A 168,738-nucleotide genomic window follows, 5' to 3' on the forward strand; every position below is an offset into this window, starting at 1 on the left:
GGAGATAGGTTTTGATGAGTTCGACGTTAGCTTCCATCGGGAGCAGGGAAGAGTCGATGGTAAGGTCATAGCTTTTGGCATCGCCCCATGTTTTGTCGGTGAAGAAATTGTAGTAGTCAGCGCGCCATTTGTTGGTTTTCCGGGCCATCGCCTCAGCTTTGACGGCATCTATGGCATCGTTGCGTCCGGTGATGCGTTTCACACATTCTTCCATCGGTGCATGGACGAAGATGTTGACACATCTCGGATGATGGCGCAGGATGTAGTCGGAGCTTCGGCCGACGACCACAAAGGATTTCTCCCGGGCGGTGTGCTGGAGGAATTCGCTGATGCTCTTGTAAAGACCGTCGTCGCTGATGGAGGATGCACCGGTGTAGTAACACATCGGTGTCACACCCATCGAGAAGCTGAACAGACCTTGGAGGAAGGTCGGGAAGCGTTCATCCTTTTTCTCAAAGAAATCAGGATTCACGCCTGCGTGTTTTGCCGACTCAACGAGGAGTTCCTTGTCATAGTATGCGATTCCGAGCGTTTCGGCGAGAGCCTTGGCGAGCACACGTCCGCCACTGCCGAACTGACGGCCTACTGTGATGACGAAAGGGGGACGCTCCCCGGGTGCGGGGAGGGTAGGGGTGTCTTCTGTTTTCATCGTCGGAGGCTTACTTTCTTACCTTGTGAAGAAATACGATTGTCGGGAAGTGGTCGGAATAGCCGTTGAGCCATGCGCCACCGGAATATGTGCGCTTCGGGTAGCCTTGACGCTGTCCTTCGGTGTCGAAGAGGAAGTCAAAGTTGTTGACCTTGCAGGAGCTGTATTGCAGCGGACCGTGGTTGTGTTTCAGAAGGGTTCCCGATACGATAATCTGGTCGAAGAGGTTCCACTGGCTCTTGTAGGCGAGTGTACCGATACCCTTGTCGAGCACACGCCACCAGGGGTTGAAGAAGCCGTGAGGCTCGACCTTGTCCTGATCTCGCTTCGCACCGAGGGCGACGGCACAGGATTTGTCCTGCGGGTCGTCGTTGAGGTCACCCATGACAATCACGCCCTGGTTGGGACGGATGGCCCAGAGGGAGTCGGCGATATGTTTCGAGAGTTCGCCAGCGGCTTCGCGGAGGTAGCTCGAACGCTCCTGTCCGCCCAGACGCGATGGCCAGTGGTTGACAATCACGCTGAGGGTGTCGCCTCCGAGGATACCGGTGACACACATCTGGTCGCGGGTGCGGAAATCAGGGTTTCCGGGAATCACGAGGGTGTGGTTGGTGACATCGAGCACCTTGAAGAGTCGGGGATTGTAGAGGAGACCGACATCCACGCCTCGGCGGTCGGGGGAATCATGGTGTACCACCTGCAGACGCCACTGGCGGATGTCCTTGGCGCGCACGAGGTCGTCGAGCACACCCTTGTTCTCGATTTCGGAGACACCGATGATGGCAGGACCCATCGGGGTGTTTTTGGTGACCATTTTTGAGATACAGTAAGCGAGATTGTTGATTTTACTCCAGTATTTCTCACTGTTCCATTGGCGGGCACCACCCGGGGAGAACTCCAGGTCATACTTGCCGTTGTTGTTGATGGTGTCAAAGAGGTTTTCAAGGTTGTAGAAAGCCACTCCGAACACAAGAGGCTGGCGGGGATCGGACTGGGCCGACACACCAAGCGCTGTCAGCAGCGCCAATAGCGGTAAAAGGAGTATCCTCTTCATGCGAAAAATTTGATGTTGAAAAATGAGAAGTTATTATAGACAAAACAGGTGTGTCGGACCGTCAGTGACGGAATGGCACACTTTCACGCTGTAAATGTAGTGAAAATTTTGATTATGTCACTATTTTTAACCGTTAAACTTTCAGCCTTTTACATGTTAAAAGTGAGGAACCTCAACCAAAAGGGGATATGAAAGTAAAATTTTGACAGTTTTGAGCCATATATGGTGGATTTTTGTTAACTTTGCACCTATATTATTATAAAATTGTCATCCGCGCATGATTTGCCCTCAATCCGCAGGCAAACATTGGAAAAAAAGGTACACACTCTAAAATATGGCAAAAGTTACAAAAGAAATGGCGCTGGACTATCACCGCTATCCGCGCCCCGGAAAAATTGAAGTAATTCCCACCAAACCCTATGCCACTCAGGCCGACCTCGCTCTCGCATATTCTCCCGGCGTGGCATATCCCTGTCTTGAAATCAAGGACAATCCCGATGATGTCTACAAATACACCGACAAGGGCAACCTCGTGGCTGTAATCTCCAACGGTACAGCTGTCCTCGGCCTCGGCAACATCGGCGCTCTCGCCGGCAAGCCCGTGATGGAAGGCAAGGGCCTGCTTTTCAAGATTTTCGCAGGTCTTGATTGCTTCGATATCGAAGTCGATGAGACCGACCCCGATAAGTTCATCGAAATTGTCAAGGCTCTCGGCCCGACATTCGGTGGCATCAACCTTGAGGACATCAAGGCTCCCGAATGTTTCAAAATCGAGGAGCGTCTGAAGGCTGAAATGAATATTCCTGTGATGCACGATGACCAGCACGGAACCGCCATCATCTCTGCTGCCGCGATGCTCAATGCGGTTGAGATTCAGGGCAAGAAAATCGAGGATGTGCGCCTCGTTGTCAACGGTGCCGGTGCTGCAGCCGTTTCATGTACGAAGCTCTATTGCGCCCTCGGTGTGAAGAAGGAAAACGTCGTGATGTGTGACAGCAAGGGAGTTATCTCGACAAGCCGTACAGACCTCAATCCCCAGAAGGCTCAGTTTGCAACATCGCGCCCCATCACCACTCTCGCTGAGGCGATGAAGGATGCCGACGTGTTCCTCGGCCTTTCGGTCAAGGATGTGGTGACTCCCGAGATGGTCAAGAGCATGGCTCCGAAACCCATCGTCTTCGCCCTCGCCAACCCTGACCCCGAAATCGCTTACGAGAAGGCGATTGCCGCCCGTCCCGACATCATCATGGGTACAGGCCGTTCGGACTATCCCAACCAGATTAACAATGTGCTCGGTTTCCCCTACATCTTCCGTGGCGCGCTCGACTGCGGTGCATCGGAAATCAACGAGACAATGAAGATATATGCTGTCCGCGCCATCGCTGAGCTTGCCAAGAAGCCGGTTCCTCCGGTGGTAAGCGCCGCCTACAACCGCTCGGACATCAAATTTGGACGTGACTACATCATCCCCACTCCCTTCGACCCCCGTCTGCTCACCTCGGTGTCGCCTGCAGTGGCCAAGGGTGCGATGGACAGCGGCGTGGCCCGTCGTCCCATCACCGACTGGGATGCATACGACGAGAAGCTCCGTCAGCTCAAGGGCAATGACCGCAAGTTTACCCGCCGCATCAACGAAGCAGCCCGTACCAACCCGAAGCGCGTCGTGTTCGGCGAAGCCAACACCGACAATATGCTCCGTGCGGCAGCAATCGCAGCGGCCGACGGTCTCTGCGTTCCTATCCTGCTCGGCAACGAGGAGATGATCGAGAAGCGCGCCCAGCGCCTCGGCCTCAACATCGAGGGTATCGAGATTGTCAACCTCCGTCACGACCGCGAGGCACCCCGCCGCGAACGCTATGCGGCCATGCTCTCCACCAAGCGTCAGCGTCAGGGCGAGAACTTCGAGAGCGCGCTCGACAAGATGTTTGACCGCAACTACTTCGGTATGATGATGGTAGAGACCGGTGATGCCGATGCTTTCATCGCCGGAACCCGTGCTGCCAACAATGCTGCCGCCGATATTGCCCGCGAGGTCATCGGTATGCGCAAGGGCTTCAATCATTTCGCAGCCATGCATGTCCTTGAGACCACGAAGGGAACCTACTTCCTCGCCGACACAATGGTCAACGGCGACATGGATGAGGATGCTCTTCTTGACATCGCCCGTCTTGCCAACGATTCGGTCAAGTTCTTTGCCCACGAGCCGGTCATGGCCCTCGTGTCGTACTCGAACTTCGGCTCGAACAAGGAGGAAGAGCCTTCAGTTGTCCACAATGTAGTCAGCCGTCTCCACAAGGATTATCCCGAAATGGTTGTGGATGGCGAGATGCAGGTCAACTATGCCCTCAACAAACCCGTGCGCGACAAGGTATATCCCTTCACCCGTCTTTACGGCAAAGAGGTCAACACCCTCGTGTTCCCCAACCTCAGCGCTGCAAACGCCGCCTATCGCATCATGCTCGAAATGGGTGTCGGTGAGTCTATCGGCCCGATCCAGATGGGTCTGAAGAAGCCTATCCACTTCATCAATGTGGATGCTGAAGTCCGCGATATCATCAACCTCATCGCTGTCGCCGGCCTCGACGCCGCCACAATGGACCACAAGTAAACTGTCCCATTAACGTTACAATATCAAAACCGGCCGGAAAATTAGGAACGCCCTGATTTTCCGGCCGGTTTTGATTTTGTATGAGGTTCCGATTACTTATCCCACATAGGTTATAGCAATTTTTTCAGTTCCTCAACATCCGGTAAAGCCTCGCGAAGCCTTTCCGGCATCTCGGAATTGATTCGATATGTAGCAACCCCCATTGGTTTGGTATAATCTTGAATTACGTATTCAACGAAGTCTTTATTTGCAGTCTTACAAAGTACAATTCCGATTGACGGGTTTTCATGAGGCTTTTTTACTTTGTCATCGAGGATACGAAGATATGTCATGAGTTGGGCAAGATAGCCTGGTTTAAAGCTCCCTGTTTTCAGTTCTACGACTACAAGACAATTCAACTCGCGGTTGAAGAACAACAGATCCGGAAAGAAATCATGGGAAAATGCCTCAAGATGATATTGATTACCTATGAATGCAAAGTCCTGTCCGAATGTCATTATGAATTTTTTGATGTTGTGGACAATTTCTTTTTCCACAACGCGCTCGTCAATATCTTCTATATCACGGATTCCTATTTCCTCTGTATTTATGAAATTCAATAGATAGGAATCCTTAAACATATTTAATGCCTTAAATGCGTTTTCTGAGTTATGGATTGTAGAAATGAAATTTGATGGTAGAGCTCCGTACTTATCTGCTGAATTAGATTTGATTTGCTCTTGCAAGAATCGTTTATTCCATTTATGTGTAATGGCGAGTTTGATGTATTTCCATCTTTTTGCCAAATCTTTTTCTCCGGTAAGGATTACTATGTGGTGACTAAAGCTTAAATCCATGAATATTTCCAAATCGTCAGCCTTGGCTGACGATTTGACTGTAAGCAATAAAGAGGTATCTATCTCATCGGTAAGTTTTGGCAATCTCAGGTCTTTATTTTCAATTACAGGAGACCACTCCTCATAAAATATCCTCATATATTTCAGATTAGTCTCAGAAAATCCTCTAAGGCCAGGTAGTTCTTTGCAGAGTCGTTCGGAAATAGCTTTAATGGCTCCCGTTTTCCAAAAGCCATCTCTGGAATTTGCTGATATGTATCTGCCGATGCCGTAATAGAGTGATAGCATTTCACGATTCACCAATTTGGCTGCCTGATATTGGCTACGCAAAATGGCTTCTTTTATGATGCTGACTGCAACTCTATAATTGTTCTCCTTATTAACTGGATATTTATTTATTGTCATAGTAATTGCAAAGATACTGATTATTTGCTGATTGCAAATAAAATGGTCGCAATATATTCAAGATTATGGGCATATAAATCCCGGAAGCAAGGATATTTGAGAATTGCTTCCGGGATCTATATGTTTTTACAAGTTTATGTCTTTATACGAAGTTTTCTTGGAAACTGCGTAGATTTTGGCTGTTTTGCTGCTGTTTCAGGAATGGGAGAGAACTGCTTCAGATGGGGACGTTGTTGAGTTCGTTGTAGGGGGAGGCATCTGAGTCGTCAATGTTGTAGAGGTCATCATCGTCGTGATGATGCTTCTTGTATTTCTTGTGCTTTTTATGTTTTTTGTGCTTCTTATCCTTATGGTGATGGTCCTGCTCGTAGTAATAGTGACTGTCGCCGAAGGGGAGATCACCTTCAACGCCCCAATGGCTGCGCATGGAACCACAGCCGCTGACCAGCAGCGGTAATACGAATGTCATGATGAGGCTCAGGATAGGGAATGTGGATCTTCTTATTCTCATAATCGTCAGGTTGAAAAGTGAGTGCCAAGGTTGAAGTCTTGTTAATAAAACATTCCCTATTGTGAAAATGTTTATAAATTGGAAAATCACGAGGATAAATCTCAGCGATTTTGTTTAATTTTGCAACAGTTGCGGACTCTTTGAGGCCCCAAACTCAAAACAGACAGCCTTAAACAGCCAACTCCCGACCTCAGACTTCCACGCTGTAACCCACAACTGACAACTCAAAACTTAAAAACTCAAAACTCACAACTCCCAATATGAAAAAGCTCATCATAATGATGCTCCTCGCCATCGCCGGTTTCGGCTCGATGGCCGCTAAAGGCAAGGCTCAGATTACCTTCGATTCAACATCCCACGATTTCGGCACCATCAAGGCCGATGGCGGTATGGTGACCGCAGTCTATGATTTCACCAATACCGGCGACGAGCCGCTGACAATCATCACCGTCACCAACGGCGGTTGCGGATGCACAAAGCCTGATTTCCCCAAGGCCCCGATTGCTCCCGGAAAGAAGGGTGAGATAAAGATTACATTCCAGCCCAAAGGCCGCTCGGGAGAGTTCAACCGTTCGGTCAAGGTGAAGACCAATGCAGGAGCAGGCCGCAAGACCCTTACATTCAACGGTGTCATTGTTCCCTGACCTTCGTCCGTGTCTCAAAAGCTCACTTTCAACCATCTGCATCATGAGAATTCCAAAATTTCTGACATTGGCGGCTCTCCTCGGCTCCGCTCTCACGGTTTCGGCCAAGGGGCAGGGCGTTTGGCTTGAGCAGAAACATGATTTCGGGGCTTTCGACGAGAGTCTCGGAACAGTCTATTGCGATTTCCGCCTTGTCAATGTTGGCGATGAGCCGATAGCCATCATCGGTGCGCGCGCCAATTGCGGATGCACCCGTCCGGAGTACTCCAAAGCCCCGATTGCTCCGGGCGATACAGCGGTCATCCGTGTCGGTTTTGACCCGTCGGGCCGTCCCGGCAGATTCGGAAAATATGTAAACGTGGATCTTGATTGCGCTCCCAAGCGTTCGCAACTGACCATCCAGGGCACCGTCATCGGAACGTCCAATACACTCAAATCGCGTTTTCCGGTGTCGCTCGGCCCGATGAAACTGCGCTCGAAGGTAATCGCCTACGGCGAGGTGCTTAAAGGCCACACTGCCGGACAGTTTCTCGAAGGCTACAACGCATCGGCCGATACTCTGCGGCCGGTGGTGGGCAATCTGCCTTCTTATATAAAGGTTCTTGTTGAGCCGACTGTCGTGCCACCCGGCGACCGCTTCGTCATCTCGACCATCCTCAATGCCGATAAAATTGACGATTGGGGAGTGGTGACCGACTCAATGACTGTCGCGCCGTCAGCAGCATCGCCTGAAAAGGTGACGGTGGAGACAGTGGCTATCATCGGTGAGGATTTCTCTACGCTCACACAAAAGCAACGGGAAGAGGCGCCACGCCTCGATGCGGATGTCACTGCCATTGACCTCAAACAGATACAGCGCGGTTCTTCGCCGATTACACGCTCGTTTACCATCGCCAACAAGGGCAAGAGCCCTCTCATCATCCGCCGTATCAGTTGTCCGGACAAGGCCGTAAGTGTCAAGCTCAAGACCATGGAAATCAAGCCGGGCAAGAGCGCAAAGGCCGAAGTGACGGTTAATCCGGCCCTTCTTGGCGACAGCAAGCTCCTCAACGCACGAATCAATATCGTGGCCAATGACCCTGACCACCCCTCGACAATGGTGCGCGTGGTGGCGGAGGTCAAGTGACCGCAGTCATCATATCCATCCCATCAACCCAATCAGCCTTAACCCCATGGAACATATTGAAAACGATGAACAGTTCGGCGGTCTGACCGTCAATAAAGGTGTCAACCAACCTCCGGTTGTCAACCCATATCTCCGTCCGCGCCGTCGGCGCGTGCTTCCCAACGCGGGAGAACTCGTAGAGGGAATACTCAAAGGCGACATCACCACTCTCGCCCGTGCCGTCACTCTCGTCGAGAGCCTTTCTCCAGAGCATCAGGCCATCGCGCAGGAGGTGATTGAAAAGTGCCTTCCACATTCTGGAAAGTCCCGCCGCATAGGCATCACCGGTGTCCCCGGAGCAGGCAAGAGTACATCGATTGACGTGTTCGGTCTCCATGTGCTTCGTAATGGGGGCAAACTTGCCGTGCTTGCAATCGACCCTTCAAGTGAACGCACCAAGGGAAGTATCCTCGGCGACAAAACCCGAATGGAGAAGCTCTCGGTCCACCCTGACGCTTTCATCCGTCCCAGTCCATCGGCCGGTTCATTGGGTGGTGTGGCACGCAAGACCCGCGAGACAATTGTCCTCTGTGAAGCTGCCGGATTCAATAATATTTTCGTCGAGACCGTGGGTGTCGGGCAGAGCGAGACCGCAGTCCACTCGATGGTCGATTTCTTCCTGCTCATCCAGCTTGCCGGTACCGGAGATGAACTCCAGGGTATCAAGCGCGGAATCATGGAAATGGCCGACGGTATTGTCATCAACAAGGCCGACGGCGACAATATCCAGCGTGCCCAATTGGCTCAGGCCCAGTTCCGCAGTGCGCTCCACCTTTTCCCGCCGACAGCTTCAGGCTGGAGTCCGGAAGTGTTGACCTACTCAGGCTACTTCGAGCTCGGTATTCCGGAAGTGTGGGACATGATTGACCGCTATTTCGCCTTTGTGGACGCAAACGGCTATTTCGAACGCAAACGCAGCGAACAGGCGCGCTACTGGATGTATGAGACCATTGACGAACAGCTACGCGCCCATTTCTACAACAATCCTGAAATCGAGCGGATGCTTGCCGAGCGTGAGGTGAGGGTGCTGAACAATCAGCAGTCGTCGTTCACAGCCGCCCGCGACATCCTCGACCACTATTTCGCCTCGAAATTCTGAGATTCATTCAGAGGATTCCGGATATGGATCCGGATCGGTGAAAGGCACAAAAAGACAGAAGGTCAGAAGATACAAAAGTTTATAATCGTCAGTATTTGCGATTATTATAGGTGAAAACACTTTTGTTTCTTCTGACCTTCTGTCTTTTTGTGCCTTTCCATTGACCTAATCCGCTATTCATACACTTTTTTACCGGATTTGTCCGAACATACTTGGGCCGGGAGGTGTTAATTACTCAAAAGCAAAACAACACCATCAACACCTCTCAATTTCAACTCTCATGAAGTCAAAACTTATAGCTGCGGCTATGTCACTCGTAGCTTTAGCAGGTTTTCAGAATACAGCCGAAGCATGTTCGCGTATACTTTACGTCGGAAATGACAGCCTGCGCATCATCGGGCGCTCACTTGATTGGAAAACACCCATCCCCACAAATCTTTATGTCTATCCCCGCGGAATGCATAAGGTAGGCAACACGTTGCCCGGCTCCGTGGAGTGGACGTCGAAATATGGTGCCATCTACGCTGTCGGCTATGACGGCGGTGTCACGGAAGGCATGAATGAAAAGGGTCTCGTTGTCAACGGACTTTTCTGCAAAGGAACTGTATATGTAAACGATTCAACCATGCAGCGTCCGCCAATGTCGCTTGCGGTATTTCCCGCATGGCTCCTTGACCTCTGCGCCACGACTCCTGAGGCCGTAGCACTTCTGAGGGAGCATAACTTCAACATTTCCGGTGCGACATTTGATGGCGGTACGGTATCGACCCTTCACTGGGGTATTACCGACAGTCAGGGCCGGTCAGCAATGGTGGAGTTTGATCACGGCAATATCAAGATTTATGAAGGACAGGATATTCCAGTGCTTACCAACGACCCGACTTTCCCGCAGATGAATGCCATCAATGACTATTGGGAGAAAAAGGGTGGTACACACACACTGCCCGGCACTGTCTCCAGTCCTGACCGTTTCGTGCGTGGCTACTTCTTCGACCATAATGTCGAGAAGACCGGTGATGCCGATCTCGGATTGTCAATTATCCGTTCGATACTCTTCAACGTGTCGGTACCTTATACCTACACCGTCGAGGGAGAGGGCAACGTAAGTTCCACCCAGTGGCGCTCGTTTGCCAATATCCGCGATCTCCGCTACTATTTCGATGTGGTGACCAATCCCGGCATCTACTATGTCGACCTCAACAAATGTGATTTCCGTCCCGGAGCACCGGTCATGAAGCTCGACACATCCAAAAGTTCGGACTATGTCGGTGATGTGACTTCGAAACTCTTCAAGACGAAGCCGTTTGATCCGATGTATTGATTCCATTGACACACTATAGTATTTACAATCAACAATACACACCAATTCAGGAATTTCCCGAATACCCTTTCCTGAAACAAACTTTATCTTAGACTATAAACACACACTTTCCGCCTTCACATCCCAACGGTTGACCAAGTGAAGGCGGTTTTTTTATTGCAGTTTTCAATAAAAACTGCCGACGGGTTTCAGGCTAATGTTTTGTAATTGGGAGAAATTTTTAGTACTTTTGCAGAAATTAATCTCCGGTCTATGCGTCAATTTGTTGTCATAGCGTTGTTTGTCCTTTCAGCCATGCTCCTTTCTGGAGCCGCACCGCGCTGGGAGGCTGTCGACGCGCCCGGACGCATATTCACCGAGCAACGCAGTGATTCCGACCGGACTGAAGTGGCTGTGAGGGAGGGCGCGATTTATATCAGTTCCCAACATCAGGTCAGCATAAAGGTGTTCACCATTCTCGGTCAGCTTATCTCGCAGGAGACTCTTCCGGCAGGTACCCACCGCCTTCAGATGAGCGCAAAAGGAATCTACATCCTGAAAATAGGCACTACCACGCGACGCGTAACAATTTGATGCCCCCGTTATTGTAAATGAAAGTACGTCTGATCATCAATCCCATCTCCGGCACCCGCAACAAAGCCGGACTTGACCGCATGGTCGCTGACGCACTCAGCCCTCTCGGCTGGGAGCTTGAAGTTGTATATACAAAAGGTCACGGCGATGCCACGAGGCTTGCCCTCTCAGCCGTAGAAAAAGGTTGCGACGTGGTTCTCGCTGCCGGTGGCGACGGCACAATCAACGAGACCGCTGCCGCCCTGTGTGGCACAGGAGTTGTGCTTGGCATACTCCCGTGTGGTTCCGGCAACGGACTTGCCCGCCATCTCGGTATTCCTATCGACATCCGCGAGGGACTGAAGGTGATTCTTGAAAATCACCCCGAGGATATAGACTACGGTACGGTTAACGACAGTAAATTTTTCTGTACCTTCGGCGTCGGCTTCGATGCAGCAGTGAGTGCTGCTTTCGCGCGAAAGAAAACCAGAGGTAAATTAACTTATATCCAAAGTACGTTCGAGACATACGCCAACTACGAACCGGAATACTACACCATCAGTGCCAACGGCAAGAAGTTGACCGAGAAGGCTTTTCTTGTTGCCGTATGTAATGCCTCTCAGTATGGCAACAATGCTTATATAGCTCCGAGCGCGGCTATAAACGATGGTCTGCTCGATGTGACCATCATACATGCAGGTAATACCCTGTCTACAGCTCTGGTTGGAGTTGATATGCTGACCGGCATGATTGAGCGGAATATGCTCATCCATACATTCCGCACGGATAATATCATCATTGAGCGTGAGCGCCGTGGCCCGTCGCATCTCGATGGCGAACCGCTCGAAATGACTGACCATCTCGACATCCGCTGTCATCACAACGGTCTCAGGGTATTTACACCGAGGACAGTGCGTCCCTTCAAACCCATCCTTACCCCGGTCACGGCCATGTTCAACGATTTCAAACTCGCCGTCTCAAACCTTTTCCAGAAAGCATAGTTACCGTCAAGAACCACTATTGACGCATTGGCTACAGTACATGGATGGATAGCCGTCCAAAAGCCACTGTTAATACTATGTCAGCTACAGTGTGTGTGGATGGTGCCCTCCCCGGATGGTTGATTCTCCGTCCCAATCCTCTATAGATGCTCGTCAGCTATGGTGTATAGATAACTTCTCCGGATGGCCGATGTCCCGTCCAAAAACCGTAGTTGATGCTGCTTCAGCTATAGTGTGTAGATGGCCTTTCCGGATGGCCGATGTCCCGTCCAAAAGCCGTAGTTGATGCTGCCTCAGCTATAGCGTGTAGATGGCCTTTCCGGATGGCTGATTATCTGTCCCAATCCACTATATATGCTCGTCAGCTATGGTGTGCAGATAGCTTTTCCGGATGGTTGATTCACCGTCCCCATCTACTATAGATGCTCGTCAGCTATGGTGTGCAGATAGCTTCTCCGGATGGTTGATGTCCGTAGGACATCGATTTATTCGTAACCCCCGACACCGAGCGCAGCGAGCGTGTCGGGGGACCGTAAGACTCCCAACCAGCAGGTGTCCGACAGGACACCGATTTACCATTAGCAACTATCCTTAAACTTATTACCATGAGCCATATCTCAATTACCTATCATTTGATTTTCGGCACTTGCCGCAGAGAATCCGTAATCCATATAGCCCACGACCGTGAGCTATATAAATTCATCTATGACTTCTGCATGTCAAGGGGGGTGAAAATATGGCGTATAGGCGGGATGCCTGATCACATCCATGTCCTCTGCGACATACCTCCCAAAATCGCTGTCGCCGATTTCGTAAAGTTGCTGAAAGCCGAAAGTAGTAAATTTTTGAGAGCAAATCCTCATTTTCCTCATTGGGATAAATGGGCCGAGGGCTATGGTGCATTTTCTGTCGATGCCGAAAACAGACAGGAAAGAATACGATATATCATGGAGCAAAAAACTCACCATAGGGTAGTTTCATTTGCTCAAGAATACCGGAACATGCTGAGGATGCGGGGATTTGCAGATGATATGGCGCTATTGGGTGACTGATAACCCATATATGGCAACTCCGTAACTCCGTAAATCGGTGTCCTGCCGGACACCCGCTGATTGGGAGCCTTGAGGTCCCTCGACACCGAGCGTAGCGACAGTGTCGGGGATTACGAAAAAAGTGGTGTCCGACAGGGCACCACTAATTGGATATGATCTATAGTGCTTTATCCTTGATACTTAGTACTTTATACTTAGTGCTTAATCCTTTATCCTTATTACTTAACCGCAGGTTACAGTTGTCCGAGTTCGACCATTGTGGCGACGCGTTCGACTATCGCGTCCTTGCGGTCGGTGTCAGGTTTGTAGCCGGTCTTGAGGTTCACACCGAAGATGCGGCCGAATGTCTGCCAGAAGCTTGCGCGGAATGAGCCGAGGAATGCTTTAAGGATATTGTAGCTCGATTGGTTGGTCTCGCGGTTGATGAGCTTGATAAGCATTTGAGCCTGCGATTTGGTAAATTTCTTCAATACGGGCTTGTATTGTTCAAACACAGCACCTTCCATCTTCTTGAGGTGTTCCTCGCGTTCCTGCTGGGTGGGGAATGTTTCGATATATTCGTAGGTTTCAATCAGAGTCTCGCAGATGAGCTTTGCGTATGGGAGGGTCTTCTTCACGTCGCGCACCGTCTTCCAGTAGAATTCTTCCTCTTTCTTATTCTTGAACTTCAAGGGAGGATAGACGGTCACGTCGGCAAGCACAAGCATGAGAGTGTTGTCGCCGTTCTCATCGTCAAAGAAGTAGTAGCCCTGAAGCGGTTTGACGCGTCCTGAGCCTACTTTTATGTTTGAGGTATCATCATCGTTGTCATCGGCAGGCATGACGGGGCTGCTGTATGCGCCGAGCGCACACAGAGCCGTCATGATAAGCGATAGGATAAATCTATTGAATTGTGTCATACATTATTATAACACATAAATATGCATTTTTATTGTGACCCTCCTTGCTTGTGGGATGCAATCAGTCCTTGACGGGACCGTGGGGCACCGGAGGATAGTCGACCGTATAGTGCAGACCGCGCGATTCCTTGCGCTCCTTGGCCTGACGCATGATAAGGTAGCCGACGTTGATGATGTTGCGCAACTCACATATCTCACGCGATGCTTTCGACTGCTTGAAGAGTTTTTCGGTTTCCTCATAGAGGATGTCGAGGCGGTTCCAGGCGCGGTCGAGGCGAAGGTTGGAGCGCACGATGCCGACGTAGGTACCCATAATCTGGTTGACCTCTTTGATGCTCTGGGTGATGAGTACCATTTCCTCTGTATGGCGCGTCCCTTCGTCGTTCCATTCGGGTACGTCGGTGCGGAAATCATAGTGTGAGGCGTTGGCTGTGGCATGGCGTGCGGCTGCATCGGCATAGACAACAGCTTCGATGAGCGAGTTTGATGCAAGACGGTTGCCTCCGTGGAGACCTGTGCATGAACATTCACCGACAGCATACAGGCGCTTGATGGACGATTCGGCATTGCCGTCGACCTTGATGCCTCCACAGAGGTAGTGGGCGGCGGGCGCGACGGGAATGTAATCCTTGGTGATGTCGATGCCGAGCGACAGGCACTTGGCGTAGATGTTGGGGAAGTGCTTCTTTGTCTCTTCGGGGTCTTTGTGGGTCACGTCGAGATAGACGTGGTCATCGCCGGTGAGCTTCATTTCAGAGTCGATGGCGCGCGCCACGATGTCGCGGGGTGCAAGCGAGAGGCGGGGGTCATACTTGTGCATGAATTCCTCCCCCTTGAGGTTGCGGAGCACTGCGCCGTAGCCTCTCATGGCCTCTGTGATGAGGAAGTTGGGGCGGTCGCCGGGATGGTAGAGGGCTGTCGGGTGGAACTGGATGAATTCCATGTCCTTGACGGTTCCCTTAGCGCGGTAGACCATAGCGATACCGTCGCCTGTAGCAACGAGGGGATTGGTGGTGGTCTGGTAGACAGCGCCGACACCACCGGTGGCTATGAGTGTAATGCGCGAGAGGAAGGTGTCGACCTCGCCTGTCGTCGTGTTCAGGACGTATGCACCATAGCAGGTGATGTCGGGTGTGCGACGGGTGACAATCTTACCTAAATGGTGCTGGGTGATGATTTCAATGGCGAAATGGTGCTCGAAGATGTCGATGTTGCCGTTGGCTTTCACGGCCTCAATGAGCGACTCCTGGATTTCAAAGCCGGTGTTGTCGGCATGGTGGAGGATGCGGAATTCGGAGTGTCCCCCCTCGCGGTGGAGATCGAACGACCCGTCGGCCTTCTTGTCGAACTCGACACCCCAGTTGATCAGTTCCCTAATCTGTTCGGGAGCTTCAGTGACCACCTTGCGGACCGCTTCGGGGTCGCTGAGCCAGTCGCCGGCAATCATGGTGTCGTTGATGTGTTTCTCGAAGTCGTCGACTTCAAGGTTTGTGACAGAGGCCACGCCGCCCTGGGCAAGAGCTGTGTTAGCTTCGTCAAGTGTGGTCTTGCAAATGAGCGCCACGCGCCCCTTTGAAGCAACTTTCAGGGCAAAGCTCATGCCGGCTATGCCAGAGCCGATTACAAGATAGTCATACTTTCGTGTCATGGCAGTTGAAATGTGAGAAGCTGGAGTTTAATGGGGTTGGAGAGAGGGGATGGTAGGTGTGATTTAGGTGTCATTTGATGGCTGCAAGTCCACCCTGTGCGGTTTCCTTGTAGATCGACGGTAGGTCGTGGCCTGTCTGTTTCATCACTTCAACAATTCGGTCGAAAGTGACTGAATGACGGCCATCGGAGAACGATGCGTAGAGGTTGCTGTCGAGCGCACGGGCTGCCGCGTAGGCGTTACGCTCGATGCAGGGAATCTGGACGAGTCCGCAGACGGGGTCGCAGGTGAGTCCGAGGTGGTGTTCGAGACCCATCTCGGCTGAGTATTCAATCTGGGCGGGTGTCCCTCCGAAGAGCTGACTCGCGGCTGCAGCGGCCATGGCGCAGGCTACGCCGACCTCTCCCTGACAGCCGACTTCGGCTCCGGAGACTGAGGCGTTGTGTTTGACGACGCTGCCGAAAAGTCCGGCCGTGGCGAGTGCGCGCAGGATGCGCTTGTCGCTGAATCCCTTGGAGGTCGAAAGATGGTAGAGAACGGCGGGGAGGACACCGCAGGAGCCACATGTGGGGGCGGTGACGATCTTTCCGCCGGATGCGTTTTCCTCGCTGACAGCGAGAGCGTAGGCATAGACGAGTCCGCGGCTGCGGAGGCTGTCGTTGTGGCCGGCGGCGTGGAGGTAGTAGCTGATGGCCTTGCGGCGCACACCGAGACCTCCGGGCAGGACCCCTTCGGCATCAATTCCGCGCTCGACGGCCTCTTTCATCACTTGCCATACTTCCGCGAGATAGTCCCACACGTCCTTGTCCTCGTGGTCCTCGACATATTCCCAGAAACTTTTTCCGGTCTGCTTGGTCCAGTCGAGAATGTCGGCAATCTTGTCCATCGGATAGACATCCTTCACCTGAGGACGCTCCTCGCCTTCGTGGACGATGTCGCCGCCGCCGATTGAATAGACGGTCTGTGCTTCAATCTCCTTTCCGTCGCGGTCAAAGGCGCGGAAGGTCATGCCGTTGGGATGGAAGGGGAGGAAAATGTCGGGTTGCCAGATGATTTCGGTGGGAGCAATGGGCGTGAGTTCGCCGAGGATGGCCACATCAGTCATGTGACCCTTTCCGGTGCCCGCGAGAGCACCGTAAAGGGTCACAGTAAATGATGCGGCGTCCCGGTGACGGGAGCCAAACTCCTGGGCGGCTTTCAGAGGCCCCATTGTGTGGGAACTCGACGGGCCGTGGCCTATTTTATAGAGTTTTGTGATTGATTCCATCAGTTGATAAGAGCGTGGCCGGTCATCTCCTTGGGCTGGGGAAGGCCCATGATCTTAAGCATTGTGGGAGCGACATCGGCAAGCTTGCCGTCCTCGACCTTTGCATCGGTGCGCTCGGTGACGTAGATGCAGGGAACGGGGTTGAGCGAGTGGGCTGTGTTGGGGGTTCCGTCGGCGTTGATTGCGTTGTCGGCGTTGCCGTGGTCAGCGATGATGATGACTTCGTAGCCGGCTTCCTTGGCAGCCTCAACTGTGTCTTTCACACATTCGTCAACAGCCTTCACTGCCTTGCAGATGGCTTCGTAGACACCGGTGTGGCCCACCATGTCGCCGTTGGCGTAGTTGACAACGATGAAGTCATATTTCTCTTCCTTGATGGCTTCGACGAGTTTGTCTTTCACCTCGTAGGCGCTCATTTCAGGCTTGAGGTCGTAGGTTGCGACCTTGGGCGAAGCGACGAGGATACGCTCCTCACCTTCGTAGGGCTCTTCGCGTCCACCGTTGAAGAAGAATGTCACATGTGCATACTTCTCGGTCTCGGCGATGTGGAGCTGCTTCTTGTCGAGGCTTGAAAGATATTCTCCGAGGGTGTTCTCTACGTTCTCCTTCGGGAAGAGGATGTGTACGCCGGTAAACGATGCGTCGTAGGGAGTCATGCAGTAGTACTGGAGACCGGGGATGACCTTCATGTCAGCCTCGGGAATATCGTGCTGTGTGAGGGCTACGGTAAGCTCCTTGGCGCGGTCGTTGCGGTAGTTGAAGAAGATGACGGCGTCGCCTTCCTTGATGGTTCCGTCGACAGTCGAGTTGTTGATGGGCTTGATGAATTCGTCGGTCACGTCGTCGTTGTAGCTTTCCTGTACGGCTGCAACCATATCGGTGGCCTGTTTGCCTTCACCTTTGACAAGAAGATCGTAGGCGACTTTCACGCGTTCCCAGCGCTTGTCGCGGTCCATCGCGTAGTAACGGCCGATGATTGATGCGATTTTGCCTGCCGACTTTGCGCAGTGGTTTTCGAGGGCCTCGATGAAGCCTTTTCCGCTGCGGGGGTCAGTGTCGCGGCCATCCATGAAGCAGTGGATATAGACCTTCTCAAGACCGTAGTGCTTTGCGATGTCGCAGAGGGCATAGAGGTGGTCGAGCGATGAGTGCACGCCGCCGTCGCTTGTAAGACCCATGAAGTGGATGGCCTTGCCGTTGTCGCGGGCGTAGGTGAATGCGTTGACGATTTCGGGGTTTTCAAGGATTGAACCGTCCTGACAGGCCTTGTTGATTTTCACGAGGTCCTGATAGAGCACGCGGCCTGCGCCGATATTGAGGTGACCTACTTCAGAGTTGCCCATCTGGCCGTCGGGGAGACCGACATTTTCGCCTGATGCCTGAAGCTGGCTGTGGGGATAGGTTTTTACGAGATAGTCCCAGTAGGGTGTGGGGGTTGAGGAAATAGCGTCGCTCTTTGAGTGATTGCCGATTCCCCATCCGTCGAGAATCATTAACAATGCTTTCTTTGCCATGATGTTATAGAAATTGTATGATTAATTTTCCAAAATTTCGCAGTGCGGTTTTCAAGAGTGCAAAGATACGCAAAAACTATGATTCCCAAGCACATTTGGGCGTAAAAATCCTGTTAAAGTGCCACCTGTACGCCTCCGAGATTGAGAGTGGCGGGGATACCCATTGCGCTGAATGCGCGCGCCATGGTGGAGATGGTGATGTTGTGGCCGTTTTCGATTTTCGATATGCGGGCTTTCTTCACGCCCATCATTTCACCCAACTGTTCCTGAGTCAGAGAGCGTTCCAGACGTGCCTTGCGGATTGCCTCTCCGATGTGATAGGCGCGAATCTCTTCCTGAACCTCGGCTTCAAATGCATCCCTGTAGGGAGTTCCGATTTTACCGAGATCCCGGTCCATCATTTCTTCTAAAGTATAGTATTTCATTGCCATATATTTTACCTATTCTTGTCTTTTAGATAGTTGATGCGTATTGCTTCAGCTTTAGCAATTTCTTTGGAAGGGGTTTTCTGCGATTTTTTAATTATGCCGTGAGTGGCAATCACAAAAGTTTCCTCTTCCCTATCCCAGAAGGCAAACAGACGGTAACAGATTCCCTTGTATAGGGTCCGGAATTCCCAAATGTCAGTGCTCTCCAGTTTTTTGAATAATTCCACATCTTTTATGCCTCCGCTGATTTTGCGGATGTTATAATAGATTTTTTCTCTAACGTCAAGAGGTAGGGAACTGATGAAATCCCCTGCTTCCTGCAAGGCGATGAATCTGAAAATAGGTCTGTCCATTATCCGGGAGTCTTGTTCCTGCAAAGATAAGGATAAGTTTCCTTATTTGCAAACAATTAATCGGCAGGATATGTTTGCTTAGTGGATGTCTGTAGGATGAACACGGATGTTTATTCAGTTATGGATAGCGGTGCCTCTCTTAAAGTTTGGTGAGGGTTTTGGTGAGGGTGACTGTCTCGGGGATTTCGCGGGTGTAATGGGTGACGAAGATGAGTGTGGAGCGGTTGCGGGTGATAAGGAGGTCAATGAGGCGGCGCACTCTTTCCTTTCGTTCGGCATCGAGGCCATGAAGGGGTTCGTCGAGGATCATCAAGGGTGCCTGTTTGATGAAGGTGCGGGCGAGAAGGACGAGTCGCTGCTCTCCGGATGAGAGTTCTGAGAATTTCCGTTCGGCAAGATGGCTGATGTCAAGCAGACGGAGCCAGGTGCGGGCTTCGTCGAGTTCGTCGGGTGTAGCTTTTCGGAATTGGGAGAGTGAGTTGCGCTTACCGCCTACGACTATCTCCTCGACGGGCAGTGATGAGCGGAAGTAGAGCTGCATTTCGGGGCATACATAGCCGATGCGGTCTTTGATTTCCCAGATGCTTTCGCCCGAACCTCGACGGCGGTCAAAGAGGGTGATGCGGTTGGCGTAGGCCTGAGGATTGTCGGCACAGACAAGGCTGAGGAGGAGCGATTTGCCGGAGCCGTTGGGACCGGTCAAGGCCCAGCGTTCACCGGAACGGACGGTCCAGTCAAGACCTTCGAGGATTGAGCGATTTCCGTAGCGGACATGACCATCCTCGATTGCGAATGCAACGTCGAAGTCAGTGCAGGAAGAAGATGGAGCCGGGAGGTCGGCTTCGGAGATGTCGGGAGATGAGGTCACAGCGTTTTCCCGCAGATTGGCGATTTCCTCCGGATTTATGATGGGCCGGGAGAGGGTATGGTTGTCGAGGGTAATGATGGCAGTGGTATAGGCCGGGATGTCGATGGCATCGCATAGGAGCATGATGATTCCGGTTCCACTCCCGGCAATCCCGCTGATTGCGTTGTCGAGCTCTGCGCGTGATTGTGCGTCGAGCCCGATATAGGGGTTGTCAAGGATAAGGATGTCGGGAGTGTCTATGAGGGCGTTGATGATGAGAAGCTTGCGCAGTTCTCCGCTCGAAAGGTAATTGACTCGCTTGCTGACCACATCGTGGAGCGAGAACGCGTCGCAGAGTTCTTTCCATTTTTTGGTAGATGCTTTTTCGCCAAGGATTTCTCCGACTGTCGGGACGAGGTCGTTGACCGTCGCTTCAAGCCGTTGGTCGTAGCGTGTCACTTCAATTCCGGTAAGGGCATGGATGTCGGTAAAGGCAAGCATTTTGACCTTCATGTCGGGACGGGAGAATTCGAGGCGGTTGCCGTAGGCATAACGGCCTTTTTCGATGACCAGACCGAGGGTAGACTTACCTGCACCGTTGGGGCCGAGGATGATGCTTACTCCTGCTGGGATTGTGGTAAAAGAGGGGTTCTGAAGCACTACATTGCCGTAGCCGAGACGAGGGCTGTTGAATTTTACAAGAAAATCTGCATTATTATCCATTGCGAACTTGAATTTTTTGACGGCTGCAAAATTACTAAATAAATGAGTGATAATCCAATGCTTATGATGAAAAAAACGGTGTGGAGTTATGGAAATTAGGATTATAATCAGTATCTTTGTGGAGGTGAGGCTCTTTGGGATTTTATCAGGCATCACTAAGAATGTTAACAGTTTAATATCATGGAAAAGAACATCTCTCTCCCCGTCGGTGAAAGCAATTTGCTTAAGGAAATCCGACAAGTGATTGATTCGGCGCGCAGTCGCGCCATGCAGACAGTTAATTCACTTATGGTGCAGGCCTACTGGAATGTGGGCAGGCTCATAGTGGAGGCGCAGGGTAGTGGGGCTCGTGCTGAATATGGCGATTCGTTGATAAAGAATATATCAGCAAAACTGACTCACGAATACGGGAAGGGTTTTACTGCTACTAATCTGCGATACATGAGGCAGTTCTATCTCGTTTTCCCAAATTATCACTCGGTGAGTGACAAATTGAGTTGGACGCACTATCGTCACATAATAAAAGTTCAAAATCCCGAAGCCCGCGAATTCTACATTTCAGAAGCGGTCAAGGGTCAGTGGAGTGTCAGGCAGTTGCAGCGACAGATCAACACTTTCTTCTACGACCGACTGTTGGCCAGCCGTGACAAGTCCGGGGTTTCAGCCGAGTTGAAGCGCAAGGATAAAGAGGAATTCAATCCGCGTCAGATTATCCGTGATCCATACGTTCTTGAATTTCTTGATTTGAAAGCAAATCCGTCGTTCTACGAAAAAGATCTCGAACAGGGCCTCATAGCCCATCTTCAGGAGTTCATGCTTGAAATGGGGCGCGGATTCTCATTTGTGGGGCGTCAGAAACGTATTACTTTTGACGGTCAGCACTTCTACATCGATCTTGTGTTCTACAATTATCTGATGAAGTGCTTTGTCCTTGTCGATTTGAAAATGGGCGTCCTGACTCACCAGGACATTGGTCAGATGCAGATGTATGTCAACTACTATAATGCGGAAATTCGTCCGGAAGGTGACAATCCGACGGTTGGACTACTCCTGTGTGCCGACAAAAGCGATGAGGTCATCAGATATACCCTCGGTGACAGCTCAGCCAATATTCTTGCTGCAAAATATACCGACTGCTTGCCATCTGAGGAGGAGTTGCGGCGGGAATTACGCCGTGAATACGACAATCTGAGTGCTTTGGAAGAGTGAAGTGGCAAATAAACGCCTTGTGGCAGGAAATTTTAAGCTGAATAAGGGGATTTTATGATATTTTTTGTATTTTTGCGGAAAGTCTTGTCTGTTCAGGCATGACGGATCTTGAATCGGTACCAAAAGCCAATCAATACCAATCCCTATCCACAGAAATTTCTAAAGCTTATAACCGAAAAATATTTCATCTATTATGTTCAAAGACCAACCCAAAGGCCTTATTCCCGCAGCGCTCAGCAACATGGGTGAGCGATTCGGCTATTACATCATGAACGCGGTGTTAGTATTGTTCCTCTGTTCGAAATTCGGACTGAGCGAGGAGACCAGCACCCTGATTTATTCGTTTTTCTATGCAGGCATTTATTTGCTGAGCCTTGTAGGCGGTGTGATCGCCGACCGTACCCGTAATTACAAGGGAACCATCATCAGTGGTCTGGTGGTCATGTGTCTCGGTTATGTGCTTCTCTCCATTCCTATCCTATCTACTTCTGAGAATATTTCATGGCTGCTCCCGATGACTTGCTTCGCCCTCTTCCTCATTGCTTTCGGAAATGGTCTTTTCAAGGGCAATCTTCAGGCTATCGTCGGTCAGCTTTACGACAATCCGCAATATGCTTCGAAGCGCGACTCCGGTTTCCAGATTTTCTATGTGTTCATCAATGTCGGAGGTCTCGTGGCCCCTTTCATCGCCCCGATGCTCCGCAGTTGGTGGCTCGGTGTCCATAATCTTGCCTACAATGCGAAACTTCCCGCACTTTGCCATGAATATCTGAGCGTTACCGACAATATGTCGACCGAGAACATCGATAATCTCTATGCCCTCATCACTGCTACCGGAGGCGACACAGCCGGTGACATCCAGGCATTCTGTAGCCAGTACCTTGAAGTGTTCAATACCGGTGTGCATTATTCATTCATCGCTTCGGTTGCTGCCATGCTGCTGTCGCTTGTAATCTTCCTCATCTATAAGAAGGGTCTTCCCAATCCCTCTGCCAAGGCAAAGGCATCCTCTGTCAGCATCTCCGACGAGGAGCGTCGTGCAATGGCCAAGGAAATCAAGCAGCGCATGATGGCCCTTTTCGCAGTGCTTGGAGTTGTCATCTTCTTTTGGTTCTCATTCCACCAGAACGGTACTTCGCTTTCACTCTTCGCCCGTGACTTCGTAGATACATCCACTATCGCTCCTGAAATCTGGCAGGCAGTGAATCCCTTCTTCGTGATTGTCCTCACCCCTGTTGTCATGGCATTCTTCGCAATGCTCAGCCGTCGTGGCATCGAGATTTCCACTCCCAAGAAAATTGCAATCGGTATGGGGCTCGCAGGTCTTGCCTTCCTCTTCCTTGCAGTGTTCTCAAGCGTTTCCGGCTATCCTTCGGCTACAGAATTCCGTGCCATGCCTGTCAGCGAGACTGCAGGGATGCTTGCCGGTCCGTGGGTGCTCATCCTGCTCTACTTCTTCCTCACTGTGGCTGAACTTTTCATCTCCCCGCTCGGACTTTCGTTCGTTTCGAAAGTTGCTCCCGCCCACATGCAGGGTCTCTGTCAGGGCCTCTGGCTCGGTGCTACTGCTCTCGGTAACCTTCTCCTCTGGATTGGTCCGTTGATGTACAATGCATGGCCTCTCTGGATGTGTTGGAGCGTGTTCCTTGCTGTGTGTCTCATCTCAATGGGTGTGATGTTCGGCATGGTTAAGTGGCTCGAACGTGTGACCAATGCATAAAATCCACTGAAGCTAATAAGAATTTGAGATAGTAATAAAGAAGACAAAAGTACGGATGGAATCTGTCGACGATGTTTCCGGCGTACTTTTGTCTTTTGTATTTGACAGTAAAAAATAAACCATAAAGCTATGTTTAAAAATCAACCGGCAGGTCTGTATGTGCTTGCGCTTGCCAATACCGGCGAACGCTTCGGCTACTACACCATGCTTGCCATCTTCCTGCTTTTCCTGCAGGCGAAATTCGGCCTTGATTCCACGGTGTCGGGCCAGATTTATGCGGGCTTCCTCGCCCTTGTCTACTTCATGCCTCTTATCGGAGGTTGGGTAGCCGATAAATGGAGCTTCTCGAAATGTGTGGTGACCGGTCTGTTCATCATGTTTGCCGGATACCTTGTCATGGCCATACCGACCGACATCCGCAGCACCTCTTCGCTCGTGATTCTCTGCGCAGCTCTTCTGCTCATCGCATGTGGCACAGGCTTGTTCAAAGGCAATCTTCAGGTGATGGTAGGTGACCTCTACAACGAGGCCCGCTACAGCGGACAGCGTGATGCAGCTTTCTCGCTTTTCTACATGGCTATCAACATCGGCTCTATGTTTGCACCTATGGCTGCTACAGCCATGTGTAACCTTGCACTCGATGCCAAGGGGCTGACCTACGTCTCCTCGCTCCCTGCAATGTGTAATCTCTATCTTGACGGTGCGGAGAACGGAGCAGATCTCTCTGCGACAATCGCTGAGAATGGAATGAGCGCCGGTGCCGACCTTACAGCATTTGCGAACGAGTATATAACCACGCTTTCGACCGGCTATAGCTATGCATTTGCAATCGCCTGCGGTTCGCTCATAGTCAGCTTCCTCATCTACTTCCTTGGTCGCCGGACCTACGCACATATTCTTACCGACAAAAAGGATGGCGCAGCAGCTAAGACCGCAGCAGCGGCCGGTCCGGAACTCACGCCTGCTCAGACAAAGCAGCGCGTCGTTGCGCTTCTGCTTGTGTTTGCAGTAGTGATTTTCTTCTGGATGGTGTTCCATCAGAATGGAGCTACACTGACTGAATTTGCCAAGAGCTGTACATCGCCCGAGGCTACCGGTTGGACCCGCATCGGTTTCAATGTATGGGCACTTCTGAGCGTTGCTGTCGGTGTCTATGCCCTCTTCAATCTTTTCCAGTCAAAGGGTGCCGTGAGCCGTGGAATCTCGGTTGTCATCCTCGGTCTGGTAGGTTGGGCGCTGTGGTATTTCTATTCCATCACTCCCGAGCCCCTCACCGGCATCCAGCCACAGCAATATCAGCAATTCAATCCCTTCTATGTAGTTGCCCTTACCCCCGTATCGCTTGCTTTCTTCGGTTGGCTTGCAAAACGTAAGGCCGAACCCTCGGCTCCGCGCAAGATCGGCTATGGTATGGTGATGGCAGCCGTGGCATACGTCCTTATGCTTGTAGGTTCACTCGGTATTGTCGGCACAAGTGCATCAGTTTCTCCCAACTGGCTCATATCTACCTATCTGCTTCTGACATTCGCCGAATTGCTTCTCTCGCCGATGGGCATAAGCTTCGTGAGCAAGGTCGCACCTCCGAAACTCAAAGGCTCGATGATGGGCGGATGGTTTGCAGCCACAGCTGTCGGTAACTACCTTGTCTCCATACCCATGCTTCTCTGGGGAAAGATTCCGACCTATATGGTATGGGGTATCCTCGTGGTCATCTGTCTCGTTTCAGCCGGTTTCATCTTTGCCATCATGAAGAAGCTCGAAGCCGCAACCTCCGACACTCCCGCACAACCTGAAGCTGACGAACTCGAAACAATAGAGGATGACGCTATCTGAAAAAGATAGTCACTAACCTCCCCGCAGACCACCCCTCCCGTATACTCCAGTTATATGGTCTTGCAGGTCTACAATCTTACAGGCATCCTCTGCCTATTGAAAAATCAATAACCACAGGAAGCCTAATCAAAAACCTAAGGCAGAGGAAACTACTACTTCCGATAATTGCAAATTGCTTTCGGATAGCATTAGTTTCCTCTGCCTTAGGTTTTAAATTATGTACTTGTCTTAATGGCGTACAGCTACGATGCCACGCGTTGTTTCTTGTTATTTCGATTAATTAAATTTTGCATAGTTTATTAAATGTTCGGGCGGTCCCAGATTTTGGTGGTTGTGCAGTAGACGGGGATTGTCTGATTGCCGATGGTGAGGGTGAAGTCGCCTTCTTCAAGGGTCCATTTTCCGGCGGCGTTGACGAAGGCAAGGTCAGGTGCCCGTAGGGTGAAACGGACTTCACGGGTTTCGCCGGGCATGAGGGCGAGTTTGGTGAATCCACGCAGACGTTTGTTGTCGGGAACCACGCTTGCAACTTTGTCTGATGAGAAGAGCAACACTGCATCCTTGCCGTCGCGGGTACCGGTATTGGTGACTTTGATTGTAACGGTAAGGACGTCGGATGCGTTGAATTCTTTTTTATCGACATGCATGTCGGAATATTCGAATGTTGTGTAGCTTTTGCCGTAACCGAAGGGCCACTGGACATTCACGCGCGCGTCATAGTCATAGACTCCCTCCATCTTGCCGACCTCTTCGCTGACTTTGTAGTCGTAGGTGACAAGCGAGTTGATTTCCCTCGGGTAGGTGAAGGGGAGACGGGCGGAGAAGTTGCGTTTTCCGGCAAGGAGTTCGGCAAGTGCATCACCACCGAAGTTACCGGGAAGGATGATGTCGACCACGGCGGTTGCCAACGGCTCGATGTCCGCGATTATGCGCGGACGGCCCTCATTGAGGATAAGTACGATTGGTTTGCCGGTTTTTGCAAGTGACTTCACCATGTCACGCTGATTGACGGACAGATGGAGGTCGCTGAGGTTGCCGGGAGTCTCGCAGTATGAGTTCTCACCGATACATATCACGATTGCATCGGCATTTGCAGCCGCCTTTACAGCCGCTTCGCTGTCTGCAACAATCTCGTCCTGATATGAACCCTCGTTGTTGAAAGTGACGGTTGGAACGTAGGTCACGTTTGCGGCACCGAATTCGTTGGTGAGCGCTTCAAGGATGGTGTTGTAGTCCTTGGCGTATGTGTCGGTCAGATGTCCTTGCCATGTGTAGGTCCATCCGCCGTTGAGCGAACGCATGGAGGTGGCGGTCGGGCCGGTCACGAGCAGACGTGTGCCAGACTTGAACGGGAGGATGTTGTCGTCGTTTTTCAGAAGCACCATAGTCTCCGCTGCCCCGTCGAGTGCTGCTTGACGGAACTCCTTGGAGGCGAATTTCGGATAGTCTTTCAGGAGGGTGTTGGGCCGGTCAAAGAGGCCGAGGCGATATTTCAGTCGCAATGCCCGGGACGCAGCGTCGTCAATGCGGCTCATCGGGACACTCCCCTCTTCGACGAGTTCGCGGAGAATCTCGCAGTAGTCAACCTTATAGGGTTCCATTGCCATGTCGATTCCGGCATTGATGGCTATACGAATGGCATCTTTCTTGTCTTTAGCTACTTTCTCACGGGTGTAGAGGTTGTTGATGTCGGCCCAGTCGGTGACAATGAGACCGTCCCATTGCAGGTCATTTTTCAGCCATTGAGTGAGCAGGAGCGGGTCGGCATGGACAGGTGTGCCGTTGATGGACGAGGAGTTGACCATGATTGTGAGCGCACCATATTTTATGGCCTCAAGATAGGGGGCGAAATGCTTCTCGCGCAAATCTGAGGGTGAGATATAGGCCGGGGTACGGTCTTTGCCCGAATAGGGGACACCGTAGCCCATGAAGTGTTTCAGCGACACTGCGATGTGGTTCTTGTCGACATGGTTGGGATCATCACCCTGAAAACCTTTTACGGCTGCTGCACCCATCAGGGCATTGACAAGCGGATCCTCTCCGTAGTTTTCCCAGAAGCGTGGCCAGCGCGGGTCACGCGCAAGATCCATTGTCGGAGAGAAGGTCCAGGGGCAGTCGCTTGCGCGGGTTTCGTAGGCTGTGATTTCTGCGGCGCGTCGGCAGAGACCGGTGTCGAACGATGCGGCTACGTTAAGATTCTGCGGAAAGAGAGTACCGCCGTTGGTATACGTTGTTCCGTGGTTCTGGTCAAGGCCGTAGATGCAGGGGATGCCGATATATTTCATGGATGCCTCCTGAATCTGCGGGATGATTACGTTCCATGTTTCCGCATCAAGACAGTAGGAGTATGGTGCATTGAGGATGGAGCCTACCTTATATATACCGATTACTGTGTCGAGTTTTTCTTTGACAAGCCTGAATTTCCCGTCAGGGCCTTGCTCACCGAGAATGTCGAGCTGAATCTGTGTCATCTGGCCGATTTTCTCTTCCAAAGTCATCTTGGAGAGGGTTTCCGCGACTTTTTTCTCTATGGCCGGATCGGGAGGAATGACCGGTAGGGTTATGGGGTCGTAGGCCATGGCGGGAAGAGCCACAGCGGTGAGGGAAAGGAGCAGATTGCGTAACATGATGGGTTTAGATGAGGTAAGTGGTAAATGTGATGAGGGTCAATTCCCGTCAGCTCTGGCCGGAGATCGGAGCCGCCGGCTTTTTGAGCTCAGGATAGGAGATGCGCGAGTGGTACATCGTGCGCAGACGCTGGGCGAACACCTCTTTGATTGCGCTGACATCGCGGAACGAAATCGGCGATTCATTGTGAAGTCCTTCGGCAATCTGAGCGTCGATAATCTTGTTGACGAGGTTTGAGATTGCCTCGGGTGAATGGTCGGTCATTGAACGTGAGGCCGCCTCGATTGAGTCGGCCATCATCAGAAGCGAAGTCTCCTTCGACTGAGGATTTGGGCCGGGATAGCTGAATGAGGCCGGGTCGACCTCCTCGTCGGGATGGGCGTTGCAGTATGTGGTGTAGAAATAGCGTGCCTTTCCGGCTCCGTGGTGTTCGGAGATGAATTTGCGTATCATCTTCGGCAGTTTTGCTTTCTCGGCAAGAGCCAGACCCTCGTTGACGTGACCGGTGACTATTCGGGCACTCTGTATGGGGTCAAGCGCGTCGTGGGGGTTGACTCCATGCTGGTTTTCAGTGTAAAATGCCGGATTCTTGATTTTACCTATGTCATGGTAGAGCGCGCCTGTACGGACAAGCTGTACATTGGCTCCGATGCGGCTTGCAGCTGCCGATGCGAGGTTGCTGACGGCCATGGAGTGATTGAAGGTGCCGGGACACTCCTCGGAAAGCTCACGCAGAAGGGGATTGTTGATGTCGGAAAGCTCCACGAGTGTCACGCGTGAGGTGAACCCATAGACCCTTTCGAGAAGGAACATGAGGACATAGCTGAACGAGATGAGTATGGCATTGATGGCGAAGCAGCCGAACACGCGTCCCTCCGTGCGGGCCAGTGAACCGGCCTGCATGACCTCCATTGCGGCATAGCAGAGCGTGTAGGCGAGGAAGATGAGGGCAGCCGTGCGGATAAGCTGGCTTCGGCGCGACAGGTCCTTGAGTGAATCGATGGCCACCACTCCGGCTATGAACTGGAGGAAGATGAACTCAAGTGCAAACGAGGAATTGATAGCGCAGATAAGCACGAGTATGAGATGGCCGAAATAGGCTGTGCGTGAATCCAGGAAGATTAGTATCAAGATTGGCACTACCGTGAAGGGAGTGATGTAGTAGCCGGTCGAGAATGTGGCCTGCATCGCGAAGGCGAAGAGGGTGAAGAGACCGATGAGCGAGACGATGAATATCACAGTGCGGTCATCGTCGAAGTAGTCGCGCCGGAAGATATAGAGATAGGCATACAGGCTGCCATAGAGAATCAGCATGTAGAGAATCTGGCCGGCCACGGGATAGTAGTGCTGCGAGATGGTGCCTTTTCCGCGTTCGTTGGCAATCTCTTCGTATGTGCGCAGGACGGTTGCCAGACGTGAGGTCACGATGTCGCCTTTGTCGATTATTCGTTCTCCCTGCTGGATGACACCGACCGGAGCCATAGCCTTCTGATATGCCTCGTCGAGCAGGCGGCGCGAGGTGACGGAATCAATCAGAATGTTGGGATGGAGTGTCTGGGAGAGTTTGGTGGCCGATATTGCCTGACGCACCTCGCGGTCCTTCAGCACGCTGTCGAGATGCTCGTAGGCGCGGAATGCCGAGAGATAGTTGGCCGTCGGGATGCTTATCGCCACGTTGTCGTGGATGAAACGCACTGCCGGAAGCTTGCCGGAATGGATTTTCGTGTAGGTATCGCGGTCCACTATACCGTTCTCATACACCTTGCGTATCTCCTTTATGATTTGGTTGCGCTGTGCGGGGGTGATGTTGAGGTCGGTCGCTGAGTTCAGGCGTGTGGTATAGTCTGAAATAATGGTCTTTTCAGCGGTTACATCGCGGGTGAACACCGGCTCGAAATTCGCGTCGATGCTGTCCTTGACCCTCATGGCGCTCACGGAGTCGAGATGAATGGGAATGTCGAACGGTGCTGTCAGAAGTGCATAGCTCCATGGACGTCCCTCCTCGAAAGTGTAGTGGTTCTCAGCTGAACGCGGAAGGAAATAGACGGTGACCGACACCACAATGATGAAAAGCAGAATCCTGAGCGAGAGTTGGCGCGATGGCAATGATTTCATACGTCGAAGATGTTGCGGACAATGGTCCAGATAATGATGGTTGTGAGGATGAAGAGGATGAAGAAACGGGCTGAGAGAAGCCTTTGGAGCCGTGGGGTGCGGTTGCCGAGCAGTCGGGAGATGCCGAGCAGTCCGAGGAGCGGGATTTCAAGCATGAAGAGCGCGTTGAAACCGAAAGCGGCCTTGAAATCACCCTCCATCATGGCATGGACAGCCCGTTGGGAGCCGCAGCCGGGACAAGAGAGACCGGTGAGCATCTTGAACATGCATCTTGGATAGAGCCCTGATTCCGGTCCTTTGAAGAAGTAGAGACAGCAGAGGACTATGCCGGCGATTATGACCCCCGCAAACAGGAGCCGACGGCAAAGTGCGAGACGGTCGTCGGATTGCATCATGGGCATCAGATGACGGCTTCAGCCTTCAAAATCCTACAAGAGACTGCCGAACAGGATTGAGAATGGAGCCCATATAAGTCCGGCTACGAATGAGATGATGACCCAGAGCTGTGCTTTGGACGAAGCGTCCATTGCGGCAATGTAGTCCCCACGGTAGTAGGCGGGAGATACCTTTGCCGCATAAATGATGGCTACTATACCTGTCGGGATGCAGCAGCAGATGGTGGCGAGTATGGCCCAGATGAGGTAGTTGTCGGGCATGGGTGGCACTCCGTTCGGTCCGAATCCGTTAGGATTGTATCCACCGTTGTTGTATGCGCCGTATTGTTGGCCATACTGCTGTCCGTAGGGATTCTGTCCGAATGGTTGCTGTTGGTTCTGATAGCCTCCGTAGGGGTTCTGTCCTCCGAAGTTTTGCTGACGGTCAGTGAATGTGTCGTTGATATTGGCAGTCCCCAGGAGCGCCGCTATTTCAGGCACGGCGGCTGCGGTGGTCCAGTCGCTCAGTCCTTCGTGCCACACGGGGGTCGAGGGATTGAGTCCGTTCTCAGTGGCTATCTCTTCAATGGAGAGGGGGCCTTTCTGGACACTGTCTATGATGATCCAATATTTCATTGGGAAATGTGAGTTTTTTAGTTTTCAGTTGTGAGTTTTCAGTTTTCAGTTCTGAGTTGTGGGTTTTCAGTGGTCAGCATCAGGGGTGGTTGATGCGAATCGTGAGTGAGTGATGTGGCCATATCCCTGCCACGGTGGGATGAAATGAGGACCGGAGTCCCCATTTCATCCGCGAGGCGGGTGGGTTATGCTTTCAGTCAGTCTTGTCGCCGGTCGGAAAACAGGCGTCAAAACGTCACGACCGATTAGAAAAATTTGGTCTCTTCGCCGAGGATATCCGAAAGGATGGAGTTGGCGAGGCGCGATGCACCGATGCGGAAGAACTCGTTGGTCTCTACCCACTGGTCGCCGAGGACGGTCTTCACGATAGTGTAATATTTGAGGGCCTCTTCTGTGGTCGAGACACCGCCTGCAGCCTTGAAGCCTACCATGCGACCGGTCTTCTCGTAGTATTCCTTGATGCACTCACACATGATGTAGGTTGCTTCGAGAGATGCACCGGGATACTCCTTACCTGTGGATGTCTTGATGAAGTCAGCTCCGGAATACATGGAGAGGATGGAGGCGTTGCGGATGTTTTCTGCAGTCTTGAGCGCACCTGTCTCAAGGATGACCTTCATGAGGGAATCACGGCAGGAGTGTTTCATCTCTGAAAGCTGGTCGCACACCTCTTCATAATCCTTGTCGAAGAAGTCGCCGAGACCGAGCACAACGTCAATTTCGTCGGCGCCGGCTTCGACTGCGAGACCTACTTCTGCAATCTTGACTTCGATAAAGCTCTGCGCGCTGGGGAAGCATCCTGCGACTGCTGCGATGTCGACATCCGAACATTCGAGCACTGTGCGTACCATAGGCACGAAGTTGGGATAGACGCATATTGCAGCCACGTTGGGCAGGTCGGCGTGTTCGTGGGCAAAAGCATTGACACGTTCGGTGAAATCGGCCACTGAGCGTTGTGAGTCGGTTGACTTGAGCGTGGTGAGGTCGATTGAGTTGAATATCTTTTTCAATACTTCGGGAGTATTGTTTTCTGCGAGGTGCTTGTCAAGGATTTCGTTGACTTTGGCTGCGACTTCTGCGTCGGATGTGGTGACGCGGCTTTCGGCAAGAGCTTGCTGATATTTATCCATGATGATTACGTTTAAGTTGTTTAGTTTTTAGGTTTTAGAGTGTGGTATCACAGGCATCGGTTCACCGCTGCTGTGTGTTGTTGTCGTGGAGTTTGGGGTTCGATGCGTGGCGGTCGGCATCGCGGGCGGTTTTCTTCTCGATGTTGCGTCTGAACGCTTCGGTAAGGTCCACTCCCGTCTGGTTGGCGATTGCCGTGAGCACCCACAGGAGGTCTGCGAGTTCATCAGCCAAGGCATCGGGATTCTCCCCTTTCTTGAAGGATTGGTCGCCATACATCCGCGCCATGAGTCTTGCCACCTCGCCGGTCTCTTCAGCAAGGATTGCCATATTGGTCAGTGGCGAGAAATAGCGCACCCCGACGGTGCGTATCCATTCATCCACCGTGTCCTGAAGGGCGCGGAGCGTGGGGGAGTCATCGAGTAGTGGGGTGAGATTCATGGTCAAGTCCTTAGTTTAGAATCTATAACAATCGTCACGGGGCCGTCGTTCACGAGGGCGACCTGCATGTCGGCTCCGAACACCCCCTTTTTCACCTCCCTGCCCGTCAGCGATTCACATTCGGAGCAGAACATTTCGTAGAGGGGTATGGCGAGGTCATGGCCTGCCGCATGGATGTAGCTCGGCCGGTTGCCTTTCTTGGTTGACGCGCAGAGAGTGAACTGACTGACAGCCAGCATCTCACCGCCGACATCAATGAGCGAGCGGTTCATCACTCCCGCATCGTCGGCAAATATGCGCATCGCGACCGCCTTGGCCGCAAGCCATTTCACATCGTCAGGGGTATCGCCTTCGGCAACACCGACAAGAATCATCAGTCCCGGGCCTATCGAGCTGTGAAGCTCACCGCCAATACTGACCGATGCCTCTGTGACACGTTGAATTACTAACTTCATATTACGCAAAATTACAAAATAAATTGTAATACCTGCCTTTTACGCATTAAAAATTATCAATATGTACTTGACGGACCATTCATCTCACATATTAGTCAAGGTGTCTTTCGTTGCACGCTTCAAATGTTTTTTGTAACTTCGCACTTGCTTATCGCCCGTAATGGCCGGAGGCGGTTCATGGAGTGATATGCAGACATAATAAAAAGCGTTTACTCGACGCTCTTTCTTGACTCGCTGGAATCTGGTAAATTCAAGAATCAGTCAAGGATGTAGCAATGGTAAGCGGCACTATGTGGATATGTATATTTACCACGTTGGTTTCGCTATGGCGTTGCCAATGCGTTTATGCATATTTGCGTGAGGCCTCTGCTCCGTTGCTCGTTCTACTGATTCGGGCAATACCAGAGCCTCAGCGAGTGGGAGCGAGCAATAAGTATGGCTCTCACGCTTTTTTTACAATCAATATGCCGATGCCGGGGGCCCTGAGGCAGATAAAAGTATGAAAAACAGTTATAAGTTTTTTGCAATGGGACTTGTTTCCCTCATGGGTGTATCGTTCGCTTCTTGCAGCGATGACGATGATCCTAAAGAACCGGAAAATGTGGAAGGTCCTTCAGTTGAGAATGTGTTTACGGAAGGTTTGCCCTCGAATGTGGATGGTGCTACATTCACAACCAATGAAAAGGGACAGCTCACAAAGATTGTCGACGGTACCACAAGTATTACTTTTGAGTACGGCTCGTTCAATCCGTCGAGAGCCAGCAACTTTACAGTTCTCATGAAAAAACGAGACTCAGCATATCCTACTGAAGGTAGCGATATTTATATGGAAATCAACAAGCAAGGTTTTGTTTCATACGCTTATCAAGTATATCTTGACGGAGATGATGCTGATGAATGGTGGTTCGAATATAACAAGGACGGACAGCTCACTCGCCTTAAACGTACTGAAAGCGGAGATGATTTCAAGATAGCCTATACTAATGGAGACATCGCCAAGGTAACGCATGATGAAGATGATGGCGACCATCGTGAGTACACCATCAACTACACCAACACTGAGTATAAGAATGTTGTCGCAAACAAAGGTTGCCTCATGCTTTTCGATGATTTCTTCCAGGTGGATATGGACGAAATGGGCGACGCTTATTTCGCAGGGCTTCTTGGCAAAGCCACAAAGAATCTCCCGATGGGCTACAGTGAAACCGGTAAGGAAGGTGGTAGTTCCTATACATCTAATGTGACCTATCATTGGGTTTTCAACGCTGATAATCTGCCTGTTAAATTCTGGGAGGGCGATTACGAGAATGAAGCAACAACATTCTCTTGGAAATAATCCCCTGTTGTTGGAATCAGCAAACTGACCCAAGGATTGGCCCTTGGCTTAATGACATGAACGGCTATGGTGATGCTCATCATCGTAGCCGTTTCTTTTTCCATCATCAATGCCTGAGAGCATTTTTTCAGAATGATTCTGTAGATGATGGTTCATACACTTATTGCTTTGTGCTATTTTGTCCGTCAGAATCGAGGTCGGCAGGGATGCGGGAGGAGAGGATGGCGCAGATAAGGACAATGGCAGTGATGACTATGAAGGTGACAGCCGTCGAATGGAGGATGTTACCGTGGCCGACAAGCGGTGAGGCTATCGCTCCGAACACATAGCCGACAATTCCAAGTACGGCGGAGGCTATTCCTGCAAAATTGCGTCCTTCGTTCATCGCCAGAGTATTGCTGACGGTGAAAATCATGCCGAGGCAGAAAAGCATCGGGAGGAGCAGCAGTTCATAGCCCATGAAAGAGTCGCAGAAACAGAGAACCGCAGCTTCAGCAATCACCGCTACGGTCAGACCGATAGCTCCGACCAACGCGGCTTTTTTCAGGACCTTGAATTTCAATGCAATCATCGAGCCTGCAGCAACGAGGATGGAGTTGGCTCCCATGATAAGGCCGAATGTGGTCTGTGAATATCCGAAATGGGTCTGCACTATGAACGGCCCGGAAGAGATGTAGGCGAAGAGCAGACCGAGAGCGGAGCCTTTCAGCATGACATGGACCATGAACCTATAGTTGCGGAGGAGTTTTCCGTAGTTGCCGAATTCGCTTGCAAGACTGACGCTTTTGTCGGCCTGATGGGTCTCCTTGAGTTTATGAGCGAAGCAGAGAAGGAGGAGCGCGAAAATGGTGAGGACAATGAATATGGCTTTCCAATCGAACCATGAATCAATGTAGCCACCGAGCACAGGCGAACATGCAGGTGCGAATCCGTTGATTGCGCCGACAGTTGCCATAATCTTCGCCAGTTTGCGCCCGCTGTAGATGTCGGACGGAATGGAGCGCGCGAGGAAATAACCTCCCGATGCTCCGATGCCTTGAAACAGACGGAACACGAGGAAGAACCAGATGGTAGGCGAGAAGACACTGATGAGCGCGGCGATGCAGAAGAGAACCAGTGACCAGATGAGCACCGGTTTGCGTCCGTATTTATCGCTTATGGGGCCGAGAATGAACTGGCCGATGGCAAGGCCGGCCATGCCGGTCGTCAGTCCGAGTTGTACGGTTGACACCGAGCAGCTGAAAAATTTCATCATTTCAGGCAGCGCGGGGACATACATGTCGTTGACAAAGGAGCCGAAGGCGCTCAACCCGGCCAGATATATTATAAGGAAAGTATAGTTGATGTTGATGCCTTTCCCGGCAGTTTGATCAGTCATAGTCTTAGGAAATGTCAGTAACTTAGCTGCAATATTCAGCAGTATCTTAAATTTAACGGCATGACATCTCCAAAAGTTCTTTTCAGTCAGCGTCCGCTCCAGACTTGTCAGAGGGACAGGCTTGTCAGTTGGGATTTGATGATGCAATGATAAATAGGCTTTGATATGGAGCGAGGTGAAGAGGGTAGTCCTGTCCAGACCGCTCCTCACGCTTCACTGCCTTGGCCTTATGGGGACGATGGTATGTTCTGTCGGCTGTGCGTGGATTCCATGATTGAATGTCCGTGTGCCGGCTTCTCAATTTGACATTCTGTATGAACTCCTGCGGACTATGGTTGTATATGAAATAAATGTCAGCACCGTCGAGCGTACGGTGGAAGAACAGAAGTTTGTCATCCGGGAGGTCCTTGCTGTGGAATTCTATATCCGGTTGCAGGCCTACATCTTTGAGCCGACAAGCTACTGTCTCTCCTTTGTCGCATCTGATGACAGTTGCACCATTGAGTGCCAGTTCAGCCAATTTCTGTTCTGCTGCAGGTGAGATATAAGTGCGGTCGGGGACAATGATGGTTTTGTAGGTCATCCCTCCATCAACACTGATTTGGCCGTCTTTAGCCTTCATGCGGTCAATCAAAGCCGGATAAGTGCATACGTCGAAATTGTAGCCCTCCGGTATGAGAGGCAACTTATAGGCCATTGTTTTCAAAGGAGGATCTTCACCGAGATATACACAGATGTCCACTACCGGGTTGCCTTTCCGGAGGAGTGTGGCGCAACGAGCCTGATAGTTCCAGAATTCAGCGGATTTATTCCAGCCGGGATGGAAGCGATGGAAGACGTAGGGATGGGCACTGTTTGAATCGTCATATTTACGGTCGGACCACGGTTGATGGGTGGACGCGCATACGGCAAACTCATTTATGCCCCGGCAGTAGGCGATGTTGGCGATTCTCAGAAGGGAGTCCCATGATACATTGTATGGAGTATCGGTGAACGCTTCACCTGATGCGATATTGTGCCCGTATAAGTGTGCGGCTGAAGCAGCATCGAGGCAATCGAAGTTTCCGTCTGACTGATAGGCCCAGAACTCACCCTGAGGTTTCACAGCTTTTCCTCTGTTGGCGATGTTGTCGGTCTCGATGTTCAGCATAGCCTGGGTTGTATAATCGACGGAATCCTTTGCACATCTTGCTGCAAAAGTGCCGTAATATTCTGATGTGATGGCTGATGCAATGGACGTGCGGAAATCGAGAAGAGTCTTGTCGCTCTTCTCACGGTTCTCGACAATGTATCCGGCAAGGGTCGGGAGCCAAGGGATTAGGTCATATCCATTTTGTTGGAGGAAACGTTTTTCAAATCCGTCTGTCCAATTCTGCGTTCCCGCCTCGTGGCTGTCCATACACATTCCTGACGGACGGGCTCCGACGGCTGTCAGTGTGTCAAGTATCGGCTTGAAATAGTTTGAATAGTGAATATCAGCGGCTTCCGCCGACATTACGTCAGCTTCATATCCGAGGAGATTCTTGCGTCCATGTTTGGTTCTGGCTCCTGTAGGGACATATCCGATGCGCAGCACCCTCCATTCGCCCTTTGGAATTGTGCATTTTATTGTCCCGTCGGGCGTTACGGAGTCGGTTATGTTGATTATGTCGGCTATGCTGACAGCACCGTTGTTGCCACCTCTTGGTACCGGATATGTCACTTCTGTGCGCAATCCTGTCTGTGTTTCGAGGTTGTCGATGATGTCGCGGCGATAGAGTTTCAAATCACCGATAGAAATGGATTTATAATTGTCATCCGCACCTTTCCAATCATGGATGAGCAGTCTGAAATACCGTCCTTCGGCAGAGGGGAAACTGATGGTACGCCGTCGGCTCTTATGACCGATATTGTTTTCGATTGGCAGGAGGTCAACAGCTTTATTCCAGATGATGCTGTCGGTGCTGTATTCAAGTTGTCCTATAGGAGGATAGTCGATATATTTGGCTCCGAAATAGCGCTCCTGCGGTTTACCGGGGATGTTCATTGAGCCTGTGGAGCCTTTTCCGCGTGGTGTGAGCGTATAGCTGATTCCGCAGAATGTTTCTTTATTGGTAATGTTGACCGGAATGACGGTGTCGTTTGAGAGGATTTTCACCTGCTCGTTTAACACTGTGACCGGAAGCAGATTCCTGCTGTCGGGGAACAGCAGTGTCGCTATGTCGCGGAAATGCGGTGAAGGGTAGGAGAGGTCTATTATCTGTCGGGATGTTTTGTCGACTATGAGGAAGGTATCGGCATAGACTGTCTTTTTCATTGCCAGTTCCGGGGTGATCCAAGGGCCGCCGGTGACATAGCCGTTGCCTACCGCGACTTCAAAGCTCAAGCCAAGTTCCTTGGCTGTGATTGCCGAGTGCTTTAGCATATTCCACCATTCGGGCGACATTGACGGGGCTGCTCCTTTACCCTTTCCGTGGACCTGATCATAATAGACCACCCCACCTATTCCTTTTTCTTTAAAGGCTTTCAAATCAGCTTCAATCCCATCTTTGGTGCTTTCGGTCTCACCATGAAACCACCATAACTTTGTCCTTGATGATACGGGCGGATTGGAAAAATCATTCCACAGACTGTCAATGAGCGTGTTTTCGCCGTTAGCAGTCATTGATATTGATAGAAGAGACAGAAAAGTGATTATAATATGTTTCATGGAGCAAGGCGATGTTGAATGTTTTGCAAATATAGTGAATTTAACGGAGTGTATTAACTCAAAACTCAAAACTTTACCTTTCCGGCCGGTCGTTTGTATTATCGCATCTTTTAAACGGTATGGGATGTTATCTTTGCGTCGGGAAATGATGATTATATGCGGAAAGATGGGGGGCGGTTCGGTCGGTGGCGGGGAGGTGAAAATGGCGATATGGCAGAAGTCTGTGGGAGGAGAATGTGGCGATTCATCCTTGAATCGCGGGAGAGGATAGAGTTTCATGCAAATTTTTCCGGGTCGGATGAACTGATTCGGGGAAAATCGCGTTATTAGAAATGAACGTCAACTATTGTTTTATGAAAGGGAAATCAAGATTGTTAATGGTGTTAGCAGCGTTATGTCCTCTGGGCTTGTCCGCCCAGGGGATTGCTGACGTTGTAGCAGCTCTGGAGAAGACAGGCTGCTTCGAGGCTGACGCGACTTTCAACGTATCGCTCCCGCAGAGCGAGAACGATGTGGTCTATAATGTGAAGCTTTCGTCGGCTCCCGCTCCGTCAAGCCGTCTGTCGCCCTGTGACTACATCACCGAGTGGAGCCTCGAAACTCCCTCAGGTCCGGTCAAAGGGTTTTCGGCTTATTTTGACGGACACCATTACCGCTACCGCAACGAACGTCTGCAGGAGTACCATCTCGAATGGGACTCCATCCCTTTCATGGCCCGTGGAAATTCGGAAGGTGTGCAGGCTTCGGCGCAGTTCACCGACCTCTATCCGGCGTATATAGCCAAGGAGCTGACCAAGATGTCGGCTGATAGCCGCTATGCCCTGACCGTGAAGCCCGACGCGATGTTTGACGGCAAGAAGGCTGTCGAGGTGAAGGCCGTGATGACTGTCAATGATGTCGAAGCCATGGAGAAGCGTTTCATCTTTGATTCCTCCACAGGACTTCCGCTCAGAATCGATACCGAGAGCAATCCCGGACAGATTACGGAGCAGTCGATGCTCGTCAGCTACACCTATCCCGCTGAAATGCACTGTCCGGAACTCAGTGAGGAGACCTTGACTGCAAGCTATCCGGAGGTTTTCGAGAAATACAGGGAGAATAATTTCCGAATCGAGAACCTTGCGGGCACTCAGTTGCCTACGTTCTCGCTCCCCACGACTACCGGTGAACGTTACACCTACCACCGCGGCGACAGTTTCGCTGTCCCGACAGTAATCGCGCTCCTTGACCCGACCGCAGGATTCAACGCCGAGATAGTCGAAGCTGTGAGAGGTGCTGTCGACCGTCTGCCTGTGCAGGCTGATGTGATATGGGTGTTCAATTCGACCAATGTCGATGCAATTGAAAGTGTGGTGCCTCAGATCCGTGTCGGTGAGCATCTTCTGATGAATGGAAAGTCCCTTGCGCGCGACTGCGGTGCTGCCTCGCTCCCGGTGGTCATAATGGCCGAAAGCAGCGGAAAGGTGAAAAATGTTGTGCTCGGATTCAACAAGGAGCTTGGTAATGTTGTTTTACAGACGATGGCCTTGGTCGAATAGTCCGTCCATCCGGTCGCCACATCGCACAGTGAATGCGATAACTATTTGAAATAAAGAAAACTATTATATATAATGGAAACTGTATTATTTAAAGGTCAGCCCTGCCACACTTGTGGCACTGTCCCCACCATTGGTGAAACCGCTCCTTGCTTCCACCTTGCAGGAGCCGATTTGTCGCAGCTTCTCTGCACTGATTTCGCAGGAAAGCGCGTAGTCCTCAACATCTTCCCGAGCCTCGACACAGAGGTGTGCGCCCGCAGCGTCCGCCGTTTCAATGAGGAAGCCGCCAAGCTTGATGACGTCGTTGTCATCTGCGTGTCGATGGACCTTCCCTTTGCAATGGGCCGTTTCTGCACCATCGAGAACATCAAGAATGTGCTCTTCGGTTCAGCGTTCCGTTCGCCCCTCTTCGGTCAGAAGTATGGCGTGCAGCTCGTCGACGGTCCCCTCGCAGGTCTTCTTGCCCGTTGCGTGCTTGTGCTCGATGAAAACCGCCGTGTGATTTTCCGCGATCTTGTCGAAGAAATCACCAACGAGCCTGCCTATGATGCCGCTCTCAAGGTTCTGAGAAAGGAAATCTGATAAAAGGCATATCCTCCTGATAGGGGGAATTGAAAAAAGGAATTCGGACAGTGATCGCCACCGTCCGGATTCCTTTTTTTATTGTATGGGTAAATTATGGTTTAGTAATCGCTGAACAGTTTCGGCTTGATGACGAAGCCGACGCGGATGGTCGAATGGAATTCCTTGTAGGCAAGGAGGCCTTCGCCATAGCCGTTGTAGTATTGGACGAAGAGGTATTGGTTGTCGCGGGGGAAGACGCGGTAGTTGAATTCAACCGTAGTGTTGTAGTTCAGCTTCCAGCCTTTGCGTTTGACAAGGTTGACGGCGAGTCCCCATCTGCCGTTGGGCGAGGTCATGGCCGTCCCGACCTGATATATGCCGCAATAGTCGAGGATGTCGCGGTTCTCCGAGCCGTCGATGATGGGTATCCACGCTTTGGCGTGGACGAGCAATTGCGGATCAATCATGAAGCTTCCGGCGATGCTGATGCGGTTCCATGAGCGTGAGGCTGCCGCATCGCGTCCGTTCGATTCATGTTCGGCGATGAGGCTGACTTTGCCGACATAGCGTCCCTTTACGAAAAGAGGTTTCGTCAGACCGATACCCGGATTGAAGTTGAGGTCGGTCATTGGCATGGAGTTTTCAAGGATGTTCCAGAAACACTTCTGGGTGTAGAAGAGGTAGAGGTATGTGCCGAAAGGCAGGGTGCTTCGGGTGAGCCTCTGCGAGATTGACAACTGGAACTTTATATTGCTGTTCTCGCGTGTGATGCGTTGGCCGACAGGGCAACCGAATATGAAGTAGTTGTCCTTGTAGAGTCCGAAGTAGGGTCCATCGTCAAACGCACGGCGTATGCTGTCGTTGTTTATGTCATCGTTGCCTGTCGTCACAATCTGTGCCTGCGCTCCGTCGCGCGACCCGGCAAGCAGCATGATGGTGAATGCAATGGCGATTCGCAATAGTGTTTTCATCCGGTGTGGAATAAATAGCCTTGAATATGAGTGCAAATATAGTGAAAAATTAGTAATTTTGCGCTCATGCGCTATCTTCATGTTATACTCATGTCCCTCCTCGTTGTGCTGACGGGGTGTGGCAACGACGAGGAGTTCGTGATAAATTGTGAAATTCGCGGGCTCGGCTCCACTGGTGTGGAGATGTATTACACCTCACGCGGCATCCAGCATTCGAGTTTCCACCCTGTCGACGGCAAGGTGGCGCTCCACGGTGTGTCTTCGGAGCCGACACTTGTTGAGGTCTACACGATGGACAATCAGCCGCTCTTTTCGTGCGTGGCACGCAACGGTGATGAAATCAGCGTCAAGATGGAAATGGACAAGCCGTCGACGTTGAAGATCAAGGGCAACGATGCTTCCGAGCAATATGCCCGTTTCGTGGCTGAGAATGATTCCCTGCTCCGCAGCAACGATGTGGCTGCCATCAATGCGCTCGTTGCCGATGAGGTGCGCCGTCATCCCGACCGGATGTCGTCGGCACTCCTTCTTGTGACTCGTTTCAATGCGCGCGGCTATGAACTTGAAGCCGACTCGCTCATCAATACACTCAAACCTGAGGCAAGGGCCAACGGTGTGACCGGTGCCTATCCCCGCCTTGTCGGTGAGCAGGTGTCGACCTCTGCGCGGGGAAATGTGAAGCCCATGACAATACAGATTGGTCGGCAGAACCGGCGCGATACGGTGGTGCGCTACTGGCCGTCAAACCAGAGCTACAGCCTGATTGTCGTGACCGGCAACGGTAAGGGAGACAGTGTGCGCCGTGTGCTCCGCGAACTGACAAAGTCGCTCCACGAACGCCGTTTCAAGGCTCTCGAAATCGCTGCGATGGGCGACAGCACTTCGTGGGCCATCGCTACCGCGCGCGACAGTGCCAAGTGGATGCAGGGTTGGTTGCCGGGCAGTGTTGCCTCTCCGGCAGTCCGTGCGCTTGCAATCCCTTCGGTTCCGTTTTTTATTGTGACAGACAGCACCGGCCGTCAGATTTACCGTGGTCACTCGATAGTTGCTGCGGAGGATACGGTGAAGGCGCGTCTTGAACGCTTCCTGAAGTCGGGAGATGGCGAGGAGCCGGACAATGATGCCGCCGGTGAGACTGCTGCTCCGGCTGCCTCAGCCGTGAAAGCTGATGATTCCCGCCCTGCCAAGGCGCGCTTGCCTCGGCCTGAGCTTGAAAAAATGCAGGCTCTCCCCGCGGATGGCCGACAGGATGAAAAGGTTCGTCCCGCCCGACAGCTTCAGCGGACAGCCGACAGCCGCAGGGTGAAACAATAAGTCGCGGGTTTTCACGTTGGTAAATAGTATGCGGTGCGGTAGTCACCGGGTCAAAATCCCGGCCCGATGTGATATTTTGCCGCCTCGCACATTTTTCTTGAAATCCAAGCTCAATTTACCACGATGAAAACACTCCTCAGAATATTTTTTACTCTCACCGTCCTCTCGGCCTTCTCGGCCTGCATCGAGGACGGTATTGACACGTCGCCCTCCGCGCAACCCGAATTTTCGGTCGATACGCTGAAAATGGGCGTGGTGTTCACCGGCCAGGCCACGCCTACAAGTCGTTTCATGGTCTATAACCGTCATGGCAAGATAATCAACATAAGTAATATCTCGCTGCGAGGTGGTGACGGGACTTTCCGCATCAACGTTGACGGCTTTGCCGGCACGGAGTTTCAGAATGTGGAAATCCGCCCCAACGACTCCATCTATGTCTTCGTCGAAGCCACCCTCCGGCCAAATGGCGCGCCTGCGCTCACGGATTTCAACGATATTCTTGACTTTACTACCAACGGTGTGACCCGAAGCGTTGTGCTCAACGCATCCGGTCAGGATGTCGAACGTCTGCGCGGTCTTGTGGTCGATGCCGACATGCGCCTCGAAGCCGGATACCCTTATCAGATTTTTGATTCGCTTGTCGTGGCCAAAGGTGCGACCCTCACGGTTGGCGAAGGGGTGATGATGCACTTCCACGACAAGGCTTTCATGCGTGTCGAGGGGAGTCTCGTGACGGAAGGTACGCCCCAGAATCCTGTCAACATGAGCGGTGACCGTACGGGCAACGTCGTTTCCGATATTTCCTTTGATTTAATGGCCTCGCAGTGGGAGGGTGTGCATTTCGCTCCTGAAAGCCGAGGCAACAGACTCAGCCATACAGTCATCCGTAACACCGTTGCGGGCGTGATGGCTGATTCCCTTTCGCAGGTCGACATGCTCAACTGCCGTCTGCGCAACAGTGCCGGATATTCACTTGCAGGCCGCTACGCCGACCTGACCCTTACCGGTTGCGAGATTGCCGAGGCTGCCGACGGTGTGATGGCGCTCATTGGTGGCAAGGCGACCGTCAGCAACTGCACCTTTGCCAACTACTATCTTTTCTCAGCCCTCCGCGGAGAGGCTGTGCAGCTCTATCATCTGAACTACAGTGATGACGACGGTTCGGGTATGCCCTTCATGGAAGCCGAATTCAACAATTGTATATTCTACGGCAACGGTACTGACTTCTCTCCGGGCGATCTCACCGGAAGCATGGTCACGGTGCGCCGTTCGCTCCTGAAAAGCAACGGTAGCGACGACTCGAATTTCATCAATTGTATCTGGGGTGAGGATCCTCTCTACTATACAGTCCGTTCCGACTATTACTTCGACTACCGTCTGCAGCCGGAATCACCTGCCATCGGCACAGCCGACCCGGCGCTCATCCCCGAAGCAGGGCGCAAAGACTTCTATGGCACCGACCGTGGTTCCAACCCCAACCTCGGTGCCTACCAGACCGCGAAGGAGGAAGAGTGAATTTCTCTTCGTGAAAAGCATCGCGGCTCAGAAGGTGTATTTCACGGTGGCGAGGAATTCGATGGGGCGCAGATTGAAGGTGTAGGTGTAGAGGTCAGCGTCCGTGAAGTAGCTGTATGTATAGGTGCGGCAGTTTGTGAGGTTCTTGGAACTTAGCTCGATGTCGAACCGTTTGATGTGGCAACGGACACCTGCGCCGATGAAGAAGCTCTCTTTTGCGACATCCGAAGCAAGCGATGTGTGGTTCCAGTAGAGTTGTGTGTATAATTCCACTGACTTTACGGGATGCACTGATGCGGAGAACCGTCCCTCCATGTCATTGACACTGTTGCGCACGCCAAGTGATTTTATCTTTTGGACCGAAGGGCGGTACCATCCCTCTGCCGAGAATTCCAGAACGTTGGCCACAGGATTGCTGCGGATTGCAGCGTGGATGGTGTAGGAAGTGTTTTCAACGGTATAGGGAAGCTTCTGGCGCAACACTTTGCGTTTGAGCCGTTCAAGATGGGTGTCGAGGGTGAATGTGGTGCGCCACGCCCTGACATTTTTCGCTATGTTGAGACCGAGATTTAGCATGTCGCTCTTGTTGCCGGAGTTCTCGACGGTGGTGCTGACCTCTCCGGGCGTGACGGTGCTACCGCTGATGCGGTTGTTGTGGCCGATGCGGTAGAGGCCGGTGAAGGTGATGAACACCGCGTGGATGGGGTTCTTGTAGAATACGTTGGTCATGGCGCTGTATCCTTCGCGCTCGTTGAGCAGTCCGGTTCCGAGAGTTGTGCGCTGGCGGTAGGTCGTGTAGACCGGATTGAGAATGAAGTCCTTTATTCCTCCGAGTGTCACCTGCCGTCCGAGTGTAAGTGAGGCTTTGATGTTGAGGGGCAGGACTCCGTGGATTCCTATTCTCGCACCGGCATCCACACGGTGTGCGGGATAGGAGGCGGAAGTGAGACGGTTGTCGTAGTCCAAGGCGGAATAGCTCACGGGTATCTGGACTTTGAGCGAGAAGCGGGTGCCGGGTTTGAATTGATATTCAGGCTCGATGGTGGTTTTGAGTGTGTAGCCGCTGACGTTGTTCGAGGCGTTTCCGGCGGTTTCGGTGATGTATGTTGACCTGAAGCGGTCATAGACCGATTCGAAACGCAGGTTTGCGCCTATGTGTGAATACTCTCCGAGCATCCATGAATAGCCCGTCTTTTCATCCGTTGTGAATGAAAGCGCGCTTCCCTTCTGCCGGAGCATGGTCGAGCCTGCATCCGTGGCGCTGAGGTCGGCTGTTGGGGTGGTGGTCACGGCGATGTCGGATTTGACCGACAGGACACGGTTGCCGGTGCGGATTGTCGCATCGAGCGTGTTGGTAAATGCGTAGTCGTCCGTCCGCGAATGTTGGCTGATGTCGCGGGTGTTGAAAATCGAATAGCGGTTGTCGGCGAAATGGCCTTTGAAGGTGAATTTGTCGGAGATGTAGCGCCGGGGGGCGTTGTGCTCGACGTTGATATTGAGTTTTGCCTCGCGGGAGTGCGGTCGGCTCCTGACGGTCTCGTTGAAGCCGATGTCGGGGTCCGAGCCGTTGTTGTAGCTAATGCTCTCGGAGTTGACTGTCCGGTTGTCCTCGTCGGTATAGTCGGCGGTGATGCCGAGTTTGCCGAACTCTCCCAGTTTCCTTACGGTATTGACCGAGGCGGATGCGGAAGTGTTGTCGAAATACCTCTCGGCCGGAATTTTTGCAGTGCCGAAGGGTGTGTCGCCGTAGAGGGTCGATGCTGCTGAGGATTTGGCGGTGAACTCGCTGATGAGGTTGCCGGTCTCGGTGGTGTATGATTTTCCCCAGTTGTTCCCCTTGCCGGTCACAAGCACTTGCATCTTCGGAGCGACGAACATGCTGAAAAGTTCGCCGAGCCATTTCGCCTCGCCGTCATCGTCGGCTCCCGCACCTCCGGTGACGTGGCCCACCGGTTTCAGCATACTCTTCTTTTTCATCTTCAGATTGATGGCAGCCCTGTCGCTGAAGGCTATGTCCTTAAGCACCCGCTTTGGCTGATGGTTCTCGTAGACGTTTACAGAGATGATGTCGTCGGGCGAGATGTTTTTAGTCGCTATCGCATAGCGCCCCGACACCACGTCGAGTCCCTCGATGTAGAAACGGTTGATGGCCTCGCCGTTGTAATAGATGGTGCCTTTGTCATTGACCTCCACCCCCGGAAGTTTCTTTATCACATCCTCGATTGTGCGGTCTGCCGCGCCACGGAATGAGGCGACGTCGTAGGTCAGCGTGTCGCCTGTCATCTTTATTGGCGGGACCTTGACCACCACTTCTTTCAGTTCCAGAGGAGCCTCGTCGAGCGCGATTTTCATATCATCCCGCAGTTCGGTTGCCGGAATCTCCTTTGTCGAGAATCCGAGATAGGCTATGCGCACGACCGACCCTTTGGCCGGAGCGGTGGCTGTGGAGAGGCGGAAACGTCCCTTGTCGTCGGTCGAGGAGAAGGCAAGAGTCGACCCGCCCGGCCCTATCAGCTTCACCACCACACCCGCAAGCGGTTCTCCGGAGTTGTCCACCACCAGTCCGCTCCCCTGCCACTGCGCTGCATGGCAGCGGATGGCGGAAAGAAGCAGAATCACGGTGAGGATGGCGGTCGATATGTGGGAGATGGTTTTCAATCTGATTCCATTGGGTTAAAGAAACGTCTTCTGTGGTCTATCGCGGGAGTGCCGTCAGTCTTTGTAGGTGCCAGAGGTGAACCGTTGACAAAACTTCCAGCATCCGTCTTGTATTCTTTCTTCATCTTGTTGAACGATTTGCGGTCAATCGGGATGATGAATGAACCGGCCGTGAAACCGAACGGTTTCGAACTCTTTCTGATTTGTATGGCTTCAAGTCGGTGTTCATGCTTTGAATCCTCGGCTTTGAGTATGAGTCCGGGCAAACCGTTGAATTTCCAAGGACCGTTGTCGACAGGAATTTCTTCGGTGTACCAGACATTCCAGTCGCGTCCTCGAAACGTGGCTACAGCCTTTTGGCATTTGTAGCCGCAGACAATATCCGTATCCTCTGTAAGACTCCAATCAAAATGAGGAAGCTCCTCTTCATATCTGTATCTGTCCATGAAAAGCTGTTCGTCGTTAGTGAGTTTGTTGTTCGCAATGTCCTTTAGGATTTTTCCTCCGGATTTGTAGTTCATCCTATAGCAAAGTTGCAACCGATCGTTGAATCTGATTCCGTCAGGATAATCAACACGGATAACAGAGTCTTGACGGTAAGCCCCATAATCGGCATAATAGCTCTTTAGCCGTCCGATTTCAAGTATTTCATGCTGAGTATTGGTCTTATCGAGGACAGGGTCATAGATGATATGCATATAGACACATTCCATGTAGCTTGTGTCTGCGACCTCGATTTTCTCCGGATAGGTCATCATGTCAGCTCCTTCACCCTCGATTGAAATCTGTTGGGCGCGTAGGGAAAGAGCTGATGTCAGAGAAAGTATGACAAGAAGAGTGGTTTTTACTATCATTATGCGATGAATTAGTTCTGATAGCAAATTTATGTTTTATAAACGAATTTTGCAAATAATATGAGATTTATTTAGTCTGTGACGATTGAAAATTCGTTTAAAAGCGCTGTTGCCAATGGTTATATTATGGTACATTATTAATAACTGCAATGATTATTGGATGCCCATCACTAATGAAACCAATGTCGCTTTTAACATGTCTTTTTCTCAATCCTTTTCAATGGGGTTGTAGAAAAGGCGTTTGTGGCCGAAAGGTGAGGAGCCGTCAAGCTTCTTGGGGAGGTTCTGCGAGCCTGCGAGGAAGGTGCCGACGTCCATCTTATAGTCATTCAGCATTTTGTTGAATGTCTTGCGGTCAGTCGGGATGAGGAACGAGCGGATTTTATAGCCGAATTCCTTGTCGCTTTTGCGCACCTGCATGGCCTCGATGATGTGCTCCTTTTTATCATCCTCAACCTTAAGTATTAGTCCCGGCAATCCCGAGAATTTTGCAGGACCGTTGTTGACCGGAATCTCCTCGCAGTACCATGCGGTCCAGTTACGTCCACGGAAAGTTGTGGTCGCGGTCCGAACGGAGTCCGGATGAGGGGATGGATTCGAGGATGGCAAGCGCGGAATCGGGAAGTTCGTTCATTATCGTTTCCGCTTCGGCCAAAGAACAGCGGGCTTCTCCGCTCCCGGTGCAGGAGCAGATAAGCGAAACAACAGGGATATAAGCAGTAGTCTATGTGTCATCAGATTTGCGTGTGTCACGTTCGGTACTGCAAAATTAATGATAAAATTAATGTTTCAAGGGCCGGTGGATGATTATAGGTCCCGCACAAATACTTTGTGCGGGACCTATAATCTGTAGGATGCTCAGATCTAATTTATGTCCGCATCTATCCGACTATCAAAGTTTAAAGTTTATTGATGCGGCCTGTAAATAGAATCGCGCCTGTAGATGTCTCCTCTATTATGAATGCAAATGGGCGGTCGATATGGAATTCGACCTCCTCGAAGTAAATATCTGTGTCACCTCCAACAAATTTAGTCACAGATGTCGCAACCGTACCTTTTTCATCAACTTCAATTGTGGTGAACTGTTCCGACTTTGCCAGATGGGTGTTTCTGTCAGACATGGCCGACAAATCGGCTTTCTCGCCATCATATACTTCGCCGAGACCTATACTTTTAAAATATTCGTCTAGTTCAAGATGAGTTGTTATGTTGAATTTCGGCATTTCGAGCTTGCAATCTCTGATAATCCTGTCTTTTTTCCATGCCGACCAAGCGTATGAATCGAGTGCCTGCAACGCCTCGCCGAGTGGTGTGTCTTTGGACGGGAGAAGGAGTATCATCGCGTATGCCCCGTTGCCGTAATTCATGCGGGCAAGTTCATATTTCTCCGCTTTGAAATAGTACATGTTTTCATTTTTGCACATGGTTGGCACTTTTGAAACAGTCCCGTCTGCATTGTTGAAATCCTTGCTCACAGTATTCTCCGTTTTAAATGGATGTTGCCATTCGCTTTTGAAATATAAGGCGTTGAGAATTATAAATGTAGCTTCGTCAGTGTAAGGGCTGCTGATTACCTTTGGAATCATGCCGTCAGTATTTGAAGAGCACCATTTATTGATTTTCTTCACTGCTTCTTCGGTCGAAAGGTCTATTGTCGCGGCATTGGCTCGGTAGAAGTCCGCCACAGAACGAGAATACGAAGGAAGAACATTGAAACCGTCGTTAAGCCATACGGAGTTGGCAATGTAGAGGCTGGTTTTCTTATCGGCTTTGGGAAGTTCAGAGAGCAAGCGTTTATTCAAAGTATTAAGATCTCCGATGGAATTGCAGCCAAGGACAGTGGTAATCTCGTCAAGGGTTTTTCCCTGTGCACCATTGGCAAGCATACCGAGAGCAAACTGTATGCTCAGAGGCGATACCATAAAATTAGGCTCGTCTGAACAGGCGTCAAAATATCGTAGCATATCAAATGTTGAGTTGATTTGGGTATTGACAATCCCTATATCATGAATGCCAAGTACGATATCTTTACGCACATTATTTTCTCCCTTATCATCACTGCTGCACGCACTGAAAAGAAGGGCAAACATCAATAGTAAAGCATTATGTTTTTTCATAACTTTTAGTGATTTTTATTTAGTAATCGAAAAATATTGAACATTATATTTATAATCTCTTTCGGAATTATATGCAAATACCTCATCATAGAAATATCCATCGTTAATGCCATCAAGCCCCCAATTGAAATAATTGTATAATTCCTCGTTTATACAATCAGACAGTATATTCCACTCAAGTGAATTAATATTTCTTACATATTCAATCACATGAGTTGATCTATATTTATGCCCACTTACAACCCACATGTGACCTACTGATTTTTCCTGATTATTTTCTGTATATTTCCGATCACCACGTACTAATATAATTCCTCCACCAACACCTCTAAAACATAGTTTTTTATAATTTGTTATTGGGCTAACGTTGTAACCCAAAGCTTTTATGGTTGCTCTTGTGTTGGAAGTTGCAGTCGAGGTCCCATTCGGACCTGAGTAATCTGAATTAGATCGGTGACCTAATTCTCTCATTAGCCTTCCTATGGTTGAATGCGGTGCATTTGGGTAACAGCAATAATCGGAACTTCCACTTATATGACGTTTGATATTATCCCAATCTAGGGTTATTTCCGCTTTTCCGCCATTCAAAAAAGATAAAGATAGGCTTTTGGGATATTCAAAATAACTCATAGCCATAGCCGCTGCCGTGTTGCTGCATCCGGCGATATTATTCGGACAGAATGTTCCATATATGCCGGTTTGCCCCCATTTCATTTTTACTCGTGGCAATATTGTATCTCCATGAACTTCTACTTCTCGTCTTACTTCTTGGATAACGAAATCATTAGGATTTTGGCTTGCAGATGTATCAATAGAAGATTTTGCTACATAATCAACGGCCATATCCATAAACATAGCCAAACCGGGATTGTCACACTCTTCTATAGAGGTATATCTTCCTGATTCTGTAACGGCAAGTAATGGGGAGTCTTTAGTTCTCTTTGCGGAAATGACAGCAAAACCAGACTCATCCCTATAATTAATTACATATATAAGGGTGTCTGATTCAGACCGTGAGATTGCTGATGTAATATACCTAATATCATCGAAGTTAACAACATGGGTAATGGAAGAACGAGATGCTTGAGTGTCATCGAGCATAGACCTTGCATCATTCGCAATCTCGATTGCCTCGGAGAGAGTACGAGTTGAAGTCTGTCGCATCTCAGTGATATTATTGTTAAAATCAGATTGAAACGGTTCGTTTATTTCTGATTTACATGATACTAAGATGCCTAAAGAAAGCGGTAGTAGATAATAGGGATTTGATTTCATGATAGTTTAGATTAAATAATAAATCATATCTCGTGGTCTCTGATAGTTCCTCATTAGTTGCATTATCATCTCCCGTATTCATGCTGATGGAGAAAATGAGGAGAAATACTGCAAGTAAATTTTTGAAATAACATATAGTGCATCATCTTGTATAGTGCATCATCTTGTATTTTTTTGAGGTTGGGGGTGGCTCAAAGATGGTCGGTGTGCAGAAGGCTAACACAAACAGAAATATGTAAAGAATGATATTATACATCTAAGGTCGAGAGTTTATTTGCCCTCAAAGATAAGGATTTTTGACGGAAATTTCGTAAATTTGCCTCAAAAGATGAAAATTCCATCCAAAGCGCTGAGAATCATGATAAACAACGACGATATCGCCTCTGAAAACGTAGAGTTCATCGCTGAAAGCGGTGGCAACGGCTTGGACAACGAGAAAACCACCGAGACGCAGATTGCTGCGGACTACAGCGAGGACGATATTAAAACCCTTGATTGGAAGGAACATATCCGCCGCCGTCCGGGCATGTATATCGGTAAGCTCGGCGACGGTTCAAATTATGACGACGGCATCTATGTGCTCATCAAGGAGGTGCTTGATAATGCCATCGACGAATACATGATGGGCTTCGGCAAGCAGGTGACTGTCGACGTGGCCGACGGGACTGTGACAGTGCGCGACTTCGGCCGTGGTGTCCCCTTAGGTAAGCTCGTTGATGTCTCCTCGCGCATGAACACCGGCGGTAAATATGATTCCAAGGCATTCAAAAAGTCGGTGGGTCTGAACGGCGTCGGCATCAAGGCCGTCAACGCCCTCTCGACTGAATTCTACATTGCCAGCGTCCGCGACGGGATGCGCAAGAGCGTCCTCTATCATTGCGGCGACATAGTTGAGGAGAGTGACGTCGAGCCGACCGACGAGCCTAACGGAACCCTCGTGCGTTTCACCCCCGACAATACAATCTTCCGCGACTACAGCTACCGGGACGATTTCATCGTGCCGCTCATCAAGAACTATACCTTCCTCAACACCGGGCTTGCCATGATATTCAACGGCAAGCGCTACATCTCGCGCAACGGTCTGCTCGATTTGCTGAAGGATGCGATGACGACCGAACCTCTCTACATGCCCATCCATCTCAAAGGTGAGGACATAGAGATAGCCATCACCCACGCCAACCAGCGCGGCGAGGAGTACTATTCATTTGTCAATGGTCAGCACACCACTCAGGGTGGCACTCACCTGACGGCCTTCAAAGAAGCTGTGTCGAGGACAATCAAGGAATATTTCAAGAAGGATTTCGACTACTCCGACATCCGCAACGGCATGATTGCAGCCGTGTCCATCAAGGTCGAGGAGCCGGTGTTTGAATCGCAGACCAAGACCAAGCTCGGAAGCCGCGACATGGGGCCGGATGGGCCGACGGTGGCCAAGTTTGTCGGTGACTTCATTAAGACCGAACTCGACAACTATCTCCACCGCAACACCGACATCGCCGACATCATCCTCAAAAAGGTGCAGGAGAGCGAACGCGACCGCAAGGCAATGGCCGGAATCACAAAACTGGCCCGCGAGAAGCAGAAGAAAGCCAATCTTCACAACAAGAAACTGCTTGACTGCCGTGTGCATCTCAACGACATCCGTGGCGATGAGGAGAAGAAACTCGCCTCGTCGATTTTCATCACCGAGGGTGACTCCGCTGCAGGCTCAATCACCAAAATCCGCGATGTGTGGACCCAGGCCGTGTTCTCACTGCGAGGCAAGCCCAAGAACTCCTACGGCGTGCCCGCCAAGATTCTCTATGAGAACGAGGAATTCAATCTCCTTCAGGCTGCGCTCAACATCGAGGAGGGTATCGACGGGTTGCGTTACAACAAGGTCATCATCGCGACCGATGCCGATGTCGACGGTATGCACATACGCCTGCTTCTCCTGACCTTCTTCCTCCAGTTCTTCCCCGACATGATTAAGAAGGGTCACCTCTACGTCCTCCAGACACCCCTCTTCCGTGTGCGCAACCACAAGACCACGAAACGCGGTGCGCGTGGCGGAGGCGGACAGGCCGATGATACATACTACTGCTATACGGATGAGGAACGCATCGCCGCCATCGAGAAACTCGGCGACAATGCGGAAATCACCCGATTCAAAGGTCTCGGCGAGATTTCTCCCGAAGAGTTCCGCGGCTTCATCGGCCCCGACATGAGGCTCGACCGCGTTACGCTCCGCAAGGAGGATGCCGTGGCCGAACTGCTCGAATTCTATATGGGCAAGAACACCATGGAGCGCCAGAATTTCATCATCGAGAACCTTGTGGTGGAGGATGACTCCGAAATAAGCTGAAAAACGGATATATGAACACTATACTTTTCCCCGGATCCTTCAATCCGTTCACTGTCGGCCATCAGTCGCTCGTCGAGCGGGTGTTGCCGCTTTTTGACCGTGTGGTCATAGCAATGGGTGTGAACTCCGGAAAACGCTACGACTTTTCAGTGGCGGAAAACCTCGCTGCCATCACCCGCCTCTATGCGGATGAACCGAAAGTCAAGGTAATCAGTTATGAAGGATTGACAGTGGATGCCTGCCGTCGCGAAGGTGCGCGATGGATGCTCCGCGGAGTGCGCTCGACGGTCGATTTCGAATATGAGCGCAATCTCGCCGACATCAACCGCCGGATTTCAGGCATAGAAACCCTGCTGCTTTTCACTCTTCCTGAATATGCCGCCGTCTCCTCGTCGGTGGTGCGCGAGTTGAAGGCCTACGGCCACGATGTCAGTGAATTCTTGCCGAAGGAATAGCTCCCGTCAATCATCAGCAGAAACCGAAGTTGGCTTATAAAGGAAACATAAGGATAACACATACACGAACAAGAACGATTTATACGAAAAACATGAAGAAAACAATTCTCGCCATAGTGCTTGCGGGACTTGCCCTGACCTCATTCGGCCAGATGCAGATTCAGTTCACCCCCGAGCGCAAATTGCGTTATGCCGAACAGATAATCGAGAATTATTATGTCGACACGGTCGACACCACCAAGGTCGTCACCGAGGCGATCGTGGCCATGCTCAAGACTCTCGACCCGCATTCCACCTACTCCTCCCCCGAGGAGACACGCGAACTGACCGAACCTCTCGAAGGAAACTTCTCAGGCATCGGTATACGCTTCCAGATGGTCAACGACACGCTTTATGTGATTGAGTCGGTGGCCGGAGGTCCGTCGGAGAAGATGGGCATAATTCCCGGAGACCGAATCATCGAGTGTAACGACACCGTCATCGCCGGAGTGAAAATGAAGAATTCCGACATAATGAAGGTGTTGCGCGGTCCGAAAGGCACGATTGCCAACCTTAAGGTGCTCCGCAAGGGGAGCGCAGAGCCTCTTGAATTCCGCGTTGTGCGCGACGACATACCCATCTACAGTGTCGATGTGGCCTACATGGTCAATGACTCCGTCGGCTATATATCCCTGACACGGTTTGCCGAGACAACTACTGAAGAAGTCAAGGAGGCGATGAAGAACCTCCGCAAGCAAGGTATGCGCCATCTGATTTTTGATCTTACCGACAACGGTGGCGGATACATGCGTCCCGCGACAGAACTCTCTGAAATGTTTCTTGACAAGGGGGATATGATTGTCTATACCGAGTCGCCGAAAAACGGAATGTCGGAATTCGTGGCCGAACGCCGCGGCGACTTCCGTGACGGCCGCGTTGTTGTCATGGCCAACCAGTTCTCCGCCTCAGCCTCCGAAATCCTTTCGGGAGCCTTGCAGGACAATGACCGTGGTGTCATTGTCGGCCGACGCACCTTCGGCAAGGGCCTTGTGCAGCGCCCCTTCCCCTTCCCTGACGGCTCGATGATGCGCCTGACTGTATCGCGCTACCACACTCCGTCGGGTCGCTGCATACAGAAACCATACGTCGACGGTGATGACGAGGCTTATCAGCGCGACATGATTGACCGCTACAATTCAGGTGAGTTCATGAATGCCGACAGCATCCATCATTTCCCCGATTCGCTGAAATTCTATACCAAGCGTCTCCACCGACCGGTTTATGGAGGAGGTGGCATCATGCCCGACAAGTTCGTGCCGATTGACACGACGATGTATTCCGCATACTACCGCGACCTCATTGCAAAGGGTGTCATCAATACCTTCTGCGTCAACTACGTCGATGCCCACCGTGGCGAAATCAAGCAGCGCTATGCCACCGACAATGACTATGTAAGGGATTTCACCATCACTCCCGAACTGATGCAGGGAGTCATTGACCTCGGCAAGAAGGAGGGAGTGGAGTATAACGAAGAGGAGTATAATCGTTCGCGTCCCATCCTTGAAGCCATTGTCAAGGGGCTTATCGGCCGCGACATCTATGAGCAGGCCACCTATTCGAAAGTTGTCTCCCCCTTCGACCCGATTTTCTCCGAAGCCATTGCCATCATCAACGACCCTCAGAAGTATAATTCCTACCTTACAGGTAAGTAAGGAGCTATTTTATAAATCTTTATGACTGAGGCCTGAAACCGATAGCCTTGCCGGATTGTTAGATTGTCAGGAGCGCGTTGACGCTCTGATGTTTCACTAATAATTAACCGTCATGGCTTACAAGATTGAACAAATCGAGGGTATAGGTGAGGCTTACGCCCGCAAACTCGAGGCAGCCGGCATAAAGACGACTGAGGATCTTCTCGAAAAGTGTGCGACACGTAAAGGTCGCGAAACCGTTGCTGAGGAAACAGGTATCAGCGAGAAACTTATATTGAAATGGACAAACCATGCGGATCTGTTCCGTATCAAAGGTGTCGCCGGGCAGTTCGCCGAGCTTCTGGAGGCAGCCGGCGTGGATACAGTTAAAGAGTTCCGCCACAGAGTCGCTGCCAACCTGCAGCCGAAGCTCGTGGAGGTCAACGAGGCCAAGAATCTTTGCAACCGCGTGCCGTCAGTGGCAGAGGTTGAAAAGATGATTGCCCAGGCCAAGGAACTTGAACCAATCGTGACATATTGACCTGTTTATAGAAAATCTATGCATGGTATAGAAATTATAAATGCGGGATGCTCAATTGAGCATCCCGCATTTATAATTTCGACGGTCACTTGCAGTCGTAGATAGAGTTGTTAGAGCAGTGAATTAGACTGAGATAGATTAGTAGAGTCAGATTAAATAGATTAGAGCCAACAGATAATAGTGGCGTAGAGAATCCAGATAAGTATTATCTATACTCTATACTTTAATCTCTATACTAAAACCAAACAGCACTACTTGCCCATGAGATCCTTTACCTTGTCTGCACCTGCCTGTGCGGCATCGGCTGCTTTTGCTTTGGCTGCATCGACCGCATTCTTGCCTGCTTCTTTAGCTTCGTTCACCTTTTCAGCGGCAGCATCTTTGGCCTGATCAACTTTGGCAGCGGCTGCGTCCTTGACGGAATTTACTGCAGATTTTGTGGAGTCTACTGCATTCTTTGCAGCGTCTTTTGCAGCTTCAAGTGCTGAATCGGCCTTAGCTTCAAGACTGAGACCTGTGAATGCTGCTGCTGCGGTTGCATCCTTGGCCTGAACGGCGGGAGTCACTTCATTGAGGAATGCTTCGGCTGCGCCGTCCTTACCCTCTTTCACGAGTTGGTCGGCATATTCCTTTGCCTGCTGTACATAAACTTTGAGGCTGTCGGGGTTTGTGCAGTTTTCGATTTTAGCTTTGAGAGCCTCGCCTTTGTCCTCGGCTTTCTTCTCGGCGCTGCATGAAGCCATGCAAACCGCGCCTACAATTGCAATAGAAAGAAATAGCTTTTTCATAATAAAAATATATAATCTATTATAAAAAGCGTGGAGCGGATAAAAAGTTCATCCGCTCCACGCTTTTTGCTCCGGCTATTCCCATCAATGCGGAGCTACGGCTATGCGTTTGGTCTGCGATGATGTACGGCCTTCTGACGAGACTGTGGCACGGTAGATGTATATGCCACGGGTGACACGTGAGCCGGAAGTGTTCGTGAGATTCCATGTGACGGGACGTGAGGCATACATGTCGGCACGTCCGCGTGACTCGGAGGTCCAGACATGGGCACCGTTGAAATCGAATACCTCAATCTTGAGGTTGAGCATCGCATCGGGACGGTCATGGGTCACATAGAAGTTGGCTTCGGTAGTGGCCGGGTTTGCATCGGAATATACGTCGAAAATCTTGGGTGCAAGGCCGGGCGAGACGAAGAAGTCGATGGAGGCAGAGGTTGAGTTGCCTCCGGTGTCCCAGACGGTCAGTGTGGCCGTATGGTTGCCGGCTGTGAGGTCGGAAAGCTGGTACAGTATAGTTCCTGCGGGCGAACCGTCGGCATCCGGTGTGAAGAAGGTGGCCACATCCGTGTAGTTCTCATCCTTGTCAATGCGTACACTCATCTGGCGTCCGATACCTGCGGCTGACATGTTGAGGGCCACATCATCACTGACGCGCGCTATGAGCATCGGGTTCTCATCCACTTTATCGGCGGATTTGAAGTCCGAATGGTTGAGGTAGAGGGTCTCGATGACCGGAGGAACATCGTCGGCTGAGGCGGTTTCGTCATAGCCATAGACATACAGGTCACGGCATACGCCGGAGGCTTCTGCGCCATTTTCGTCATCAGCGGCAAACATCGACAGGGTTGCGGGACGGAAATTGTCGGCAATATCCTCGGGCATGTTGATGGTGATTTCAAACTCTCCGTTGGTGACCTGGGTGCGTCCGGCATACAGACGGTCGCCCTGCTCGTCAAAAGTGACGGATTTACCGACGTCATTGGAACCTCCTGCATTGCTCGGTCGTCCGAATGTCGTGAAACTCTTCTCGGCATCGTAGAGGGTCAGGGAAAGCCAGCCATTGAAGCTGTCAATACGTTGACCGTCGGGGTCGCAGATCTGACCGCGCACCACAGAGCGTGAACGTGCCGCAAGTGTCGGCTGGGTGTTGCCATTCACCTCCTCGCCGTTAATGGTGAGGATGCGGACGGAATTGGCCGGGGTGGCCAGACGTAGGGCCGGATCGGCGAAGAGGAGGAAGCGACGGATGTTGTCGTCACCGAATTTTTCGGCAGAGAGGCGGTTCTTGGCTCTGCGGAACACCTCGCCTATCGGCTGGATGTTGCCATCATTGGCACGGGTAGCAAGTTCGCGGGCGACCGCTCCTGACAGCACACCGTTGCGTACGATAAGCACCGGACGCACGGCACAGAAGCCGCCGATTGCACCTCCGGCATCCGTGAGCATCAGCGATTCCATACCGGATGTCGCGTTGCCGTCAACCTGTCCGAACGAGCATGTGGCACCATAGAAGAAGAAGGGATGGCGGAGATAGAGGTTGTTGAGATAGCTTGCTGTGAATATACCGTCGTTCGAAAGATTGGTCAAGGCTCCGTGTCCGATATAGCTCCAGAACACGATTCCGTCCTTGAAAAGATTGTCGACTTTGGCTTTGGCTTCCTCCGAGGTGCCGTTGCGTAAGGGGTAAGCGTCGATGTAGACCTTATGGAAGGTATAGTCGCTTCCGTAGGTGGTCTGTTTCATCAACCGTTCGATGGAATCGGACTGTTGAAGATGATCAGCATTGTTGCCTTCATCGCTGAAGAGGAGGATGCGGTTGCGCCATTCACCTTCCATTGGGGTGTTGACGTAGGAGACGAAGCGGTCCACATAATTTTTCATGAGGTCGAGGCTTCGGGCAGGTATTCGTCCGACAGCTATACTCAGGCCATCATAGGCCATTCTCAGACCGGAATTGTCCTCAAGGAAACCGAGCATGTCGTCTGTGCAATATGATTTGCTCTCGCTCAGGCTGAGGTCTGTCTGCCAGATAGGGAGGGTGACGGCCGAACTTCCTCTCATGCCGGAGGTCAGGCGGCGATGGTCGTGATGGACACCGCCCGCGAGAAGCACATATTGAAGTTTGCGATCCGACTCGCCGGCATTGCCTCGGTCATAGAACATCTTCAGCATACGGCGGAGGGCGTTGATGTCGGGTGAGCCGGAACCGAATTCATTGTAAGCCTGTTCGTCGGTCACGACGAGTACTTTCAGATTGCGCGGCTCTGCGGAATGGACAGCCGCGATTCTGCGGCATTGTTCCAGGTATGAGGCCGGGCTGACGATGACCAGGTCGGGTACCTCCTCGGCATGTATGTTCTGGTTCGACACAGTGCCGACCAGTCGTGGAGATGGGAGCGAGCTTGTGCTTGTCCATGCAGCGTATGTGCGGAAGCCGCTGTAGTCGTTTGTCCATCCGCTGTCAGTGAGAGGCATGGCTATGGGGGAGGCAGGATTTGTCACGTCCCACACTCGCGTGTCGGACTTGGCTCCATCCAGTTTGAGTGAGCGGTCTGATGAGGTGAAGACGAGGTTTCCTGTGGCGGGAAGTGAGAGCGAGCGGGTATAGGTGACGGTGAGGCGTTCGAGGTTTGCAAGGGTCACGGGAGCTGAGATTGTCACTCCGACGCCGAGGGCAAGCGATGTCCCTTTAGGTGTGAAGCGCTTGCGTATGCGGCATGTGTCGCCCCAGAGTGAACTTTTACGGACGAAGTCGGTGCGTCCTGCAGGAAGCGTCTGGCCGTTGGCGCTGATGGAGAGCCCGACAGTCGCACTTGTGCATTTTGCGAAAAATTCGCACTGCATCCACACCTCAGTATCTTCCACACGTCCCGGAAGCTGGAAGTTGAAAATCCTTGTCGGTGTGTAGCGGAAATCCTCGCCGACAAGCTGATGACCGCTTTCCGCAGGGGTGATGAGGTCCTGTTCGTGCCACAGACGTTCGATGAAGGTCGTGGCCGGAGTGACCGACGGTGCGCTTCCTTCGGTCGGGATAGTGTTGTCGATTTCCGTTTGGGAGTCCGTCAGGTAATAGTAGCCCTTTGTGGTGTAGGGATTGAGGGAGTGGTTGAAGATGTCGTTGCGTTCGCGTGTCCACACTCCCGGGCCTTGGGCGTAGAATACAAGTCCAGATGCTGTGAGTTCGCTTTTCACGAGCGGAAGGTCATCGACGTATGACGATTGGCTCAACTGGTCGGGAATGCGTGCGCCTCCATAGCCGAAGACCCTGACCTTGGACGGATCGGAGAAGCCCCATGAGCGGAGGGAGGAAGTGGAGATGAAGTGTGGGCCGCTCTCTTCAACGCTTATCTTTACCCATCGGCCTGTCGAGAGGACCGACGATGGTGCGTAGGAGTCGAGTGTGAAAGCATTCATCGCGGAGGGAGCGACGGTTGCGGAGAGAATGAGGAGGAATATGTTGCGGACGAAGCTTTTCATGAAGTTCGGACGGTGTGTGGAGTTTACTTTGTGCAGTGTGTATGGTGATTGGTCGGGAGAGAGTGTGTGATGAGGGTTGGTCTATCTGATTAATAACGTGTTGACCGTGGCTATTATTGCATTATCGCAGTCGTCTGTTTGCGCCCTGTAGGGTCATCGAGAAAAGCGGCCCATTCGTCGGCGGTACCGGCAAAAGCATTGATGTCGACCGGATGGTTTATGCCGTTGACACGGCCATTGTGTGTCCCTTGCCATAATACCCAGTCGATTTCCTCCGGCTCGTCGACCAGTGAGCATATCCAGAGCGGATAGCCTTCGAGACGGCCCCGGACGAAGCGGGCAAAACCGTTCTTGTTAGTGTAGAGCATCACTTTGTGGCCGTGGTTTTCGAGATGGTCAATCATCTCCGACAGGCGGTTGAGCACCATCTGTGTCGGCTGGCTGTTGGGGTTGGCCCACTCCTCGATGTCGATGATGAGCGGGAGGTCGAGATCGCGCGACGCAAGTGAGTTGAGGAAGTTGAGACCCTGCATGTAGCCCGGGGTGTCGAAGCGGAAGAAGTGGTAGGCACCGACTTTCAGCCCTGCCTCGCGGGCTTTGCGGATGTTGTCGATGAATTTCCGGTCCTTGAATGTTCCCCCTTCCGTGGCCTTGATGATGACAAAGGAAATGCCGTCAGCCGCCACTTTGTGGAAGTCGATGTCACCGTTGTGGGCACTGATGTCGATGCCGATGATTTCAAAACGGCTTCGGTCGGGGTAGATTTTTTTCGGGCCGTTGCCTCCATGACCGCAACCTGAAAGGAGAGCGGTCAAAATCATGGTACAGACTATGTGGAGGAAGGGCTTCATGTCACAAAATTAGCAATTATTTCGTGAAAACGTGCGGAAAAGCGTAAATTTGCGATAGAAATATAAACATACTTGAAATATTGACCATGAACAGACTTTTTACAGTAATTCTCGCTTCGGTTCTGACGCTTGGTGCTATCGCACAGACTTCAACAACGGAGCAGCCGGAGTTTGTCGGCACAGTTCTCAACATGAAGGCTCCCTCGTTTGCCGACCGCACTCTGAGCATTGCAAAGACAGGTGCGAAGCAGGGCAAACTTTCGACAGCGGCCATTCAGAAAGCAATCGACAAGGTGTCGGCCCAGGGTGGCGGAACAGTGCTTGTACCCGCCGGACAGTGGCTTTCCGGGCGTTTGATGCTCAAAAGCAATGTCAACCTCCACATTGATGAGGGGGCTACCCTCGAATTTACCGGTGAGGTGAAGGATTACCTTCCTCTTGTCGATTCCCGTTATGAGGGTGCCGACGTGAAATCTCTCGGAGCTATGATATATGCCAACGGAGCCGAGAATATTGCTGTCACCGGCAAGGGCCACCTCAAGGCTCCTTCGCGCGAATGTGAGATTACCGGCAAGATGGACACCGGACTTTCCGTCACGGCTGAGAAGAAAATCGAATCCGGTGCCGCCCGTGAGGCCACTCTCGACAAGATTTATATGCCTACGTTCATCGGCCCGGTCAACTGCCGCGGCATACTGATTGAGGATGTGACACTCGACGGTTCAATTTTCTGGAACATCGCCCCTGTCTACTGCGAGAATATCATCATCCGTGGTGTGACTGTCAATAGCCACGGTCATCCGCGCACAGACGGTATCGACATTGATTCGAGTGTCAACGCTCTCATCGAGAACACTACGCTTGATTGTGGTGACGACTGCTTCACTCTCAAAGCCGGTCGCGGTGAAGAGGCGGTTGAGCTTGGCCGTCCGACTCAGAATGTGGTCATCCGCAACTGCCGTGTGAAGCGTGGTGTTGGCGGTATAACAATCGGTACGGAGACTGCCGGTTTCATCCGCAATGTATATGCCGAGAATGTCGTGATGGAGAATCCGCGTATGCCGCTCTATTTCAAGACCCGCCGTCCGAGAGGCGGAGGTGCCGAGAATATCTGGATAAGGAATATCAAGGTCGAGTCGGCCTCCGGACCTGCAATCCAGATGGACATGCTTGGCAGTCCGTCGTGGATGGGAGCTTTGGCCGAACGTCTGCCCGCACAGCCTGTCGGAAAGGTGACTCCACGTTTCAGTGATATTCATGTCGACAATATCGAGGTTGGTGAGTGCCGGATTTTCATTCAGGCCAAGGGTCTGCCGGAGATGCCGGTCGAGAACATGACAGTCACCAATGTGAAGTCAAAGAACAAGAATATAAAACTTCAGGATGTCGGCACCATCGAAATCACCTTCGCCGACTGAAGGCAAATGGCGTATACGGGAAGGGTACATAAGGACATAAGGTCAGAAGTAACATAATTAATATAGTCAGAAGTAACATAATTAATATAGATGTAAAGATTTTCTGTAAATATTTAGATAATAAATAATTATGTCTCTTCTGGCCTTATGTCCTTATGTACCCTTCCCCGTCTGATTTTCACCATTTTCATATTGAAAAATCAATTACCATGAATACAATATTCAAAACCTTATTATTTTTGGCCTTAGGGCTTGGTTGTGGAGTGTCGGTTTCTGCGGCCGTGCATGATATAACCGTCTACGGTGCGGTTAGCGATACGACCCGCCTCAGCACCGAGGCTGTCCAGCGTGCAATAGATGAATGTTCGGCTTCCGGCGGCGGGACGGTCCTCGTGCCGTCGGGCAATTACAAAATCGGTAGCATTTTCCTCAAAAGCAATGTCACGCTCAATCTTGAGAACGGAGCCACGCTTTATGGGAGTACTGACATCAAGGATTATACTCCTGTGAAGACCGACTATGTGTCGCTGCGCACCCACACACCGACAATCCAGCTCATCTATGCCGACAAGGCTGAGAATGTCGCCATCACCGGCGAGGGTACCATTGACGGTCGTGGCAAGGCCTTTCCGAAACTCTCATGGAACGACGAGGGCATCACTCGTCCGCACCTACTGCGGCTTATCCAGTGCAAGGATGTGAAGGTGACGGGTGTCACGTTGAAGAATTCCGGATGCTGGATGCAGCATTATCTTGCCTGTGACAAGGTGAAGATTGACGGAATCACAGTCATCAACCGCAATAATTACAACAATGATGCCCTTGACCTCGACGGTTGCCACGACGTGACAGTCTCCAACATGATTGCCGATTCAGACGATGACGCAATCACTCTCAAAAGCACTTCGCCAAGGCTTTGTGAGGACATTGTCATCAGCAACTGCGTAGTGTCGAGTCATTGCAATGCCATCAAGCTCGGAACCGAGACCAACGGCGGTTTCCGCAACATCATCATCCGTGGTATTGCCGTCAAGCCCTCAGCCGACCAGTCGAGCCAGTATTTCGGTTATCCCGGAGGCATAGGCCACGGTGCGATAGTGCTTGAAATTGTTGACGGCGGCACCATGAGTAATGTCGATATAGGCGACATCACTATCCGTGGCACTGAGTCGCCGATATTCATCCGTCTGGCCGACCGTGCGCGTCCATATTCACCTGATGTGCCGGTCGAGGGTGTCGGGACCATGCAGCGCATCTGCCTGCACGATATCATGATTGATGAGGCAGGGCCGACCGGCTCGTCAATCACCGGTCTGGAAGGTCATCCGGTGTGTGATGTCGAGTTGCGCAACATCCGCATCCGTCAGCAAGGCGGACAGAAGGCCGTTGCTGCTCCTGAGGATGAAAAGCGTGCGGAATATCCTGAATCGACAATGTGGGGTATTCTCCCGGCCAAAGGTTTCTGGCTCAACCATACCCGCAACATCACCTTTGACAATGTGACAGTCGAGACCATCAACCCCGACGAACGCGAAATCTACGTCGCAACAGATTCGGAAGGAATGGTGGTGAAGTAGGGTACATAAAGTCAAAAGGGAAGGGCCAATAAGCCTAATAAGCCTAATAAGTCCAATAAGTCAAATAGGCATATAAAACCTCGAAGAGGATTGACAGCATAATCAACTGTCAATCCTCTTCGAGGTTTTATCGATTAGAGATAATCAGGCTTATTTGACTTATTGGACTTATTAGGCTTATTGGCCCTATTAGCCCTTCCTTAATGGCTTTAAAGTTTATAGACTTCCGAGCCTGCGAGGAGGACGCAACCGGTTCCGTAGTCGTCGAAGTCGGGCTTGGAGTCATATTTGACGGGCTGTCCGTCCTTGGGTTCTTTGCCTGTGCCCTGCACATAGCCGATGTAGCCGTTGGGGTGGATGGCTTCGTTCATGATGGCGTTCCAGCCCTTGGTGAGCGATGGAAGATATTTGTCGCGGTCAAGGATACCGTTGTTGATGCCCCATGCCATACCGTAGACAAAGAGAGCGGTGCCGGTGGTTTCCTTACCGCCGAAGTTGCTGTCGTCGTGGAGGCTGACATTCCAGAAACCGTCCTCGCGCTGACACTTCACGGCTGCATCGAGCATGGCTTTGAGGTCTTTGATGTAGACGTCGCGGTGGGGTGCGTCCTCTGGGAGTTCCTGAAGCACTTTGGCAAGGGCTGCGACAACCCAGCCGTTTCCGCGTGACCAGTAGCAGTTCTTACCGTTGGGTTCCTTGTAGGGGGGAACGAAGTCCTTGTCGCGCCACCAAAGGCCCTCTTTTTCGTTGAAGAGACCACCTGCGAGGGTGTTACGTGACCATTCATACATTTGCCATGCCTTTTCGTTGTAGCGCTGGTCGCCGGTGAGGGCGCTCATCTTTGCAAGCAGAGGCATACCCATCTGGATTGCATCGATCCATGTCCAGTCGTCAACCTGAGGTGTGTTGACGAGCATGTTCATGCAAGCCTTGGTTTTGGTGAGCATCTGAGGCTCCGGAGTGAGACGGTAGAGGTCGACGTAGGTCTGTCCGCAGCAATAGTTGTCGGCGTTGCGGGTGGTGGTGTCGTCGCGGCGCATACCCCATTTGAAGCCGTCGCCCCATTTGTAGGCATAGTCATAGTAACGGTTGTCGGGGTAGATTGAATGGAGAGCCATCAGGCCTTCGAAATAGACGGCACGGGTCCAGATGTTGGCTTCGTAGACCTTCTTGCGCGAATAGTAGGGGATGCCGAGCAGAGGGTCGGGATGGTTTTTGAGATAGAGGTCGTTGACCTTGATGAGGGTTTTGAGGGTTTCCTCACGCGGAGGGAGCTTGTCGGCGGCAGTGGCCGGAAGCATGAAAAGCACTGCGAGAGCTGTGAGCAATAATTTTTTCATGGGGTATTGAGTTGTGAGTTTTAAGTTTTCAGTTTTTAGTAGAGAGGGTGAGGGGGGTGAGTGTCACTTTTGAGTTGAGGCCGGATGGAATCGTGGGCCAGTCGCCGAAGCTGAATTTCTTGGCATTGGTCACCGACGCGATGTTGGCATCCTTGAAAATCCGCCAGTTGACACCGCGGCGCTCGAAGTCGGCTATACGGTTGGCCTGAAGGTTGGTCACGTCAATTTCAAGTGTGTTGACTCCCGGACGGAGGAAGCGACCGATGTTGAGGGTAAAGGGTACGCTCCACACTTTTCCTGCCGCTTGGTCGTTGACTTTCACATCTGCACTTTCACGAACGTCGCCGAGGTCGAGCATCCAATCGTCGGCAACCGAGGGGTCGTCAATGGTGAATTCGACGGTGTAGCGTCCGGTTCCGAAGTTGATGGCTGCATTCGGGTCGGGGAGTGCGCACCATTGGGTGAGGGTATCTGTTGAGAAAGTACCTTCGATTGCGGGTTCGCTTTTCGGGAAGGAGAGCGACCATCCGCGGTCGATGACCATCGGTTCACCCTTGGACTCGACGTAAGCCCACATCTCACCGTCGGTTGTGGCGGGAAATGATTTGAGCATGACTGATTGTCCCGGTGCGAGTTGCAGACGCACCTCTGTGGTGCCTTCTGCCGAAGTGCGGGTTTGGGCTATGCCTTTTCTACGGGTCACAGGATCGAAGATTTCGACTGCTGCCGCCTTATTGGCGAGGCTCACCCAACCGTCGAGGGGACGGTCTTGCAGGAGCGATGCGAAATAGTTATGTCCGCCCGCTTCATTGCGGCGGCGTATCATCGACAGTCCGTTGACGGTGCGCATTGGCTCAGCCTTGACTCCGGTCAGCGGAAGTGCCTCCGCGAAATCCGGAGCGGTGATGATGCGTCCCTTGCCGTAAGGGCTTACAGTGGCCTTGCTGCCGATGGCGGGTATTGTGGCAGCGAGGTCGGTAAGTTCTTTTTTGCGTGCTTCTGCATTGGCGAGGCCGGGGACTTCGGATGGTGCTGTCCCGATGAAAAGGACGGTTGCCCCCTCATTGGCCAAATCAAGTATGCGTCTGAGTGTCGCGGGCTGCATGAAACGTGCGGGGGGAACTATGATTGCACCGTAGCTTGCACCCCCGTTGGCTTCAAGTCTGCCGGAAGTGCCGACAGAAATACGGTTGACAAGTTCGTCAGAGATATAGTCGGCGTCATAACCGGCTTTGATGACTTCACCGACAGCGCGCTTGATGTCGGGCATACGTTGGTGCATCTTGTGGATGTCAAACATCAGGTAGGGATTGCCACCCTGACGTTGCCAGATTTCCTCGATAGGGAAGTAGAGGAGGAAATCATTGTCGGGCACTCCTGCTGAGAGGAATGACTGGACGCGCGTGACATAGCCGAACAGCGAGTCGGCATCCTGCCAGATGCTGTTGGTCGGCGACATGTTGATTGAAGCGTAGAACATCCAGCCCGGGAACTCCGCACCCTTGGGCGAGTAGGGCGCACCGTGGAAGTAGACGTGGTTCACGCCTGAGCAGAACATCTGGTCCAGCTCCGGTTTGCAGCGTGAAAGAGATGTGCGGAAGTGTTCGGTCAGCCATGTCAGGGTTTCGGCCGATGTGAGTTTCTTGCCGGTGACATGGGCTGCCGACGAGGCGAATTTCAGCACTGCCGGATCCGAGTCACTGGGACGGGTAGGGCCGTCCTGATTCAGCCCGGGAATTGAGAAATCGGTCTGGCCGAAGGATTCACATTCGGGAATGTCAACCGCGGCATAGAGGTCGATGATGTTGGCGGGTGAACCGTGGCTCTGGTTGCGGATTCTCGCTCCGTTGGCATGGGCACGGGCCATCCACACTTCGGTGAAGTTGTCGCGGAGCATACGGGCGAGAGTTGCACGGTAGTCACGCACCACGCGTGAACGCAGGTCGTCGTGATTCTTCTCGTCGAGGAATTCCGGAAGGTAGGCTTCAAGACTGTAGCCATGATCTTTGCGGAATTCATCGAGGATATTGTCAGCCCAGTCCGAACCGTAGACTTCGTAGGAGTCGTTGAAGAATGTGTCGGGCATCTTGCAACCTGATTCGGCGAAAGCGCGGTCAAAACGGTCGAGATAGTGATTGATGGCTACGCTGTCGTAGTGGTTCACGACAAGACCGACACCACCCGGAGCGGCACGTTTGACTTTCTGGAATGTCCGTCCTGAAAATACGGCATAGACTGTCCAGTCACCTTTGGCTTTGGGCGCTTTCCACAAGAGAGTGCCGTCGGCGCGGAGTTTGGATGTGATATTGATGCGCTTGTCGCCGTTGCAGGCCATGATGACCTGAAGAGTCGCCACCGGGGCTTGCTTTGCATCCTTGGGGACGATTTTTTCAGTCAGTTTTTTGCCGGGTGCCACGGTCCATGTTTCGACCACACGCTTGCGGGCACTGTGGTCGGTGGTAACTTCCGGACCGCCGAAAGGCCAGCCGGTGCCGTTGTTCATGTCAATCTGCAGCCCGAGGCGGTCACCTTCGGCTATTGTATGGCCGAGCATCTGCATCCATTTCGGCGACAGATAGTCGATGTCGTTGGCCTCGTTGCCCTTCACACCGTAGATAGGCGTGATTTCTACGCCTCCAAGACCTTTCTTTGCAAATTCCTCAAGGTTGAAGGTCAGACCTTCGCGGTCAACGGCACTGCCGAGCCACCACCAGCGGACAAAGGGGCGGTTTTCAACCGTCGTGGGATACCAGTCGGTCGCATGGTTTGCAGGTGCGGAAGGTGAGGATGCCTGAGCCCCGCTCCATGACAGCAATCCGAGGAGGAGCAGATTTTGAATACGGTTCATGTATTGTTGTGTGATAATGTGATGGTAAAAGTTGGCGTGAGGAGAGGGTTGCGGTTTTAGGGACGCTGGAGTGTGAGTCCCATGAGGCCGATGACCACGTCGCCCGAGAGTGTCTCGAGTGAGAGTGATGCAAGTTCTTTAGAGGGGTCGGCGGGTATGTCGAGAACCACACCGGCTCCACCTTCGATGAAGCGGTCGCCGACACCCTTGATGCCGAGTTCATTGCCGAGGTTGCGACTCATGCGGCCTGTCTTCAGGTGCAGGCGGTAGGGAGGCAGTGCGCCGGGAGCCTGTGCGAAGGCATGGTCGTCGTGGTAGAAGTCAAGTTCGATGGGCGCCCAGTTGTGAGGATTGATGAGCGGAGTGACCTCTTCGCTTCCGTCAGAGTAGCGGACACGGATGAGGCCGTTTTCAATCCCCCACTGCATGTGGTTGGTCGAACCTGCCATGAGCAGATAGAGATGGGAGGCTTTGCCGGAAAGTGCTACGGATGCGCTGTCGGGATAGTTGTCCCAGAGGGAAGTGAAGAGGATATTGCTGCCTTCGGCGGGAAGTGCGAAGGGTATGCCGGCTTCGGTGCGCAGGATTCCACCTTCGGCTGCAAGGCGTGAGCGGAGTCCTGAGTCGTCGATGTCGGCTGTGAGTTTGGGGTGACACCATTCGCCGATGCCTTGCTTGGGAAGCTGGAGGGTGGTCACGTCGGGACGCGGCGATAGATATTCGTTGCGGAAGATGTCGGTCACCGAGGCATTGTAGTTGCCGGTGAGGTCGGCGGTCTCGCAAAGTTCACTCTTGATGTCGTCAAATCCGTTGGCGGGAACCGGTGAGGATTTCACTGCATTTTGGTCGATTTCGGGAATCCACCAGACAAGCTTTCCATCGGTCATCTCGCGGAATTTGACAGGGCCTTCCGCACGGTTACGTCCGGTGGGCTCGGGCTTGAACGATGCACTTTCGACAATCTCGATTTCAAGTTCGGGGGCATTGCCTGCATAGACTGTGATGCGCGGTGTGGAGATGGAATTGGGTGTCACTCTCCATTCCGCATCCTTGCCGTTGACCTTCACGCTTTCAATACCTTTGGCCGGAACGGTGAGCTTGACGGACGAACGCTTGCCATAGCGGTTGGATATTTTGTAGACCGATTTGCGGTCTGTGCGCTTGAAGCTGTATGAGAGGTCGGGAAGATTGACCGAGGCCTCGTCCCATGAAGCGGGGAAACCGGGCACGATGTCGATTTTGGGATTCCTTTCGATGAGGTTGGGGCGTATGCCGAATAAACCTTCCGTCAGGGCGCGGCTCCATACACCGATGGGGTCGGCGAAGTCGCGGTAACATTCTCCACGGGCGGCATCGTAGTGGCTTATCTGTCCGAAGTTGAGTGGGGATGCTCCGAGATACATATTGTCCATCGCAACGCTCTTCATCAAGTTATATGCTTCCTCGTTGCGTCCGGCTTGCCAGTAGGCAAGCGCTGTGTGCATGACTTCGGCAATAGCCACATTGTTGATACTCCATGAGTAGGGTTTCCAGTTTGTGGTGGAGAGTGTGGCCATGCCATCCTCCATACCTTCGCCCTTGACTGGTATGTGAGGAGTCTCGCGGTCGATATAGGTGGTTGCAGCATAGCTCTTGAAGGGATCGGCGATTTCCGAGTCGATCGCATGATAGATGGTCCATAGAGCGGCTGACGGATGCAGACGCTGATGGCCACCCTTGTCCTTGTATTCCGCCCAGTGGCCGAGTTCGGGCATCCATAATACGCTGTCGATGGCTGTGGCTATACCGTCAGCTTCCTTGACGAACGGAGCGGGGTCTTCACCGATGGCGCGTGCGACAAGGGCTGTCATTCGGTTGGCGAACAGGTTGTAGGCCGACGAGTGGGTAACGGCTCCTCCGCTGTAGTAGAGTGCATCGCTTGCCCAGATGCAGCAGTATGCGTCGTAGAGGTGGTCACCGTCGGGGTCGAAGTTGAGTTTTTCCCATTCGAGGTGACGTTTGATGACTGGGAATAGCGAGCGCATGGCTTCGGTATCGCCTGTGTGGCGGAAATGGCGCAGGAGTGCGTCGATGTAGACGAGGTTCATGTCGTAGTGCGACATTTCGTCCTTCTTCCCGGGACGACGGCAGATGTAGCCGTTGCTATACATGGGTGTGCCCCATTTCTTCTCGGCACGGGCAAGGTTGAGGGTTGAATCCTGACGCGGATGCGTATAGATTGGGGGGATGTCCGTAATCTGGTTTGCTGCGTAGGTGTTGAAGTGTGTGAGCGCACGGTCGTGTCGGCCTATGGCATCACCGACGTATGCGCCTCGCCAACCGAGGTGGGGTGTGCGCCAGCCGATTGAACCGTGGAGCCATGCCTCGCCGCTCCAGATACCGTCGGCTGCCACGGCGAGTGCGCCACCGATAGGATTGAGCCATGCATCGGGAGTGTTGAACTCGACGTTGGCCGCGAGTTCGGCTCTCTCGCTTTCTGCCTTCTTCATCAGTGATTCGAGGCTCGCTTTAGGAGCGTCGGCCGAGGGGAAGAGGGCAATGTAGGCGGTTTTTCCCGGTTTGATGCTGATTTCACCTTCGTAGGCCGGGAGTGAATTGATGGTGTAGGTCTTGGAGGGGATTATGAGGGTGAGTTTCTTGCGTTCCTTGGCTCCGTATTCCACGTTGACTTTGTTGCCCTTGACGGTGTAGATATTTCCCTTGCAATACTCCGGCTTGAGGTCGAAGCAGGTCGGGTCGTCAACGCCGAGGTCACCTTCACGATAGAATTTCTTTTCGGCCACACCTCCGAAACGGACGGGGATGGTGACGGTTTTCTTCGTGGTATTGGTGATGGCCCAGAGTGCCATGTCCTCACTGCGCATCACCTGTGCCTCGACCTTCACGCCACCCTGTTCGTAGTCCATGCGTCCGGGAGTGTAGCGCGCGGTGCATTTGCCTTCCGGAAGGGTCAGGCGGAGGTTGCCGCCCATGCGGGGAAGGTAGATGCCGAACTCGGGGGTGTCCGAACAGTCCATGCGGAAGCCGGAGTGTGCGCCGTAGAGCGCACGGTTGAAACGTGACTTGCCGTCGGTGGTTACGGCTGAGTTGCCGTCAGGCACATAATGCTGCGGGCGAATATCACTCTTGGCGACGGCAGTGAGTGCAGTCGCCAAGAGGATTACGCTGATTATCTTAATTTTCATCAGTTTCTTGTATGTATGGAAAGTCTCAGATCAATTGTGGAGGGATAGGGAGCCGGAATGTCCGTATCAGGGGAGGGGCTTGATGCCCTCCCAGCGGACATCCCATGTGCCGTCCTTCGGGAAACCGGGATTCTCGGTCTCGCAACCGTCCCAGCCGGCACACATGAGGGCCACTGCGGTGAGCAGACCGCCGTTGCCGGGGAGATAGCAGCGCAGACGGTTGTCCTGGAAGTTATGACCGTTGGGGAGGTAGGTGTTGGTGCGCTTGTCCATGAGGAGGGCGTTGAGAGCCTTCTCGGGGTGTCCGAGACGCACGGCGTTCATGGCTGTTGTCGGGTAGTCCCAACCCCATGTCTTGTCCCAGTTCCAGTTGTCGTAGACCCAGTCGAAGGTGTTGTCCATGATGTCGGGCTGAACGAGGGGTGAGCTGGGGAGGATGCCTACGGCGGCAAGCACGGCCATGTGGTCGGAGGTCAGACGGATGTCGCTGTATGTTTCGGGAGCTGTCTCGGCTGCAAGATAGAGGCTGTCTTTCGCAGCGAGGGGAGAGAGGGCTGCAACGATTTCATCCCATTCGGCCACGCGGGGTTCACCCTTGCGCTCACGCCATTTCTGCGCGGTGTTGAGGGCGAAGTGCCAGTAGGAAAGCTCGAAGGGGGGATTGACGGTCTCGGCAGCGCGGAGGGTTTCCTGAGCGGGGATGATGCCGCGGAGTGTGTAGCGGCCGAGTGAATCCTTGTCGGCGAAGTCAGCCATGAATTCGGCTGTACCCTGCACGAGGTCATAGTAGCGGTTGATGATGGCGCTGTCCTGCTGTGCGCGGTAGGCGAGTTCGGCAAGGTAGATGAGGTGGGGTTGCTGCCAGATGAGGAATGAACCTACTTTCGAGGGGGCCTCGATGCCGGAGGGGTCGGTCATCTTCATCCAGCGGAGACCCTTGAAGCCTTGACGTTCGGCGATGTCGCGGGCGACTCCTGCCGAGCTTTCATACCAGGGAAGGGTGCGGTTGAGAAGGTCTTCGTGTCCCCAAAGAGCGAACTGGGCCTGATGCCACCATATCATCTCCATGTGGAATTTTCCGAACCATGAATTGTAGGTGAGGCCGGTTTCCTGAGGAGGAGTCGAGCCTGCACACTGGATGGCGAGGAGGTATTGCGAGAGGACTACACGGCGTTCGAGTTCTGAGGCGCGCGGGTCGGTGCAATGGCTGAAGTCGACCACACCGCCTTTTTTCCAGAAGTCTGTCCAGTAGGCCGAGGATGCGTCGCGTGTTTCAGCAACTGAGGGATTGGCGTTGTCTGCAACTTCGGGGGTGAAGGTTGCTGTGACTGTCCATTCATCGGCAGTAGGGGTGATGGTGGCAACGTTGCGGCCTGTCATCACGGGAGCCTCTGCGCCGGTCCATGCGAGGTTGATATAGTATGTGGTCGAGTCGAGGGTATGGCGCAGAGTTGCGTGGTTTTCATCCGATGCCACGATTTCAGTGACGTGGAGCGAATCGGCATCCCAGTTGCAGGCGTCATCGCAGTGACCGCCTGTCGGATAGGGGAGACGGAGAGCCACAGGCAGACGCTTTTCCGACTTGATGGAGGCTGCGACCATATCTTTTTCGGGGTGAACGTAGGTGCGGACACTCACAGGCGCGCCGTCAACCTTGAAATCAGAGCGGATTTCGCCGTTCCACATGTCGAGGGTCTGGTCGATGTCGGTAATCTGTTCGGGATTGAGGTTCGCAAAGCCGAGGGCACCGAGATGGAGGCGGTGGGGATTCACGCGATACCAGTTGGCTGCCTGACGGTTGCGTCCCTGCTCGTTGAACTGCACCGAATACGGTTCCATGCGGCCTCGTCCGAAATCATAGTCCTTGAGGGTTTCCTCAAACTTCAGGTTTTCGGGATTGGAAAAACTGTGCCAGCCCCATTGGCTCTGTGTTCCTAAGGGCACACCCTTGCTATAGAGTTCGGGGAATGACTGGAGGCCGGTCACATCGACTGTGACTGCAAACTCGCCGTTACCCACCGAGAGCGACGCCATTGTGTCGATAGCGGTGATGTGAGGATTGTTTCGCTCAACGAGAGCCTGACGGTCAATGGCTGATGCACTCTGACACGCCACGAATGCCTGCAGCGGAAGCGTGCACGCTGCGGCATAAAAAAGATTCTTTAATGTCATCGGACTTAAGTCTATGAATGGTCTGTTTAAGGTGAAAATTCTTGCACTGCCCATATTGCCTTGCCTGTAAAACGCACTGCAATGGTTAGATTCTTCGCAAAGTTAACACTTTTCCCCCAAGCAATCAAATCAAACACCCCCTCACCGCAAGAAAAATCACTCCAAGTTCAGTTCAGGTAATAGAAATTAGAATTTGAAGAATACTTAATTTTAGGCTGTCATTGTTGTCTGCCGGGAAAATAGTAACGGCAATAATATGTTAAAAAAGATTAAGCGAATAGGCCTGGGTTCGTGGAGGATTGCCTTCTGAACGGATATTATGTCTAAATTTGCAAGGCTTTAGGATTTCCGGTAATTTCTAAAGCGGATGTGCACTGTGCAGAATTCAATAATACCATACGATAAAAACTTTATTATCATGAAATTTCTTTCATCACTCTTAGTAGCTCTCGCGCTTCCGGCAATGGCTGTGGCGCAGGTTCCGTCCGATACCATCACCGTGTTTATGATTGGTGACTCTACCATGGCCAACAAACCTCTCGACAAGGAGAATCAGGAACGCGGTTGGGGGCAGATGCTCCCTATCTATCTTGAGGGTGCAATCAAGGTCGACAACCACGCCGTCAACGGTCGCAGTTCCAAGAGTTTTATCAACGAGGGACGTTGGGAAAAGGTGCGTGAGCAGATTCGTCCGGGTGACTATGTAATCATTCAGTTCGGTCACAATGACGAGAAGCCGAAAGAGGACCGCCATACCGATCCCGGTTCCACTTTCGATGCCAACCTTAAGAAGTTTGTCAATGAAACCCGCGAGAAGGGTGGCAAGCCCATTCTTATGAACTCAATCGTGAGACGCAACTTCCCGGTTGGCGACGCAGTTGCCGAGGATACCGATGACCTTCGCAAGACATGGAAGAAGAATATCAATAACTATCCTGCCGAGGGTAAGATTCTTGTGGACACTCATGGTGACTATATCGTCGCTCCGCGCAATGTGGCCAAGGAACTCGACGTTCCCTTTGTCGATATGAACGCGCTCACCCATGAGCTTGTCCAGGATCTTGGTCCCGACAATTCAAGAGCCCTCTTCATGTGGATGCCTGTCGGAAAATATGAATTCGCTCCCGAGGGACGCATCGACAACACTCACCTCAACGTCTACGGTGGCATAGTTGTGTCGCGCCTCGCTGTCAACGGTCTTGCCGAGGCTGTCCCCGAACTCCGCCCTTACATCCGTCGCACTGTCTATAACCTCAATAAGTAATTCCTTATTCCGGGCTGCATGACAGGCCGGGGATAGAAAAAAGGTAGAAGGAACATAAATTTTTTTAGAACCGAAAGGCTTTCAGCGCAGGCAAAACACCTGATTGCATATCGGTCCTGATGAAAAATTTATGTTCCTTCTGCCTTTTTTCTATCGCAGTATATTTTTCATATCATAGCCATTTCATCAGATCGTCCTTGTAGCTGCGCGACACAGTTATGGTCGTCCCCGGAAGATGAAGCATATTGCCCTCGATGCACTCCACTTTTTCCATGTTGACGATATAGGATTTATGAACTTGCAGGAAGCCATGCGAGGGGAGATCGGCAACGAGGTTGCGCAGCGGGCAACGAGTGATGACAGCTCCGCTATCCGTGACTATCTTGACATAATTCTCGACAGCTTCGAGATAGAGAATGTCGGCAAAACGGATCTTGTGGAATTTCTTGTCGGATTTCACAAAGAAAAAATCCCGTTTTTCAGGATGCGCCGTAAGGTCGGCGAAATCGCAAGCCTTGGTCACTGCCTGTAGAAAGCGCGCGAAAGGGATGGGTTTGAGAAGATAGTCGACGACGTTGAGTTCGTAGCCCTCAAGTGCATACTGACTGTAGGCACTGGTGATGATGACCATCGGATGATGCTCGACAGTACGGAGATAGTCCGTTCCCGAAAGCAATGGCATTTCAATGTCGAGGAAGATGAGGTCGGTTCCCAATCCGGACCTGAGCATGGAATCGAGTTGCAGGGCATCCTCACATTCTCCCTGCAATTCAAGGCGGTCGACGCGCCCGATATATCTGCGTAACCCATCGCGGGCAAGCGGTTCGTCGTCCACGATAATACATTTAAGTTTTCTGTTCATAGCAGTCTGTTTTTTGAGGAATACGGTTGGGAGAATGCCGTGTCATTCAACCGGACGCAATGTTAGTATGGCTTTGAACTCGTCATTCTCCTTGGTCAAGGATAGCGAATGGGTACCGTCGTGGTATAGCAACTCAAGCCTCCGGCGCAGATTTTCGAGACCCAGCCCTGAATCTGCTTTTCTGGCGGAGCCATTGTCAGGATTGACAGTGTTGATGACCGTCAGGATGAAATTTCCGTCAGCCATTGCAAATGTGATGGATATTCTGCGGCATCCTCCGAGGTGCTTGAACGCATTTTCAACCAATGGAATAAGCAACAACGGGTAGATTTTCAGCCCGGATGGCGGATTGGATATGCTGATGTCAAGTTTCAATGAACGAGATACACGCATACGGCATAGCTCAATGAATTTTTCCATCGCTTCAAGCTCATTTCGGATTTCAACAGGTTGCTCGGGAGAGTAAAGCTGATAGCGCAACACTTCCGAAAGACATTCGATGGTGTGGCGCGGGGCATCGTTGCTTTCGTCAATCTGCACATAGATTGTGTTGAGCATATTGAAGAGGAAGTGAGGATGATACTGGGCGCGCAATAGACGCAGTTCGGTGTCGAGTTGCCGGTTGCGTGTCTTTTCGAGTGTTAGGGTCTGGTTCATCAGCCACCGTTCGCGTTCGCTGTTGCAATAGTAGGCATAATAGAGGCAGGTGAAGAGGACGACTATTGTCGCCGGCAGGATGAATTGCGTGAAGCTGACACCGTCTAATGTGAGCGAGTGGGACAGTACCATGCCAAGACCTACCGACAGGGCTGCGAAGAGACTTGCGATAGCATATTCCAGCGGGGCTTTCCATCCGCGTCGCCGCGCGGTGTGCATGAGCAGCGGGGCAAGCAGTATAAGCTCAATGGAGTAGAACCACGCAAGCAGCGATTCCGTCACAATGAATGTCGTGGAGTGGGCATTCCAATAGTCCTCGCCTATGGTAAGGTCATGGGCGACCCTGACAATGGCCATGAGCATTGCCGCGAGAGCGAGTGAGGTGAGAAGTTTGTGGAGTGCCGGTTTCAGTTTTCGTGACAGATGTTTCATGTCTCAAAATTACTGGAAAATAATTTCAAATCAAAGTCTTTCGAGTTCTTCGGGGCCTTTACGCTCCTTATAGTTCGCTGTCTTTCTGCCGGAATGGAACTTATAGTTGAACGAGAAGCCTGCAATCCGTCTGTATTCCGTCTCTTCGTAGTATGATTTGCGTCCTCCGAGTGGAATTTGAGTGCGGGTGGTGTTTGTGGCGAGAATGTCTCGGACAAACAGTGTCAATGCAGCCTTTCCATCATGGAAATTCTTGCGCACAGCGGCATCTATATTTCCGAAAGGGAGTAATGTCACCTGTCCGTAGGCCATTTTGCCGGTGTAGGAGGCTTTCAGCTCTGCAGTCCAACCTTTTCCGAAGTCAAACTGATTGTCCATACTCAGCATCGGCGTCAGTCTGCGTGTGGATTGTCTTGCGTCCTTGTCTTTCCAGTCATAGCGGTTGTAGACACCTGTCGCTGTGAAGGTCGAACGGATTCGGCGGCCGACAGGCAGATTGGCCACGACACATCTGATACCCGTCCGGAGGAAGTAGGGGAGATTCTCTGCTCCGGCATAGATGCAGCGGTCCGATATTTCATGATAGCCTTTCATTATGACATCGTCGGAGCGGGTGAGGAACAGGGCGGCTTGCAGCCATCCGCCGTAGGAGAGACCGAGCTGGACGTTGTCGGAAGTTGAAGCATGAAGGTTGATATTACCACCGGAATGTGTATATTCGTCGAAGATGTAGACGAACGGATTGAGGTCGGCGTAGTTCGGACGGTCGATTCTCCGTGAGTAGGATAGCATCATGGCGACGCCTGAGCCTGACAGGTATTTGATTTCCGCCACCGGGACGATGTCGAGGGTATTGACATGGTAGGAAGTGTCGGCTGCGGTCTCGTTACCTGAAAAATGGCCACGCAGTTTTTCGTGTTCGAGACGCGCGCCGACTGTAGCGGTCAGGTGACCGCGCGTGAAAGAAATCTGTGTGTATGCGGCATTGGTGTTGGCTTTGTAGCGGAAGCGCGAGCTGAGATTGTCGGCAGGAATAGGAAGCCCGTTTGTAAGTTCGAAATAGGTCCCTGAGTTGCGGATGTCTATGAAAGTCGTTTTGGCTCCTGCTTCAAGGCGCCACATCTTGCCTATCGGGAGTGTGAGGTCAATCTGCCCGATGTTCCATCGGATATGGCCCCCGACATTGCTGCGGAGAGTGTCGGCAGATGTCGGTTCGAGTAGCTGGTGTTCGGTGGTGTTGAAGCGGAAGAGGTTGTAGCCTGCGGTCAATCTTGTGCCTGAGGAAAAAGTATGGTCGAAATATATGTCGGCCATTACGTTGCGCCAACGTTTACGGTTGTGATTGTCCGAGCGGTCTTCCTCATGCAGAGCCGGAATTTTCATGTCCATGCGTCCGAATTCGTTCTGTCCGTTACGGCTTAGGGTCAGCGAGGTCCCGATGACTGTATTTTTTCCGGGACGGTAACGCCAGCCACCTTTGACGGTGTGGGCGTTCGATGTGCGACGTCGGGTTGATAGCTGTAACATCCGGTCCCCTTCTTTCAGAGTGTAGCGTTCGATGTCCATTCGTATTCTCTGCCGTGCGGCGAAGAAAGAGTAGAGCAGGTTGAATTCCGAGCGTCCGGCATTGTAGGTCATATTCACGTTGCCGTGGCCGCGTAGGTTACGCCAGGTCGATGCACCGCCGTTCAGCCCGAGTGTGAAGCCTTGTTCGCGCACTCTGCGGGTGCTGACTTCTATCACTCCTGCCTTGTCGGACGCATCGTCCTTGGCGTTGGCAGTCGTGCGCAGGCCGATTGTACTTACTGTCGAGGCCGGAAGCGACCGGAGATAGTTGGCAAGCTCCCGACCTTTGAGATAGGTCTTTTGTCCGTCGATGCTGATTGTTGCTCCGGAGTTGCCATAGAGACTGACAGCTCCATCGCTCCTGACGTTCACTCCGGGAATTGACGAGAGAGCATCGAGCAGAGTGCCTGACTGCCCCATGACTGTCGATTTCAGGTCGTAGATTGTTTTGTCGGGTGTGACTCTCACGGATGGCCGCTTGGCAGTCACCACGACTTCATTCAGAAGTTGTTCGGAAAATCCCGGTATGCTGTCCGTCGCAATGACGGTCGTGTCGGATTGCCCGAAGAGCTGCATCGGCAGATATAATGATATGGCAGCGACGATTGCAGAAGCAAGGTACTTGCCGGGATGGCAGATTGTGCTAAGATAGAATAATGTCGGTATTCTCATGGACGTAAGATGCTGTTTTGTCATATAGACCGGTTGCATTGATGTGATTTTGTAAGGCGAAATTACCGAAGAGCCATATATCTATAAAATAATAGTGACAAGCTGCACGAATGGCATGTCAAGATGCAGGAGTGTTATTTCAGATTCTTTGCTATCAATTGTGTCTGTTTCAAATTAATTCATTAAATTTGCCATGCTTATGAAGATTGAAAAAGTCACTATATCCAATTTATGGGGCCGTTTTGACATAGAATGGACAATTAATAAACAGGTCTCTATTCTCTCGGGCATTAACGGTTCGGGAAAGTCGACTATATTGAGGGCGATGGCATCAGTGTTGCGTGGAGAGCCATTACCTGAAAATATTGCTCATCGTTTGTCACGGATTCAGGTCATGTTTGATTCCGGTTTGAGCCTTTCGCTTGATGTTCGTATTGAAGATTTTGACGGTCTTCAGTCGCGGGCAAAGAATAATATTGATTTGTCAAAGGCTTTTGATAAGTTGAAGGATAAATTCAAGCAAGGCATGGAAAATAAGACTGTGTCGCTCGTGAACAGTCAGCGTATGTCTTTGAATGGGGCCGGCCATGAAAAAATTGATATTAAACAATTTATAAACGATTTAAAATTCAGCTATATCTCCACATTTGACAGCGCTCCTGCAAGACATGATGACCCGAAATTGTATATGGAGTATCTGATAAATTCATCTTACAGTGAATTAGACAGGCATTTAGAGATAGTTGTCGAACGTTACAAGACATATCAGATTGAATTGTCGACACGAATGTCTAAAATGATGTCGGTTGCAGAGTCCAAGGATGCGTTCGGCGATATAAAGAATCTCATGTCGAAACGTTCTGTCCTGCAGGATGTGTTGGATGATTTGATGCTTGAATCAGGAAAACGTGTCAACAGGGATAAAGGTGATGTGGAGTTTATATTCAACTCCGATGAGGTTTCACATTCTTACAAGGATTTGTCGGCTGGGGAGAAACAGCTACTTCTGATATTGCTGACCGTATTCATGCAGGAGGAACGTGAGGCCATTTTGATTATGGATGAGCCTGAAATATCGCTTCATGTTGATTGGCAAAGACGTCTATTGGATGTGGTAACGCAATTGAACCCTAACTGTCAAGTTATTGTATCTACACATTCTCCCGCCATGATATTGAACGGTTGGCAATCTGCTGTCGATAATATATCAGCAATGGCAAAACAAATCATTTAAGATGAGAACAAGCCTTACTGATGCGGCGGATAGTGCTTATGTTGAGGCACAGAGTTATCTGCGTTCCTCCACCCGTCTTCCTGAGATTATAATATACGTGGAGGGATGGGCTGATGTGGCCTTTTGGACAGAGTGTGTCCGGCCATATATGAATAAGTATAAATTCTCTATAGAGGTGTTCCGTCATCCGGATGGAGCTGTTGCCGATGGGAAACGACATCTGATGGAGAATGTTGATGATGCATCTTTAGGGCAACATTTATTGTTGGCGGTTGATGCTGACTATGACTGGATTGTTGAAGACTATCGCCCTTCGGCAACATCTCCGTCTCTGTCCCGGAGAGTGTGTGATAATCCTTACATTCTGCATACATATTTATATTCAATAGAAAACTATAAGTGTCATGCAGCCTGTTTGCCAGGCCTGATTTCAAAGGCGACTGCTGTTACGCCGACCTACGAATGTCAGTTGTATATGTCGGAGTACTCAAAAGCAATTTCTCCGTTGTTTCTTGCTCACTTGGTATCGGTAGATATGATGGATGGTGTATATACTTTGAAAGCATTTATCCGTGACGCTGACAGACTCAAAATGTCATTCAATCCAATCGCGCTCAGCCCGAACAGTAAAAGATTCCTTTCTCGCAGGATGAGTGAGTTGTCAGATTATATGGATACAAACAGAGAGCGTATTCAAGATTATATTGACAAACTGGCAGGTTTAGGATTTGACAGTGAGAGGTACTATCTGTTGTTTCAAGGTCACTGCGTGGCCGATACGATCGTGAAGACTCGTTTCATATCGCTGATAAGCAGTATGCGAGTAGGCAGGATAAGGGCTATACAACATATCCCGGATGTTCAGCAGGCTTGCCAGCATATAGCAAACTATTGCGATATAACAGGAATAGGAGAGGCAAATACATTTCCGGAAGTAGAGCGACGTTTGAGGCAGTTGATCAATGATTGTACGGAAATACATAAGGCAACCGAAGGCTATAGGTTTCTTAAAGCAGACTTGGACCGGTTGTTCGCGTGAATGATACCATGGCTCTAAGTTGAGCTTGGGGAAATAAAAAACCGGCGTGGGGGGAGGGTTTCACAACCATCGGCCACGCCGTTTTAAACAATAGCATCAATTTCAAAAATAGATTACATAAGCCGGGCTTGTCAGCGGTTCAGCCGGACTGAGCCTGCCTTGTATTGTCCAAGTGTTTTTTATCAAATTTCGTATAAATTATCGTATATCTTTCGTATAAATTAATCTATATATTCGTATAAATTATCTTGGTGAATGAGGGCGCTTTCGCGTTTCATTTACACGATGCAAAATTACTACGGGATTGCAAGCTTTGCCATACCTAAATTTAAGTAATTTCGCATATTTTCCTTTGTCGGAGTAATTGAAATCAATTAGAATGGCCGGTCAATGGCTGTTTTCGACCCTCTATAATGGCCTTCACGCGGTCGAAAAATTCGGGATTCGTTCCTCGCTGTATTGCTGCGATTTTCCCTTCCGGGTCAATGAGGACGGTGACAGGGATTGATGTGATTCCGAGCGCACGGACAGGATTTGCATTGCTGTGGTCGGTCGGGTCGTTGAGAAGGTTTATCCACGGCATGTCGAACTTGTCTAAGAGCGGACGCCATATAGGGGCCTGATCATCTATGTCGATGGTGATGACAGAGCAACGGTCAGCATATTCTTCTGAAAACTCCCTCAAAGCTCCGAAGCCACGGATGCAATGACTGCACCAGCTGGCCCAGAAATCGAGAAGTACCCAGTTTCCTTGAAAGGAAGAGAGCGATATTTTTCGGCCTGTCGAATCTGGCAGACAGAAGTTGGGCATGACGGTTCCCTCCTGCATCGTTGTCTGCGCATTGAGTGCTGCCCGGCTTTTGTGTGCCATGTGCCGGATGTAGATATATTCATCTCCGGCAACTGAATTTTCAAGTGCCGGGTCCAGTTCGTCGAAATATATTGCCATTGCTTCGTTAGATGCCCAGGCGAGAGCATAGACACCTATCGGTTCATCCTTGTGGGCCATAGCATAAGCGGAATAGAATTGGGAGGTCAGTGCCATCTTTTCTGTGAATGACATCGTCGAGTCGCCGTTGGCCGACATGAATTTCATACCTTGTATGGAAAGCGAACTGATGCTGTCGATGAGCGGCGAGCCGGAGAATGTGGCGTTGCGCAGACGGCCATCGACTGTCACCGTGATTTCGTCGTTGATGTCAATCGGGCGTATTAGAGAACCCGGTTCAAAATTCTCTGGATTGGAGATGCTGAAGGAGTAGGGACGGCTGATGTTGTAGCGGACGGTGGCCGAAGAGTCTTTCACCACGACGGTGTCGCGGAAAATAAGCTCGGCTGTCGGATTCTCTTTGTCACGGCAGCGTCGTTCAATTATGATTTTTTCAGGGGGATTCTGCTTGAAGATGACTTTGAGGACGGCAGCTTCCGTCACTCCGGAGAGGGCGGTCAGGGCTAACGAGGCAGAGAGGAATGATAGCAGAGGGTTGTGTCGCATAATGTGAGGGGTGAGTTTTAGGTTGAGAGTTCTGTTCATTGCAAAGTTAAGTTGTTTTAGTTGTTAAACAAAAGAATTAATGATAAAATGCAGCGTTAAGGATAATAAATGTGTGTGGAATGCTTAAAAGTATGTTTTTGATTAGTCTAATGGCCGGAAAATCAGAGGGTGGAAATGACTATTGAAAAAAATTTCATCAAAAACTTGCATGTTTCAAAAATAGCGTCTACCTTTGCGGTGTACTATTATACTAATACACCATTATGCTTAAAGTCGAAAACCTTACTTTTTCCTACCGGCGCAAGGCTCGTCCGGTGCTCAGCGACTTCTCTCTTGAGGTCGAGGCGGGAGGCGTCTACGGACTTCTCGGTCGCAACGGAGCCGGAAAGTCGACCTTGCTTTATCTGATTGCAGGGGCGCTGACCCCGAAGAGCGGACAGGTGCTGTTTCGCGATGTGAACACCCGTCGCCGTCTACCGGAAACTCTCTCCGATATGTTTATTGTTCCTGAGGAATTCACTCTCCCGCGAATACCTCTTAAGGACTATCTGAAAGCCAATACAGCTTTCTATCCGCGCTTCTCGCATGAGGATCTGCGCCGTCATCTTGAAATCTTCGATATGGACATGGACCTGAATCTCGGCGCGCTGTCGATGGGTCAGAAAAAGAAGGCATTCATGAGCTTCGCCCTTGCCTGCAACACTTCGCTGCTTCTGATGGACGAGCCGACCAACGGTCTCGACATCCCCGGAAAGAGTGCTTTCCGCCGTTTCATCGCGCAGAACATGACAGATGAACGTGCCATCATCATATCAACCCATCAGGTGCGCGACATCGACCGTCTGCTCGACCATGTCATCATCATGGACCATTCAAATGTGCTTCTCAACGAAAGAGTTGACCGCATCACCGACCGTCTGAAATTTTTCGTCACTGATTCGCGTGAGGTCATTGATTCGGCACTCTACTCACAGCCCTCTCTCGAAGGCACTTCCGTCATTCTCCCCAACTCCGACGAGACTGAAACCGAACTCAATCTCGAAACCCTCTTCGAGCTTTCAATGGCAAAACCGGCCGTACTTAAGGATATGTTTAACCGAAATACCGATAAACAATGAGCAATAATCAGACTTTCAGCCTCTCCCGTATGCTTCTTCTGTGTCGCCGTGACCTGAGTGAACGCTGGCGTCAGCACCTGGTATCTATCGGTACACTTTTGGGAATACTGCTTGTGATAGCTGTCATGACAGCCTTTAATGTCAGCCGCTGGTACGACCCGGAGACATGCAGCCATTTAATGATTACGTATGAACTGCCATTTTTTATTGTATCACTGTTCTTTTTCGGCTGTCTGATGGCTTCAACGGCTTTCAAGTCGATGTCTACCCCGGCAGGAGCGCTGTCAACCCTCATGCTTCCCGCTTCGCAGTTCGAGAAGTTTCTTTACAGGTGGATTATATCCGTCCCGTTGGCTTTCCTGTTGTTTTTCGTATGCGCTGTGATAGCCGACTGGCTCCGTGTTCTCTTCGTTGATTTCTATATGGGAATTGAGGTACGTACGATAGACTGGTGTAAGTTGATTTTCCATTCCGCGGACGCCGGCTTCAACACGGATGCCGCTTCATGGATAGTGCTGCTTATCTTCTTCATGACGCAGTCATTCTTCTTGGTGGGTTCCGTCGTTTGGCGACGCTCGCATTTCGTCAAGACATTTTTCAGCATGTTTGTCATCACGCTCATCTACGGACGCGTGGCCGTATGGATATATGATTTATTTCATAAAGAGGATTTGTTTTACGGAGCGCCACCTCTGCTTGATAATGACAAGACTGTTTTCTGGTCGGCCGCTATCCTTATGACTGTCATCTCGCTCTTCAACTATCTACTGACCTACCTTAGATTCCGCGAGTCGGAAATCATCAACCGATGGTAGTTAACAGAAAGGATTACCATGATATTCAAGGAAAACAACAAGGCCATCTATCTTCAGATAGCCGATAAGATTTGCGATGACATCCTGACAGGCCATTTCCTCGCGGGCGCACGCATCCCTTCGGTGCGCGAGTATGCCGCCTCGCTTGAGGTCAATGCCAACACGGTGATGCGCAGCTATGAGTATCTCGAACGTCTCGGCGTGATTTTCAACCGCCGTGGAATCGGGTTCTTCATCGCCGACATGGCCCGGGATGTGATAGTCAATGAACGCAAACAAACTTTTCTCAACGGTGAAATGAAATATCTTTTCCATCAGCTGATGCTTCTCGGCATTTCGCCGGAAGAGGCAAAAACAATGTATGAAAACTATTTAAAAGAGAACAACAAATGAAACGTACAACATATATGATGCTCGGGGCCTTCATCTGTGGTCTCCTGCTGGTTTCGGCGTTCAGTCTTATCCTTCTCACCGGAGGAAGGGACCGAAAAGAGATGGACAAGGAACGCGAGTTTGGAGGAAGCAAAATTGAAATCCCCCTGCCCGAATCTTTCAGTAGTATTGCGTTTGAACTGGAGGATGATGATTCCGGTTTCCGTATCGGAAACTTCAAGGGGCTCGCTGTGGAAGTTTCCGACTCTGTAAGCGCTCCTGTTCTTCGGGCCAATACGGCATGGCGCAAGATTCTCAATATCACTACGACTGTTGACACGCTCAACGTCCGCATTAACTTAATGCAGCTCTACGATTCCATCAAGGCGAGCGGAAGCTTTATGGACATACGCTATCTTGACAGTTCAGAATCATGGCCGCTTACCGTGGTGGTTCCCCGCAGCATGACTTTGAAGAATATGCGCAATAGCTGGAATTCCATACTGTTGAGCAACCTGAGCAGCGAGACAATGACAGTGGCGGTTTATGATAGACTGGTGTTGGATTCATGCCACATCGACACTCTGCACTCCACCTTCGCAGGCTTGGATGAATTGAAATTGGTCAATTCTACCGTTAATCAAGTATCACTGACTCAACCTTCCGGAGAACTGAGGGTAAAATGCGTTGACAGTTCAAGTTCCATCGGTAAGATTATCGTTGAAGGTGACAGAAAAAGCGATTCAAGTCTCCTCAACCTGACTTCGGCCAACTTTGGAACGGTCAAGTGGACCCCCCGTGATTCGACTGCCAAGATGAATATCCGTGTTCACAAACCTGTTGAACTCGTTTCAGGGAAATAGTAAGTTTTTTTAAGAAAGATTGTTTTAGTATCCATGTAAGTTTCCATAAATTTGTAACGCGGACTGATTTGAACATATAATGGGATTATATATAAACTGCGATAAAACTTTCATTCCCATAATCGGTTAAGCTTCCGATCGCTTCAAATCAGTCCGCTTTTCTCTCTAAGCAATTGCGGGAAAGGCACAAGCAGGAAGGGTACATAAAGACATAAGGTCAGAAGGGACATAAGATTTTTTCAGTCGAACAAATAGCTGAAAATTTATCTTATGTCCCTTCTGACCTTATGTCTTTATGTACCTTTCCCGTCTGTACCCTTCCTGCCTATAGGGGTTAGTCTTGTTGGGTTTTGGCGGCGGGTGTTTCCTCCCAGATATAGAGGCGGTCGGAGGGGCGGATCTTGCGTGGTACTTTGATTGAGAAATTATCGCCCTTCTTCACCGAGGGGACGGGATCGTATTCAAGGCGCAGTTCTTCGACGGTCATTATCAATGCACCGGTATCGGTTCCGGTGATGACAACCTCGTCGCCAACATGCAATTCTCCCGCTTCCATGACGAATTCACCAACACCGAGTTTCGGGAAGTAGCGCACTCCCTTGGCCACATAACGTTTGACGCGTGTGGCCGACGATCCGTACTTGGCCGACCATTCGCCGAGACGCTGACCAAGATAGTAGCCGTCCCAGAATCCACGGTTGAAGATTTTCGACAGTTCCTCGTCCCAGCGGGCAATCTTCTCGTCTGTAAAATCACCGGCGCAGATGGCATTGATGGCCTCGGAGTAAGCATGAACTGCGATTTTCACATATTCGGGACCACGCGCGCGTCCTTCAATCTTGAACACACGCACTCCCGCGTCAATCATCTTGTTCAAGAAGTGGATGGTCTTCAGGTCCTTGGGCGACATGATGTATTTATTCTCCACGGCAAGTTCGTCGCCGGTCTCGCGGTCGGTGACGGTGTAGCCTCGGCGGCATATCTGGGTGCAGGCTCCGCGGTTGGCACTCGAATTCATTTCGTGGAGGCTGAGGTAGCATTTGCCTGACACAGCCATGCAGAGGGCGCCGTGGCAGAACATCTCGATGCGGATGCGCTCACCTTTAGGACCGCGGATGTCCTCGCGCTCGATTGCGTCGGAAATGGCCTTGACCTGGTCAAGATTGAGCTCGCGGGCAAGCACCATCACGTCGGCAAACTGAGCGAAGAATCTGACGGCCTCGATGTTGGTCACGTTGAGCTGGGTGGAGATGTGGACCTCAACGCCTATGCTGCGGGCGTAGGTGATGGCGGCGATGTCGCTGGCGATGATTGCCGATATGCCGCTCTCCTTGACCGCATCAATGACTGAGCGCATCTTGTCAAGCTCGTTGTCATAGATGATGGTGTTGACTGTCAGATAGGTTTTCACTCCTGCCTCATCGCAGATGGAAGCGATGTTGCGGAGATCGTCGAGGGTGAAGTTGACCGAGGAGCGGGAACGCATGTTCAGCCCCTCGACACCGAAATATATGGCGTCGGCTCCAGCCTCGATTGCGGCGTGGAGCGACTCGTAGCTCCCGACGGGAGCCATGATTTCAAAATCTTTTCTGTCCATTGGATAGTGTGGTTTGGATGGCGGTCAGAACGATAATCCGGGTGTTGCTGACCGCAGTGCAAAGGTAGTCAAAATCGCAAATTTATCCAAAAAGAGCGAAGCGGCGGGAAATGTTGCCGACTGCGTGGGGATGCTTTCGAGGAAATTTGCTAATTTTGTAGCTTGACGGTTATGGCGGAAGGTATATGCTGTCCGGCATACGCGCTGCAGCGCGTCCCTACAGTCAAGGGGATGGTTGCGTTGCGGCAAATCACTACAAAAGACTCTCTAAATGGATTCAGAATTCGATATACATGACCGCGTGAGTGCGGACAAGGATTTTGAGAAGGCTTTGCGACCATCGTATTTCGACGCGTTCAACGGTCAGGAAAAGGTCGTGGAGAATCTCAAGGTTTTCGTGCAGGCGGCACGGATGAGAGGGGAGGCCCTCGACCATCTGCTGCTGTTCGGCCCTCCCGGACTTGGCAAGACCACTCTCGCAGGCATCATTGCCAATGAACTTGGTGTCAACTTCAAGGTGACTTCAGGCCCCGTGCTTGACAAACCTGGCGACCTTGCGGGCATCCTGACCTCGCTTGAGGAGAATGATGTGCTTTTCATTGATGAAATCCACCGCCTGAGCCGCGTGGTGGAGGAATATCTCTACTCGGCAATGGAGGACTACCGCATTGACATCATGATTGACAAGGGGCCGGGTGCGCGCTCCGTGCAACTTTCGCTCTCGCCGTTCACACTTGTGGGCGCTACGACTCGTTCGGGTATGCTGACGGCTCCTATGCGTGCGCGTTTCGGCATAAACTGCCATCTGGAATACTACAGCCATGAGGTGCTTGAACGTATCATAAAGCGTTCGGCGGCGCTTTTAGGCGTGAAATGCACGGCTGAGGCGGCCCATGAGATTGCCCTCCGCAGCCGTGGCACTCCCCGTATAGCCAACTCGCTTCTGCGCCGTGTCCGAGACTTCGCCCAGGTGAAGGGCAACGGTGACATCGAGCCTGAGATTGCCCGTTTTGCCCTCGAAGCGCTCAATATTGACCGCTATGGTCTGGATGAGATGGACCATAAGCTCCTGTTGACCATGATAAATAAGTTTGAGGGTGGTCCGGTGGGCCTCTCGACCATAGCGACGGCCATAGGCGAGGAGCAGGACACCATCGAGGAGGTCTATGAACCATTCCTGATAATGGAGGGTTTCTTAAGGCGTACACCCCGTGGCCGTGAAGTCACCTCGCTGGCTTACACTCATCTGCATCTCAATCCTCCCACATCAATGGGGAGTCTGTTTTGATTGGATTGTAGGGACGCGCTGCAGCGCGTATGCCAAATTGACGAAAATGTCCGGATGGGAATTTGGTACATAAATTCATTAATTACAGAAATTACATATTTTTTATTTGTCAATATGTTATGTTGTTATTGTGGTTTATGAATCATGTACCCAAGGTAATCGGGCATACGCGCTACAGCGCGTCCCTACAAGCATACGTTTTAAACTATTTATATAAACGAAAAAATGGCAGGAATAAAATCACTCGCCAAGGATACGGCCATCTATGGCCTCAGCAGTATTATCGGACGTTTTCTCAACTGGTGTCTCGTCCCGCTCTACACCCAGATGTTTCCGTCGTCGGAATATGGTGTGGTAAGTTACATCTACGCCATCGTGGCTCTCGCGCTCATTGTCCTCACCTACGGTATGGAGACCGGTTTCTTCCGCTTCGCCAACCATGAGCGCTACAAGGACCCGATGGAGGTCTACTCGACATCACTCATCTCGCTTGCAGTCAGTTCGACGGCTTTCCTTGCGCTCGTCATGATTTTCATCAAGCCGATTTCCGGTGCGATGCACTCGGCGCTGCATGAATCCTACGTCGTGATGATGGCGATCGCCGTGGCCTGCGATGCGTTCACGGCCCTGCCGTTCTCCTATCTGCGTTTCCGCAAGCGTCCGATGCGTTTCGCATTCCTTCGTCTTGTCAACATCGGTCTAAACATAGGACTCAACCTTTTCTTCATACTTATCTGTCCGTGGCTGTGGACGCAGGCTCCCGGCTGGATTTCGTGGTTCTACAATCCTGATTTCGGTATTGGCTACATATTCCTTGCCAATATGATTACGTCGGTCATCAACGTCGTCCTGCTCCTTCCAGAACTTCGAGGCTTCCCCTATAAGTTCAATCCTCGTCTATGGCGCGAGATGCTTGCCTATTCCGCCCCGTTGCTTGTGCTCGGTATCGCCGGAGTGATGAACCAGACTCTCTATTCCATCCTCTTCCCCATTCTTTATCCCGACAAGGCTGAGGCCATGTCGCAGTTGGGTATCTACGGTGCGAACCTTAAGATTGCCATTGTCATGGTGATGTTCACCCAGGCTTTCCGCTTTGCCTACGAACCATTTATATTCGCGCGCGCCAAGGAGCGCGGCGACGGTCAGTTGCAGAGCTATGCCGACGCGATGAAATATTTTGTCATCTTTGCCATGATTATCTTCCTCGCTGTGATGTTCTACCTCGACATCCTGCGCCATTTCATAGCATCAAGCTATTTCAGCGGACTTAAGGTCGTGCCAATAGTTATGGTTGCCGAATTTTTCTTCGGGGTGTTTTTCAACTTGTCGCTGTGGTATAAGCTCACCGACAAGACTGCGTGGGGCATGTGGTTCTCGCTTCTTGGCCTTGTCATTACGGTGGTGCTGAACGTCCTGCTCGTCCCACGTTACGGCTACATGGGCTGCGCATGGGCCTCCTTTGCATGTTACGGAACAATGATGCTGGTCAGCTACATCATGGGACAAGTGAAATATCCTATCAACTACGGCCTGTCGCGTCTGACATTCTACTTCGTAAGCGCCATAGCGCTATGGTACTTCTCCGAACTCATCGCGTTCACCTACAAACCGTGGCTCAACATGATAATCCGCACCCCGCTCCTCATAGCCTACATCCTCATGGCCATGAAAATCGAGCATATCACCCTCCGCGACCTCATCCCGAGGAGAAGGTGAGAGGCTATCGGATTGAAGTATTCAGCAGCAGTTCCCCACAGTTACTGTAGACCTCGTCGAAAATCTCACGACAGCGTTTCTCACCTATTTTTGCTCTTGTGCCGACCGCAATCATGTCGGCAAGAGTCGGTTGGCCTGTCTTGTTGACAGATGTGGCATGTTCGCCGTTATAACCCTCTTTGCATACCGTCAGATCGTAGGCCGGAGCAAGATGCCATGCCCATTTTCCGTTGGAATTCTGACGCACGATAAAGGAAAAATTCTTGCAATGATCATCCTTGTTGTCCGTAAGGTAGTTGAACACCATCCGTCGGAACATTTCCTCCACATCCGCAGTCTTTTTTGTGAGGAATCCGGTAAGGGCAAGGAGGTTCGAATAGTCAAGTATCGGCATTGAAAGCGATACACCGGTGAGAGCACCGGCGGTGGCGATATGGAGCCGTTGACTGTCCTCATCTATGTCAAAGCGGCGGCTTGCGAAATACCTGTCGTTTACGAGCTTGAAATCCGGAACGTCCAGCCCGCATTTTCTTGCTGTGAGATTGTGGAAAAACTCCTGTCTGCCCATGTCGAGAGGGTCGTATGTGTGACGGAATTTTATCAGCCAATGGCCTTCTGCATCTTTGAAGATGGACTTGGGACGGCAACCTCCGCTGTTACCGCTGTTGAAGAGCAGAAGTTCGGCATCGTCATCGTTGCGTTCGCGGAGTACTTCAAGAGCTTTTTCCTGGAGCATATCGAAATCATCGGTCTCCATGTCGTGGAGCATACGGTTTGCCGGTTGATAGGTCAATGCGCCCATCCCACCGTTTCCAATGATGCTCAGGCGGTCAAGTGCTGACAAAGAGCTGTCATCAATTCCCTCCCGGAGCAATGCCTTGTGAAGAAGGTAACGCCCATAGCCGTCAGGCAGACTGTCTTCAAAAATCCCGAAATTTCCGTAGAATGGTTCGGGGTTCGCGACGAATACTCCCGGACGCAGAGGCAAATCAAGAGGTGAGATTGAAAAGCCGTTGGCAATCCAATCTTTATCATATTCGAACATACACAGCCGTTTGTCCGAACCCAGTGAGAGTGTTCCCACCGGAATGTCACGGTAGCTGACTGAAAGGCGGTCTATTTTCATTTTTATGTCCTCGTTTGCGGTTAGCGTTCTTGCGTATGAATGAAAGTTCCTCCAGAGTGGTGAATTTTGGTTCGGAAAAAATGTTCTTGATTTCCGAGACGTAGCCGAAACTAATGGCAAGTGCAATCAGGTTGTGGAGCGAGATGAGTCCTGTACGCTCGAAGCGGATAAGATTGGACACTGAGATACCCGCCTCTTTGGCCACCTCCTCGCGCGTCATGCCCCGCTCCACGCGTCGGCGCTTGAAGTCCTCGGCAATCCCCTTCCCGATGTCACCCGGATTGTCGGCCATATATGCATCCAATATGGATAATATTTTGTTTGTATACATGCTATTTTGTGGATAAAAGTTTAAATATTATCTGTTACAAAGATAGGATTTTTTGTTCTCTCCTCCAAAAAATCAATTTCCCTTTTGCAAATATACCGCCCGAATATTCCACTTTTGGTGCGATAATGCAAAACGAAGCGAAAAAAATGGTTAAATTTGCATTGTTTGACAAATAACTACAGATGAAAGCGATATTTCTTATAGGCTACATGGGGAGCGGAAAGTCCACTCTCGGCAAGGCGTTGGCCCGGCGTTGCGACGTTGAGTTCATTGACCTTGATGACTACATCGAGGCCCGTGCGGGCAAGAAAATCCGCGAGATTTTTGCCGATGAGGGTGAGGCCGCTTTCCGCGACCTCGAACGCCGTATGCTCGTGGAGGTCAGCGGAAAGGACAATGTGCTTGTGGCCTGTGGCGGTGGCACTCCGTGTTTCGGCGACAATATGGAACTGATGAATAGCTGCGGAACCACTGTATTGTTGCAGACCTCACATGGCCGCCTGTTAGAACGCCTGAAACGTGGTCGCCACAAACGTCCGCTTATCGCAAATCTCTCTGATGAAGAGCTTGATGTGTTTATCATCGAGCAGCTTGCCAAACGTATGCCACACTATGGAAAATCGGCCGAAGTGTTTGACTCGACCCTTCTTGAGGATGAGAATCAGATTGAAGAGAAGTGTGAGGCTTTCATCAGTCGATTTGGTTTACCGGTGAAGGGGAGTATAGAGGAGAAAGTATAGAGAGGAAAGTATAGAGTATAGAGGGGAAAGTATAAAGTATAGAGTATAAAGTGTAAAATATATGGTTCAGGACATTCCCACTCCGCAGGAGCAAGCTCAGGAAACATGCACGGCTCACCGAGGTTTCACCATCGGTCTGCCGGCTTGTGAGTACCCGTACGAGCGCCGTTTCCCCATCACTCCCGAAGCTGCCGGTCAGTTGATCGAGCGAGGTTTCCGAGTGAAGATGCAGGAAAATGCCGCCCAGTGCATCAACTATGGCGATAACAGCTATATGCGTGTCGGGGTCGAGATTTCGACTCGCGAGGAAGCACTGCGAAGCGACATAGTCATACATCTTGCCCCGATGACGGCTCCGGATGTCCGCAAGATGCGTCGTGGCGCCATGTTGCTGACCCTGCTGAAGCCCTCACATCAGGATTGCGAGGCGGTTAAGGAACTCCTGCGCCGCCATGTCATCTCCATAGCGGTTGATCTTATAGAAGATTCGCGCGGGTGCACTCCCTTTGCCGACATTCTTGCGGAAATCGACGGGCGCGCATCAATAGCAATGGCTTCGTCGCTTCTCGCCGATTCGACCCGTGGGAAAGGTATTCTTCTGGGAGGCGTGGCGGGGATTATCCCCTGTGAGACATTGATAATCGGTTCGGGTATTGCTGCCTGTGCTGCCGCGCGTTCGGCTGTCGGACTCGGTTCGACGGTGAGGATGTATGACAACGATGTCTATTCCCTCCGCCGTGCCCAGCAGGAACTCGGACCGTGGGTCATCACTTCCACGCTTCATCCCCATACGCTTGAAAATGCGCTCCGCAGTGCCGATGTGGTGGTCGTCACCCCGACCCAAGAGCCTTTTGCCGTCAGCCGTGAGCAGACCGACATTATGAAACGTGGAGTCCTTACCTTTGACCTCGCATCCGATACCGGTGCGGCTTTCCCGGCCATGCTTGCCGTGGATCTTGCCGGAGCCTTTGCCGTGCGCAATTCGGCTTCCATCCGTGACCGTGTGTGCTTCACCCACACGGGATGTGCGGTTGCGCGCACCGCTGCAATGGCTCTCAGCAACACCTTCCTGACACTGATGAGTTCGATTGTCAGTTGCGAGGGGGTAAGCAATGCCCTGAAATTGCTGCCGGGAATGCAGAAGGCGACCTTCACATTCTTCGGACGCATTGTCAATCCGCTCATCGCCCGCGCCACAGGGATGCGCAGTGTCGACATCAGCATCTATCTAACATTATCCTGAATCCAAAACATAACGCAATAGTCAGAGTAAAGTAAATGGCACCGAGAAGGAAATTTTATGTCGTGTGGAACGGTTATGCCACCGGAGTCTTCGACTCCTGGGAGGAATGTCAGCTTCAAGTGAAAGGCTATCCCGATGCCAAGTACAAGAGTTTTGACTCACAGGAGGCCGCAGTGGGCGCCTATCGTGGCGACCCTGCCGAGCAGCTCGACATTCTCAAAGCCATAGCCAAAGGTCCGGCGGTCAAGGTCAACTATGAGGCTATTCCGGAAATCAAGCTCGACGCGCTTGCCGTCGATGCCGCTTGCTCGAAGAATCCCGGCCCGGTGGAATATCGTGGGGTGTGGGTGCGCACGGGTGAGCAGATTTTCCATGTGGGGCCTCTGCAGGGTGGTACAAATAATATAGGTGAATATCTCGCGCTTGTCCACGGTCTGGCCTTGCTCCATAAGCAGGGACAGCCTTACACACCTATATATACAGACTCGCGCACGGCCCGCTCGTGGGTGCGCAACCGTCAGCCGAAAACAACATTGAAACCAACGGCTCAGAACGCGGAACTTTTCGAAATGATGCGCCGCGCCACCGCATGGCTCCAAAGCCACGAAATCACCAATCCGATTCTCACCTGGGACACCCCCAACTGGGGCGAAATCCCCGCCGACTTCGGCAGGAAGTAAGGCAATTATCCCAGTAGGTATATCCAGTAGGGACGCTTTAGGTATATCCAGTAGGGACGCTTTTCAAAGCGTCCGCAACAGCATAGAGATAAAAGAGAATACCAGAATTGATTAACGTTTTAATGGATTCCGTAGCTGATGTATTTTATTCGTATTCGGGTTGCGGACGCTTTGAAAAGCGTCCCTACAGGGGCAATCCCTACAGTGGCAGTAAAGGCCATCGATGTATCCGGCTTTAGGCTTTCGGAGGCTGATTGTTGATGTGGTCTTTTATCGTAAGGTTTACTGCAAGGTAAATGACCAGACCTCCCCAACTGGCAAAAAGGCAACATAAAACCCATGCGATTTTGGATGACTTGGAAAGGGTTTTATTCTTACGATTCAGAATCAGGCATATAATTACCGGAGCAAACAGAAACAAAATTCCGAATATGCTGAAAAGAGTTGTTTGAAGGTCCATCATAATTATAAAATTTTATTACATAAGTTTGATTATTGCATAAGAAGAACCACTATCCATAGTGCAGCGGTATGGATATGCCGTATCTTAGTCAATTAGAATGGTCTCTTCATAATGCAATCCGAAACCTTCGTCTATATGATTGTCATACTTATTAATATAACGATTGATAAGAAGAGAAGGTTTAACAGTTATTTATGTAACTTCTTGATATGATGCTCCGTGCAAACGCGAGGCCCTAAAGCCACGAAATCCCCAATCCGACTTCGGCCGGAAGTAAGTCAATTACATTCTGGCCAATTACATCCTGGTCAATTATATCCTGTAGGGACGCTTTTTAAAGCGTCCGCAACCTCATAGATACCGAAAAATATATACCAGAAAAAATGTATACCGATAATAAATGAAATCTACCGCAACCGAAAAGAATGCCAACATCTGATTAATGGTTTGATTTATTCGGTGTCGAAAGTGTTTTATTCAGTATTTTTTATTCAGTATTTAATGTATTTTATCCGTATTCGGGTTGCGGACGCTTTGAAAAGCGTCCCTACTGGAGGGATTTGGGTTTGTAGCCGTGGAGGGCGTAGTATAGCATGAAGAGTTCGCAGATGAGGGCGATGACCCATGTCCATTGCCAGCCTCCCCATGCGTCGGCGAGGATGCCTTGAAGTACGGGGAAGACAGCTCCGCCGAATACTCCCATCATGAACACACCGGAAGCCTTTGACGTGTATTTGCCGAGCTTGTCAATGGCGAGGGTGAAGATGCAACCCCACATCACCGAGTGGCAGAGGCCGACCGAAACGAGTACCCAAAGATTGTTGGATATTATCGCTATTATTATGAGGATGGTCGCGAGGATGGTTGTCACGATGAGCAGCAGGCGTGGAGGAACATTCTTGAAGAACGAGAATATCAGACGGCCCACCATCAGTCCGCCCCAGTAGAGGGTTGCGAGGAGTGCGGGGATTCCGAGGTCGAGACCCCACAGCACAATGTGGTCCTTGCCGAAGAAGGATGGACCCAAACCTTTCTCAATCAGTTCCATCGCATGGAGATTGACGTTGACACCTACTGCAACTTCCGTACCGACGTAGAAGAAGATTGCCACTACACCGAGGGTCAGATGGCGGAACGACCACACGCTCCTCTCCAGTTTCTCTTCAGGATTCGAACGGGTCCCCTCGATGTCGGGCAGATGCAGACGCGAAGTGACGAGGAGTGTCACGGCTATGCAGAGAGCGATGAGGATGAAGGGGATGAGCAGACTGTCGGCGGTCACGCTTTCGATAGCTACACCAGCGAAGATGATGCCGGTCACGAAAAATGGTGCTATGGTGGTGCCGAACGAGTTGGTGGCGCAGACGATGTTCATGCGTTGGACCGGTTTGGTGCCCGGAAGTTCGTAGGCGGCGATGTAGGGGTTGATGACCACCTGGAGCAAGGCTGCCGAGGTTCCCATCAGGTATGAACCGAAGAGAAACACGAAATATGCTCCCGGAATGGAGTCTGTGCCGACAGTGACATGTAGGTCAGGGTAGATTTTCACAACCCACGATGAGAGCGCGTACATCAGCAAGCCTCCACACATCACCCCGAGGGCACGCATGAGGGTGGTCTTGTAGCCGTGGCGGTTGATCCATTTGCCTCCGGTGGAGCTGTTGAGCAGGTAGCCGAGGAAAAAGAAGAAAGAGATGAGGGTTGTGAGAGTGTTGCGCAGTTCGTCGGCATTCGATAGGAAGGCCACTTTCATGGGACCCTGAAACTGTCCGTTGACAGTTGTCAGGAAACCCACGATGAAGTAGATGAAGGTCAGGACGAGAAATGGTCCCGCCGTCGGAGTTTTCTTGTCAGTCATGGCCTTGCGGTGTTAGAGGATGGATTCGAGGACCGGCATGGCTCCGCGCTCCGCAATGGCCTTGCACATTTCGAGATAGAGACCGACGAATTTTTCCTCCTTGCTGAGGTCCGTTGCAGTGAATGCCGAAAGACCGAGGAAATCCACGGGATTGTCGGAAGAGATGAGGGCTTTGTCGGCCTCGGTCATCCATGGTTCGGCGATTTCGAAGTTCTCACCGTTGTCGTCCGTGTGAAATTTGAGATAGTGACGGTAAGCAGCGAAGAGATAGGCCACACGGCTGAGGTCGGCTTTCCCGTCGGAAAGCATCTTGATTAAGTTAGGCATGATATAGACGGGGAACTTCGAAATGCCGTCGAAACATAGACGGGCCACCTGGTCGCTGACACTGCGGTTGGCGAAGCGTTCGATGAGTGTCTGTTTGTAGAGTGCAAGGTCAGTGTCGCCGGGTGCGGGGACGAAGGGTGTGATGTCGGTGTCCATGAATTCACGGACGAGGCGGACAATCCTTTCGTCGTGCATGGCTGCATCGACCTTGCGGTAGCCTGCGAGGAATGACGGATAGGAGAGGAGTGTGTGGGATGCGTTGAGCAGACTCAGCTTCATGTTTTCGTAGGCAGTCACGTCGTCGGTGAATTCCACCCCGACTTTCTCCCATGCCGGGCGTCCGGCGGCAAATTTGTCTTCGATGACCCACTGGATGAAGTCCTCGCAGTAGACGGGAGCTTTGTCATCGGTACCGTTCATCTCGTTGAGGCGCTTGATGTCTTCCGGACGGGTAGCGGGTGTGATACGGTCGACCATGCTGTTGGGGAAGGTCACGTTGGTCTTTGCCCACTCGGCAAGCGCGGGATCCTGAGCCTCAAAGAAGGTCATGAACGCACGGCGGGCAGTGTTGCCGTTGTGCTGGAGGTTGTCGCATGAGAGGATGGTGACGGGTGCGCCCGAACGCTCCATGCGTCGGCGCAGTCCTTCGGCTATGAAACCGAAGGCGGTTGTCGGGACAGCCGGGCGCTTGAGGTCTGTAGATACCGCAGGGGTGTCGAGCATGAAGGCTCCTGTGGCACGGTCGGTGTTGTAGCCACCTTCGGTGATGGTGAGGGTGATGATTTTGGTTGCAGGGTCAGCGATTTTTTCAATTATGGCTTCGGGGTTCTCACCGGCCCAGATGAGTTCGGTGAGCGAGCCGATAGCGTAGGCCTCGTCATTGCCGTCGCGTCCGCAGACGGTCAGGGTGTATTCACCCTTCTGGCTTTTGAGGGCTTCGTAGAGAGCCTTGTCCTGCGGCATGAGCATTGCGCCGCAGATGGCCCATCCGTTCTGCGAGGGGTCGGCGAGAAGGAGATTGGTGTAGAATTCTTCGTGGGCGCGGTGGAAGTTGCCGACACCTATGTGGAGGATACCTGTCGAGAGGTTTGAACGGTCGTAGCTGTAGGGTAAGATTTGATTTTTCATGATGGTATTTATGTCTATATAAAGAGGTAAGAATTGATTATTTCTCAGATTTGTAGTGCAAAGATAGGCGGGAGAAAATACTATAATAAATAAATTGGTGTTATTATTAATGAGAACGTTTGCGGGAACGTTTCCAAAATCTGCAAACGTTTTCATCTTCCCGCAAACTTTTCCCCTGAATCTAACCCTAACTTCCAAATCTGACCCTACACAATGAAGCGTATCACCATCAAGGACATTGCACGGACACTCTCGCTGTCGGTATCGACTGTCTCCCGTGCGCTCACCGGCGACAAAAACATCCGCACCGAAACCCGCGATGCCGTCATTGCTGCTGCCAAGCGTCTCGGTTACCGTCCCAACCCGGTTGCCAAGAACCTCAAGGCCGGACATTCCAACACTGTCGGTGTACTTGTCCCCGAGATGATTACACCCTACGCAGCCAAAGTCATCAGCGGAGTGCAGAGCATTCTCTACAGTCGTGGCATAAAGGTGCTTATAGCCGATTCAGGGGAAGATTCGGCTAAGGAGCGAGACAATCTTGCCCTGATGGAGCAGTTTATGGTCGATGGTATCATCATCAGCCTCTGTGACTACAAGCGGAACAACGATGAGATACGCCGTTTGGCTGAGGCGGGAATGCCCATCGTGTCCTACGACCGCATGGCGCGTGGGCTCGACATTCCGCAGGTGACTGTCGATGACTATATGAAGTCATTTTTCCTTACCGAGAAATTGATTCTCGGTGACCGTAAGACGGTTGTCCATCTTCAAGGACCGGATTGTGTCTACAATTCCATCGAGCGGTTCAGGGGCTATCGTGATGCGATGGCGAAATACCGTCTGCTAGTCACACCCGAGATGGTCATTAGGACCGGCCTGTCGTTTGCCGACGGAGCAGAGGCGGCCGACAGAATCATGCGCGAATGCCCTTCATGCGATGCAATCTTCGGATTCACCGACACGGTTGCCATCGGTGCGATGAACCGCATGAGGGAACTCGGCCGGTCAATACCGGAAGATGTCGCGGTGGCCGGATTTTCAGGGACGGAACTTTCAACCATAGTCTATCCGCAGTTGTCGACCGTAGAGCCGCCTCTCGAACTCATGGGCCGTACAGCCGCCGAACTCCTTCTTGAAAAAATCAACAACCCCTCCGCCCCCAATCGCTCCGTGGTCCTCAACGCCGACATAATCATGCGCGGTTCGAGTCAAGCATGATTAACCGGGAGCCGGATTTCATTTGGAGATTTTATGGATGATTTTAAAAATCATTAACGAAGGTCTTGGATATTAAAGATATTTGCTACCTTTGCGGTTGAAATAGTTGTCCGGCGTGAGGAGTCGCGCCATGATGGACATTAAAAGGGAACACGGTGAAATTCCGTGACAGTACCCGCTGCTGTAAGTCCCCTCTACGATGCAAAATTCATCTTGCATGATGCTTGATTGAATTTGTCATTGATGAAAATTCTCCGTAACACGTCATTGCCTGTAATGGTGAGAAGGCGCGGAGAATCGGGATAAGTCAGAAGACCTGCTGTTTCAACAAATAAAGAAAAACCTGCGGGATGATGGGTTGATTCTCTTTTTCATGTAAAATTGGCATAGGGTTCCTGTAATCCATTCCACTTCTATATATAATAGGAGTATCCTTCTTGTTTTTCAGACAGCCGTACATAACGGCGGCTGCAATTTAACCGATAAACAAGAATGGATTCCATGAAGTGCAACAGACTACGATTTATCCCGGCCTCCTTACATCGAATATTGCAAGGGCGGGTAGTCCATGCAGGTATATTCCTTATTTTTACTTTGTTTTTCAGCCATTTCGATGGCTTTGCCGCAGGCAATCCGACCAATTCGGTTGATTCAGTCAACAGGTTGGGTGAGGTTGTCGTGTCGGCACGTCGACGGCCGCTTGCCACAGTCCAGGACCTTGCCGGAGCGGAATTGCAGGCTCTTTCGTCGACATCCATAGCCGATGCGCTCAAGTATTTCGCCGGTGTACAGATTAAGGATTATGGTGGCTTGGGCGGATTGAAGACAATCAATGTCCGCTCACTCGGGGCGCAGCATGTCGGGGTCTACATCGACGGCATAAGAATCACCAATGCGCAGAACGGCACCGTTGATCTCGGCAAATTTTCACTTTCCACTCTTGAATCGGTCTCGCTCTACAACGCCAACAAGCTTGACCGTTGCCAGTCCGCATCGGAATTCGCTTCGGGTGCCACCGTCTATCTCCGAACTCGCCGTCCGACCGTCGATTCGCTCTCTGTCCTGGGTGCGATAGGGTCGTTTCATACCTACAAAGGACGCGTCACAGCCCAGATCAACCGCAACGGTTGGGCCGGATTTCTCGATGGGGAGTATCTGAAGTCAAAGGGTGATTATAGATTCAGATATAAATCACAATATGAGGACACGGTGGGTGTGCGTCGTAACTCCGACATTGAATATTACCGTGTGGAGGGTGCGCTGTTCAAGGACGGCTTTTCATCACATCTTTACTGCTATGTCTCGGAGCGCGGTGTGCCCGGCGGAATCGTGCGCCGTCTCTCCGACAAGTATGTCAACGTCGGTCGAGAGTGGGATGTCGATTGGTTCGCACAGGCCTCATGGACCCACCGTTTCGCCAAGAGCCATCAGGTGTTGTTCAACGCCAAATACACTCAGGAATATCTGCGCTATTGCACTGATTATCCCGAAAATCAGAACACTGCGAGAGTCAACAACCACTATTGGCAAAAGGATGTCTACGCTTCGGCCTCATATTCCTTCACCCCGTGGCGATGGATGTCGTTGAATGTCGGCTATGATGCCCGTCACTCTTGGCTTGAAGCCGACCTCCGCAATTTCCACACCGTGCGTCGTCTCGACCAGAAGGCTGTCGTTGCGCTCCAGTCGGAATACCGTGGCTTCCGACTGGCTGCCTCCATGCTCTATCAGCACTACCGTGACCATACGCGCACCCATGCCGGAGCCGCCGACCCCCTCAGCAGATTCACCCCTTCCGTGACCCTCGGCTATTCGGTCAAAGGCTTTTCGTTCCGCGCATGGTACAAGAAGATATTCCGTGCGCCGACACTTAATGACCTTTACTACACGCAGGTGGGCAACCGCAATCTCAAACCTGAATACACCCGTCAGTTCAATCTCGGTGCAGAGTATCACTACAACACGTCCCGTTGGTCAGTCTCCGCGCAAGTCGACGGCTATATCAACAGTATCGACAACCGCATTGTCTGTCTCCCGCTGAAAGGGACCTATTCATGGTCGATGATGAACTATGGCGAGACATATTGCCGTGGACTTAACTCCACGGTCTCCGGACGTTTCTCTCCCGGCGATTGGACTTTCTCACTCCTTTCATCAATCACATGGCAGCGTGACCTGAACCGGACCGACCCCACCGATCCGGATACCTACAATAAACCGATATGCTATTCTCCGACCTTCTCCTGCGGCCTTACCGGAATCGTTGGATGGAAGTGGCTGACTCTCTCCGTTTCCAATCTCCATGTCGGTAAGCGGATGTGGTCGTATGCCGACCCGGAGGATGTCTTGAAACCCTACAACAACATAGACCTTAAGCTCACCGGCACCTCGCGCCTCTTCTCTGCCTCTCTTGAAATCAACGACCTCCTCGACGAGCAGTACGAACACGTCCCGCGCTACCCTATGCCCGGTCGCAGCTTCACTTTCTCCCTCAGCCTCTACATGAAATAATAATTCCACTCCCCTATGAAAAATCTCTGTATCTATTTGACCTGTTTGCTGACCTCCATGCTGTCAGTGACAGTTGTTTCCGCTCAGGAGAAACTGATTGTTGTCAACGAAGGCAACTGGCAGACCGACAACGGTTGCCTCTCATACTTCGAGGACGGACGCATCGTGAGCAACAAATGGTTCCGTGAAGCCAACGGCTATAAGCTTGGCGACACCCCGAACGACATCATTCAGCTTGGCGACGATCTCATAGCCATCGCCATCAACTGGTCCAACATCGTCCAGTTCATTGACAGCAAAGGCAAGGCTGTCGCTGCGACCGAAGATGTCCCCAACAACCGCAAACTTGCCACCGACGGTGAGTATCTCTATGTGTCCTCCTACGGTCACGAGTGTGGCACCATAAATGGCATGATGTATTTCACAAAAGGCTATGTTGCCAAAATTGACCTCCGGACATTCAAGGTTGTCAACGCCGTTGAGGTCGGTTATGAACCCGAAGGTATCGCCTACTATAAGGGTCGTCTTTTTGTCGCCAATACCGGCGGTTATGCGTTTCAGGAAGATCACCCCTACGAGACAACCGTGAGCATAATTGATCCGGTCACGATGAAGGTTGTCAGAAACGTGGACACCGGTCAGATTAATCTTTACGGCAAGATGTCGCAGAGCGGTCAATACCTGTGCATAAATTCTCCGGGTGACTACTATGATGTCCCGGCAGCCACAATAGTCTTTGATTGTCAGGCTGTCATTGACGGTAAGCCGGACAAGGAGTGTTTTGTCAAACTCGAATATGCCTGCACCTACAACTGCACCATCACCGACGGCCGTTTCTTCGCCATCGGCTCACGCTATTCCTACTATACCGGAGACTATACCTTCAACTACGTTGTCATTGACCCCGCAAAGGTCATCGAAAGTAACGGTAGTCTGGGCATTTCGGAGGATTTTCCGGGCACTGTGCTAAGTGACTTCAAGAAATTCACCATGCCCTACGGAATCTATGTCAATCCTTACACCGGCTACATCTATGCCACCGATGCAGGCAACTATGTGGCTGCAGGGTCACTGTATCAATGGAATCCGGAGGGAAAGCTGCAGGGTGTCCACAAAATCTACATCAATCCAGGCCATTTTCTTGCCCTCCCGCCCGATGGTCATTTCACCGGTATTGATGAGGTCATAGCTGATTCTTCTGCCGTTGCGGATTCCATCATATATAATATGCAAGGTATCCGCGTCGCCCGTCCGATTCCGGGACAAATCTATATACGCGCCGGAAAGAAGTTCATACAACATTGATTCACCAATTATTTCAATATCTAATAACAAACCAATCAAAAATGAGAACCAAGACTTTACTCCTCACATTGTTGCTGACAGCAATTGGGGCCGTCAATCTCGGGGCTGCGGCTACCAAGCTGACGGTAAAGATGGACGCCACTTCGCCAACGATGACGATCGTCCCGAAAGGTGGAGAGACCCCTATTGAAACCGGAGAACCCTCCACCCGCATCTATGAGTTTGACATTGACAAAGGCGAATATGTCCTCACTGCCTACGGCAAGGACGGCGAGACCGTCAGCGGAACCATCGAGTTCAAAATTCTTGGCGACAGCCTCGAACAGCAACTGACCGTGCTGACCAACACCCTCGCTGTCACCAATAAGAAAGCCGACAACACTTCATGGGTCTACGGTGAAGACTATACCATCAACACTATCGTGCGTTCGCGCGAGGGTGCCGATCAGGTGGTCACTCTCGGCAACAGCGTCACAGCCGGACGCAAGACCTGTCTGGCTTTTAACGGCAATACCATCATCGCAACCTTCGTCCCCTCCGACGAGCATCGCAAGGAAGGTTATACCGACAATGTCCAGTCGCGTACGCTGACTGCGGGTGTGACGGTGTCGGTCAAAATCCCGATGGGCGGTTACTACACCATACCTGTACCCAAAGAAGCCGGTTTTGAGCTGAACATGAAGTTTGTCCACTTCACGGACTTCACCAAAGTGGAGCCATACGAGGTAAAAGAGGAGGGCGACAGAACTCTCTACACCTACTATCTCTCGCAAGGTCAGGTCTACAACTACCGCACATGGATGGAAGGGAAACTTACCCAAGGCGGTTATTTCACCTATCCGACCGATTCAACCAAAATCCCGGAAATATCATTCACCCGTGCAGACTACGAAGCCTACAATCCCAAGCAGATTAATCTCTCACCTCAGAGCAATGACACATACGAGACCGGCGACATATTTGTCAATGCCGATTACCGTGGTATGCTCTCGCTCAACGTTGGGGAAAGTTTCCAGGCTCACGCCATGCGCACATGGGAGCTTACCGACAATTCAACCAACAACTATTTCATCGAGCCGGATTTCCACTATACAGTCCTTGATCTCGACGGCAAACCCTGCAAGGATGTCATAGAAATAGATTCCACGAAGACCACTTCACCCTGGGTCACAATTACAGGTAAGAATCCCGGCACAGCCATCGTCCTCGTGACCTACGATGCCATCGGTCTCAACTATTATTCCGGAAAGGAAAAGAAGGCTTATCTCGGTGGTGAATACTGGGGTGCTATCTGGCCTGAAAATACCGGAACCTACGTCGTGACTGTAGGGGAATCTGCTTCCGGCATCATTCCAAACATGACTGTCAATGAAAAGTACAATATCCCTGCCGAGGGTGCCAAGACTCTGAAAATGTCGGGCGCCTATGTCGATGCTGAGCATGATGTGTTCTACTATCTCGACACTGAGGATTGCGCCTACTATACTTTCACTCCCGAAGGTGTCGACAATGTCACCATCGCCTATCCCACCATCACTGAAACTGAAGCAACATATACCGGCTTCACTTCGGATGGTGTCGTGAAGAATGAGGATGGTTCCTACACACTCTCGCTCAGACATGGACGTCAGATTGTCAAGCTCACCGATGCGCAGGGCCGCTCGACCTATCAGGTGATGAGAGCTCGTCGTTGCACCCGCGAAATCTCCAACACGTCGCGTCCCGGAAGCAAGGTGTTCCAGCCGGGTGACCGCATCAAGATTCAGTACAACGGACTCTACCACCCCGCCAACAAGATTGCCGGTATCTACAACATGAGTGCATACGTGACCTACAACAGTGTGCCTAACGGTTCATCACTCATTCTCAGCGCCAACCAGTACAATTTCGCCGGAATTCCCAAGGCCCAGGCTGTCGAAGTAGATATACCCGAGGACTACGATGCCCTTGCCAATCCAATGTGGGTCATGGATGAAGGTGTGATTCAGGTTAACGGCTACGGTGACCCCATCGGCAACCACCGCTTCATTGATCCCATCGGTGGCCGCTCTCCCAACTTTACCGCCGTCCCCCATAAGACATATTTCGGATATATACCCGATGTTAGCATTCCCCTCAGTCCTTACAAGGCTTTCGATATCAAGCTTTCAAATCCGGAGGGTGCGGATGTCACCTTGAGCTTCAATGGTAAGGAGCTTACTCCCGGTGAGGATGGTCTCTATAACGGTACTTACGGAACATATAGTGTGATAGGTAAGAAAAAAGGCTTCCTCTGTTTCCGTGAGGACTTCGAGATAAGTGATGACGCCGAGGGCCTGCAGACATTCAATATTGATCTCGTGGCCGATGCCTCTTCTTGGGACGGTGAATCAGTGGCCGAAGCTCAGGAAATCGAAGGTGTCTACCACATTTCCACTCCCGAACAGCTTGCATGGTTTGCCGCACAGATCAACAGCAAGGGTGTCGATGCAAGTTCAAAGGTCATTCTTGATTCTGACATTCAGCTTGGCGGATATGACTGGACCTGCATAGGTTCAAGCAGCTCGAATCCCTTCACAGGAGATTTCAACGGCAACAACCACTCGATTGAGGGTCTGTTCATAAATCTCCCCGATGCTCAGTATCAGGGACTCTTCGGTTACTTCGGAGCCAACAAAGCCACCACTAAGGTGCATAATCTTCGTGTCAGCGGTTCGGTGACCGCCAAGGCATACGTCGGGGGACTCGTAGGTTCGTCTGCCGATAACACTGAAATCGACCGTTGCGAGGTCAATGTGACCGTCACTGCAAGCGGCAACTACGCCGGTGGTATTGTCGGTATGCTTACTGGCAAGAGTTCCAAGGTTTCCAACTCGTCCAACCTTGCAGCTGTCGCCGGTACTTCCAATGCCGGAGGTATAGCCGGAGGTTGCAGTGTCAGTGCTGCCACTGCCCCGACTTTTGAAAATGTGTTCAATATGGGTGAGATTGTCGGTGGAACAACAGGCGGTTGCATCGGCTCGACAGGTGCTTCTGTCGCTACGAAGATAAATGTATTCTCTACATTCGAAGGCCGCAATACCGCCGGACAGGAAACTGTGACACCCGAGCAAATGGCTTCAGGTGAAATCACCTGGCTCCTCGGTGAGGCTTTCGGTCAGACAATCGGTGAAGAAAAGTATCCGGTAATCGGTGGTGCCAAGGTCTACAAAGTCAACTATGTGCTCGTTGACAATGGCGCTGCAGTTGCCGATGACTCCGCTGATGCTGAAAACGTCATCTATACCAATGGTAGTCTTCCCTCGGAACTCAATGGAGATGAGGTTCGTTGGTTTACCGATTCGGAGATGACCTCACAGGTGAGCGCAGTTGAAAGCGATGTCACTCTCTATGCCGCCGTTGGTACATTCTCCGGCATTGACAATATCATCGGTGATGGTGAGGAAATGAATGTCCGTTGGTATGACCTCCGCGGCATTGAAATCAATGCTCCCGCTCCCGGTGTCCACGGTATCTTCATCCGTGTCGTCAACGGTCGCAGCGAGAAGGTTGTCCTCTGATTCCCGGCAATTCAGATTTTCTGAATTTACTGACGAAGCTGTATCATAATTCAGTATTTTCTTTTTTTGATACATAAGCACCCAAGAGCATAAGAGACAAAAGAATATATAATTTCCTGTAAGATTGATAGTTATTTTCAGGTTCTTGATTATTATATATTCTTTTGTCCCTTATGCTCTTGGGTGCTTATGTATCTCCTATGTTAGATTGGTATTCTCCCAAAAAACTATTGACCTATTTCCTGCTGCGGTCGATGAGGTGGGAGGGGAGGGTTGGGGTTGCGCCGTGGCAGGTGCAGACGTAGGCCGAGACATTCACAGCAAGCCTATGTGCCTCGACAATGGGGAGTCCGTTGAGTAGCGATGCAACGAAAGTAGCTGTGAATGAGTCTCCTGCCCCTACAGTATCGGCAACTTCCACAACCGGAGTCTCTACGAAGCTGACATTTCCGGGGGTGAAGACGTAGCTTCCGTGCGCTCCACAAGTCAGGATGAGGATGTCGAGCCTGTAGCGTCCGAGCAATTCCTCGGCAATCTCCTCCATGCTCAGTCTGTCGAGATTGAAGAGACGGCCGACGGTGATGATTTCCTCATCGTTGATTTTAAGCACATTGCAGCGCTCCATCGAAGCCTCGATAATCTCGCGGGTATAGAAATTCTGGCGCAGATTGATGTCAAACACTTTATAAATACCTTCGCCTTCGGGCATGGAGTCAAGGAAGGCGTTGATTGTCGCGCGAGATACAGCATCGCGTTGGGCAAGCGAACCGAAGCATACCGCCACGGTTTCCGATGCAAGTTTCTGCATTTCAGGCGTGAATGGTATATTGTCCCATGCAACGTCAGTCTTTATCTCGTATGACGGAATTCCGTCACCATCGAGAGTCACTTGAACGGTTCCGGTCGGAAAGTCAACAATAGAGAGCAGAGAGTTGACATCTTTCCCTTCAAGTACGCTGACGATTTCCCGTCCGAGTTCATCGTCACCGATAGCGCTAACAGCCACGCCGTTGAGACCGAACTGTGAGATATGATAGGCAAAATTGGCCGGTGCGCCACCGAGTTTCTTACCCTCAGGCAGAACGTCCCAAAGCAATTCACCAAGTCCCACCACCTTTCCGGCAGCAGGCAGAGAAGTATTGTTGCAATTTTCAGATTTCATGATAATATCGAGTCAAGATAAGTTTTGTTTGATAAGATAAGTTCCTTTAATAAGATACGTTTTCTTCGATACTTTCTTTAATAGGATAAGTTTCTTCGATAGATAAGTTTCTTCCTTACAAAGTAAACATTTATCTTCCGAAAATTCAACTAAATCCCTGCATAATCCTCCTTTCAAACGTTCCCATAACCTGCAAACGTTTTCATCGTAACCCATAAAAATAAGCCGTCACCGAGCTTACTCATTGATTCCCGGTGACGGCTTGTTTTTAGATTGATCTTGAGAGCTGTTATTTTGCGGTTGTAACAAAGTTACCCTCGGTTATGGCCTGGTTCATCCATGCGAGACGTTGCTCATAGACCGTTTTAAGATTGTCAATGATTTCAGGATATGTATTGAAATCTTCGTCGCCGGAGAATCCGGGACCCCATGAAATAATGGACGTACGGTTGAATGCAAGAGGCCATATAGCATGGTTCACTTCCCATGAGCGGATATTAGACTGTCCGGCCAATTCGATTTCAGCGCTGACTTGCTGCAGATATGGGTAGATTGTTTTCCAACGTTCCTGAACTGCATTCCTGAAGGCCGCGTCCTTGAAGAGGAGAGGATACCACATATATGGTCTGTCAGAGTCAGATGGTCTGTCAGAGAACGAGGTGGCTGGAGCGGAGTTTGAATATAACCATTCTGATGAGGAACGTGGCAGTTCACCGGCTCCATATCTGCTTTGCAATGATTTGCTTTTTGAAAGATTCGGGAAAGTAAGGTAGTCGAAATCCCAGACCGGACCTCCGCAAAGTTTTGAGTTTCCTCCATCCATGTAGAGGTAGACACTTTTAGGATGTTTGTATTCATCGTTAAGTGTTAATTCAAAGACTATCCATTGGTCTATTATGGAATTGATGTCGAGTTCTTGATATGCATCCGAGTAATTGCCGTTTACGATATTTGATTCAATACGGTTGATTTTGGTTTGGATTTGAGCCAGAATATCAGAAGAGACATCATCTTTAAGCATTACAGGAATTCCTCGTTTCGAGGTCACGAATTTGCAATTCTCATCATAATTGTCATCACATTCGATAAGGTAGCCGCAATTATTGAAATCCGCAGTTCCGGTGTCGGCAAGCACATCTTCGTATGCATCCTTTATATTCAGTCGGTTCGCATCTATCTTGATTTGTTCGCAGAGATAGTAGTTACCGACATGGCGTCCGTCAATTACGAGTTCGACGTTGGTTCCATGTACATTCCAAGGCATTCCTTGTCCGATGGCACCACTTTTTGACGCTGATTCCGTTGCGTGGGCGATTGCAAAAGCTGTATGGTTACGCAACATTGAGTTGTCAATCCAGTTGGCAAGAAGTACCCAGCGTTTGTGTTTTGGCATGTCGCCGATAGCTTGTTTTTTAGTCAATTTAATCGCAAAGGGTTTCTTGGGAAAATTTTGAGTCGAATTGCCACGCAGACGCATTCCGCAGGTCTGTGCGGCCATGGTGTATTTACCGTTGATGTCGTATATACTCATTGAGTCATCTTCTGCCCAGGAACTGTCTTTTGATCTGACTTTGACTCCACCAAACCACTTTGTCCAGGTTCCTGAAATTGAGGCGGATTGATTGATTACCACGACCGGAAGGCCTGTATTGGTGACTGTGACAGTGTATTCAGCTTTGTTACCGTCGGATGCCTCAAGTGTATATGTGACAGGTTTGGAGAAATCATGCGAAGTCACACCGGATTCCTGCTCTGCTCCCTCAACAGTAACTTTGATGCCTTCCGGAACCTTGAAAGTCGGGACAAGGTTGAAGTCGTAGAGATACGGAATCATCCCTGAGATGTCTTTCCCATTGATTGAAAGCACCTCAGTGGTCACGTCTTTTTCTGTTACGGATGCTCCACCGGAAACAGATTCCAATTTCTTTGCAAGAATCTTGCCGTTGTTGGCGGCTACAGTGAATTCGAATGATTGCATCACGGGATCAGTGACTACCTGATTTTCCCAACCGAATTTGTCGGATTCCGCATACATTTTGAGAGTAAGAGGGAATGTATAGATGTAGTCAGCTTGAAGTGCCGCTTTAGCTTTTGTTGTGAATGTAGCTATATGTTTGTCAGTCTTCACGTGCACTTTGAGCTCATCGCCTGCGAGGATGGCGGGGGCGCAGGTGAGATAACCGGTAAATGTTTTCCCGGCAGATAGTTTGGGGTTGGAAACCCATTCCATTTTGAGCTCATTGATGCCTTCAGTCGTGAAAACAGGATTGCCGCCCGGGGAGGTTACGTCAAAAGTAAAGTCTCCGCCAAGTGTTCTCCCTTCGGGAGCAGAGAGTGATATCCACTGTAGTTCTTCTTCGGCAAGCTCCGTCCCGGTTGCGTCGATGGTGAAACGTATGAGGGCAAAGAGGTGGGAGAATGAGAATTCATTTGAGGAACCGGCTTTGGGGATGCCTACCTTGTAGTCGCCTTCAAGAGCTCCGGTCAGATGGTCAAAGTGCTGGATGGCCGGGAGAGATCCTTTCAGGCTCGTAGGAGCCACGCCTGAGTTCGTTTCAGAATAAGGGTAATAGGCATAGAGAGGAACATCGTTGCCTGTCATCGTTCCGTTGAAGGAGCTTGTCGGAAGATTTTCTGTCGCGGTGTTCTCAAACAGAGCGTTGCGTGTGGAGCTGCCGTAGACGCCTAACATGTCTTCAGGCATCCATAGAATGCCTACTTCATTACCTGCGTAGGGCGTTTCATCCACACATGTACGGGAAACAGGCATGTCGAGTGTTGCAACAATGGTCTGTTCTGAGCCTTTCTGTTCTTTTTCAACATCGTCCGAACATCCTGTAGTGGAAACGCTAAGAAGGATGGCCGCTGTTGGATAGAGTAGTCTTTTCATATTCAAGGTAAAAACCCTGTTACTGCCACATAAACAATATGGAGCAGTAACAGGAATTGGTTGTAATAAAAAATAAAAATAATAATGTGATGTAGATTTAATGTAGAATCAAGAGCTGTTTAATCCCAGTCTGCGAGATTTCCGCCATCTTGGCGGGTGGCATTGTGGGGTGCAGATTGTTGGGTTGTGCCTCCGGTGCTTGTCTGCATGTGGAAGGCGTAGTTGTTCCACATGATGGCGTCGATGAGCTTTTGGTTAGATTCATCGGCGTTATTCATCATAATCATACCATAGGGCGATGTCTGACGTGAGGGATTGGTCAGTTGATTGTAAGTGTAGTCGTTAATTGTCGTGACATTGCTGGTGTTTGATCCGGTAGCCTGGTCATCACCTATAACCATATAGATCCAGACATTGTGTTTGCCCTCGGTGTAGTAATTGTAGCTGTTAAGCGCCATATTCTGCACGGCCTGCTGGGTAAGGGACAGTGTTGAACCCCATTCGTATTGAGTAGTAACCATTCGGCCAAATTCATAATAATACCAACGCATGGGGGCGTCTGCCAGTTTGGAGGCATCTTCTGTGAGGTTTGTGAGTGAGTTTCCGGAAATGTAATCGAACATAGGTTTTCCAAAAACAGCCTGGGTCATGCGGGGTTGATTATAGTAAGTGAGATTGGTCGTACTGCTTGGGGTCCACCAATAGGAATAGAGAATAGGAGCCTGTGTAACGGTGGATGCCTGAGTTTGGTTAAGCAGAATCGGGTCGGTTGCGTTGCAGTGTACAATAATTTTACCGGCAACATCACTAATTGTGGTATTGGCTGTGATATTCTGTTGAATGTTTGTGGCTGCGTTCACAACTTTGGCAATGTTGTCAGCTGCTGTAAGAGCATTAGTGATATTTTGGGTTTCTCCATGGAAGTTTGTAGCGATGTTGAGCACTACAAATTCATTGAAGTTTTCACCGTTGAATTTGTTTTTCTCCTCCTGAAGCCAAGTGTTGAGGTCACTCAAAAGCTTGGCTAAAGTAATGGAACCCGTGTTGTCGCCAACAGTGTTATCGATATCAGTGGTATTCCAAGCAACACTAACGTTGAAGGCGCGGATACCGGCTTCAAACTGCTCCTGCATACTCTTTGTCTGACAAATGCCGTTTGTGGCCGCCCAGGAGCCGGGGATAGAAAGTTCGGTGATGTATGTGTTTGGATCGATGTCCGACATCCAGTAGTTATAGTTGATGGTCACACCGGGCTGTTCGATTGCAGGGAGTTTGATTTTGTTAATTTGCTTCGGCTCGATGCTGTTGCTGGCAAGTTTCTTTATATAGTATCCTGCATTAGTGTAAACTTCAAGCTGGAGATTTTCCGGTTTGATAGTGGGGTCAGGTGCGATGAAGAACCGCACTGAGAGCTTCTCGCCTTTCTTGATGGTGACTGGCGAGCTGCTGGAGGTGTGCTCGGCATCGGAAGCATAGGTGGGTTTCACGATAACCATCTGAATCATGTCGGAACCTTCGGATATGGAGCCTACCATTTGACCTGTAGTGATATTATACTGGAAGGAACCGGTTATATTGGCGCCGTCTGTACTGCGGAGTATAATACGGTTGATGGTCATGCCGTCGCGGAAAGCCTGAATGGTGTTGGTTGTTGAAGGCGCAGAAACTGTGACATCGAGCACAGTGGCTATGGGCTCGAAGCCAAGGGTCACGGTTTCGGCGTATGCCTGTGCGTTGTTATGTGCAATCATGAGGCAGTTCTGCATGTCGGGCTCTCCACGCCAGGTGGTCACTCCACCGTCGGTAATGGTGGTGAACTGCTTGGGCGACTGTCCGTTGCTGATGTTAGCGGTGGCAACGTAATTGCTGCCGCTCGTGGCAATATTGCTCCAACGCATGGACGGGAATAGAGCATAGAAATCAAATTTCTCTTTGCCGGATTCATTATTGCCCCATTGCACACCGTAATCACCGGTCTTGTCAAGTGAGCCGGCTGTGTTGCTGCCACCGGTAGGTGTGGTGCTACCTGTCCCATAGCCGTCAGTACCGATGGTTCCGGTGGTAGGGGTGATTTTATATTCAGCCTGATTGCGGCCAGCGGCGCAATCGGGTGAGAAAATAGTCACGCGTTCATACACGGCGTTTTCCCAATTGAGATAGTTTCCCCACCAAAGTGTCTGGGAAGTGCCGTCGGAGGATTCGGGACCATACATTGTTCGGCTTGTCTTGCCGGTTCCTATTGCAAAGTTGACCTCATCATCTGCAGTGACAGGATTGGAGTTTGGCTCCTCATTTGAACAGGAGGCTAAACCTGCGATTGCTGCGATAGACAGCAAGCTAAAAATCTTACTTATCTTCATTTTTACTGGTGTGTAGCGTTTGTCAGATATTAGTTAATACCCATCGAATCCCAACTGTCTGCAGAGAAGTCGTTGGCAGTACTGCTGTTGATGGCCTGATCATTGATTGTTACATTTGTCTTCCCGTCTTGGTTCGTCAAGTCAATGGAGCCTCCGCAGATAGAACTTTCAGTTTCTATCTGAGTGAGCCAAGTCTTGGGTGACTCGTATGGCCTTTTTCTTGTTTCCATAATTTTATTGAGTGAAGGTTATTATAATTTACTGTGTGAAGGTTTATAGTTTAAGCAACTTGTTGAATAATCCACATTTATAGCCAACTCTAAAACGAATTAGTAAAAAGTCAATATTCAAAGTTTAGTTTGCAAATATATAAATAAAAATTTTACCCCCCCCCGTTTTTGTTAACATAATTTAACTACTAATAACGCTTTTGTGGAGAATTAACAAAAAAATCCAGATTTCATGACAGATTAAGAGCCATTGGGAAGTTGGTTTAAAGTAAGTTCTTGAAATTAAATATTATACTCTGTTGCGTTGGGATGGCGGACCAGGTGAAGAGGGTGGTCAGTTCGTCGAGGGTGAGAGGGGTTGGTGTCGGAGTGAGGTTGGCAAGGTGGGCTATGAGGCCGAGGAGTTGCTGGGGGGTGTGGTTGCGGCGCAGTTCCTCCATGCTCATGGAGAGGTCGCGTTTCGAGAGGCGTTGCATCCGTTCGTTGCAGATGAGAGGAAGATGGGCGTAAACGGGTGGTGTGAAGCCGAGCAGGCGGTAAAGGTAGAGTTGCTGGGCTGCCGAAAGGAGCAGGTCGGAACCTCTGACTATTTCTGTCACTCCCATTAGGGCATCGTCAACAACTACGGCCAGTTGATAAGCCCATGCGCCGTCGGCACGTTGCAGCACGAAGTCGCCGCACTCACGGGTGAGATTGTAGCTCTGCGGCCCGAAGACGCGGTCGTTGAAGCTGATTTCCTCGTCGGGGACATAGAGGCGGGTGGCATGACGGTCGGTCGGGTCAGTCGTGCGTTTTCCGGTGGGGAAACCGGCAGGGCGGCAAGTGCCCTGATAGATGATGCGTCCGTCGGTCTGATGCGGAGCCTGGGTTGACATTATGTCCGCGCGGGTGCAATAGCAAGGATATGTCAGACCGGTTTCCTTGAGCGTCTCAAGGTAGCGGGCATATATTTCTCCGCGCTGACTTTGACTGTAGGATCCGTTCGGTCCGAGATTGTCCACTCCTCCCTCGTCCCATGTAAGACCGAGCCACGCCAGGTCGTCCTCGATTTGGCGTGCATATTCCTGTCGTGAACGCTGGGGGTCGAGATCCTCGATGCGCAAAATCCACTTTCCACCGGCTTTCCGGACCGAGAGCCATGAAATGACGGCGGTGAAGATGTTGCCGAGGTGCATACGGCCTGTCGGCGAGGGGGCAAAACGCCCGGTGACTTTCTGTGGTGACGGATTGGTTGCTGTCGTTTTCATTCTATCTGCATCTCATTTTTACATGACAAAGTTAGCCAATCCCCGCTAAATCGCATAAAATTTTCATGTCTCATGCAAGATTTCCGAAAAACAGGATTTATAAGGATAGAATCAGGATAATCCAAAGTTCGTATTCATTTTCAAACACTAATCTTATCACCAACAATCTTATCGACAACGATGAAAAAAGTAAAAATTTTCGTGTCAGCCTTGGCTCTGTTTGCTTCGGCAATGGCGTTTCAATCATGCAATGATGACGACGATACAAATTGGGAACTCTACCGTCCGACAGCCATAGTGACCGTATGCCCGACAGCAGAAGGCGGCTTCACGATGAACCTCGATGACAAGACCACGCTTCTCCCTTCCAATATGGAAAAATCGCCCTACGGCGACAAGGAGGTCCGTGCGTTGGTCAATTATACTGAGGATAAGAAGCAGCAGCGCGAGACCCGGAGTGTGACAGTCAACTGGATAGACAGCATCCGCACAAAGCTCCCCGAACTCTATCTCGGCGAGGAGAATGATAAGAAATACGGCAATGACCCTGTCGAGATTGTGAAAGACTGGGTGACTGTCGCCGAGGACGGTTATCTGACTTTGCGTGTCCGCACTCTCTGGGGCGACCGTCAGACTCCCCATTACCTCAATCTTCTCACCGGCATGAATCCCGACGATCCCTTTGAACTCGAACTCCGCCACGATGCGAAGGGTGATGTCAACGGCCGTCCCGGCGATGCGCTGATTGCCTTCAATCTCAACAATCTTCCCCGGACAAACGGCTCGACAGTCAAAATCAAACTCCACTGGAAGTCGTTCAGCGGCGAGAAATCGCAGGAGTTTGAGCTTGCATTGCGTCCTGCCGTTGTCGGTGACGACGACGCGAAGCTCATGCCGTCGGGCTATGTGAAATAGCCGGTGTCACAGATATAATATCGAAGAATATCACGTTTTCATGTTAGACAGATGAACTAACATTCATTTCAGACAGCGGAAGGGTGTGTCAGAGAATGTCACCGAACGATTTTTTTGACACACCCTGTTTTTTGCCTTCATCACCATGCCGTCAACATCATCCGAGGGAACAAATGTCAGCGAACGCGAACTGATGGATCTTGTCAGTTCCGGCGACCCTGCGGCCGGGAGAATGATATATCAGAGATATGTCAGGAATCTCGTGGCCGTATGTTCCCGCTATATCCTTAACGATGAGGATGTGAAGGATGTGTTACAGGAGAGTTTCATCCGGATTTTCGACTCTTTGCCCGCTTTCAGGTTCAGGGGCGAAGGTTCGTTGAGGGCATGGATGACGAAAGTCACTGTCAACGAGGCGTTGAAATTCATCCGTAATCACAGACGCATAGATTTCACCTCGCTTCCGCCCGGAGCGGCTGATTTGCCTGACGACGAACCGGAAATCGAATCCGTCCCGGCGGAGGTCATACACGACCTGATATGCCGCCTACCCGACGGCTACCGTATGATTTTCAACCTGTATGTCATCGAAGGGCGCAGCCACAAGGAAATAGCCGGGATGCTCGATATAAAGGAGAGCACATCAGCCTCGCAGCTACACCGCGCCAAGGCTATGCTTGCCGACAGCATAAGGAAATACCAAAATTCTCTAATCCGATAACATTATTATGAAAGACCAATGGCTTAACGATATAAAGCAACGTATGTCGGACTTCGAGCTTGACGAACCCGACGGACTCTGGGATTCGATTGAAGCACGCAGGCCCGTGGTGCCGTCGAAGTCTGTCAGGTTCGTCATGCCACGACGCTGCTTCCGCCCCATAGCTGTGGCGGCTGCATTGCTAGTCCTTTTCGGGCTTGGTTTCTCATGGCTTGCAAGAGAAAATGACATGCGGGTTCCGGAGATGAGGGAGGACTATGCTTCAGCCGTGGTCGTACCGGACGTGGAGCCTGTCAAGCAGACAGAAAGTGGGATACCCCACAAGATTGATATACAGGATAAATCTAAGGTGACAAAAACAGGATATATATCGGAAAATGCTGAATCTGAATCATCCGTAGATGTAGTGACTGATAATATCAATGAAAATGATGATAAGCAAAATTGTGAACAGACTGAATCAATAAATACAGAAAATAATGATGTTGAGACAAACGGGAAGGATGTAAAAAAACAATCCACACTGCAAACCGATAAATATACCTCTCCTTTATATGCTTCCCGTGAGCTCTCACATTTAAAAAAATCCACATCCCGACGTGTCAGACTCGGGCTTTCCACCTCCGGAGCTACCTCAATGTCCGCATCGCATGTTTCTCCTGCCAACATGACCGACGTTTCCTTAGGCCCCGACTGTTCGTCGTGGAAGGACAGCCCACTGCTTGCCATGCTCCTGTTCAACAAAGGCAACGAGACAAGTGTCAGTGTCAAGCATCACACCCCCTTGACGTTCGGTCTGACGGTAGAGTACGGGTTGACTCCCTCTCTGTCCGTTGAAAGCGGCATCACCTACAGCCGGCTCACATCCGATGTCCGTGAGGGGGGCGACAAATATTACTACACCGGAGAGCAGAAGCTCCATTACATCGGTATCCCCCTGAATCTTAAATATACCGTCTTGTCGTGGAAAGCTCTCGATCTCTATGCCTCAGCCGGAGTCCGGGTGCAGAAATGTGTGTCGGGCGAGGTTGATAAGAGATATGTCATTGAGGATATGATGAAGTCTACCGAGACGGAACGACTGCATGTCAAGCCTCTCCAATGGTCTCTCTCCGGAGCGGTCGGCGTGCAGTGGAACATCTCAAGACTTCTCGGCCTCTATGCCGAACCCGGCGTTGGATATTGGTTCGACGACGGCTCATCCCTACAGACCATATACAAGGAAAAACCTCTCAACTTCAACCTCAACATCGGTCTGCGTCTGAACGTAGGGCGGTAGACATGCCCACAAAACAACGATTATAAAAGTAAGGCTGACAACATTTTCGCTGTCAGCCTTACTTCCGTTTTTATGGGTCAGATGGACAGTTTCAAGGCTTGTCCGTCGTAAGTCAGAGTATGGGGCTTTGCTTCTGTTGTGTCACCGTCGATGAGGATTATGTTGAAACGGCGTGTATTCAGCATTCCCGGATACTCACCCTCGCGTTTGCTGATTGTGAGACGGTGTCGCTTGTCATCCCAGTGGAATTTGATTGTCGAGTAGATGCCTTTCTCATAATTGTAGCTGTCACCCTCATCTTCATAGAGCGTGAATTCGGCATCAGCTCCGGGATATATTCTTATGTCAAGATTATCAGCCGGTTTTTCATCGACATACTGCATTGTCTCGCCGACAGGAATAATCGAGCCGGCCTTCACAAACAGCGGGATATAGTCAAGGGTTGTTTCAAGTGTGACGGTCTGCCCTCCGTCAAATTTTTTCCCTGTCCGGTAATCATACCAGTCTGCACCCTCGGGGAGATAGACTTCGGTGGATTTGATTTCATCCCAGGGGTCGATTTTAAAGCTGTCGTCATCACCTCCTTCTTTCCTGTCCCAGCCACTCATCGGGTCAACCGCCACAGTTTTCTCCGGGGTGTATTGGGCTTTGACTATCGGTGCTGCCATCAGGGACTTGCCAAACATGAACTGGTCGCTTATATTCCATGTATTTCTGTCATCCTTGAAGTCGCTGACGAGTGCACGCATGTAGCTGCCATTGTTGGCCGTCACGTCCCACGCGGTGCTGTAGATATACGGAATCAGTGTATAACGCATCTTTATGGCTTTGAGAAGTGCATCATAGACAGGATCTCCCTCCGTGCCATATTTGTAGATTTCGCGCGACACTTCCGTGCCGTGGCTGCGCATGATGGGATTGAAAAGTCCGAACTGCATCCAGCGGACATAGAGTTCCTGATAGAGCGGATTGCGGCAACCGCTGTCGTCAAGATAGCCCTTGTTGTAGGCCCCGGCGAAGAAACCACCTATATCCGAGTTGAAATTCGGGTTGCCTGTCATGGAGAAGTTCAGTCCGGCGGGAATCTGATTGCGCAGCGATTCCCATGAGGAGCCGACGTCGCCGCTCCAGGTGTTGGCTCCGGTGCGCTGCTGTCCGGCAAAGGCGCAGCGAGTCATGATGGCCACGCGCTTGCGTGCGGTGACTGTGTCGGGATGGTTGGCGGCGTGGGCGCGGTGATGGTCATAGACACCCTCCACAGCCATCAGAGGGAAAGCATTGCGGACCTTGCGCCATGAGCCCATAGCTGTCCGGAGTTCGAGGTCTTTGTCACTGAATTCAATGTGGTCAGGCTCGGTCGAATCCATCCACCATGCGTCGACACCGAGGTCATAGAGGCGGGTAAGATTTTTCCAATAGATGTCACGCGCCTCCGGGTTGTAGACATCGTAGGGCTTGACTCCGCTCGGATAGTCGGTGCGGGGAGGCCAGAAATCGGTCAGTCCGCTTTGAGGCCATGTCTGGATGTCGAAAAGCATACCTTTAGGTTCCATCTCGCGATATTGTTTGGTCATCGGACCGAAAGATGACCAGATGGTTATGAGGAGTTTGGTATTTTTGTCGTGCAGACGGTCAATGTTTTCCTGCGGATTGGCGAAGTCGGCTGTCAGAAATTCCATGGCATTCCAGAGATAATGCGGACCCCAGTACTGCCAGTCCTGCACGATGCAGTCCAACGGTATTCCGAGGCGGCGGTAGGTGTCGACCACTTCCTGCACCTCGTTGAAGCTCTTGTAGCGTTCCTTGCTTTGCCAGAAACCGAAAGTCCATTTCGGAAGCATGGGGACAGTGCCTGACAGCTCCCTCATCCGGGCATTCACACCATCCACGCTACCTCCATGCATGAAATAATAATCAATCGCCTCTCCTACCTCGGATCGGAAGGTCATACCATCGGTATTGTCTGCGAAATCGGTGGGTGAGAGGTTGTCCCAATAAAGACCCCAGCCTTTCACGCTCTGCACCATAGGGACATAGTCCTCTGTGTTGGCCTGAATCATCTGCCGCGATGTGCCGCGTTTGCTCAACTTGTTTTCCTGAAGGATGCCGAGACCATAGATAGCTTCATCATTATCGAGAGTAAAGGTCTGACGGACTTCATACGCGCCTTTGTCAGCCCCCGATGTCCGGAGTTTGAAGCCAAAATCCTTTTCGTTGAGTAGCGGATTGCCCTTTGCATCGTCAAAGCTCACTTTTCCGGTCGACTTGTCAACGGTTACTTTGATTGACGACGATGAGAGGACTATGTCATTGCCCTTTTCAGAGAATGCGGTTCTTACTTTTTCATGTACAAGCGTGACCACCACTGATGGCGGCTGATTATATTCACCTGTGGGTGACTTCTCGACTCTCACAATGTCATCGGTGAGGAACTGCACCCGTGTGTGGATGTCGCCGTTGTCAAGTGTGAATCCACGGTCACTCCTTGTCACAGTCTGTGCGAAAATTGCGGATGTGAAGAGTGAGAAACAAATAAGGGAACTGAATATTTTCATGTATCTGCGGTAATTATGGATTATTTTCCGGATTATTTTTTCATGCTCCACCAATCAATGTTGAAGAGGTCATTTCCATCACCTTCAAAACAGAAATAGAGGTCGTGGAGGCCCTTTGTTTTCTTCAGTTTGGCACGAAAATCTTTATAGTTGTCCATCGAACCGGTCGAGGCGATGTCGACAGTCCCTATCACGGGGCCATCTTGACTGTCGGTGCGGACAGTGATGCGTCCACCCTTGACCGAAGCGCAGTTCATCGTGATAGCCTTAGCTCCTTTCTTGCCGAAATCAACCCCTTTGAGCATTAGATACTCACCGTTGTCAATCCCTGTCAGGGTCTGGTTGTGGCCGGAAAGTGGTGTGGTTTTCAAGCCCCATCCCCAGGCCATGGTCTCGCCTTCGACACGGCGGAAGGGGTTGAACGGCTCTATCTGATTTATGGTGCAGTCGGTCCAGTAAGGCAATTGACGGATGGTTCCGTCGTCATTGTAGGTCATCTCCGCAGCTCCGACCGAGCGGCGTTCATGATGCTTGTCGGTTGTCAGGCGGAGCAGTTCGTAGTTGAGGCCGAACACGTAGGTCTTACCCTTGTAGTCTATGATGCCGGGATGATTGCCATTGGAGCGGGGAGTCGGGGCCATGATGTAGCCCTTGGTTGTCCACGGGCCGGTCGGGCTGTCGCTCATGGCATAGCCAATGCCTTCGGGACAGCAAGTCGATGCGAATGCGAGGTAATATTTGTCGCCACGGCGGTAGAACCACGGGCCTTCCTGATATTTGTCGGGACGGTCGAGCTTCACAATGTCTCCGCTGTAGGAAATCATATCGCGGTTGAGTTTCACATAGTATAGTTCGGGATTTCCCCAATACATGTAGGGCTGCCCGTCAGTGTCGATGAATACAGTCGGGTCGATGTCGTTCCAGTGTTCCTGTTGCCATACGAGCGGTTTGCCTATCGGGTCGGTGAAAGGTCCGTAAGGCGAGTCTGCCACAAGTACACCGATACCGTTGCCGTGGAGGGGACAGTACATGTAAAACTTGCCGTCACGTTCAATCACCTGTTCGGCCCATGCACCGTTGTCGCGTCTGCGCCACTTGAAATTCTCAAGCGAGGCCACCGCACCGCAGTCGGTCCAGTTGACCATGTCGGTTGATGTGTAGAGCAACCAATCCTTCATGTGGAAGCCGTCCGCATCATCCTCGTCGTGGGTGGTGTAGAGAAAAATGGTATCGTTGTGGACCATCGGTGCCGGGTCGGCTGTATATTTTGTCTGTACGATTGGTCGCTGAGCTATTGCCGGAAGCGAGGCAATGGCTGTAATGATTAAAGGTAAGATTGATGGGCGCATTGTGTATGATTGGTGGATTTAAGCAAAAAGATTAGCTGTCCGCAAATTTAGATATTGGACAGCGGATAGAACTTGCTTAAATGAATCATATCAATATGCGATTGTAACAACGTTGATGCTGTGATGGGATAAAGGCTTGTTTTTTCATTTGCGGCGTCCGCGGAGGAGGATCCAGATGACGACCGGAGCGCCGAAGAGGGGGGTGACGGCGTTGACGGGGAGGACTGAGTTGGACGGGAGGACGCAGACGAGGTTGCAGCAGAGTGTGACAGCCGCTCCGGTGATGAGTGTGGCGGGCATGAGGATGCGGTGGTTGTCGCTGCGGAATATCAGACGCGCGATGTGGGGGACAGCGAGTCCGAGAAACGACACCGGGCCGCAAAATGCGGTGATGGTTGCCGTGAGGATGCCTGTGGCGAGGAGCAGGAGGTTTCTGACGCGGTTGAGGTTGATGCCGAGGTTGCGGGCATAGCCGTCGCCGAGGAGGAGGAGGTTGAGGGGCTTGATGAGGGCGAGCGCGATGATGAGTCCGACGGCTGTCAGTCCGCCGAAGAGCGGAAGTTGGTCAAGCGACACGCCGTTGAATGTGCTCATGCCCCACATCACATAGCTCTGCACACCGTCGGCGGTGGAGACATAGTTGAGGAGCATGATGGCCGAGGATACGAGATAGCCTATCATGATGCCTGTGATGAGCAGCATGAGGTCGTTTTTGAGCACAGCGGAGAGCGAGAGTAGTATGCCCATTATCAGCAGACTGCCGACAAAGGCTCCGATTATGACCGCAGTGTATCCCCCGACTGTAAACACTCCTGCCGTGATTGTACCCCCGAAGAGCAACATGACCAAGGCCACACCGAGACTTGCGCCGGAGCTGATGCCGAGTATCGAGGGGCCTGCAAGTGGATTTCGGAAGGCGGTCTGGAGCATGAGTCCGGAGGCCGCGAGTCCGGCTCCGGCAAGTGTTGCAGTGATTGCCATTGGCAGACGGCTGCCGAGGACTATGAATTCCGCAGTCCCTCCCTCACCGTTGCCGAGCAATATGCTCAGCACCTCCGAAGCAGGCAAGCTGACCGACCCGATGAAAATATTCATCAGGAACAGGATGACGAGAGCAATTACAGCGAGGGGGAACACCGTTTTAGTATAGAGATTTTTTTAGTATAGAGATTTTTTTTAGTATAGAGATTAAAGTATAGAGTATAGATAATAGTTGAGAGGGAATTGGATGGATGAGGGAGGAGGGGCGAATTTAAGAATAAAAATTTTATTTGAGACCTTTTCCTGCATAAAAAAACTTCTGTTCCTTCTGCCCTTTTGTCTTTATGTACCCTTCCACACTACAGCATTGGGATAAAAAACTTCTGTTTCTTCTACCCTTTTGTTCTTTTGTATCTCTAATCCTGTTGCAGGGGGGTGAAGTATTTGGTATCTCCGGGGAGGGACGAGAGTTCGGGATGGAAGGTCTTGATGAGGTCGCGCAGGAGCCAGTGGGGATGGAAAGGAGTCTGCTCATAGTAGTTGATCCTCTCCGTATTGCAGCCATAGACCCTACCATCCTTCAGAGCCTTGAACTGACCGTAGATGGGATTGTCGGCGGCGAGTTCGCGCAGAGTCTTGTCGGAAGCCTGACTATAGCGGACAATCCAGATGTCGGCATCGCCCGCCTCGTGGAGCACCTGCTCTCCCGAAAGCCCTACGCTTCCGGCATTGCCGATGGAGCCGAACGGATTGACCGCACCGGCATCGCGGATATAGGCATCCATCACCGAGTTATGGCCGGGGACATACCATGTGTTGCCATACAGGCGGTCGACCACCACTTTCGGACGGTTGACAATCGAGTTGGTGAGCGATTTCAGCGCGTTGTATTCTTTTTCGATTGAGGCGAACATGCGGGCAGTCTCATCCTCGCATCCGAAGAGTAGACCGTAGAATTTCATCCACTCGGTGCGTCCGAGTGGAGTGCTTTCCATGTAGTCGGCACATTCAATCAGGGGAATCCCCATCTGGCCGAGCTTTCCGTAGTTGCCCGAATTTTCGTAAGGCGAGAGGATTACTGCATCGGGGTTGAGTTGCATGATGCGTTCCATGTTGGGGGTGTAACTGCTGCCGCAGTCAATGACCCTGCCGTCGGCAATGCGGCCGAGTAGGTCGGGGTTGTGGATATACTGCGCGTCGCAGACTCCACCGATGGCATCCCTCGCTCCCATCTCGCCGACGAGCGACTGATGGACTGTCGAGTAGACCAATGCGCGTTTCAACGGCACTCTCACCACCGTCCCTGCCGGAACGTTTGCCGGGACTTCCGCACTGTCGGGGACGAGGATATAGGTGTGGAGGGTCTTGGTCGTGTCCCACGGATTGCGGATTGTTGCCGTGGTGTAATCGCCGTGATCCTCGATGGTGAGGTTGCGGGCATGGTCGAACTGCATCTTCTCTCCCTCACCCGAGGAAGTAACAATGCTGTTGCCCCCCTTGCACGAAGGCATCAGGGACAACAGCAGAGCAGTTACAAGAGATAGAAAAATTGAATGTTTCATTGAGGATAGTTAGATGTCATACCGGAGGATGTCCTTACGGGAATCGTACACAAGTCTGTGTAGGAGTGAATGTCAGTAACCACCGTACGGGAACGAGAAGCAGTGGCAACCGTTCGGGAACGAGTGTCCGCAGGACACTGATTTACTCGTAACCCTGTACATCGGAGCGCAGCGGAGATGTGCAGGGATGCCATGAGAGAGTTGGCTGATGTCCGTAGGACATCGATTTACGGTTCTGAAGTGCCGGGCTGTCTCGTAAATCGGTGTCCTGTCGGACACCTTTTCGTGGGGTTTGGATATGTCCCCGCACATCTCCGCTGCGCTCCGATGTACGGGGTTACGAGTAAATCGATGTCCTGCGGACATCCCCGGCCTGATCCGAGGTGGATGGAGGCGATGCGGGCATCCTTGGATTGACCCGATACCCCGGGCGATAACGGAGATGTGGTTATACCGGCCTCGGATTCAGCATTGCCTGTAGGGACGCGCTGTAGCGCGTATGCCGGATGACATTGTAACGGATTGGTTAGAATACGAAGCAACCGGCACCAATGCCTACATCATATTTCTTAAGGAATGTTCCGGTAGCATTGTACTGATTAACAAAGCACGGCTGAGTATAACTACTATAATCAGTAGATGAATACGATGCAATAAATATATCACCCGAAATTGGTTCGATTCCAATTGCTATTGGAGTAATTATATTTTCAATATTAAGTTCAGTCTTTTTGTTGTCTGAAATAGTATACAAGCAGTAAGTTGGCGGTTCTGTTGCGTAGAAAGGAGAATTAATTGTATAGAGTTTGTTGCCACAAATAGCCATGTGTGTAGCAGGGAAAAGTTCCTCTACGCTATCATCAGAGTTGATACGTTTAAGTACAGAAGCTACAGTGGTATAATTACCAGTACAGATGACAAATACATCTTCACCATTCGTAACTAATCTGGTCGTATTCCAACCTGCTTTAATTTTAGCATCTTCTGTGAAGGTCGAAAGGTTTATTTTCGATACATATCCGTCACAATAATTGTTGCTGCCATTGTATCCATCAGAGTTGGCGGCATAAAGATAATTTCCGGCAATTCCAATTTCCTCTGTATTAGGCCCTACTTTTATTGTTTTGTCAATTTCAAGGGTAAGAGTGTCAAGACGAGCAACATAACCATTCATCATAGAAATATAGACGAATCCATCCTTAGCAGCAAGATCACGAGGAGAATTACCTTCACCACTGGGCTTGATTGTTTTAATTGACTTCATGGTAGTTGGATTAATGATGTCAATTATGTTAGAATCGGTAACACCAACATACATTTTATTTCCATATACTATTGCATCTTGTGGTGTATCGCCTAATACACGACCATTTGCATTATAGAACACATCGTTATCTACTGTTCCATTCTGCAAATTTATAGATGAAAAACTACCGGGGATATTGCTTCTTTGATTTCCTTGATTTAGGACTAAGACGGTTTTTCCAGAGAAAAATCCGGGGGTCACGCTCTGCTTAGGTTCGTCATCATCATCGCTACAAGCGGTGAAGCAGAGGGCGCAGAGGGCGATAGCAAAAATTTTGTTGAGTTTCATAATTCAATAAAATGTGAAATATCGATTTTTAGATTGTATAATATTATTCACTATATAAGATTATCTGTTATAAGACTTTTTCGCTTATACATTCCTTTTTACAATGTAAACTTCACCGTCAGTCGCCATGAGCGGCCGGGCATGGGGTAGCGGGCGACGACGACATATTGGCGGTCAAGGAGGTTCATGATGTCGCCACGGACTTCGATTTCATGCTTGCGGAAGCCGAAGGTGCGATAGGCGGTGAGGCCCATGTCGGCATAGCCTCCGAGATAGGTGGATGGATTATTGTTGTTGGTGGCGAAGCGGCCGCTGACGGCAGTGGTGTGGAGCGAGAGATTGACCCAGGGGTTCTCATAGCTCACCGTCACGTTGCCGGAGTGGCGGGGAATGTAGGCAATCTGTTTTTTGTATTCCGTCACTTGCGAACGGGTGCGCGGTTCGGCGCGCTGATAGCTGTAGTTGCCGGTGAGGAGAATCTGCTGACGGCGACCGACGTTGAAAGTGGCTGTCTCCGTGAAGTCGAAGCCGATGATGCGCGCCTTGTCGAGATTGACTACCGTCCAGACGAACATATTATAAGGTATTGCCACAATCTTGTCCTTGACCTGATTGAGATAGACATCGGCGGTCATTTCAAGGTTGGAGAGCCAAGAGGTGGGTTTGAACTGGTAGGTCAAGCCGAAGTTATACTGATTGGCTGTCTCCGGGCGCACGTCTGGGTTGCCGTAGTGGTAGAAATAAGTCTCGTTGAATGTCGGCATACGGAAGATGTTCTTGTAGGAGAGACGCATGAAGAACATTTCAGAGCCGAATGGCTGCACCGAGAGGCTTGCCGAGGGGGAGAGACGGCTGTAGTCGCGCGCACCCTCACCGATTTTGGCACTGTTGTCGTAGATTGAGCCGAGCAGACGTGCCGATACTGTCAGACGCTTGATGCGGTAACGGCCGGTGAGCGACTGGAGTATGCTGTGGCGGCGCGGGAAGGTCTCGGTCGGGAGATTGCTCGTGAAGTTGTTGAAAAAATAGTCGGCGGAGTAGTCGAAAGCCCATTTGTCGGAGGGGAGGAAGAGCACGCAGGCGCTTCCGTAGGCCTCGCGCTGCCAGTAGTTCTGGTTCAGCTCGCCGCCGGGATACTTCCCGTCCTCGTCGTGGTAGAGCGATGAGGCCCAGTTGAATTTTCCGTGGAGCTGCATGGACCACTTGGAGTTGAAAGCCTTGCGATATTGAAGCTGACCGAAAAAGTTGCGGTCGCGCAGGGTCTCGTGGTTCTCGTTGTTGTAGTAAATAGCCGGACCGGGAATCTGACGGTCGTTGTCGTAGTAATAGAGCTTGGCGCTGAGGGTCGAACGGCTGTCGGGACTCCAGGAGGCATTGAACTCACCGTGTCCGCTGTTCATTCGCGAGTTGTTGCGGCGTTCAGTAGTGGTGTGCGCACCGTTTTTGAGCTGATAGGGGTAGTCGTTTTCAGCGTAGGTGTAGTCGCCGATGAGGTTTAAGGAGGATGATTCGGAGAGGGCCTTGCCGACGCGGAAGTAGGGGTTGATGTAGCCGAACGAGCCGTATTTCACCTGAGCGGTAAGGTCGAGGGGCTTTGTCGGGTCAGGTCGGCGGAAGCTGGAGATGCTGAACGATGCAGCCGAAGCGGCCACGCGTGCGGGCTGAAAGATGTCGTCGTTGTCACCGATGACCATCGAGAGCGACTCGACATTGTCGAGCGAGTAGCGCGACACGTCCACCTCACCGCTCTGGCAGTCGCTGAGGACAATGCCGTCGTAGATGACGGCAGTGTGCGGTGCGCCGAGTCCGCGGACCGAGACGGTCTTCAACCCTCCGAGGCCGCCGTAGTCGCGCAGGTTCACTCCCGGCAGACGGTGGATGGCATCGGAGATGTCGGTCACGCCGAGACGGGTGAATTCCTGATTGTCGAGCTTGTAGGCGGGAGCGGTGCTTTTCAGCGGACGTGAGGTCTTGGAGGCCACGACTTCAACGCTGTCGAGATGGATGTCGGTCGGTTTCTGTGAGGACGCAGCAAAGGGGAGCGCTGTCATTGCAAGCACTCCTGCGGTCAGACGCAATGCGTCAATATGTAAAATCCTTAAACTTCTTTGCTTATGTTCTCTCATCCTCGAAGAAAAACATTGGTGATTCATGGCAGACGGCAGGTCTTCGGACTTATTCCGGGTTGAGGATGCGTTTTGTTCTCCTCTGTTTCAGTCTTGCCTTCCCGAAAGCGTTGACCGCGTTCAGTGACTTGACCGGACCCTTTGATGGAAATTACCGCAGCGGGACTGTCCGGGATTCTCACCCGTGTTCCCTTTTAATCGCTGCATCGCAGCGAACCGTTGCGCCGGCAAAATTACTCTAAAATTTTGAAACCGCAAAAATTATTGATGTCACTTTTTCTCCTTGACGCACCTCCGTGTGTCAAAGGACTGTAAGGTAAGTTCTTATTGTGTATCTTTCCCTCCCTGCCAACGTTGGTTCTGGAGGGCGGCTGAACGCATCTCCGCAGGGTTGTCGCATGGTTGCCAGAGATCGACGTGGCCGAGTTGGTCAGGCATGAATTGCTGGACGACGAAGTTGCCGGGATAGTCGTGGGCATACTTGTAGTCGCGGCCATAGCCCATATCCTTCATCAGCGATGTCGGTGCGTTGCGCAGATGGAGCGGGACGGGTAGGTCACCGGTCTGTTCGACGAGTTTCATTGCCTTGTGGAGCGCGGTGTAGGTCGAGTTGCTTTTGGGCGAGAGGGCGAGGTAGACCGTACATTCCGCAAGTGGTATCTGTCCTTCGGGGAAGCCGAGTTTGTGGACGGCCTCGAAGGTGGCGTTGGCGAGCAGCAGGGCGTTGGGGTTGGCCAGACTGATGTCTTCGGCGGCGAGGATGAGCAGTCGGCGCGCGATGAATTCCGGGTCCTCTCCGCCGTGGATCATGCGTGCAAGCCAGTAGAGGGCTGCGTCGGGGTCCGAACCACGGACACTTTTGATGAAAGCCGAGATGATGTCGTAGTGCATCTCGCCGTTTTTGTCGTAGGCGGCGGGGTTCTCCTGCAGGCGGTCGGTGACGATGCGGTCGTTGATGACCACGGGTTCACCCTGCGGTGTCGATTGTTCGAGAAGGTCGATGATGTTGAGCAGTTTGCGCGCGTCGCCTCCGGCAAAGCGGAAGAGGGCGGTGGTCTGTTCGACCTCTACGCCGTGTGATTGCAGGACCTCGTCGCCCTTTATGGCTCTGTCGAGGAGGAGTTCGAGGTCTGTCTGTTCGAGGGGGCGTAGGGTGTAGACCTGAGCGCGGGAGAGGAGCGGACGTATGACTTCGAACGACGGATTCTCTGTCGTCGCGCCTATGAGAGTCACGACACCGCTCTCGACGGCACCGAGCAGGCTGTCCTGCTGCGCCTTGCTGAAACGGTGGATTTCATCGATGAAGAGGATGGGACGTCCGCCGGTGAACATGCTTCTGGCATCGGCCTTGCAACGGTCAATCACCTCGCGGACATCCTTCACTCCGGCGCTGACGGCGGAGAGGGTGTAGAAGGGGACGTTGACAGTGTTGGCTATGATGCGCGCGAGGGTAGTCTTCCCCACTCCGGGAGGCCCCCAGAGGATGAAGGAAGAAACCTTGGCCGATTCAATCATTCGGCGGACCACTCCGCCCGGTCCGACCAGATGGAGCTGACCTATGTAATCATCGAGTGAGCGCGGTCGCATACGCTCGGCAAGTGGCTGATTCATGACAGTGCAAATTTACTCATTATTTCACCTTCACGCAAACCATAGGGGCGGTGAAATGAGAGTTCCCGGATTTGCGACAGCACCGCAAATCCGGGAACAATATGGTTATCTTACAATTTTTGAAACTTTCCGAATGCCTTTATTTACGGTAGGCAGGCTTCATGTCGTAGGAGAGCATGGCGATTGTGAAGCCCCAGTAGATAAATGCAAGAGAAGTAAGGAAGCTTGTCATGGCCATGTCCTGGAGCCATCCGGCTTCAATGAAGAAGAAACCGATGAGCATCAGAAGGATGCCGTTGATAAGCTGTAGCCACCAGTAGCGACGGCCGCTTTGCATGACAGAGCTGCAGAGAGCGCTGATGCCCCAGTAGATAAATATGAAAGCAATGAAATAGGGGAAGACCATTTCTGAGAGAACGATGCTGCGGACGAGCATGAAACCGATGAAGATGTCGATGACACCACCGGCAAGCCACCATCCCCAGCCTTTGCCACGGTTAGGACCCGAAGCCACGAGAAGCTGAACAATACCTACGAGAATAAGAAGCCAGCCAGAAATCTGAGAAGCAACGGCATATCCGGCAACCGGCCAGAACCAGTATGCGAAACCGCAAATCACCATAAGGATACCTGCGAGGAGTACAACCCACCAATAGCGGGATTCACCCCAGAATTTTTCAATGAGCGTTTTCATAACGACTTATTTTTTGATTAATAGTTGAAATTTATGTTTTTCTTAGTTGTGCGGCCTCCGTCGGAATTTTGGTGGAGTGCCGAAGCGATTGTCAGTTGTGAGTTTTCAATCGGGAATACCGTGAGCTTTTCATATTTAATCACTTGTAATATACTAACACACTTTCACATTAATTTGTTGATTGCGAGTGCGGATTTTATCTGACAGAATCTACAGACGCCGTCCACGCCATTTCCCTTAATGTCCGGCAGTGCTGTCGGACAATTGCTTTTCGACGTCGAGTGCGGTCTGGAGCATGTAGCGTTTCAGCAGTTCGGCGTATTGTGGCGTTGATTTGAAGCGGGTGATCTGAGCGTCAAGTGTGTCGGCGAGTGCGGGATTGTCTTTGTTGACTACCCACGACTGGAACTGGGTGAATGACACGGGTGTGGATATGTCGACATCCGGATAGTCCTTGGCCAAGTGTACGGCTTTTGCTTCGTTGACGACTGCAAATGGGATTTTGCCCATGGCCGTGAGCATGACGAGCTGTTCGGCGCTGCGGATGGAGTCATGGCGCAGGATGATAGTGTCGCCTATCTCACGCGAGAGGTTTTGCAGACGTTCGGCTGCCGGTGACCCCTCCAGGGTCCAGACCTCCTTTCCTCCAAGGTCAAGGCGAGAGGTGATTGTCGAATCACGGCTGATGAGGACCTGCTTGTCAAGGTAGACAGGTTCGGTGAATCGGAAGGCCTCACGGCGTGAGGCTGTGATGGGAAGATCGGAGATGACAACGTCGTATTTCCCTGCTTTCAGTTCGTCGAGAGCTTCGTTGACCGATGCGACGGGATAGAATTTGACATTGTCGCCGTAGAGAGCGGCCATGTCCTTCATCATCTCGTAGTTGAATCCGGCGAGACTGTCGCCGAAACGGTAGAGCGACATCGGGGAGTAGTCAATTGCTACGTTTATTGTATCTCCGCGACCGCGGACATATTCATAGCCGTGGCCGGGGACAGGCGACGAGCAGCCTTTGACGGTCACGATGATGCCGATGGCAATGAGTGTCAGCGAAAGGAGGATTCCTCCGCGCGGTGCGCGGAACAGTGAGCGCAGACCGCCGTTCTTTTTGGGAGCCGGGGTCGGTGTGGTGCGTTTTTCATCGTCGTTAGCCTGACGAGTCGGTTTATTCTGGTCTGTGGACATAAGCAAATCAGGTAGATTTATGGTTCTACCTGATTATATAAACAACCGAGCCGCCTCCGGAGGTTCGCAGGAGGCCGAAATCGACGGATAATCCGATTATGATGTCCGGGCAGTGGGAGGTGTTAGTTTACGAAGTCGACAATCACGCCCATCTGGAAACGGCGAGGATTGAGGGGGTAGTGGGGAAGGGAGAAATAGTTGTCGTCGCCAAACATGCCTTGGTTCAGGTGTGAGTAGAGCACGAAGAAACGTGCGCGTGAGAGCTTGAAGTTGGCGTAGGCGTTCATGAAGGGGTAGTTGCCGCATTTGATTTCACGCTGGTTGTAGAAGGCCATGGTCGATGGCTGATAACCGGGAGCGTAGTAGCTTGTGTAGTAGTCCATATCGACTCCCAACTGCACCTGCAGCACTTTCGCGATACGGAAATAGAAGTAGAGGTTGGAGTAGACGGCAAACTGCGGGAGCGGAATGACGGCATCGTCGGATGATTTCTGATAGATGAGCGTGTTTTCCCAGTTGAGCGCGCGCCAACGGAGGTTTTGCTGCACCTTTACGCTGAACACCTGCACACTTCCACCGTTCTGCACGGGGAGCATGTCGGGGCTGAAGTAGATGTGGTTCTGTATGTTCTCGACACCGACGTTGACAAAAGTGCCGGTGTGGGGCAGGTCAAGCATACCTCCGAAACGCAGACGGCGTATCTTGCCGAAATCGTTTTTCCACGCGAAGTGGTTGGAGATATAGTTGTTCATCAGGTAGGGGGCGGTTGTGTTGCTGAAATGGCCGTAGCCCTTTACCATCACGGTGTCGCCGAGGAGTTTGATGCGGGTCGACACATTGCCCTCCGCCTTGATTTCTCCTGCGGCGGCCCCGACGAGACCAAGACTTGCGGTTGCCTCGTAGTTGAGAAGATGGCCATGCTGTTTGACGAGCTGTGCGCCGACATAAAGGAGGTTTTGGGTCTCCTTACCTTTCAGTCTTGAATCGAACGGATAGGGTGTCAGCCCTTCGGGACGGTCGTCACCGGAAATCGCGAAGGTGTCAGGGGTCTGTTTGTAGGTGCGGAGTTCGTGGGTCAGGAATGCACCGAGACCGGCCTTGGCATATTTGTTGAAGCCTTCGAGGAGCGATACGCCGATGGTGTTGCGCAGTGAGCTGTAGGAGGTGAGGTCGTAGGTGTCGTTTGTGCTGATGTAATGATTGGTCCAGAAATCTTTTTCCTGAGTTGAGTTGGTGTTGGTGAAACGGTGACGGCCACTGTTGTAGTCGAGAGTCCAGATGAAGCTCGACACGGGGATGTATTCTCTCGCCACGACAGAGTCATTGTCATCCTTCTCCTCACGCCAATAGCCCACTTTGTAGCGGTGGTTCATGTAGAACTCTTTTCCGACGACGCGGGTGTGGGAGTTGGTAAGGTTTGTGGGAATACTCTTCGGATTGATGGTCGACACGCCGCCCTGCAACTGCGCGGGGTCGAGGATGTAGAGGTCGTCGGTGATACCGCCGTTCTCCTTATTAATCATGTTGTAGGCATTGAAGAATCCCTGAAACTCATAGCGGTCGCCTGTATAGGAGCCGGAGAGTCCCCATGTCAGGCCTTTGGCTGCCTGATTCTCATAGCTGCCTTTTGAGTAGGGGTAGGAGACGAGCACACCTATCTGGGAGCGCCTGTTGAGGTTGCCTGAGAAGAGGAATTTGAACCAGTCCTGGGCAAGTTCGCGTCCACCGCCCGTGTTGTAGCCAACCTGCGACATGGGGATGCGTGTGTTGAAGAATCTCATAGTTTCGAGATTCGGAATCCAGAACTGCTTTGCGTCGCGGAAAAAGAAATCGCTCATGGGCTCGCTGTCCATGAATATCATATTCTTGCCCACGGATGCCTGGTTGCCGGTCGTAGCGAAGGCCGGACTGTAGGATGAGGGGACTGCTGTCTTGTGGTAGTTGAACAATAATGTGTCCATCGGGGCACGCTCGCGCAGGCCGAGTGGCTGCAGGATGCGCCAGGAATAGGAGAGTGAGTCATTGGGGATGTCGTCATGCGCGCTTACCCCGCCAAACCCTGCAAGTAATACTGTGAGTATGATTAGGAGATGATGTTTCATAAGTGACTGCAAAGATACGCCAAAATGCGGACATAAAAAAAATTATCCGTCATCACGACGAATAATCTTCTTACCTTAAATCTAATACCATGAAAAACTGATGCAAAGGTAGGGAGTTTTTGTGAGACTCCAAATTTTTATGTTTAAAAACATCTCGTGTTTAACATTATTTTAAGTATCGCAGTTTATGTCTGACAAATTATTAACACTTATATCTAATTCTCGTGAGTTTACTAACATCAGTTAACATTATCCATGATATTGCAGAATTGTAGCAATTATGGGACAGATTCTTTCCAAATTGCCTGTTCCACTCCTCTGTCCGTCACAAACGATGCGTCCTTTAGAGGATTTTTAAATAGCCTCTTAATTGTGAGGGCAGACGATATATCCCACATCGTCTGCCCCCGCCTATAAAATGCAGTTCATCGACGTAGCCGATGAGCTATCTGAATAGAGTGTTTATGCGGATAGAATTTAGACTTTCGGATTTGTTACATGCAAAGTTACAAAGCTTACGCCTGCATACTGTTACACAAATTGCCTCAATTCTTGTCATAATTTCAGTTCCCCGTGCAATGACTAGACTTATTTTGCATCTTTCAGCCACTTCCATCTTTCGGCCCAGTCGCGCAGAATCTCTTCGCGCCATTTGGCGATGCTCGCTGTTCCCTGCCATTTTGAGGGCTTTCCGTCGGCAGAAGTGAAATCGAGACGGTCGGTGAACCATGTTTTTCCGAGTTTGACAGGAACAGGGGTGATGGTAGGGCTGCTGTGATCGAATTTCTTCTCTCCGGGCCACTCATTTCCTGCCACGAATTCGCCTTTGTGTTCCGGAAATCCCGGCAGAGTTGAGCTGATTGTATAAGGGAGTCGTGCAGGGGCTTTCGGTGAATAGCGGACAGTGTAGATACCATCCCCTTCATATCGGCCTTCCCAGTTCTGACGGTCGATTGTCAGGATGAACCCCACGCTGTCAATCGCAACTCCTTCGGATGGACCTTTCAACCTCCATTCCATAAGTGAATAGACAGGTACGGTATCGGTCGCGCAGAGTGGGCCGTCAATGATGTATTTCGGACTCGCCGACATCGGGATGAAGCTTCCGCCCCAATGCTCACCTTGGGGATTCTCCGCATCGCCGCTCATCAGATAGAGGAGCGACGGGGTGTCGCCCATCTTGACAATGCCTTTGTAATAGTTGATGAAGTCATCACCCATCACTCCGGCACCTTTCATGAATGTAGGCCAGTAGGCAGCCTGATAGAGGGATTGGTCATTGGCTGAACCGATGAATCCGCGATAGGATGCATTGTTCTCGACAAACCACAGATTGGGGAAGTTCTCAACGATATAGTTGTAGGCATTGGAACCCCATTTCTTGTTGGGACCACCTATCCAGTAGACACGGATGTCGTCGGCAATATCGGGCGCGTCATGGAGAGCCTGAGTCACATCCTCCAGTGCACCCCAGACGAGAACCCATAGCGGACGGTTGTCTTTTTCTGCAGAGTTTCCTTTGCGACGCGCACATTCCACAATCCACTCCGATCCTTCGGTCGGAGTGTCGTAGCCTTTCAGCGGTGCAAGGCTTTTTCTGCCCTGCTTGGTGATAGCTCGAAGTTCATCAGGCGAGGGATATGCGTCGGCTATTCCCGAAGCTTTCAATCCGCGTTGCAGTTTCGGAAGGTCGAGCTCATATTCGTCAATCATGCGGAGTATCTCTTCCTTGGAGCCTTCACCGAAGGATGGTGAGGAGACAAGGCCTTCGATGTCGAACTCGTTGGCATACATCAGCAGATGTATCATGGATTGATTGTCATCCGGATCTGTGCCTCCGATGTCAGTGCTGATAAGTATACGGTGACGCGGATTTGACTTCACAACCTTCTCACCGGCTGAGAGGTGAAGGCTGCAGATGAGTGTCAGCAACAACAGTAACTTTTTCAACATGCCTGTTTAGATATGATTAATGAAGAATGCTTACTTCCTATTATCGGTCAGGACGAAGTTGAGCAGGAGCCATCCTCCGAGAATCTGGAGCAACATTCCGGGAATACCGATGCGGAAATCCTGGCAGGCTGCCATGAAATCGGTCTTCAGCGCCCACTCGGCAAGGGTCCCGGTGAATTGATAGGCAAGGACTACGGTCGCGAGCATCCACAGGCTTGCTTTGCGGAATCTTGCAGCCGCATATCCGGCGAAGATGGCAAGCAGTCCCGACTTGATCATGATGGCAGGAAGAGCTGCAACCGGTGGCATTCCGAACAGGAGTGAATTGATGACAGAAGAGGCGAGTGCTGTCAGCAGTCCGACACGCCAACCATATTTATAGGCACCGATGAGTGTGAAGAAGTAGATTGGCAGCCATGTCACTCCTCCTTGCGGAATGAGGTGGAAGAGCTGAGGCATGATGATGTTGCCTATCACGAAGAGCGCGGCGGTCAGATAGGTGCGCGAGTTGTCAAATTGAAGAGAATGAAGTTTTATTGTTGTTGTTTCCATGATTCAGTATTTTATTCTTGTATTCACACAGGTTTCATCTTGTTTAGGAAACCTTCGATGAGAGGCAGGCATTCCTCGGCTGTCTTGCAAGCGGCACAAAGTTGCTCGACGGGGCAAATCCCTGTGCCTGCACGGCTGATTATGTTGTCTACGCAAAGAGGCGACTCCACCTTGACGCCGCTCTGTCCGAAAAGCTCCAAGGCCGGACGGCTGATTACATCGGTGTAGACCGACACGACTCCTCCGGCAACCATTATGGCGGCGGCTCCCTTGCCGATTACCTTGTCGGCAATGAATGCGTCGGAAAGCAGGGCAGGGCGGCTTTTGAATATTCGGTAGAGGTCCTTCACGCCACGCTCGTGGCAGCGGACAATCTCATCGCCGTTCACGATGACGCATGAACATCCCTCGGTGTGGAGGATGTCAATAGCTTTTTTCTGTATGTCGGTCATCATTTCGTCAGGCATTCTGCTTGAGGTTTTCGACGAAAGCATCTATGCGGTGAAGCTCAGAGGGGATATCGATTGACTGGGGACAGTGAGGCCCGCACTGATTGCAACCGATACAATGGCTTGCCTGACGCAGACGCGGGACAGAGCGGTCGTAGCCGACAAGGAAAGCACGGCGTGCCTTGCGGTACTCCTCGCCGTCGTGTCCTTCGGGAATGTTGCCCTCGTTGACACATTTATTATAATGCAGCAGGATTGACGGGATGTCGATGCCGTAGGGACAGGGCATACAGTATTTGCAGTCGTTGCAGGGGATGGTTGGATACTGCATCATGAGGTCGGCTGTCGTGTAGAGGAAGTCCATTTCCTCGTCGGTCAGAGGCTTGAAGGGGGCGTAGGTGCGCAGGTTGTCCTCCAGATGCTCCATGTAGGTCATGCCGCTAAGGACTGTCAGCACGTCAGGATGGGTACCTGCATAGCGGAAGGCCCAAGAGGCCACGCTGCGGTCCGGCTCGGCCTGTTTCAGGCGCGCGACGACATGGTCGTGGAGGTTCGACAGGCGACCGCCGAGAAGCGGTTCCATGATGACGGCCGGAATGTTGCGTTTGGCAAGCTCGTTGTAGAGATACTCGGCGTTGGTGTTGCGCGGATTTATCTCCTTCGCATGTTTCCAGTCGAGATAGTTTAGCTGAATCTGCACGAAGTCCCATTTGTATTCGTCGTGTTTCGACAGGAGATAGTCAAACACTTCGATGTCGCCGTGGTAAGAGAAACCGAGGTTGCGGATGCGTCCAGCCTCACGTTCCTTCAGCAGGAAGTTGAGCATCCCGTTGTCGATATAGCGGCCATTGAGCGACTCCATGCCTCCCATGCCGATGCCGTGGAGGAGCAGATAGTCGATATAGTCCACCTGCAACTCCTTGAAAGAGTTGTGATACATCTCCATCGAGGCTTTTCGGCTCCATGTCGAGGGTGAGAAGTTGGAGAGTTTGGTGGCGATGTAGATACTTTCGCGCGGATGGCGTTTGAGAGCTATTCCGGTGGCGCGTTCGGAGAAGCCTTTGCAATAGGCAGGCGACGTGTCGAAATAGTTCACACCGTGGGCAATGGCGGTGTCGACGAGGCGGTTGACCGTTTCCTGGTCAATCACGTCGTTGCCGTCCTCCTTGACTGTCGGCCAGCGCATACACCCGTAGCCGAGGAGTGATACCTTGTCGCCGGTCTTTGGATTGGTGCGGTATTCCATCTTGTCGGTGGGGATTTCGGGCAGAGCAGTCCGGTTGCCGGTCACAACGTTGCTCTTTGAGTCGCATCCGGCAAGTCCGACACCCAGCGCTGATGCACCGATGCCCATACGTTTTAGGAAGTCACGGCGGTTGAGTCCCTTGTTATCTTCGTGTTTCATTTCTTTTTTCGGATTTGGTTGATAAGATGTGCCCTATCAGATTGTACGGTGGACTTCATGGCCCTCCACATAGATGGCGCTGAACGGACGTGAGGGGCAGAGGTTCTCACAGGCTCCGCAGCCGATGCAACGTTCGGTGTTGACGACGGGAATCTTCACGGAATCCGGGTTGGATGCATCGGACGGCACCATGCTTATCGCTCCTGTCGGGCAGTGGCGCGCACAGTTTCCGCATTCGACGCCGTCGGTGAGCGGCACGCAGTTGTCCTTGACCCAGACAGCGTGGCCAATCTGTGTGGCTGACTTTTCAGCTGAGGTGAGCGGACGGATGGCTCCTGCCGGGCAGACTTCCGAGCATTTCGTGCATTCCGGTCGGCAATAGCCACGTTCGTAGGACGATTCCGGTTGCATGAGTGTCAGAATATCGGTCGAGGGACGAAGAACACCGTTTGGACACACCGAGACGCAGAGTTGACAGGCTGTGCAGTGTGAGGCCATGTTGCGCAGGCTGACTGCTCCCGGAGGAACAATGCGTGTGTGGCGCACGGGTATCTTTTTGTCGGCTATGACGGCCAGACCGCCGTCCACGGTCTTTTCCTGAGCTTTGACGGTTGCAGTAGCCGCGATTGTTGCTGTCACTCCAAGGAACTGTCGTCGTGAGGCATCGGTTTTGGAGCTGTCGCCGGCGAGTGTCGGTTCTGCTGTTGTGGCGGCAGGGACAACTGTACGGCGGCGGGTGTAGGATATGGCTCCTTGATGGCATTTTTCGAGACAGTCCATGCAATCCACGCAGCGGGAATAGTCGATTGAGTGGGTCTTGCTGTCGATACATGCGGCCTTGCAATTGCGGGCGCAGAGTCCGCAGCCGTTGCATTTCGAGGTGTCTATGACAGGTTTGAACCATGAGAAGCGCGCGAAGAAACCGAGGACTGTGCCGACCGGACAGATGGTGTTGCAGTAAGTGCGTCCGTTGCGCCATGCAAGTATCGCAAGGATGATGAGTGTCATGGTGGCGACTGCGAGGGTGGCAGTTCCGCGCATCCATATATCCACGTTGGCGAAGGCGTAGCTGTCATGCTCTTCCGCCCATCCGGCAAGAAGATTGTTGACCCACTGCCAGAGTGGCGACAGGAGGCTCTGGACCATGCGGCCGTAGGCACTATAAGGAGCGAGGAGCGCGACGAGCGAGCCTATCCCCAGGATGATACCGGCTGCCATGATGGCAAGCATTGTGTAGCGGAGAATGTTTTTTGCAGGGGAGTAGCGGTAACGGTTCTTGCGGGCTTTCTTTCCGAGCCATCCGAAGCCGTCCTGCATTATTCCTAACGGACATATCACCGAGCAATACAGTCGGCCGAATAGGAGGGTAAGCACTATCAGCCCGACCACTACCCCCACGTTGAGAGCGAGGAGTGCGGGCAGAAACTGGATTTTGGCCAGCCAGCCGAACCATTGGTGGACGGTGCCGGTGAAATCGAGGAAAAGCAAGCTTATCAGCACGATTACGGCCACGGCCACTGTCTGTCGTAGTCTTTTTAGCATAAGTTATTGCAAGTTTTTGGATTTACACTTGGTTTATCGTTGATTCTTTGGTATTGATACTTATTGTCCGATGATGCTATTGCTATGTGTGATGAACCCTCTTTTTCCGTTTCTATAAGCGGATTTCTGTAAGCAAATGAAACTTAGAGCAATCAATATTGCAAATTTAAGATAATTATTTTAAACTTCGATAAAACAAAACTCGCGATAACTTACCAATATTACGGTTATTGGTGCATTTTTTGCCTTTGAGCTTGGAAATAGATGCTTAGAAGTAAATCAGGAAGTCCCCCTCCCATGTGGTGTCAAATATAATGGTGCCGAAGCCTTGGCCTGCGACGAGCATATTGCCTTTGATTATTGATTCCCGGTCACGGGTATAGCCTACTGTGAGACCTGAGGTATGGCTGATTCTGTCGCCGTTGCGGTCGTAGGCAGTTATTGTGAGCAGCATTTCTTCGGTAGTGTCGGTGGCAAAAATCATGTCGCTTGCAACCGCGACATCGTCGCCCTCTATCAACGGCCTGTTGTCGTAGTGGTATCCGGCATCGGAATTGTTGTAGAGACCGAGCCGTATGTTCAAGGAATTTGGAATGAAAAAGCTGTTGCTGACTTCGATTCTCAAATCCTCAAGTGGGAGATATTTTTTCGGATAGCGTGCTGAAAGTGCTATGTATGCCTCGGCATCATCTGTCAGTATGCGGTAGGCGGCAAGAGGCCTTGTGAGCTTTATGTCGACAGGAGTGATACATTGGTTGTGATTTATGCCCTCAACTTTTGCGTATGCAGCATCCTTGTAGCGGTAATCGTCGGGGTGGATGTCATTGAGCATTGTTATAGCGCTGAAGCTTTCCGTGGAGTAAAACGTGTCGTTCTCCGGATGCTTGCCTGAAACGAAATCGCTCCACACTAAGATGTCGTAAGTTCCTTCATCGGCAACAAGGTCTAAAACCGCAGTGCGGTCTGACGATACTGGCGTGAACGCGCATTTGCGCATAACCTTTTCTCCGGTCCCTGCATCATACAGTTCAACGATGCAGCGTCTTGAATAGGCTTCGGCGCCTCTGAATTCCTGATAATCAGGAGTAAGCTCTGCCGATGGAAATTGGATGTGGAGCCTAAGTGTGGTGCCGCCTATTTCATGCGAACGTATGCATCCCGAAAGCAGTGCGCAGACAATCAATCCCGCAACGATCAATCTCGGGATTTTGCAAGTCTGTGTCTTCGATGTTCGCATATATTATTAGGTTTGGAAAGCTATGCTTCGCAGGTAGGGCGCCGGCAGGAATCAAGCGTGGAGTTTCATCGTTGTTCCGGTTTGGAATTGTAAATATATAAATAAAACGCTGAAATAGATGTGTTTGTGTGAATTATTTCAAAGTGTGGCTTAAACCGGACGTTCCGGTTTGTTCCGGGAGTGAAAAAGAATAGGCTATAAATCAGTGGCTTATAGGCTATTGCTTAAAATCAGGGTGAGAAGACATAAAACGCTCCTTTGACCACTGCATTCTCAAATTCACATCTGCACGTCTGAGCCAATTGCAAAAAAAATGACGAGAAAAACAGCGTTAAAATCCTTGACTCTCAACATTTGTTGAGAGTTTTTATTTTTATTTTCCATATCTTTGCATTTAAATATCCCAACAACCAAGACTCTGCTAATTTAGAACTTGACATAGACTATGAAACAAATGACGGGGAGACTTGAATTCCTACTTATCTTTATTGTTACTGCCCTTGCGTCCTTCGCTATCGAGCCTTGTGCGAATGATTCTATCATGGGTCGGCCATTCAAGGAGTTTTCTACAACTGCCTTCTGTTCCTACAGCTCTTTCCATCCGAGCCAATATATTGCAGATAACAACTGGGATATACTTTGCGTGTTTAGAAATCCCGGCCCTGTAGCTAAGCTTGACTCGCTCAATATACCCTACAACAAAAGTCAATTACGACTATTGATGGTTGGTGATTTACTCTCTTTTTCAGATGGAAAGTTGCAAACCAAGATGCCTATTTTCGACAAGGCACAAACTGAAAGAATTAGAAGCGACTCAAAGGCATTTGCCGATAGTATATTTCCGGATATAGAACCAAAGATAAAGGAACTGATTACAGCTTTCAAGGCTAAAGGTTATAGCTCGCAGATATATTCCCTGATATTCTCATATTTATTGGATGGATATGTCTGGAGTGATGGTAAGCTGCCGTCACCGGACCGGATGGCAGATCATGGAACATGGTCAGGGGCCTATTGGGCAATGTGGAATAAACGTCTTGAAGACCGCAACGGTACCAATGGATATGGGCCCCTTAAGGTTAATTGGACTGATGAACTGGGATATTGGCCAAGTGATAAAATGCTCCTCTCATTCGCGCGGTGCATAATGGATAATCAGCTTCCGGTTAGGGATGAGGATCTGAAATCCAAATTAATGAAATGGAATTTGGTGGATTCTAATGGGCAACCTGCGATTCCGATAATTAAAAGCGGTAATAAAGACGAAATTGATCTTCGGTGTGAAGAAATTACTACGCAAATAAGTAATGCAATCAAGAACTATGTGCCGGATATAGCATCCGGCTACAACATTCTTTCACAAGAAGAAGCCTCTGTAGTTTTTTACCACGAAGTCATGTGGGATATACTTACACTTCTGGAATCGAAAGGGATTATTGAAAAGCCGGCGATTCTAAAAGGAGAGGAGGTTGGAGCTGAGCATTTTTCGGATATTGCATTCATAGTTCTTCAAGAGGAGAACGATGAATAAGAATGCTGAGTCTGTAAAAATTTGTAATGGATTAAGATAAGAAAAACTATGGTAAAGATTATCGTATCAATAATAATACTTTCTGCCGCCTCAGCTCTCTGTTCTGCTCAGGAACAGGCTGACACGTTAAAGGCACAAGAGCTGAATGAGGTTGTTGTGCAAGCACAGATGCAACGCACTTCATCGGCAAAGTCAACATATACGCCTACAGGTAGGCAAAAGAACGCGGCCCAAAATGCTGTTGATCTTCTGCGTCAGATGGCTATTCCCCAAATCAGAATAAACCCTATTGATGAGACCGTTACCGACAATGTAGGCGGCAGCGTAGCCATTTACATCAATTTCCTTGAAGCCTCCAAAGAGGAAATGGAAGGACTGCGAACCGCTGATGTAAGGCGTGTGGAATATCTTGAATTTCCTACTGACCCTCGTTTCCGTGGAGCTGAGAGAGTGATAAACATTATCGTGCAGGAATACGCATACGGTGGTTATACAAAGGTGACTGCGAATGAAAATTTCCTTGTCGGATTGTCAAGCCGTGTCAACATCTTCTCAAAATTCTCATACAAGAAGATGACCTACGACCTGTATGCCGGAGCCAATAACTGTAACAACCACCATATTGGTAGCACGACAGAGGGCATTTACCGTTTGACCGGAGAGGATGGCAAAGAATTTTCGCTGACCCGAAAGGAAACACTTGAATCCTCTCATTATAAGCAGAACCAATATCCTGTCACTTTCCGAGCCACTTATAACAGTGACAAAATCCAGATACGCAATCTGCTTGCCTTTACAAACTTAGGAATACCTACAAATGAATATTCCGGCAAACTGGAGTATTCGCCCAATTCAGCTCAGGGATATTCTTTTGACCGAAAAAATCCGAACCGATCCAACTCAGTCGCTTATGCGGGTACATATTTCTTCGCTCTGCCAAAGGGATATTCTGTTGACTTCTCCCCATCGTTCAACTATACCCACGGTAATGACTATACGGATTACGCAGTATCAAACCAACCAACAATATACCGTCATGCTAAAGAGAACGCCTACAACTATCGTCTGAACCTATATATCCGAAAAAGTTTCGGACAGAAGCACTCTGCAATGTTAGGTGGCAACTATGGCGACAACATCAACCGTCTTGAATACACCGGAGACAACGGATACAGAGACAAATTCCATAACGCTTTTGGTGCAGGTATGGTCGGCTACAATTTCCAGACACAGAAAATATCAATTAACCTTGATGCCGGTTTTGCTTGGGAGAACAGTGATATAAATGGTAAAAAGAACAGTGACACTTATCCGTTCACTCATATAAATGTACGGTATGTTCCAAATCAGAAAAACAGCTTCTCCGCTTATTTCCAATATGCTACTAACAGTCCCGGCATATCGGAGAAATCCTCCGATATACTTCGGGAAAACGAATTGATGTATATCACAGGAAATCCATTACTTGAAAATAGCCGACACACAACTATAAACCTTGCATATACTTGGATGCCGTCAAATGCTTTTGGCATGAGTGCCTACGGACGTTATTTCGGTCTGTATGACCGTCAGTTGCTTGTATATACACCATATAAAGGTGGTCAAGCCCTGTTGCGGTCCTATATCAATGACGGCGATTATCTGAATGGAGAGATTGGATTGGCCGCCAACTGGAAACTTCTTGACGGCAAACTCCAACTCTACGCTAATCCAAGTCAGTCGTTTTACAAATCAACCGGTATTTTTAATGACAACTGTAATTCGTTCCGTGTGACAGCTCAGGCCATCTATTATCTCGATAGTTTCTATTTTCAAGCCTATTACGAGAGTCCCCAGAAAAGTATGTTTACATCTTCGCCAAGAATAAACAAAGGGCGAAATTTCCACAGTGTAACCGTTGGATGGGCCAACGCTAACTGGAATCTGCGTGTCATGGCTGCCAACTTCTTCAATAAAGGATGGGACGGCGCGACAACCGCCACCATTTCACCATATTATAGCGAGCGACAGACTATCATCGGAACATCATCACACCCTCGTATAAACTTCACAGCCACTTATACATTCGGCTATGGCAAGAAAGTACAGCGAGGCAATGAAGTCGGCGAACAATCAGGAGCAGCATCAGCAATCTTGAAATAATAATAGCTAAACATACCAATCTCTCCAAGCTCTCGGCGTAATGTCGGGAGCTGTTATTTAAGAACCATTCAAAAAAGTATTCATCAAATTTATAACAGAGCAATGACCAAGATTCTCATTGTAGATGCGTCTGCATCCGACGGGGGAATTTTCAAGATAGATTGAGAAGGCAAAATATTTTGCGACCTATACAAAATTATTGCTGTCCGATAAAATTCGGTAAAGCAATAATAATTTATATGCTTTGTCCCGAATTAGTTCCGATTTCTGATAGAATTTTCCTTGCCCACAATGGTATCGAGGAAACATACTGCTTTACAATGTGGCCATCAGCAAGTCGGAACAAAATTTGAGCGGTCTTATTGTCGATTGAATTGTCATATACATATAGTCTATCAACATAAGGAGCTATGAAGCGGCAGTTGATCATAGACTTTTGATATCTGCTTACTATCTTTGAAATTGGGACATCATGACCACCTTCTATTACACGTTTGGCAATGCGTGAGGCATTTATTGTTGGCGATGTAGTTCCAATAAAAAATAGTCTTACGAAAAATCCCGCAGCTTTAGCTTTTAGGATGAATTCGATCTTGTCTTGCGCGGAGAAAACGGTTTCGAAAACAAAAGACTTTTTTGATTTGATGCATTCATTGCGCAAATCTGAGCAATAATTAGCCGCTTCTAATATTGCTTTGCTGTCATTCCATCCACCGAATTTTTCCTCGGCAATCTGGTCGGGATTGATATATAAGACTCCGTCCGACCATTCATGATGAAGGAACTGAGTTGTGACGGTAGTCTTACCGGAGCCGTTAGGTCCGGCAATGACAATCATTTCCGGACGATGATCATTAGATACCATTGCGATATTGTTCCAGGCGTTTTTTCCAAGTCATTTTCGCTTGAGCATATTGGCGCTCGTATTCGGCGTCAAATCTCTTTTGAGCTTCTTCAGCTTTCTTTACGGCTGCATCGCGAGCTTCCGACATAATGGCTTCGAGCATCTCGTCAGTAGGATCCTCTCCACTAAGAAATCGATAAGAATTCAATTCGTTTTCACTCATATCTGTTCCGTTTTTGTTCCGTTTTATACATGCAAATCTACTAATAAAACGCTGAATGATAAAATATTGATTTGACAAAATTACGAAACGTCGTTATTGTGGTGTTCCAAATTTGTTCCGGTATATCACGACAAATGGGTTTAACTCGTTGAGTTAAACCCATTTATCTGAAAATTGTCGGGGTGAGAAGACTCGAACTTCCGACCTCCACGTCCCGAACGTGGCGCGCTGCCAACTGTGCTACACCCCGAACAATCTAATGCGTAACTTGGCATTTTGCGACCACAAAGGTAGTAACTTTTCTAATATCCTCCAAAAAAACTTTTGCTTATAGCCTAAAAAAGTTTCATTGCATGTCAATTCCGGCGTCGTCATGGGCCAATCTGCATGTTGACCGGTGTCGTGAAGGGCTGATATGTATGTCGATTATGCCATTTCGGCCTTGCTGTCGCTGATGTGGCGACAGTTGCGGTTTTATTTTTTTACGGAGTAAACCGTGTGGCAGGAGCTGATGTTTTAGTAGTATGATGGAATGACTCCAATGATGATTCCGGAGTCGGGTATCCTCAAAACCGTAAAAATTCAAACTCTACTAAAAAACTTTGATGATGGCTCCCCTTGACGAACGCACACTCTTACTTTGGTTAGGAATTGTATTGCTGGTGATTCTCGTGACTGTGACCGGTATGCTTCTTAACAGGTTCTTTACTTATCGCGCCCATCGCCGGGCTCTTGACGCATTGAAACAGCGCCGTATGCCGGAGGCTTCGCAAAGCGTGAAGCAGCCATTCCTGTCGTGACCTCGTCCGCGGGCAGTCATCGTCAGATGATGAGTCTGAATCAGCTCACAGCATTGACCGCAGGATGTCGAGCGATTTAAGGCTCCGCATGGAGACGTAGTGGATTGAATAATATTCGAGCATGGCATCTATGATGGCGTTGCGTTCGGTGCGGTTGAACCGGAACCGGTGCATGTTGGCGAATGTCATGCGTGAAAGTAGCATGGCCACTGCCGATTCTTTCGGTGGAAGGAAGCGCCGGTGGAGCGGCATGGTCTGCCTCCATCGTCCGTCGGCGAGGTCAAGGATACTCCCTTCGGTGAATGTCGATGCGTCAGGTTCGATTCCGAGGTGACGCGACAGATTGAAGAGGAAACAGATGTGAAAGTTTGCGGTGCGGGCTGCATCAGCGTTGTCAAGACATCGGATGGCGCCGACAAGAAAGTCGAAAAGGGCTGCATCCGGTTCGCCCCCCTGAAGGGTCACCGCAAGGACTTCGGCGAGAAACATCGCCATCATCTGTTTGACCGGATCGGAGTGGAGCGACGACAGCGCCACGCTCTGCGAGAGCTGTCGCAGTGGGAGGATTTCTCTTCCGGCGCGCGGTTCGCTCATACATTCGACTATGCCGAGCGACATGCACAGGGCTTTCGCTCTGGCTGCGCCTTTCCCTTTTCCGGCAGGTAAAGCAAACGACACCCGTCCAAGCTCACGGCTGTAGGCCGTGAGGATGGTTTGGGTGTCGCTGTATTTTGTGGCCTTCAATGCCACAAGGTGAAGGATCATTCCGACGTTCTTAGAAAATCTTGCCTGTCAGACGGAATGTGAGGGTGGGATACACCTTGAGGTATTTGATGTAGTCCTTGAAATCATTGTCGGCTTCGTATGCGAGGTCTTCAAGGTCGCCGGTCTCGGAGTAGACCTGCGGTTTGCCCTGGAATTGAGCGCCAAGTTCGAAGTTGAAGTTGAGAAGACGTTTGGGAATTGCGCGTCCCCAGCCGATTCCGAGATACGGACGGAAGCTTTTGACTTTGAGACCGCCGCGAACGTTACCGTTCTTGTCGACAGGAATCTTGTAGTCGCCGACTTCGATTGATGCGTCGTCCATGTTTTCGAGGGCTGCGCTGTGGCCTTTGATTGTGATGAGCTTATTGCCTCCGAAATAACCGCCGGCTGCGATGAAGAATGAGCCGTGGGGGAAGGGGTAGATGTTGAAAATCACAGAGCCTTGTGTGCGGCCGAGGGCACCTTCGACATCGACGGATTCTGACATCTGTGTGGGAACTCCGTTGATTGTGGTGGTGAAGTCTGCGTCGACATCAGTATTGAAAGTGATGTTGGGCATGAAGTGGACACCTGCGCGGAGAGAGATGAAGCGGGTGATGGGGGTTGCGGCTTCCACGCTGATACCGTTTGTGCCTACGCCTACACCAAGACCGAGGTGATTGAAGATTCCGAGTGAGGATGTGAAGGGTGCGGGAGCTGGTGACGGACACATCGCGCAATGGTCAGCGGCATTTACGGCAATGCCTAATGAAGCAGCGCCAACAAGAAGTGATGCAAGAAATTTTTTCATAATATTGGAACTTGTTTTGTAATGAAATTGGTTATCAGAGATTGGTTTTTATGAGAATAATTGAAGGTTTAAGGCTGATTTGACTTACACCTTATTATATAAAGAAGAGCGTCTGTTGGTGCGAATTCTTTGGGCGTTTATTCTCTGTTTTGATGCAAAATTAGGCAAAAATGGGCAGAATGTCAAAAAATATCTTAAAAAATTTGTTTGGTTCAAAAATAGTGCTTAACTTTGCAATCGCTTTTGGGAAGGCCCATTCGTCTATCGGCTAGGACGCAAGATTTTCATTCTTGAAAGAGGAGTTCGATTCTCCTATGGGCTACAAAGAAGACTTAATCAAGAACAAAAAGATTTAAATTAACCGATGGCAAATCATAAATCATCACTTAAGAGAATTCGTCAGACCGAATCCCGCAGACTTCGTAACCGTTACTATGCAAAGACTGCCCGCAACGCCGTTCGCAATCTTCGCAAACTGACTGACAAAGCTGAGGCTGAAGCAGCTTTCTGCAAGGTAGGCGCCATGCTTGACCGTCTCGCTTCCAAGAAGTCGATCTCTAAGAACAAAGCTGCCAACCTCAAGAGCAAGCTTGCTCACCACATTGCAAAGCTTGCCGCTTAATCCGGAAGGCTTCTTGAAGATTTTTCCGACAAGCTATCTTGGTTAAGGAAGGGCCCATTCGTCTATCGGCTAGGACGCAAGATTTTCATTCTTGAAAGAGGAGTTCGATTCTCCTATGGGCTACTGAATATCACCGATCAGATTTCTGACCGGTGATATTTTTTTGCTTCCTTGCAAAAGATTGCACATATTGGGTGCAGACGTGCACTTTTCTTTCGATTTTTCATCGTAAAGCGGGCTGAAATGAAAATACTTTGCTAAAATTTTGTGTTTTACAACATATTATCGTATTTTTGCGGATAATTTTAACAAATTCATAGGTTCGCAAAGATATGAGTTTCCCTTTGAAAAGCGCAGCAAGCACTGAAGGACGCCGAATGGCAGGCGCCCGTGCACTTTGGCGTGCGAATGGCATGAAAGACGAACAGTTCGGAAAACCGATCATCGCAATCGTCAATTCCTTCACGCAGTTTGTCCCCGGCCACACCCATCTTCATGAGGTCGGCCAGATTGTAAAGCAGGAAATCGAGAAGCAAGGATGCTTCGCTGCCGAATTCAACACAATAGCTATTGATGACGGAATCGCCATGGGTCACGACGGTATGCTCTACTCGCTCCCGTCGCGCGACATGATTGCCGATTCCATCGAATATATGGTCAATGCCCATAAGGCCGACGCAATGGTCTGCATTTCCAATTGCGACAAGGTCACACCGGGTATGCTCATGGCCGCAATGCGTCTCAACATCCCCGCGATTTTCGTTTCGGGTGGCCCGATGGAGGCCGGTGATGTCAACGGTCGTGCCGTTGACCTTATCGACATCATGATTGATGCCGCTGATGAGAGCGTGAGTGATGCAGCAGTGACCGAACTCGAACAGAAGGGTTGTCCGACCTGCGGTTCATGCTCCGGAATGTTTACAGCCAATTCGATGAACTCCCTCAACGAGGCCATCGGTCTTGCGCTTCCCGGCAACGGCACTGTTGTGGCTACCCACATCAACCGTCTGCAGCTTTTCAAGAAGGCCGCCGACATGATTGTCCGCAACACTTACGCCTATTACCAAGACGGCGACGAGAGCGTGCTTCCCCGCAATATCGCCACACGTCAGGCCATGCTCAACGCCATGACCCTCGACATCGCGATGGGTGGTTCGACCAACACTGTCCTCCATCTTCTTGCCGTAGCCCACGAGGCAGGTGCCGATTTTACGATGGACGACATCGACGCGCTTTCGCGACACACCCCCGTGCTCTGCAAGGTCGCTCCCAACTCCCACTACCATATTCAGGATGTGAACCGCGCAGGCGGTATCCTCTCCATCATGAAGATTCTTGCCGATGCAGGTCTTGTCGACGCAAATGTCAAGCGCGTCGACGGCATGACACTCGCGCAGGCAATGGATCATTATGCAATCGGAGGCAAGGATTTCAATGACGCTGCCGACGAGCTCTGGAAGAGCGCGCCCGGCATGAAGCGTACCACCGAACTCGGCAAGCAGATGAGCTACTACAGCGAGCTTGACACCGACCGTGCCAAAGGTTGCATCCGCGACATGGACCACGCCTACGTCAAGGATGGTGGTCTCGCAGTCCTCAAGGGCAACATCGCCCAGGACGGCTGTGTGGTCAAGACCGCAGGTGTCGACGAGAGCATTTTCCGCTTCAGCGGACCCGCCAAGGTGTTCACCTCACAGGAAGCCGCCGTCGACGGCATTCTCCGCGACAAGGTCAAGAGCGGCGACGTGGTTGTCATCACCTACGAAGGCCCCAAGGGAGGCCCCGGTATGCAGGAAATGCTTTATCCCACCTCCTATATCAAGAGCAAGCATCTCGGCAAAGAGTGTGCTCTCATCACCGACGGCCGCTTCTCCGGCGGAACCTCCGGTCTCTCCATCGGTCACATATCTCCCGAAGCTGCCAACGGTGGCAATATCGGACTTGTCAAGGATGGCGACATAATTGAAATCGACATCCCGGCGCGCAGCATCAATGTACGCCTCACGGACGATGAGCTTGCCACCCGTCGCAAGGAAGAGGAAGCTCTCGGAAACAAGGCCTTCACTCCGCGCGACCGTGACCGCAAGGTCTCACAGGCCCTCCGCGCCTACGCCTCGATGGTGACTTCGGCCGACAAGGGCGGTGTCCGTCATCTTGACGATTGAGAGCCGGAAAAACGAGACTATTAAACAGATATTATACACACGAAATATCACAACCACGACTCTTTATGAGTGAACGAATCACAGGTTCAGAGGCTATCTGCCGCGCGCTTGTCGCTGAGGGTGTCGACACAATATTCGGCTATCCCGGCGGTCAGATCATGCCCTTTTACGACAAACTTTTTGACTTTTCCGATCGCCTCAACCATATCCTGACACGTCATGAGCAGGGAGCTGTCCATGCCGCTCAAGGCTACGCCCGTGCATCCGGCAAAGTCGGTGTGGTGACCGTAACCTCCGGCCCTGCAGCCACCAATATCATCACCGGTGTGGCTGATGCGAATGTCGATTGCACACCTCTCGTTGTCATAACGGGTCAGGTGGCTGTCAATTCGCTTGGCACCGATGCTTTCCAGGAGACAGACGTGATGGGCATCACTCAGCCTATCACCAAGTGGGCCTATCAGGTGCGCAGACCTGAAGAAATTCCATGGGCGGTGGCACGTGCATTCTATATTGCCTCCACAGGCCGTCCAGGTCCTGTCGTGCTCGACATCACACGCGATGCGCAGGTGGGCACAATGGATTGGGATTACAAGAAAATCAACTATATCCGCAGCTATAACCCGGATCCCGAGCTTCTTCCCGGAGATATCCTTGCAGCGGCCTCGCTTCTCAACCGTGCGGAATCGCCGATGATTATCGCAGGCCACGGAGTGATGCTCTCGGATGCGGAGGAGGATCTGATAGCGCTTGCCGAGAAAGCCGACATACCGGTTGCCTCGACACTGCTCGGACTCTCGTCGATTCCCTCTGACCATCCCCTCAACAAAGGCATGGTCGGTATGCACGGCAATATCGGTCCGAACATCAACACCAACCGTGCGGACGTGATTCTCGCTGTCGGTCTCCGGTTCGATGACCGCGTGACCGGTGTGGTGAAAAAATATGCTCCTCAGGCGAAGATTATCCATATTGACATCGACAGCGCTGAGTTCAACAAAAACGTCAAGGCCCACACCACCATCCATGCTGATGCCAAAAAAGCTCTCAAAGCCTTGCTCCCGCTCGTCAACAAGAGCAAACACACCGAATGGCTTGCCACATTTGACAAACCTGAGGAGGTGGAGCGCACAGAGGTGATGAAGCGCGAGCTTGAACCGGACGACATCGCTCCCGACGGAGCAATGCGTATGGGTGAAGTCGTGCGCAAGATTTCTGAAGCCTCAGGCAACAAGGGCATACTCGTCACCGATGTTGGCCAGAACCAGATGATGGCTGCCCGCTATTTCAAATACACCCTTCCGAAGAGTGTCCTGACCTCGGGCGGTCTCGGAACCATGGGCTTCTGCCTTCCGGCGGCTGTCGGAGCTAAAATCGCCTGTCCCGGACGCGAGGTGTTCGCTTTCATGGGCGACGGCGGTTTCCAGATGACCATGCAGGAACTCGGAACCATGCTTGCCTACAATATCGGTGTCAAGGTCATCATCCTCAACAACGACTTTCTCGGAAATGTGCGCCAGTGGCAGGCGATGTTCTACAACAACCGCTTCTCGGCTACCCCGATGATTAACCCGGATTTCGTCACAATCGCCAATGCCTACGGTTTTCCGGCAGAGCGTGTGGCTACCCGTGCGGAACTTCCGGCAGCAATCGAGCGCATGATGGCCCATGAGGGTACTTATCTGCTCGACGTGAATATCGATCCTGAGGACATGGTCTTCCCGATGGTGGTTCCCGGCGCAGCGGTCGACGACATTCTTATCAACACGACAACCAAGTACGAGGGCTAAGTTCAAAGATATTATGGAAAAGAAACTTTACACGATTTCGGTCTTTACCGAAAACCAGGTCGGTCTTCTCAACCGAATCTCCATCATATTCACCCGACGCGGCCTCAACCTTGAAAGTGTTTCGTCAAGCGCAAGCTCCGTCCACGGTATCCACAAGATGAATTTCACCTGCACTTCTGACCGCGAGACAATCGAGAAGGTCATCAAGCAGATTGAAAGATGCATCGACGTGCTCCGTGCCTATTTCTACACTGACGATGAAATCGTCTATCAGGAGGTGGCGCTCTACAAGGTACCGACCCAGAAGTTGCTCGACGAAAAGGATTTCGAGAGAATCATCCGCGTCCACAACGCGCGAATCCTCGAACTGACCCGCGAATATACGATTCTTGAAAAAACAGGTCACGAAAGCGAGACCCAGGCGCTCTATGAGCTTCTCGCGAAATACGGCATCCTGCAGTTCATCCGTTCGGGACGCATCTGCATCACCAAATCGCCCACCGAGCATTTCACCCACTATCTGACCGAGCAGGAACTGCGCCGTCAGCAAATAGAAAAGAACTGAAACATGGTGCAGAAGCTTTACACTACAGAATTTTACCTCACAGCCTCCGAGGTCAATGCCCAGCGCGAGATGCCACTCTCACGTCTGGTCACCACCCTCATTGACACAGCCACGGACCATGCCAATCTTATCGGTATCGGTTTTGACAGGATGATACGCGAGGGAATTTCCTGGGTGCTGAGCCGTCTGACCATCGACATGCCGGAAATGCCGACCGTCAACCGTGCCTATCGTTTGTCGACGTGGGTTGAAAGTGTCAGCAGGCTTTTCTCGGAGCGTGTCTTTGAGATGACCGATGCGGAGGACGGACGCATTATCATGCGTGCCCATTCCACATGGATGGCAGTCAATATGACTACCCGCCGTCCGGGCGACCTTACTCCGGTGTTCGATGGACTCGATGTGGTCAATGACCGGAAGTTTGAAGGTGACAAGGGTGGAAAACTCTTGCCGGTGCAGAATCCCGACAAGGAGCGGTTCTACCGTTTCGCCGTTTCGGATATTGATGTGAACCGTCATGTCACCACACGTCGCTACATTGATTTGATTGTCGATATGTGGTCGTTGGAACACTATGAGGCGATGCGCCCCAGCCGTTTTGAACTTGCGTTCAAGCATGAGGCACACTACGACGAGGAGGCCCGCGTAATCTCGGCACCCCACGAGGGTAGTCCGGAGGTGAGCGATGTTGAAATAGAGGTCAACAATACCCCTTGCTGCCTTTCGCGTCTGCGCTTCACTTCAAGATTTTAAGAAAAAACAATATAACAAAAATATTTAATACAAGACATTACTTATGGCAAAGTTAAATTTCGGCGGCGTTGAAGAAACCGTCATCACACGCGAAGAATTCCCCTTGGAAAAAGCACGCGAAGTGCTTAAAGACGAAACCATCGCTGTCATCGGCTACGGTGTGCAGGGTCCCGGCCAGGGTCTCGACCTCCGTGACAACGGTTTCAATGTCATCGTCGGCCAGCGCGAAGGCAAGACTTACGACAAGGCTGTCGCTGACGGTTGGGTGCCCGGAGAAACTCTTTTCTCAATCGAGGAAGCCTGCAAGCGCGGAACAATCATCATGTGTCTTCTCAGCGATGCAGCTGTAATCTCGCAGTGGCCTACCATCAAGAAGCACCTCACACCCGGCAAGGCTCTCTATTTCAGCCACGGTTTCGCAATCAACTGGAGCGACCGCACAGGTGTGGTTCCCCCCGAAGATGTCGACGTAATCATGGTTGCCCCCAAGGGTTCCGGTACAATGCTCCGCATTCTCTTCAAGGAGGGTAAGGGTACAAATTCAAGCTTTGCCGTATATCAGGATGCCACAGGCCGTGCTCTCGACCGCACTCTTGCTCTCGGTATCGGTATCGGTTCAGGCTACCTCTTCGAGACTACTTTCCAGCGTGAGGCTGTCAGCGACCTTACCGGCGAGCGTGGTTCACTCATGGGTGCTATCCAGGGTCTTCTCCTCGCACAGTATGAGGTGCTCCGTGAGAATGGTCACACTCCTTCCGAGGCATTCAACGAGACTGTTGAGGAGCTTACCCAGTCGCTCATGCCCCTCTTCGCAGCAAAGGGTATGGACTGGATGTATGCAAACTGCTCTACCACCGCTCAGCGTGGTGCTCTTGACTGGATGGGTCCGTTCCATGATGCTGTCAAGCCCGTTGTCTATCAGCTCTACGAGAGCGTGAAGACCGGTCGCGAGGCTCAGCGTTCAATCGATTCCAATACTCAGCCCGACTACCGCGAGAAGCTTGAGGAAGAACTCAAGGCTCTCCGCGAAAGCGAAATGTGGCGCGCAGGTGCAACTGTCCGCACCCTCCGTCCTGAAAACGCATAAATCCCGGGCTTGACGTTACTGTTGAAACCCTGATTATAGTCAGGGGTTGATACAGAAGCACAGAAGTGCATAAGAAACAGAAGAATATAAGTACCTACAAGATTTGCAATTATCTTTGGATTACTTATATTCTTCTGTTTCTTATGCACTTCTGTGCTTCTGTATCTCTGTTGCAAATATAACCACAGATAAATAGGAGATGGCTTTAGTGGCTTTTAAGGATATGCATAAAGCCTACCGGACCTTATTTCAGTCCTTTCTTCAGCCATGCGCCGGAGATGAGGCGCCAGAGGAAGATTGCTCCGCGGAAGCAGAGTTCGACGCACATTGCCAACCAGACTCCGGCAAGTCCCATGCTCGGTGCGAGGAGGGCTGCGATGGGGAGACGGACAAGCCAGATGCTACAGAAGTTCATTGACGCGGGGATGATGGTGTCACCGACACCGATCATGACACCGTAGCTGACAATGGCTGCTGCAAACATCGGCTCGGCAAAGGCTTCGATGCGGAGGGCTTCAACGCCAAGTGTCTGAATTCCGGTGACGGGTGTCATAAGCTCCATCACCCACGGTGCGCAGACATACATCACTACTCCCATTATTGTCATGGTGACCATTCCGAGCCCTACAGTGATGTAGCCGAAACGTTTGGCAAGGTCGAGTCGCTTGGCTCCATAACTCTGCCCGACGAGTGTGGTCGCTGCATCTCCGATACCGTAGCCGGGCATGTAGCAGATGCTTTCTGCGGTCACTGCAAAGGCATTTGCAGCGATTGCCATGACTCCCAAGGGGGCGACGATGACGGTGACGGCAATCTGAGCACCACAGATGACGGCATGTTCGAGGGTCATCGGTGCTGAAACACGCAAGGCTTTCGACAGGACCGAACGTGTGGGGCGGAAGGATCCGGGATGGCCTGCGAGACGGATTGATTTTTCTTTCATGCACAGATACCACATCATGCTTCCCGCTGTGACGATTTCTGCGGAGACCGTGCCCAAAGCAGCCCCGAGAACGCCAAGCCCTGCTCCGGGGACGCTGACGATATGGCCGAGCAGATTGATTTCGCGGGAGGGGAAAATCAGGAAGAAGTTGAAAATCACGTCGAGGATACACATCATGACGTTCAGTCCACCCGGTACTTTCATGTTGCCGACACAACGCAGCATTGCTCCTCCCAGATAGTTCATGGTGAGGAGCGGGAGGGCGAGTACGAACACAAGGAAGTAGAGGGAGGCTTTGGAGCAGACGGCATCAGTGCCACCGAGCCAATGGGGTAGGGGATAGGCTATGGCGGTTCCAATAATCACAACGGCAAGGCTGAAGAGGAGGCAGGCGACGATGGACTGGCGCAAGACTTTCCGTGCGCCTTCGTGGTCGGATGCTCCGATACGGTGGGCGACCTGTACGGAGAAGCCGACTGTCACGGCTGAACAGATACCCCAGAAGAGCCACAGGCTCGTAGAGACAAGGCCGACTGCGGCGGAGTCGTCAGCGCCGAGCCGTCCGACCATGGCGGCATCAATGTACTGCATCATGATGCTGGACAATTGTGCCATCATGGCGGGCCATGAGAGTTGGGCGGTGAGTTTCAGTTGCTGAAGGAAGTTCAATGGTGCACCGGAGCGTATGAGTGAAATGTCAGACACGTTTTGGACTATTGTTTTCAGGATGGTAAATCGGTGTCCTGACGGACACCTTTCTATATAATCGCACATATACCCTGCACATCTACGCTACGCTTCGATGTACAGGGTTACGAAGAAATCGGTGTCCTGCGGACACCCGACGGACGCTTTGGGTTGCACATCTGTGCTGGGCTTCGATGTACAGGGTTACGGAGAAATCGGTATCCTGCGGACACCCGACGGACGCTTTTGGTTGCACATCTGTGCTGGGCTTCGATGTACAGGGTTACGAAGAAGTCGGTGTCCTGCGGACACCCGGTGGCCGCATTAGGCAGCACATCTGCACGGCGCTATGATGTGCAGGGTTACGAAAGAGTTGGTGTCCTGCAGACACCCGATGGCCGCTTTGGGTGGGACATCTGCGTTGCGCTATGATGTACAGGGTTACGGAGAAATCGGTGTCCTGCGGATATCCCGGTGGACACTACGATTGCTGTGTCGTAATTGGCTTTGCCGTAATGTGGCTTGGCTTGTCGTAATGGGTTTTGCCGTAATGGGGCTTAGGAGTGTTGGGTGAGGAGGGTGCAGATGCGTTCGAGGCCTTCTTCGAGGGTGTTGCGCGGGCAGGCTATGTTGAAGCGGACGTAGCCGTCGGCTCCATACATCACTCCTGAGTTGATCCAGACTCTCGCTTCGTCGAGAAGGTGTTTGACAAGTGCGTCGGAGCCAATACCAAGTGCGGAGATGTCGACCCAGGGGAGGTATGTGGCTTCAAGGGTCGCAATGGGACACTGCGGCAAGTGGTTGAGCATATACTCGCGGAAGAAGAGGTAGTTCTCATGGAGATATGTGCGCAGTGCTTCGAGCCATTCACTTCCCTCGGAAGAATATGCAGCACGGAGAGCTACAACGCCGAATGGATTGACATCGCAGACCTCATTGATGTTGACCGCACGGTCGATACGTGCACGCTTTGACTCGTCGGGAGCGATGATGTTGGCAATCTGGAGTCCGGCGATGTTGAATGCCTTTGACGGGGATACGCATACTGTGGCCTTCGGGTCGACTGTGCCGTAGGGTGTGTAGCGGTAGCCGGGCATTGTCAGTTCATTGTGGATTTCGTCGCTGATGACGGTGACGTTGTGGCGATGGCAGATGTCGCGGACTTTCTCCAGTTCTTCGCGTGTCCAGACACGTCCGGCGGGGTTGTGGGGATTGCAGAGGAGCATGAGGACGTTGGAAGGATCGGAGGCAAGCTGTTCGAGCCCTTCGAAATCCATGTCGTAGGTGAATTCGCTTGAAGAGATGTCGCGACGGAGGAGAGGATTCTCAACGACTTTGCAGCCATTGTTGCGAATGGAGGAGAAGAAGCAATTGTAGACAGGAGTCTGGACAATCACTCCGGAGCCAGCGGAAGCCAGAGCCTTGATGATTGCGGAGAGGGCGGGCACTATGCCGGGGATATATATGACATCGCTGCGGTCAAAGGTATAGAGGTGACGGGAACTGAACCAGTCGATAAGCGCGTCATAGTAGTTCTCATCAACGTATGTGTAGCCGAAAACACCGTGGTCAACCCTGCGGCGCAGAGCATCGAGGATGCATGGAGCTGCCTGAAAGTCCATGTCTGCGACCCACAGGGGAATCACATCGTGACGTGAATCCCACTTGCAGGATCCGGTGCCGCGCCGAAGTACGATTTTGTCGAAATTGAAGTCTTGAGCCATAGTTTATTGTATTAAAAAAATTTCAGATTCCTATCCATTGTATATCCTGAAAAAAGGAGATGCAAAAGTACAAGTAAAACAAAAGTAGTAATAAAAATTTAAATGCTTTTGTATCTTCGGAAGTTTTGTGGTCTTGTATCAAATACAATGATGGCTTGCTTCATTAAGAGGGTGCAGCCAAAGACCCTCTTAAACTTCTAAATTTCGGTCGTGATTTTGCAGTCGGCGGGGGAAAGCACGTTGGCATCAATGATTGTATCGCCGATGGAACGGGCTTTCAGAGAGCCGGTGCGAGGATTCTTTATGCTTGTAATGGCGGAGTTGACGGTTGCGGTGAGCGATGAGTCCTCGAAAGCGAGGTCGGCATCATCAGCCATTGTGCAATCCTCCATGATGAGGTTCTCACAGTAACAGAGGGGCTGGGTTCCGGAGATGCGGCAGCGCACGAGGCGGAGATTCTTTGAATACCAAGCAAGATATTCGCCTGTCAGCTCAGAGTCATAGACTGTGACATTCTCGGTGTTCCAGAATGCGTCCTTTGAGTCAATCACGGCATTGCGGATGACGACGTTGCGGCAATACTGGAATGAGTAGTTGCCCTGCTGACGGTAGCCTGCAATGTCAATGTCGGAGGAGTGCATGAACAGATAGTCGGCATTGGCAACCTCTACGTTGCGGAGTTTCACGCCACGGCAGTGCCAAAGAGTCTCCTGAGCATCGGGGATGCGCACATTAGTAAGCGAGAGATTGTCCATCTCGCGAAACATTTTCGGAGCCTCCACAATGGTGTCGGTCATTGTGAGGTTGCGTGAATACCAAAGGGCTGCTCTTGCACCCGGAGTGAAGAGACAGTCGCGCACAACGAAGCCGTCGACATGCCAGAAGGGGTATTTACCTTCAAAACGACACTTTTCAGCCACGATGTCGGTGCAGCATTTCAAAGCCGATTCACCTGCATGGACAGTCACATTGACGAGTTTCAACCCGTGGGAGGCAAACAGGGGACGTTCGCCTCCAAATTCCTTATCTCTAATCTCTTCCATATCTTTAATACTTTCCATTTTAAATTCTTTCCATTTTAACTTAAACCCTGATTTGATTCTTTCACACTGCAAAAATACTCAATTTAAAGGAGAAAGAGGTGCGATAATGCAAAACGCGAAAGAAATGGTAGGAGAAACCGAAAAAAGAGAAAGTGAAGAGGGAAGGGGAAAAGATGGTGGATGAGGTGTGGAGGGGGGAGGGGCAGACTATTTGAACTCTGTAGTCCAGCCTCCGCCAAGAACTTTGTAGAGGTTGATGAGTGCAAGATATTCGTCACGAAGGGCATTGCTGACACCAATCTGAGCATCGAAGTAGCGGCGCTGTGCGTCGAGCACATCAATGTAGTTGAGGGTGCCGGCACGATACTGAAGGTGAGCCAACTGGACGTATTTGACGGTGGCATCGCGAAGCTCGACCTTGAGTTTGCCGTTCTCTTTCACGCGACGGTAGGTCTCCAATGCGCTGTTGACTTCAGTGAAGGCTGTGATTACCGCTTTTTCATAATCATAACGGGCTTGATCATAGACGGCTATCGCAGCTTGATATTTCCGCTTCTTGCGACCGAAATCGAAAACCGAACCGGTGATTGTACCGATTGAATATGTGAAGGGCGATTTGAAGAAATCGGCAAGCGCATCGTTCTCGAATCCGGGAGTGAAGGCAAGGCGGAGGTTAGGGAAACGGTTGGCGTAATTCACGCCCACATCAGCCATAGCTGCCGCCAGACGGCGCTCAGCAGCGCGGAGGTCGGGACGACGTTCAAGCAAGGTGGAGGGGATCCCGGCGGGAAGTTTTTCGGGAAGAGTGATGTTGAGTGCGAGCTGTCCGCGTTCGAGGATTTCACGCGGATATTCACCCATGAGAAGAGTGATGGCGTTGCGAGCCACGGTGACCTGACGTTCGAGGTTCGGGACGAGCGCGGCTGCAGATGCATATTCCACTTTAGCCTGCTGATAGACAGTCTCTGATGTCAGACCGCCTTCGAAACGGATGCGGGCCTGTTCGAGCGATTCCTCGCGGGTGGCAAGTGTCTGACGGACAATGGCAAGCTCATTGTCAAGAGCGATAAGACGGAAGTAGGCGTAGGCAACTTCCGCGATGAGGGTCATGCGCATGGCGTGGAGGTCTTCGACAGATGCCTGAAAGCGGGCGGCTCCGCGTTTTTTTGCCCATGAAAGCGAACCCCAGAGGTTCATTTCCCAACTGACGGTGAATTTCAGGTCATATTCAGGATCCTTGGTGGTCCCGGAGCCGCTGTAGTTGTTCGTTTCGTAGTTAGCTCCGGCAAGGCCATTGATTTCTGGATAGAAATTGGCCTTGTCGATACCGTAGAGATGACGGGCCTCCTCCACTTTTGCAGCCGACTTGAGAAGGTCGCGGTTGTTGTCGAGGGTCAGACGGATGAGGTGGCAGAGTGTGGAATCAGCATAGAATTCCCACCAAGCCATGTCGGCTACGCAAGCGGAGTCGGATTCAAGGCCGGGCATATAGGTTTCCGGCATAGTGATGTCGGCCTGCGTGAGATTCTTGACTCCCGAGCAGGAGGTGAGGGCAATGAGAGCTATAAATATATGTAGAAAGAGTCTTGGTTTCATTTTTCAGCAATGGCTTTGGTGGCTTTTTTGCCACGGTGGGTCAATTTGTTGATGGCTACGAAGAAGAATGGCACGAAAACAATGCCTACGGTAATGGCAACGAGCATACCGAAGAATACACCTGTGCCGATGTCGCGTCGGGCGGCGGAACCGGGGCCTGAGGCGAAGAGGAGAGGAAGGAGTCCGAGCATGAAGGCAAGCGATGTCATGACAATCGGGCGGAAACGCAGACGGGCTGCAGTGAGCGCGGCATGGACGGCATCGACACCCTTATCGACTTCCTCTTTGGCGAACTCGACAATGAGGATGGCGTTTTTGGCCACAAGGCCCACGAGCATCACAAGGCCAATCTGGAAATAGATGTTGTTTTCCAGTCCGCATAGCCATATTCCGAGATATGCACCCACTCCTGCAATGGGGAGCGAAAGGATGACGGCAAGCGGTACGCTCCAACTCTCATATTGGGCTGCGAGGAAGAGGAAGACAAAGAGAAGGGCGAGTCCGAGCACAAGACCGGTGTTGCCGCTTTCGTGTTTCTGCTGATAGGAGAGACCGCTCCATTCCACTCCGATGTTCTCAGGAAGTTTTTCGCGGACGATTTTTTCGAGAGCGTCCATGGCTTCGCCGGTGCTGTAGCCGTGGGCGGCCTCACCGGAAATCGTAGCGGAATTGAACATGTTGAAGCGTCCGATGGTGCCGGGACCGGTGGTGAAGCGGGATGTGCCGAGGGATGAGATGGGGACCATGACATTGCCTGTTCCGCGCACGAAGAAGAGGTTGAGATTGTCGCGGCGCGAACGGTAGGGAGCCTCCGCCTGGATATAGACACGGTAGATGCGGTTGAACATGTTGAAGTCGTTGACATATATCGAACCGGTGAAGGCTTTCATTGTCGAGAAAATGTCGCTGACAGGTATGCCCTGCATTTTTGCACGGTCGCGGTCCACATCGAAGTAGAGCTGTGGAATGTCAGCCTGCATGGAAGTGGAGAGGTCGGCGATGGCTGCAGTCATTGATGCATAGTGGCGGAGAGTGTCGACGGCGTTCTGGAGGTCGGAATAAGTGGCATCGCCACGGGCTTCCAACACCATCTCGAAACCGCCTGAGCTTCCGAGACCCGGGATGATGGCCGGAGTGAAGACGAATGCGCGGCTTTCGGGATATTTTGAAAGTTCGTTGTGGATGCGTGTGCGGATTTCGGATATATCTTCGGTGGTGCGTTCATCCCAGGGCTTGAGTATGACTGTCATCTGCGAGTGGGCAGGATTTGTGCCTACACGGGGTGAGGAGCCGGTGACGTTGAGGACATATTTCACATCGGGGTCTTTCAAGAGATAGTCCATGGCGCGCTCGGTGACCTCACGGCTGCGTTCGATGGTGGAACCTTCGGGTAGTTCGAGTTCGACGGTGAAATATCCCTGGTCCTCCTGCGACATGAAGCTCTGCGGCATGAGGGAGTTCATGAGGTAGATGAACACAAGGGCGAGGCCGAAGGCCGTGTACATGCGTTTCGGGTGATTCAGCACACGGGCGATTGTGCGGCTATAAGACTTGTTGCCACGGTTGAGCCAGATGTTGATGAGGCGGAAGATTTTTGCCTTCTTGTTTTTCGACGCGGGTTTGAGCAGTTTCGCACACATCACCGGCGAGAGGGTCAGGGCAACAATGGTTGAGATGATGACCGATACGGCGATGGTGATGGTGAACTGGCGGTAGAGCTGACCGGTGATTCCCGGCAGGAAGCTTACGGGAATGAACACGGCGCAGAGCACGAGCGACATTGCGATGAGCGCGCCGCTGAGGTTGCTCATTGCCTTGGCCGTGGCCTCGTAGGGACTGAGATGTTCGGTGTTCATGATGCGGTCTACGTTTTCAACGACCACGATGGCATCGTCCACGACTATACCGATGGCAAGAATCAGACCGAGGAGGGTGAGCATGTTGAGCGAGAAACCGAACATCAGCATCACGCCGAAGGTGCCGACGAGCGAAATCGGGACGGCGATGACGGGGATGAGGGTGGTGCGCCAGTTCTGGAGCGAGAGGAAGACCACGAGAATCACAAGCAGCAGCGCCTCGAAAAATGTCCGGTAGACGTGGTGGATGGATTCGGAAATATATGTGGTCATGTCGAAGGGAATCTCATAGCTTATACCTTCTGGGAAGTTCTTGGCTATGTTTTCCATCTCCGCTTTGACGGCCTTGGCCACTTCCATGGCGTTTGCGCCGGGAAGCATGTTGATGTTGAGGACGGCAGCGTTTCCACCGTTGATACCGCTCTCGGTCGAATAGCTCGATGCTTCGAGCGAGACGCGGGCAACGTCGCGCAGACGGATGAGGGAGCCGTCGGGGCGCGCACGGAGAACAATGTCCTCGAATTCAGCTACAGACGACAGACGGCCACGCGCGATAATGGGCATGGTGATGTCGATGTCGGTAGCTGGGGCCTGTCCAAGCGCACCTGCGGCCGACTCGCGGTTTTGGTCCTTCAATGCGCTCTGGATGTCCTGGACGGTGAGGCCAAGGTCGGCGAGCTTGTCGGGGGCAACCCAGATCTGCATCGCATAGTAGCGGCTGCCGACGTTGCTGACGCTTCCGACACCCGGAATACGGCGGATGGGGTCGAGGACGTTGAGAGTCGTATAGTTGCTGAGGTAGACCTCGTCGAATTTGGGGTCGTCGGAAAGGATGGTGATGGTCATGAGGCGGCTGGCGGTCTCCTTGGAGACTGAGATACCGTTCTGCACGACTTCGGCCGGGAGGCGCGACTCGGCCATTTTCACTCGGTTCTGGATGTCGACGGCTGCGAGTTCGGGGTCAGTGTCAATGTCAAAAGTCACTCGCGCAGTGAAACCGCCTGAGTTTGAGCTTGACGATGACATGTAAATCATACCGGGAGTGCCGTTCAGTTCCTGTTCGATGGGAGTGGCGACAGCCTGGGTTACGGTCTGGGCGTCAGCACCGGGGTAAGAGGCGCTGATTTTTACAACCGGAGGGACAATCTGAGGATACTGGTCGACAGGCAGAAGAGCCAGACCGATTCCTCCGATGATGAATATCACGATGGATATTACTATCGAAAAGACCGGATGGTCAAGGAAAAAATTCTTCTTCATCTCAATCCTCCTTCTCTTCGGATATTACAACTTCCTTTTCAGCCTCGACAGTCTCCTTGTCCTTCTTGACAGGAGCGGCAACGGGGTTGACCTTCATGCCGTGGGAGAGTTTATGGTAACCCTCGACTACGATTTTCTCATCCTTGGCCAGTCCGCGCTCGACAATGGTTGTGTTGCCGACCTCAGGACCAAGCTCGATGAAACGACGCTCGACGATGCTGTCGGGGCGCACGACAAAGACGTAGGCACCACCTTTTTCAATGACAAGCGCTTTGGTCGGGACCTCGATGGCATCTTCGCGCACGTCGAGGAGCACTTTGACCTTGGTGAATTCACCGGGGAGAAGACTGTGGTCGGGATTGGGCATCTCGGCGCGGACAGAGAATGTGCCGGTCTTGGGGTCGACCTGCGGGTCGGCGAAGTCTACGATACCCTTGTGGGGATAGACAGAGCCGTCGGCAAGGGTGATTGTGACAAATGAGTTCCATTTGCGGGAGGGGTCGGAGCTGCCGAGGTTGACGTTGCGGTCCTTGCTGCGGAGATAGTCCAGAGCGGTCATTGAGAAATCGACCCTTACTGAGTCGCTTTTTACAACTGTTGCAAGAAGGGACTTGCCTCCCGACGGGCCTACGAGCGTGCCGATGTCGGCCACGCGTTCGGAAATGTAGCCGGAAATCGGGGAGCTTACTCGTGTGTAGCCGAGGGTGAGTTCGGCTTGTGTGAGGTCAGCCTCGCTGACGATGACTTCTGCGTTTGCTGTCTCGTAGGCAGCGGTAGCGTTGTCGAGGTCGAGCTGTGAGGCTGCGTTCTGTGCGTAGAGGGGCTTGATGCGCTTCAGGTCGCGTTCGGCTTTCTGAGCTTGTGCGCGGGCTTTGTTGAGCTGTGCACGGGCCTTGTTGACATGAGCCTTGTAAAGACGCGGGTCAATGATGAAAAGCGTCTGGCCTTTCTGTATGTAGGAACCCTCCTTGAAAAGCATACTTTCAAGGTAGCCTTCGACACGGGCGTGGATTTCGACGAACTGCTGGGCACGGATTCGGCCTACATATTCACCATATATATTTATATTACCGGTCTCGACAGTTTCGACTTCGACTGTCGGGAGGGGAGGGGTCTGCTGCTTTGGACGGAGGAAAAAGTAGACTGCTGCAACGATGATGAGTATTGCAAGCACTATGACGAGCCAGGCTTTTTTCTTGTGGGGAGTGTGACCTTTCACTGCCTGAAAACCTGTTGATACTTTTGAACCTAATGATTCACCGATGTGATTAAAATTCATGATTAATGTGACGGATTAAAATTGCACTGGGGTGAGAACCTTTTAACAATAGTTAAACACATAAGTTTTGAGGAAAGTTGAGAGGGGTTAAGAAAAAGTTTGCTTGCGGGTGTTTGGATTGGTTGTGAAGTCGAGAATTGCTTACGCATTTTTTTGATTATAATTGCCTGCGCATGATTGACTATATGCGCGTGAATGATTATAAATGTGTTTTATCACATTACAAATTTATAAGTTTCCGTTGACTTGTCAAAGCATGTGTCAATGAACAGCGCGGATGTGACAATGAAGCACATTCCGATTTTGAAAAATAGGCTCAGGAGGGGGCTGAGGTCCGAAAAATCGGACGAAAATGGCAATTACGGAAAAATTTCTGTAATTATTCGCTTTTTATTCCGCAAGTTGTTTGGACGGATTGAAAAAATCGCTATATTTGCCGATGATAACACAGCGGTGGAGTCAGAGGAATTTTTTTCGCTCGTTCCATCGCTTTGTCACATTTCAACATTAATAACATCTTATCACGACAACTTTTTCCAAAATTATATTATATATGAAGAAGCATAATTTTTCTGCCGGCCCTTCTATTCTTAGTGAATACACAATTAAGAATACTGCCGATGCGATTATCAATTTTGCCAACACCGGACTTTCTCTTCTCGAAGTGTCACACCGTGGCAAAGAGTTTGTAGCCGTAATGGATGAGGCGCAGGCACTCGTCAAGGAGCTTCTTGATGTGCCCGAGGGTTACCATGTGCTCTATCTCGGCGGCGGTGCCAGCCTTCAGTTCTGCATGGCTCCCTTCAACCTTCTCCGCACCAAGGCCGGCTATCTCGACACCGGTACATGGGCTGCCAATGCAATCAAGGAAGCCAAGATTTTCGGTGAGGTGGAAGTGCTTGCTTCTTCAAAGGAAGCCAACTATACCTACTATCCCAAGGGCTACACCGTTCCTGACGACCTCGACTATTTTCATATCACAACCAATAATACAATCTACGGTACCGAACTCCGCAAGGATCCCGATGTGAATGTACCTCTGGTTGCCGACATGTCGTCCGACATTTTCTCTCGTCCAGTCGACGTTTCAAAATATGATCTTATCTATGCAGGCGCCCAGAAGAACCTCGGTCCTGCCGGTGCGACCCTCGTGATTGTCAAGGAAAGCGCGCTCGGCCATGTCGACCGTGTGATTCCCACTATGCTTGACTACCGCACACATATCAAGAAGGGTTCGATGTTCAACACTCCTCCCGTACTTCCCGTATTCTCCGCACTCCAGACTCTCCGCTACTATAAGGAGATGGGTGGCGTGAAGGAAATGGAGAAGCGCGACCTTGCCAAAGCCGAGCTCCTCTACAATGCTATTGATGCGTCGAAGATGTTCGTAGGCACTGTCACCGATCCCGAGTCACGCTCAATCATGAACGTCACTTTTGTAATGACTCCCGAATACAAGGAGCTTGAAAAGGACTTCGTTGATTTCTGCGCAGCCCGCGGTATTGTAGGCATCAAGGGTCACCGTTCAGTCGGCGGCTTCCGTGCTTCGCTCTACAATGCTCTTCCCATCGAAAGCGTTCAGGCTCTCGTCGATGCAATGAACGAATTCGAGAAAACTCACTGATTCCACACATCACCCATACATAAATATATATAAGAGACCATGAAAGTCCTTATTGCAACTGAAAAACCTTTTGCAGCCGTCGCAGTCGATGGAATGCGTAAGGTCATCGAGGATGCCGGTGCCGAACTTGCCATCCTTGAGAAGTACACCGACCGTCAGCAATTGCTCGACGCCGTGGCTACAGCCGATGCTCTCATCATCCGAAGCGACAAGGTTGATGCCGAAGTGCTCGCTGCCGCTCCCAATCTCAAGGTTGTGGTTCGTGCAGGTGCGGGATACGATAATGTAGACCTTGCTGCTGCTACAGAGCGTGGTGTGTGTGTGCAGAACACTCCCGGTCAGAACTCCAACGCTGTTGCTGAGCTTGTGTTCGGTCTTGCCGTCATGATGTGTCGCAATATGTACAACGGAACTTCCGGTACTGAGCTTAAGGATAAGACTCTCGGCATCCAGGCCTTCGGGCAGGTTGGCCGCAACGTGGCCCGTATCGGTCGCGGTTTCGAGATGAATATCTCTGCGCTCGACCCCTATTGTCCTGATGAGGTGATGGAGGATGCCGGTGTTACGCCCGTACACTCAGTCGAAGAGCTTTACCGTACCAATAAGGTTGTGTCAATTCATATCCCTGCCACTGCAGAGACAAAGAAGTCCATCGGTTTCGACCTTATCGCTTCCATGCCGAAGGGTGGTCTTCTCATCAACACCGCCCGTAAGGAGGTGATAGATGAAGATGGCTTGATCCGTGCTCTTGAAGAGCGTCCCGACCTCAAGTATGCAGCCGACGTGGCTCCTGAACGTGCAGCCGAAATCAAGGAGAAGTTTGGCGATCGCGTCTTCTTCACTCCGAAAAAGATGGGTGCGCAGACCTCCGAGGCTAATATCAATGCCGGCATCGCTGCCGCTCGTCAGGTTATTTCTTTCCTGACAACTGGCGAGGAGCGTTTCCGCGTTAACAAATAAGCATAGAGAAAAAGTTAAAATCTTTGATACTGCGAATGCGCATACAGAGCTTCGGCTTTGTGTGCGCATTTTTTTTGAGATAGTGCGTGGTCGAGGATAGTAGAAGCTGAAGGCGAAGTGCCTAATAAGTGTTTTAGATTAAATTTTATATCATTTTGGGCATTGTTTAGTAGGAAACTGTTAAAATTCTGTTAAAATATTCATGAATATTTGGAGGGAATGTAGAAAGTGCCTACCTTTGCACTCGCTTTTGAGAAGCAAGCCCCACAGCGGTGAGGTGGTAAAGATTGAAACGCTGAAATGCTTGATTCGGTTTGCCGATGAAAAGTTAAAGAAAAGTTAAAATCTTGTTAAAGATTTGCAGGTTTCGAAAATAACGCTTACCTTTGCAAAACTTTCCGCTGAACGCCTTAGAGAGGTGCTTCCGAAAGAGAAAGAGAACATTGAAAGAATTACAATAGACATTGAAAGTAGTACAAGAGTCATAAAATGATAGACTCTGTCAATTCTACAGACAATCGCAATAAGTTAGACAA

General features: G+C 51.1%; 125 protein-coding genes, 3 tRNA genes, 3 pseudogenes and 2 riboswitches (1 of these 133 cut by a window edge). Of the genes and pseudogenes, 55 read left to right on the forward strand and 76 right to left on the reverse strand.

Translation table 11 applies throughout. The features are described 5' to 3' along the window. Both QZ310_RS01360 and QZ310_RS01365 read right to left on the reverse strand, forming a co-directional pair. On the reverse strand, window positions 1-649 hold the 5' portion of the coding sequence (locus QZ310_RS01360) for an AAA family ATPase (protein ID WP_297069576.1). Its footprint begins 23 nt before the window's first position; the window shows 649 of its 672 coding nt (coding positions 1-649); its start codon is at window positions 647-649; the stop codon falls past the left edge of the window. Window positions 650-659: 10 nt separating this feature from the next. After that, on the reverse strand, window positions 660-1,703 hold the full coding sequence (locus tag QZ310_RS01365) for an endonuclease/exonuclease/phosphatase family protein (RefSeq protein ID WP_297069578.1): 1,044 nt from the start codon (window positions 1,701-1,703) through the stop codon (window positions 660-662). Window positions 1,704-2,037: 334 nt separating this feature from the next. On the opposite strand from QZ310_RS01365, the gene QZ310_RS01370 reads away from it, so the two are divergent. After that, window positions 2,038-4,311 carry an NADP-dependent malic enzyme gene (locus QZ310_RS01370; RefSeq protein ID WP_297069580.1) on the forward strand — a complete coding sequence of 758 codons (2,274 nt, stop codon included), beginning with the start codon at window positions 2,038-2,040 and terminating at the stop codon, window positions 4,309-4,311. Between the two features lie 110 nt (window positions 4,312-4,421). Here the strand turns inward: QZ310_RS01370 and QZ310_RS01375 are convergent, their stop codons facing one another. Further along, a complete protein-coding gene (locus QZ310_RS01375; protein ID WP_297069582.1) occupies window positions 4,422-5,552 on the reverse strand; it encodes a PDDEXK nuclease domain-containing protein in 1,131 nt (376 codons plus the stop codon). Window positions 5,553-5,769: 217 nt separating this feature from the next. Further along, window positions 5,770-6,063: a hypothetical protein gene (locus QZ310_RS01380; protein WP_297069583.1), complete on the reverse strand. Its 294-nt coding sequence runs from the start codon at window positions 6,061-6,063 to the stop codon at window positions 5,770-5,772. Window positions 6,064-6,323: 260 nt separating this feature from the next. On the opposite strand from QZ310_RS01380, the gene QZ310_RS01385 reads away from it, so the two are divergent. The 7 genes from QZ310_RS01385 to tnpA all read left to right on the forward strand — a co-directional run bounded on the left by QZ310_RS01385 (window position 6,324) and on the right by tnpA (window position 12,897). Then, the gene (locus QZ310_RS01385; protein WP_297069586.1) at window positions 6,324-6,707 is read left to right on the forward strand and encodes a DUF1573 domain-containing protein; all 384 of its coding nucleotides are present in this window, start codon (window positions 6,324-6,326) and stop codon (window positions 6,705-6,707) included. A gap of 43 nt (window positions 6,708-6,750) precedes the next feature. Further along, the gene (locus QZ310_RS01390) at window positions 6,751-7,833 is read left to right on the forward strand and encodes a DUF1573 domain-containing protein (RefSeq protein ID WP_297069588.1); all 1,083 of its coding nucleotides are present in this window, start codon (window positions 6,751-6,753) and stop codon (window positions 7,831-7,833) included. A gap of 46 nt (window positions 7,834-7,879) precedes the next feature. Continuing rightward, entirely contained in the window at window positions 7,880-8,971 is a 1,092-nt protein-coding gene (gene meaB / locus QZ310_RS01395; RefSeq protein WP_297069589.1) for a methylmalonyl Co-A mutase-associated GTPase MeaB, read from the forward strand. A gap of 280 nt (window positions 8,972-9,251) precedes the next feature. Next, complete coding sequence (locus QZ310_RS01400; protein ID WP_297069591.1) at window positions 9,252-10,292, forward strand: linear amide C-N hydrolase; 1,041 nt, start codon at window positions 9,252-9,254, stop codon at window positions 10,290-10,292. Window positions 10,293-10,544: 252 nt separating this feature from the next. After that, window positions 10,545-10,865, forward strand: a complete 321-nt coding sequence (locus QZ310_RS01405) for a T9SS type A sorting domain-containing protein (protein ID WP_297069594.1) — start codon at window positions 10,545-10,547, stop codon at window positions 10,863-10,865. Between the two features lie 17 nt (window positions 10,866-10,882). Next, window positions 10,883-11,845, forward strand: coding sequence for a diacylglycerol kinase family protein (locus QZ310_RS01410; RefSeq protein ID WP_297069595.1), 963 nt, complete (start codon window positions 10,883-10,885; stop codon window positions 11,843-11,845). A 605-nt stretch (window positions 11,846-12,450) separates the two neighbouring features. Continuing rightward, entirely contained in the window at window positions 12,451-12,897 is a 447-nt protein-coding gene (gene tnpA, locus QZ310_RS01415; RefSeq protein ID WP_297069597.1) for an IS200/IS605 family transposase, read from the forward strand. Between the two features lie 233 nt (window positions 12,898-13,130). On the opposite strand, the gene QZ310_RS01420 is transcribed toward tnpA, so the two are convergent. From QZ310_RS01420 to QZ310_RS01450, 7 genes are all read right to left on the reverse strand, one after another. Continuing rightward, on the reverse strand, window positions 13,131-13,760 hold the full coding sequence (locus tag QZ310_RS01420; protein WP_297069599.1) for a DUF4294 domain-containing protein: 630 nt from the start codon (window positions 13,758-13,760) through the stop codon (window positions 13,131-13,133). Between the two features lie 97 nt (window positions 13,761-13,857). Further along, entirely contained in the window at window positions 13,858-15,444 is a 1,587-nt protein-coding gene (gene nadB / locus QZ310_RS01425) for an L-aspartate oxidase (RefSeq protein WP_297069601.1), read from the reverse strand. Window positions 15,445-15,514: 70 nt separating this feature from the next. Continuing rightward, a complete protein-coding gene (locus tag QZ310_RS01430) occupies window positions 15,515-16,711 on the reverse strand; it encodes an L-serine ammonia-lyase (RefSeq protein WP_297069603.1) in 1,197 nt (398 codons plus the stop codon). Then, the gene (gene gpmI / locus QZ310_RS01435; RefSeq protein ID WP_297069605.1) at window positions 16,711-18,225 is read right to left on the reverse strand and encodes a 2,3-bisphosphoglycerate-independent phosphoglycerate mutase; all 1,515 of its coding nucleotides are present in this window, start codon (window positions 18,223-18,225) and stop codon (window positions 16,711-16,713) included. Before gpmI ends, QZ310_RS01430 begins: the two co-directional genes overlap by 1 nt. A gap of 113 nt (window positions 18,226-18,338) precedes the next feature. Next, window positions 18,339-18,650: a helix-turn-helix transcriptional regulator gene (locus QZ310_RS01440; RefSeq protein ID WP_297069607.1), complete on the reverse strand. Its 312-nt coding sequence runs from the start codon at window positions 18,648-18,650 to the stop codon at window positions 18,339-18,341. 11 nt (window positions 18,651-18,661) lie between these two features. Continuing rightward, window positions 18,662-19,006: a type II toxin-antitoxin system RelE/ParE family toxin gene (locus QZ310_RS01445; protein ID WP_297069609.1), complete on the reverse strand. Its 345-nt coding sequence runs from the start codon at window positions 19,004-19,006 to the stop codon at window positions 18,662-18,664. Between the two features lie 139 nt (window positions 19,007-19,145). Continuing rightward, on the reverse strand, window positions 19,146-20,576 hold the full coding sequence (locus QZ310_RS01450) for an ATP-binding cassette domain-containing protein (RefSeq protein ID WP_297069611.1): 1,431 nt from the start codon (window positions 20,574-20,576) through the stop codon (window positions 19,146-19,148). A 180-nt stretch (window positions 20,577-20,756) separates the two neighbouring features. On the opposite strand from QZ310_RS01450, the gene QZ310_RS01455 reads away from it, so the two are divergent. From QZ310_RS01455 to QZ310_RS01465, 3 genes are all read left to right on the forward strand, one after another. Further along, window positions 20,757-21,785: a PDDEXK nuclease domain-containing protein gene (locus tag QZ310_RS01455; RefSeq protein WP_297069613.1), complete on the forward strand. Its 1,029-nt coding sequence runs from the start codon at window positions 20,757-20,759 to the stop codon at window positions 21,783-21,785. 193 nt (window positions 21,786-21,978) lie between these two features. Next, a complete protein-coding gene (locus QZ310_RS01460; RefSeq protein ID WP_297069615.1) occupies window positions 21,979-23,505 on the forward strand; it encodes a peptide MFS transporter in 1,527 nt (508 codons plus the stop codon). Window positions 23,506-23,634: 129 nt separating this feature from the next. Then, window positions 23,635-25,338, forward strand: a complete 1,704-nt coding sequence (locus QZ310_RS01465) for a peptide MFS transporter (RefSeq protein ID WP_297069618.1) — start codon at window positions 23,635-23,637, stop codon at window positions 25,336-25,338. A gap of 299 nt (window positions 25,339-25,637) precedes the next feature. Here QZ310_RS01465 and QZ310_RS01470 read toward each other — a convergent pair whose 3' ends face one another. Genes QZ310_RS01470 through QZ310_RS13675 form a run of 4 tightly spaced genes read right to left on the reverse strand, consistent with a single transcriptional unit; the run spans window position 25,638 to window position 30,737 of the window. Further along, window positions 25,638-27,968, reverse strand: a complete 2,331-nt coding sequence (locus QZ310_RS01470) for a glycoside hydrolase family 3 N-terminal domain-containing protein (protein WP_297069829.1) — start codon at window positions 27,966-27,968, stop codon at window positions 25,638-25,640. Between the two features lie 46 nt (window positions 27,969-28,014). Next, window positions 28,015-30,081 (reverse strand): HDIG domain-containing metalloprotein, encoded by a 2,067-nt coding sequence (locus QZ310_RS01475; RefSeq protein WP_297069620.1) that lies wholly within the window; start codon window positions 30,079-30,081, stop codon window positions 28,015-28,017. Then, window positions 30,078-30,476: a DUF2752 domain-containing protein gene (locus tag QZ310_RS01480; protein ID WP_297069622.1), complete on the reverse strand. Its 399-nt coding sequence runs from the start codon at window positions 30,474-30,476 to the stop codon at window positions 30,078-30,080. The genes QZ310_RS01475 and QZ310_RS01480 overlap by 4 nt, the downstream gene beginning before the upstream one ends. 33 nt (window positions 30,477-30,509) lie before the next feature. Further along, complete coding sequence (locus tag QZ310_RS13675) at window positions 30,510-30,737, reverse strand: CD225/dispanin family protein (RefSeq protein ID WP_366141948.1); 228 nt, start codon at window positions 30,735-30,737, stop codon at window positions 30,510-30,512. A gap of 66 nt (window positions 30,738-30,803) precedes the next feature. Between QZ310_RS13675 and QZ310_RS13680 the strand changes: the two are divergent. Continuing rightward, window positions 30,804-30,884 (forward strand): annotated as a pseudogene (locus tag QZ310_RS13680) (hypothetical protein); the annotation flags it as partial. A 75-nt stretch (window positions 30,885-30,959) separates the two neighbouring features. Here QZ310_RS13680 and QZ310_RS13685 read toward each other — a convergent pair. The 4 genes and pseudogenes from QZ310_RS13685 to dtd form a co-directional block, all read right to left on the reverse strand. Then, window positions 30,960-31,091, reverse strand: a pseudogene (locus QZ310_RS13685) (DUF4339 domain-containing protein); the annotation flags it as partial. A gap of 245 nt (window positions 31,092-31,336) precedes the next feature. Further along, on the reverse strand, window positions 31,337-32,221 hold the full coding sequence (gene deoC, locus QZ310_RS01490) for a deoxyribose-phosphate aldolase (RefSeq protein WP_297069626.1): 885 nt from the start codon (window positions 32,219-32,221) through the stop codon (window positions 31,337-31,339). Between the two features lie 61 nt (window positions 32,222-32,282). After that, complete coding sequence (locus QZ310_RS01495) at window positions 32,283-32,660, reverse strand: nucleotide pyrophosphohydrolase (protein WP_297069628.1); 378 nt, start codon at window positions 32,658-32,660, stop codon at window positions 32,283-32,285. A gap of 2 nt (window positions 32,661-32,662) precedes the next feature. Beyond that, window positions 32,663-33,115, reverse strand: coding sequence for a D-aminoacyl-tRNA deacylase (dtd, locus tag QZ310_RS01500; RefSeq protein WP_297069630.1), 453 nt, complete (start codon window positions 33,113-33,115; stop codon window positions 32,663-32,665). Window positions 33,116-33,641: 526 nt separating this feature from the next. On the opposite strand from dtd, the gene QZ310_RS01505 reads away from it, so the two are divergent. Further along, complete coding sequence (locus QZ310_RS01505; protein WP_297069632.1) at window positions 33,642-34,451, forward strand: DUF4595 domain-containing protein; 810 nt, start codon at window positions 33,642-33,644, stop codon at window positions 34,449-34,451. Between the two features lie 160 nt (window positions 34,452-34,611). On the opposite strand, the gene QZ310_RS01510 is transcribed toward QZ310_RS01505, so the two are convergent. Both QZ310_RS01510 and QZ310_RS01515 read right to left on the reverse strand, forming a co-directional pair. Then, entirely contained in the window at window positions 34,612-35,829 is a 1,218-nt protein-coding gene (locus QZ310_RS01510; RefSeq protein ID WP_297069634.1) for a multidrug effflux MFS transporter, read from the reverse strand. 124 nt (window positions 35,830-35,953) lie between these two features. Continuing rightward, entirely contained in the window at window positions 35,954-38,473 is a 2,520-nt protein-coding gene (locus QZ310_RS01515) for a glycosyl hydrolase (RefSeq protein WP_297069636.1), read from the reverse strand. Between the two features lie 398 nt (window positions 38,474-38,871). On the opposite strand from QZ310_RS01515, the gene QZ310_RS01520 reads away from it, so the two are divergent. Together QZ310_RS01520 and tpx are read left to right on the forward strand one after the other, a co-directional pair. Next, entirely contained in the window at window positions 38,872-40,056 is a 1,185-nt protein-coding gene (locus tag QZ310_RS01520; RefSeq protein ID WP_297069638.1) for a hypothetical protein, read from the forward strand. A 72-nt stretch (window positions 40,057-40,128) separates the two neighbouring features. Next, window positions 40,129-40,638, forward strand: a complete 510-nt coding sequence (gene tpx, locus QZ310_RS01525) for a thiol peroxidase (RefSeq protein ID WP_297069640.1) — start codon at window positions 40,129-40,131, stop codon at window positions 40,636-40,638. Between the two features lie 101 nt (window positions 40,639-40,739). Here the strand turns inward: tpx and QZ310_RS01530 are convergent, their stop codons facing one another. After that, window positions 40,740-41,591 (reverse strand): phospholipase A, encoded by an 852-nt coding sequence (locus QZ310_RS01530; RefSeq protein WP_297069642.1) that lies wholly within the window; start codon window positions 41,589-41,591, stop codon window positions 40,740-40,742. 90 nt (window positions 41,592-41,681) lie between these two features. Here QZ310_RS01530 and QZ310_RS01535 point away from each other — a divergent pair, with 90 nt between their 5' ends. Both QZ310_RS01535 and QZ310_RS01540 read left to right on the forward strand, forming a co-directional pair. Continuing rightward, a complete protein-coding gene (locus QZ310_RS01535; protein ID WP_297069644.1) occupies window positions 41,682-42,905 on the forward strand; it encodes a DUF4369 domain-containing protein in 1,224 nt (407 codons plus the stop codon). 123 nt (window positions 42,906-43,028) lie between these two features. Further along, entirely contained in the window at window positions 43,029-44,420 is a 1,392-nt protein-coding gene (locus QZ310_RS01540) for a right-handed parallel beta-helix repeat-containing protein (protein WP_297069647.1), read from the forward strand. A gap of 27 nt (window positions 44,421-44,447) precedes the next feature. On the opposite strand, the gene QZ310_RS01545 is transcribed toward QZ310_RS01540, so the two are convergent. The 5 genes from QZ310_RS01545 to QZ310_RS01565 all read right to left on the reverse strand — a co-directional run bounded on the left by QZ310_RS01545 (window position 44,448) and on the right by QZ310_RS01565 (window position 51,324). Further along, complete coding sequence (locus QZ310_RS01545; RefSeq protein WP_297069650.1) at window positions 44,448-47,078, reverse strand: carboxypeptidase-like regulatory domain-containing protein; 2,631 nt, start codon at window positions 47,076-47,078, stop codon at window positions 44,448-44,450. Next, window positions 47,075-47,932, reverse strand: coding sequence for a GLPGLI family protein (locus tag QZ310_RS01550; protein ID WP_297069652.1), 858 nt, complete (start codon window positions 47,930-47,932; stop codon window positions 47,075-47,077). The genes QZ310_RS01545 and QZ310_RS01550 overlap by 4 nt, the downstream gene beginning before the upstream one ends. A 207-nt stretch (window positions 47,933-48,139) precedes the next feature. Further along, complete coding sequence (locus tag QZ310_RS01555; protein ID WP_297069831.1) at window positions 48,140-48,445, reverse strand: GLPGLI family protein; 306 nt, start codon at window positions 48,443-48,445, stop codon at window positions 48,140-48,142. A 386-nt stretch (window positions 48,446-48,831) separates the two neighbouring features. Beyond that, window positions 48,832-50,049: a serpin family protein gene (locus QZ310_RS01560; protein ID WP_297069654.1), complete on the reverse strand. Its 1,218-nt coding sequence runs from the start codon at window positions 50,047-50,049 to the stop codon at window positions 48,832-48,834. Between the two features lie 15 nt (window positions 50,050-50,064). Continuing rightward, complete coding sequence (locus tag QZ310_RS01565) at window positions 50,065-51,324, reverse strand: C10 family peptidase (RefSeq protein ID WP_297069656.1); 1,260 nt, start codon at window positions 51,322-51,324, stop codon at window positions 50,065-50,067. A 358-nt stretch (window positions 51,325-51,682) separates the two neighbouring features. Here QZ310_RS01565 and QZ310_RS01570 point away from each other — a divergent pair, with 358 nt between their 5' ends. The 4 genes from QZ310_RS01570 (at window position 51,683) to QZ310_RS01585 (ending at window position 56,334) form a co-directional block, all read left to right on the forward strand. After that, on the forward strand, window positions 51,683-53,668 hold the full coding sequence (locus QZ310_RS01570) for a toprim domain-containing protein (protein ID WP_297069658.1): 1,986 nt from the start codon (window positions 51,683-51,685) through the stop codon (window positions 53,666-53,668). Window positions 53,669-53,679: 11 nt separating this feature from the next. Then, window positions 53,680-54,123, forward strand: a complete 444-nt coding sequence (gene coaD / locus QZ310_RS01575; RefSeq protein WP_297069661.1) for a pantetheine-phosphate adenylyltransferase — start codon at window positions 53,680-53,682, stop codon at window positions 54,121-54,123. A gap of 92 nt (window positions 54,124-54,215) precedes the next feature. Further along, a complete protein-coding gene (locus tag QZ310_RS01580) occupies window positions 54,216-55,814 on the forward strand; it encodes a S41 family peptidase (RefSeq protein ID WP_297069662.1) in 1,599 nt (532 codons plus the stop codon). A gap of 112 nt (window positions 55,815-55,926) precedes the next feature. After that, window positions 55,927-56,334, forward strand: coding sequence for a DUF4332 domain-containing protein (locus tag QZ310_RS01585; RefSeq protein ID WP_297069664.1), 408 nt, complete (start codon window positions 55,927-55,929; stop codon window positions 56,332-56,334). A 251-nt stretch (window positions 56,335-56,585) separates the two neighbouring features. Here the strand turns inward: QZ310_RS01585 and QZ310_RS01590 are convergent, their stop codons facing one another. From QZ310_RS01590 to QZ310_RS01600, 3 genes are all read right to left on the reverse strand, one after another. Then, window positions 56,586-57,122, reverse strand: coding sequence for a hypothetical protein (locus QZ310_RS01590; protein WP_297069666.1), 537 nt, complete (start codon window positions 57,120-57,122; stop codon window positions 56,586-56,588). A gap of 84 nt (window positions 57,123-57,206) precedes the next feature. Beyond that, on the reverse strand, window positions 57,207-60,599 hold the full coding sequence (gene porU, locus QZ310_RS01595) for a type IX secretion system sortase PorU (protein ID WP_297069668.1): 3,393 nt from the start codon (window positions 60,597-60,599) through the stop codon (window positions 57,207-57,209). A gap of 113 nt (window positions 60,600-60,712) precedes the next feature. After that, on the reverse strand, window positions 60,713-61,450 hold the full coding sequence (locus tag QZ310_RS01600; protein WP_297069671.1) for a GH25 family lysozyme: 738 nt from the start codon (window positions 61,448-61,450) through the stop codon (window positions 60,713-60,715). A gap of 86 nt (window positions 61,451-61,536) precedes the next feature. Between QZ310_RS01600 and QZ310_RS01605 the strand changes: the two genes are divergently transcribed. Further along, window positions 61,537-62,868: a glycoside hydrolase family 28 protein gene (locus QZ310_RS01605; protein WP_297069673.1), complete on the forward strand. Its 1,332-nt coding sequence runs from the start codon at window positions 61,537-61,539 to the stop codon at window positions 62,866-62,868. Between the two features lie 209 nt (window positions 62,869-63,077). Further along, the gene (locus tag QZ310_RS01610; protein ID WP_297069675.1) at window positions 63,078-64,445 is read left to right on the forward strand and encodes a glycosyl hydrolase family 28 protein; all 1,368 of its coding nucleotides are present in this window, start codon (window positions 63,078-63,080) and stop codon (window positions 64,443-64,445) included. Between the two features lie 209 nt (window positions 64,446-64,654). Here the strand turns inward: QZ310_RS01610 and QZ310_RS01615 are convergent, their stop codons facing one another. The 4 genes from QZ310_RS01615 to QZ310_RS01630 all read right to left on the reverse strand — a co-directional run bounded on the left by QZ310_RS01615 (window position 64,655) and on the right by QZ310_RS01630 (window position 73,990). Beyond that, window positions 64,655-65,746, reverse strand: coding sequence for a glycoside hydrolase family 88 protein (locus QZ310_RS01615; protein ID WP_297069834.1), 1,092 nt, complete (start codon window positions 65,744-65,746; stop codon window positions 64,655-64,657). Between the two features lie 67 nt (window positions 65,747-65,813). Beyond that, window positions 65,814-68,633: a glycosyl hydrolase gene (locus tag QZ310_RS01620; RefSeq protein WP_297069677.1), complete on the reverse strand. Its 2,820-nt coding sequence runs from the start codon at window positions 68,631-68,633 to the stop codon at window positions 65,814-65,816. A gap of 56 nt (window positions 68,634-68,689) precedes the next feature. Then, window positions 68,690-71,818: a DUF4450 domain-containing protein gene (locus QZ310_RS01625; protein ID WP_297069678.1), complete on the reverse strand. Its 3,129-nt coding sequence runs from the start codon at window positions 71,816-71,818 to the stop codon at window positions 68,690-68,692. A 66-nt stretch (window positions 71,819-71,884) separates the two neighbouring features. Continuing rightward, window positions 71,885-73,990 carry a hypothetical protein gene (locus QZ310_RS01630; RefSeq protein ID WP_297069680.1) on the reverse strand — a complete coding sequence of 702 codons (2,106 nt, stop codon included), beginning with the start codon at window positions 73,988-73,990 and terminating at the stop codon, window positions 71,885-71,887. Window positions 73,991-74,453: 463 nt separating this feature from the next. On the opposite strand from QZ310_RS01630, the pseudogene QZ310_RS01635 reads away from it, so the two are divergent. Then, window positions 74,454-75,227, forward strand: a pseudogene (locus tag QZ310_RS01635) (rhamnogalacturonan acetylesterase); the annotation flags it as partial. A 199-nt stretch (window positions 75,228-75,426) separates the two neighbouring features. On the opposite strand, the gene QZ310_RS01640 reads toward QZ310_RS01635, so the two are convergent. The 3 genes from QZ310_RS01640 to QZ310_RS01650 are packed head-to-tail and all read right to left on the reverse strand — an operon-like array spanning window position 75,427 to window position 79,467. Further along, window positions 75,427-76,116, reverse strand: coding sequence for a LytTR family DNA-binding domain-containing protein (locus tag QZ310_RS01640; RefSeq protein ID WP_297069684.1), 690 nt, complete (start codon window positions 76,114-76,116; stop codon window positions 75,427-75,429). Window positions 76,117-76,158: 42 nt separating this feature from the next. Further along, window positions 76,159-77,205, reverse strand: coding sequence for a histidine kinase (locus QZ310_RS01645; protein WP_297069686.1), 1,047 nt, complete (start codon window positions 77,203-77,205; stop codon window positions 76,159-76,161). Between the two features lie 30 nt (window positions 77,206-77,235). Next, window positions 77,236-79,467 carry a TonB-dependent receptor gene (locus QZ310_RS01650; protein ID WP_297069690.1) on the reverse strand — a complete coding sequence of 744 codons (2,232 nt, stop codon included), beginning with the start codon at window positions 79,465-79,467 and terminating at the stop codon, window positions 77,236-77,238. A 169-nt stretch (window positions 79,468-79,636) separates the two neighbouring features. Here QZ310_RS01650 and QZ310_RS01655 point away from each other — a divergent pair, with 169 nt between their 5' ends. After that, entirely contained in the window at window positions 79,637-80,677 is a 1,041-nt protein-coding gene (locus QZ310_RS01655) for an AAA family ATPase (RefSeq protein WP_297069692.1), read from the forward strand. A gap of 1 nt (window position 80,678) precedes the next feature. Further along, window positions 80,679-81,716: a DUF4435 domain-containing protein gene (locus QZ310_RS01660; RefSeq protein WP_297069694.1), complete on the forward strand. Its 1,038-nt coding sequence runs from the start codon at window positions 80,679-80,681 to the stop codon at window positions 81,714-81,716. Between the two features lie 370 nt (window positions 81,717-82,086). On the opposite strand, the gene QZ310_RS01665 is transcribed toward QZ310_RS01660, so the two are convergent. Next, window positions 82,087-83,211: a TlpA disulfide reductase family protein gene (locus tag QZ310_RS01665; RefSeq protein WP_297069697.1), complete on the reverse strand. Its 1,125-nt coding sequence runs from the start codon at window positions 83,209-83,211 to the stop codon at window positions 82,087-82,089. A gap of 263 nt (window positions 83,212-83,474) precedes the next feature. Here QZ310_RS01665 and QZ310_RS01670 point away from each other — a divergent pair, with 263 nt between their 5' ends. From QZ310_RS01670 to QZ310_RS01685, 4 genes are read left to right on the forward strand one after another with little or no spacing between them, the layout of a single operon-like run. After that, window positions 83,475-84,329: an ATP-binding cassette domain-containing protein gene (locus tag QZ310_RS01670; protein ID WP_297069699.1), complete on the forward strand. Its 855-nt coding sequence runs from the start codon at window positions 83,475-83,477 to the stop codon at window positions 84,327-84,329. Beyond that, window positions 84,326-85,144 carry a hypothetical protein gene (locus QZ310_RS01675; protein WP_297069700.1) on the forward strand — a complete coding sequence of 273 codons (819 nt, stop codon included), beginning with the start codon at window positions 84,326-84,328 and terminating at the stop codon, window positions 85,142-85,144. The genes QZ310_RS01670 and QZ310_RS01675 overlap by 4 nt, the downstream gene beginning before the upstream one ends. 18 nt (window positions 85,145-85,162) lie before the next feature. Next, window positions 85,163-85,537 (forward strand): GntR family transcriptional regulator, encoded by a 375-nt coding sequence (locus QZ310_RS01680; protein WP_297069702.1) that lies wholly within the window; start codon window positions 85,163-85,165, stop codon window positions 85,535-85,537. Beyond that, a complete protein-coding gene (locus tag QZ310_RS01685; protein WP_297069704.1) occupies window positions 85,534-86,379 on the forward strand; it encodes a hypothetical protein in 846 nt (281 codons plus the stop codon). The genes QZ310_RS01680 and QZ310_RS01685 overlap by 4 nt, the downstream gene beginning before the upstream one ends. A 334-nt stretch (window positions 86,380-86,713) precedes the next feature. Here QZ310_RS01685 and QZ310_RS01690 read toward each other — a convergent pair whose 3' ends face one another. Further along, on the reverse strand, window positions 86,714-87,976 hold the full coding sequence (locus QZ310_RS01690; RefSeq protein ID WP_297069706.1) for a peptidase U32 family protein: 1,263 nt from the start codon (window positions 87,974-87,976) through the stop codon (window positions 86,714-86,716). A 271-nt stretch (window positions 87,977-88,247) separates the two neighbouring features. Between QZ310_RS01690 and ruvB the strand changes: the two genes are divergently transcribed. Together ruvB and QZ310_RS01700 are read left to right on the forward strand one after the other, a co-directional pair. Then, window positions 88,248-89,264 (forward strand): Holliday junction branch migration DNA helicase RuvB, encoded by a 1,017-nt coding sequence (ruvB, locus tag QZ310_RS01695; RefSeq protein WP_297069708.1) that lies wholly within the window; start codon window positions 88,248-88,250, stop codon window positions 89,262-89,264. A gap of 225 nt (window positions 89,265-89,489) precedes the next feature. Next, complete coding sequence (locus QZ310_RS01700) at window positions 89,490-90,980, forward strand: oligosaccharide flippase family protein (protein ID WP_297069711.1); 1,491 nt, start codon at window positions 89,490-89,492, stop codon at window positions 90,978-90,980. Window positions 90,981-90,984: 4 nt separating this feature from the next. Here the strand turns inward: QZ310_RS01700 and QZ310_RS01705 are convergent, their stop codons facing one another. Together QZ310_RS01705 and QZ310_RS01710 are read right to left on the reverse strand one after the other, a co-directional pair. Then, window positions 90,985-92,106, reverse strand: coding sequence for a type II toxin-antitoxin system HipA family toxin (locus QZ310_RS01705; protein ID WP_297069713.1), 1,122 nt, complete (start codon window positions 92,104-92,106; stop codon window positions 90,985-90,987). Then, a complete protein-coding gene (locus tag QZ310_RS01710; protein WP_297069715.1) occupies window positions 92,072-92,437 on the reverse strand; it encodes a helix-turn-helix transcriptional regulator in 366 nt (121 codons plus the stop codon). Before QZ310_RS01710 ends, QZ310_RS01705 begins: the two co-directional genes overlap by 35 nt. A 182-nt stretch (window positions 92,438-92,619) precedes the next feature. Between QZ310_RS01710 and QZ310_RS01715 the strand changes: the two genes are divergently transcribed. The 3 genes from QZ310_RS01715 to QZ310_RS01725 all read left to right on the forward strand — a co-directional run bounded on the left by QZ310_RS01715 (window position 92,620) and on the right by QZ310_RS01725 (window position 95,100). Next, window positions 92,620-93,177, forward strand: coding sequence for a shikimate kinase (locus tag QZ310_RS01715; protein WP_297069718.1), 558 nt, complete (start codon window positions 92,620-92,622; stop codon window positions 93,175-93,177). 61 nt (window positions 93,178-93,238) lie between these two features. Beyond that, a complete protein-coding gene (locus QZ310_RS01720) occupies window positions 93,239-94,420 on the forward strand; it encodes a hypothetical protein (protein WP_297069721.1) in 1,182 nt (393 codons plus the stop codon). Window positions 94,421-94,455: 35 nt separating this feature from the next. Next, window positions 94,456-95,100: a ribonuclease H family protein gene (locus tag QZ310_RS01725; RefSeq protein WP_297069723.1), complete on the forward strand. Its 645-nt coding sequence runs from the start codon at window positions 94,456-94,458 to the stop codon at window positions 95,098-95,100. Between the two features lie 235 nt (window positions 95,101-95,335). Here QZ310_RS01725 and QZ310_RS13690 read toward each other — a convergent pair whose 3' ends face one another. The 3 genes from QZ310_RS13690 to QZ310_RS01735 all read right to left on the reverse strand — a co-directional run bounded on the left by QZ310_RS13690 (window position 95,336) and on the right by QZ310_RS01735 (window position 98,876). Next, on the reverse strand, window positions 95,336-95,563 hold the full coding sequence (locus QZ310_RS13690; RefSeq protein ID WP_366141947.1) for a hypothetical protein: 228 nt from the start codon (window positions 95,561-95,563) through the stop codon (window positions 95,336-95,338). A gap of 547 nt (window positions 95,564-96,110) precedes the next feature. Next, window positions 96,111-97,421, reverse strand: a complete 1,311-nt coding sequence (locus QZ310_RS01730) for an MFS transporter (RefSeq protein ID WP_297069725.1) — start codon at window positions 97,419-97,421, stop codon at window positions 96,111-96,113. A 12-nt stretch (window positions 97,422-97,433) separates the two neighbouring features. Next, window positions 97,434-98,876, reverse strand: a complete 1,443-nt coding sequence (locus tag QZ310_RS01735; protein WP_297069728.1) for a mannitol dehydrogenase family protein — start codon at window positions 98,874-98,876, stop codon at window positions 97,434-97,436. A 213-nt stretch (window positions 98,877-99,089) separates the two neighbouring features. Here QZ310_RS01735 and QZ310_RS01740 point away from each other — a divergent pair, with 213 nt between their 5' ends. The 4 genes from QZ310_RS01740 (at window position 99,090) to QZ310_RS01755 (ending at window position 107,452) form a co-directional block, all read left to right on the forward strand. After that, complete coding sequence (locus QZ310_RS01740; RefSeq protein WP_297069730.1) at window positions 99,090-100,097, forward strand: LacI family DNA-binding transcriptional regulator; 1,008 nt, start codon at window positions 99,090-99,092, stop codon at window positions 100,095-100,097. Between the two features lie 86 nt (window positions 100,098-100,183). Then, window positions 100,184-100,436: riboswitch (cobalamin riboswitch) on the forward strand. 255 nt (window positions 100,437-100,691) lie between these two features. After that, on the forward strand, window positions 100,692-102,608 hold the full coding sequence (locus QZ310_RS01745; RefSeq protein ID WP_297069732.1) for a TonB-dependent siderophore receptor: 1,917 nt from the start codon (window positions 100,692-100,694) through the stop codon (window positions 102,606-102,608). Window positions 102,609-102,665: 57 nt separating this feature from the next. Next, window positions 102,666-103,913, forward strand: a complete 1,248-nt coding sequence (locus tag QZ310_RS01750; RefSeq protein WP_297069734.1) for a hypothetical protein — start codon at window positions 102,666-102,668, stop codon at window positions 103,911-103,913. Between the two features lie 41 nt (window positions 103,914-103,954). After that, window positions 103,955-107,452 (forward strand): hypothetical protein, encoded by a 3,498-nt coding sequence (locus QZ310_RS01755; RefSeq protein WP_297069736.1) that lies wholly within the window; start codon window positions 103,955-103,957, stop codon window positions 107,450-107,452. Between the two features lie 235 nt (window positions 107,453-107,687). Here QZ310_RS01755 and QZ310_RS01760 read toward each other — a convergent pair whose 3' ends face one another. The 5 genes from QZ310_RS01760 to gluQRS all read right to left on the reverse strand — a co-directional run bounded on the left by QZ310_RS01760 (window position 107,688) and on the right by gluQRS (window position 115,341). Continuing rightward, the gene (locus QZ310_RS01760) at window positions 107,688-108,614 is read right to left on the reverse strand and encodes a carbohydrate kinase (protein WP_297069738.1); all 927 of its coding nucleotides are present in this window, start codon (window positions 108,612-108,614) and stop codon (window positions 107,688-107,690) included. 289 nt (window positions 108,615-108,903) lie between these two features. Next, on the reverse strand, window positions 108,904-111,504 hold the full coding sequence (locus QZ310_RS01765) for a CotH kinase family protein (RefSeq protein ID WP_297069741.1): 2,601 nt from the start codon (window positions 111,502-111,504) through the stop codon (window positions 108,904-108,906). A gap of 119 nt (window positions 111,505-111,623) precedes the next feature. After that, complete coding sequence (locus QZ310_RS01770; protein ID WP_297069743.1) at window positions 111,624-113,864, reverse strand: hypothetical protein; 2,241 nt, start codon at window positions 113,862-113,864, stop codon at window positions 111,624-111,626. 29 nt (window positions 113,865-113,893) lie between these two features. Then, on the reverse strand, window positions 113,894-114,094 hold the full coding sequence (locus QZ310_RS01775) for a hypothetical protein (RefSeq protein WP_297069745.1): 201 nt from the start codon (window positions 114,092-114,094) through the stop codon (window positions 113,894-113,896). A 263-nt stretch (window positions 114,095-114,357) separates the two neighbouring features. Then, window positions 114,358-115,341: a tRNA glutamyl-Q(34) synthetase GluQRS gene (gene gluQRS, locus QZ310_RS01780; RefSeq protein WP_297069746.1), complete on the reverse strand. Its 984-nt coding sequence runs from the start codon at window positions 115,339-115,341 to the stop codon at window positions 114,358-114,360. 180 nt (window positions 115,342-115,521) lie between these two features. On the opposite strand from gluQRS, the gene QZ310_RS01785 reads away from it, so the two are divergent. The 3 genes from QZ310_RS01785 to QZ310_RS01795 all read left to right on the forward strand — a co-directional run bounded on the left by QZ310_RS01785 (window position 115,522) and on the right by QZ310_RS01795 (window position 118,256). Beyond that, window positions 115,522-116,256 (forward strand): NigD-like C-terminal domain-containing protein, encoded by a 735-nt coding sequence (locus tag QZ310_RS01785; protein WP_297069748.1) that lies wholly within the window; start codon window positions 115,522-115,524, stop codon window positions 116,254-116,256. A 145-nt stretch (window positions 116,257-116,401) separates the two neighbouring features. Next, a complete protein-coding gene (locus QZ310_RS01790; protein WP_297069750.1) occupies window positions 116,402-116,977 on the forward strand; it encodes a sigma-70 family RNA polymerase sigma factor in 576 nt (191 codons plus the stop codon). A 7-nt stretch (window positions 116,978-116,984) separates the two neighbouring features. After that, entirely contained in the window at window positions 116,985-118,256 is a 1,272-nt protein-coding gene (locus QZ310_RS01795; RefSeq protein ID WP_297069752.1) for an outer membrane beta-barrel protein, read from the forward strand. Window positions 118,257-118,333: 77 nt separating this feature from the next. On the opposite strand, the gene QZ310_RS01800 is transcribed toward QZ310_RS01795, so the two are convergent. The 16 genes from QZ310_RS01800 to QZ310_RS01875 form a co-directional block, all read right to left on the reverse strand. Further along, window positions 118,334-120,811, reverse strand: a complete 2,478-nt coding sequence (locus QZ310_RS01800; RefSeq protein WP_297069754.1) for a TIM-barrel domain-containing protein — start codon at window positions 120,809-120,811, stop codon at window positions 118,334-118,336. Window positions 120,812-120,843: 32 nt separating this feature from the next. Next, window positions 120,844-122,160, reverse strand: coding sequence for a glycoside hydrolase family 43 protein (locus QZ310_RS01805; RefSeq protein WP_297069756.1), 1,317 nt, complete (start codon window positions 122,158-122,160; stop codon window positions 120,844-120,846). A gap of 144 nt (window positions 122,161-122,304) precedes the next feature. Beyond that, on the reverse strand, window positions 122,305-123,297 hold the full coding sequence (locus tag QZ310_RS01810) for an iron ABC transporter permease (protein WP_297069758.1): 993 nt from the start codon (window positions 123,295-123,297) through the stop codon (window positions 122,305-122,307). A gap of 260 nt (window positions 123,298-123,557) precedes the next feature. Continuing rightward, entirely contained in the window at window positions 123,558-124,703 is a 1,146-nt protein-coding gene (locus QZ310_RS01815; RefSeq protein ID WP_297069759.1) for an ABC transporter substrate-binding protein, read from the reverse strand. Between the two features lie 526 nt (window positions 124,704-125,229). Beyond that, on the reverse strand, window positions 125,230-126,297 hold the full coding sequence (locus tag QZ310_RS01820) for a hypothetical protein (protein ID WP_297069761.1): 1,068 nt from the start codon (window positions 126,295-126,297) through the stop codon (window positions 125,230-125,232). 98 nt (window positions 126,298-126,395) lie between these two features. Next, on the reverse strand, window positions 126,396-128,375 hold the full coding sequence (locus QZ310_RS01825; RefSeq protein WP_297069764.1) for a TonB-dependent siderophore receptor: 1,980 nt from the start codon (window positions 128,373-128,375) through the stop codon (window positions 126,396-126,398). Between the two features lie 64 nt (window positions 128,376-128,439). Then, window positions 128,440-128,659, reverse strand: a riboswitch (cobalamin riboswitch). Window positions 128,660-128,747: 88 nt separating this feature from the next. Beyond that, complete coding sequence (locus QZ310_RS01830; RefSeq protein WP_297069765.1) at window positions 128,748-130,034, reverse strand: replication-associated recombination protein A; 1,287 nt, start codon at window positions 130,032-130,034, stop codon at window positions 128,748-128,750. 139 nt (window positions 130,035-130,173) lie between these two features. Continuing rightward, complete coding sequence (locus QZ310_RS01835; protein ID WP_297069767.1) at window positions 130,174-130,728, reverse strand: HdeD family acid-resistance protein; 555 nt, start codon at window positions 130,726-130,728, stop codon at window positions 130,174-130,176. 237 nt (window positions 130,729-130,965) lie between these two features. Further along, window positions 130,966-131,913, reverse strand: a complete 948-nt coding sequence (locus tag QZ310_RS01840) for a transporter substrate-binding domain-containing protein (protein ID WP_297069769.1) — start codon at window positions 131,911-131,913, stop codon at window positions 130,966-130,968. A gap of 122 nt (window positions 131,914-132,035) precedes the next feature. Further along, window positions 132,036-134,015, reverse strand: a complete 1,980-nt coding sequence (locus QZ310_RS01845; RefSeq protein ID WP_297069771.1) for a putative porin — start codon at window positions 134,013-134,015, stop codon at window positions 132,036-132,038. Window positions 134,016-134,603: 588 nt separating this feature from the next. After that, the gene (locus QZ310_RS01850) at window positions 134,604-135,968 is read right to left on the reverse strand and encodes a nucleoside hydrolase-like domain-containing protein (protein ID WP_297069773.1); all 1,365 of its coding nucleotides are present in this window, start codon (window positions 135,966-135,968) and stop codon (window positions 134,604-134,606) included. 30 nt (window positions 135,969-135,998) lie between these two features. Next, complete coding sequence (locus QZ310_RS01855) at window positions 135,999-136,520, reverse strand: ECF transporter S component (protein WP_297069775.1); 522 nt, start codon at window positions 136,518-136,520, stop codon at window positions 135,999-136,001. Window positions 136,521-136,543: 23 nt separating this feature from the next. Further along, window positions 136,544-136,987 carry a DUF1893 domain-containing protein gene (locus QZ310_RS01860; RefSeq protein WP_297069777.1) on the reverse strand — a complete coding sequence of 148 codons (444 nt, stop codon included), beginning with the start codon at window positions 136,985-136,987 and terminating at the stop codon, window positions 136,544-136,546. Continuing rightward, the gene (locus QZ310_RS01865; RefSeq protein WP_297069779.1) at window positions 136,980-138,374 is read right to left on the reverse strand and encodes an aldo/keto reductase; all 1,395 of its coding nucleotides are present in this window, start codon (window positions 138,372-138,374) and stop codon (window positions 136,980-136,982) included. The genes QZ310_RS01860 and QZ310_RS01865 overlap by 8 nt, the downstream gene beginning before the upstream one ends. A 36-nt stretch (window positions 138,375-138,410) precedes the next feature. Continuing rightward, on the reverse strand, window positions 138,411-139,916 hold the full coding sequence (locus tag QZ310_RS01870) for a 4Fe-4S binding protein (RefSeq protein WP_297069781.1): 1,506 nt from the start codon (window positions 139,914-139,916) through the stop codon (window positions 138,411-138,413). A 268-nt stretch (window positions 139,917-140,184) separates the two neighbouring features. After that, a complete protein-coding gene (locus QZ310_RS01875) occupies window positions 140,185-141,153 on the reverse strand; it encodes a DUF6562 domain-containing protein (protein WP_297069782.1) in 969 nt (322 codons plus the stop codon). 445 nt (window positions 141,154-141,598) lie between these two features. Between QZ310_RS01875 and QZ310_RS01880 the strand changes: the two genes are divergently transcribed. Together QZ310_RS01880 and QZ310_RS01885 are read left to right on the forward strand one after the other, a co-directional pair. Beyond that, on the forward strand, window positions 141,599-142,684 hold the full coding sequence (locus QZ310_RS01880) for a hypothetical protein (protein WP_297069784.1): 1,086 nt from the start codon (window positions 141,599-141,601) through the stop codon (window positions 142,682-142,684). A 48-nt stretch (window positions 142,685-142,732) separates the two neighbouring features. Continuing rightward, window positions 142,733-144,826, forward strand: coding sequence for a hypothetical protein (locus tag QZ310_RS01885; RefSeq protein WP_297069786.1), 2,094 nt, complete (start codon window positions 142,733-142,735; stop codon window positions 144,824-144,826). 235 nt (window positions 144,827-145,061) lie between these two features. Here the strand turns inward: QZ310_RS01885 and QZ310_RS01890 are convergent, their stop codons facing one another. The 3 genes from QZ310_RS01890 to QZ310_RS01900 form a co-directional block, all read right to left on the reverse strand. Beyond that, window positions 145,062-145,691: a zeta toxin family protein gene (locus tag QZ310_RS01890; protein ID WP_297069788.1), complete on the reverse strand. Its 630-nt coding sequence runs from the start codon at window positions 145,689-145,691 to the stop codon at window positions 145,062-145,064. Next, a complete protein-coding gene (locus tag QZ310_RS01895; protein ID WP_297069790.1) occupies window positions 145,681-145,893 on the reverse strand; it encodes a hypothetical protein in 213 nt (70 codons plus the stop codon). Before QZ310_RS01895 ends, QZ310_RS01890 begins: the two co-directional genes overlap by 11 nt. Window positions 145,894-146,070: 177 nt before the next feature. Then, window positions 146,071-146,143 (reverse strand) — tRNA-Pro (locus tag QZ310_RS01900). A gap of 355 nt (window positions 146,144-146,498) precedes the next feature. Here QZ310_RS01900 and QZ310_RS01905 point away from each other — a divergent pair. Next, window positions 146,499-146,693 carry a hypothetical protein gene (locus tag QZ310_RS01905; protein ID WP_297069792.1) on the forward strand — a complete coding sequence of 65 codons (195 nt, stop codon included), beginning with the start codon at window positions 146,499-146,501 and terminating at the stop codon, window positions 146,691-146,693. Between the two features lie 45 nt (window positions 146,694-146,738). Here the strand turns inward: QZ310_RS01905 and QZ310_RS01910 are convergent, their stop codons facing one another. After that, window positions 146,739-147,458, reverse strand: coding sequence for a DNA repair protein RecO C-terminal domain-containing protein (locus QZ310_RS01910; RefSeq protein ID WP_297069794.1), 720 nt, complete (start codon window positions 147,456-147,458; stop codon window positions 146,739-146,741). 10 nt (window positions 147,459-147,468) lie between these two features. Continuing rightward, window positions 147,469-148,248, reverse strand: a complete 780-nt coding sequence (locus QZ310_RS01915) for a hypothetical protein (RefSeq protein WP_297069796.1) — start codon at window positions 148,246-148,248, stop codon at window positions 147,469-147,471. A gap of 250 nt (window positions 148,249-148,498) precedes the next feature. On the opposite strand from QZ310_RS01915, the gene QZ310_RS01920 reads away from it, so the two are divergent. The 8 genes from QZ310_RS01920 to ilvC all read left to right on the forward strand — a co-directional run bounded on the left by QZ310_RS01920 (window position 148,499) and on the right by ilvC (window position 155,230). Continuing rightward, a tRNA-Glu gene (locus tag QZ310_RS01920) sits at window positions 148,499-148,570 on the forward strand. 42 nt (window positions 148,571-148,612) lie between these two features. Then, window positions 148,613-148,870: a 30S ribosomal protein S20 gene (gene rpsT, locus QZ310_RS01925; RefSeq protein ID WP_297069798.1), complete on the forward strand. Its 258-nt coding sequence runs from the start codon at window positions 148,613-148,615 to the stop codon at window positions 148,868-148,870. A 51-nt stretch (window positions 148,871-148,921) separates the two neighbouring features. Further along, window positions 148,922-148,993, forward strand: a tRNA-Glu gene (locus QZ310_RS01930). A gap of 209 nt (window positions 148,994-149,202) precedes the next feature. Next, window positions 149,203-151,035 carry a dihydroxy-acid dehydratase gene (gene ilvD / locus QZ310_RS01935; protein WP_297069800.1) on the forward strand — a complete coding sequence of 611 codons (1,833 nt, stop codon included), beginning with the start codon at window positions 149,203-149,205 and terminating at the stop codon, window positions 151,033-151,035. Window positions 151,036-151,100: 65 nt separating this feature from the next. Then, on the forward strand, window positions 151,101-152,825 hold the full coding sequence (ilvB, locus tag QZ310_RS01940) for a biosynthetic-type acetolactate synthase large subunit (RefSeq protein WP_297069802.1): 1,725 nt from the start codon (window positions 151,101-151,103) through the stop codon (window positions 152,823-152,825). Window positions 152,826-152,838: 13 nt separating this feature from the next. Continuing rightward, window positions 152,839-153,390 carry an acetolactate synthase small subunit gene (gene ilvN / locus QZ310_RS01945; RefSeq protein ID WP_297069804.1) on the forward strand — a complete coding sequence of 184 codons (552 nt, stop codon included), beginning with the start codon at window positions 152,839-152,841 and terminating at the stop codon, window positions 153,388-153,390. Window positions 153,391-153,393: 3 nt separating this feature from the next. After that, window positions 153,394-154,143, forward strand: a complete 750-nt coding sequence (locus tag QZ310_RS01950) for an acyl-ACP thioesterase domain-containing protein (RefSeq protein WP_297069806.1) — start codon at window positions 153,394-153,396, stop codon at window positions 154,141-154,143. Window positions 154,144-154,186: 43 nt separating this feature from the next. After that, window positions 154,187-155,230, forward strand: coding sequence for a ketol-acid reductoisomerase (gene ilvC / locus QZ310_RS01955; protein ID WP_297069808.1), 1,044 nt, complete (start codon window positions 154,187-154,189; stop codon window positions 155,228-155,230). Between the two features lie 244 nt (window positions 155,231-155,474). On the opposite strand, the gene QZ310_RS01960 is transcribed toward ilvC, so the two are convergent. The 6 genes from QZ310_RS01960 to QZ310_RS01985 all read right to left on the reverse strand — a co-directional run bounded on the left by QZ310_RS01960 (window position 155,475) and on the right by QZ310_RS01985 (window position 165,618). Continuing rightward, on the reverse strand, window positions 155,475-156,878 hold the full coding sequence (locus tag QZ310_RS01960; protein WP_297069810.1) for an MATE family efflux transporter: 1,404 nt from the start codon (window positions 156,876-156,878) through the stop codon (window positions 155,475-155,477). A gap of 539 nt (window positions 156,879-157,417) precedes the next feature. Next, window positions 157,418-158,584 (reverse strand): MalY/PatB family protein, encoded by a 1,167-nt coding sequence (locus QZ310_RS01965; RefSeq protein WP_297069813.1) that lies wholly within the window; start codon window positions 158,582-158,584, stop codon window positions 157,418-157,420. 197 nt (window positions 158,585-158,781) lie between these two features. After that, window positions 158,782-159,627: a DUF3737 family protein gene (locus QZ310_RS01970; RefSeq protein ID WP_297069815.1), complete on the reverse strand. Its 846-nt coding sequence runs from the start codon at window positions 159,625-159,627 to the stop codon at window positions 158,782-158,784. Between the two features lie 207 nt (window positions 159,628-159,834). Further along, window positions 159,835-161,223 carry an efflux transporter outer membrane subunit gene (locus QZ310_RS01975; protein WP_297069817.1) on the reverse strand — a complete coding sequence of 463 codons (1,389 nt, stop codon included), beginning with the start codon at window positions 161,221-161,223 and terminating at the stop codon, window positions 159,835-159,837. Next, entirely contained in the window at window positions 161,220-164,339 is a 3,120-nt protein-coding gene (locus tag QZ310_RS01980) for an efflux RND transporter permease subunit (RefSeq protein ID WP_297069819.1), read from the reverse strand. Before QZ310_RS01980 ends, QZ310_RS01975 begins: the two co-directional genes overlap by 4 nt. Window position 164,340: 1 nt before the next feature. Then, on the reverse strand, window positions 164,341-165,618 hold the full coding sequence (locus tag QZ310_RS01985) for an efflux RND transporter periplasmic adaptor subunit (RefSeq protein ID WP_297069821.1): 1,278 nt from the start codon (window positions 165,616-165,618) through the stop codon (window positions 164,341-164,343). A gap of 553 nt (window positions 165,619-166,171) precedes the next feature. Here QZ310_RS01985 and serC point away from each other — a divergent pair. Beyond that, window positions 166,172-167,242: a 3-phosphoserine/phosphohydroxythreonine transaminase gene (gene serC, locus QZ310_RS01990; protein ID WP_297069823.1), complete on the forward strand. Its 1,071-nt coding sequence runs from the start codon at window positions 166,172-166,174 to the stop codon at window positions 167,240-167,242. 39 nt (window positions 167,243-167,281) lie between these two features. Continuing rightward, window positions 167,282-168,202, forward strand: a complete 921-nt coding sequence (locus tag QZ310_RS01995; RefSeq protein WP_297069825.1) for an NAD(P)-dependent oxidoreductase — start codon at window positions 167,282-167,284, stop codon at window positions 168,200-168,202. The last annotated feature ends 536 nt before the right edge of the window (window positions 168,203-168,738 follow it).

This window comes from uncultured Duncaniella sp. (genome assembly GCF_910577345.1).
GTDB lineage: Bacteria > Bacteroidota > Bacteroidia > Bacteroidales > Muribaculaceae > Duncaniella.

What these genes read in the sequence shown, in the direction of transcription:
- QZ310_RS01620 (WP_297069677.1), bottom strand. Translation starts at nt 68,633, where the DNA reads ATGAACCGTATTCAAAATCTGCTCCTCCTCGGATTGCTGTCATGGAGC.
- QZ310_RS01610 (WP_297069675.1), top strand. Translation starts at nt 63,078, where the DNA reads ATGAATACAATATTCAAAACCTTATTATTTTTGGCCTTAGGGCTTGGT.
- QZ310_RS01950 (WP_297069806.1), top strand. Translation starts at nt 153,394, where the DNA reads ATGGTGCAGAAGCTTTACACTACAGAATTTTACCTCACAGCCTCCGAG.
- QZ310_RS01985 (WP_297069821.1), bottom strand. Translation starts at nt 165,618, where the DNA reads ATGAATTTTAATCACATCGGTGAATCATTAGGTTCAAAAGTATCAACA.
- tnpA (WP_297069597.1), top strand. Translation starts at nt 12,451, where the DNA reads ATGAGCCATATCTCAATTACCTATCATTTGATTTTCGGCACTTGCCGC.
- QZ310_RS01615 (WP_297069834.1), bottom strand. Translation starts at nt 65,746, where the DNA reads ATGCTTCCGGCCACTGCCGCCGACAAGCTCCCTCCGCGTGAGGAAACC.
- QZ310_RS01580 (WP_297069662.1), top strand. Translation starts at nt 54,216, where the DNA reads ATGAAGAAAACAATTCTCGCCATAGTGCTTGCGGGACTTGCCCTGACC.
- QZ310_RS01830 (WP_297069765.1), bottom strand. Translation starts at nt 130,034, where the DNA reads ATGAATCAGCCACTTGCCGAGCGTATGCGACCGCGCTCACTCGATGAT.
- QZ310_RS01480 (WP_297069622.1), bottom strand. Translation starts at nt 30,476, where the DNA reads ATGATGCAATCCGACGACCGTCTCGCACTTTGCCGTCGGCTCCTGTTT.
- QZ310_RS01705 (WP_297069713.1), bottom strand. Translation starts at nt 92,106, where the DNA reads ATGAAAATAGACCGCCTTTCAGTCAGCTACCGTGACATTCCGGTGGGA.
- QZ310_RS01660 (WP_297069694.1), top strand. Translation starts at nt 80,679, where the DNA reads ATGAGAACAAGCCTTACTGATGCGGCGGATAGTGCTTATGTTGAGGCA.
- QZ310_RS01495 (WP_297069628.1), bottom strand. Translation starts at nt 32,660, where the DNA reads ATGAATCTCACCCCACTACTCGATGACTCCCCCACGCTCCGCGCCCTT.
- QZ310_RS01795 (WP_297069752.1), top strand. Translation starts at nt 116,985, where the DNA reads ATGAAAGACCAATGGCTTAACGATATAAAGCAACGTATGTCGGACTTC.
- QZ310_RS01455 (WP_297069613.1), top strand. Translation starts at nt 20,757, where the DNA reads ATGGAAAAGAACATCTCTCTCCCCGTCGGTGAAAGCAATTTGCTTAAG.
- QZ310_RS01910 (WP_297069794.1), bottom strand. Translation starts at nt 147,458, where the DNA reads ATGATCCTTCACCTTGTGGCATTGAAGGCCACAAAATACAGCGACACC.
- QZ310_RS01645 (WP_297069686.1), bottom strand. Translation starts at nt 77,205, where the DNA reads ATGAAACATCTGTCACGAAAACTGAAACCGGCACTCCACAAACTTCTC.
- QZ310_RS01465 (WP_297069618.1), top strand. Translation starts at nt 23,635, where the DNA reads ATGTTTAAAAATCAACCGGCAGGTCTGTATGTGCTTGCGCTTGCCAAT.
- QZ310_RS01970 (WP_297069815.1), bottom strand. Translation starts at nt 159,627, where the DNA reads ATGGAAGAGATTAGAGATAAGGAATTTGGAGGCGAACGTCCCCTGTTT.
- ruvB (WP_297069708.1), top strand. Translation starts at nt 88,248, where the DNA reads ATGGATTCAGAATTCGATATACATGACCGCGTGAGTGCGGACAAGGAT.
- QZ310_RS01710 (WP_297069715.1), bottom strand. Translation starts at nt 92,437, where the DNA reads ATGTATACAAACAAAATATTATCCATATTGGATGCATATATGGCCGAC.
- QZ310_RS01845 (WP_297069771.1), bottom strand. Translation starts at nt 134,015, where the DNA reads ATGAAACATCATCTCCTAATCATACTCACAGTATTACTTGCAGGGTTT.
- ilvN (WP_297069804.1), top strand. Translation starts at nt 152,839, where the DNA reads ATGGAAAAGAAACTTTACACGATTTCGGTCTTTACCGAAAACCAGGTC.
- QZ310_RS01510 (WP_297069634.1), bottom strand. Translation starts at nt 35,829, where the DNA reads ATGACTGATCAAACTGCCGGGAAAGGCATCAACATCAACTATACTTTC.
- QZ310_RS01720 (WP_297069721.1), top strand. Translation starts at nt 93,239, where the DNA reads ATGGTTCAGGACATTCCCACTCCGCAGGAGCAAGCTCAGGAAACATGC.
- QZ310_RS01800 (WP_297069754.1), bottom strand. Translation starts at nt 120,811, where the DNA reads ATGAAAATATTCAGTTCCCTTATTTGTTTCTCACTCTTCACATCCGCA.
- QZ310_RS01975 (WP_297069817.1), bottom strand. Translation starts at nt 161,223, where the DNA reads ATGAAACCAAGACTCTTTCTACATATATTTATAGCTCTCATTGCCCTC.
- QZ310_RS01965 (WP_297069813.1), bottom strand. Translation starts at nt 158,584, where the DNA reads ATGGCTCAAGACTTCAATTTCGACAAAATCGTACTTCGGCGCGGCACC.
- QZ310_RS01850 (WP_297069773.1), bottom strand. Translation starts at nt 135,968, where the DNA reads ATGTTGAAAAAGTTACTGTTGTTGCTGACACTCATCTGCAGCCTTCAC.
- QZ310_RS01675 (WP_297069700.1), top strand. Translation starts at nt 84,326, where the DNA reads ATGAGCAATAATCAGACTTTCAGCCTCTCCCGTATGCTTCTTCTGTGT.
- tpx (WP_297069640.1), top strand. Translation starts at nt 40,129, where the DNA reads ATGGAAACTGTATTATTTAAAGGTCAGCCCTGCCACACTTGTGGCACT.
- QZ310_RS01535 (WP_297069644.1), top strand. Translation starts at nt 41,682, where the DNA reads ATGTCCCTCCTCGTTGTGCTGACGGGGTGTGGCAACGACGAGGAGTTC.
- dtd (WP_297069630.1), bottom strand. Translation starts at nt 33,115, where the DNA reads ATGAAGTTAGTAATTCAACGTGTCACAGAGGCATCGGTCAGTATTGGC.
- QZ310_RS01765 (WP_297069741.1), bottom strand. Translation starts at nt 111,504, where the DNA reads ATGAAAAGACTACTCTATCCAACAGCGGCCATCCTTCTTAGCGTTTCC.
- QZ310_RS01630 (WP_297069680.1), bottom strand. Translation starts at nt 73,990, where the DNA reads ATGACATTAAAGAATCTTTTTTATGCCGCAGCGTGCACGCTTCCGCTG.
- QZ310_RS01380 (WP_297069583.1), bottom strand. Translation starts at nt 6,063, where the DNA reads ATGAGAATAAGAAGATCCACATTCCCTATCCTGAGCCTCATCATGACA.
- QZ310_RS01505 (WP_297069632.1), top strand. Translation starts at nt 33,642, where the DNA reads ATGGGACTTGTTTCCCTCATGGGTGTATCGTTCGCTTCTTGCAGCGAT.
- ilvB (WP_297069802.1), top strand. Translation starts at nt 151,101, where the DNA reads ATGAGTGAACGAATCACAGGTTCAGAGGCTATCTGCCGCGCGCTTGTC.
- QZ310_RS01860 (WP_297069777.1), bottom strand. Translation starts at nt 136,987, where the DNA reads ATGCCTGACGAAATGATGACCGACATACAGAAAAAAGCTATTGACATC.
- QZ310_RS01405 (WP_297069594.1), top strand. Translation starts at nt 10,545, where the DNA reads ATGCGTCAATTTGTTGTCATAGCGTTGTTTGTCCTTTCAGCCATGCTC.
- QZ310_RS01625 (WP_297069678.1), bottom strand. Translation starts at nt 71,818, where the DNA reads ATGAAAATTAAGATAATCAGCGTAATCCTCTTGGCGACTGCACTCACT.
- QZ310_RS01590 (WP_297069666.1), bottom strand. Translation starts at nt 57,122, where the DNA reads ATGAAAAAGCTATTTCTTTCTATTGCAATTGTAGGCGCGGTTTGCATG.
- QZ310_RS01740 (WP_297069730.1), top strand. Translation starts at nt 99,090, where the DNA reads ATGAAGCGTATCACCATCAAGGACATTGCACGGACACTCTCGCTGTCG.
- QZ310_RS01655 (WP_297069692.1), top strand. Translation starts at nt 79,637, where the DNA reads ATGCTTATGAAGATTGAAAAAGTCACTATATCCAATTTATGGGGCCGT.
- QZ310_RS01365 (WP_297069578.1), bottom strand. Translation starts at nt 1,703, where the DNA reads ATGAAGAGGATACTCCTTTTACCGCTATTGGCGCTGCTGACAGCGCTT.
- nadB (WP_297069601.1), bottom strand. Translation starts at nt 15,444, where the DNA reads ATGACACGAAAGTATGACTATCTTGTAATCGGCTCTGGCATAGCCGGC.
- QZ310_RS01605 (WP_297069673.1), top strand. Translation starts at nt 61,537, where the DNA reads ATGAACAGACTTTTTACAGTAATTCTCGCTTCGGTTCTGACGCTTGGT.
- QZ310_RS01725 (WP_297069723.1), top strand. Translation starts at nt 94,456, where the DNA reads ATGGCACCGAGAAGGAAATTTTATGTCGTGTGGAACGGTTATGCCACC.
- rpsT (WP_297069798.1), top strand. Translation starts at nt 148,613, where the DNA reads ATGGCAAATCATAAATCATCACTTAAGAGAATTCGTCAGACCGAATCC.
- QZ310_RS01410 (WP_297069595.1), top strand. Translation starts at nt 10,883, where the DNA reads ATGAAAGTACGTCTGATCATCAATCCCATCTCCGGCACCCGCAACAAA.
- ilvC (WP_297069808.1), top strand. Translation starts at nt 154,187, where the DNA reads ATGGCAAAGTTAAATTTCGGCGGCGTTGAAGAAACCGTCATCACACGC.
- QZ310_RS01875 (WP_297069782.1), bottom strand. Translation starts at nt 141,153, where the DNA reads ATGCGAACATCGAAGACACAGACTTGCAAAATCCCGAGATTGATCGTT.
- QZ310_RS01715 (WP_297069718.1), top strand. Translation starts at nt 92,620, where the DNA reads ATGAAAGCGATATTTCTTATAGGCTACATGGGGAGCGGAAAGTCCACT.
- serC (WP_297069823.1), top strand. Translation starts at nt 166,172, where the DNA reads ATGAAGAAGCATAATTTTTCTGCCGGCCCTTCTATTCTTAGTGAATAC.
- meaB (WP_297069589.1), top strand. Translation starts at nt 7,880, where the DNA reads ATGGAACATATTGAAAACGATGAACAGTTCGGCGGTCTGACCGTCAAT.
- QZ310_RS01390 (WP_297069588.1), top strand. Translation starts at nt 6,751, where the DNA reads ATGAGAATTCCAAAATTTCTGACATTGGCGGCTCTCCTCGGCTCCGCT.
- QZ310_RS01385 (WP_297069586.1), top strand. Translation starts at nt 6,324, where the DNA reads ATGAAAAAGCTCATCATAATGATGCTCCTCGCCATCGCCGGTTTCGGC.
- QZ310_RS01460 (WP_297069615.1), top strand. Translation starts at nt 21,979, where the DNA reads ATGTTCAAAGACCAACCCAAAGGCCTTATTCCCGCAGCGCTCAGCAAC.
- QZ310_RS01640 (WP_297069684.1), bottom strand. Translation starts at nt 76,116, where the DNA reads ATGAACAGAAAACTTAAATGTATTATCGTGGACGACGAACCGCTTGCC.
- QZ310_RS01790 (WP_297069750.1), top strand. Translation starts at nt 116,402, where the DNA reads ATGCCGTCAACATCATCCGAGGGAACAAATGTCAGCGAACGCGAACTG.
- QZ310_RS13690 (WP_366141947.1), bottom strand. Translation starts at nt 95,563, where the DNA reads ATGATGGACCTTCAAACAACTCTTTTCAGCATATTCGGAATTTTGTTT.
- QZ310_RS01905 (WP_297069792.1), top strand. Translation starts at nt 146,499, where the DNA reads ATGATGGCTCCCCTTGACGAACGCACACTCTTACTTTGGTTAGGAATT.
- QZ310_RS01915 (WP_297069796.1), bottom strand. Translation starts at nt 148,248, where the DNA reads ATGAAAAAATTTCTTGCATCACTTCTTGTTGGCGCTGCTTCATTAGGC.
- QZ310_RS01855 (WP_297069775.1), bottom strand. Translation starts at nt 136,520, where the DNA reads ATGGAAACAACAACAATAAAACTTCATTCTCTTCAATTTGACAACTCG.
- QZ310_RS01515 (WP_297069636.1), bottom strand. Translation starts at nt 38,473, where the DNA reads ATGACTGCTAACGGCGAAAACACGCTCATTGACAGTCTGTGGAATGAT.
- QZ310_RS01685 (WP_297069704.1), top strand. Translation starts at nt 85,534, where the DNA reads ATGAAACGTACAACATATATGATGCTCGGGGCCTTCATCTGTGGTCTC.
- QZ310_RS01980 (WP_297069819.1), bottom strand. Translation starts at nt 164,339, where the DNA reads ATGAAGAAGAATTTTTTCCTTGACCATCCGGTCTTTTCGATAGTAATA.
- gpmI (WP_297069605.1), bottom strand. Translation starts at nt 18,225, where the DNA reads ATGGCAAAGAAAGCATTGTTAATGATTCTCGACGGATGGGGAATCGGC.
- coaD (WP_297069661.1), top strand. Translation starts at nt 53,680, where the DNA reads ATGAACACTATACTTTTCCCCGGATCCTTCAATCCGTTCACTGTCGGC.
- QZ310_RS01840 (WP_297069769.1), bottom strand. Translation starts at nt 131,913, where the DNA reads ATGTCCACAGACCAGAATAAACCGACTCGTCAGGCTAACGACGATGAA.
- QZ310_RS01440 (WP_297069607.1), bottom strand. Translation starts at nt 18,650, where the DNA reads ATGAAATACTATACTTTAGAAGAAATGATGGACCGGGATCTCGGTAAA.
- QZ310_RS01650 (WP_297069690.1), bottom strand. Translation starts at nt 79,467, where the DNA reads ATGACAAAACAGCATCTTACGTCCATGAGAATACCGACATTATTCTAT.
- QZ310_RS01880 (WP_297069784.1), top strand. Translation starts at nt 141,599, where the DNA reads ATGAAACAAATGACGGGGAGACTTGAATTCCTACTTATCTTTATTGTT.
- QZ310_RS01665 (WP_297069697.1), bottom strand. Translation starts at nt 83,211, where the DNA reads ATGCGACACAACCCTCTGCTATCATTCCTCTCTGCCTCGTTAGCCCTG.
- deoC (WP_297069626.1), bottom strand. Translation starts at nt 32,221, where the DNA reads ATGGATAAATATCAGCAAGCTCTTGCCGAAAGCCGCGTCACCACATCC.
- QZ310_RS01400 (WP_297069591.1), top strand. Translation starts at nt 9,252, where the DNA reads ATGAAGTCAAAACTTATAGCTGCGGCTATGTCACTCGTAGCTTTAGCA.
- QZ310_RS01885 (WP_297069786.1), top strand. Translation starts at nt 142,733, where the DNA reads ATGGTAAAGATTATCGTATCAATAATAATACTTTCTGCCGCCTCAGCT.
- QZ310_RS01770 (WP_297069743.1), bottom strand. Translation starts at nt 113,864, where the DNA reads ATGAAGATAAGTAAGATTTTTAGCTTGCTGTCTATCGCAGCAATCGCA.
- QZ310_RS01600 (WP_297069671.1), bottom strand. Translation starts at nt 61,450, where the DNA reads ATGAAGCCCTTCCTCCACATAGTCTGTACCATGATTTTGACCGCTCTC.
- QZ310_RS01570 (WP_297069658.1), top strand. Translation starts at nt 51,683, where the DNA reads ATGATAAACAACGACGATATCGCCTCTGAAAACGTAGAGTTCATCGCT.
- QZ310_RS01870 (WP_297069781.1), bottom strand. Translation starts at nt 139,916, where the DNA reads ATGCTAAAAAGACTACGACAGACAGTGGCCGTGGCCGTAATCGTGCTG.
- QZ310_RS01420 (WP_297069599.1), bottom strand. Translation starts at nt 13,760, where the DNA reads ATGACGGCTCTGTGTGCGCTCGGCGCATACAGCAGCCCCGTCATGCCT.
- QZ310_RS01835 (WP_297069767.1), bottom strand. Translation starts at nt 130,728, where the DNA reads ATGAAAACGCTCATTGAAAAATTCTGGGGTGAATCCCGCTATTGGTGG.
- QZ310_RS01475 (WP_297069620.1), bottom strand. Translation starts at nt 30,081, where the DNA reads ATGAAATCATTGCCATCGCGCCAACTCTCGCTCAGGATTCTGCTTTTC.
- QZ310_RS01585 (WP_297069664.1), top strand. Translation starts at nt 55,927, where the DNA reads ATGGCTTACAAGATTGAACAAATCGAGGGTATAGGTGAGGCTTACGCC.
- ilvD (WP_297069800.1), top strand. Translation starts at nt 149,203, where the DNA reads ATGAGTTTCCCTTTGAAAAGCGCAGCAAGCACTGAAGGACGCCGAATG.
- QZ310_RS01450 (WP_297069611.1), bottom strand. Translation starts at nt 20,576, where the DNA reads ATGGATAATAATGCAGATTTTCTTGTAAAATTCAACAGCCCTCGTCTC.
- QZ310_RS01690 (WP_297069706.1), bottom strand. Translation starts at nt 87,976, where the DNA reads ATGGACAGAAAAGATTTTGAAATCATGGCTCCCGTCGGGAGCTACGAG.
- QZ310_RS01560 (WP_297069654.1), bottom strand. Translation starts at nt 50,049, where the DNA reads ATGAAAAAACATAATGCTTTACTATTGATGTTTGCCCTTCTTTTCAGT.
- QZ310_RS01680 (WP_297069702.1), top strand. Translation starts at nt 85,163, where the DNA reads ATGATATTCAAGGAAAACAACAAGGCCATCTATCTTCAGATAGCCGAT.
- QZ310_RS01375 (WP_297069582.1), bottom strand. Translation starts at nt 5,552, where the DNA reads ATGACAATAAATAAATATCCAGTTAATAAGGAGAACAATTATAGAGTT.
- QZ310_RS01805 (WP_297069756.1), bottom strand. Translation starts at nt 122,160, where the DNA reads ATGCGCCCATCAATCTTACCTTTAATCATTACAGCCATTGCCTCGCTT.
- QZ310_RS01530 (WP_297069642.1), bottom strand. Translation starts at nt 41,591, where the DNA reads ATGAAAACACTATTGCGAATCGCCATTGCATTCACCATCATGCTGCTT.
- QZ310_RS01445 (WP_297069609.1), bottom strand. Translation starts at nt 19,006, where the DNA reads ATGGACAGACCTATTTTCAGATTCATCGCCTTGCAGGAAGCAGGGGAT.
- QZ310_RS01750 (WP_297069734.1), top strand. Translation starts at nt 102,666, where the DNA reads ATGCTGTCAGTGACAGTTGTTTCCGCTCAGGAGAAACTGATTGTTGTC.
- QZ310_RS01520 (WP_297069638.1), top strand. Translation starts at nt 38,872, where the DNA reads ATGAAAGGGAAATCAAGATTGTTAATGGTGTTAGCAGCGTTATGTCCT.
- QZ310_RS01565 (WP_297069656.1), bottom strand. Translation starts at nt 51,324, where the DNA reads ATGAAATCAAATCCCTATTATCTACTACCGCTTTCTTTAGGCATCTTA.
- porU (WP_297069668.1), bottom strand. Translation starts at nt 60,599, where the DNA reads ATGAAAAGCTTCGTCCGCAACATATTCCTCCTCATTCTCTCCGCAACC.
- QZ310_RS13675 (WP_366141948.1), bottom strand. Translation starts at nt 30,737, where the DNA reads ATGCCCGACAACTACCTCATCTGGGCCATACTCGCCACCATCTGCTGC.
- QZ310_RS01815 (WP_297069759.1), bottom strand. Translation starts at nt 124,703, where the DNA reads ATGAAACATTCAATTTTTCTATCTCTTGTAACTGCTCTGCTGTTGTCC.
- QZ310_RS01430 (WP_297069603.1), bottom strand. Translation starts at nt 16,711, where the DNA reads ATGGAATCAATCACAAAACTCTATAAAATAGGCCACGGCCCGTCGAGT.
- QZ310_RS01890 (WP_297069788.1), bottom strand. Translation starts at nt 145,691, where the DNA reads ATGGTATCTAATGATCATCGTCCGGAAATGATTGTCATTGCCGGACCT.
- gluQRS (WP_297069746.1), bottom strand. Translation starts at nt 115,341, where the DNA reads ATGAAAACGACAGCAACCAATCCGTCACCACAGAAAGTCACCGGGCGT.
- QZ310_RS01735 (WP_297069728.1), bottom strand. Translation starts at nt 98,876, where the DNA reads ATGAAAAATCAAATCTTACCCTACAGCTACGACCGTTCAAACCTCTCG.
- QZ310_RS01550 (WP_297069652.1), bottom strand. Translation starts at nt 47,932, where the DNA reads ATGATAGTAAAAACCACTCTTCTTGTCATACTTTCTCTGACATCAGCT.
- QZ310_RS01755 (WP_297069736.1), top strand. Translation starts at nt 103,955, where the DNA reads ATGAGAACCAAGACTTTACTCCTCACATTGTTGCTGACAGCAATTGGG.
- QZ310_RS01785 (WP_297069748.1), top strand. Translation starts at nt 115,522, where the DNA reads ATGAAAAAAGTAAAAATTTTCGTGTCAGCCTTGGCTCTGTTTGCTTCG.
- QZ310_RS01540 (WP_297069647.1), top strand. Translation starts at nt 43,029, where the DNA reads ATGAAAACACTCCTCAGAATATTTTTTACTCTCACCGTCCTCTCGGCC.
- QZ310_RS01760 (WP_297069738.1), bottom strand. Translation starts at nt 108,614, where the DNA reads ATGAAATCTGAAAATTGCAACAATACTTCTCTGCCTGCTGCCGGAAAG.
- QZ310_RS01865 (WP_297069779.1), bottom strand. Translation starts at nt 138,374, where the DNA reads ATGAAACACGAAGATAACAAGGGACTCAACCGCCGTGACTTCCTAAAA.
- QZ310_RS01995 (WP_297069825.1), top strand. Translation starts at nt 167,282, where the DNA reads ATGAAAGTCCTTATTGCAACTGAAAAACCTTTTGCAGCCGTCGCAGTC.
- QZ310_RS01730 (WP_297069725.1), bottom strand. Translation starts at nt 97,421, where the DNA reads ATGACTGACAAGAAAACTCCGACGGCGGGACCATTTCTCGTCCTGACC.
- QZ310_RS01700 (WP_297069711.1), top strand. Translation starts at nt 89,490, where the DNA reads ATGGCAGGAATAAAATCACTCGCCAAGGATACGGCCATCTATGGCCTC.
- QZ310_RS01895 (WP_297069790.1), bottom strand. Translation starts at nt 145,893, where the DNA reads ATGAGTGAAAACGAATTGAATTCTTATCGATTTCTTAGTGGAGAGGAT.
- QZ310_RS01670 (WP_297069699.1), top strand. Translation starts at nt 83,475, where the DNA reads ATGCTTAAAGTCGAAAACCTTACTTTTTCCTACCGGCGCAAGGCTCGT.
- QZ310_RS01820 (WP_297069761.1), bottom strand. Translation starts at nt 126,297, where the DNA reads ATGAAACTCAACAAAATTTTTGCTATCGCCCTCTGCGCCCTCTGCTTC.
- QZ310_RS01370 (WP_297069580.1), top strand. Translation starts at nt 2,038, where the DNA reads ATGGCAAAAGTTACAAAAGAAATGGCGCTGGACTATCACCGCTATCCG.
- QZ310_RS01775 (WP_297069745.1), bottom strand. Translation starts at nt 114,094, where the DNA reads ATGGAAACAAGAAAAAGGCCATACGAGTCACCCAAGACTTGGCTCACT.